The 230,686-nt window shown below is 46.0% G+C and carries 225 protein-coding genes and 1 tRNA gene (2 of these 226 only partly in view); 114 read left to right on the forward strand and 112 right to left on the reverse strand.

Going from position 1 to position 230,686, the window contains the following annotated elements; genetic code table 11:
• The 4 genes from HW988_RS12535 to mgtE all read left to right on the forward strand — a co-directional run.
• Window positions 1-88 carry the 3' portion of a 2OG-Fe(II) oxygenase gene (locus HW988_RS12535; protein ID WP_181604589.1) on the forward strand. The gene continues 539 nt to the left of window position 1, outside the view, so the window shows 88 of its 627 coding nt (coding positions 540-627); the start codon falls outside the window, past its left edge; it ends in the stop codon at window positions 86-88.
• Window positions 85-1,872 carry an ABC transporter ATP-binding protein gene (locus HW988_RS12540; protein ID WP_181604590.1) on the forward strand — a complete coding sequence of 596 codons (1,788 nt, stop codon included), beginning with the start codon at window positions 85-87 and terminating at the stop codon, window positions 1,870-1,872. Before HW988_RS12535 ends, HW988_RS12540 begins: the two co-directional genes overlap by 4 nt.
• Window positions 1,865-3,742 (forward strand): ABC transporter ATP-binding protein, encoded by a 1,878-nt coding sequence (locus tag HW988_RS12545; RefSeq protein WP_255490003.1) that lies wholly within the window; start codon window positions 1,865-1,867, stop codon window positions 3,740-3,742. The genes HW988_RS12540 and HW988_RS12545 overlap by 8 nt, the downstream gene beginning before the upstream one ends.
• A 128-nt stretch (window positions 3,743-3,870) precedes the next feature.
• Complete coding sequence (gene mgtE / locus HW988_RS12550; protein WP_181604591.1) at window positions 3,871-5,208, forward strand: magnesium transporter; 1,338 nt, start codon at window positions 3,871-3,873, stop codon at window positions 5,206-5,208.
• 84 nt (window positions 5,209-5,292) lie between these two features.
• On the opposite strand, the gene HW988_RS12555 is transcribed toward mgtE, so the two are convergent.
• The 3 genes from HW988_RS12555 to HW988_RS12565 form a co-directional block, all read right to left on the reverse strand.
• Window positions 5,293-6,192, reverse strand: coding sequence for a hypothetical protein (locus HW988_RS12555; RefSeq protein WP_181604592.1), 900 nt, complete (start codon window positions 6,190-6,192; stop codon window positions 5,293-5,295).
• A gap of 160 nt (window positions 6,193-6,352) precedes the next feature.
• Complete coding sequence (locus HW988_RS12560) at window positions 6,353-7,132, reverse strand: SDR family oxidoreductase (RefSeq protein WP_181604593.1); 780 nt, start codon at window positions 7,130-7,132, stop codon at window positions 6,353-6,355.
• A gap of 145 nt (window positions 7,133-7,277) precedes the next feature.
• On the reverse strand, window positions 7,278-9,182 hold the full coding sequence (locus HW988_RS12565; protein WP_181604594.1) for a S8 family serine peptidase: 1,905 nt from the start codon (window positions 9,180-9,182) through the stop codon (window positions 7,278-7,280).
• Between the two features lie 176 nt (window positions 9,183-9,358).
• On the opposite strand from HW988_RS12565, the gene HW988_RS12570 reads away from it, so the two are divergent.
• From HW988_RS12570 to HW988_RS12580, 3 genes are all read left to right on the forward strand, one after another.
• Window positions 9,359-9,964, forward strand: coding sequence for a DUF502 domain-containing protein (locus HW988_RS12570; RefSeq protein WP_181604595.1), 606 nt, complete (start codon window positions 9,359-9,361; stop codon window positions 9,962-9,964).
• The gene (locus HW988_RS12575; protein WP_181604596.1) at window positions 9,964-11,373 is read left to right on the forward strand and encodes a hypothetical protein; all 1,410 of its coding nucleotides are present in this window, start codon (window positions 9,964-9,966) and stop codon (window positions 11,371-11,373) included. The genes HW988_RS12570 and HW988_RS12575 overlap by 1 nt, the downstream gene beginning before the upstream one ends.
• A gap of 861 nt (window positions 11,374-12,234) precedes the next feature.
• Window positions 12,235-15,471, forward strand: a complete 3,237-nt coding sequence (locus tag HW988_RS12580) for a HEAT repeat domain-containing protein (protein ID WP_181604597.1) — start codon at window positions 12,235-12,237, stop codon at window positions 15,469-15,471.
• Between the two features lie 8 nt (window positions 15,472-15,479).
• On the opposite strand, the gene HW988_RS12585 is transcribed toward HW988_RS12580, so the two are convergent.
• The gene (locus HW988_RS12585) at window positions 15,480-15,983 is read right to left on the reverse strand and encodes a MarR family winged helix-turn-helix transcriptional regulator (RefSeq protein WP_220128736.1); all 504 of its coding nucleotides are present in this window, start codon (window positions 15,981-15,983) and stop codon (window positions 15,480-15,482) included.
• 34 nt (window positions 15,984-16,017) lie between these two features.
• Here HW988_RS12585 and HW988_RS12590 point away from each other — a divergent pair, with 34 nt between their 5' ends.
• Window positions 16,018-16,542: a biotin transporter BioY gene (locus HW988_RS12590; RefSeq protein WP_181604599.1), complete on the forward strand. Its 525-nt coding sequence runs from the start codon at window positions 16,018-16,020 to the stop codon at window positions 16,540-16,542.
• 240 nt (window positions 16,543-16,782) lie between these two features.
• Window positions 16,783-17,130 carry a hypothetical protein gene (locus HW988_RS12595; RefSeq protein WP_181604600.1) on the forward strand — a complete coding sequence of 116 codons (348 nt, stop codon included), beginning with the start codon at window positions 16,783-16,785 and terminating at the stop codon, window positions 17,128-17,130.
• Window positions 17,131-17,288: 158 nt separating this feature from the next.
• Here the strand turns inward: HW988_RS12595 and HW988_RS12600 are convergent, their stop codons facing one another.
• Entirely contained in the window at window positions 17,289-18,827 is a 1,539-nt protein-coding gene (locus HW988_RS12600; RefSeq protein WP_181604601.1) for a leucyl aminopeptidase family protein, read from the reverse strand.
• A 54-nt stretch (window positions 18,828-18,881) separates the two neighbouring features.
• Here HW988_RS12600 and HW988_RS12605 point away from each other — a divergent pair, with 54 nt between their 5' ends.
• Together HW988_RS12605 and apaG are read left to right on the forward strand one after the other, a co-directional pair.
• Window positions 18,882-19,913, forward strand: a complete 1,032-nt coding sequence (locus HW988_RS12605; protein WP_181604602.1) for a hypothetical protein — start codon at window positions 18,882-18,884, stop codon at window positions 19,911-19,913.
• Between the two features lie 55 nt (window positions 19,914-19,968).
• A complete protein-coding gene (apaG, locus tag HW988_RS12610; protein ID WP_181604603.1) occupies window positions 19,969-20,358 on the forward strand; it encodes a Co2+/Mg2+ efflux protein ApaG in 390 nt (129 codons plus the stop codon).
• Window positions 20,359-20,365: 7 nt separating this feature from the next.
• Here the strand turns inward: apaG and HW988_RS12615 are convergent, their stop codons facing one another.
• On the reverse strand, window positions 20,366-20,905 hold the full coding sequence (locus HW988_RS12615; protein WP_181604604.1) for a hypothetical protein: 540 nt from the start codon (window positions 20,903-20,905) through the stop codon (window positions 20,366-20,368).
• 199 nt (window positions 20,906-21,104) lie between these two features.
• On the opposite strand from HW988_RS12615, the gene HW988_RS12620 reads away from it, so the two are divergent.
• From HW988_RS12620 to HW988_RS12635, 4 genes are all read left to right on the forward strand, one after another.
• Window positions 21,105-21,413, forward strand: a complete 309-nt coding sequence (locus HW988_RS12620; RefSeq protein WP_181604605.1) for a hypothetical protein — start codon at window positions 21,105-21,107, stop codon at window positions 21,411-21,413.
• Window positions 21,385-21,978 carry a GNAT family N-acetyltransferase gene (locus HW988_RS12625; RefSeq protein WP_181604606.1) on the forward strand — a complete coding sequence of 198 codons (594 nt, stop codon included), beginning with the start codon at window positions 21,385-21,387 and terminating at the stop codon, window positions 21,976-21,978. Before HW988_RS12620 ends, HW988_RS12625 begins: the two co-directional genes overlap by 29 nt.
• A 142-nt stretch (window positions 21,979-22,120) precedes the next feature.
• On the forward strand, window positions 22,121-22,333 hold the full coding sequence (locus tag HW988_RS12630; RefSeq protein ID WP_168196654.1) for a YqjD family protein: 213 nt from the start codon (window positions 22,121-22,123) through the stop codon (window positions 22,331-22,333).
• Between the two features lie 117 nt (window positions 22,334-22,450).
• Window positions 22,451-23,056 (forward strand): hypothetical protein, encoded by a 606-nt coding sequence (locus HW988_RS12635; protein ID WP_181604607.1) that lies wholly within the window; start codon window positions 22,451-22,453, stop codon window positions 23,054-23,056.
• Here the strand turns inward: HW988_RS12635 and HW988_RS12640 are convergent.
• The 11 genes from HW988_RS12640 to HW988_RS12690 form a co-directional block, all read right to left on the reverse strand.
• Window positions 23,053-24,009 (reverse strand): hypothetical protein, encoded by a 957-nt coding sequence (locus HW988_RS12640; RefSeq protein WP_181604608.1) that lies wholly within the window; start codon window positions 24,007-24,009, stop codon window positions 23,053-23,055. The two genes, HW988_RS12635 and HW988_RS12640, sit on opposite strands and share 4 nt — an antisense overlap.
• Before the next feature lie 31 nt (window positions 24,010-24,040).
• The gene (locus tag HW988_RS12645) at window positions 24,041-24,880 is read right to left on the reverse strand and encodes a type II secretion system protein J (protein ID WP_181604609.1); all 840 of its coding nucleotides are present in this window, start codon (window positions 24,878-24,880) and stop codon (window positions 24,041-24,043) included.
• Window positions 24,881-24,883: 3 nt separating this feature from the next.
• Complete coding sequence (locus HW988_RS12650) at window positions 24,884-25,705, reverse strand: hypothetical protein (RefSeq protein ID WP_181604610.1); 822 nt, start codon at window positions 25,703-25,705, stop codon at window positions 24,884-24,886.
• Between the two features lie 9 nt (window positions 25,706-25,714).
• Window positions 25,715-26,386, reverse strand: a complete 672-nt coding sequence (locus HW988_RS12655; RefSeq protein WP_181604611.1) for a PilW family protein — start codon at window positions 26,384-26,386, stop codon at window positions 25,715-25,717.
• 23 nt (window positions 26,387-26,409) lie between these two features.
• Window positions 26,410-27,723, reverse strand: a complete 1,314-nt coding sequence (locus tag HW988_RS12660; RefSeq protein ID WP_181604612.1) for a PQQ-binding-like beta-propeller repeat protein — start codon at window positions 27,721-27,723, stop codon at window positions 26,410-26,412.
• On the reverse strand, window positions 27,717-28,922 hold the full coding sequence (locus HW988_RS12665) for a hypothetical protein (protein ID WP_181604613.1): 1,206 nt from the start codon (window positions 28,920-28,922) through the stop codon (window positions 27,717-27,719). Before HW988_RS12665 ends, HW988_RS12660 begins: the two co-directional genes overlap by 7 nt.
• Window positions 28,919-29,512 carry a pentapeptide repeat-containing protein gene (locus HW988_RS12670; RefSeq protein ID WP_181604614.1) on the reverse strand — a complete coding sequence of 198 codons (594 nt, stop codon included), beginning with the start codon at window positions 29,510-29,512 and terminating at the stop codon, window positions 28,919-28,921. Before HW988_RS12670 ends, HW988_RS12665 begins: the two co-directional genes overlap by 4 nt.
• A gap of 140 nt (window positions 29,513-29,652) precedes the next feature.
• A complete protein-coding gene (locus tag HW988_RS12675) occupies window positions 29,653-29,961 on the reverse strand; it encodes a hypothetical protein (protein WP_181604615.1) in 309 nt (102 codons plus the stop codon).
• Window positions 29,958-30,548 carry a pyridoxamine 5'-phosphate oxidase gene (gene pdxH, locus HW988_RS12680; protein ID WP_181604616.1) on the reverse strand — a complete coding sequence of 197 codons (591 nt, stop codon included), beginning with the start codon at window positions 30,546-30,548 and terminating at the stop codon, window positions 29,958-29,960. The genes HW988_RS12675 and pdxH overlap by 4 nt, the downstream gene beginning before the upstream one ends.
• A 5-nt stretch (window positions 30,549-30,553) precedes the next feature.
• Window positions 30,554-31,255 carry an FKBP-type peptidyl-prolyl cis-trans isomerase gene (locus HW988_RS12685; RefSeq protein WP_181604617.1) on the reverse strand — a complete coding sequence of 234 codons (702 nt, stop codon included), beginning with the start codon at window positions 31,253-31,255 and terminating at the stop codon, window positions 30,554-30,556.
• A gap of 138 nt (window positions 31,256-31,393) precedes the next feature.
• Window positions 31,394-31,780, reverse strand: a complete 387-nt coding sequence (locus tag HW988_RS12690; protein WP_181604618.1) for a response regulator — start codon at window positions 31,778-31,780, stop codon at window positions 31,394-31,396.
• Window positions 31,781-32,047: 267 nt separating this feature from the next.
• On the opposite strand from HW988_RS12690, the gene HW988_RS12695 reads away from it, so the two are divergent.
• The 4 genes from HW988_RS12695 to HW988_RS12710 all read left to right on the forward strand — a co-directional run bounded on the left by HW988_RS12695 (window position 32,048) and on the right by HW988_RS12710 (window position 34,928).
• Window positions 32,048-32,446, forward strand: coding sequence for a hypothetical protein (locus HW988_RS12695; protein ID WP_181604619.1), 399 nt, complete (start codon window positions 32,048-32,050; stop codon window positions 32,444-32,446).
• A 48-nt stretch (window positions 32,447-32,494) separates the two neighbouring features.
• Window positions 32,495-33,184 carry a response regulator transcription factor gene (locus HW988_RS12700; RefSeq protein WP_181604620.1) on the forward strand — a complete coding sequence of 230 codons (690 nt, stop codon included), beginning with the start codon at window positions 32,495-32,497 and terminating at the stop codon, window positions 33,182-33,184.
• A complete protein-coding gene (locus tag HW988_RS12705; protein WP_181604621.1) occupies window positions 33,162-34,619 on the forward strand; it encodes a HAMP domain-containing sensor histidine kinase in 1,458 nt (485 codons plus the stop codon). The genes HW988_RS12700 and HW988_RS12705 overlap by 23 nt, the downstream gene beginning before the upstream one ends.
• Before the next feature lie 87 nt (window positions 34,620-34,706).
• The gene (locus HW988_RS12710) at window positions 34,707-34,928 is read left to right on the forward strand and encodes a hypothetical protein (RefSeq protein WP_142700888.1); all 222 of its coding nucleotides are present in this window, start codon (window positions 34,707-34,709) and stop codon (window positions 34,926-34,928) included.
• Window positions 34,929-35,108: 180 nt separating this feature from the next.
• Here HW988_RS12710 and HW988_RS12715 read toward each other — a convergent pair whose 3' ends face one another.
• From HW988_RS12715 to HW988_RS12725, 3 genes are all read right to left on the reverse strand, one after another.
• Window positions 35,109-36,395 carry a putative Na+/H+ antiporter gene (locus HW988_RS12715; protein WP_181604622.1) on the reverse strand — a complete coding sequence of 429 codons (1,287 nt, stop codon included), beginning with the start codon at window positions 36,393-36,395 and terminating at the stop codon, window positions 35,109-35,111.
• Between the two features lie 23 nt (window positions 36,396-36,418).
• Window positions 36,419-37,327, reverse strand: coding sequence for an ADP-ribosylglycohydrolase family protein (locus HW988_RS12720; RefSeq protein ID WP_181604623.1), 909 nt, complete (start codon window positions 37,325-37,327; stop codon window positions 36,419-36,421).
• A 109-nt stretch (window positions 37,328-37,436) separates the two neighbouring features.
• Window positions 37,437-38,300: an HNH endonuclease family protein gene (locus HW988_RS12725; protein ID WP_181604624.1), complete on the reverse strand. Its 864-nt coding sequence runs from the start codon at window positions 38,298-38,300 to the stop codon at window positions 37,437-37,439.
• 140 nt (window positions 38,301-38,440) lie between these two features.
• On the opposite strand from HW988_RS12725, the gene HW988_RS12730 reads away from it, so the two are divergent.
• The 4 genes from HW988_RS12730 to HW988_RS12745 all read left to right on the forward strand — a co-directional run bounded on the left by HW988_RS12730 (window position 38,441) and on the right by HW988_RS12745 (window position 41,922).
• Window positions 38,441-39,460: a hypothetical protein gene (locus tag HW988_RS12730; RefSeq protein ID WP_181604625.1), complete on the forward strand. Its 1,020-nt coding sequence runs from the start codon at window positions 38,441-38,443 to the stop codon at window positions 39,458-39,460.
• Window positions 39,461-39,462: 2 nt separating this feature from the next.
• On the forward strand, window positions 39,463-40,074 hold the full coding sequence (locus HW988_RS12735) for a Crp/Fnr family transcriptional regulator (RefSeq protein WP_181604626.1): 612 nt from the start codon (window positions 39,463-39,465) through the stop codon (window positions 40,072-40,074).
• A gap of 195 nt (window positions 40,075-40,269) precedes the next feature.
• Window positions 40,270-41,607 carry an OmpA family protein gene (locus tag HW988_RS12740; protein WP_181604627.1) on the forward strand — a complete coding sequence of 446 codons (1,338 nt, stop codon included), beginning with the start codon at window positions 40,270-40,272 and terminating at the stop codon, window positions 41,605-41,607.
• Window positions 41,608-41,610: 3 nt separating this feature from the next.
• Window positions 41,611-41,922 carry a transcriptional regulator gene (locus HW988_RS12745; protein ID WP_255490005.1) on the forward strand — a complete coding sequence of 104 codons (312 nt, stop codon included), beginning with the start codon at window positions 41,611-41,613 and terminating at the stop codon, window positions 41,920-41,922.
• Between the two features lies 1 nt (window position 41,923).
• Here HW988_RS12745 and HW988_RS12750 read toward each other — a convergent pair whose 3' ends face one another.
• Window positions 41,924-42,586 (reverse strand): protein-L-isoaspartate O-methyltransferase, encoded by a 663-nt coding sequence (locus HW988_RS12750; protein WP_181604628.1) that lies wholly within the window; start codon window positions 42,584-42,586, stop codon window positions 41,924-41,926.
• Between the two features lie 53 nt (window positions 42,587-42,639).
• Here HW988_RS12750 and HW988_RS12755 point away from each other — a divergent pair, with 53 nt between their 5' ends.
• Both HW988_RS12755 and HW988_RS12760 read left to right on the forward strand, forming a co-directional pair.
• Complete coding sequence (locus tag HW988_RS12755) at window positions 42,640-42,768, forward strand: LysR family transcriptional regulator (RefSeq protein ID WP_255490006.1); 129 nt, start codon at window positions 42,640-42,642, stop codon at window positions 42,766-42,768.
• 271 nt (window positions 42,769-43,039) lie between these two features.
• Entirely contained in the window at window positions 43,040-43,567 is a 528-nt protein-coding gene (locus HW988_RS12760; RefSeq protein WP_181604629.1) for a DNA starvation/stationary phase protection protein, read from the forward strand.
• Window positions 43,568-43,647: 80 nt separating this feature from the next.
• Here the strand turns inward: HW988_RS12760 and HW988_RS12765 are convergent, their stop codons facing one another.
• On the reverse strand, window positions 43,648-43,917 hold the full coding sequence (locus tag HW988_RS12765) for a KH domain-containing protein (protein ID WP_246845644.1): 270 nt from the start codon (window positions 43,915-43,917) through the stop codon (window positions 43,648-43,650).
• A gap of 250 nt (window positions 43,918-44,167) precedes the next feature.
• Between HW988_RS12765 and HW988_RS12770 the strand changes: the two genes are divergently transcribed.
• The 4 genes from HW988_RS12770 to HW988_RS12785 all read left to right on the forward strand — a co-directional run bounded on the left by HW988_RS12770 (window position 44,168) and on the right by HW988_RS12785 (window position 48,963).
• Window positions 44,168-44,599, forward strand: a complete 432-nt coding sequence (locus HW988_RS12770; RefSeq protein ID WP_181604630.1) for a Spy/CpxP family protein refolding chaperone — start codon at window positions 44,168-44,170, stop codon at window positions 44,597-44,599.
• 169 nt (window positions 44,600-44,768) lie between these two features.
• Window positions 44,769-45,449 carry a response regulator transcription factor gene (locus tag HW988_RS12775; protein ID WP_181604631.1) on the forward strand — a complete coding sequence of 227 codons (681 nt, stop codon included), beginning with the start codon at window positions 44,769-44,771 and terminating at the stop codon, window positions 45,447-45,449.
• Window positions 45,446-47,014: a HAMP domain-containing sensor histidine kinase gene (locus HW988_RS12780; RefSeq protein WP_181604632.1), complete on the forward strand. Its 1,569-nt coding sequence runs from the start codon at window positions 45,446-45,448 to the stop codon at window positions 47,012-47,014. Before HW988_RS12775 ends, HW988_RS12780 begins: the two co-directional genes overlap by 4 nt.
• 119 nt (window positions 47,015-47,133) lie before the next feature.
• Window positions 47,134-48,963, forward strand: a complete 1,830-nt coding sequence (locus tag HW988_RS12785; protein WP_181604633.1) for a hypothetical protein — start codon at window positions 47,134-47,136, stop codon at window positions 48,961-48,963.
• Window positions 48,964-49,169: 206 nt separating this feature from the next.
• Here HW988_RS12785 and HW988_RS12790 read toward each other — a convergent pair whose 3' ends face one another.
• Window positions 49,170-50,207, reverse strand: a complete 1,038-nt coding sequence (locus tag HW988_RS12790) for an HNH endonuclease (protein WP_181604634.1) — start codon at window positions 50,205-50,207, stop codon at window positions 49,170-49,172.
• A gap of 508 nt (window positions 50,208-50,715) precedes the next feature.
• Window positions 50,716-51,426, reverse strand: a complete 711-nt coding sequence (locus HW988_RS12795; protein WP_181604635.1) for a hypothetical protein — start codon at window positions 51,424-51,426, stop codon at window positions 50,716-50,718.
• Between the two features lie 279 nt (window positions 51,427-51,705).
• Between HW988_RS12795 and HW988_RS12800 the strand changes: the two genes are divergently transcribed.
• Window positions 51,706-52,014, forward strand: coding sequence for a hypothetical protein (locus HW988_RS12800; RefSeq protein ID WP_181604636.1), 309 nt, complete (start codon window positions 51,706-51,708; stop codon window positions 52,012-52,014).
• A 306-nt stretch (window positions 52,015-52,320) separates the two neighbouring features.
• Here the strand turns inward: HW988_RS12800 and HW988_RS12805 are convergent, their stop codons facing one another.
• The 3 genes from HW988_RS12805 to HW988_RS12815 are packed head-to-tail and all read right to left on the reverse strand — an operon-like array spanning window position 52,321 to window position 55,302.
• On the reverse strand, window positions 52,321-54,072 hold the full coding sequence (locus HW988_RS12805; RefSeq protein ID WP_181604637.1) for a S8 family serine peptidase: 1,752 nt from the start codon (window positions 54,070-54,072) through the stop codon (window positions 52,321-52,323).
• Complete coding sequence (locus tag HW988_RS12810; RefSeq protein ID WP_181604638.1) at window positions 54,059-54,826, reverse strand: hypothetical protein; 768 nt, start codon at window positions 54,824-54,826, stop codon at window positions 54,059-54,061. Before HW988_RS12810 ends, HW988_RS12805 begins: the two co-directional genes overlap by 14 nt.
• A gap of 35 nt (window positions 54,827-54,861) precedes the next feature.
• Window positions 54,862-55,302 carry a MarR family winged helix-turn-helix transcriptional regulator gene (locus tag HW988_RS12815; protein WP_181604639.1) on the reverse strand — a complete coding sequence of 147 codons (441 nt, stop codon included), beginning with the start codon at window positions 55,300-55,302 and terminating at the stop codon, window positions 54,862-54,864.
• 226 nt (window positions 55,303-55,528) lie between these two features.
• Here HW988_RS12815 and HW988_RS12820 point away from each other — a divergent pair, with 226 nt between their 5' ends.
• Both HW988_RS12820 and HW988_RS12825 read left to right on the forward strand, forming a co-directional pair.
• Entirely contained in the window at window positions 55,529-55,969 is a 441-nt protein-coding gene (locus HW988_RS12820; protein WP_181604640.1) for a hypothetical protein, read from the forward strand.
• A gap of 196 nt (window positions 55,970-56,165) precedes the next feature.
• Window positions 56,166-56,576: a hypothetical protein gene (locus tag HW988_RS12825; RefSeq protein ID WP_181604641.1), complete on the forward strand. Its 411-nt coding sequence runs from the start codon at window positions 56,166-56,168 to the stop codon at window positions 56,574-56,576.
• Here the strand turns inward: HW988_RS12825 and HW988_RS12830 are convergent.
• The gene (locus HW988_RS12830) at window positions 56,539-56,988 is read right to left on the reverse strand and encodes a DUF2127 domain-containing protein (RefSeq protein WP_181604642.1); all 450 of its coding nucleotides are present in this window, start codon (window positions 56,986-56,988) and stop codon (window positions 56,539-56,541) included. The genes HW988_RS12825 and HW988_RS12830 overlap by 38 nt on opposite strands.
• Before the next feature lie 91 nt (window positions 56,989-57,079).
• On the opposite strand from HW988_RS12830, the gene HW988_RS12835 reads away from it, so the two are divergent.
• From HW988_RS12835 to HW988_RS12845, 3 genes are read left to right on the forward strand one after another with little or no spacing between them, the layout of a single operon-like run.
• On the forward strand, window positions 57,080-58,084 hold the full coding sequence (locus HW988_RS12835) for a hypothetical protein (RefSeq protein WP_181604643.1): 1,005 nt from the start codon (window positions 57,080-57,082) through the stop codon (window positions 58,082-58,084).
• An 8-nt stretch (window positions 58,085-58,092) separates the two neighbouring features.
• A complete protein-coding gene (locus tag HW988_RS12840) occupies window positions 58,093-58,806 on the forward strand; it encodes a DUF481 domain-containing protein (RefSeq protein ID WP_181604644.1) in 714 nt (237 codons plus the stop codon).
• A gap of 53 nt (window positions 58,807-58,859) precedes the next feature.
• A complete protein-coding gene (locus HW988_RS12845; protein WP_181604645.1) occupies window positions 58,860-59,405 on the forward strand; it encodes a DUF924 family protein in 546 nt (181 codons plus the stop codon).
• Here HW988_RS12845 and HW988_RS12850 read toward each other — a convergent pair.
• Window positions 59,402-60,859 carry a cache domain-containing protein gene (locus HW988_RS12850; protein WP_181604646.1) on the reverse strand — a complete coding sequence of 486 codons (1,458 nt, stop codon included), beginning with the start codon at window positions 60,857-60,859 and terminating at the stop codon, window positions 59,402-59,404. The two genes, HW988_RS12845 and HW988_RS12850, sit on opposite strands and share 4 nt — an antisense overlap.
• Window positions 60,860-61,010: 151 nt before the next feature.
• On the opposite strand from HW988_RS12850, the gene HW988_RS12855 reads away from it, so the two are divergent.
• From HW988_RS12855 to HW988_RS12885, 7 genes are all read left to right on the forward strand, one after another.
• On the forward strand, window positions 61,011-61,340 hold the full coding sequence (locus tag HW988_RS12855) for a DUF1904 domain-containing protein (RefSeq protein WP_181604647.1): 330 nt from the start codon (window positions 61,011-61,013) through the stop codon (window positions 61,338-61,340).
• A gap of 93 nt (window positions 61,341-61,433) precedes the next feature.
• Window positions 61,434-62,909, forward strand: a complete 1,476-nt coding sequence (locus HW988_RS12860) for an aldehyde dehydrogenase family protein (protein ID WP_181604648.1) — start codon at window positions 61,434-61,436, stop codon at window positions 62,907-62,909.
• Window position 62,910: 1 nt separating this feature from the next.
• Window positions 62,911-64,173: a GTP cyclohydrolase II gene (locus HW988_RS12865; RefSeq protein ID WP_181604649.1), complete on the forward strand. Its 1,263-nt coding sequence runs from the start codon at window positions 62,911-62,913 to the stop codon at window positions 64,171-64,173.
• Entirely contained in the window at window positions 64,160-65,374 is a 1,215-nt protein-coding gene (locus tag HW988_RS12870) for a URC4/urg3 family protein (RefSeq protein ID WP_181604650.1), read from the forward strand. The genes HW988_RS12865 and HW988_RS12870 overlap by 14 nt, the downstream gene beginning before the upstream one ends.
• Window positions 65,375-65,397: 23 nt before the next feature.
• Window positions 65,398-66,030 carry a uracil phosphoribosyltransferase gene (gene upp, locus HW988_RS12875; RefSeq protein ID WP_181604651.1) on the forward strand — a complete coding sequence of 211 codons (633 nt, stop codon included), beginning with the start codon at window positions 65,398-65,400 and terminating at the stop codon, window positions 66,028-66,030.
• Window positions 66,031-66,036: 6 nt separating this feature from the next.
• Window positions 66,037-66,669, forward strand: coding sequence for a uridine kinase (gene udk, locus HW988_RS12880; protein ID WP_181604652.1), 633 nt, complete (start codon window positions 66,037-66,039; stop codon window positions 66,667-66,669).
• A gap of 11 nt (window positions 66,670-66,680) precedes the next feature.
• Window positions 66,681-68,045 carry an APC family permease gene (locus HW988_RS12885; RefSeq protein ID WP_220128737.1) on the forward strand — a complete coding sequence of 455 codons (1,365 nt, stop codon included), beginning with the start codon at window positions 66,681-66,683 and terminating at the stop codon, window positions 68,043-68,045.
• A gap of 3 nt (window positions 68,046-68,048) precedes the next feature.
• Here the strand turns inward: HW988_RS12885 and HW988_RS12890 are convergent, their stop codons facing one another.
• Window positions 68,049-68,456 (reverse strand): group II truncated hemoglobin, encoded by a 408-nt coding sequence (locus HW988_RS12890; protein WP_181604654.1) that lies wholly within the window; start codon window positions 68,454-68,456, stop codon window positions 68,049-68,051.
• Between the two features lie 153 nt (window positions 68,457-68,609).
• Window positions 68,610-69,071, reverse strand: a complete 462-nt coding sequence (locus HW988_RS12895) for a hypothetical protein (RefSeq protein WP_181604655.1) — start codon at window positions 69,069-69,071, stop codon at window positions 68,610-68,612.
• Between the two features lie 131 nt (window positions 69,072-69,202).
• Here HW988_RS12895 and HW988_RS12900 point away from each other — a divergent pair, with 131 nt between their 5' ends.
• Entirely contained in the window at window positions 69,203-69,565 is a 363-nt protein-coding gene (locus HW988_RS12900; RefSeq protein WP_181604656.1) for a zinc ribbon domain-containing protein YjdM, read from the forward strand.
• 2 nt (window positions 69,566-69,567) lie between these two features.
• On the opposite strand, the gene HW988_RS12905 is transcribed toward HW988_RS12900, so the two are convergent.
• The 3 genes from HW988_RS12905 to HW988_RS12915 all read right to left on the reverse strand — a co-directional run bounded on the left by HW988_RS12905 (window position 69,568) and on the right by HW988_RS12915 (window position 71,281).
• Window positions 69,568-70,200: a hypothetical protein gene (locus HW988_RS12905; protein ID WP_255490007.1), complete on the reverse strand. Its 633-nt coding sequence runs from the start codon at window positions 70,198-70,200 to the stop codon at window positions 69,568-69,570.
• Between the two features lie 193 nt (window positions 70,201-70,393).
• A complete protein-coding gene (locus HW988_RS12910) occupies window positions 70,394-70,840 on the reverse strand; it encodes an LEA type 2 family protein (protein ID WP_181604658.1) in 447 nt (148 codons plus the stop codon).
• Window positions 70,841-71,068: 228 nt separating this feature from the next.
• Window positions 71,069-71,281, reverse strand: a complete 213-nt coding sequence (locus HW988_RS12915) for a hypothetical protein (protein WP_181604659.1) — start codon at window positions 71,279-71,281, stop codon at window positions 71,069-71,071.
• A 189-nt stretch (window positions 71,282-71,470) separates the two neighbouring features.
• On the opposite strand from HW988_RS12915, the gene HW988_RS12920 reads away from it, so the two are divergent.
• On the forward strand, window positions 71,471-71,809 hold the full coding sequence (locus tag HW988_RS12920) for a hypothetical protein (RefSeq protein WP_181604660.1): 339 nt from the start codon (window positions 71,471-71,473) through the stop codon (window positions 71,807-71,809).
• 40 nt (window positions 71,810-71,849) lie between these two features.
• Here HW988_RS12920 and dnaJ read toward each other — a convergent pair whose 3' ends face one another.
• The 3 genes from dnaJ to HW988_RS19210 all read right to left on the reverse strand — a co-directional run bounded on the left by dnaJ (window position 71,850) and on the right by HW988_RS19210 (window position 74,528).
• Window positions 71,850-72,956 carry a molecular chaperone DnaJ gene (gene dnaJ, locus HW988_RS12925; protein WP_181604661.1) on the reverse strand — a complete coding sequence of 369 codons (1,107 nt, stop codon included), beginning with the start codon at window positions 72,954-72,956 and terminating at the stop codon, window positions 71,850-71,852.
• A 289-nt stretch (window positions 72,957-73,245) separates the two neighbouring features.
• On the reverse strand, window positions 73,246-73,941 hold the full coding sequence (locus HW988_RS12930) for a lipopolysaccharide assembly protein LapB (RefSeq protein ID WP_255490008.1): 696 nt from the start codon (window positions 73,939-73,941) through the stop codon (window positions 73,246-73,248).
• An 11-nt stretch (window positions 73,942-73,952) separates the two neighbouring features.
• Complete coding sequence (locus tag HW988_RS19210; RefSeq protein WP_181604662.1) at window positions 73,953-74,528, reverse strand: type IV pilin protein; 576 nt, start codon at window positions 74,526-74,528, stop codon at window positions 73,953-73,955.
• 261 nt (window positions 74,529-74,789) lie between these two features.
• Between HW988_RS19210 and clpS the strand changes: the two genes are divergently transcribed.
• The 4 genes from clpS (at window position 74,790) to HW988_RS12955 (ending at window position 80,596) form a co-directional block, all read left to right on the forward strand.
• Window positions 74,790-75,134, forward strand: a complete 345-nt coding sequence (gene clpS / locus HW988_RS12940) for an ATP-dependent Clp protease adapter ClpS (RefSeq protein WP_142700932.1) — start codon at window positions 74,790-74,792, stop codon at window positions 75,132-75,134.
• Window positions 75,131-77,461: an ATP-dependent Clp protease ATP-binding subunit ClpA gene (clpA, locus tag HW988_RS12945; protein ID WP_181604663.1), complete on the forward strand. Its 2,331-nt coding sequence runs from the start codon at window positions 75,131-75,133 to the stop codon at window positions 77,459-77,461. The genes clpS and clpA overlap by 4 nt, the downstream gene beginning before the upstream one ends.
• 99 nt (window positions 77,462-77,560) lie before the next feature.
• Window positions 77,561-78,460, forward strand: a complete 900-nt coding sequence (gene htpX, locus HW988_RS12950) for a protease HtpX (protein ID WP_181604664.1) — start codon at window positions 77,561-77,563, stop codon at window positions 78,458-78,460.
• 48 nt (window positions 78,461-78,508) lie between these two features.
• On the forward strand, window positions 78,509-80,596 hold the full coding sequence (locus tag HW988_RS12955) for a lytic transglycosylase domain-containing protein (protein ID WP_181604665.1): 2,088 nt from the start codon (window positions 78,509-78,511) through the stop codon (window positions 80,594-80,596).
• A gap of 11 nt (window positions 80,597-80,607) precedes the next feature.
• On the opposite strand, the gene HW988_RS12960 is transcribed toward HW988_RS12955, so the two are convergent.
• Window positions 80,608-81,117 (reverse strand): hypothetical protein, encoded by a 510-nt coding sequence (locus HW988_RS12960; protein WP_181604666.1) that lies wholly within the window; start codon window positions 81,115-81,117, stop codon window positions 80,608-80,610.
• 116 nt (window positions 81,118-81,233) lie between these two features.
• Here HW988_RS12960 and HW988_RS12965 point away from each other — a divergent pair, with 116 nt between their 5' ends.
• The 4 genes from HW988_RS12965 (at window position 81,234) to HW988_RS12980 (ending at window position 85,508) form a co-directional block, all read left to right on the forward strand.
• Window positions 81,234-82,601 (forward strand): S8 family peptidase, encoded by a 1,368-nt coding sequence (locus HW988_RS12965; protein ID WP_181604667.1) that lies wholly within the window; start codon window positions 81,234-81,236, stop codon window positions 82,599-82,601.
• 69 nt (window positions 82,602-82,670) lie between these two features.
• Window positions 82,671-83,399, forward strand: a complete 729-nt coding sequence (locus HW988_RS12970) for a glycosyltransferase family 2 protein (RefSeq protein WP_181604668.1) — start codon at window positions 82,671-82,673, stop codon at window positions 83,397-83,399.
• Entirely contained in the window at window positions 83,396-84,883 is a 1,488-nt protein-coding gene (locus HW988_RS12975) for a hypothetical protein (RefSeq protein ID WP_181604669.1), read from the forward strand. The genes HW988_RS12970 and HW988_RS12975 overlap by 4 nt, the downstream gene beginning before the upstream one ends.
• Window positions 84,855-85,508, forward strand: coding sequence for a UDP-N-acetylglucosamine acyltransferase (locus tag HW988_RS12980; RefSeq protein ID WP_181604670.1), 654 nt, complete (start codon window positions 84,855-84,857; stop codon window positions 85,506-85,508). Before HW988_RS12975 ends, HW988_RS12980 begins: the two co-directional genes overlap by 29 nt.
• A gap of 31 nt (window positions 85,509-85,539) precedes the next feature.
• Here the strand turns inward: HW988_RS12980 and HW988_RS12985 are convergent, their stop codons facing one another.
• The gene (locus HW988_RS12985) at window positions 85,540-86,391 is read right to left on the reverse strand and encodes a hypothetical protein (protein WP_181604671.1); all 852 of its coding nucleotides are present in this window, start codon (window positions 86,389-86,391) and stop codon (window positions 85,540-85,542) included.
• A 33-nt stretch (window positions 86,392-86,424) separates the two neighbouring features.
• Between HW988_RS12985 and lnt the strand changes: the two genes are divergently transcribed.
• The 7 genes from lnt to HW988_RS13020 all read left to right on the forward strand — a co-directional run bounded on the left by lnt (window position 86,425) and on the right by HW988_RS13020 (window position 97,014).
• Complete coding sequence (gene lnt / locus HW988_RS12990) at window positions 86,425-88,038, forward strand: apolipoprotein N-acyltransferase (RefSeq protein WP_255490009.1); 1,614 nt, start codon at window positions 86,425-86,427, stop codon at window positions 88,036-88,038.
• Window positions 88,016-90,349 carry a Smr/MutS family protein gene (locus tag HW988_RS12995; RefSeq protein ID WP_181604673.1) on the forward strand — a complete coding sequence of 778 codons (2,334 nt, stop codon included), beginning with the start codon at window positions 88,016-88,018 and terminating at the stop codon, window positions 90,347-90,349. Before lnt ends, HW988_RS12995 begins: the two co-directional genes overlap by 23 nt.
• 17 nt (window positions 90,350-90,366) lie before the next feature.
• Window positions 90,367-91,803, forward strand: a complete 1,437-nt coding sequence (locus HW988_RS13000) for a lipase maturation factor family protein (RefSeq protein ID WP_181604674.1) — start codon at window positions 90,367-90,369, stop codon at window positions 91,801-91,803.
• A gap of 205 nt (window positions 91,804-92,008) precedes the next feature.
• Window positions 92,009-92,512, forward strand: coding sequence for a hypothetical protein (locus HW988_RS19170; RefSeq protein ID WP_255490010.1), 504 nt, complete (start codon window positions 92,009-92,011; stop codon window positions 92,510-92,512).
• Between the two features lie 91 nt (window positions 92,513-92,603).
• Window positions 92,604-94,352, forward strand: a complete 1,749-nt coding sequence (locus tag HW988_RS13010) for a hypothetical protein (protein ID WP_181604675.1) — start codon at window positions 92,604-92,606, stop codon at window positions 94,350-94,352.
• Window positions 94,353-94,663: 311 nt separating this feature from the next.
• A complete protein-coding gene (locus HW988_RS13015; RefSeq protein WP_181604676.1) occupies window positions 94,664-95,707 on the forward strand; it encodes a hypothetical protein in 1,044 nt (347 codons plus the stop codon).
• A 551-nt stretch (window positions 95,708-96,258) separates the two neighbouring features.
• The gene (locus HW988_RS13020; protein ID WP_255490011.1) at window positions 96,259-97,014 is read left to right on the forward strand and encodes a hypothetical protein; all 756 of its coding nucleotides are present in this window, start codon (window positions 96,259-96,261) and stop codon (window positions 97,012-97,014) included.
• A gap of 93 nt (window positions 97,015-97,107) precedes the next feature.
• Here the strand turns inward: HW988_RS13020 and HW988_RS13025 are convergent, their stop codons facing one another.
• Window positions 97,108-98,277 (reverse strand): sugar MFS transporter, encoded by a 1,170-nt coding sequence (locus tag HW988_RS13025; RefSeq protein WP_181604677.1) that lies wholly within the window; start codon window positions 98,275-98,277, stop codon window positions 97,108-97,110.
• A 3-nt stretch (window positions 98,278-98,280) separates the two neighbouring features.
• Window positions 98,281-99,138: a PBECR2 nuclease fold domain-containing protein gene (locus tag HW988_RS13030; protein WP_181604678.1), complete on the reverse strand. Its 858-nt coding sequence runs from the start codon at window positions 99,136-99,138 to the stop codon at window positions 98,281-98,283.
• A 183-nt stretch (window positions 99,139-99,321) separates the two neighbouring features.
• Here HW988_RS13030 and HW988_RS13035 point away from each other — a divergent pair, with 183 nt between their 5' ends.
• The 3 genes from HW988_RS13035 to HW988_RS13045 all read left to right on the forward strand — a co-directional run bounded on the left by HW988_RS13035 (window position 99,322) and on the right by HW988_RS13045 (window position 101,678).
• Entirely contained in the window at window positions 99,322-99,639 is a 318-nt protein-coding gene (locus tag HW988_RS13035) for a hypothetical protein (protein ID WP_246845652.1), read from the forward strand.
• A gap of 396 nt (window positions 99,640-100,035) precedes the next feature.
• Entirely contained in the window at window positions 100,036-100,362 is a 327-nt protein-coding gene (locus HW988_RS13040) for a hypothetical protein (RefSeq protein ID WP_181604679.1), read from the forward strand.
• Between the two features lie 32 nt (window positions 100,363-100,394).
• Entirely contained in the window at window positions 100,395-101,678 is a 1,284-nt protein-coding gene (locus HW988_RS13045) for a hypothetical protein (RefSeq protein ID WP_181604680.1), read from the forward strand.
• A 49-nt stretch (window positions 101,679-101,727) separates the two neighbouring features.
• Here HW988_RS13045 and HW988_RS13050 read toward each other — a convergent pair whose 3' ends face one another.
• From HW988_RS13050 to HW988_RS13060, 3 genes are all read right to left on the reverse strand, one after another.
• Window positions 101,728-102,027: a helix-turn-helix transcriptional regulator gene (locus HW988_RS13050; RefSeq protein ID WP_255490012.1), complete on the reverse strand. Its 300-nt coding sequence runs from the start codon at window positions 102,025-102,027 to the stop codon at window positions 101,728-101,730.
• A gap of 122 nt (window positions 102,028-102,149) precedes the next feature.
• On the reverse strand, window positions 102,150-102,392 hold the full coding sequence (locus HW988_RS13055; RefSeq protein ID WP_181604681.1) for a hypothetical protein: 243 nt from the start codon (window positions 102,390-102,392) through the stop codon (window positions 102,150-102,152).
• A 111-nt stretch (window positions 102,393-102,503) separates the two neighbouring features.
• On the reverse strand, window positions 102,504-103,112 hold the full coding sequence (locus tag HW988_RS13060; protein ID WP_142700952.1) for a matrixin family metalloprotease: 609 nt from the start codon (window positions 103,110-103,112) through the stop codon (window positions 102,504-102,506).
• A 309-nt stretch (window positions 103,113-103,421) separates the two neighbouring features.
• On the opposite strand from HW988_RS13060, the gene HW988_RS13065 reads away from it, so the two are divergent.
• The 3 genes from HW988_RS13065 to HW988_RS13075 all read left to right on the forward strand — a co-directional run bounded on the left by HW988_RS13065 (window position 103,422) and on the right by HW988_RS13075 (window position 106,042).
• Window positions 103,422-104,417 (forward strand): isocitrate/isopropylmalate dehydrogenase family protein, encoded by a 996-nt coding sequence (locus tag HW988_RS13065; RefSeq protein WP_181604682.1) that lies wholly within the window; start codon window positions 103,422-103,424, stop codon window positions 104,415-104,417.
• A gap of 243 nt (window positions 104,418-104,660) precedes the next feature.
• On the forward strand, window positions 104,661-105,125 hold the full coding sequence (locus tag HW988_RS13070; protein WP_181604683.1) for a hypothetical protein: 465 nt from the start codon (window positions 104,661-104,663) through the stop codon (window positions 105,123-105,125).
• Entirely contained in the window at window positions 105,125-106,042 is a 918-nt protein-coding gene (locus HW988_RS13075; protein WP_181604684.1) for a hypothetical protein, read from the forward strand. Before HW988_RS13070 ends, HW988_RS13075 begins: the two co-directional genes overlap by 1 nt.
• Here HW988_RS13075 and HW988_RS13080 read toward each other — a convergent pair.
• Window positions 106,039-107,235, reverse strand: coding sequence for a HAMP domain-containing sensor histidine kinase (locus HW988_RS13080; protein WP_181604685.1), 1,197 nt, complete (start codon window positions 107,233-107,235; stop codon window positions 106,039-106,041). The two genes, HW988_RS13075 and HW988_RS13080, sit on opposite strands and share 4 nt — an antisense overlap.
• A 158-nt stretch (window positions 107,236-107,393) precedes the next feature.
• Entirely contained in the window at window positions 107,394-108,293 is a 900-nt protein-coding gene (locus HW988_RS13085; RefSeq protein ID WP_181604686.1) for an Hsp33 family molecular chaperone HslO, read from the reverse strand.
• Between the two features lie 86 nt (window positions 108,294-108,379).
• Here HW988_RS13085 and HW988_RS13090 point away from each other — a divergent pair, with 86 nt between their 5' ends.
• The 3 genes from HW988_RS13090 (at window position 108,380) to pruA (ending at window position 112,520) form a co-directional block, all read left to right on the forward strand.
• Complete coding sequence (locus tag HW988_RS13090) at window positions 108,380-108,871, forward strand: phosphoglycerate mutase family protein (RefSeq protein WP_181604687.1); 492 nt, start codon at window positions 108,380-108,382, stop codon at window positions 108,869-108,871.
• On the forward strand, window positions 108,868-109,455 hold the full coding sequence (locus HW988_RS13095; RefSeq protein ID WP_181604688.1) for a fumarylacetoacetate hydrolase family protein: 588 nt from the start codon (window positions 108,868-108,870) through the stop codon (window positions 109,453-109,455). Before HW988_RS13090 ends, HW988_RS13095 begins: the two co-directional genes overlap by 4 nt.
• Before the next feature lie 113 nt (window positions 109,456-109,568).
• Window positions 109,569-112,520: an L-glutamate gamma-semialdehyde dehydrogenase gene (gene pruA / locus HW988_RS13100; protein ID WP_181604689.1), complete on the forward strand. Its 2,952-nt coding sequence runs from the start codon at window positions 109,569-109,571 to the stop codon at window positions 112,518-112,520.
• 69 nt (window positions 112,521-112,589) lie between these two features.
• Here the strand turns inward: pruA and HW988_RS13105 are convergent, their stop codons facing one another.
• Both HW988_RS13105 and HW988_RS13110 read right to left on the reverse strand, forming a co-directional pair.
• A complete protein-coding gene (locus HW988_RS13105; RefSeq protein ID WP_181604690.1) occupies window positions 112,590-113,060 on the reverse strand; it encodes a peptidylprolyl isomerase in 471 nt (156 codons plus the stop codon).
• 71 nt (window positions 113,061-113,131) lie between these two features.
• The gene (locus HW988_RS13110) at window positions 113,132-113,437 is read right to left on the reverse strand and encodes an RNA-binding protein (protein ID WP_181604691.1); all 306 of its coding nucleotides are present in this window, start codon (window positions 113,435-113,437) and stop codon (window positions 113,132-113,134) included.
• A 407-nt stretch (window positions 113,438-113,844) separates the two neighbouring features.
• Between HW988_RS13110 and HW988_RS13115 the strand changes: the two genes are divergently transcribed.
• Window positions 113,845-114,288, forward strand: a complete 444-nt coding sequence (locus HW988_RS13115) for a hypothetical protein (protein ID WP_181604692.1) — start codon at window positions 113,845-113,847, stop codon at window positions 114,286-114,288.
• Entirely contained in the window at window positions 114,288-114,752 is a 465-nt protein-coding gene (locus HW988_RS13120) for a hypothetical protein (protein WP_181604693.1), read from the forward strand. The genes HW988_RS13115 and HW988_RS13120 overlap by 1 nt, the downstream gene beginning before the upstream one ends.
• Before the next feature lie 64 nt (window positions 114,753-114,816).
• Here HW988_RS13120 and HW988_RS13125 read toward each other — a convergent pair whose 3' ends face one another.
• On the reverse strand, window positions 114,817-115,179 hold the full coding sequence (locus HW988_RS13125; RefSeq protein WP_181604694.1) for a hypothetical protein: 363 nt from the start codon (window positions 115,177-115,179) through the stop codon (window positions 114,817-114,819).
• A 509-nt stretch (window positions 115,180-115,688) separates the two neighbouring features.
• Here HW988_RS13125 and HW988_RS13130 point away from each other — a divergent pair.
• Complete coding sequence (locus HW988_RS13130) at window positions 115,689-116,189, forward strand: transposase (protein ID WP_220128738.1); 501 nt, start codon at window positions 115,689-115,691, stop codon at window positions 116,187-116,189.
• Between the two features lie 50 nt (window positions 116,190-116,239).
• On the opposite strand, the gene HW988_RS13135 is transcribed toward HW988_RS13130, so the two are convergent.
• The 12 genes from HW988_RS13135 to HW988_RS13190 all read right to left on the reverse strand — a co-directional run bounded on the left by HW988_RS13135 (window position 116,240) and on the right by HW988_RS13190 (window position 127,176).
• Window positions 116,240-117,121, reverse strand: coding sequence for an endonuclease I family protein (locus tag HW988_RS13135; RefSeq protein WP_181604696.1), 882 nt, complete (start codon window positions 117,119-117,121; stop codon window positions 116,240-116,242).
• Between the two features lie 104 nt (window positions 117,122-117,225).
• Window positions 117,226-118,098, reverse strand: coding sequence for a rhomboid family intramembrane serine protease (locus HW988_RS13140; protein ID WP_255490013.1), 873 nt, complete (start codon window positions 118,096-118,098; stop codon window positions 117,226-117,228).
• 71 nt (window positions 118,099-118,169) lie between these two features.
• Window positions 118,170-119,381 (reverse strand): RDD family protein, encoded by a 1,212-nt coding sequence (locus HW988_RS13145; protein WP_181604698.1) that lies wholly within the window; start codon window positions 119,379-119,381, stop codon window positions 118,170-118,172.
• A gap of 39 nt (window positions 119,382-119,420) precedes the next feature.
• Window positions 119,421-120,041, reverse strand: coding sequence for a hypothetical protein (locus tag HW988_RS13150; RefSeq protein ID WP_181604699.1), 621 nt, complete (start codon window positions 120,039-120,041; stop codon window positions 119,421-119,423).
• Between the two features lie 222 nt (window positions 120,042-120,263).
• Window positions 120,264-121,469 (reverse strand): S41 family peptidase, encoded by a 1,206-nt coding sequence (locus HW988_RS13155; RefSeq protein ID WP_255490014.1) that lies wholly within the window; start codon window positions 121,467-121,469, stop codon window positions 120,264-120,266.
• Between the two features lie 96 nt (window positions 121,470-121,565).
• The gene (locus HW988_RS13160; protein WP_142700975.1) at window positions 121,566-122,009 is read right to left on the reverse strand and encodes a helix-turn-helix domain-containing protein; all 444 of its coding nucleotides are present in this window, start codon (window positions 122,007-122,009) and stop codon (window positions 121,566-121,568) included.
• Between the two features lie 196 nt (window positions 122,010-122,205).
• Window positions 122,206-123,087 carry a trypsin-like serine protease gene (locus HW988_RS13165; protein WP_181604700.1) on the reverse strand — a complete coding sequence of 294 codons (882 nt, stop codon included), beginning with the start codon at window positions 123,085-123,087 and terminating at the stop codon, window positions 122,206-122,208.
• 31 nt (window positions 123,088-123,118) lie between these two features.
• A complete protein-coding gene (locus tag HW988_RS13170) occupies window positions 123,119-123,940 on the reverse strand; it encodes a trypsin-like serine protease (RefSeq protein WP_181604701.1) in 822 nt (273 codons plus the stop codon).
• A gap of 20 nt (window positions 123,941-123,960) precedes the next feature.
• A complete protein-coding gene (locus HW988_RS13175; RefSeq protein ID WP_255490321.1) occupies window positions 123,961-124,785 on the reverse strand; it encodes a trypsin-like serine protease in 825 nt (274 codons plus the stop codon).
• A gap of 240 nt (window positions 124,786-125,025) precedes the next feature.
• The gene (locus tag HW988_RS13180; protein WP_246845657.1) at window positions 125,026-125,562 is read right to left on the reverse strand and encodes a hypothetical protein; all 537 of its coding nucleotides are present in this window, start codon (window positions 125,560-125,562) and stop codon (window positions 125,026-125,028) included.
• A gap of 203 nt (window positions 125,563-125,765) precedes the next feature.
• Window positions 125,766-126,287: a hypothetical protein gene (locus tag HW988_RS13185; RefSeq protein WP_181604703.1), complete on the reverse strand. Its 522-nt coding sequence runs from the start codon at window positions 126,285-126,287 to the stop codon at window positions 125,766-125,768.
• A gap of 115 nt (window positions 126,288-126,402) precedes the next feature.
• Window positions 126,403-127,176: an AMP nucleosidase gene (locus tag HW988_RS13190; protein WP_142700980.1), complete on the reverse strand. Its 774-nt coding sequence runs from the start codon at window positions 127,174-127,176 to the stop codon at window positions 126,403-126,405.
• A gap of 78 nt (window positions 127,177-127,254) precedes the next feature.
• Between HW988_RS13190 and HW988_RS13195 the strand changes: the two genes are divergently transcribed.
• The 6 genes from HW988_RS13195 (at window position 127,255) to HW988_RS13220 (ending at window position 131,379) form a co-directional block, all read left to right on the forward strand.
• Window positions 127,255-128,139 (forward strand): pirin family protein, encoded by an 885-nt coding sequence (locus HW988_RS13195; RefSeq protein ID WP_181604704.1) that lies wholly within the window; start codon window positions 127,255-127,257, stop codon window positions 128,137-128,139.
• 128 nt (window positions 128,140-128,267) lie between these two features.
• Window positions 128,268-129,074, forward strand: a complete 807-nt coding sequence (locus tag HW988_RS13200) for a hypothetical protein (protein WP_181604705.1) — start codon at window positions 128,268-128,270, stop codon at window positions 129,072-129,074.
• A 133-nt stretch (window positions 129,075-129,207) separates the two neighbouring features.
• Window positions 129,208-129,284, forward strand: a tRNA-Arg gene (locus HW988_RS13205).
• Window positions 129,285-129,404: 120 nt separating this feature from the next.
• Window positions 129,405-130,085, forward strand: a complete 681-nt coding sequence (locus HW988_RS13210) for a hypothetical protein (RefSeq protein ID WP_181604706.1) — start codon at window positions 129,405-129,407, stop codon at window positions 130,083-130,085.
• A 52-nt stretch (window positions 130,086-130,137) separates the two neighbouring features.
• Complete coding sequence (locus HW988_RS13215; RefSeq protein WP_220128739.1) at window positions 130,138-130,623, forward strand: hypothetical protein; 486 nt, start codon at window positions 130,138-130,140, stop codon at window positions 130,621-130,623.
• Between the two features lie 48 nt (window positions 130,624-130,671).
• Complete coding sequence (locus tag HW988_RS13220) at window positions 130,672-131,379, forward strand: hypothetical protein (RefSeq protein WP_181604708.1); 708 nt, start codon at window positions 130,672-130,674, stop codon at window positions 131,377-131,379.
• On the opposite strand, the gene HW988_RS13225 is transcribed toward HW988_RS13220, so the two are convergent.
• The gene (locus HW988_RS13225; protein ID WP_181604709.1) at window positions 131,376-133,331 is read right to left on the reverse strand and encodes a DUF2062 domain-containing protein; all 1,956 of its coding nucleotides are present in this window, start codon (window positions 133,329-133,331) and stop codon (window positions 131,376-131,378) included. The genes HW988_RS13220 and HW988_RS13225 overlap by 4 nt on opposite strands.
• A 1-nt stretch (window position 133,332) precedes the next feature.
• Window positions 133,333-134,118, reverse strand: coding sequence for a lysophospholipid acyltransferase family protein (locus HW988_RS13230; RefSeq protein ID WP_181604710.1), 786 nt, complete (start codon window positions 134,116-134,118; stop codon window positions 133,333-133,335).
• A gap of 30 nt (window positions 134,119-134,148) precedes the next feature.
• Between HW988_RS13230 and fabG the strand changes: the two genes are divergently transcribed.
• On the forward strand, window positions 134,149-134,865 hold the full coding sequence (gene fabG, locus HW988_RS13235) for a 3-oxoacyl-ACP reductase FabG (RefSeq protein WP_181604711.1): 717 nt from the start codon (window positions 134,149-134,151) through the stop codon (window positions 134,863-134,865).
• Here fabG and HW988_RS13240 read toward each other — a convergent pair.
• From HW988_RS13240 to HW988_RS13250, 3 genes are read right to left on the reverse strand one after another with little or no spacing between them, the layout of a single operon-like run.
• A complete protein-coding gene (locus HW988_RS13240; RefSeq protein ID WP_181604712.1) occupies window positions 134,840-135,382 on the reverse strand; it encodes a hypothetical protein in 543 nt (180 codons plus the stop codon). The genes fabG and HW988_RS13240 overlap by 26 nt on opposite strands.
• The gene (locus HW988_RS13245) at window positions 135,379-137,577 is read right to left on the reverse strand and encodes a hypothetical protein (RefSeq protein WP_181604713.1); all 2,199 of its coding nucleotides are present in this window, start codon (window positions 137,575-137,577) and stop codon (window positions 135,379-135,381) included. The genes HW988_RS13240 and HW988_RS13245 overlap by 4 nt, the downstream gene beginning before the upstream one ends.
• A complete protein-coding gene (locus HW988_RS13250) occupies window positions 137,565-138,191 on the reverse strand; it encodes an outer membrane lipoprotein carrier protein LolA (RefSeq protein WP_181604714.1) in 627 nt (208 codons plus the stop codon). The genes HW988_RS13245 and HW988_RS13250 overlap by 13 nt, the downstream gene beginning before the upstream one ends.
• A 52-nt stretch (window positions 138,192-138,243) precedes the next feature.
• Here HW988_RS13250 and HW988_RS13255 point away from each other — a divergent pair, with 52 nt between their 5' ends.
• The 7 genes from HW988_RS13255 (at window position 138,244) to HW988_RS13285 (ending at window position 143,511) form a co-directional block, all read left to right on the forward strand.
• On the forward strand, window positions 138,244-138,519 hold the full coding sequence (locus HW988_RS13255; protein ID WP_181604715.1) for an acyl carrier protein: 276 nt from the start codon (window positions 138,244-138,246) through the stop codon (window positions 138,517-138,519).
• A 1-nt stretch (window position 138,520) separates the two neighbouring features.
• A complete protein-coding gene (locus HW988_RS13260) occupies window positions 138,521-139,687 on the forward strand; it encodes a beta-ketoacyl-[acyl-carrier-protein] synthase family protein (RefSeq protein ID WP_181604716.1) in 1,167 nt (388 codons plus the stop codon).
• Window positions 139,684-140,202, forward strand: a complete 519-nt coding sequence (locus HW988_RS13265; protein WP_181604717.1) for a beta-ketoacyl synthase chain length factor — start codon at window positions 139,684-139,686, stop codon at window positions 140,200-140,202. The genes HW988_RS13260 and HW988_RS13265 overlap by 4 nt, the downstream gene beginning before the upstream one ends.
• Window positions 140,203-140,880, forward strand: coding sequence for a polysaccharide deacetylase family protein (locus HW988_RS13270; protein WP_181604718.1), 678 nt, complete (start codon window positions 140,203-140,205; stop codon window positions 140,878-140,880).
• Complete coding sequence (locus HW988_RS13275) at window positions 140,846-141,925, forward strand: methyltransferase (RefSeq protein ID WP_181604719.1); 1,080 nt, start codon at window positions 140,846-140,848, stop codon at window positions 141,923-141,925. The genes HW988_RS13270 and HW988_RS13275 overlap by 35 nt, the downstream gene beginning before the upstream one ends.
• A gap of 86 nt (window positions 141,926-142,011) precedes the next feature.
• Entirely contained in the window at window positions 142,012-143,229 is a 1,218-nt protein-coding gene (locus HW988_RS13280) for a beta-ketoacyl synthase (RefSeq protein WP_181604720.1), read from the forward strand.
• An 18-nt stretch (window positions 143,230-143,247) separates the two neighbouring features.
• A complete protein-coding gene (locus HW988_RS13285) occupies window positions 143,248-143,511 on the forward strand; it encodes a phosphopantetheine-binding protein (RefSeq protein WP_181604721.1) in 264 nt (87 codons plus the stop codon).
• Here HW988_RS13285 and HW988_RS13290 read toward each other — a convergent pair.
• Window positions 143,486-143,872: a hypothetical protein gene (locus HW988_RS13290; RefSeq protein WP_181604722.1), complete on the reverse strand. Its 387-nt coding sequence runs from the start codon at window positions 143,870-143,872 to the stop codon at window positions 143,486-143,488. The genes HW988_RS13285 and HW988_RS13290 overlap by 26 nt on opposite strands.
• Before the next feature lie 30 nt (window positions 143,873-143,902).
• Here HW988_RS13290 and HW988_RS13295 point away from each other — a divergent pair, with 30 nt between their 5' ends.
• The gene (locus tag HW988_RS13295) at window positions 143,903-145,060 is read left to right on the forward strand and encodes a beta-ketoacyl synthase N-terminal-like domain-containing protein (RefSeq protein WP_181604723.1); all 1,158 of its coding nucleotides are present in this window, start codon (window positions 143,903-143,905) and stop codon (window positions 145,058-145,060) included.
• Window positions 145,044-145,496: a hypothetical protein gene (locus HW988_RS13300; protein ID WP_181604724.1), complete on the forward strand. Its 453-nt coding sequence runs from the start codon at window positions 145,044-145,046 to the stop codon at window positions 145,494-145,496. Before HW988_RS13295 ends, HW988_RS13300 begins: the two co-directional genes overlap by 17 nt.
• Window positions 145,497-145,499: 3 nt before the next feature.
• On the opposite strand, the gene HW988_RS13305 is transcribed toward HW988_RS13300, so the two are convergent.
• From HW988_RS13305 to HW988_RS13330, 6 genes are all read right to left on the reverse strand, one after another.
• Window positions 145,500-145,964 (reverse strand): hypothetical protein, encoded by a 465-nt coding sequence (locus tag HW988_RS13305; RefSeq protein WP_181604725.1) that lies wholly within the window; start codon window positions 145,962-145,964, stop codon window positions 145,500-145,502.
• A 14-nt stretch (window positions 145,965-145,978) separates the two neighbouring features.
• On the reverse strand, window positions 145,979-147,673 hold the full coding sequence (locus HW988_RS13310; RefSeq protein WP_181604726.1) for a class I adenylate-forming enzyme family protein: 1,695 nt from the start codon (window positions 147,671-147,673) through the stop codon (window positions 145,979-145,981).
• Window positions 147,673-149,232: a histidine ammonia-lyase gene (hutH, locus tag HW988_RS13315; protein WP_181604727.1), complete on the reverse strand. Its 1,560-nt coding sequence runs from the start codon at window positions 149,230-149,232 to the stop codon at window positions 147,673-147,675. The genes HW988_RS13310 and hutH overlap by 1 nt, the downstream gene beginning before the upstream one ends.
• Window positions 149,233-149,314: 82 nt before the next feature.
• Window positions 149,315-149,956 (reverse strand): TPM domain-containing protein, encoded by a 642-nt coding sequence (locus HW988_RS13320; protein ID WP_181604728.1) that lies wholly within the window; start codon window positions 149,954-149,956, stop codon window positions 149,315-149,317.
• A gap of 126 nt (window positions 149,957-150,082) precedes the next feature.
• The gene (locus HW988_RS13325) at window positions 150,083-150,823 is read right to left on the reverse strand and encodes a YgcG family protein (RefSeq protein ID WP_181604729.1); all 741 of its coding nucleotides are present in this window, start codon (window positions 150,821-150,823) and stop codon (window positions 150,083-150,085) included.
• Complete coding sequence (locus HW988_RS13330; protein WP_255490015.1) at window positions 150,823-151,416, reverse strand: LemA family protein; 594 nt, start codon at window positions 151,414-151,416, stop codon at window positions 150,823-150,825. Before HW988_RS13330 ends, HW988_RS13325 begins: the two co-directional genes overlap by 1 nt.
• Before the next feature lie 73 nt (window positions 151,417-151,489).
• Between HW988_RS13330 and HW988_RS13335 the strand changes: the two genes are divergently transcribed.
• Window positions 151,490-153,058, forward strand: a complete 1,569-nt coding sequence (locus tag HW988_RS13335) for a class I SAM-dependent methyltransferase (RefSeq protein WP_181604730.1) — start codon at window positions 151,490-151,492, stop codon at window positions 153,056-153,058.
• Window positions 153,059-153,098: 40 nt separating this feature from the next.
• Here HW988_RS13335 and HW988_RS13340 read toward each other — a convergent pair whose 3' ends face one another.
• The 4 genes from HW988_RS13340 to HW988_RS13355 are packed head-to-tail and all read right to left on the reverse strand — an operon-like array spanning window position 153,099 to window position 156,421.
• On the reverse strand, window positions 153,099-153,539 hold the full coding sequence (locus HW988_RS13340) for a hypothetical protein (RefSeq protein WP_181604731.1): 441 nt from the start codon (window positions 153,537-153,539) through the stop codon (window positions 153,099-153,101).
• Entirely contained in the window at window positions 153,539-154,447 is a 909-nt protein-coding gene (locus HW988_RS13345; protein ID WP_181604732.1) for a protein tyrosine phosphatase, read from the reverse strand. Before HW988_RS13345 ends, HW988_RS13340 begins: the two co-directional genes overlap by 1 nt.
• A 42-nt stretch (window positions 154,448-154,489) precedes the next feature.
• On the reverse strand, window positions 154,490-155,206 hold the full coding sequence (locus HW988_RS13350; protein WP_142701011.1) for an RNA methyltransferase: 717 nt from the start codon (window positions 155,204-155,206) through the stop codon (window positions 154,490-154,492).
• Between the two features lie 6 nt (window positions 155,207-155,212).
• Window positions 155,213-156,421 carry an acyl-CoA dehydrogenase family protein gene (locus tag HW988_RS13355; RefSeq protein WP_181604733.1) on the reverse strand — a complete coding sequence of 403 codons (1,209 nt, stop codon included), beginning with the start codon at window positions 156,419-156,421 and terminating at the stop codon, window positions 155,213-155,215.
• A gap of 173 nt (window positions 156,422-156,594) precedes the next feature.
• Here HW988_RS13355 and HW988_RS13360 point away from each other — a divergent pair, with 173 nt between their 5' ends.
• A complete protein-coding gene (locus HW988_RS13360) occupies window positions 156,595-157,695 on the forward strand; it encodes a molybdopterin-binding protein (RefSeq protein ID WP_181604734.1) in 1,101 nt (366 codons plus the stop codon).
• Here HW988_RS13360 and HW988_RS13365 read toward each other — a convergent pair.
• The 4 genes from HW988_RS13365 to HW988_RS13380 all read right to left on the reverse strand — a co-directional run bounded on the left by HW988_RS13365 (window position 157,692) and on the right by HW988_RS13380 (window position 163,321).
• A complete protein-coding gene (locus HW988_RS13365) occupies window positions 157,692-158,264 on the reverse strand; it encodes a DUF2239 family protein (RefSeq protein WP_181604735.1) in 573 nt (190 codons plus the stop codon). The genes HW988_RS13360 and HW988_RS13365 overlap by 4 nt on opposite strands.
• Window positions 158,265-158,274: 10 nt before the next feature.
• The gene (locus tag HW988_RS13370; protein ID WP_181604736.1) at window positions 158,275-159,537 is read right to left on the reverse strand and encodes an MFS transporter; all 1,263 of its coding nucleotides are present in this window, start codon (window positions 159,535-159,537) and stop codon (window positions 158,275-158,277) included.
• Between the two features lie 209 nt (window positions 159,538-159,746).
• Window positions 159,747-160,946, reverse strand: coding sequence for a S1 RNA-binding domain-containing protein (locus HW988_RS13375; protein ID WP_181604737.1), 1,200 nt, complete (start codon window positions 160,944-160,946; stop codon window positions 159,747-159,749).
• Window positions 160,947-161,026: 80 nt separating this feature from the next.
• Complete coding sequence (locus tag HW988_RS13380; protein ID WP_181604738.1) at window positions 161,027-163,321, reverse strand: vitamin B12-dependent ribonucleotide reductase; 2,295 nt, start codon at window positions 163,319-163,321, stop codon at window positions 161,027-161,029.
• Window positions 163,322-163,531: 210 nt separating this feature from the next.
• On the opposite strand from HW988_RS13380, the gene HW988_RS13385 reads away from it, so the two are divergent.
• The 5 genes from HW988_RS13385 to HW988_RS13405 all read left to right on the forward strand — a co-directional run bounded on the left by HW988_RS13385 (window position 163,532) and on the right by HW988_RS13405 (window position 168,934).
• Window positions 163,532-165,439 carry a hypothetical protein gene (locus HW988_RS13385; protein ID WP_181604739.1) on the forward strand — a complete coding sequence of 636 codons (1,908 nt, stop codon included), beginning with the start codon at window positions 163,532-163,534 and terminating at the stop codon, window positions 165,437-165,439.
• Between the two features lie 44 nt (window positions 165,440-165,483).
• The gene (locus tag HW988_RS13390; RefSeq protein ID WP_181604740.1) at window positions 165,484-166,677 is read left to right on the forward strand and encodes a cysteine desulfurase family protein; all 1,194 of its coding nucleotides are present in this window, start codon (window positions 165,484-165,486) and stop codon (window positions 166,675-166,677) included.
• Window positions 166,678-166,790: 113 nt separating this feature from the next.
• Window positions 166,791-167,117 (forward strand): iron-sulfur cluster assembly accessory protein, encoded by a 327-nt coding sequence (locus HW988_RS13395; protein ID WP_142701019.1) that lies wholly within the window; start codon window positions 166,791-166,793, stop codon window positions 167,115-167,117.
• A gap of 179 nt (window positions 167,118-167,296) precedes the next feature.
• Window positions 167,297-167,677: a hypothetical protein gene (locus tag HW988_RS13400; RefSeq protein WP_181604741.1), complete on the forward strand. Its 381-nt coding sequence runs from the start codon at window positions 167,297-167,299 to the stop codon at window positions 167,675-167,677.
• Complete coding sequence (locus HW988_RS13405) at window positions 167,678-168,934, forward strand: response regulator (protein WP_181604742.1); 1,257 nt, start codon at window positions 167,678-167,680, stop codon at window positions 168,932-168,934.
• Here the strand turns inward: HW988_RS13405 and HW988_RS13410 are convergent, their stop codons facing one another.
• The 8 genes from HW988_RS13410 to HW988_RS13445 all read right to left on the reverse strand — a co-directional run bounded on the left by HW988_RS13410 (window position 168,935) and on the right by HW988_RS13445 (window position 176,994).
• A complete protein-coding gene (locus tag HW988_RS13410) occupies window positions 168,935-169,759 on the reverse strand; it encodes an alpha/beta fold hydrolase (RefSeq protein WP_181604743.1) in 825 nt (274 codons plus the stop codon). It lies immediately after the preceding gene.
• Between the two features lie 92 nt (window positions 169,760-169,851).
• Complete coding sequence (locus HW988_RS13415) at window positions 169,852-170,655, reverse strand: 2Fe-2S iron-sulfur cluster-binding protein (protein WP_181604744.1); 804 nt, start codon at window positions 170,653-170,655, stop codon at window positions 169,852-169,854.
• Window positions 170,656-170,725: 70 nt separating this feature from the next.
• On the reverse strand, window positions 170,726-171,961 hold the full coding sequence (gene tyrS, locus HW988_RS13420) for a tyrosine--tRNA ligase (protein ID WP_181604745.1): 1,236 nt from the start codon (window positions 171,959-171,961) through the stop codon (window positions 170,726-170,728).
• Window positions 171,961-173,526, reverse strand: a complete 1,566-nt coding sequence (gene rny, locus HW988_RS13425) for a ribonuclease Y (RefSeq protein WP_181604746.1) — start codon at window positions 173,524-173,526, stop codon at window positions 171,961-171,963. Before rny ends, tyrS begins: the two co-directional genes overlap by 1 nt.
• 23 nt (window positions 173,527-173,549) lie before the next feature.
• Window positions 173,550-174,113, reverse strand: coding sequence for a 5-formyltetrahydrofolate cyclo-ligase (locus HW988_RS13430; protein WP_255490016.1), 564 nt, complete (start codon window positions 174,111-174,113; stop codon window positions 173,550-173,552).
• A gap of 27 nt (window positions 174,114-174,140) precedes the next feature.
• On the reverse strand, window positions 174,141-174,449 hold the full coding sequence (locus tag HW988_RS13435; RefSeq protein WP_142701027.1) for a cell division protein ZapA: 309 nt from the start codon (window positions 174,447-174,449) through the stop codon (window positions 174,141-174,143).
• Between the two features lie 108 nt (window positions 174,450-174,557).
• A complete protein-coding gene (locus HW988_RS13440; protein ID WP_255490017.1) occupies window positions 174,558-175,166 on the reverse strand; it encodes a hypothetical protein in 609 nt (202 codons plus the stop codon).
• A gap of 61 nt (window positions 175,167-175,227) precedes the next feature.
• Complete coding sequence (locus HW988_RS13445) at window positions 175,228-176,994, reverse strand: murein L,D-transpeptidase (protein WP_220128740.1); 1,767 nt, start codon at window positions 176,992-176,994, stop codon at window positions 175,228-175,230.
• Window positions 176,995-177,525: 531 nt separating this feature from the next.
• On the opposite strand from HW988_RS13445, the gene HW988_RS13450 reads away from it, so the two are divergent.
• Window positions 177,526-178,548: an HNH endonuclease gene (locus HW988_RS13450; protein ID WP_181604749.1), complete on the forward strand. Its 1,023-nt coding sequence runs from the start codon at window positions 177,526-177,528 to the stop codon at window positions 178,546-178,548.
• 309 nt (window positions 178,549-178,857) lie between these two features.
• Here HW988_RS13450 and HW988_RS13455 read toward each other — a convergent pair whose 3' ends face one another.
• Complete coding sequence (locus HW988_RS13455; protein ID WP_181604750.1) at window positions 178,858-180,585, reverse strand: hypothetical protein; 1,728 nt, start codon at window positions 180,583-180,585, stop codon at window positions 178,858-178,860.
• Window positions 180,586-180,711: 126 nt separating this feature from the next.
• Here HW988_RS13455 and HW988_RS13460 point away from each other — a divergent pair, with 126 nt between their 5' ends.
• Entirely contained in the window at window positions 180,712-182,199 is a 1,488-nt protein-coding gene (locus HW988_RS13460) for a L,D-transpeptidase (protein WP_181604751.1), read from the forward strand.
• A gap of 25 nt (window positions 182,200-182,224) precedes the next feature.
• Window positions 182,225-182,893, forward strand: coding sequence for an NAD(P)H-binding protein (locus tag HW988_RS13465; protein ID WP_181607794.1), 669 nt, complete (start codon window positions 182,225-182,227; stop codon window positions 182,891-182,893).
• On the opposite strand, the gene ftsY is transcribed toward HW988_RS13465, so the two are convergent.
• A complete protein-coding gene (ftsY, locus tag HW988_RS13470) occupies window positions 182,873-184,045 on the reverse strand; it encodes a signal recognition particle-docking protein FtsY (RefSeq protein ID WP_181604752.1) in 1,173 nt (390 codons plus the stop codon). The two genes, HW988_RS13465 and ftsY, sit on opposite strands and share 21 nt — an antisense overlap.
• A 215-nt stretch (window positions 184,046-184,260) precedes the next feature.
• On the opposite strand from ftsY, the gene HW988_RS13475 reads away from it, so the two are divergent.
• Both HW988_RS13475 and aspT read left to right on the forward strand, forming a co-directional pair.
• Window positions 184,261-185,733, forward strand: coding sequence for a methyl-accepting chemotaxis protein (locus tag HW988_RS13475; protein ID WP_255490018.1), 1,473 nt, complete (start codon window positions 184,261-184,263; stop codon window positions 185,731-185,733).
• A 66-nt stretch (window positions 185,734-185,799) separates the two neighbouring features.
• Window positions 185,800-187,500 (forward strand): aspartate-alanine antiporter, encoded by a 1,701-nt coding sequence (gene aspT / locus HW988_RS13480; protein WP_181604753.1) that lies wholly within the window; start codon window positions 185,800-185,802, stop codon window positions 187,498-187,500.
• Between the two features lie 114 nt (window positions 187,501-187,614).
• Here aspT and HW988_RS13485 read toward each other — a convergent pair whose 3' ends face one another.
• From HW988_RS13485 to HW988_RS13505, 5 genes are all read right to left on the reverse strand, one after another.
• Window positions 187,615-189,939, reverse strand: coding sequence for an FHA domain-containing protein (locus tag HW988_RS13485; RefSeq protein ID WP_181604754.1), 2,325 nt, complete (start codon window positions 189,937-189,939; stop codon window positions 187,615-187,617).
• Between the two features lie 39 nt (window positions 189,940-189,978).
• Window positions 189,979-190,884 carry a hypothetical protein gene (locus HW988_RS13490; protein WP_246845661.1) on the reverse strand — a complete coding sequence of 302 codons (906 nt, stop codon included), beginning with the start codon at window positions 190,882-190,884 and terminating at the stop codon, window positions 189,979-189,981.
• A gap of 12 nt (window positions 190,885-190,896) precedes the next feature.
• The gene (locus HW988_RS13495) at window positions 190,897-192,537 is read right to left on the reverse strand and encodes a microtubule-binding protein (protein WP_181604755.1); all 1,641 of its coding nucleotides are present in this window, start codon (window positions 192,535-192,537) and stop codon (window positions 190,897-190,899) included.
• Window positions 192,538-192,841: 304 nt separating this feature from the next.
• Complete coding sequence (locus HW988_RS19255) at window positions 192,842-193,036, reverse strand: DUF5522 domain-containing protein (protein ID WP_220128741.1); 195 nt, start codon at window positions 193,034-193,036, stop codon at window positions 192,842-192,844.
• A gap of 6 nt (window positions 193,037-193,042) precedes the next feature.
• Window positions 193,043-193,450: an Rrf2 family transcriptional regulator gene (locus HW988_RS13505; RefSeq protein ID WP_181604756.1), complete on the reverse strand. Its 408-nt coding sequence runs from the start codon at window positions 193,448-193,450 to the stop codon at window positions 193,043-193,045.
• Window positions 193,451-193,630: 180 nt separating this feature from the next.
• Between HW988_RS13505 and HW988_RS13510 the strand changes: the two genes are divergently transcribed.
• Window positions 193,631-194,272 carry an NAD(P)H-dependent oxidoreductase gene (locus HW988_RS13510; RefSeq protein WP_181604757.1) on the forward strand — a complete coding sequence of 214 codons (642 nt, stop codon included), beginning with the start codon at window positions 193,631-193,633 and terminating at the stop codon, window positions 194,270-194,272.
• A gap of 169 nt (window positions 194,273-194,441) precedes the next feature.
• Here the strand turns inward: HW988_RS13510 and HW988_RS13515 are convergent, their stop codons facing one another.
• Both HW988_RS13515 and HW988_RS13520 read right to left on the reverse strand, forming a co-directional pair.
• A complete protein-coding gene (locus HW988_RS13515) occupies window positions 194,442-195,365 on the reverse strand; it encodes a hypothetical protein (protein ID WP_181604758.1) in 924 nt (307 codons plus the stop codon).
• Between the two features lie 154 nt (window positions 195,366-195,519).
• Window positions 195,520-199,203, reverse strand: a complete 3,684-nt coding sequence (locus HW988_RS13520; protein ID WP_181604759.1) for an ABC transporter transmembrane domain-containing protein — start codon at window positions 199,201-199,203, stop codon at window positions 195,520-195,522.
• A gap of 311 nt (window positions 199,204-199,514) precedes the next feature.
• Between HW988_RS13520 and HW988_RS13525 the strand changes: the two genes are divergently transcribed.
• The 4 genes from HW988_RS13525 (at window position 199,515) to HW988_RS13540 (ending at window position 207,377) form a co-directional block, all read left to right on the forward strand.
• Entirely contained in the window at window positions 199,515-199,907 is a 393-nt protein-coding gene (locus HW988_RS13525; protein WP_181604760.1) for a DUF2089 domain-containing protein, read from the forward strand.
• Entirely contained in the window at window positions 199,907-201,067 is a 1,161-nt protein-coding gene (locus HW988_RS13530) for a pentapeptide repeat-containing protein (RefSeq protein WP_181604761.1), read from the forward strand. The genes HW988_RS13525 and HW988_RS13530 overlap by 1 nt, the downstream gene beginning before the upstream one ends.
• Before the next feature lie 11 nt (window positions 201,068-201,078).
• The gene (locus HW988_RS13535; protein WP_181604762.1) at window positions 201,079-201,378 is read left to right on the forward strand and encodes a hypothetical protein; all 300 of its coding nucleotides are present in this window, start codon (window positions 201,079-201,081) and stop codon (window positions 201,376-201,378) included.
• Between the two features lie 164 nt (window positions 201,379-201,542).
• Window positions 201,543-207,377, forward strand: coding sequence for a hypothetical protein (locus HW988_RS13540; RefSeq protein WP_181604763.1), 5,835 nt, complete (start codon window positions 201,543-201,545; stop codon window positions 207,375-207,377).
• A gap of 9 nt (window positions 207,378-207,386) precedes the next feature.
• On the opposite strand, the gene HW988_RS13545 is transcribed toward HW988_RS13540, so the two are convergent.
• The 4 genes from HW988_RS13545 to HW988_RS13560 all read right to left on the reverse strand — a co-directional run bounded on the left by HW988_RS13545 (window position 207,387) and on the right by HW988_RS13560 (window position 209,784).
• Window positions 207,387-208,283 (reverse strand): LysR family transcriptional regulator, encoded by an 897-nt coding sequence (locus HW988_RS13545; RefSeq protein WP_181604764.1) that lies wholly within the window; start codon window positions 208,281-208,283, stop codon window positions 207,387-207,389.
• 88 nt (window positions 208,284-208,371) lie between these two features.
• Window positions 208,372-208,560, reverse strand: coding sequence for a hypothetical protein (locus HW988_RS13550; RefSeq protein WP_181604765.1), 189 nt, complete (start codon window positions 208,558-208,560; stop codon window positions 208,372-208,374).
• On the reverse strand, window positions 208,557-209,234 hold the full coding sequence (locus tag HW988_RS13555; protein WP_181604766.1) for a transporter substrate-binding domain-containing protein: 678 nt from the start codon (window positions 209,232-209,234) through the stop codon (window positions 208,557-208,559). The genes HW988_RS13550 and HW988_RS13555 overlap by 4 nt, the downstream gene beginning before the upstream one ends.
• Before the next feature lie 220 nt (window positions 209,235-209,454).
• Window positions 209,455-209,784, reverse strand: coding sequence for a hypothetical protein (locus HW988_RS13560; protein ID WP_181604767.1), 330 nt, complete (start codon window positions 209,782-209,784; stop codon window positions 209,455-209,457).
• A gap of 192 nt (window positions 209,785-209,976) precedes the next feature.
• Between HW988_RS13560 and HW988_RS13565 the strand changes: the two genes are divergently transcribed.
• Window positions 209,977-210,729: an SDR family oxidoreductase gene (locus HW988_RS13565; RefSeq protein ID WP_181604768.1), complete on the forward strand. Its 753-nt coding sequence runs from the start codon at window positions 209,977-209,979 to the stop codon at window positions 210,727-210,729.
• A gap of 63 nt (window positions 210,730-210,792) precedes the next feature.
• Here HW988_RS13565 and smc read toward each other — a convergent pair whose 3' ends face one another.
• From smc to HW988_RS13580, 3 genes are all read right to left on the reverse strand, one after another.
• Complete coding sequence (gene smc, locus HW988_RS13570; RefSeq protein WP_181604769.1) at window positions 210,793-214,380, reverse strand: chromosome segregation protein SMC; 3,588 nt, start codon at window positions 214,378-214,380, stop codon at window positions 210,793-210,795.
• A gap of 413 nt (window positions 214,381-214,793) precedes the next feature.
• Window positions 214,794-215,837: a hypothetical protein gene (locus HW988_RS13575; RefSeq protein WP_181604770.1), complete on the reverse strand. Its 1,044-nt coding sequence runs from the start codon at window positions 215,835-215,837 to the stop codon at window positions 214,794-214,796.
• The gene (locus HW988_RS13580; protein WP_220128742.1) at window positions 215,834-216,643 is read right to left on the reverse strand and encodes a TIGR02147 family protein; all 810 of its coding nucleotides are present in this window, start codon (window positions 216,641-216,643) and stop codon (window positions 215,834-215,836) included. The genes HW988_RS13575 and HW988_RS13580 overlap by 4 nt, the downstream gene beginning before the upstream one ends.
• Before the next feature lie 185 nt (window positions 216,644-216,828).
• On the opposite strand from HW988_RS13580, the gene HW988_RS13585 reads away from it, so the two are divergent.
• Window positions 216,829-218,571: a hypothetical protein gene (locus tag HW988_RS13585; protein ID WP_181604772.1), complete on the forward strand. Its 1,743-nt coding sequence runs from the start codon at window positions 216,829-216,831 to the stop codon at window positions 218,569-218,571.
• Here the strand turns inward: HW988_RS13585 and HW988_RS13590 are convergent.
• The 3 genes from HW988_RS13590 to ppdK all read right to left on the reverse strand — a co-directional run bounded on the left by HW988_RS13590 (window position 218,568) and on the right by ppdK (window position 223,139).
• The gene (locus HW988_RS13590) at window positions 218,568-219,467 is read right to left on the reverse strand and encodes a MipA/OmpV family protein (RefSeq protein ID WP_181604773.1); all 900 of its coding nucleotides are present in this window, start codon (window positions 219,465-219,467) and stop codon (window positions 218,568-218,570) included. The genes HW988_RS13585 and HW988_RS13590 overlap by 4 nt on opposite strands.
• A 49-nt stretch (window positions 219,468-219,516) precedes the next feature.
• Window positions 219,517-220,311, reverse strand: coding sequence for an ABC transporter substrate-binding protein (locus HW988_RS13595; RefSeq protein ID WP_255490019.1), 795 nt, complete (start codon window positions 220,309-220,311; stop codon window positions 219,517-219,519).
• Window positions 220,312-220,421: 110 nt separating this feature from the next.
• On the reverse strand, window positions 220,422-223,139 hold the full coding sequence (gene ppdK, locus HW988_RS13600) for a pyruvate, phosphate dikinase (protein WP_181604775.1): 2,718 nt from the start codon (window positions 223,137-223,139) through the stop codon (window positions 220,422-220,424).
• A gap of 292 nt (window positions 223,140-223,431) precedes the next feature.
• Between ppdK and HW988_RS13605 the strand changes: the two genes are divergently transcribed.
• The gene (locus HW988_RS13605; protein WP_181604776.1) at window positions 223,432-223,740 is read left to right on the forward strand and encodes a hypothetical protein; all 309 of its coding nucleotides are present in this window, start codon (window positions 223,432-223,434) and stop codon (window positions 223,738-223,740) included.
• A gap of 12 nt (window positions 223,741-223,752) precedes the next feature.
• Entirely contained in the window at window positions 223,753-224,079 is a 327-nt protein-coding gene (locus tag HW988_RS13610; protein WP_181604777.1) for a hypothetical protein, read from the forward strand.
• A gap of 30 nt (window positions 224,080-224,109) precedes the next feature.
• Here HW988_RS13610 and HW988_RS13615 read toward each other — a convergent pair whose 3' ends face one another.
• The 3 genes from HW988_RS13615 to HW988_RS13625 form a co-directional block, all read right to left on the reverse strand.
• The gene (locus HW988_RS13615) at window positions 224,110-224,799 is read right to left on the reverse strand and encodes a hypothetical protein (protein ID WP_181604778.1); all 690 of its coding nucleotides are present in this window, start codon (window positions 224,797-224,799) and stop codon (window positions 224,110-224,112) included.
• A gap of 53 nt (window positions 224,800-224,852) precedes the next feature.
• Window positions 224,853-225,761 (reverse strand): hypothetical protein, encoded by a 909-nt coding sequence (locus HW988_RS13620; RefSeq protein ID WP_181604779.1) that lies wholly within the window; start codon window positions 225,759-225,761, stop codon window positions 224,853-224,855.
• A gap of 239 nt (window positions 225,762-226,000) precedes the next feature.
• Window positions 226,001-227,344, reverse strand: a complete 1,344-nt coding sequence (locus tag HW988_RS13625; protein ID WP_181604780.1) for a glycine--tRNA ligase — start codon at window positions 227,342-227,344, stop codon at window positions 226,001-226,003.
• Between the two features lie 180 nt (window positions 227,345-227,524).
• Between HW988_RS13625 and HW988_RS13630 the strand changes: the two genes are divergently transcribed.
• Together HW988_RS13630 and HW988_RS13635 are read left to right on the forward strand one after the other, a co-directional pair.
• A complete protein-coding gene (locus HW988_RS13630; protein WP_220128743.1) occupies window positions 227,525-227,863 on the forward strand; it encodes a photosynthetic reaction center cytochrome c subunit family protein in 339 nt (112 codons plus the stop codon).
• A gap of 136 nt (window positions 227,864-227,999) precedes the next feature.
• The gene (locus HW988_RS13635) at window positions 228,000-228,458 is read left to right on the forward strand and encodes a hypothetical protein (protein ID WP_181604781.1); all 459 of its coding nucleotides are present in this window, start codon (window positions 228,000-228,002) and stop codon (window positions 228,456-228,458) included.
• 19 nt (window positions 228,459-228,477) lie between these two features.
• On the opposite strand, the gene HW988_RS13640 is transcribed toward HW988_RS13635, so the two are convergent.
• Complete coding sequence (locus HW988_RS13640; RefSeq protein WP_181604782.1) at window positions 228,478-228,891, reverse strand: hypothetical protein; 414 nt, start codon at window positions 228,889-228,891, stop codon at window positions 228,478-228,480.
• A 51-nt stretch (window positions 228,892-228,942) separates the two neighbouring features.
• Between HW988_RS13640 and HW988_RS13645 the strand changes: the two genes are divergently transcribed.
• The 4 genes from HW988_RS13645 to HW988_RS13660 all read left to right on the forward strand — a co-directional run.
• Window positions 228,943-229,737 carry an Mrp/NBP35 family ATP-binding protein gene (locus HW988_RS13645; RefSeq protein WP_142701066.1) on the forward strand — a complete coding sequence of 265 codons (795 nt, stop codon included), beginning with the start codon at window positions 228,943-228,945 and terminating at the stop codon, window positions 229,735-229,737.
• A 97-nt stretch (window positions 229,738-229,834) separates the two neighbouring features.
• Window positions 229,835-230,119 (forward strand): hypothetical protein, encoded by a 285-nt coding sequence (locus HW988_RS13650; RefSeq protein WP_142701067.1) that lies wholly within the window; start codon window positions 229,835-229,837, stop codon window positions 230,117-230,119.
• 122 nt (window positions 230,120-230,241) lie between these two features.
• Entirely contained in the window at window positions 230,242-230,523 is a 282-nt protein-coding gene (locus tag HW988_RS13655; RefSeq protein ID WP_181604783.1) for a hypothetical protein, read from the forward strand.
• 29 nt (window positions 230,524-230,552) lie between these two features.
• Window positions 230,553-230,686, forward strand: the beginning of a protein-coding gene (locus HW988_RS13660; protein ID WP_181604784.1) for a hypothetical protein. The gene runs 181 nt beyond the window's last position; 134 of the gene's 315 nt are visible here — the first part of the coding sequence; its start codon is at window positions 230,553-230,555; the stop codon falls past the right edge of the window.

Raw genomic sequence — 230,686 nt, forward strand, 5'->3', positions numbered from 1 at the left:
TCGAAGCGACCTTTTCCCCCACCAAGTGGAAAAGAGCTTCAATCCCCGCCTGAGTCTAACTGGGTGGTTTAGGGACGATGCATTATGAGATCTTTGTTTTCGGAAGTAGTCTTCACCCGCCTTCATGCCCGTTTTATTATTCTGGGCTGTTCCTTATTGGCGGCACTGTTTGGTATCTTGGGACCGTTCTTCCAAAAAGAATTCATCGATCAACTGACGCACACGCCATCAAAGCTTCATCTGTTTCAAGTGAGCTCCCCTTTATGGTTTATCCTGGGAGCTTTCTTGTGCGTGCTTTCCTCCCAAGCTTTCAGTCAACTGACGAATTACTTAAGCTCTAAAGAAGCTTTGTTCATGCAAAGAGTCTTTGCGGAACGTCTGTATTCCAAAACTTTAAATCTGCGAGTCGATACGATGAGCCACCGCCCCGTGGGTGAGATCGTATCCCTGTATGCAACAGACGTTCAAGGTGCGACGGTGTTTTTGGATCAAACGTTGCCGGCGGGGGCATCCACACTGTTTCCGCTGATACTGTCACCCTTTGCGATTTCAATTCTGTTTGATATTCCCCTATGGCCGACGATCTGGGTGATGATTGGGATCACTTGCGTGAATTCCTTTATGGCATTTCGTCAGTCCCGATTTTTTTTCCGCTTTAAGCAATTAGCCGCGGAACGTATTGGTTTGGTAAATGAATGGATTCAAAATATTCGCACGATTCGCATCTTGGGATGGATTCGCCATTTCGAAGACGGCATATTTTCCAAACGTGAAGTGGAAACCCGCAATCGCGTGATGATGGTGACGAATGGTCAGATCATGAATGCCATATCGTCTTCAGTGACTTTCATTTTGAATGTTGTGACGTTGGGTTCATTGGTCCTTTATACCAAACAGACTTTAACCAGCGGCGAGCTTTTGGCGCTGTTGTGGATTGTTGCCATCTTTTTGACTCGTCCGTTCCGTCAGATGCCGTGGTTCTTTACTTTCGCATTTGACTCTTGGACCTCTTTAAAACGCCTGGAGGAATTCTTTTCCACAAAAAATAATCAGACAGATGGTACAGACGTCGAAACCGCAGAACAAGCGGCTCTCGATGAAAAGTACGCTTTGCAGGTTCGTGGTCTGAATCTACGTATTGGCAGCCGCCATATTCTTAAAAATATGACTTTTGATATCAAAGAGGGCGAATTCGTTGCCGTCGTGGGTGAAGTCGGCTCTGGCAAGTCGATGTTACTTTTGTCTTTGCTACGTGAAACCGGAGCCCGCTTCCAAAGCTACCGCATTGGAGCGATGGATGCCCTTAAAGAGAAAAACAATTCCGTGCGCAGTAACTTTGCTTACGTTCCGCAAGAGGGCTTTATCATGAGCGCCACTTTGCGTGAAAACGTGGCCTTCCTTTACGATATCGATCCCGAGCGTGACTCCTTGGTCGAAGAGTCTTTGAAGCTTGCTCAGTTTGAACTGAACACCGAGCGCGTGGAAAAGGGACTTAGCACCGAAATCGGTGAACGTGGTGTGAACCTGTCTGGTGGTCAACGCCAACGCGTAAGTTTAGCGCGCGTTCACTATCACGATGCGCCGATTTTACTTTTGGATGACTGCTTAAGTGCTGTCGATGTCGACACAGAACAAAAGCTATTCGATACACTTTTGATGGGCGCGTGGGAAAATCGCACGCGCATCCTGGTCACTCACCGCCTGTCCGCTTTGAACCGTGTGGATCGTATCTTGTTCTTGGAAGAGGGTCGAATTATTGACCAAGGTACTTTCGAGGAGCTTTTAGCTCATAATGAAAAGTTCAGAGAGTACACAACATCGGTTGCTAAAGAAGCTGCCGGCCCAAAAGAGGGTGAGGTGACCCGTGGCTAAAAGCAACCAGCGGACTCAAGTGATCAAACCAAAATATCTGTCCGATGGCGAAGTTCGCAAAGAAGGTGGTTATAACAAAACCATTTATGAAACTTTGCTTTTTGCCTACAAGCCCTTTCTGGTTCGCATCACAGCATGTATCGCCTTGGGTATCCTGGGTCGCGGTTTGTTACTGGCAAACACCAATGTCATTGGATATTGGGTGGATAGCCTGGTTGGCAAACACTCCCCGCTGGATACTTTTTCTTCAGTGCAAATCATCACCCTGCTTTTTGTGATGGCCCTCTGTGGCTTTTTTATGACTTTAGTCTTCCGCGTGGGATTTTCTCGTCTGTCAGCAAAAGCTATTTCAAGCTTTTACGATGAAGTCACTTTACGCACTTCGCGTTTGCCGATGGGATTTTTTGATAGTACTCCTGCCGGCCGAATCATCACACGCTTTTCCAGTGACTATGGCAACGTGTTTCGCCTGTTCGGCGGCCCCCTGGCGGAGTTCCTAAGCATCATCTTTGATTTGATCATGATGACCATCCTGATCACTGTCGCAAACCCGGTGTTTCTGGTTCTGGTGGCCTTTATCGGTGTTTTGAATTTCTTTGTTTATAAACTAAATCAGGAAAGACTGCGCAAAGCCCGCCGTGAACTTTCGGCGAGCCGCTCCCCTAGCATTGCACACTTTGCAGAGACAACTCAAGGAGCCAGCACCATTCGCTCCTTCCGTCGTCAAGAGTCCTTTAGCGAAAGGTTTGAAAGCTTAGATCGCTATTTCCTAAGCCAAAAACTTTTCACGACCAAACAACTGATCAGCTTCTCGTTCCAAATGAACAGCATGACAGCCGTTTTGCTTTTGATCACCGGTGTTTCCTCCTATTTCATGATTGAAAAGGGCTGGGCAAGTGTCGGTTCCGTCGGGGTCGCTTTCACCTTTATATCTTTGTCAGGGAATACTGTGCAGATGTTCTTTGAGTGGTTGACTCAATTCGAAGAGGCCATGATTGGTGTGGAGCGCTTGGATCAATACATGCGCATGGACATTGAAAAAGGCAATCGCCTGCCATCGACTGCGAAATTTGCGACGGGTCACCCCGTTTATGCTCCAGAAACTGAAAAGTACCTTGCGCACCGTCGCCTGACGGATGATCGCAGCGCTTCGGTGGAAGTTAAAAACCTTTCCTTCCGGTACCGCGAGGATCTCCCTTGGGTTCTAAAAAATTTGAATTTTGAGGTGAAGGCCGGAGAGCGTTTAGGAATCGTTGGCCGCACAGGCTCTGGGAAATCCAGTTTGATCCAAGCTCTTTTCCATTTGTACCCGATTGATCAGGGCCAAATTACCATCAACCACCATGCTCCAAAAATCAAAGACACGGATCAGGGAATGGATTTGAATTTGTACCGCCAATCCATGGCTTTTATTTCCCAGGAACCGATTTTGTTCCAAGGAACGTTGCGCTTTAACCTAGATATCGAAGGCAATCACAAGGATGATGCCCTGTTTGAAGTCCTACAAAAAGTGGGTTTACTGGAATGGGTCCAGGGTCAGGTCCAGGGTCTTGAGATGAGAATTGAAGAGCGCGGCAAAAGCCTATCCTTGGGTGAACGCCAGCTTTTATGTATGGCTCGCTGCCTTTTACAGCAATCCCCGATTGTGATTATGGATGAGGCAACCAGCTCTGTGGATCCGCAATCTGAAGAGATCCTGGTCCGTGCGACTGAAGAGTTTTTTGCTGACCGTACACAGATCATCATCGCTCACCGTTTATCGACCCTGGCAAAGTGCGATCGGATTTTATGGTTACAGAATGGTGAAATTGTCGAGATGGGACCGACGGAGGAGATTTTGCCTCGGTTTAAAAAAACGGAATTGGTATAAATAATTCTTCCTCCCCCTCAATTTAAAGTTTGCCGCGTCCGATTAAAAGAGGTACTCCTCGAGACACGACAAATAAACTACTCCGACAAAGTCGGAGTGCAGACCTTCTGAACGACGATGAGGTGGGCATGGACAACAACCAAACCCTCGACGAAACACTAGACGAAAACTCCGTGATCAGTCTGACGGATCAGTGGTCTTCATTGACCCCTGATGAGCGTCGTGAAAAGTTCAAAGAGCTGCCCCGTACCGATGCCGAGGAGCTTTTCCTCAATCTACCGACCCATGACCAGGCCGAACTTATTTCTGAAGCGTCTCACCTTGAGAAGCGCTCTTGGGTGCGCCTGCTTGCACCCGATGACGTGGCCGATTTAATTCAGGAAATGGGTCCTGATCACAAAGACGATTTATTGTCGTTGCTAGATCCTCAAACGAAACGCGAAGTGATTGCCCTGCTGGCTTATGCCGAGGACGCAGCCGGGGGCTTGATGAGCACTCGCTTTGTGCGTCTGCGTGCCGAAATGACCGTTGACGAAGCCATCAGCTATTTGCGTATTCAAGCCAAAACCCACGTAGAGTCGATCTATTACGCTTATGTTTTGGATTCGGAACAGCATTTGGCGGGAGTCATCTCTTTCCGTGAGATTTTCTCTGCGGCAGCTGGTACGAGAATTTCCGAAATCATGCAAACCGAAGTTCTGAAGGTTCCACCTGATATGGACCAAGAGGAAATCGGGCGTATCTTTTCGCAACATGATTTGATGGCCCTCCCCGTTGTTGATGAACACAACGTGATGAAGGGTATTGTTACGTTCGACGACGTGGCGACAGCCGTCCAAGAAGAAACCACAGAGGACATCCACAAACTGGGTGGTGTGGAATCCTTGGATGCTCCGTATATGAAAATCTCCATGTTCGACATGATTAAAAAACGTGCGGGCTGGTTGTTGGTTCTTTTCTTGGGTGAGATGTTCACCGCAACCGCGATGGGTTATTTCCAAACGGAAATCGAGCGTGCCGTTGTCTTGGCTCTTTTCATTCCATTGATTATTAGCTCTGGTGGTAACTCGGGCTCTCAAGCCTCGACATTGATCATTCGTGCGATGGCCTTGGGTGAGGTTCGTATCCGTGACTGGTGGCGCGTTCTGGGCCGCGAGTTGATGGCGGGCCTGGCTCTGGGTGTGACACTGGGATTGGTCGGCCTTTGCCGTATCCTGATCTGGCCTACCCGGGAAGCCTTGTATGGTCCGCACTATGTGCTGGTGGCCGTGACGGTGATGCTGAGCTTGATTGGTATTGTTTTGTGGGGAACGATCTCTGGATCGATGCTTCCATTCTTACTTAAAAAGATTGGCTTTGACCCGGCATCCGCTTCCGCTCCTGCCGTTGCCACGCTGGTGGACGTTACGGGCCTGATTATTTACTTCTCGGTGGCTTCTGTTGTGTTGCACGGAGTGCTTCTGTAAAGATCAAACTTCTTAATAACAACTCAAAAGAAAAAGGCGTCTTGGAAACAAGACGCCTTTTTTATTTTAAATTTATAGATGTATTTACTCTTTATCCGCGTCTGCGTCAGAGTTACTCTCAGCAGAAGCTTGAGCGCTCACTTTCATTTGAGCTTCTTCATTCTTGTCATGGATACGTTGCAATTTTTCAGCAGAAGTATCTTTTGATTTTGCGGCGTCTTCCACCGCAGAGATCACGTTACCACCTTGGCTTGTTAGCATTAAAGTGCCATCGCCAGTTACGTCTTTGATCACATTCACATTAAGAACTGGAGCGTCTACAACTTCACCCGCTGCATCTGCACCCATTGTACCGATACGGTTTTGACCTTTTAGAACCAGGCTGTTGGCAGCAACGTCCACGGCGCCAGCAGCTACCATGTTCACAAGATTCACGCTGTCCAAGATAAGTTTATCAGCTTTAATTGCAAGACTGATCGTTCTAAGCCCTACATTACCGCAGATGAAAACAACTTTCGCCGTCATTCTTACTGAAGTGGCGTCTTTAACGTCGCCTAATTCTTTTGCGGTTAAACCGTTCGTATAAGTTTTATCGATTTGGTCTTCAGAACAACCGACATTTAAGTATGAAGATTCTTTCGCAGCGATCTCAACATCTGAATCCAATTGATTTTGACCAAGGCTGTCTTGTGGTTTCGCTGTGACTTCAGCAACTTTGCCGTCCAAAGCCTTACCACCCAGCAAATTCAAAGAGATACCTGATTTAAGAGTCTTCCCGCCTTTTTCAGCGTCGTCCACGACAAGGACACCCATGATATTGACTTTACCGGGTTGACCACCTGGAAGAACTTTTGACGAAACTTCGCCAGTCGGTGCGCCATCGTTGTTCGCATGCAGAGCCACTTTACTCGCTTTATCATCTTTAACCGCACAAGCAGCAAGACACATCAAAACAGCAGTTGCCAAAAGTTTAGAAATCTTCATGAGTGGCCTCCTTAACAAGGCGAAATAATACTTCCACCCCTTATTCAGCAAGATCCAATCCAGCGAACTCAGCGACTCAACTGGAACTGTTTTGATTTGAGAAAAAAAGACGCCCCTCAAACGTCACCGGTGACATTTATGGGCGCCCCAATTTGAGGACCTACAAAGAAGGCGTTCGGCCGCCATCGATCGGTAAATTGATACCATTAATATAAGAGGCCGCCGGGCTGACTAAAAAGGCAATGCCTTCTGCCGCTTCCAGTGGGTCACCGATTCGGCCCGCAGGAATAGTCTTAATCCACTGCTCTTCGATCTCATCAACGGAGTTTCCTGATTTCTGAGCCGCCGCCCCCATCAATGATTCAATCCGCCCCGTGCGAATATAGCCCGGAAGCATATTGTTGACCGTGATACCGTAGGGCCCGAGCTCTCCCGCCAAAGTTTTTGACCAATTCGCCATAGCCCCGCGAATGGTGTTGGAAACTCCCAAACCTGGGATGGGATTTTTGACGGAGGTGGAGATGATATTCACGATTCTTCCGTATTTAGAAGAACGCATTGCCGGCACCACCGTCTGCACCATTAAGTGCGCGGCTTTAAGATGGGCCCTGATCGGCGCTTCAAATTCTTCGATGGAGGCTTCCAGAAGCGGACCGCCCTTAGGGCCGCCTGAATTGTTAATCAGAATCTGCACATTTTCTTTCGCTATTTCGGGAAGGATCTTTTTAAGGGCTTCGGTATCGGCAAGATCAAGCACATAGTATTTGTGCCCGGTCCCACCCTTTAGTGATTTCATCAGATCTTTTAATTTATCTTCATTTCTTGCCAAGGCGATGACTCGAGCTCCGCGCTCTGCCAGAAGTTTGGCAGTGGCTTCGCCAACTCCCTGTGAAGCTCCGCAAACGACCGCTGTTTTTCCCTGAAGATCCCATGAACTCATAAACGCCTCCGTGACGGAAACATTTCATCAAGGATTCAAGTTCTCGGCAAAACAAAAAAGGACTCTTATGCAAGAGTCCTTTTTTTTCCTGTTCTACACTCCGGCTTCGCCGGAGTAATGGTGGTTTCTAATTTATTTAGCAGGACTATGATTTCACAAGATTAGCAGTCCATTGTTGGATCATTGCCAAAGTTCCCTGCTTCGCGTTGGCGAATTGGACACCGTACGCTTGGTTTGCTTCGCTCCACACGACTTGACCCTGCACTTCGATGACCTCGTGGCCATCTGGGCTTTGGATACGCATCGTGATAATGCCACCTTTTTCCAGAGCCTGATCGGTGTTGAATGACAGACCACCTTGAGAGATGGAGTTCATCGAACCAACCAACTCGCGATCGCCGACCATTACTTTGATCGATGATTGCATTTTGAAGCGATCGTGACGGCGTTTGTTTCTTGGATCGTTAGCCATCGCACGTTGACGAAGGACGAACCACACAGCCATCGGAATCATCATCAAACCAAAGACCACACCCGCAGTTGGATTTGCACCACCCGCACCTGGGCCGCCATTAATAGCTGTCGTGACCAAGCCACAACCTGTCGCGCCACCTGCTGAATCAGCTGATGCCGGATAACGACTTGCAGAGTATACGTAACTTGGCTGAGAAGCTGTTTCCCCGTGACTTGCTTGAACAGCCGTAATCAGCTTAGCAGAGTCAATACGTCCACTTGTTGAAACATAGTTTGCAAGACCTGCAATCACGTCAACATTGGCAAAAAGTTTTTGCTTAATTTGGTAACCCGTCAATTGCGGTTCTTCACGAAGCGCCAATGCTGCCACACCGGCAACGAATGGAGACGCCATAGAAGTACCCGACATATAGTTATAACCGCCACCTGGAACTGTACTTAGAATACTTTCGCCAGGGCTTGCGATATGAACTGTGTTTTTACCATAATTCGAAAATGAAGAGCGGACATCAGAAGAACCCACAGATGCAACCGAGATCACACTTGGAAGATCATAATTCGCTGGGTACATCGGCAAGCTGTCATTGTTACTGTTATAGTTACCTGCCGCATTGACGATCAAAATACCATTGTTATAAGCCGCCGTCAGAGAATCCAACAATGCTTTAGAGAAGTTTGATCCCCCCCAAGAGTTATTGATAACCTGCGCGCCATTATTCACAGCATAGTCGATCGCTTTGATCGCTGTCGCCGTTGTGCCCGTCCCGTCAGCAGCCAATGACTTGACTGGCATGATCACGATTTTGGATTCAGGTAAAGGACGTTGGAAGATATTAAGACCCGCACCCACCACGATACCCGAAACGTGAGTGCCGTGGTTGTTGTCGTCATTTACGTTGGGTGAGTTCGCTACGAAGTTCCAACCATTGATATCATCGACGAAACCATTTCCGTCATCGTCATAACCTGGTGTTCCGTTAGCTTCAGCAGTATTCACCCACAAAGCACCCGAACCACCCGTACCATCTGATTTATACGCTTTAAATACCGGATGCGTGCGATCCAGACCGGAGTCGACAACCGCCACGATGACTTTATTACTATTAGTAGAGAGTGATGTTGAAAGACTCCAGGCACCTGTCACGGCCGTGTTATTTACAACGGTATTTGAAAACTGTGAATAAGACGTCGAATTCGTAGAAACCCAATTGTTAGTTACCAAAGTTTGCAAAGCATAACCTTGGGATGCGTATTCAGAATACGAAGTCTGACCAGCTGACCATATATAGTTAGGCTCTACATATTCGATATCTGGATCTTGTTTAAGATCTTCAACCTCTTGAGAAGCCGTCGACAAAGAACGTACAGAAACGTGATACATACCTAAGCGGCTGTATGCACCTTTCATAGTGACTCTTTGCGCAAGTCTTGAACGAACGCCTTGTTGGTTTACACCCGTTGAACTGTTACGCACTTTCACGATGTATTCGCCCGGAACAACAGTCGACATCTGTGCGAATGCTGCTCCACTGAATGCTACGAACGGGACAATGAAACCTAATATAATGCGTTTCACGGTTTCTCCTTAAGAAATTGACCCTTAACTATTCGGTAAATGGTCTAGGAAAGATGAGTAGAAATGCGCATTATTTAGAGCCCCATTTTGAGACAAGCGTAAGGCCTTGAAGCAACTGGCCTTCCCTGATATTAATTTTTTACCGATACAAAGAGAGACAGAAGGACCATCCAGCTATGAAACAGCTTCAGAAAATATTCTTGCAAGGGCTCGTAACTTTCCTGCCCATCGCCCTTACGATTTACATCATCTATGCTGGTGTCTCTATCGTGGATAGCATCCTTGGGGATGCCCTTCGCCAAGTGATGCCGGTGTATATCCCCGGCTTGGGCTTCTTGCTGACGATCGTTTTGATCTTCTTTTTGGGCTTCCTTTTGAATAACCTTTTGGCTGCGGGTCTCTTTCACAAACTTGAACAAAAGATGACTCAGGTTCCATTGTTCAAAGCAGTTTACAGTCCCCTGCGCGATTTAATGAATATGTTCTCAAAAAGTGGTGGCCCCGGTGGCGCTATGCAAACCGTGGTTTTGGTCGATATCGCTGAATCAGGTATCCGTGCCATGGGTTTGGTCACTCGCGAAAGCTTTTCTGATATTCCTGCGATCCAAGCTCAAGCCAATGATCACGTATCTGTGTATATTCCGATGAGTTATGGTTTGGGTGGATTCACTTTGCTAGTTCCTCGCAACCGCATCACTCCAATCGACATCCCGATTGAAAGAGCGATGAGCCTGGCCATCACGGGCTGGGTCAAAGCGGATAAGCACGAGGGAGACAAGTAATGAGCGATGCATCTTGCGCAACCACTGTCAGCAAAGCTCTTAAAATCAATAACGATCTGACTCGCTATGGAGCCTTTGCCGAGATCGGTGCTGGCCAAGAAGTGGCCCGTCACTTTTTCCAAGCCGGTATGGCTTCGCAAACAATTGCTAAAACCATCTCTGCTTACGACATGATCGTCAGTGATGAAATCTATGGCCGTGAAGCCAATGGCCGTTATGTTTGCGAATCCCGCTTGGAAAAAATGTTGGATCACGAATACAAGCTTTTGATTGAACGTCTGAGCGGTCCGCGTGGTGGCAAAACTTGCTTCTTCTCTTTCGCATCCACTGTGGCGACAGCCTCTGTAGGTTCTAATAAGCAATCCCATGGTTGGATTGGTGTTCGTTTTCAAGCGACTCCCGGTGGCCCCGCAAATGAGATTATTCTGCATGTGCGTATGCTGGATCGTCACCGCCTGCAACAACAAGAATCGCTGGGAATCTTGGGTGTGAATCTGATTTTCAGTGCTTTCTATGATTTGGCTGACACCGACAACTTCATTCCACAATTGGTGGAAAACCTTAAAGAAGGCCAAGTTGTTATCGACGTGATTAAATTCCAAGGCCCGGCAGTTGCTCACTTTGACAATCGCCTGATGAACCTGGAACTGGTTCACCGTGGCTTGGCTGAAGCGATCATGTTCTCTCCTAAAAACGAGATCCTGAATGTTTCAGATGCCATCTATGGCAAAGCTCTGCTTATTCAGCGGGGAACCTTCCGCCCTGTTACGACAACTCATATTGATGTGATCCAAAAAGGCATGGTGCAAATGCGTGCGGACGTCAAAGCAATGGAAGGCAAAGAGATAGAAGTTCTGCCTGTCATGGAAATGACGATGCACAATCTGCTGACTGACGGCGACGTCAACGAAACAGATTTCCTGCATCGAGTGGAAACTTTGACCAGTCTGGGTTACCACGTGATGATTTCTAATTTCCGTTTATTCTATACTCTGAAAAGATTCATTCGTCGCTATAACCAAAACATGCTGGCTTTGATCATTGGTGCAAGTCACCTGGAAAAACTATTTCAGGAATCTCATTATCAAAATCTGGAAGGCGGCTTGCTGGAAGGTTTGGGCAAACTGATGGAGCAAAAGACCAAAGTTTACGTCTACCCTCACAAGACGGCCCAAGTGTGCATGACGACGAAAAGTTTCTTCCCACCGAACAACCTACGCCACATCTATGCTTACTTCGTGGAAAGTAAGCAGATTGTGGACGTATCCGGTTGTGATGAGACAGCGGATTACCTGCATTCGGGCGACGTCATGAAAATGATCGAAGCCAAGGATTCCCGCTGGGAGCAGTTCGTTCCGGAAAAAGTGGTTGCGGCGATTAAATCGCAAAAACTTTTCGGTTATAAATAATCTTAATAAATAGACACCCGGTTTTATTCGTCGTGAGAGATGGTTTATTTCGGGTGTTCGTTTGCGCGAGTTTACGTGCGCTTTAAAGAAGAGTGTCTAGTGCAGACTTGCACTGAAAATATCTAGTGCAGATTTGCAAGACAAGATAGCAATACAGAGTTCTCTTTATCATTCAGATCCAAAGTCATCTTTGCTTTGATCATTTCTAGTAGCTTAACCATTAATTAGCGCCTCCTTTCATTGCACCAATATACGGTAAAACCGCCCAACATCTCCAACGCATATTAAGAATCCGAATATGCACATAATGCATAAATCCAAAAGGTACGGACACACTTTCTCCCATAGGCCTTACGTCGAGTTCGCAGCAGGCTTTTTTGGAGGCAAAAGGTACGGACACACTTTCTCCCTTAAGCCCTACGTCGAGTTCACAGCAGGCTTTTTCGGGAGAAAGTGTGTCCGTACCTTTTGATTCTCAGTGAGTTGTCGTTTAATTCTCATTCGGCTTTCATAAACGAGAATGACTTTCAAAATCTTGGTTTTCTGCCGAAAGGCTTTTTAACCTATAACAGTTGGAGGTCCCTGTGAGCCTAGTGCAACTTATCTCTGGAACCGAATGCAAAATCTCCGTCGTTACGATGGACGCTCTGAATCTCATCAATGGGATTCTATCCCCGTCTACTTCTCGCCAAGAAGTTTACCGCTTATGCTGCAAAGCCGGCATTTGCCCCGTCACTCTTCTCCGTCCTAAAAGATAGTCTCGGCCGGCTGTCTCAGATTGAAACACCTCCTGGGCACATGGGTTGCAATTTCGAACCTATAACAGACTTCGGTTGATCGAAGTCTGTTTAGGAGCAACCAATGCGTACACCAAAGAAATATCTGTCGACACTTTTGACGACCACATTCCTTTTTGCGCTACCATCATTTAGTTACGCACAGAAAGTGGGATTCGAAAGCGAATTCGCAACAGCCGGTTTCATGGAAGCCCAATGGGGCGAAAAGCAAAGGGAGCTCTCTAAAACCATGCTGGAAATTGTAAAAGCCAATTTCGCCGGCCAAGGTGAAATCGTCACAATTCCATGGGCAAAGTATCCTGAAAAAAATCTGACAATGTTAGCCTATAAAGATCCACGAGGTCGCATGTGGAGTGTGGATCCTGAATCCGTCAATACCACGGGTCTCGATGGTGTCGAGTTCGTGACGCCGGCCTTGGATTCACAGGAAGATATCGAACGCTACTCCAAGATTATGAAAGCCTTCCGTAAAACCGGCTTGCTTACACGTGGATTGAGAAGTTCAAACCATGTCACCGTTGATGTGAGTCACTTAACTAAAGACCCCAATAACATCAGCAAATTGGTGGATTTAATCCTGACGATCGAAAATCACTGGATAGAAATCTATCGTTTCTTCGATCCAATTCGCTATGGGACAATTATCAACCGCTTCTCGGTTCCACTGGCGTTGGACCAACAAGATTTGCTGAAAGAACTGGCTGCCCTGCCGGAAAATCAGCGTACTTATAGCAACGTACGCAATCTATTTTTAAAGTATGACCAACTGGAAGATCAGCTTCGCAACGGCGATGGTAAAAATGCCGTACGAAAATGGAAATATCGCGCGGCAAATTATGGTAAGCTTTTTCGTTTGGCACCTGACTCAAAAGCAATTTCAGCAATCGAGTTTCGTATCGGCGATTTAGACTTTGGATCGCGAATTGAAGAAAAAGCTGAGTTTGTCAAAAAACTTGTCTCTTTAGAAACACTCGATAAGACCTTCAAATCCCCTTTTGGCGATAAAGTTTTGGATTGGAAACAAGGCACTGAAGCTTTAACAAAATCGCAGCTAAATACTGACTTTCTAAAAAACCTAGTGAGCGCGGAATCCCTTGCTCTTATTGAAAAGAAAGAAGTTAGAAAAGCAAACCAAAATACCGCTGACGTGGACCTTCTGGACATGAATAGACCCGTTGAAAAAAATGGCAAATTTGTGACCTACGGCTTTGAGGCAGAATTTGAAAATGGCGCACGAGCAAAGAGCATAATCAAGGACAATTCCGCCGTAAAAATCAATACCTTTCCATACTTGGAAGGGAACTTCAGCATGGAAGACACTGGAAACCTGGAAGTTCGCTCCATTGGTGGCGAAAGAAATTTAGGTGAAGTTCTTGAACAAATGGACAATGTTAAAACAACTCTCCGCGAAGACTTGCGCGGATTTCATATGCATATGCGAATTCCCGCTGAAATCATCAGTCAACATGATCCCGAAATTCTAAAAGCCTGGCTGAGTAACATCTCAGACGCCGTGTTTGCATGGAGACTTCAAAATCGCCAACATTTCTTTGCGTTAAAAGCAAAAACGCAACAGCGTCTGACTTACGCCGACGGACTCGAAATGCGCGGGCCTATTCGTCTGATTCCACTTGATAAGGGCGGCTGGGATATCGAAATTCGCGGCTACATGTCGGACTCAGAAAGAATTGGAATGATGGCTCAGAAAATTGTGACTGGACTTATGAATCCATCTCTCATTTCAACGTCTCTAAGCGAGCAACGACTCATTTCCAGTAAAAAAATGACGCTCGAGGAATCTCTAAAAAAATTCAACAAAGTTATTCTTAACAGAAACATGTCAGATAGAGAGATAGAAATAGCCCAGCAACTTTCGAAAGAGGTCTACGGAGAGGGAGTTTTGCCTCTTTATGATTTCGCAACGCTATTTGACAATCAACCTATTAAAAAACGTAAAATTCAAGACGCAACAATGACTTTTTTTAAAGAAGTCACCACAGTGATTAGAAACGATCTGAGTGGCAAGTACACCGAACAAGAGAGAAGCAAGCAATTCCGTTGGCGCATCAAAAGATGGGCCCAGGCCATTGATCTACAAACGTTGATGGAACAACGAATTCTAAGATCTCCAACTGATTCGAAAGGAAAAGAAGTCATTCCGTATGCCTACGATCGGGAAGCCAGCCTACAAGCCAAAATGGCGAAAGGCGCATCTACAAAATGGACACAATTAATGGATGAACTCAGCCAGGAAAGGCATGCCTGGAATGTTTCAAGAACTATTACAGACATAAAAAATCAACCTGGGTTTTATGACTTATTGGAGACACTCTTCTCACAAAAGAAGGGTTATGTAGCTATGATAGATGGTGCTGCCTTATCGCTATCAAAAGACACCAGCGCCAGAGCATCTGAAATTCTTCTCAAAAACTGGGATTCAATTTCGAATGGTACGCGCACAACACTGCTTATGAACTTCACAGGTCGAACAGATAATTTTTCATTGGACCTTCTTGAGAAGGTTATTGCCAGTGAATATTCTTATGGGAAGATGTTAGCTCTAGCGATCCTAAAAGAAAGAACCGAGGAACGGGCCGTAAAAATAATCGGCAAAGCTATGCGAGAAAATGATTTGGAGATTCGCTCTGCCGCAGTCTCAGCATTAGCGAGACGCACCGACCCAGCCTCATTTGCATTACTAAAGAAAGCGCTTCAAGATCCATCTTCTGAAGTTTCCGACCTCGCTATAAGAGGTTTCAATGGAAGAAACGAAGCCGAAATCCCGCTGTTGCTTAAAAAAATCACGCCTGCGAGAAATGAACGGCTCACAATCATCCTGGAAGCGCTCCAAGGAAAAAGTGATCCCATCACGCAAGAGCTTGCAATGCAAAGCATGTCAATTGCATTGAAGAAGAGAAATATAGATCTTCAAGTTGCATCCTTAAGAACAATCCGTGGTGAACTGACTTCTGATTTGTCTGAAATGGTCCAAAAAGCATTTGGATTCAATAATCGCAAAGTCACACTTGCTGCAGCGATGATGCTTGCGCAAAACTCTGATCCCAAGGCGCATCTTATGCTATTCTCTCATTTAGATAAAGTTGAGACAAATTATCTAAATGAGATTCTCGACGTTTCTCGATCGGAAATCACTGAAAAATTATTTAATGCCGCTCTCGCCTCAAAAGGACTCTATGAAAGCGATCGTGCCTCAATAAAACGAAGCTATATTTTACGATTTGGATCTTTGAATGCGAAACCCACTGCAATCGTAAATTCCTGCCAGGCGGTATTTCAATAACCGCCTGATCATAGTAGAACCAAACGGAGAATCATGGCAGCGGTCTTCTGGCAGGCCGCTGCTCCCAACTCTCTTTCAAAGTGATTTTGAATCTGGTCATACACTTTAATTAGCGTCAGCGCTTTCTTTTTCCCTTCAGGCTTAAGTTCAATAAAAAACTTTCGCGCATCTTTGGGATCCAGCACTCTCTTCACCCAACCTTTGTACTCCAAATGCGAAAGTATATGGCTCATATTTCCGCGAGACGTATTGAACTGCTCTGCCAAAGCTGACGGCGACAAATCAGACCGGCCTTCAAAGAACAACGCAGTCAGCACCAGGCCCTGCAACAAGTTGACGTCTTCTTTTTTTAGTCTTTTGTTTAATTGAGGAATTATGGCCTCATAAGCCGAATTAATGGCGAATACAGGGCTGTGTTCCAGGTATTTTGAAATCTTCATAGGATGATAATAGTTTAACTGTTCAACTATTGATAACAAAAATTGTATCTTTGAGGTTTTTAAAAATCTCACTCCCCTTTATTCTGACGAAAAAAAAGGGAGATCTATGACTGCCGAAAAATCTTTTATTCCATCGCTCATTCTCAGGTTTGGTAATAAAATCAGTCACCATATTGCCGCCACCTTAATGGGTGCTGTGATCATTACAGCAGTCGCGCAAATCAAGATTTCCCTGCCTTTTACTCCGGTGCCAATCACAGGACAAACTTTTGGTGTGGCTTTAATCTCCCTGTTGTGGGGTAAAACTCGCGGTTTTGCAGCCGTGGTGATTTACCTGCTCTTTGCTGTAACAAGCATGAGCTTTGGACCCACCAGCGGTTATCTCATCGGCATGCTAGTCGCATCCTATTTAATGGGCTACTTAGCGGACCGAGGATGGACGGAAAAATATTGGAGTACTTGGCTTGCTGCATTTCTTGGGAGCTGTATCATTTTATCCTGTGGCGTTTTGATTCTATCACTATATATGCCCCACGATACGTTGCTACTGACTGGAGTTTTGCCGTTTCTTCCCGGGGATTTTCTTAAAACTCTTCTCGCCTGCTTTATCGTAAGGCAGGTCAAACGATGACTTTCACAGCGAATGTTTGGAAACATAAACACTATGTAAACCAAAGCCGCGCCGGGCTCTCACCAGACGATATTTATCGTAAACTTCAGACACCACTTTACGATGGAAAGATTGTCACTCCCCGCTGCGAAATGATATTTACCGACAGAGTGTCAAAGTGACTCTGAAATTATTGGCACTGCCTTTGCTTTAACAATTTTAACTTCGCTAATGAAGTTCAACACCACAGGGGGAATTTTTATGATGATGATGAGAACAACTTTTGCCGCTTTTATTTCTTTGGCGACATTGTTTATAAATGCCCCCGCCCACGCACAGTCTCGCGGATCCGAAGATTTACAGCGTCGGGTTTATCAATTGGAGTCGACTGTCTATAGACTTTCACAACGCTTAGATCGTCTGGAATGGGGCGGCCCTGATCACGGCAACGGAATGTGGGTTTGCTCCGTGCGAGATATGAATCTCGGTGGCGTCTATCAAGGCAAAGCTAAATCACGTGTTGAAGCAGCCGCGAACGCCAATAATCTATGCGTCAGTTCCTCAAGTGTAGCAAGATGCGAAACACAAGCCGATTGCGAGCGTCTTTAAAAAGTTCTGCACGGCATCTGCAAAAAATATTTCTCAGAACAAAGCTGAAACCCTTATCGAAATAAAAAACCACGACTTTTAAGGCCGTGGTTTTTTCGTTTAACAGAATAAGCTTCGCTCTTTATCTCAGCTAGCTGCTGGAGAAAGTGTGTCCGTACCTAAACGCGGGATTGCAGGAATTCGATCAGGCATTGCACCGGTTGCCCCGAGCCCCCGCTGCTGCCGATGGCGCCGTTTGCGCGATCGGCCCAAGCGTATACATCCAAGTGAGCCCATTTTTTGCCGCCGACGAATTTTTGCAGGAAGAGCGCTGCTGTGATCGCTCCGCCGAAACCGCCACCGGAGTTTTTGCAATCCGCAAACGGTGACGATAGATCGCCCCAGTATTTATCGAACAATGGCATGCGCCAGTTCAAATCACCTGCGCGTTGGCCGGCTTTAGTCAGCTCGTTTGCCAAATCGTCATCGTTTGCAAATAGACCAGCGATCTCTGCACCCAAACCGACTTTGATAGCACCCGTTAGAGTTGCCACATCGATCACAAATTCAGGATCATCGGAACCTTTTTGTTTGCAAGCCACGTCTAAAACGTCTGCCAAAACCAAACGGCCTTCAGCATCAGTATTGTCAATTTCAACTTTCATCCCGTTACGAGCGGTGACGATATCACCAGGACGGAAGGCATTTGCATCCACTGCATTTTCAGCCAAAGCCAGATAGAAATCCAAAGGACCTGGGTATTGAGATTCAGAAGCCCACAAAGCCAAAGCGATCACACTTGCCGCTCCACCCATGTCTTTTTTCATCAAGCGCATCGCCGATGACGGCTTGATATCCAAACCACCTGTATCGAAAGTGATTCCCTTGCCAACAAAAGCCACAGGTTTCAAACCGGATTTCTTTGTTGGACGGTATTTCATATGCACCATGCGCGGACCATGGGTCGCACCCATACCCACCGATAAATGCAAACCCATTTTTTCAGAAGCAAGTTTCTTGTCGTCCCAAACGGTCACTTTCAAGTTTTTACCGAAAGGCAGTTTTTTTGTCGCCATTTCAGCGAATGTTTTCGGATTCAAATCGTTCGGGGGCATGTTCACCAAGTGGCGAGCCAACGTCACCGCACGGGCGCGAACCGAGGCTTCTTTAATCAGGGCTTTATCGAAATCTTCAGAAGATTTGATCAAAGACACTTTTGGCATATCCGCCAAGTGTTTGCCGTCAACGAATTGGCGATAATTGTAAGGAGCCATATCCAAACCAACCAAGGCACCCAACTCTTGAGCTTTTTCAGTTCCAAAGAACTCAATACGCAACGCCTTTAATTGGTGAGATTTAAAATGAGGCACCAAGGAACCGAATTGATCACGGGCCCAAGTATAAGTCGCCTCATCCAAAAGACCATCGTGACCAACCGAGTTTTTGCCCTTAGGACGCACGATCCAAACCGGTCCTTGCAGCCCTACGAAATGGTTAAGCTCTTTGTCATTCTTTTTGATGGATTCCATTTGCCAGGCCAGCGCATGTTCTTCCACTAAACCTTGAAGCTTATTAGAGTCATCGGCAGCCAAGAAATAGACGAAGCCCGTCATTTCATTTTTGGCTTTAAGTTCCTTGCCAATATCAAATGTTTCAATCCACGAACGGATTTGCAGCTTTGCGGATGCTTTTGACGCCGCTACCTTCTTTTTTGCCACGGTTGCCTCACTTTTTCTTTGTGATTAAGACAGAAAAATCCATAAAATAGTAATATGACGTGGACCGAGACCACAAACCTTAAATTTTGCTTACTCAATGCAGAGAATCTGTTTCTGCTTTTTGACGAGCCGCCAACTGCTGAGGTCCTCAAGTACAATGAGCGTCAATGGCAAGGTCAGTCCATTTCCATTTATGAGAACAAGTCCTTAAAGAAGTGCGAGGACATCGCAAAAAGCCTGATCGAGATCAACGCCGATATCATTATGCTGTGCGAAGTTGGCGGTTTTGAATCCCTTAAAAACTTCAACCATCTCTTTATGAACGACGCCTACTCGCCATGTTTGATTGAGGGAAACTCCGATCGCAATATCGATGTGGGCTTTTTGATCCGCAAAGGGCTGCCTTTCTATTTTGATCTTTTGTCGAACAAGGCGCGCCTGATCAATTACCTTTACCCCCACGAACGCCAAAGCTTGAACAGCGGTTATCAGGTCAAAGGCGGCAAAGTGACGACCAGTCATAAATTCTCCCGGGACGTGGTGGAATTACGCCTATTTAAACAAGACAAAGACAAACCTTTTATGATCTTGCTTTTAACTCATTTAAAATCGCGTTTGGATCCGGAACGCATAGATCCCAATGGCTTTGAACGTCGTCAGGCAGAGCTTCGCACGCTTTTGGAAATCTATCGCGAGCTCGAAGAAAAGCATCCGCAAACCCCCATTATGGTGGCGGGTGATTTCAATGGAAATGCCGGTATCTTAAATACCGACGAGGAATTTAAGGACATTTATACCTCCACGGGACTTAAAGATGTTTTTGAAGTTGCGAACTTAAGCGCTGAACAGCGCGCGACTTTTTATCAGGTTAAAAGCAGTGCTCGTACCGAGGGGCGCCAAATCGACTTTGCGTTTTTGTCACCACTGATGCAGACATTATTAAAGCCGAACTCCGCCAAAGCATTTCGTTACCGAGACGAGTTCGGTAGCGAACGCGGAATTCCACAAAATATGGAAGCCAAAATGCGCATCCCATCAGATCATTATCCCATCGTGTTCGAAATCGAGAATATCGTTTTGCGCTAATTGCTCACTCACAGTTTTCGTTGCCCCTAATCCCGGAATTCGCTATTCTTGAATTATGGGTATGCAGAAAACAGTTGTTCCAGATTTCAAAATTTCAGCCAAAGTCGTTTACGTCCCTTCCGAGTCAAATACGGAAAAGGGCTATCACTTCTTTGCCTATAAAATTGCGATCACGAACCAAGGTTCTGCCCCTGCTCAATTGATGAGCCGTCACTGGGTCATCACTGACGCTTTGGGTAAAAAAGAAGAAGTTCGCGGTCCCGGGGTTATTGGCATGCAGCCGAAAATCCAACCCGGTCAAACATTTGAATATGACAGCGCGTGCCCTTTGAATACGACAACGGGAAGCATGCAAGGTCGCTATCACTTTGTTACCGAAGACGGCCAAAGCTTCACCGTGGACATCCCAGAATTTTATCTGGTAGCGCCTACGTCTTTGCACTAGTTCGTTTTTATTGGCGCATTTCTTCCGGCGCTATTCTTTCACAAATTTTGTCGCTGAGATTTTTAAGGTCTGCAAGTTCATCTTTGCGTGGAAAATATTCTCTTAAAATAATCGTCCCTTGATCATGGGGCAGCCATGGCAGTCTAAGCTCCACGAACCCTCCACGGGCCACACGATAAGTTTTCTTTACTTCAAGTTCTAACTTTGTCCCCCAAGGGACACAGGTGTTGCCCTCATATTCAAAGCCACTGAAATCTTCACCGCGGTATGCGATAAAATCAATGTCCACCGCCCCCGAGTCTTCAGTGCCGGCCATCATGGAACAAAAGGCGCGATTCAAGCCCTGATCTTTCATGCTGCTCCAATAGGAGTTCACGATGCGGGCCTCACCAGGATTCAAGGCAAATGAGTTCATGTAGTGGTAATTCCAGGTATTCACTTTGCCTTCGGTCTTCAGATACATACAGCTCACATGATTAACGTCATCGATGGCATACGAAACATGTGCTGATAACATCAATAGCGAACTCAAAATCATCGCGCGCATACACTCCCCTGTTCCTTAAGAACTTAAATTCATTATTATTTTCTATCCCTGTCAACGCCTGCCACGATTTACCAAGGGCAGCGAATGGTTGCGGACTTTCTCCGTGAGTGATGACAAAAAGGTCTAGTTTTCAAAAGCCGCTCTGGTAAATGCAAAGCGGCCTGTGTTAGACCCTAGCCACCCAAACGAGGAGGCCCCGATGGCGGTATTCAAAACTCTTAGAGATCTGCTGAAAGCTCCCAAAAAAGAACTTTGCCTATGTATGATCGTATCTGAACAAGAGGGCGCCGAAATTTGGGTCAACGGCGAACAGACAGCCTTTGTCACTCCCCGCATGGTGGCTATTCCCCAAAATGAAGATGTGGAAATTGAAGTTCGCCTAACAGGTCACGAAACCCGCCGCGCAACTGTGCGCTCCCCGCAAAAGCTGAGTTATTACTATTGCAACCTGGATCGCGTTCCTCTTAGACTGGTACGCGATGAAATCGACAACCGTGCCACTTTATAAAGAAACCAAACGCCTGATCCTGCGTCACCTTGAACCCTACGACTATGAAAATTGGTCGCAAGCTTTCAGCAGCATGCGCCCACCACAAAGCGAGTGGGATGAAACCAGCTGGACACTTTCCGAACTGACGAAAGCCAAATTCAAAGAGAAATTGAGAAAAGAACTAAAGCGCCGCGCTGCTGATTCAGCTTATGAGCTCAGCGTTTTTCGCAAAGACGATGGCATGCTGATTGGTCATGTGGCCATCGATGGCATCATCCGCGGAAACTTTCAAAATGGCGTTTTAGGATATCGCATCTTCAATAATTTTTGGGGAGAAGGATATGCCACGGAAGCTTGCGCAGCCGCGATGCAATTGGCATTTAAAGAATTAAAACTTCACCGCGTTGAAGCCTTTATCGAGCCCGACAACAAGCCCTCATTGAAGGTCGCAAAGAAAATTAAACTTCGCAAAGAAGGTCTTAGTATTCGTCGCGTGTTCTTTAAGAAAAAATGGATCGATCTTTCCGTCTTTGCAGCAACCAGCGAAGACTACGGAATTAAGTATAAATTTCCACTAAAATAGAAATAAATAGCACCCTTCGTCTATGTCATAGATCAAACCAAAGATTGCGAACTGACACTTTACCTAAAGTTCACTGGCAGACACTCCTTCGCGGGGTCAGAATCATATACAGGATCTGATCCTCATAACAAAGGAGTTAGTTATGGCCCAACCAGCAACATACTCTCAGGCGAAATCGACTGCTTCAAATGCAGCTTCAAAACTGCAAAGCGGTTACAAAGAAATTCAAGGAAGAGCTCGGGAAGCACTCGATACTTCTTCCGATTTCGTATCTGATCATCCTGTCAGCTCAGTTCTCGGCGCCTGCGCCGTAGGCTTTGTAGCGGGCATGTTGATCCGTTCACGCCGCTGGTAAAACAGCAACGAGGGCTTTTCCAAGGCACCCCATGGGAAAGCCCTGCGTTCATTTTCACTTCATCCAGATTTTTTTGAAAACTTACAATCTCAATTCACAGCTTTGGAGGCGTTTTTCATGTTCAAAATTATTTCCAGCTTAATCGGACTTTTCATGGGCTCAGGATCTCCTTTTGGTAAAAGTATGGGTATCGACTTTAAAGGCATTCAAGCCAGTGTCTTCGATGAACTCGCCGTCAGAGCCCGCAAACCCGTACTCCTTCTGTTGCTGGGAATAGGTTCGATCGTATTCTTTTGCTTTGGTTCTTTTATGGCGATCCTGGATGCCACTCGTCAATATGATCGCAGCGGTCACATCTATGCGACATCAACTCTTTGGACCGGCATCATTCTGGCTGCCGTAACGGCTGGTGGATATGCCTGGATCTTTATGCGTGAGTGGCCTGGACTTAAAAAAGTTCATGCTCAAAAAAGAGCGGAAGAAGAAGCCCTGGAGCGCGAACGCGAGCAGCAAGCCAACTCCCATCCGTCCGATATCGAGGGCGCGATTGCTGCGATCCTTATGGATTTTGTGGAAAGTCGTCGAAGCAAACGTGAAACTCGCTATGCCGAGCGCGAACAACGTCGCGCGGAACGCCAAGCGCGCCGAGAGGCCCGCTTTGAGCAACGCGAAGCCTGGAGAAACGAACAAAGTTCATCCTCTCAAGAACCGCCACGTCATTAATAGTTTTTATATAAGCGCCAGCCCTTCACCACAGCTGTGAAGCTGGCGCCACTGGATGAGTTCAACAAAGAACCCGAAAAGACGTAATTAACAGGATCCACAGTCGTCACATTGGACGTCTCAACAGGCACATCGAACTGAAATTGTTGACGCTGCTTCTGCGAAATACCGATCAATGGATAGTACGTGAAAATATCAAAGCCGTTTCTGTGAGTTCTGAAACTTAAAGAACTTCCCGGTGGCAAATCTGAATCCGCAAAGAAAACAATTTCTAAAGTCGCTTTCGAAGCCTTGGTTGGAACCAACGGATCCATTTGCAAATAAGTGGAGCTGCGATCGTTCTTATTAAAGCGGTAATCTTTTTCCGTCAGTGGCGCGTTCAAATAAATGCATTCGCCATTACCGACGTCACGAAAGCGCATGATCTCACCGCTAAAAACTGCGATAAACCACAACATCTCACTTTTTTGCGTATAGCCTGCCGGTAAAACCGGAGTGCCGCCCGAAGGTGTTCCTAATAGCGCCATCCCCGTGCCGTCGGCTTTCGCGATGACATAAATATCAAGGCCTTTGGTAAAACTACGCCCCAGATTTCTGTCAATGCCACCAGCACCAACAGTTCCTAATTGCAAACGTAATGACCCTGTAATGGGGAGTGTGTTGAGACTTTGCGGACCTTGCATAATTACTGAAGGCGCAAGACCAAAGCCTTTTAAACGTAAAGTCGATTTGTCATAACGATCGAACGTCAAACCCCACTGACTGTAGGCATTAGAGTTGATGACGGTGATTTGATCACCACCTTGGGCAGACTTGCCAGCAGTGGAGGGGCCCAAGCTATCGACGAGGGCCTTTTTTTCTTGAGGTGTAAGACTAACAGGTGCGGGAGCTTCCTTTTTTGTACACGCAGCGAAGCACAACACAGTTGCCAATACTAAGATTATTCGATTCATTGAACTCCCCACCTACGCTCAAGTATAATTCTTATTTACTGCAAGAGCCACCGGCTCCGCCGCCATCGCCACCGCCGTCTTTACCTTGACCGCCGCCGCCACCATCTCCGTCACGACCGTTACCATCGGAACCGCCGCCCGTACCGCCGTTGCTTGCGACCTTCATACAGATCACTTTTCCGGCAGTGTCGACGCCCGTCATATAAGAACCCGTTTCGCAGATAAGATCTGCCGAGGCCTCAGTGACCGTGCCAGTGACAATCGTTGAGTTATTATTCTGATTTATAACGTTGTTCGTTACTTGGGTGTTGTAGTAACTTGCCAACGCAACCGTCACAGTGTCTGTGATCGGACGAAGCTCAACACCTCTCGCTTTGGATAAATCCGTGTGATAGTCGATTTGCACGAAGACATTCATCGCCTGCGCTTTTGGACAAGATGCCACAGCGGTAGCACCACCACAGATCAACTGCATTTGCGAAGAGATTTTGAGTGGGCAGGATACATTCCACTCTTTACAAGGTTTCCCCTGGAGATCGTAATAAACATTCTTACCTGAAAGAGGCACACCCAAGGCATCGACTAATTTAAAGTCTGACTTGGTCGTCGAGCAGTTGTTCGTGTTTAAGCAAGTGCTTAGGACCGGATTTTCCGTCAGCATCGCGCTTTTCAGAATTGCCGCACCATTGATGGCGTTCATGCGCACTTGATTACGCATGGACTCAACACCACTTTTGGCTGAATACACAGAAACATCTTTCTGCATTTTCACCATCAGCGTTGTCATGACGATGGAAAGGAGTGCTACCAATCCCGTCGCAACCAAAACCTCTACCAATGTAAAACCCTTACTTGATAACTGGTTTCTCATAACTCACCTCGCGGAATAATTTCGCGTTGTTTTAAGTTCTAAAATTCTAAATTTAAAATCAGTCATAGGAACATCGGCATTCACGACATTCAGGGTATTTTCATCCACCGCCAGATTCGGAACATCTTTCACCACGGAAATCACCTGTCCCGATTTCGCAGCCATCGGGACATAAAAGCGAACCACTTCTTGTCCGTCTGCGGAATTAAGGGCAATCCAGCCTGGTTTGCTTAAGCTTGATGTCAGCATCAAACGGAATTCCACTTTGATCGAGCCCATATTCTGCGGAACTCTGTCTTTTATTGAAAACTGCTTGGAGATTGCTTTGAAGCCATCATAGCCCTGTTGGAACAGGTACATGAACTCGCCATCACCCATGTCTTTAAAGGGTTGAATGGCGCCGTTTTTAACTTCGAAAGCACCCAGAGATTCACTTCTTAAAACGTAGAATTCCGGCAATATAACCTGCGACCCCATCGGCGCCATGATCAACTTGGCATTCTTGCCGAACTCTTGAGAAATCACGTACAACTCAACTCCACCCGAATAGTTAGAAGGAGCAGAACGCAATACACCTGAAGTTAAGAAATGATCTGAAAGCTGGGCACGCAGTGGGCGCTGAAGCAAAATCGAAAGAATTTGCTTTTTGCCTAAGACAGCCACTTCAGATAATTTACCCGTTGGCAGCAAATCCACGGTATTGCCCGTTTGCTGAAAGCGGAAGCCTCGCTGTTGAAAGCCTTTGCCATTAACAATTAATGCGTGGCTCACGGACGTGAACATCGCAAAAACAGTCAGAATGGATAAAACTTTAAAACACTTCATAAGCTTTCTCTAAGCGCAAATCGCTTTGTTATTCACTAGATCCACACCACGCATCAATTGGCCACCAGGACAAGTCAGGTTTTTAATACTTTTATTTCCTTCTTGGGATCCAGACAAAGGCAACAAAGAGGTTTCAATCACTTCACGAAGTCCATAGGCTGCTACCTTGTTCGCGATGCCTGGGAAAATTTCGATCTTGGTCACCAAGTAGACCCCACCCGCATAAATGCATTGAGGGGCGCCACGGTTGCATACAGCTTTTGCAACCGCAGAAACTTTGAATGGACATTGCGCACTCCAGGGAGCACAGGCAGTTCCTTTATAAGTATAAAAAGAATTTGGCGAAGCGACAGGCTTGCTGTTCGGTAGCGCCAGAGAAAAATCCACCGTCGTGCCGTTCACACATTTTGCAGTTCCTAAAATACAATCTTTGATTCCGGCATTTTCAGGAAGAGTGGCGCTGTAGTTCACCGCCACACGGTTCAGGGCCAGCATTCGCACATTGCCTTTAAGCTCTTCCAGCTCGGCGCGGTTTTTTACCACTTCTAATTGCTGAGTCATTTGGTACATCTGAGTCGCAAACAAATAGCCGCCAACGCTTACGAGGCCGATCACCACCATAAGCTCAACAAGAGTCATCCCCTTGTTATTCAACTTTTTAGTTTGCACGTTCTTGAACACAATCCCCCCGGATTGATTTCCAATTAATTCGCTGACAGACGGATCACGCTTCCGTACTCCATGTTTATAAAAATATTATTTTTATAAACCGTCGGAGCGCCCGTCATAAAACCTTTAACTGTCCATGTTTTTATAACTTTGCCGTCCTGGGCACGCATCAAACACAACTGATTCATTTCGCACATTTGCAAAAATGCCCATTCGTTTTCGGAAACACGAACAGCCGTTGCGCTCTGAAGATTGAGAGCTTTGGAGTCGAAAATCTCGTGTGACCACAAGACTTTACCCGTGCCCATATTGTAAACAACAAAGCCCGATTTTTCACCATGATAGTTAATCCCAATGAGAGAACTACCAGGAACGATTGCAGGCGAAGACTGACTCACTCCGGGAATTTTCACCTGCCAAACAGGCTTTAATGTTGTCAAGTCCACCGCCTCAAATCGAGAACCCCACGAAGAGAAGAATAATTTCCCGTCGGCAATAGTCGCAGTTCCCTTCATCGCGCCACCCGCATCACCCGTCCATAGCAAGGCACCGGTATCCATGTGAAAAGCAAACATCCGACCGTTGTTGGCTCCAACAAAAACACGACGATGTTCGGGATCCAAAGTCACGCTCGAATGAATTTGCTCCCCCACCCACGGACTTTGCCATTTGATTTCACCCGTCGTTCCGTTAAGGCGCGCGATATATCCATTCACATCAGAAGTTTCGATAGAAACGAAGAAATCGTTTTCAAAAAATGTCGGTGAAGATCCCATGGCCTCGGCCAAACGAATAATCCAAATCGGCTCACCGCTTGATTTCTTCAGACAATAAAAGAAACCGTTGTAAGAACCAAAGCACACGCGGTCCTTGATCAGGATCGCAGATCCGTGAATTCCGTTGTCAGTTCGTGAAGTGAAGAACTTCCAGCGCACTCTTCCGTCCAGCTCAAACGCATAAAACCAACCGTCATCACCACCAACATAAATACCGGAATCATCCACCGCTGGCGTTGCTTTGCTGGCACGATGGACGGAATAGTTAATTTCCTCGGAGGACCATTGAACTTTCATGTTTTGAAAGTTTTTTAAAATCTCGTTCGAATATCCCTGGCGATAGACATTACCCCGATACATCCAGGTCACGTCTTGATCGGTCAGAATCTCACTGCTGATTCCCGATGTTAATTGCGGAACCATGCGATAAGTGCGTGACGGGCTGCCATCGTGATAGATCGAAGAACTTTGTTTGGCCAGAGTCGGCAGATTCAATAGCACGAAGCCGCCAAAGCAGATCGTGAAAGCCGCGAATAGAGTCCACTGCATAAGGGCGCGTCGTGATTTTACCATTGGATCCACTCGTTTCGCCCGAAAGAATTGAACTGATAATTTCCGGTGCAGAAATCTTTGATATTTACAATTTCTTTAAACTCCGCATCGGTCTGACGTCGCACCATCAAACTTAGACGGACATTTTTAAAATCCGGCTGGTCTTTTAAGGACTCGCAGGCCGCTTTCGCTCTAGAGAAATATAAATACGGTTCGCAGCGAATGCGCATGGCTGAAGGCTGAAGGCCCGAGGCAAATTCCTCATAGCGATCTTTGTATTCGGCGATCATGATGTGATCACACTCCACACGAGCGTCGTACATGTTCAAAGAAAGTACACGCCCCTCGCCAGTGACGGCAGCGTCTTTACTTAAAAGCAGCGGATAAAACTGGGCCGCCCAGAAAAGCAGAACCACAGTGACCAGGGCCCAGTGCGTGTCTTGATTTTTAACTTCAGCCTTACTGGAAGCTTCTCCCCAAATCCAGCTCAAAGGAAAGATCGGAAGCAAGCATGACATTGTCGTCGGATAATAATATCCGACCCAATACCAGGACGAGGCATGGAATAAAATAAAAAAACCAAAAACTGTCCAGGCCATCCAGGAGCGACGCCCCAGCAAGAACCAGCTTAAGCCAACTTCCAGATAAATTACCGCCGAGCAGGCAATGACCACCAACCATGAAGGCCAAGTACCAACATCATAAATTGCTCCACCGGTCATCCATTCCAAATTGCGCAGCTTCAGCAAACCGGCCGCGCAATAGAAGGTCACTATCAGAACTTTGATGAAAATTTCTTTTCGAGGAAAAAATAGATAAACGATGCCGATGATGAACGGCATGTAGTGATAGTTCCCCATCAATCGATAGTCGATCAGCAAGAATCCATACTTCACCAGGAACAGTGCGATCAGTCCAAAATAAGCGAGCCGCACTCGTCCCTTCAACATCAGGATGAAAATAGCAATGGCCAAACCCAAGTAAGCCCACAAAGACACCATCGCAGCGGTTCTATTAGGAAATCTCCAGAAGGAGCAATCCTCCATAAAAGACCAGCACAACGGTGACGGCGCATTGTTCATGTAAAAATCAAATGCAACGTTGTGGTTCCAAAAATAGAAAGTTAGGAAATGAACGACCACCAGGAAAAATCCATAGATGCGCAACACACGGCTGTGCTGAATTTCTTCGATTTGGCGGTTTAGGTAGTTCAAAATCATTTACTTGCCTGATAGGTCCCAGAGTGTTGTTTCACTGGTGCGCCGGTGCAGTTTTCGAAGGTAGTGCCAACCAGAACAACTTTGTTCCAATCGATATTTTCAAACTTACAATTTTTAAACTTGGAGAAAATAATGCTCGCACCTTTCAGCTTCACCCCGTCCCAATGCACATTTTCTAAGGAGACGCTATCCATTTGCATGGCGCGGGCATCGACATCGGTAAAGCGCACGTCTTTTAAAACGGATTGCCTGAAGTGCGCCCCGCGCAAGTCGACGTGGGAAAGTTTCACGTCACTAAAGCGATAGTCCGTGAAATAGGCGCGGGTGAATTCACTGTGCTTGATATTCAAACGATCCCAACTGCCATGCAGGAAATTTACATTCCCCGTTTTTAAAGTTTCGATATTTTGATCTTTGAAGTTTTCTTCGAACAAAGTGACTCGGCCGAATTCGCCGCCACTGCGAAATTTCGCAACGATTTCATGAGGTGCTTTCAGGCGATCTTCGGGAGCACAAAAGGCGTCGGCCAACACCACTTGCGATGTGAAATTCAAAACACAGACGGCTAGCAATGAAAGCGACCGGATCATGTATTCCCCCGCAGATATTTTATGCCATTTCACAGAGCGAAAGAATGACTTTTCCAAATATCGGGGGTGGAGTCCAGTTGGGATCTCGAACTGAGACACTGAGATAAACAAAGGTTAATCGGGAGTAATAATTTGTGCAGCTAAACCACGACTTTAATCGCGATAAATACAGCCACCCCTGCCAGGATCAGAAGTCCTGCCATAAAGGCAAGGTCTGCGATTTTTTCCAGTGCGCGATATTTTCCTGATCGCAGACTCGCATAGGAACAAACACTCGAAATCAAGAAAATCACAATCGTCACGGCCGTGCACTCATCCAGGATCGTTGCTTCTGTTTTATCCATAAAATGCGCCATGGAAAAAATAAGAAAACAGATCCCCAGCAGATTCGCCGAGGTGGGTAAGATGTGATTGGCTACGGATTCTTTGGTATTATTTAAGTCACTCATGGAGAGCGCATGAAGGTCTTCCACGTGCCTTCTTCAGTTCGTTGATATACAAATCGTTCATGCAGACGTCCATTGTGGCCGAACCAGAATTCGATTTCAGTTGGAACCACCAACCACCCGCCCCAATGAGGTGGACGAGGCACCGGTTGACCCTCAAACTGTTTTTCATACTCTTGCACGCGACGGGCAAGATGATTGTAATCTGGGATTTCTTCGCTTTGATTGGACGCCCAAGCACCGATTTGACTTAAGCGAGCGCGGGTTTTCCAGTACGCATCGCTTTCTTCGGGATTCACTTTTACAGCCATTCCCGTCACGCGCACTTGTTGCCAGATTGCTGGCCAATAGAAATTCAAGCACACATTCGGGTTGTCCTCGATATCGAGGCCCTTGTGGCTATGGTAGTTCCCAAAAAAAACAAAACCCTCTGGAGTTCTGTCTTTCATATAGACAATTCTCACAGAGGGAATGCCCCTATCATCCACAGTCGCAACTGACATTGCATTTGCCTCTGGGATTTGTTTTTCGATCGCCTCTTTAAGAAGGCGATCGAAATGAAGATAAGGGTCAATAGTTAGATCAAACATCGTTACTATTTTTTAGCTTTTGCAGCTGGTTTTTCAGCTTTAACGATATCCATCAATTCAACTTCGAAAACTAGAACTGAATTTGGTGGGATACCTGGGCGGCCTGAAGGACCGTAAGCAAGTTCTGGTGGGATGAAAAGTTTAGCTTTAGAGCCAACTTTCATCAATTGAAGAGCTTCTGTCCAACCTGGGATAACGCCACCAACTGGGAATTCAGCTGGTTGACCACGGTCGTATGAAGAGTCGAATTGCTCACCGTTCGTCAAAGTACCTTTGTAGTGTACTTTTACTACGTCTTCTTTTTTAGGTTGAGCGCCAGTGCCTTCTTTTTCGATGATGTATTGAAGACCAGAAGCCGTTGTTTTTACACCAGCTGCAGATTTGTTTTTCTCAAGGTAGTCTTTACCAGCTTTAGCGTTTGTTTCAGCAGCTTCCTGCTGTTTTTTCATCGCCATTTCTTGAAGTTTCATCATCGCTGCTTGCATGTCTTCTTTAGTCATTTCGTTTTTGCCAGCAGAAGCATCTTTCAAAGCCTGCGCCAAAGCGTCAGAATCGAAATCGATGTTTTGTTGTTTCAAGTTGCCACCGATTTGTTGACCAATAGCGTATGACGCTTTTTTGATATCAGTGTCCAACTTTACTTTTCTAGTGCAGGCAGTAGATGCAGCAAGTGCAACAACAAGGCCTCCAAGTACTAACTTATTCATTCTATCTCCCCATTCAAGGTTGTTAATTTTCACAGACCACATATCTTGCGCTGATTTATGGGAATTTCAAACAGATGATGCGTGCTGACACGCGCGTTCTTTCAACGATGTAAGTTTGGCAGCACACCAAGCGCGCTATTAGAGGGGATTTAGGAAGTCTTCAGATATTGCGCCGTACAGGGTTTTGAAATTTACGGGCTTAGCGATGAAACGCAGTGATCCCTGATCTTCGTTCCCTTTGCGGGAATACGGTGCACTCATCTCGGTACAGATATAGATTTTTACGCGGGGAAACTTTTTTTGAACGACTTTGAGTAATGCAAGCTCGTCCATGTCGGGAGCTGTGACTTTAGAGATCACCAACAGCACCGGCGAGTTGCCGAAACCTTGTAGCTGCTTGATACATTCTTGGGCATTTGCTGCGAGATGAAAATTGAAGTTCAGCGCAGAGTTATTCTGCGACATCTCCTGTTTAAACAAATCCAGGAGTGCTGGTTCGTCATCTACGAACAACACATGAACCATCTAATCTACACTCCGACTTTCCAATGAAATTATGGCCTTACGCGACCCACTACAAAAGTGTGCTCTGCGTTGCATAAATCAGCAAGCGTTTCTTACTATTTATGATTCTTAACTTCGAAAAAACTCGGGAAAATACAGATATTTGACTCCCCTGAGCAGATTTCAAAGAGGGTCTGTCAAGCACCCGTCCCAACCTGAGATATTCATCGTGTCTGATTGCCTCAAAAGGACAAATTCCTGCACAATAAGACTAAAGGAACTCATATTATGCTCAGCCTGCTTTTACTGTTCAGTTTAGTGAATCCATCGTATGCGCAGTCCAAAATCAAGAAACCCAACACCAATATCTATGAAGCGGAACCCTCTGAGGAAAAGCCCAAATCCTTCTCGGCGAAAGTGCGTGTGGTGCGGGATATTTCAGACGAAGTGGAAGTATTCTTTGATTCCGATGAAGCACGCGGAGCTTACACTTTACCACGCAAAATTTCGGGTTACGCAACGGTGTTAAAGACCTTGCAGGATTCTGAAAAACCAGGTGGCCCCCCAGTGGCGGTAACAGCGGACTCAGAGAAAAGAATTCTGAGTGTGGAAAAAGGCGCTTCCAGTTCCGGTTCCGGCTATAAAAAGAAGAGCCCGTACGATCCCGGCGAGATTCCTGACATCTAGCATTACCCATACTTGCCATCCCAGAGGACAAGTGAGACTTTTTCTGTCATGCGAATTCTTGTCGTTGAAGATCAAGTTAAAATGGCTAACTTCCTGAAAAAGGGATTGAACGAAGTTGGATATGCTGTCGACATCGCGGAAAGCGGAACGTCGGCGGAGTCCTACATGGCTCAAGGCGATTATGACTTGGTGATTTTGGATGTCATGCTGCCCGATCAAAACGGTATCGATACTGCCAGACATCTTCGTCGCGACGGATACGCGGGTCCCATTCTGATGGTCACCGCTCTTTCGACAACAAAAGACAAAGTAAACGGCCTGGATGCTGGCGCCGATGACTATCTGACCAAACCCTACTCCTTTGATGAACTTCATGCCCGCGTTCGCGCCTTGCTTCGTCGCAAAGGCTCCGCGAATGGTGGAACTGCCATCACTAATATTTTAAAATATGCCGACCTGGAGTTGGATCTTTTGCAACGTAAAGTGCGCAGATCCGGCCAGGAAATTTCCCTGACCACGAAAGAGTTTGCGCTGCTGGAATACTTCATGCGCAATCCCGAACGTCCTTTGGGCCGTGTCTCGATAGCGGAGCATGTCTGGGATATTCACTTTGATTCCGAATCCAACGTAATCGACGTGTATATCAATCTTTTGCGTAAAAAAGTCGATGCTCCCTTCAACAAAAGACTCATTCACACCGTGGTAGGGACTGGCTATGTTCTTAAAGAGTCTCCGTAAGTTTTTTGCAAATTTAAGTCTGCGGGTGCGCCTTTCATTGATTTTCGTGGTGTTCTTTGGAGCCACGACAATCCTTTTCAATATGTTTATCTTTAAAATGTCGATCGATAATCTGCAGCAGGATTTCGACGATGCTCTTTTCAACTATTCCGTCGACGTTTCAGAAGGTGTGGAAATTGGGGTTAAGGGTGACTTGAACTTTCCTCCTTTGCGCTTGGATCACGGTAAAATCCTGCCCTTCCCCTTGGGCACGGCGTTGATTCAAGTTCGTCACAGCTCGGGAGCAGTTCTTGCCCGCGTGGGAAATTTCGGCGAGTTTAATCCTCCTTATAAAAAAGATTTTGAACGCATTTGGGCTGGTGAAGAGGCAACCTATCGTACGATTGAACACATTCACAACATCCCTTCCGCCGAAGCCGATTCTTATCGTCTTATTTCTTTTCCGTTGGATAACGTCGCAAAACCGCAACTGTTACTGCAAATCGCCGTTCCGATGACCTTGCTTGAAACGCAGATCAGCAAACGGCTGACTCTTTTAGAAGTTGGTATTCCCATCGTCCTGTTGTTTGCGACTTTGGGTGGTTTGTTCTTGTCGGCCCGCGCGTTGGCGCCAGTGAATCACATGATCGACATCGCTAAAAAAATCAAAGCCAGCGAACTTTCCAGTCGTGTTCCGATTCCGGCTGCGAATGATGAAATTAAAAAGCTCGCTTTAACATTAAATGAAATGCTTGATCGCATCGAGCAGGCATTTCAATCCCAGGAACGGTTCGTTGCCGACGCATCCCATCAGCTTCTGACACCTCTAACGATCATGCGCCAGGAAATTGAACTTTTAAAGTCGGAAAAGCAAATTGACGTGGATCAATACACCCGCAGCGCTTTGCAGGAGGTCGATAACCTTGCCAACATCGTTCAAGAAATGTTGCTTTTGGCTCGTGCGGATGCGGGTTTGGGTGCGCTGAGTCTGCAAGAAATTTCACTGGAAGAATTGGTCTTTGAAGCCCTCACTCGCTGCGAAAAACTGGCAAACTCCAAAGGCATCAAACTTAAATTCAACATCAACAATGAATCAAAAGCCGATCGCAAATCCGTGCGTGGCGATAAAGATCTGCTGGAAAATTTAGTTTTTAATATCATTGAAAATGCGATCAAATACTCTCCGAACAACGAAGTGGTTACTATCACGCTAGTTTGGAAAGATGATGTCAGCCAACTCTTTGTCCAAGATAATGGTCCAGGAATTCCTGATGACAAATTACCTTTCATCTTCGAACGCTTTTCTCGGGGAGCGGCCGTTGAAAATCGCGTCAAAGGATTCGGCTTAGGTCTAGCTATTGCACAAAAGATCGCGAATCTTCACGAAGCTAAGCTCAGTGCTGGCAATAACGAGAGAAACGGCGCGATATTTTCTTTCGAAATTAAAAACATTTAATCTGTTTTTAATCATGGTTTTAACTCCCTTTGCTACGCTGATCATGTTTCCGATTAAGGAAAACATTAAGAACCACTTGGAGGTTTTATGAAATTGGTATCTCTAGTATTGTCTGTTGTATTCGCTGGTGTTGTTGCTCAAGCTAACGAAGCTGCTCCAGCTGCTGCTACTACAGCTCCTGCTGCTGCAACTACAACTGAAGCTGCTCCAGCTGCTAAAACTGAAGCTAAAGCTGACAAAAAAGCTGCTAAAAAACACGGCAAAAAAGCTGCTAAAGAAGAAGTAAAAAAAGAAGAAGCTGCTCACTAGTTTGAGTACTTCGAGCTTTTTTGCTCTTAGTTAAAAGGGAACCCTCGGGTTCCCTTTTTTTATGCCAAAAAAAGGTACGGACTTACTTTCTCCCAAAGACACAGGTTTACTTGATGTAGTTCCTGATTTTTCGGGAGAAAGTAAGTCCGTACCTTTTTCCTTCGGGTTCCCCCTTTTTTTTTACAGAACCCATAGGCAAAAAATTGCCACGGCTGTTGGCGCAAGTGCTGCAACCAACAAATTCAACGGCTTAATTCCGCCCGGAAATTTATGACTTAACACCGAATAGCCTGCAGCATTCGGAGCGTTCGCGATAATTGTTAATCCCCCGCCCGCCAAAGCTCCTGCCACCAAGGCATATTTACTGGAATCAGAAAGATCGACTTGAGACCCCAAGTACGTCAAAGCTGCGTTGTCAGTAATCGCTGTTAACAGTGCCGCTCCTTTAAATAAAACAGCATCATTCATTTTACTCAACAAAGGTGCGAGCCACCATTTTTGGAAGGAACCAAACTGTATGATCCCACCCAGAAATAAAGAGACCAACAGACTTTCTTTTAATCGTAAAGAATCTTGATAACGAATCGTCACAGAGGCTACCCCAAGGAATAACAGGAAAATTCCCAGGAAGGCATTGCGATGATGTCCGGTGATGACGATTCCAGCAAGAAACAAAAGATGAATCACGATCACTTGCCAAGGAATAGTTGCATGAGAATGCGCCAGACGTGTCTCAACCTCTTTCAAAGTGATGCATCCTTCTTTGAATTCTTTGCGGAAAATCAAAACCAGACCGATCGAATTGATGATGACGGCGATGGCCGACTTCCAACCGAAATGTGTGGCGACGAAAGAAAAATCCCATCCCCATTTGGATGCAACCATCAAAATAGGTGGAGCTGCGAAAGGTGTGAGTGCTCCCCCAATAGAAACATTGACGAATAAAACCGCAATCAAGGCATAGATCAATTTATTCGATTCTTTTTGCAGCATTGCATTTAGCATGAATGCTGTCACAGTCATCGCTGCTGGCTCCGTAATAAAGCTTCCAGTCAACGGACCTAAAATCAAAACAACGGCAAGATCCGTTGATACAGCTGGAGTTTTAAAAACACGCTGAACTCCCGAACTGATGGCCAAAATCGTCTGGCGAGCCACAGTCAATACCGGGCGAGTTGAACACACCACCATGATCGCAAAGATAAAGAACGGCTCCGTAAAATCCAAAGAGTTCTGATATGTGATAGCGGGAGTCCAACCTTCCAGGGCAATGTAAACCGCCATGAAAAGACTGGCCCAGATCGCAAATACGACTTCGATTTCACCCAAAAGATGCAATACTCCACGCATAAGGGAGTCTTTCGGAAAATGATGAGACCAGTGCAGAATTTTCCCGACAAGGAATGTGTGAATAACTGCAAGGGCAAAAAATGCGGTACCAATAAGCTCAAGTGTTGTGTACGTCATGAGTAGATTCTACTCACAGAATGCTATACGTGTCTAAAAAAACTGCTCACGAGTTGCTGGATTTCATTTTTGAATTCCAACTTTTCCAACCAACGAGCAGGAATGGCTTGCGAACCATAGAAGGCTCCACACAAAACACCCGCCACAGCTCCGCAGGAATCAGAATCATCCCCGCGATTTACCACAGACACCAAAGCATCTTCCAAATTGTCGTACTTCATGAATGCCCACAGCCCCGCACAAAGTGTGTCGACGCAGAAACCAGATGTGGCAAGATTTTCCCAAGAAATATCAGGAATCGCTTTTAACTTTTGATAAACAAATGGACTGATTTTTTCCGCTTCCGTTAAGGCGATGGCGAATACTTCTTGCTTGGATATTCCCGCCAGAGCCGCCTTCACAGTGGGAATGAAAATCAAATCCGTATCCACACAGTGTTGATGACCATGAGTCATTTTAGTTTGCGTGATCATGATTTCATGAAGGCCGTGAGTTTTTTCACTGCCGTAAACCCCCACCGCATTTTCAGCAAGCAATGCCAGAGGCGCCACGCGCATGATCGAACCATTGCCTTGAAATTCGTTATTCACAAATCCACATTCACGCAAAGCTTTGCCGGCTTTCAGATTCTGCAAACCTTTGATCGTCGTTGTGCCAATGTCAGGTGGATTGCTGGCAAACCAAGTCAGCATTTCTGATTTTAAAATGTCGAAGGAAATTTCTTGGCTGTTTTGAAGTGCGCGCAAAACCCCCAACATCAAGTCGGTGTCATCGGTTGCTTCACCAGGAGCCCAGTTAAACTTGCCGCCTCCAACAATTTCCGTTTTGGTATTCCAGGCTGGCTGTGGCGGCAAAAATTCCCAAGGAGCCCCAAGAGAGTCTCCCGCATGAAGGCCCCACAACATCCCTAAAACTCTATCTTGATAAAACATCAAAACCCCTAGTGTGCCGATAAATAAGTTTTATCAAGGCGCAAGAAGGAAGCTGTACAAGCGTACAGCGACGACGCAGCAACGCAGAGAAAACTTATTTAGCGGAACACTAGTGGCAAAGATTTGCGTTGTCAGCCATAAACTGGCGCTGTGCCTGCAACTCTCCAACAGAGTATTGAAACATATTCAGATCACAGCCATTTTGTTGGATTAATGATTCCACGGCCAATTTTTCTGGCGGAGTCAGTCCCAAATCCCAGATCAATTTTACTTTCAACCATTGTTGCAAGTACTGACAGCGGTAAGCTTGGTTTGGCGGCATGTACCCCTGAGGAGTGCTATCACTCTTAGACATGTTTTCATGACCGTCTGTGGAAACCAGATGGAAATTGTTTCCTAAGAAGTTCGCGTAAAGACAACGTTTGGAATAGTTCCACTTGTGCGCACCGCTGACATAGGCATTTTTCAAAGGAACAAAATGGTCGATTTGAATATCCGCGGCATCGTGAACAGTCGCACCTGTATACGGTTCGTCCCATTCTCCGCTGCGAACAGTGCAACCTGCTGTATTGTAAGTGACGGGAACTTTGGAATCGCGAACTAAAACCAGGCCACGAGTGTTCAAGCAGGTGTGATCTTCACTAGGACGTATCCACGTTCCAAAATGCTGCTTGCGGTTATAAGCCTGTCCCACATTTCCGAAGTCTTCGTTGTGATGATCGAAATGCAAAAGTGAAATAACGGCGGCCTTAATCTCAACCGATGGAGCAGCAGCGTCAAATATTTCCTGGATGGTTTGCAGAGGGTCAACAGAGGTATTTGTGGGAGTAGCCGAGAAAGAAGGCAACGTCGTGACAGTATAATACTCACTGAATTGCTGGTTGTTTCCACTCACATCAGAGAGCAGATCTTCCCTAGCATGCACACTCACCGCACAGATCGATACAAGCGCTCCGACTAGAAGCTTCTTCATCTCATGCCCCTCTTATTCACAAGACGTCCTTGTCTTGTATTATTTGGCGTATATAACCATTAAAGAAGGACCAAAGTACTAAAGCAACATTATTATTGTTAGAGTTCTGTCAGATCCCTTGCAGCCTAGAAAGAGGCATTATGTTACGCGCTGGACGCTTCCGCCATCGTTTGCTTGACGAAACATTTTTGGAAAATCACTCTGCTCAAGCGGTGCGCTCCTTAACGCCTTTCGTGCAAATGTGGACGTCGCAAAAAATCAGCGACGAGGAAATGGTAGGCGCCTATTTATTGACCTTCACTTTTCTGCGCAGACCCACGGATTTCCTGGGAGGCTTGCACAATCTTCCCCTCCCTCGGAATCATTCTCGTGGAGTAAGTGGAAACCTGATTGTTTCAACGCTGCGCCAAACTTTACCGGAAGAATTAAACGCAGCAAAAAGCTTACGCCCCCTGGAAACCGACGGCGACTTTGTGATGACCTTTACGGGCCACAGCTGGCGTTCGATTCCATTTTCAGTTCAAAAAAGCTTGAGTGCCTGGAAAGCAGGACTCTACCCCCTGAATCTTTTGACTCACCTGCCGACCGCCGACGATGTGTTACTGATGCAAGCTCAAGGACAACGTTGTGTGAGCATGCTGCTAAAGCCCGACGAGATTCATTCCTTTGTCGAAGAGGGCCGCGATGTTTTGGGCTTTATCGTGCATGACTTAATCCATGCCGATCACTTCTTTAACGATCCGTTACGCGCTCAGGCTCAGGTTCATTTTTGCCAGAAGTTACTTGAAGTATTGAAGCTACCTGCGATTCAACACATGCTTTTTGTCGACGAGGTCTTTCGCAAGGAATTCCACTATCTGATGTCGGATATGAACTCCGTTCCGCTGCATTTACTTAAGACCTTGAAGGCTGTTTTGTTAGGATACTTCAAACGCCAGCACAATACTGATATGAAGCAGGCTCTGCCGGTCACTTCAGAAAAACACTTTGCCGAATGTTACCGTCAGGTTTTAGCGGCCTGGAATTTTTCCGCGCTGGAATTTGCTGCCGCCCAACGCCTGAACACCCCCCACTTTCAATATCCAACCGACAGTGTGCTTTTGGATCAGGCCCTTGGTAAAAATCATTCGCCAACTGAAAACTATTTGGTAATCTCTTAAGTATGCAACTTAAGGAACTTCTCGATAAAGCCCAGACCCTACGACGCTTCAAAGCAGGCCAAGTCATATTCGAAGCCGGCGGCGAACCTCAGGGACTCTACAAAGTTCACGAAGGTTTGATCAAACTCGATTCAACCTCAGCCAGTGGTGCCGCTCACACATTAAGACTGATCGGCCCCGAAGGCTTGGTCGGCTACCGCGCTTTATTCGCGGGAGAAAACTATTACGCCACCGCGATTGCCGTCGAAGAATCCGTCCTTTCTTTCGTCTCAAAAAACGAAATCTTAGTCCTTTTCCGCGATCACCCCGAAGCCGCCATGCAATTCTTGGAATTCCTATCGCGCGACCTGCGTTTAGCAGAATCCAAATGGACCGGCCAAATGGACAAAGACGCCGCTGCCAGAATCGCGGACGCCTTGTTGTTCCTCCAACAAAACTTCCCTCAACAAAACTGGACACGAAAAGAAATTGCCCAATGGGCCGGAACAACGCCAGAGACAGTCATTAGAACCCTAGCCACTTTCGAAAAAGAAGGCATCATTGACCAATCCTCTGGCAGAACAATCCAAATAAAAAACCGCGAACTTCTTCTCTCCAAGTCCGCCGAAGAATAAAACTAAATCTCGATCCGTTCGCACGGCACCGTGAGCTAAATTTCTAATACGCAAGGAATGTGATCTGACTTAGTGTTGGGTCCATTGTGTATCGTCAGCACTTAAAAAAAGAATTCTCGTTTTCCTTGTTCCACCTGAAAACTAGGGTTTAGCCTAAGATCAGTTTTCAAAAGGCTCAAACTGACAGGAGGATTTATGCTGTCCCGATTTAACAAGGTGATTCTGGCATCGACTTTTGCTGCAGGCTTTATTGGCTGCGCAAGCACTCCGCCCAATGTGGTTTCAATTCCTACAACTGCGAATCCGACGACGGAAATTGCCCGTACGGAAGAAATGTTGAACGACGCTCGAGCAAAACAAATGAATGTTCTTTCTCCTGATAACTTCAAAGACGCGGAAAAAACATTAAACAAGGCCAAAGAATATCAGGCCAAGAAAAAACCGACTGAAAAAATTCTGGAACAAGTCGCCTACTCTCGTGCATGGTTGCAACAAGGCGAAAACAAATCTGATATCTCTAAAAAATCTTTAGGCGAAATCACCGACGCCCGTACCGGCGCACTTAAAGCCAATGCCCCTCAGATGTATCCTAAAGAATGGAAGAAACTGGAAAGCAAACTGCAAAACATCACCAAAGATGTGGAAAACGGCAGTTTGACGGCGGCGGATAAAAAAGGAGCAGACCTGGTGGCTTCTTACCGTACGATCGAACGTGATTCTGTGGCCAAGCAATACTTGGGTCGCGCTAAAATGACTATTGATGAGGCTGAAAAAGATAAAGCCGCTGAAAAAGCGCCGAAGTCTTTGGCTTTAGCTCAGGCGAAATACAACCAGTCCCTGAACTTCATTGGCCAAGATCCACGCAACACGGCTGCTATTTCGAAAATCGCCGAAGATGCAAATCGCGAAGCTGAACATTTAGCCGAAGTGATGAGCAAAGTAAATGCGGGTAACTCGGAAGCTTTGGTTTTGCAAAACGAACGACAACAAAAAATGATCACCAGCCTGAATAAAGAAACCAAAGCCCAAGCCCGCGAATTGACAGCGGCTGAAAAACAATTGGAAGCAGCGAAACAACAGGAAGCTGAACTCGCTCGACAGCAAGCTTTGGCGGACACAGCAGATAAACTTCGTAAAGAACTTCGCCCCAACGAAGCTGAAGTCTTCACCCAAGATGGTAAAGTCATGGTACGCCTTAAAGGCCTGAATTTTGCCAGCGGCAAAGCCAACCTGACTCCGAAAAACAAAGCATTGCTGCAAAAAGTGGAAACAGCTTTGAATGACGTGCCGACGGCAAAAATCGAAGTACAAGGTCATACAGACTCTACGGGTGCGACAGAAGCGAACATGAGAATCTCTGAAGCCCGTGCAAAAACAGTGCAAAAACAACTGATCGCGAATGGTGCGTCTTCCAGTCAAGTAGACGCCGTTGGCTTGGGTGAAGAGCGCCCTATCAGCAACAACAACACGGCTGCGGGACGCGCACAAAACAGACGTATTGACCTTGTGATTGAGCCTAAAATCCAGGAGTAGTTTATGACACATCTACCGGGCCATGCTTGGCAGGACTTGAAAAAAGAGCTTATGGAAAAATGGCATGAGCTGACGGAGAACGATCTAGACAGTACTCGGGGAAACACTCACTCCATCGTGGATTTATTGGAAAGAAAGGTGGGTATGAGAATCGAAGAAGCCAGCGAACGATTTGCGGAAATCGCCTCACACTATCATCTTTATGATGAACCAGAGGAGGAAGAACAAACTCCGAAGGCAGCCACGGAAGAACGTACGATGGAACTTTCGCCTAAAAAGCCAAGTCCCCGTCCCGATGTACTGCCAAAACCATAACTTAAGGGGTCCCGTCTTGCAGGCGGGACTCTGACTCGCGATTTACGGTCACAAAGGAACAAGGAATTGAATTTAGAATCTGCTGCTCTCCATGGGACTTTTTTATCAGCTGAAGCAGGTCGGCTTTCTTGTCCTGTTTTTTCACGAACACCATCAAGCCGTCTTCTTTTAATTGCGCAAAGATCTTGTGAGGCATTTCAGAAGAACCGGCCGTAAAAATGATACGATCATAAGGAGCTTCCGGCTCATAGCCCTCAAAACCATCGCCCGTGAATATTTTGGCATTGGTAATACGCATTTGATCCAGAATCCCACGCGCGCGATCCGCGACTTCCGGGATGATTTCAGAGCTCACGACTTTTCCCTGAGGACCCACGATATATGACATCAAAGCTGTGTTCCAACCTGAGCCGGCGCCCAGTTCAAAAACTTTGTGTCCAGGTGCGAGCTGCAACATATCCAAAATTCGCATAACGAAACTTGGTTGCGAAATGGTCGAAACAAAGGCGCCCTTTTTGTAGAGCAACAGAGGTGCATCTTCGTAGGCTTCCTGAAGGGTGTATTCCGGCACAAACAAGTGACGTGGATAACGGTAGTAAGCCTCCACAACTTGTTCTGACAGCGGGAGAGATTTTTTCAGAAGTAAATCCTGATATTGTTCCATCTTGAAATCCTTATTTCCCTTGCGCCAAAAATCCCCAGAGGCACGATGAATTCATGACACTCACTCAACTGGAATACATTCTGGCGGTTGGAGACACGGGAAGTTTTAGCCAAGCTGCTTCTCAGTGTCACGTTACACAACCTACACCTAACATGCAGATTCTTCCGATCCTCCGTCGCTGACTTTTCGCCTGAACATTCTTTGTTACAGAAAAAACATGTCGATGAATCAGATCTGTCATTAAATGAAATGTTATTCCTCAGCGAAGGCCACTGTTTCCGGGAGCAAAGTTCAGGTCCGTACAAGAACAAAAAACTTAAATAGCAGAAGTTAATCCGTGCTTTATAACATATAGATATAGCCTATACATTTCATAACAAAAGAAGATTATTCATTTCCTTCAAGTGGGCCTATCCTGTGTTTGTGATTGATTACTTGCCCTAGGAGGACACTATGAAATACGCAGCTCAAAAAGAATCAACAGCCAACTCAACCGTGCATACTTTCAATAAAGCTTCTGCGAAAAGCACTCAGACTGCAGCTCAGTCTGGCACTATTGAAGAAATGAAAAAAACCTTGGCTGATGAATACTTCTTGCAACTTAAAACCCAAAACTTCCACTGGAATGTGGAAGGACCGCTGTTCTTCTCTTTGCATAAATTGTTTGAAGAACAATACGAAGACATCTCGGAGTTTGTGGATCGCTCCGCAGAAATTCTGCGCGCGTTAAAATCCCCTGCTCCCGGAAGCTTTCAGGCCTTTAAAAAATTAGCAGATGTGGAAGAGTGCACTGATGAAAAACTCAGTTCGACAAAAATGATCGATATTTTAACAGCCGACCACACCACTCTTGCAGAACTCTACAAAGCCCGTCTGGAAACAGCGGAGCAAGAAGAGGAGACGAGTGCTGTGACACTGTATGAGGACTTGATCACCTTCCACGAAAAAGCAGCCTGGATGATTCGCAGTCATCTCTCCTAGTGGCGCTGCTTTTTAAAAAAGCAAAAGGCACCAAGCGATGGTGCCTTTTGTCTTTTTCAATCTAATTTGGTTGGTGGAATTTAAACAACAAGTTCGATGATCGCACGGAATCCGTGATTTCCTGCCATGGCACCCAGAATGTTTCTAAGGGATGAGATATTCTTACCTTGCGCGCCGATCAGTTTACCTCTGTATTCCTGAGGGAGATCAACTTTATAAATCGTGGTTTTTTCTCCGCAGGAAAAAGTGACTTCCACTTTATCCGTACACGAAGTCATTTCTTTCACCACCGTCGCCATAATTGATCCGATTCGTTGACGTGCTTCATTCAATTGTTGTTCGACTGTCACAAAAACTCCTACATACTACACAAGAAATTGTTGCTTCAAAATCGTTTGTCCGCAACAACAGAATATTTTCTGGTCCTACTGTTCCCCACCGCAAATGTGAAAAGTATTCGGTGATACTCCACGAAATGTTCATATACATGATAACTCGGTTGGCTATTATTCAATTCGACAAAGTGAACGAGTTCAACTTTTCTTTTTCCACGAACTTTATTTGAATCGAGACTCCAACAACCATAGGAGGATTCAAATTATGAAAAGATTTACTCAACTAGCTGTTATCGCGGCCTTCGTGACTCCAGTCATTGCTCAAGCAGATCAGGCAGAATTAACAGTGGCGATGGCTGACTCCATCGTATATGCGAAAGCCGATGCACCTGATTCTTGTAAACAAGTTGATCTAACGGCGGAACAACAAACTGCTTTGAAAAATGCTTTCCTTGATTTCACGACTGCGAAAAGACCGCTACGTCGCGACGTTAAAATGGCATTCCGTGATATGAAACGAGTGTTCTCAAGCTCGACTTCAACTCGTGAAGACGCCATTGCTTCACAAGCAAATGTAGGCGCTAAGGTAACGGCTATGGGAAAACTGATGGGTGATTTCCACCTGAAAGTATTCTTCGATATCCTAACTCCAGAACAACGTGATCCAGCGATGCGTTGTATGGAAGACTTGAAATAAGTCGGCATCAATTACATGAATTGAACGAGGGCTCTCCTATCGGAAAGCCCTTTGCTTTACGGCTTTGTCCGTCCCATCCTGAGACTTTCGTCCAGCTCCATATTCCCTCCACATTTATGTTTGAAAATGAAACTTAAGGATAAGGATCTATTTTGATACCTTAAGGGTTATGGCGACACAAATATTCCTCCTCGAAGACGATCCGATTTTAGGCAAAGCAATCCAGATGCAACTGGAGTTGGAACAATTCCAAGTTCATTGGGCTAAAACTTTGGCCGCCGGGCGGGAAATATTTAAAACACAAACCGGGATCGATTTATTTTTGCTGGACGTGAATCTTCCTGACGGAAATGGTTACGAATTCTGCGAATGGCTGCGCAACGAGGGCATCAACACTCCCATCATGTTTCTGACGGCCCGTACGGACGAGGAAAGTGTGGTGCGAGGATTCGAACATGGCGCCAACGATTACATTCGTAAACCCTTTGGACAAAAAGAAATTTTGGCCCGTATCAAAAACCAATTGAATGATCGTAAACCGACCTTAGATCTTTTGCGTTTTGCCGGTTTGACGTTGATTAAAAATCAACAGGTTCTGAAAACCGAAACGTCCATGGTCACTTTGAACCGTCGTGAATTTGAAATCTTAAGAGTGTTTTTTGAAAATCCGGAAACGATCATTTCCCGTGAAAAACTCATTTCAAGTCTTTCTTCCGGGGAAGAGCTGTTTGATAGAACAGTCGATTCGCATATCAGTCACGTCCGTTCAAAACTTACTAAAAATGGTGTTACCACAGTCAAAATTAACTCCGTCTATGGTCAGGGTTACCGACTGGAGAAATCGTCATGATCGTACGTTCTTTATTTCGTCGAAACTATTTTATCTTTGTTTCGATCATCATCGTTTTTATCTTCATGGCGTTTGGCTCGGCCTGGTTGGTTTCCTATTTGGACCGTCCGGCCCAGGTTCGCTATGTGAAACCACCGAACTATCTGTTTAGAAATTTGTATGAACAACTCGATAGCGATCCGATTGTGGCTTTCCAAAAATTCCAGGCCAGCAACACGTCTGATAACTTTCTTCGCTTTGAATTGATCGACTCTGCCGGCAAAAGCTTGATTGACGGAGAACCTGTTTTACCGCGCGCATTGAGTGACGCGGAAGTAAGCTCTTTGGCCCAAGACAAGGCCGTTCGCTTTGGCGAAATGGAATTTGGCCCACCAAAAATTGAAGTTTCAAAAACCAAATTTGCTGGAGTGTATTTCGTCCACAGATTCAATCCCCCACAATTTGGTGGTGGACCTGGTATGCCTCCTCCGCCGGGCGGAGCCATGTGTGGACCGCGCCCTTGTGGCGGCCCCGGAGGTCCTCCGGGTCAAATGGGTCCTCCCCCTGGAGGCCCTGGAGGCCCTGGTGGTCCTGGTGGTCCCGGCCGTTCATTCGTTGATCGTCGCAATCCACTTTTTATCACAGTTGGCTTTTTGATTATCTTTACATTGGTGTCCGTGGGTATCGCCTTGGTTTATCAATTTTCGCGCTATCGTGAACGTGCGCAAGAAGCCTTCAATGTTTTAGGTGAACTTCGTCATGGTAATTTAGCAGCGCGTTTGCCTGCGAAAAAATTCGAAGAGCTGGCGCCATTGGTCAATGCCTTTAATCAGATGGCGGGCGATATTGAGAGCATGGTTGAAAGTTTGCGTAAAGCCGACCAAGCTCGTCGTCAGCTCTTGCAGGACCTTGCACATGACCTACGCACTCCCCTGGCTTCTTTGCAAACCTTCTTAGAGACCTTGCAGGTTGGGGAAACTCGTTTGTCGCCGGAAAAGCGCCAAGAAATCGTATCACTTTGTTTTTCTGAAGTGGAATACTTTGGGAAATTAGTTGAGGACCTTTTGTTCTTGGCACAGATCACCGAGCCCAAATATTCAGCTGGCACTGAGGAGATCAATCTGTTAGAGCGCGTGCAGGATCAGGTCACGGTGTTTAAGAACCGCTATCCTAATTTGACGTTTAATATCGACTGCACGATTGATGCTTCCAAGGCGCAGTTCATGGGTTCCTCGAAATTGATTGATCGCTTGCTTAGAAATGCCTTTGAAAACTCATCGTCCTTTGCAAAGTCCAAGATTCAAGTCAGTATTTCTAACGGTGGACCGAAGTTACAACTTTCCATCAGTGATGACGGCCCGGGTTTTAGCGATACTTCGTTAAAAGAATTCGGTCATAAAAAAGCGAGTCGCAGCCTGACAGATGGTTCGTCTGGCAAACGTATCTCCGTTGGGATCGGCTCTGTGATTATGAGAGAAATCCTCCAGCTTCATGGAGGCGAACTTAAAGCCGAGAACATTATCACTGACAGTTCTAACCACTCGGTTCTTGGTGGACGTGTCTCATTTTGGTTCCCCAAAGCCTAGTCCACAATCATTAAACACTTGCCCGTTACCTTTTATATATAGAAAAGGCGGGCATTATGTTTTCAAGGTTAATAATCGCAGCAGCAATAACTCTTATAGCTCTACCATCATGGGCGCAGATGATGAATACTTCCCTGATGGGCACAGGCTATTGGGGCGGCAATCAAAACTGCGCCTACCAACAACGTCCCGCTCAGGCAGCTGTTGAATCCGATGAGGTTCAAGAAGCCAAAGAACAAATCAGCGAGCTCAAACAAGAAATCTCCGAAAAGAAAAGCGAAAAGAAAAAATACGATCGCGAAGCCGAGCGATCTAAGTCAGATATTAAAAAGAATATCTCTGAGGACTATGCCGACTTTATGATTGCGCATATGGAAAGTGCCCGTCGCTGTTCTGAATATGTGAATTTTAATTCCTCTGATGACGGGTCTGAAATATCGGACGAAGACAGTTCTGTGCGCGCTCCGCAAAGTACTGCATCTTCCCGTAAACGCCCGGCTCCACCAGATGGTGCTGATTTCCCGAGTGGTCCTCCACCGGAGGGTTTTGAGGGTTCCGAACCATCGGGCGATATGAAAAGCACTGGCGAATTTACGGGGGGATCACGCAAATCTGCATCATCCCACGGTGGAAATTCGAACATGATTGAGGTGCAAGCATTCTCTTTACAAGAATGGCAGAGTTATTGCGATGCTCGCTCGAATGGTGCGGTCTTCACAGCGGTTTGCGATAATTCAAAATTCCGCGCAGACAGCTCACGTGGTGCTGCCTCTTCGTGTAAATCTGCGATCAGCTCCCTTCGTACGAATGCGCAAAAGTCTGCGCGACTTCAGGGTGACATTGAAAGCTTGACCCGCAAATTGGAAATGGCTCAGGAAGATTTGAAAGAGGCCCGCCAAAATTCCAACGCAGAGGGTTCGGTTTGTATTGAGTGTATGGCTAAGAGCAACTCTTACAACTATCAGGACACGTCTTCTAATACAGCGAACTTGGTATCCAATGTGGTTTTGGGTGCTGGTGCGATGTATGCCGGTTACAAAACCAATCAAATGGTGACTGAAAATAATGCGAACTTGGGCTATCCGACTCAAACGCCTTCGGTGATGAGTTATGGTTATCCGTACATTGCCCAAGGTGTGTACGGTTTGATGAATAATACTTCTTCGGGCCAAGGTGGCTTTGGTTGCGGCGGCCAAATGACTGGCGGCATGACGGGTATGAACGGCATGTACGGCATGATGGGTTCTTCCGGCAGCAATGTATTTGGTTATCCATCGAGCATGAATGGAATGACCGGCATGAGCGGCGGAATTTACATGGGCATGGGTTCACCATTTGGGAATTCTGGATATGGTAACTCCATGTATGGCATGGGTATGAACGGAATGATGGGCATGAATGGAATGAACTCCATGTACGGGATGAACGGCATGGGCATGAATGGAATGTACGGTGCAGGAAATTCGATGTACGGGAACAGCATGAATCCCTACTCGATGTATGGAATGTCTGGTTACGGAGCGAATGGATTAAACACAATGTACGGAGCCAACGCTTACGGTATGAACTCGCAGTACGCATCAATGTACGCTTTGCAACAGCAAATCGCGCAGATGAACTATAACTTAAGCGCCATGCAATCCGCGTCTGGTGTTTACAGCGGTTATGGTTATGGAACTGGCTCAACCAGCTTCATCTCGCCAACAGGTTTGACTAACACGACAACCTTGCCTGGCGGAGTGATCATGGGCTCTAACTACGGCACGACGTACGGAACAAGCTATTCATTGCCAAGCAGCTACCTGAACACTTCACTTTCTGGTTATAACTACGGAAACGTGTACACATCTCCTTACGCAACCACAAGTACAACAATTCCAGGCGTCGTACCAATCCTAGGATCAACTACAACCTCCACAGGTTCAGTGATCTCAGGTACTGGCCGCTAAACCGCTAATCTATTCCGCCAATTAGAAATTAATCCCACTTCCTCAGTCGAAGTGGGAAACTTCTCCCAGCCGCAGCCCCAACACCCGCGCTCCCCAGAAATCCCGCATCAATTTGTCACATCACTTGCTCTCAGTTCTCTCAGTTCTCTCAGTTCTCTCAGTTCGCACGGTTCGCACGGTTCGCACAAAAAATATAATTCATAAAATCAATGGCTAGAAATTCCCATTCGACGAGCTTCCGAAAGATTGTGCGTGCGACATAAAACTCGAAAGTTCTCCATGTCATTGCTACCTCCCAAAGCAAGAGGAACTTTGTGATCTACTTGCAGTTGATACCTGCTTTGACAGCGCTCACCGTTTTTATGGACAAATTCGCAACAGTGGTTAGCTTTTACCAAGAGCACTCTCCGCGATGTCACATTCAGATATTTACGCTGGCTCATTCGATTCTCAGTCCCTCTATCGGCACCTACCATTTCATTATCTGCAAATTTACCGATTTCATTGAGGCACTTACCGTTGTTCAAGCTCACTTTTTCGTTACGCACCGGAACGACCTTTTCACTTACTGGAACGGCTTTCTCATCTTGGTTCTTTTCAGAACTATTCAAAAATTCTGCCTTATCCTTTCCCAGGCGCTTCTTGATTTCAGCTTTCGCGAGGTACGAAATCAAATCTGCCCATGATGGATTTGGAAGAACATGTGACAGTAGATCTTTCGCGTGCTGAAGGTCCTTCATCTGATCTTCCGTCATTATAATCTGCATTCGTGTTGAATCATCACGTTGCGCCTTTAAAGATTCATGTATTTGAATCGGCTGATCGAATTCCACGGCTAAAATCTTTTGTGTCTCAACACTAGATTTATTCTGAATTTGCTCTAGTAAGTTTGCAGTCTGCTGAGCAGAAATCTTCCTGCCACTTTCGAATTCGACATTTAAACATTTCTGCACATTTTGGAGCTGAGTCAGATTCAATGAACCGCTTTCGATCGCCTTATCGACTTGCGGGACTTTTTTTAGCAATCTTGCAGCTTGAATGCGGCGGTAAGCTGCATCTTCTGAATAATGTAAATGAGCAGTCATGTATTTAAATAAAGATGTATATCCCAAATCCAAGAACAGACGACGAGATTCAATTTCCACAATATGCCACAAAATCAAATGAGTAATTTTTCGCTCCGTGCGCGCTAGCTTTTCAACACGGTTCAATAATTCAGTACTTGGCAATAAAGTTAAGTCCATGGTTTCCTCCGAAAAAAAATTCATGTCACATCTAAGTGGGAAACTTTATAGCATGGGTTTTTAAAAGACCATTTTTGCGGGATTTCAGTATTTCGAATGTGCTCGCCGATTGCATTCAATGGGCCTATAGAACATCTCAGGATCAGATATAGGAAGAGAAATGCAAACACATACGATGGCTCTCGATTTACAATCTTAAAATCCCCTAAGGGCAATCTGAAAACACAAAAACCACGTCAAACAGTTTTTAATTACATCCACAATATGACACAGCTTTTCCGGGCAGCGCGGGTAAAATGAAGTGGTGTGAAGGGAAAGACGGAAGAAGGATCGCCACCATGAAGTGGAAATAATATTATAATCATGAGACTGCTAGTTGCGAATAACTTGAATTCATTGGCGCACCAAGAAAACCGAGCGCTAGATCGATTTCATAAATCCACAAAAACAAAAAACCCACACTCGCAAGAGTATGGGTTTCGATAAATCCAATCGATAAAAAATCAAACTAGAAACTTTGGGAACGAGCCACACCGCAACGGTTGTAAGCTGTCACAGAGAACGTCGCTGACGCCCAGTTACTTGGCCATGCAGATGCATTCAAGCAGCTGTAAGCTACGCCACCGATTGTACAAGTCAGGTTACCAATACCCGCACCATTATCGAAGATATACAAAGCGCTGGAAGAAGCCGAAGCTTTATTCAAAGTAAACGTCGGAGCGGAGTTCTGCTTCAAGTTACAAACTTCAGTCACGTAGTCATTAGAATACGGATTGCTGACTGCAGGACGCAGACTGATCTTCACACCGTTACCATCAAGGTATGTGGAAGTTTGATGATTAAATAAATAGATACGCAAATCTTTTTGCGTCGTCAAATCACCACGAACTTGCAAAGATACATAGAAATAAGAACCACTTTGCGTGATGTAACCAATATAAGAAGCCGTCGCCGTACGGTCATACAAAACCCAATAGTAGTTCGATAGGTCACTGACATTGGCTGGCTTTGCAATTTTCAGAGTGATGTTTTGTCCCGCAGATAAAACAACTGGGCTGCCATTGGATGGGTAGTAAATATCGCCAGTATAACCATCAGCTGCTACTGTGCTGGAACCATCTTCAGTATTTCCTTGCGAGCAGTTTTGAAAGCTCACTGTGACCAGCGCCAAAGCTGCTACTGTGCCGCCTGCAACCAATACCTTTTTAATAGTCTTCATAATTCACTCCCCCGTACCGCATTTACTGCATCGGCTAAAATTGGGAAAATCCTTACTAAAAAGAGTCAATTCCCGAGACATTTCAGCAACTAACTTAGCTGTTTCCGGAAACTCCCTCGGAGAAACTGTCTCACAATGAGACTCTTCGCTAGACCAAACATAAAAACTCTTCATCTCCATGGTCCTTCAACATTCCCCGCCTAGGATTAACTCATGGGGCCCGAGTTGAGGGACTCGATCAGCCCCCTACTTTTCAAAATATAAAAAAGGGAGTTCCAAATGAAAATTACTAAACGATTTCTGATGACAGCCGTTTCGATTGTTTCCTTGCACACAGCTTCCATCGCCTTCGCTCAAAGCGGTGGCCCCAGCCAAGAACAGCGCGAAGCTTTCAAAGCCTGTGCTGACTCTGTGGGGATGGAAAGACCAGAGCCAGGTAAAAGACCTACAGCTCCAACGGAAGAACAAAAAACTGCACTGGATGCATGTATGAAAGCAAAAGGATTTGAGGCCCCAACCCACTTCGGTCGCCCAGGCGGTGGTCCTCGTGGAGAAAGACCTCCAGAAGAGGTCGGAGGTGTTCAGTAACTAGAATCGCTTCAAAAATTAAGTATCTTCCTAGCTTCCAAAGATCCAGCCTTCACGGGTTGGATCTTTTTTTTGCTCCATTCTTAATTCCAGAAGAAACTAGAAACAAAAATTGAATCGGCCGAGTGGCTGAATTGGGCTTAGCTGGCGGCTGATTGAAATGCAAGCGACCTCCGTGGGCGCCTGGATGGCGCGCACTCGCCACAGGCGAGCCACGGTTGAGTCATGGATGGCGTGTCGCGGAATTGCAAGCAGACGACTGGCGAGACCAAGGCAGAGACGCTTGGCCGCTTCAATTTTCGTCTTTTAAGGCGCACCCGTGAAGTCTATAGACCACGAAGTAAGAGTCCCGCTGACAGCGTCGGTGCGGCCGTCTATTACTTTAAGTGTCCAGATACCTTCGCTGCGTTCTTGATAGAAGGCGTTGGTTAAGAACACGTCATCGGCGTAATCGTGGACGTTTGTCAGAGAGTTATGCATGTTGACCAGGATGCTTCGCATACCGGATGGAGATGTTAATTCCAGGGCTAATTGCGAAATATCATTATGGGTGATGCTGACTTTGACTCTGACGCTTTCGATTTTCAAACCAGAACCATTGGCAATACTGATTTGTGAATAGGCGGCACCGGCTAAGCTGCCGTCACCGATGGGAATGCTGATGGTTCCTGTCGAAGTATACCCTGGCTCAGTATAAGTTCCAAAAGTACTCGTATAACTTTTCGCCATTGCAACGGCGGCATCAACGTCGACTTTTCCGAAGCCGTACCAGTTGTGGAACTTAAATCCGGCACTATTCGTTTTCCATGGAAGCTCCCAAGAATATCCCGTCGGTACGGATGTCCCTAAAGGATGTGGGATCGTTCCCGTCGTCACGTAGTCCATCGGGACCGCTGTTTTGGCCAGGATGTATTTCACATCCCTCCATGTCAGATTTGAATTTGCAGAAAGCATCAATGCCACGGCACCAGAAATAGTGGGAGCGGCAGACGAGGTTCCATTAAATGTCGCAGTATAATTACATTGAGAGTTTGGCGAACTGCCTTTTTCAAAGGGCACATAAGTGGAAATACTCGACTGAGACCACCCCGCAGAACAACCAGAGCGATCTGTCGTCAGCATCGCTGGGGCCGCATATCCAAATTCCCCGCCAAATCCGGAAATCCAGATGTCAGCACCTGGTGATGAATAACTTGAAGAAACACCTTTGGCATTTAACGCCGCAACGACAATTTGATACGGATTGGTGTTATCACCGTCAAAATTAGAATTCCCGATACATGTGCTGCTAGTGCTTTGGCCGTTGCAATAAGTTTCAAACTCGTTCCCGGCAGCTTTAACCAAGATGGCACCTTTACCACTGCGATAAGATGTAACCGCCGTTTTTAATTGCGCTTCGTAAGCAGGAGTCGGATCCGTAATCTTGTACTGATCATATCCCCAACTCATATTCAAAATATCAAAGTCAGCTCCTGTGGCTTGATTCAAAACTTTTGCCGTGTCTTGAGTGACCATAGCAGAAAGCAAGTTCGCGACACTTAAAGCCGCCTTAGGAGCCACTCCACGAGAACCCACACCATTTCCACCCACAGCCGCGATAATCCCGGCAACAGAAGTCCCGTGGTTATCATAGGAAGTTGGAGCCGTGGTTTTATCATGAGGAGGAGCGGTCGTCGTCACATAGGACGCCCCCATAGAACCCAAATAATAATCGCGAGATCTTGCGACAGAGGTTTGGAAGTTCCCGGTTAAATCTTCATGAGTGTTTTCCAAGCCATCGTCAGATACCCGGACCTTCACACCCTCGCCCAAAATTCCCGCACTCCAAGTAGCGCGCAGATTCAGATCAACACCGGCGGTACCACCGGATTTAGAAACTCCCGCCTGACCACAATTGGCCAGGAACCAAGCATAGCCAAACAAAGGATCGCCGCCGTCATTAAAGCAAGAATCGGCAATCTCAAAGCCACTGCCATTGCAGTTCGCGAGCATCATCGTCAGCGACGTACCACCGAAAGCGAGCAACAAGACTGATAAAAACTTTTTAGTTTTTAACATAGTTGCGACTCACAATTTCCAGTTCCGCTTTAGCGACACGCGGATCTCTTTTAAGAACGTTAACGAATTTTCCCAGGTCAAAATTGGAAGTAGCAGGTGTTACGAAATACAAATGCAAATGATCAAAACGGTCCATCACTTTGAGACCGTATTCTTTTTGAATTTTAGATAAAGTCGCATTGTCCTTTAACGTCAGCATCACGCGACCAGGGACAATCCCGACATTTCCCATGCGCTCATCAAAAAGCACCAAGGGATTTTTCTTTTCAAAATTAGCGTCGTCCCCGTCCATGCGCCCGTCTTTCACGATGACATAGCCACCGTAGCGACCCACCACATCTCCCTCATATCCCGCATAATCAGCGGTAGGAACAGCACGGACTCCCGTCCATACTTTCCAATCTGTGGAATTGGATCGGAACAAAAGATTCTCTTTCAAGACTCCCACATCAGGGCGCAAAGGGGCTGGACGAGAGTTCGTGTGCTCGTCTCGAGCGACTCTTTCGCGTGCTTGCATTTGAGGTGGAGGCGGATTGGCGACTATCGTTGTTGGAGCGGGTTGCGCAGATTCCGTTTTTGCCGCTGTACCAGTGGCCGTATTGATGTTGTGATCCATCTCCGCCATGCGCTCAGCTTGGGCGTCATTGGCCTTCACCGTGGATTTCCCCAAAGTGCTGATGCCTTCGCGCTGACCCTCCCGAAACAGGAAGGCCGCTAATACTGCAATACCAATGATGATAAGGCCCTTTTTCATAGAGGACTTATCGGCATTTTTCTCAGATTACATCACTATATATTCTTGCTCATGACCCCGACCAGCTGGCTCATACGAGTCATTAGGTTCCCTAAATTGCGTTTCTCATCGCTATTAAACTGGGACCACAGGTTACTGATGTTTTCATTGTATACGGGCAGGACTTTCTTCATAAGCTCGAGTCCAGTTTCCGTTAAAACGATGCGATAGGAACGACTGTCACCCGCGTTTTGTTGGGGTTGGATCCAGCCGGCTTGCTTGAGATTTGAAATGATCGCCGAAATCGTCGCATTCGTTACTCCCACGGCTTTCGCTGTCTCTGTTGGAGTCATCCCTTCCGGACTATTATAAAGAAGGTTCAAAATCACGAAGCGTGTCGTCGTCAGTTTGTATTCCTGGAAGAACTCTTCCAAAGCTGTCTCAAAATCGATCGTTAACTTACTGAATAATATATGGAGCTGCATTTCTTCAGACATACTCTTCTCCCCGAGCAGGTTTGTTATAAAAACTTTATCCCCCAAATGTTGCAGAATTGTGGAATTGGACACACTGACGACTGTCTAACGTTTTACGTCCTTTTAATTCGATGCCCCATGTTGATACGTTTTAAACGATTATAAGCGAGGCGGCGCATGGCACGGGATGGCATGGACCTTGAGTAGTACCTAGGTGAGACGTTTTTTTTAACGAAAGAGGGATTATATGAAAACGAAATATTTGCTTACGATTCTGCTTACAGGAATGACCTTATTTCTCGCGAACTGCTCTAAGAGCAATAGCAATGGTGCTTCCACTTCAAATGGCACTTACAACTCTTGTGCTGCTGGTTCTGTTTGGGTTACTCAAACGAACTCATGCTTGCCAACAGCTGTATGTACTCAAAATGGTTTGAGCGCAGACTATGGTTACAACCAAGCGACGAACCAATGTATCCAAGGTACTTACTCCAATGGAACTACGACTTCTGGCTCACCAACATGTAACGGTATGTCAGGTTATGTATCTGTCAACGGGACTTGCTTGCCTGAACAAGGTTGCACTCAGTACCGAGGCCAAAACAATGTTCCTTACTATGGTTACCGCTCAAACGGCGGTCAATGGGCATGTTATCCACAAGGCTACAACGGTCAGTGGTATAACTAAAACCTCAGCTGGCACGAACAAAGTCAGCGGGTTTCCCTCACCTTAAAAACTTTGGCTGACCCTTTACCGGGTCGGCCGTGTCTGCTCCTGCACTTTCAAATGACAACCTTTCCTATCTGAAATTTGCGCTGAACCTTACAACGTCCCTATACTCCGATCTCTATCCAAACTTTCTTATGAGAATCCGGAGCACATCATGAAATCATGTTTTAAAATTTTCTTCGCAGTTCTATTCTTTTCTCCCCTTTCACAAGCCATCGAACTTAATATTTTACAACCCAACTACCGCTGCCAATCAAAAGAGTTCGTCACCGACAATACTTTGGCTCTTATCGTTTTGCAGGACAAAGTTTCCGGCTTGAACCATATCGAAATCGAACAAGCCTGGTTCGGGGGTCTTCGCAGAGCTTACTTTGAAGTTTCTGAACGAGTTGAAAAAAATGGCGATCGCCAGCCCGTAATCTTTGAGGGCTTCGGTATTAAACTAGCCATCGAGCACGCCGCCTCCACCGCCTCCGAGCAACACCCTCTGCAAGCGGTCTTGCAAATTCCCTTAGGCAACGGCGAAGTCAAAAGTGAAGCGCTGATTTGTGAGTCACTGCTTTAATCGTATTTTTTCGCAGTTTTACAGAAATCAAATAGCCGACGATAATGATATTAAAAGCCGTGATGACAACCTTCCACCACGCATACCCTTCGGCTATTTTGATTATTTCAAAGGGCAGATAAATTCCCCCAGAAAAGATCGCCAACCACTCGGCCCAGGATCTTTCCTTCCACAATCCATAGGCTTCTGTAAAACGAATCACAGAGTAAACCGCAGCAAGAATTGCAAGTTCCCAAAGCTCTCTGTCATTCAGGTTTTTAAAAATTTCAATAAAGACAGACTTATAGTAAGAACTGTTTTCGAGTCCTAAGTGATGCGCTATATGATGGACGTTTGCGACACCAATCCCCAGGAGGACAACGACTCCTCCTTTGGCAGCTTCAAATACGGCAACTAACTTCAATCCACTCATCTTTTCAAACTGCCCGTTTCAGATTCAACAGACACTATGTATTCATGCAAGAACTATTGACGACTTTCGAGCTTTTCCATGAACTCACTATGTGAAACATCTTAAACACTTTCTTATTTTTGTTCTTCTTTCATGTTTCTTTGGTTCCTTCGCCAACTCTGCTGAAGAACAAATTTTAAGTCCCCGGGCTCACCTTGAAGGAAAGCCTTATCCGAACTTTACGCATAAAGAAAATGAATCCGAAGCGCCCCATCGCGAATGGGAGTGGAGCCTACCCATTTTTGCTCAGCGGGTGATCGACAAAGGTTTCAATCTTCCACGTCCCTATGGATTGAGTTTAATTTATGGTCAACTGTCTCAAGGGTTTAATATCGAAAACCTCAAAGTGGCTTTTGACGGCTCATCTGATTTAACACCAGTCGATTTTATCAATTTTAGTAACACGCAAATCAACAATACCACGTGGCAGTTGAAACTCGATGCATGGCTTTTTCCATTTTTAAATCTATTTGGGATCCTGGGATACATTCATGGAGATGGAAGTGTGCCTTTGAATATTGCATATAAGGACATTTATAATATGGTACTGCCGGGGAATCCCTGTAACGTCGGCAGTCCTCCGGCATTTTGTCAGGGATATATCAATGCCGTAGCACCTATTAACTTTCACGGTTACAGTTTGGGTATCGGCATCATTCTGGCCGGAGGTTACAAAGACTGGTTCTTTGCGATGCCAGCCACTTATGTTGAAAGCGACGTGAACGTTTCAGATACCAACCCTCGCGCGATCAACATCACTCCCCGTATTGGTTACAACATTAAAACGGAATCTCACGGCAAGTTCGGTGTTTATCTCGGTCTGAACTACTTTAATTCCGACGTCACTTTAAGCGGCACTTACACTTTACCATTGTCAGGAACTTCTATCGGCAGAGACGTGCCTGTGCGCTATTCTTTAAAAGAAACACCTCTTGATAATTGGAATGCTGTTGGCGGAGTAAATTGGGAGCTGAGCGAATTTTGGTCCATCGTCATGGAAATCGGGCACAGTCAAAACCGTGACACCACCACATTTAATTTTGCTTATCGATTTTAGGGGGAGCTATGGTTTTGCTGCTCATTGCCCTCGCCTCACTGATCGGAATGCACAACGCAACTCCGAACCCTCCCCCCCTTCCGTTACATATCGAACTGGATGCCGGGGTTTTGGCAGTCACGGGCAAGAACGACACTCAAAGCATCAACTCCAATTTAGACGTTCAGTATGATTTTGATCGAAACACCTTGAAAGTTGCAGGTGACTACTTAAATTCCTCAACAGAAGGCGTTGACTCTGCTCTGCATTGGACTGCGGGGGCTAGATATGAAAATGAATTCATCACCGCTTCTCGCATCTATTTGGACTATTATTCTGAAGCCGATCCTTTTATTGGTTACGTTCAGCGCAATAACGAAGGCCTGGGTTATCAGTATGCGATTCACAAAGATTCCACTGTTTTTTGGTGGGCAGAAATTGGTTACTTACACAGTGACACCAATATCGTGAATCGAACTGAAGTATTTGAAAGCAAAGCGCGCTTTGCTTCGGGAGTCGCATGGCGATTTGATACGACTTGGTCTCTTGAAGGCGAACTAGAATATCTATTCAACTTAACTTATGCGAATGAAGATCTGATGAGTTATGAGTTCGCATTGACCAGTTTGATCAATTCAAAATTTGCGATTCGTACGGCCTATATCATGCGCCATATGGAAAATCCCTATCAGGGATCCCGCGATCAAGGTACGACCATGTTAAGTCTGGTTGCAACATTTTGATGAGAATTGACATGACAGGTGTCAATTTTAACCATGTTTTGTATATTTAAGTCATGGACACAACAGCTTTAGAAATTTTGAAATTTTGGTTTGAAGAAACAGAACCCCGCCTGTGGTTTGCAAAGGATCAAGATTTTGACAGTCTGATCCGTCAGCGTTTTTCCGACGTTTATGCCAAGGCCGAAAAGTGTGAGTTGTACTTGTGGAGAAAAAATCCTCGCGGACGTCTTGCAGAAATCATTATCCTCGATCAATTTTCCCGCAATATGTTCCGCGATACTCCGCGAGCTTTTAAGAACGATACGTTGGCTCTAACCCTCGCTCAAGAGGCTGTGGCCTCCGGGGATGATCAAAAACTAAAACCTCAGGAACGTGCCTTTATCTATTTACCTTATATGCATAGTGAATCCGAAGTGATTCACCACGAAGCCATGCGCCTTTTCTCGCAGCAGGGCTTAGAAAATAATTTAGAGTTCGAATTGGCTCATAAGAGCATCATTGATCGCTTTGGCCGATACCCTTACCGCAACGAGATCTTGGGAAGGGAATCGACCCGCGAGGAACTGGAATTCTTGAAAATGCCCGGATCTAGCTTTTAAGCGGCCTTTTTTCCGACAACCTCAACCGCAATATTATTAACCATCAGCTCAAGATTACTTGCCTGGGCTGACATCTCTTCAGATGTCGCAGCGGTTTCCTCAGCCGCAGCCGAGAATGCCTGCGTTTGGCGCTCTAACACTTCCATGGACTTATAAATGGACTGAATGCCATCGGTTTGATCGCGGGTTGTTGCCGCGATCTCCTGATTGAGCACACTCACCTTCTTAACCGAAGAAACAATCTGGCTAAGCACTTCATCGCTTTTCACCGCAAGGTCCAACGAGATCTTGGTTTGATTTACATTGTTAGTCACAACCAATTTCACTTCCTTGGCAGCTTCCGCTGATTTCAGGGAAAGACTGCGAACGGCATCGGCCACCACCGCAAATCCACGCCCCTGCTCGCCAGCACGGGCCGCTTCAACGGCTGCATTTAATGCCAGTAAGTTCGTTTGAAAAGCGATGTCATCAATAATATCCATGGCAGAAGCGATTTCGTTTGAGATCTTAGACATGGCATTGATGGATTCCATCAATCGACGAATTTCATCGGCACCTGTAGCTGCGCCTTCCTCTGATTTCTGAGCCAGGCCCGCGGCCTGGTTGGCACGTTCCTGATTCGCACCGACGACTTCATTAAGGTTTCTTACGGCACCCAGTGTGTCTTCGATTTTCGCAGCCGACTCCACCGAACCTTGGGCCACATTTTGACCCGCACTGGAAAGCATGTTCGAGGCTTCTTTCACCTGCTTAGAGGCATCGCTGGTGTCAAGTACCGTGCGCGACAGGAATTTCATCAATTGATTTGAAAACGTTGCAAACAGAGCAAAGGCTAAAAGCGACGCGATCCCAAAACCAATCATCACTTTCGTGCGAAACGTGTTCACCAAAGTTTCCACGTCATCGACATACACACCCGTACCAACAACCCACTTCCAGGGTTTGAACTGACGAACGAAGCTGATTTTAGGCTCTGGTTTTGGCGCCCCTGGCTTAGGCCACATATAACTGACAAACCCTTCGGCCGCCGGAGTCTGTGCCATCAATGCGAACTCCCGAAACAAATGCACACCATTCGGGTCCGCCATTTCACCCACGTCTTTACCGTTGAGTTCCGGTTTAATCGGATGCATCAGAACGTTGGGTTGAAAGTCATTCACCCAAAAGTACTCTTTGCCGGAATAACGGAATTTAGAAATGGCCGCCAAAGCCTGAGCTTTGGCTTCATCTTCGGTCAGCTTTTTTTCTTCAAAAAGTTTGTAGTACTGTTCGATAGTATTCGACGCAAGATCCACGGTATTGCGCAACATCACGCGGCGATCTTCATACATATTGTCGCGAACCAACGGCATTAAATAAAACAGAACAATCGCCCACAAAGGAATAATGGCAGCGACAAGCAAAGCCAACGTCTTAAACCTATAGCTGCGACCTTTCCAGATACGTACATTCATGAGAATCCTCCAAAAGTTTTGTAACCCGAACATATTCGGGTGATTCCACCCGGGGCTGAAGATATCTCTGACTATCTCGAGGGATTCTAATTTTATTGTCCCACTTTGATAGATCCTCGATTAGAATAACGGCGATAAGGAACACACAACCATGCCTCACTTACGATTTCGCGGAATGAAAGAAGAACACGTCTCGGAACTCAGCCAATCCCTGGTTAAAGACCTGGCCCAATCAATCGAAACTTCTGAAGATAATTTTTCTTTTGAACTCATTCAGACTCAGTACTTTTCTAAAGGCAACCGCGGCGGAGCTTACCCCTTCGTCGAAGTTTTATGGTTCCAACGTTCACAAGAAATCCAAGATAAGAGTGCTAAGATCATCACAGAAAAAATTAAAAAGCTGTGTCCACAAGATGACATTGCAGTTGTCTTCGTACCACTAGCCAAAAACAGCTACTATGAAAACGGCGAGCATTTCTAGTTGCTCATGAAATTTTCTTAATTTGATCAATCTTACCGTTTATCAATACATTCTGGTTTTTAAAAGTTAAGTAATAAAAGCCAAGAGAGTATTATGAGCGTTAAGATTCCCCTTCAGCCGATTCCGGTTTTGAACTTCATTTCTGGTCAGTTCAAAGCTGGTAACGGTTTCAAACAAAGCATTCACTCCCCTCACAATGGAGCATTGATCGGCGAAGTCCATCACTCGACAAAAGAGGATGTTCAGCACGCCGTACAGGCCGCAATCGCCGCGCAAAAAAAGTGGGCCGCGACGCCAATCAAGGAACGTAGCAAAATTCTTTTTAACTTAAGACAAATTTTAATGCGCGACTTAGATGAAATCGCACATCTGAAAAGCTCTGAATCCGGTAAGACTTTTCTTGAGGGCAAAGCGGGTCTTTTAAAAGGCATTGAAGTTTTAGAATTTGCGACATCCATTCAAAACTTGGATAACGGCGGGAAACTTGAAGTTTCCCGTGGAGTGACTTGTGAATACCGCAGACAAGCTTTAGGCGTCGTGGCTAGCATCACTCCCTTTAATTTTCCTGCGATGGTTCCGTTCTGGACAATTCCAACGGCGCTGGCTTTAGGAAATGCCTATATTTGGAAACCTTCTGAAAAAACTCCACTGACATCTTTAAAGATTGCGGAAGCCATGTCTGAAGCCGGACTTCCTGAAGGAGTTTTTCAAGTTCTGCAAGGTGGAACTGAAACTTCACAAGCCTTGATCGATCACCCAGAAATACAAGCTATCGCATTTGTGGGTTCTACTCCCGTGGCACGTCAGGTTTATCAGCGCGGCACTCAGCTTGGAAAACGTGTTCTTGCGCTGGGTGGAGCGAAAAATCACATCGTTCTTTTACCCGATGCTCAACCTGATATTGCCGGCCCTGGAATTTCTGATTCCTTTACGGGTTGTGCGGGTCAACGCTGTATGGCTGCCGCAGTCCTATTGGCGGTCGGCGACGTGGAAATACATATTCAAAAAATCCTGGAACGCGCCCGCTCTTTAGAGCTTGGAAAAGATATGGGAGCTTTGATTAACAAGTCGCAGATTGAATTTTTGAATCAGCAAATTCAAAAAGCCGTCAATGAGGGCGCTAAAATTTTATTGGACGGCAGAAAAGCGATACCACCCCCGGGCCAGGAAAATGGCAATTGGATGGGACCGACGATTCTAGATCATGTTTCACCCGATCAAGACATCGCAAAATTAGAACTTTTTGGACCGGTCCTTTGTATCATTCGCTGCAAAGACATTTCTGAAGCGATGATGATCGAAAACTCTTCAAGAATGGGCAATGCCTGTGCGGTATTCACCTCCTCTGGAACGCTGGCAGAGAAAGTCATTTCTTTGGCGTCAACGGGAATGGTGGGTGTGAATGTCGGGGTTCCCGTTCCGCGCGAGCCATTTTCATTCGGAGGAATTCATGAATCCAAGTTCGGTCACGGCGATATCACGGGCGTTTCGTCATTGGATTTCTGGTCAAACTTAAAAAAAGTCACCGTCAAATGGGACCAACAACACGACAATAATTGGATGTCATAATATGTACGAACCTAAAAGATCACCTCACGTCGTTCTTACCTCTCACTCAAGTCACGTTTTCAAAGAAAGCTTACCGATCCATTGGGGGGCCACCACTCCCATGGAGCGTGGACCAATTATCGGTTCTTTGACGGATACGAAAAAACGAAATGCTATTGGAACTCATAGCGGGAGTTATACGGTTTACCGTGCACTTTCGATTGCGCAAAAACGTTATTCCACTTCTCACCGCCCGGATTTGAACAACACGCAAAGCCCGGTAAAAATCGGTCCTTTTCCGTCGTGGCAGGATCCTGACAAAATCGTGTCCCTGGATCCCTGGGGTTTTGACGTTCCGATGCATTTCAAAGAAGCCTATGCCTGTGGCTATGATGTGCGCCCCACAATTGCGGTGACTCAGGCTCGTTTGCAAATTCCTGAAATTAACGAAGCGATCGATAAAGGCCGTCTAAAAATTGACGGTAAAATTATCACTGAAGCTCGCGACATCAAGGTCACAAAAGTCGCGATTGAACCCGTGTGGTACTTACCAGGGATCGCCAAAAGATTAGGCGTTGAGGAAGGTGACCTTAGAAAAATTCTTTTTCAAGAAACTGGCGGCATGTTCCCGGAACTAGTCACTCGCCCAGATTTAAAAGTGATGTTGCCACCGATAGGTTCCACCACAGTTTATATTTTTGGTGAAACCGCAGATCTGGCGAATCCTGAAATCGAGCTCACTTGTCGTGTACATGACGAATGTAACGGATCAGATGTGTTTGGTTCAGACATTTGTACCTGCCGCCCTTATTTGATTTATGGAATCGAGGATGCCGTTCGCACGGCGCAGCGCGGAGGCGTGGGACTTATTGCTTACTACCGTAAAGAAGGCCGCGCCCTTGGCGAAGTGACGAAATTCCTGGTTTACAATGCTCGTAAACGCCAAGCCGGAGGAGACTCCGCTGCGACCTACTTCCATCGCACCGAATGTGTTGCCGGGGTTGAGGACGCGCGATTCCAAGAATTGATGCCAGACATTTTAAATTTCTTTGGAATCACGAAAATCCACAATCTGCACTCGATGAGCAATATGAAATATGATGCCATCGTGAAAAGCGGCATCACCGTGGTGAACCGTATTTCTATTCCTGACAATTTGATTCCTGCCGATGCGCAGGTCGAAATGGAAGCGAAAAAGGCTGCCGGATACTTTAATCCCGGCGCACAGAAAACAGCCCAAGAACTGGCTATGGTTCAAGGAAGAGGAATCGATGAACAATACTAGTGATCAAGTTATCGACGTGAATTTCTTGCTGTCCCCGCAAGCAGTTCGCCATAGTGCTGAAAAAATCTTGGACTTAACAATCAAAGATCAAACTCACTTTCGCTATCATCCTGAAAAGATGCCGGCGGTTGTGGATTACGTTCTGCAAGTGATTCGTGAAAACTATCCTGAACTCAACATTCCGTTTCACTCTCGCTGGGGGCACTTCCGGGCGGGTAACGTGGATCGCACTTTGTGGCTGAAAAAGCGCATTCAACATCTGGATCCTTTGGAACAAGCGCGTATCAAACTTGATCTCGTCATTCCTTCTGTATTGTTGGATGCTGGAGCCGGCAATATCTGGTCCTTTAAAGAGGAAAGTACGGGGAAGATCTTCCAACGCTCTGAGGGACTGGGGATTGCCAGTTTCTATCTGTTCATCATTGGTTATCTTTCTGATGATTTGGATGAACCATTGCAAGCCACTGATTTGGGCTTACAAACTTTAAGCCGTGAAGCTTTAAGCAAAATCTTTCAGGTCACCGAAAGAAATCCACTCGTGGGCATCGAGGGACGCCTGCAACTGATTCAAAACCTGGGGCGCACCGTTGCCGAGAAAAAGAATATTTTCCCGCTGGGTCGTCCGGGCAGCATGGTTGATTATCTCAGAGCGAAATACGGCATGAAGCTCACTGGGCCTCAGTTACTTCGCGCAGTTCTTGATGGTTTGGGTGATATTTGGCCCGGCCGCTTGCAAGTCGACGGAGTGAATCTGGGAGACACTTGGCACTATGACAAAATCCCGGGGGGCCTTGCCTGCTTCCATAAGCTTTCTCAGTGGATGACTTATTCATTGATGGAACCCTTGATGGAAGCTGGATTTGAACTGACAGAGGTCGATCAATTGACGGGCCTGGCGGAGTATCGCAACGGGGGCCTGCTGTTAGATCGCGGTTTGATTTCTTTGAAAGATCCTAAACTGGCTGACGTCTCCCACTCCCCCGATTCTGAAATCATCGTGGAATGGCGTGGATTAACGGTTAGCCTCCTAGACCGCATCGGTCAGGCCGTTCAAAAAGAACTACACAAGGATCCAGCTGATTTCCCCTTGGCAAAAGTTCTTGAGGGAGGCACTTGGTGGGCGGGTCGCAAGGCTGCAAAAGTGCTTCGTCCCGATGGCTCCCCTCCTTTGAAAATTCAAAGTGACGGGACTGTTTTTTAATTTTTTCAATAGAGGTTTTTCAAATGCACGCACGCACGAAAGTTATCAATCACCCCCTTCTTCGCCATAAGCTTGGGTATTTGCGCGATCGCAACACCTACTCTCACGAATTCCGTGAAATGGTCAAAGAGGTCACTAAGATTTTGGTTTATGAAGCCATGAAAGACTGGATTCATATGGAAAAGATCAATATCGATACGCCCATGGCCAGGGCGACGGCTTATCGAATCAGCAACCCTCCCATTGTGGTATCGGTGATGCGAGCCGGGAACGGAATGTTGGATGCCGCTTTAAGCATGATCCCCTTTGCCAGCACCGGTTTTATTGGCATTTACCGAGATAAATTCATCAATAATACCGTGGAGTACTATTTCAAAATGCCTCAGGAAGTTCTGGGCAAAGAAGTGCTTCTTTGCGACCCTTTGATTGCGACAGCAGATACCATTATCGCGGCCATTGACCGCCTTAAAAACTATGGAGTCGGTCGAATCAAAGTTTTATCGATTCTAGCGAGTGAACAAGGCCTTGAAAAGATCCATCATTTTCACCCTGACGTAGAAGTGTTGACTCTAGATATAGAAACAGAGATGAATGAAGCCGGCTATCTGGTCCCAGGCTTAGGCGACGCTGGAGACAGGCTTTTTCAAACCAAGTAGGTACTCATGAATACACAGTGGCAACGACCTCATATTATCGGAGTGGCTGGTGGCAGTGGCTCGGGGAAAACCTATTTTGCCCGTGAACTTCAAAACCTCTTGGGAAAAGATCATTGTTCGATTCTGTATCAGGATAACTATTATCATGACCAATCCGCGCGTTTTGATGGTGATGGGGGCTCTGTGAATTTCGATCATCCAGAAAGTTTGGATTTTGCTCTTTTGGCAGAGGGTCTTCGTACACTCAAGCAGGGTAAAACTCTTTCTGTGCCTCTTTATGACTTTGTCACTCACACCCGCAAAGTCGAAACTGAGTCCAAAGAACCAACAAGAATCGTTTTAGTTGATGGCATCTTAATTCTCCACTCACCAGAAGTGCGTGCCGAGTTAGACGAAGCGATCTACTTTGATACTCCTGAGTTCATTCGCTTTGAACGTCGCTTGCAACGCGATGTTGAAGAGCGTGGCCGCACTCCAGAAGGCGTGCGCAAACAGTTTGATCTTCAAGTCCGTCCTATGCACAATATGTTTGTCGAGCCTTCGAAAGAACACGCTCACCGAGTTATCAAGGATCACGAAGATTATCATCGTGCCTTGGCGCAAGTTCGCTTGCATCTCGCAACTAAATTCAACATTTGAGAGGCAACCTGATGAACCAAAATTCCGAAATGACCCGAACACTTGGCTTTATTCCCGTGTTATCTCTGGTCATCGGAACGATATTGGGAACAGGGGTTTTTCTTAAAGCTGCAATCATGTCCCAATATCTGGGAAATTCCATGTGGGTTCTGATCGCTTATGTTGTGGCCGGCTTGCTATCTTTGGCGGGTGCTTTGACGTACGCCGAGATTGGAATTCTTTTTCCACGCGCAGGCGGCGAATACGTGTATTTGAAAGAAGCCTTTGGCGAAATGCCCGCTTACCTTTATGGCTGGCAAAGATTCTGGGTGAGTGCTCCGGGCACGATCGCGGCCTATGCCGTGGGAACTGCGACCTTTGCAGCACCGATCTTGAACCTTGATTGGATGGGTGGACAAAAGGGCTTTGCCATCATCTTAATCGTTCTTTTCTCCTGCCTGAACTGTTTAAACGTGCAACTGAATGGCCGCCTGGCTTCGGTTATGACATTCTTAAAAGTCGCGATGCTGGTTTTCATTATCGGTGGCGTGATGTTCCTTTCTAAATCAGGCACTCATGAAAACTTGATGGCGTCGGGCACCACCTTCCCTGGATTCAGTGCTTTTGGTGCAGCCTTGTTAGCGGCCCTATGGGCTTACGACGGCTGGAACAATATGCCGATGGTAGCGGGTGAAATTAAAAATCCATCTCGCAACATCCCTTGGGGGTTAGGCTTGGGAGTTTTAGTGATCCTGGGACTGTATGCTTTGATTCACTACTGCTATTTTTATGCTTTGCCTTTTAATGAAGTACTGACGGCAAACTCCAAAGTGAATCCGCAAGCTCTTCCCGTGGCTGCCAAAGTGGCCCAAAGCTTTATGGGTCCCGCTGGAGTGCTGTTCTTAGGTATCGCAATGATGTTCTCGGCGATTGGAGCCATGAATGCTTCGATCTTAACGAACGCCCGTGTGCCTTATGCGATGGCGAAAGATGGTTTGTTTGCGACCTCGATGGCGAAGCTTCACCCTAAAACAGAATCACCTTACGTGGCGATCCTGGTGCAAGCGGTGTTCTCTGTGATTCTGGCTATGTCAGGATCCTTTGATCAGCTGACAGACTATGTGGTTTTTGCTTCGTGGATTTTCTATGCCTTGGTAACGGCTTCTGTCTTTAAATTCAGAAAAACAATGCCCGATGCTCCCCGTTCTTACAAAACCTGGGGATATCCAGTGGTGCCAGTGGTGTTCTTAATCTTAGCAGTGCTGTTATTGATTAACACGCTTTGGACAAGCCCGCAGGAAAGCATGTGGGGCTTGGTCATCATTATGGCGGGAGCTCCAGTTTACTATATCCAAAAAAAGTACTTCGCCGTCGTTCCGCAAAGAGCGACTGAGTAAAGTCTATTCCTCTTTGGCACCCGGTTCTGGCTGATTTCTCATATGATCAGCCAGATTCAAAAGGGAATGCAAAAGCTCACTTCTCATCGGCTCTTGAATACCCACATCTTCAAATGCATGAACCATGCAAAGCATCCATTGATCACGTTCAGATTTTCCGATGGCAAAAGGAAAGTGGCGCATGCGCAGACGAGGGTGACCAAAACGTTCCTGGAACAAATTCGGTCCTCCCAACCAGCCCGATAAAAACATAAAAAGTTTTTCTTCAGAGCCGCGAAGATTTTCAGGATGCATATCACGAATCACCTTCACTTCCGCCATCGTGTCCATGATCTCGTAAAAGCGCTGGCAAATCTTCCTTACCACCGGCTCCCCGCCTATCAATTCATACATCATTTTTTCCTGAGACATAGTTCACCACGCTTTAAGATAATTTCCGCAGTGAACCTACTATTTTCCAATATTGTACGCAACAAACTTGAAAATATTGACGTAATCAAGGCGCCAGGAGGAAGGCGTACACCCTACGCCGACGACGCAGCAACGCAGAGTACGCCAATATTTTTAGTTCATTACTTGGATTTCGGCTGTGGCGCTTACCACCTGGCCATCACTCGTGTGACCATAAACCGTCAGGTATCCGTCTTTAGCCATTTGCCCAAACGGAACGGCGCCACATTTCATATTGCAGAATGTCTGAGCTCTCTGCCCCGGGAGGATATTTTCATCCAAACCCAAATCGCGCAGAACTTGGCCTGTGTATGTGCAAGTATATCCCGTATCTCCTGTTCTAAAAGTCAGGCGAGTCGGATAAAAATTTTGCTCGGTATTATTGGTTACGTACAACTCAGAAATACTCACATGAGGAGCGGACAGATCGTGTTCACGACCGGCATTCATAGCTGTGCAGCTGGTCCCGCGAGCTGGAATGGGATACAAGTGGTTGTTCGTTTCCAAAACGATGGAACCTGCTTGAACGTTAAGGGATGCTCCTAAAGTCGCCAGTAAAACCAGAATAGATTTCATGCTAAATCTCCTTTGTTTACGAAGCTAACGACGTGAATGTGAAATCGCAAGAACCGATCGACGCGCCAAATTTACAATGCTGAAAGAATTAAGTGTTGAATATCAAGGCATTATGTTTCACATTGTTTTTCATGAGCAGCGAAAACAAATGTCCTCAATGTGGTTCGGAAAATATTTATGAAGATGGCAACCTTTGGGTTTGCCCAGAGTGCGCACACGAGTGGAGCGCTCATGCGGCATCCGCAGATGCAGCTGACTCTGAGGAATCTGGCGTTAAGGTCTACAAAGACGCCAACGGAAACATCCTTCAGGATGGCGACACCGTTGTCGTGGTTAAAGATCTTAAAATCAAAGGGTCTTCGTCCGTCGTTAAAGTGGGAACGAAAGTTAAGAACATCCGTTTACAAGACGGTGGTGACGGTCACGACATCGCTTGCAAAATCGATGGCTTTGGTGCGATGAATTTGAAATCTGAATTCGTCAAAAAAGCCTAAAGCTACGGCCAAGGAATATACGGAACATCCTGACAAAGAATTGGCAACGCGTTCGCCTGCAAAGGCGCCGCGAGCTCATCGATCTCCGCAAAATCATTTAAAAGCATAATGTGTGTTCTTAAAATAGTGCGCGAAAGCATCTCTGTCGAGAGCATGTTCTTCGCGAGAGCGTTTCGTTCGTGGATGGGTGTTAGTGCAGCCATGCGACGAATAGATTCCAGAATATGTCTGACCATACAGTTATAACGGGGTTTCTGATCCAGATCTTTTATTTCGCTATCGGCATACTCGGCCAATGGCAAATACGCTTTCGCCCTAAAGAGTTCTAATAAACGGGATTGAATGGCCGTGATATTGGGGCGGCGATAGCCGTGCAAAGAATCAACGCCTTCGGGATTTCTGTTTTGAAACTTTGGAGTTTCCGACATCTCGATCAGATCCTGACACAGGATCTGAATGCCCGCGGCCTGATACGGAGCTGCCCAGGCATCCGCAAAGGGAACAGCCAGCAGCAATTTACGCTCAAGCCAAATCAATTTATCGGAAACGGTTTTCGACTGGCCGTGAGAGAGCTGCATGTACAGAGGCTTACGCTGTTTATTCAGCATCATGGCTTCGCGAATATGTTCAGTCATACAAGGACGTATGTTTTTTACCCCCGCCCAAGTCAGGACAGGAGCCAAAAGTACGGATATGCTGAGCAAAAGCACAGAAAAAGCCATCATTGCCTTTCTATATCATTTCTCAAAGCCCCGCTCACTTTACACTCAGTACACCTTGTAATTAAACCTTAGGTGTCTAGAGTTTGATCAGTCTTTTGCTGGGAATCTACTTCTTAAGGCCGTTCATATTGAATTGGCCTTTTTCATTAAAGGGAATGGTGAAGCCCGAGACTTTCGCGCTTCCATCGATTTGATATCCCACGTCCTCGCCACCTAAAACTTTGGCGATACCGCCAATGGCTTTTAAAAAGTTCACAGGCAAAGGGACCTCGACCTTAGCAGTTTCACCAGCAGGAATTTTGGTTTTCTTCTCCGTGCGCGCTTTCGCAAATTCTTTTCCGTCGAGTTGAATTTCGTAAGCCATCTCCTCGACATTTAGATCAATTTTATTGGGGTTTTTAACGCTCAAAACGAAAACCATCGTTGTCGAAAGAGCCGTCGTATCCTGAAAGTAAATTTGCGCGAGATCGATCTCGGGTTTTTGCGCATAACGCTTCTGCAGATAACTGCAACCGCTTAAAAATACCATGAGAATAACTGCAATATATTTCATTCACATCTCCGTGCCCGGGTTTATCATGGCAATGATCACCGGCACTGTCAGCTGTAAAACGACAAGGCTTTTCTAAGATAAAAAATCAGCCTATTAAAATGCTCCGAGAGGGCTCAAGTCCTGAAATTCTGGAATAGCCCTCTCGGCGAAACTGCTTTTGTCTTCTATTCAGAAGCGAACGGCGCAGCTTCGAAACCTATTATTATTTAAACGAGTCCGAGTATCACATTACTCTTCGTCGTCTTCCATCATACTGCTCCCAGATTTTCTGGAAGAGTTTAGATTGGAAGTGCCTTTGCGTGAACCCGAGCCAGAACTAATATCTCGGCTGCTTGTTCCTGCTTTTTTATCAACGTTAAAGGAGTTATCGCGTGTGCTGCCCACACTGCGGTTACTACTCGAACTTGATTGTTGTTTTGAGTTGGTGTCACGGGTTGCCATAAATGCCTCCGTTCCTATGTGAGTTCATCATAGGCCTATTTTTACTCGATGGAGCATTTTTCAAGACGAAGGTGCGAGTAGTTCTCTGTCTTCGCCCAGATGAATAGGAATATTTTCTAATTAAATTATGAGTAAAAACAAAACGTGTCTGCGATCAATTGGAGTAAAATTGGAAACAGGGGGTCACCTATGCAAACCACACCTTTTGCAAACGAGAATTGGGAAGTTGTTAAAGCCATGGTCCACCGTCGTTGGGATGAAATTTCCGACGAGGAGTTAGAAGCCACTCAAGGCGACGAACATGCGGTGATTGATTTACTCGCCGACAAATATCATCTAGAGCATGAGGACGCTGAATCCCGCTTCGAAGCCGCCCTGGCCGAAGAAGACAACCAATTCCACGCGGTCGACGAAATCCGCCGTGCCGAAATCCGCTTTGAATCCGACGGCGGCCGCGTGGTTCCACAATTTGAAGATGTTTATGGGGATCTGAAGGAGATGAAATCTCCTTCAGAGGAGAAGCATTGATTCTTGCGGAGAACTATTTCCGCAAGCACCGTTTTAAGTTTTATCCGAAAAGTTTTTTTCCAGCTGCGCTGACTTTTAGGCCATTTTCTTTAGCTATCTCTCGCAGGTGTTTTTCTTCTTCTTTAGTTAGCTTATCCGGGAACTCGACACTCACATGATAGTAGATATCGCCACGACGATTTCCTCTGAGTGATGGTAACCCCTCACCCGCAAGCTTCACGTTGTCGCCATTTTCACACCCACGAGGAATTTCCACAGTCGCTTTGCCCGTGACTGTGGGAACTTCGACTTCACCACCCAACAACATTTGCACGTACGGTACAGAAAGATCACCAATCAGGTCATCTCCACGCCGTTCAAACTTGTTATGGGGTTTCACGCGAATTTCAACGTAAAGGTCACCAGGCTGTCCGCCCATGTAACCACCCTCACCCTCCGTTGCGACACGCAGACGTGTGCCAGTGTCGACACCAGGAGGAATGTTTAGGCGAATTTTCTTATGAACAGAGGTACGACCTTTACCTTTACATGGCTTACATGGATTTTTCACCACTGTCCCCTGCCCATGGCAAGTTGGACAAGTGGAAGCCATAGCAAAGAAACCTTGGGAACGCACAACCTGACCTGAACCACCACAAGTGTGGCAAGTTTCTGAATGGGAACCTTTTTCAGCTCCAGAGCCGTTACACGTTTTGCAATTTTCGTCGGTGTCGAATTCGATTTCCTTTTCAAGGCCCGAGATCACGTCTTTCAGTTGAATCTCGGTGACATAGCGAAGGTCAGAACCACGACGTGGCTCATTGCGATTGCGACGCTGCTGACGAGGCCCGCCCCCGCCACCAAACAAGTCTCCAAAGATGTCACCAAAGTGCGAGAAGATATCTTCTGCATCCTGGAAGCCACCGCCCCCACCGCCACGGCTGGTAAAAGCATCATGACCGAAACGATCGTACTGAGCGCGTTTCTGTGTATCGCTCAGAACTTCGTAAGCACCGGCTGCTTCTTTAAACTTTTCCTCAGCTTCTTTATTGCCGGGATTTTTATCAGGATGGTACTGCATCGCCATCTTGCGATAAGCTTTTTTGATTGTGTCTTGATCAGCGCCTTTTTCAACGCCTAGAATTTCGTAAAAGTCTCTTCGAGCCATGCGGGTTCCACCATTAACATTACGCGCAATTTTTAATGATTAAAAATATGGTGCTATCTGCGCCGCCGTCAAGCTCAGAGACAGCGCTGTATCGGACTTTTTTCGATGTTTAACAATAAAGTCAGGGCTTTCTACTGCAACATACCGGTCTCATAAGGGATTTTACCCAAATATTTGCTCCCCGGAGTAACAACCCCCAAACCGTGACATTAGGAATCCAATGACTCTGGAAAAAATTTAAGCAGGAAGTCGTGCAAATTCTGGAAATTGAGTCATTTACTTTGACCCACTACTTCTGTTTTTTTGTTTGCAGTTTTTCCTTAAGGGACGAGATTTTATCTTTGAGTCTCTGGACGATGACACTATCGTGATTTTCGTTGATCATTTCTTCAAGAAGTTTTTCCGCCAACTCAATCTGACCATTATCAGAATACATACGCCCGGCTAAGGAGTATACCCAAGGTGGCGCACCATTTTTTCCCGCTTGGATGAGTAGTTCTGCAGCCCGCTCTTTATTGTGCACTTCATAAATATAGTGATATGCTGCTCGATAAATGATCGGCCAATCCTTAGGAAAGTTTTTAACACCTTTCTCAAAAATTTTTGTAGCCCCGTCAACATCGGTAATAATTATAGTTAGTGCTAATCCCCCTGCCGCATAGGCAATTCTAAAATGAGGGGAAAGGTTCGTAATTGTATCCAGCATGTGATAAAGCCAGGAATTATTCACACAGATATTTTTCCCAGTCTGGCTCTCGCAGTAATCGAAGTCTTGAATTGTTCTGATCCAGAGCGAATCAGCAATAGCTTCGTTAAAACCAAAGCTAAATTTATCCATGTATTCGGGCGGACGAATCAGGGCACGTTTTGAGGTTTGTGATATGGGTTGGTTTGTCGCCGAAATCCATAACAGAAAAAAAGCAAGAATTCCCAGAATAAATTCTGGGATTCTTGCTTTGAAATTCATAAATTTGAACGAATTCACGACCTGATTTCTTAGTTGATACCAGGAGTTGGATTCGTCAAAGATTTATTATGGTCAATTGACCATACATCGGCTGCGGATTTGTAAATGATCGCACGAGCACCAATCAGGAATTGATTGTTTGTGATTTGGAAAGCACCACCGGAAAGCGGTGCAGGAACAGTGTTATCCGCACCGTTCAAAATCATGCAACCATTTGCAGACAATGAAGCTGCAGTAGTTCCGCAATATGCAAGTGTCGTAATAGCAGTACCCGGAGCTGCCGTCGGTTGATTTGTATAACCATTCGCAGCCCCGGCAATACCTGCGCCCGCAGCGGTAAAGCCCACGTTATAGCGAAGTTTACCTTCAGGAGAGTATCCAACCGCACCAAACATAGAGTGATACGCACTGTACTCAGCATAAAATGCTTTTTCAGACGTATACAGTGAAGCCAAGTTTGTCTTCGCTTCTGATTGACGCGCTTTTGCGATGTACTTATTTACTGATGGGATGGCGATCGCAGCCAACACACCGATGATCGCCACAACGACCATCAACTCTACGAGCGAGAAGCCCGCTTGGGACGTTCTAGTAGTTCTTTTCACTTAAGACCTCCATTAGTCTTTTTATTTTTATGAAACGTTTTAACTGACCTATTGCTTATCGACATAAGTGTGTCAAAGCTGAACCTTGAAATCAAGTCCTCTTAACCAAAGTGACTTCATGGAAACGGAATTTTGTTTTCTGATACACCATGAGTTGTGAGCGAAAATGAGACGAGACTTTGCTCTAGCTTTTTATTCTCCCCTGGACTTGCCATCATCAAAATCGTGCCCATTCTGAGACAAGAGGTAGAATAGATCCATATGGCAAATGATAACGGAAATAAAAACGGGAACTATCCATATTCATCTCCGGAGGGAGAAGCTGGGGTCCAGCTCGTCCCAAAACTAGACACTCCGAAGATGTATAAAGTGATTCTACTGAACGACGACTACACTCCTATGGACTTTGTCGTTCTTGTATTGCGTCGGTTCTTTGCGAAATCAGAGGAAGAAGCGACCAAAATCATGTTAGATGTACATAAGAAAGGCGCTGGTGTCGCAGGAGTCTATAGTCTAGAAATAGCTGAGATGAAAGTGATGCAAGTAAATCAATTCGCCCAACTTAATCAGAATCCCCTTAAGAGCACACTGGAGGAGGAACCATGATGAGCCGCGAGCTTGAACGCAAGTTAGCTGAAGCCACAGAACTCGCAAAACGCAATCGCCACGAGTTCGTAACCCTTGAGCACATCCTGTTGGTTCTTTCAGAGTCCCCTGTCATGGTGGAAATTCTGGAAGCTTGTGCGGTGAACGTACAACGCCTTCGTCAGGATCTACGCGAACATTTGAAAGTGGGAATCCCACAAATCACGGATGAACAACTGGGTTCATACGGTGGATTTGATTCCTGGAATCCAGAGTTTACTTTGGCCTGCCACCGTTTGATTCAACGAGCTGCTATTCAAATGAAAAGTGCTGGTCGAAATCAAATCAGTGAAGGCAGTCTTTTGATATCTTTGTTCTACGAACAAGACAGTCATGCGACCTTTGCCCTCGCTCGCCAAGGGCTTACCCAGTTTGATATTATTAATTATGTTTCTCACGGCATAACAAAAGATGGAAAAGATCACGATGTTCCTCCATCGGCCGCCCCCCGTTCTTCAGAATACAACCAAGAATCATTCGAAGAGGGCCGCGGCTCTCCCCTTGAAAGTTTCTGCGTAAATCTGAATGAAAAAGCGAAAGCGGGAAAACTAGATCCACTGATTGGTCGTGAAGATGTGATTGAACGCGCGGTACAAGTTCTTTGCCGTCGTACTAAGAACAATCCTCTACTGATTGGTGAACCCGGAGTGGGTAAAACTGCCGTTGCCGAAGGTCTGGCGCAAAAGATCGTGGCCGGAGAAGTTCCAGAAAAATTGAAATCTGCAGTGATCTATTCCTTGGATCTTGGAGGATTGCTGGCTGGTACAAAGTTTAGAGGTGATTTTGAAGGTCGCTTAAAAGCGGTTGTAAAAGAAATCGCTAAACGTCCTCATACGATTCTTTTTATTGATGAAATTCATACGATTGTTGGGGCTGGCGCTACCAGCGGCGGCTCGATGGATGCGTCGAATTTATTAAAACCCGCACTTGCGAATGGCGAGATCAGCTGTATTGGTTCGACCACTCATCAGGAGTACCGTCAGTATTTTGAAAAAGATCGTGCCCTGAACCGTCGTTTCCAGAAAATCGACATCAACGAGCCTACCAATGAAGATTGCATTCGCATCCTGACGGGTCTTCGTAAATCTTACGAAGACTTCCATCATGTGAAGTATTCAGATGCAGCCTTACGCGCGGCAGTTGAATTATCCCAAAAACATATTCACGGAAAACTCCTGCCCGACAAAGCGATCGACGTTTTGGATGAAGCCGGAGCCCACTTTCGCTTAAAAGATAGCACCACTCAAGAGATCAGCATTGACACGAGTGAGATCGAAGAAACAATCGCTAAAATGACGGGACTTCCGATTGCGACGATTTCTTCCACCGAAAAAACTCAATTACGTGATCTGGATAAAAAAATCAAAGCTCTTATCTTTGGTCAAGACGACGCCATCGATCGCCTCGTGGCTAGTATCAAGTTTGCTCGCAGCGGCTTGGGTCGCCCGAACAAACCTATCGGCAGCTTCCTTTTCACTGGCCCGACAGGCGTTGGTAAAACCGAAGTCTGTCGTCAGCTAGCGCAAATCATGGGTGTTCATTTTGAACGCTTTGATATGAGTGAATACATGGAAAAACATGCGGTCTCTCGCCTGGTCGGTGCGCCTCCGGGATACGTGGGATATGAAGAAGGTGGTTTACTGACCGAAGCCGTTAGTAAACACCCCTACTGCGTGCTCTTACTGGATGAGATCGAAAAAGCTCATCCTGATATCAACAATATCTTGTTGCAAGTAATGGATGCAGGTCGCTTGACGGATAGCAATGGCCGCGTTGCAGACTTTAAGAACGCCATCATCGTAATGACATCCAATGCGGGCGCAGCAGAAACTGCACGCGGAACAATAGGTTTCGTGGAAGAAAATCGCAGCCTTCTTTCGATGGATGCGATTAAAAAGACTTTTGCTCCAGAATTCATCAATCGCCTGGATGCAGTCGTTTCATTCCGTGATCTTTCTGACGAAATGGTTCTAAAAATCACTCAGAAATTTGTGGATGAATTAAAAATGGTTCTTCTACAGAAAAAAGTAGAAATGAATGTCTCTCAAGATGTGATCAAATGGTTGATGAAAAAGGGTTTCGACAAAGTTTACGGCGCCCGTCCTTTGGCAAGAACAGTCGACGAACATCTGAAAAAAGCTTTGGTTGATGAACTTCTTTTTGGACGCTTGATGGATGGTGGACGTGTCAATGTGGAGCTCGACAAGGACATTTTGCGGTTCCAATTTAGCACCACTCCCAACGGTGGACAGGGTCAAAAAAATCAAAAACAGCCAGTTACAACGTAGTCGCTTTAGCACCTCTTCTTAACAGATTTGAAGAGGTGCGCATATTGACAATTCCTGGAGAGATATCAAAATTAAGGTGTCTCTTAAAGGAGTTAAAAAATGTCTTTTTTTAAACGCATCGGTTTATTCATTCTGACCAACTTGATGGTGATGGTAACCATCGGTATCGTCTGGTCTATTATCAGCAGCGTATTCGGGCTGAACAAACTGAACAACTACATCCCGTACATGATGGTATTCTGTGCTGTCTGGGGTATGGGTGGCGCCTTTATATCTTTGATGATGTCCAAATGGATGGCAAAGATGTTTCATGGCGTTCAAATCATTGAACCCAACAATCAAAATCCACAACTTCGTCATTTGGTGAATACGGTGCATGACATCGCTCGTCGCGCACAGCTTCCGAAAATGCCTGAAGTTGGTATCTATGAATCAGCAGATATCAACGCCTTTGCAACAGGCCCTTCTAAATCCAACTCTTTGGTAGCGGTTTCTACAGGTCTTTTGCAAAGAATGAACGAGAAAGAACTAGAAGGCGTGCTTGCCCACGAAGTGGCGCATATCGCAAACGGCGACATGGTTACTATGACCTTGATCCAAGGTATCGTGAATGCGTTTGCGATGTTCTTCTCTCGTATTTTGGCGAATATCATAGCTTCGAACGTCGATGAAAAACTTCGTGGCATTGTTCACTTTGCCGTTGTTATCATTGGTGACATCGCCTTTACGTTGCTGGGATCATTCGTTGTAAACTACTTCTCTCGCAAAAGAGAATTTCGTGCAGATGCTGGCGGGGCGAAATTTTCGTCACGTGAGAACATGATTGCAGCCCTTGAAAAGCTGCGCACAGTTTATGATCTGCCAATTCCACCAGAAGAAGGTCAAACAGCGACGCTAATGATTTCCAACCGCGACAAAGGCGGCTTGGCTGGACTTATGATGACTCACCCACCGCTTGAGGTTCGCATCGAAGTGCTTCAACGCGGCGGTCGTCTGTAATTTTCAATTTCTTTGCTTACGAGGCATGAACAGGCTTAAGCTTATTTCATGCCTCGTTTATTTATTGCCCTCTCATTTCTTTCAGTTCTTATGGGTTGCGCGACCACCTCGCGCCAAGACACTCGCTTTGAAAAAAGATTGATACCGCAAGACAACCCGGAATGGGTTCGTCTGTATCTTGAGGCTGCAGAAAAGAAAACATCTGCGCCGAAGCTTGCCTGCGCAAATTATAAAGAGCTTTCAAATCACCAGGATTTTCCGATCAAAGATTTGGCTTTGCTTCGTGCCTATGAATCCTGCCCGGCTGATGAAAAACTAAATACGCTTCCGGAGAGTATCAATCCTTGGTATGCGGATTTATTTGCCGACATCAGACTTAAAGAATCTTTAGAGACATCGGATTTGAAAGATGATCTGCATGCCTACCTGGCAAAGGCTGGCGTTGAAAACAACAAAAAGAAAAAAGAAGATTACCTTCAAAAGGCTTTGGCCGCCGCCAAAAAAATCGATTCACAAGAATACGTGGTAGAGGTTCAAGCCCAGCTATACAAAATTTCTCCTCGTCTAAATCCCACGCCGCCCTTCAAAGAACTCAGTGCCGTGGCCATGGATTTCCGATTCAATCGCGATTTCGACGAAGCTCTTGGAGTCTATAAAAAGATTCTGTCTTCCAAAGAAGCATCAACTGACGACAAATTCCAGGCGACCAAAAACGTCCGCATGACTTACAAGGTTGCGCAACGTCGCCAGGATTACATCAACGCGACGTCTGAGCTTGTGAACACGACGAAAAAACAATATCGCGAGAATAAAAAAGATCGCAAAGCTTTGGCCCGCTATCACGATGCCCTGGTCCTGCTTGCCCGAACACTATGGACTGAAGATCAAACATCAATGGCGGTAAAAACCCTGACCGAAGCCAACCGTCAGCTTCGCGGCATTTATCCAATGGATGAAGTGTACTTTATCCAAGGACGCATCGAGGAAGAAAAAGGCCATTTCGAAAAGGCTTTGGAATTCTATGAAGAAAGTTATAAGCAGCCGATCAGCCAAGCCGGACTTCGTGACAAATTGGCGTGGTTGAAATCCTGGAACTACTACAAACTGCAACGCTTTGATGAAGCAGCAGCAAGCCTGCAACAAATGCGCGACACCATTAAAGATCCTTCCGATAAAATGCGCGCGAAGTTTTGGCTGGGCCGTGCTTTAAAAAATTCGAATAAAACCGCTGAATCCACGACCGAACTTGAAAGCCTTATTAAAGAAGATCCATTGGGTTATTACGGAATGATGGCTTACCGCGAACTCAACCGCGAATATCCAGCCATCAAAGGCAATGCACAAGACTCTGCCAGTGCAAGTATTTTGGGATTGGATGAACTGCAAGGGCGCCTTCGCCTGCAAATTGAATGGTTGATTGCTGTTAACGAAAAGCCCTTTGCCGAAAAAGCGTTGAACCAAGCTTCTGACGATCTCAAGAAAGCTGGTATTACTTCCGAAAAAACGTGGCTGACGATGTTTTCAGCTTATGCTCGCGCAGGGCTTTACATGCCGTTGTTCTCTACCCTTGGAACACTGCAACCGGAAGTAAAGGATCGCTTGCTAAATGACCATCCCGATCTTTTATTCCCTCAACCCTATCGCGACATCGTTGCTGGTGCTTCTGAAAAGAGTGGAATTCCACAGGAGTTCATCTATGCGATCATTCGACAGGAATCTGCATTTAACCCTGAGGCGCGCAGCCCTGTTGACGCCTTTGGATTGATGCAGCTGCTACCGAGTGTGTCGAAGAACCTCGCCGCAACTTACAAATTGGAATATAAAGAAGCTTTGGACCTTTATAAGCCTGAGATCAATATTCCACTCGGCGCATTTGAACTTAAGACTTTGATGAAGAAGTACAACAATCAATATATCCTTGCGGTTTCCGGCTATAACGCCAATGACTCCGCCATACGCGGTTGGTTAAAAACTCGATATCGTGATGATGCTGTCGAGTTTATTGAAGAGGTTCCTTATGAAGAAACTCGAGCATACATCAAGCTAACCATGAGAAACTATGTGTTCTATGATCGCTTGCTTCACAGTCAATCTGCAGTGAAGTTTCCTGAAGATCTTTTAAGGCTAAAAAAGTAATCTTTGAGAGCCTAAGGCCAATCACAATCCGTCGAGGTTCCTGCGGAACTTACATCAGGGACTTCGATCGGTGCTATATCTTGATTCGTTAAATCGGTCACCGTTGAATCCCCGGAAGTTAACTGCAAACGCAAGGTCGTAGCGTCCATTTGACGCAATGGGAAGCGAATGGTTTTTGGAGAAACCGTTCCACCCGTTACTGTTGCGACAAGTTCATTTTCTAGTGAGGAAGTTTCATTGCCACCTTCCGCATCCCACGTCCCCGTCATTTCACAAAGGGTTGGAACGCCGTTTACGATCTGCACGGATTGATATGTGAACTGACTGCCATCAGCTTTCAGAAATATTTTGCTATAAATAGACAAAGATTCACCGTTCACGGTGGCTAGACCGTCCTGGCGGTCGTGGTAAGTCACGTCACTGCTTAAGCTGCCAAAATCGGCTGATCCACTGCCACCACCCGGCTGGTAAGAGCAGGCACCCATAAAACCACAAAGCATCAACAATAATGAGTATTTCATATTCACCTCATCGGTCGAGCTGGACTCACCTTTAATTGTCTCACTTTGAGGCGACGCTTTCTACTACACCTCGACTGGATTCTGCCGATAAGCCCATTGGAGAAAGGGGAATCTTCATGTTTTCTCGCAAGTGGTTGTTAGCATCAGGTGCTGTCGGCGTGATCTTCTTTGGCGGTCTGGGTGCATACTTATATTTTTCAGATGCCTCCTCCCCTTCACGCTCCCAAAGCTCCAGCAAATTCAATAAAGAGGGTCGCCTTTTTGAGACCTCTAAAATCACTTCGCAGACAGATAGAGTCGAAGATGAACCAAGTGCCTTATTCAATGATCCCGCCATCAGCCAAGCATGGGGTTTGAAAAAATCTGATGCTGCTCGCGCCTGGTCTGTGACCCGTGGAAGTAAAGACATTGTTGTCGCCGTTATCGATACCGGTATCGACGAACACCACGAAGACTTGGATAAAAATCTTTGGTTAAATCCAGGCGAAACTGGGAAAGACGCTCAAGGCCGCAACAAAGCCACCAATGGAATCGATGACGACGGCAATGGCTTTGTCGATGACGTTCATGGTTGGAATTTTGTCTCTAATAACAATAAACTCGACGACAATCACGGTCACGGAACTCACATCGCAGGGATCATTGGTGCTGAAGCTGGCAATGGTAAAGGCATCACTGGAATCGCTCCCGAAGTGAGCATCATGGTATTAAAGTACTACGATCCAAAAGTACCTAACACCGATAATTTAAAAAACACAGTGGCAGCAATCAAGTACGCCGTAAAAATGGGCGCTAAGATCATCAACTATTCTGGGGGTGGTACTGAATTTTCCCAAGAAGAACATGATGCCGTTCAAGAAGCGGAAAAAGCCGGCATACTCTTTGTTGCAGCGGCTGGCAATGAGCGCTCCAACTCTGACCAGCATCACTACTATCCTGCAGATTATAAACTTAGCAATATCATCTCGGTAACGGCTTACGATCCATCCGTTCAAGTTTTGAACTCTTCGAACTATGGTGTTGAAACTGTAGATATCGCAGCCCCAGGGCAAAACATCTTGTCTTGCTTACCAGGGAACTCTTACGGTTACATGACCGGTACCTCTCAGGCCACAGCTTTCGTAACGGGCGCTGCCGTCTTGGTAATGGCGAATAAACAAGGTGCTTCAACTGCCGTGGAGGTTAAAAAGTACATCCTGGCGACTGGCGATGCTCAAACTCAGCTGGCATCGAAAACTCGCACATCACGCCAATTGAATCTCTACAAAGCTCTAACGATCTTAGATCAAGGCGTTTCGGCTTCAGGAGTAGTCACCGTCAATGTGGATAGCATGCAGAAAATGGGCGGCGATCCGAACGAGGCTCCAGCAGGTGCTGCCGTAAATGACGTCAGCCGCTTTGGTCGCTCGCTTCTCAATGCGATTGGGAATAAACCAAAACCGAGTCGAGTTGGTACTAAAGGCACAGACGGCGACAACTTCTAAAGCCAGACCTAAGGCTGTGTCAAAAATCGAGTCATGGAGATGGGATAAATCGTCTGCAATAATATTACCATGCAGTCTAATCGCCCATCTATATTGCTGGTAATTGTAAACTTCAATCAGTCTCATGAAATTACCAACTTCCTTTCAACCGTAAAGGGGTTTTGGCCTTTAGAGCATGCCGTTATTGTAGATGACGGCTCGACAGACGCTTCCCTGCAGATTATTGCTCAATCAAACATCAAAACACTTCATCATCCTGTTAATCAAGGTGTCGGTGCCGCCATAAGAACGGGCATATTACACGCAAAGGCACATCAATATGAAGCAGTGCTGATTATGTCTTCCAATGGAAAGATGATTCCCGCCGAAATACCAACTGTCGTAAATCCCCTCATCAACGGGACTGCCGACTATGTCACAGGAAGTCGCTTTGTAGATGGCGGAAACTCACCCGGCTTGACTATATTCAGAAGAGTTTCAATTCCAATCTTCTCTACGTTTTGCACCCTTCTACTAGGTCGCAGATTTTCTGATATCACCTGCGGATTTCGAGCGTATAAAATTGCTTTTCTATTTAACGGTACGTGCGATATCAATCAACTGTGGCTTTCTCGCTATGAATTAGAATACTACATTCACTATTGGGCCTGCCAAAATAAGCTTCGGATCGCCGAAGTTCCTGTGACGATAAAATATAGCCACCTAGGGAAGAATCGAAAAAGTAAAATTCGTCCCTTTGTTGACTGGTGGTCAATGATGAAGCCACTTATATACTTAAGATTTAAGATTCGCCAATGAGACGGATTAAGTTCGGTATCCTCTTTCTGTGCTTCGCTTTAATTGGTCTTATATTTCCAAGCAGATACCTATCGCCAAATCAAGGCGTTAATACAACAGGCGCCGACTACGCAACTCACCTCAACATTAGCGAACATCTTCGAGATTTTAATATTTTTCCAATTGCATCAGATGCCAGCGCCGGAAAGCATGCTGTATCTAAATATTTACCCATATATCATGGGATTTTAGGGTTTCACACATTAGCATGGTTACTTGAAAAAGCTGGCATGCCACTTCCAGGTGCCTATGCTCTGATCATGGATCTGTCCTGCCTATCCGTCTTATTGGTCTTTATATTCATTCTTCTTGATAAATTTAAAAAAGAGCATTGGCCTGAAATACTGTTAGCCACACTAGTTATATTTCCATTTTACGTTTTGTTCTTTATATCTGCCGTAGATTCAGCATTTTATTCACAATTACTCTCGCAGGCTCTGATAGCGATTTCGGTTTATTTATTCACACACCGATGGATTAAGTGCGCAGTTGCGGTACTTCTAATGAGTGCGTTTTGTTATCCTGACTTTATGATATGGACAATTCCTGTCATTCTATTTTCACCTTCAGAATTTAGAAGCCGCTGGCGTCTGCTTCTCGTTTTTCCGTGGATAGCTTTGATGTGGGTTCCTTTTCAGAGATCATCTTTGATTGGCCCGATGATAACTTCACCTGTATTGCAAATATCAACCTACCTTTTTGTGATATTCTTTATTCGAAAAATATTTTCCATAAACAAAACCGTCGGGATAGTTAGTTGTTCATTTGCCATTTATTCTCTTGCTCTAACTATCTTTACTATGAATCTCTTTACCCCGAGCTATTACGCAACCAAAGTTTCAAATTTTTCGTATTTGCTTTTACCTTATCTACTTTTGAATCTTAAAGTTTTTCCTGACTTACGAGGTAAAATCCTCATTCTAGCAACGGGATATTTTCTCTTTACCCATGAACCTTTCGCATCCAAATTCAACTACGCGACTAGTTTTAAGGAGTCTGGCTTTGTAAACGACGACTATTTAAAAATTAGAATCGTAAAAAATGAATTGCGCGATTCGCCGCTAGCAAATTCATGCAAATCTTCCCATACTTTCGTAATACCTAAAGAAGCTCAAAATCTAAAGTCAAACGCATTTACAGATTATCAAGGGCTGATGGAGAATTTCGACATATATTCGCAGGAACTATACTCATCATATCTTCGCGCTCTCTACGGCAATAGCACCCTTGGAAGCCAAATTGCCTTTACCAGAATCATTGCGGGACAGAAGTTATCAGATTGGACTCAGAATCTTGAGTCCGCAATACTCCAAAATGATAAAATGGTTCCGGACTTTTGCCTCGCTATTATTAAAGATGAAGCCCCCCTCTTTGCAAAAAGTCAGTATTTTGAGAAACTTTATGAGGGAGCACAATTTGTCTATTTCAAGCCTCAGAAACGTTAAACACGCTAATCAAATTCATCCGACTGCAATCATCGACGAAAGCGCTGTGCTAGGTGAAGGCAATTATATTGGTCCCTTCTGTATAATTGGCAAAGACGTTGTTATAGGTAACGGCAATAGACTTGAAGCGCATTGCTCTATTGGAACCCCTCCAGAACACAAAGATTTTTGGCACGGAACTTTCAAGTCCGTAGAGGTCGGCGATAACTGCATCATTCGCGAATATGCGACTGTAAATTCTGGAACAATTAGAAACACGATCATTGGTAACAATGTAAGCTTGCTTCATGCTAGTTATGTAGCTCATGATTGCATCGTTGGAGACAATGTTACCCTTTCCGGAAATGCGGCCATGGGTGGCCACTGTACGATATTTGAAGGCGCTAATATCGGGCTCAACGTATCAATTCACCAATATAGCTTTGTCGGTCATTATTCTATGATTGGCATGGGAACCGTGATTACGAAAAAAAGCCTCATCGAACCAACAAAGACTTACGTAGGAAATCCAGCTAGATTCTTAAAAGAGAACCAACATGCGATTAAGAAGAACAATCTAAATATAAAAGATATCGAAAGATTTAATAGAGAATTCCAAGCCGCTTTATCAGCAGCAAAAAACTAAAAAGGCAGTCCAAAGACTGCCTTTTTTGTTTTTAATCCATGAAATCAGAAAGCGAGAGTCGACCGCGGATCATCACGATCAGGCCGACTGCCATACAGGCCAGGGCTACGCCCACACCGACCAGATTGCGGTGACCAAGGCTCAACATACCCCACAGAATCAAAAGACCACTTAACGCAAAAGGACCGATGTAAACCCACTTCATCCATTTCGGACGGTCCGCGTGGGCTGGGTTTTCAACTCTCATCGTCGACTTTTGCGAAATCCCCACCATCATCATGCTGTTAATACGCGCAATCATCTGGTCACAAAGGGCATCGCCGCCTTGAGCGGCTTTGATCTCTTCGTACTTCATCATCGCAAAACGGAAAGCATCAAGCTCCCCACAACTTTTGATGAAAGATTCGTGCAGATTCATATCTTCGAAGTTTTCTAAAACGTTTTTCCATTTACGCACCAAACTTGGTTGGGCACGCAAACTCGAATCTTGAGGAAGACCTTCCAAACGCTCAAACAGCACGTGACAAGAGTAACACTCCTGCGCACGACGACCGTTCAAAGCTCCACATTTTGGGCAAGATTTCATTTCCTGGCTTTGCACCTGCTCTGCCGTGGGTTCAACGACAGCACTCACCGTTTCTTCCTTGAAGGAAGCAAGTAACTCTTCTGCCGTCACTCTCTGGTTTTGCTGCGCGTTGGACTGATCTTTCCCCGGAGTTTCCACCATAAACGTTAGCACGTTGCCAGCATCTACTGGTGGATAATCGAAACCGAAACGATTGTCGCAAGAAATGCACTGAAATACCGGAGTCTCCGAGTGAATATCTTCACTCGCAACTTCGTACAACTTAGCGCATGATGGGCATCGAACTTTCAATTTCACGTGGACTCACTCACTCTTTGTGTTACTAATACCATGATGAAGAAAGCCGTTCAATTATTCAAGCACAAAGCCTTCGATTTACGTTGGGCATTACTCTCGGGAATTTTGGTTGGAACAAGCTACATTCCCTTTCCACCTTGGGCTTTGCTTTTCTGCTATGTTCCCCTCTGGATTTCTGTCACTGACGATAATTCACTCTCTTTGAAACGTACTTTCTGGAGTGGATGGCTGACGCAATTTGTGCTTTCTGCCATTGGTTTTCACTGGATTGCCTACACTGCACACGAATTCGGGGCCATGCCTTGGATAGTTTCCTACACGGCACTGCTACTTTTTTGTGCTTTCATGCATCTCTACATTCCCGCAGCAGCCGTCGCGGGAGTTTGGTTGCAGCGAAAACTCCAACTCTCCAGAACCCAAGCCTTGTTCTCAATTGCCTTGCTGCATGCGCTGCTCGAGCGTATTTCGCCGGTCATCTTTGATTGGCACTTAGGGTACACTTTGATCGGCGCCCACATCCCGGCTTACCAATGGGCCGATGTGATTGGCTTTGCGGGACTTTCCGCACTGATTTTGCTGACTAACGCCTGGGTGGCGTCGATCTGGCTGAGCTTTCGCCAAAAACGCCAAAGCCTTATCCAAATCGTGGCTTTGACCCTGGTTTTGGTTTTTCTGGTCGCGGCCGGCAACTTTCACAAAGCTCCGTGGGATCATTTCGATCGCGAGTTCAAAACAACTCTGATCCAAGCCAACATTGGCAACTCCGAAAAAATTCAGGCCGAACAAGGCCGCGGTGCTCAAGAATTCATCACTCGCAAGTTCACTTCCATGACCATGGAAGCTTTTGCGAAATTTCCTGACACGGATATTTTCGTATGGCCAGAAACCGCGTTCCCAGATTATTTGGATCAAAGACTTTTAGCGCGCAAGCACACACAAATTCTTGCGAGCGCCATGACCGGCCTTGATCGCCCGATCCTGGCAGGCGCTTACTCGCGCAGCCCCGTTTTAGATCCTCACCGCGATGAAGCGACCTTCAATGCCTTATTCCTGATAGATGCCAAAGGTAACAACCTGGATGCACCTTACTTGAAAACAAATCTTTTAGCTTTTGGGGAATACCTGCCTTTAAGCGAAAAGTTTCCGATTTTGTTGAAATGGCTTCCGTTCATTTCAAATTTCGGCCGAGGCAGTGGCCCGCGGGCTTTGTCTTGGAACCGCCCAACGGAAAGCATTCACTTGGGTGGTCAAATTTGTTACGAAGGATTGGATGCAAAATTCTCTCGCGGCCTCGCTGAAGAAAATTCTGACATCCTGGTCAACGTGACCAATGATTCTTGGTTTGGAAAGACTTTTGAACCCAAGCAGCACATGTACATGACTTTGGCTCGCGCTATCGAGACCCGTCGCCCCTTGATTCGCTCTACCAACACGGGAATCAGCACGGTGATTTGGGCCAATGGTGACCTTCAACAAACTTCTCCTATTCATGAAGAATGGTCGGGGCAGTTTACTGTAAAATACCGCAAGGATGCTCCGCTGACGGCCTATGTGAAATGGGGCCACTTGGATTGGATCATTCTTTTGTTCGCGCTTTTCGGCATCGTTCTAACTGGAGTCTTTCATGCAAGATCTCGCCGTCCTTGATTGGACAGAAATTCTAGAGAAAATTAAATCACACGCCACAAGTGAAGTGGGACGCGAAGCCGTTTTCGATATGAAACCGCTCGACTCCGCTGATGAAGCTTACGTGAGCTTTCAAGAAATTGCCGATGCGACAGAAGTTTTAAATCAGGGTGTACGCCCTTACATGCAAAGTTTGGATCTGTATTCCGCATGGATCGCGCGTCTAAAAAAGAAGGCCGTTCTAAAAACTTTGGAAATCAAAGACGTGCGAAACTTCTGCATGGAAGCCTTGGCATTGAAAGAAGCTTTGGCACCGATTGAAAACACCTGGGCCAAAAGACTTCACGATAGTTTGATGGACGCGGAAGAGCCCCTATCAGCGATAGACCAGATCCTTACTCCCGGCGGAGAGATTCGATCCGACGCAAGTGAAAAACTTTATAATCTTTTTAAAGAAAAAGAGCGCCTGGCTCGTGAAGTGCAAAGCACCTTGGATCGCCTGGTGAAAGATCACCAGATGGAAACCGTGATCCAAGATAAATTCGTCACGACTCGTGATGGCCGTTGGGTTCTCCCCGTTCGCGCTGGCATGCAAAGCAAACTTCCGGGAGTGATCCATGGATCATCCCAAAGCAAGCAAACTGTTTTCGTTGAGCCCGAAAAAGTTATTCCGACCAACAACCGCTTACGCCAAGTGGAAGCTGAAATTGAAGACGAGATCGAAAGACTTTTAACAGAGCTTTCTCACTATCTTTCTTCACAAGCGACCGACATTGAAAGCACCCGTGTTTTAATGGAGGAAGGCGACGTCCGCTTCTCTCAAGCGCAGTTCACAAATCAAATCAATGGTCACGCGATTGAATTTTCCACAGACACGATGGAACTGATCGAAGTTCGTCATCCTCTTTTGCAATTGAGTGGAAAAAATGTTGTCTCCAATACGGTTCTTTTTGATGGCAAAAAAAGCATTCTGCTTTTAAGCGGTCCCAATGCCGGTGGTAAAACCGTGCTGCTTAAGTCCATTGGCCTTGCCGCTCAAATGGCCCGCTGTGGACTTCCGATTTGTGCAAGTGAAACTTCACGCATTCCATTCTTTAAAGATGTTTTAATCGGCATCGGTGATAGCCAAAGTGTTGACGAAGAGCTTTCAACATTCGCAGCCCATTTGAAAATTTTAGGAAAAGCGGCTTCAGTGAAAGGCCACCAGAACTTAATCCTGATTGACGAGATCTGCGGATCCACTGATCCGGAAGAAGGAAGTGCCCTGGCTCGTGCCTTCATTGAAGAATTCTCGGCCAATAACGTGTTTGCAGTTATCACTTCTCACTTAGGCCCCTTAAAAGCCGGTTGGGATGAGGAAAGTCGCGTCCTTAACGGAAGCATGGAGTACGATCCAAAAACGGGCCGCCCGACTTATGGATTCTTGGCGGGGATTCCGGGTGATTCACTTGCGATTCAAACCGCAAAACGCGTGGGCGTTGCACAATCAATTGTTCAAAGAGCGATGGACGTACTGGCCCCTGCCACTCGCGCCCGCCTTGAAGGCTTGGAACAAATCGAGCAGCTGAAAAGCGATATCGCGATTCTTCAGGAACATTTGCGCAAAGAAACCAAGAAAGCCGTTGAAACTAAGAACAAGTACGAAGGCTTACTCAGTCAGTTTAACAAAGACAAAGACGAATGGCTTCAGCGCACCGTTAAAAAAGCGGAACGCAAAGTTGAAGAAGCTATTGCTCAGGCGAAGGTGGCAGAAACTTTCAAACGTCACGCAGCCCTGCAAGAAATCAAATATCAGCTTCCTGAAATCGTGAAAGCAAAACCGATCATTCAGGCAGGAGCCCCACAGACGGCGGAGGAATTTGCTAAAAAATTCCCACCAGGCTCAAAAGTTTTTGTTCCGACGTTGAATCAAGACGGTATCGTACAAAGCGCGCCGAACAACAAAGGTGACTTGATGATTTTATCCGGTTCCGTGCGTTTGCAGGTGAATTGGCAAAATCTACGTTTACCGGGTAAACCTCAAAATCCGACGTCGCAATTGGTTCGCAAAGGATCCAGCGGATTCTCCGTATCTATGGCGGATGACGATCGCACCCTGGATTTACGAGGAAAAACTGTGGAAGAGGCCCTGCAAGAACTTGAAGTGGCACTCGATAAAGCAGCCACCACCCGCGAAGATCGTTTAAAGATCATTCATGGTCATGGCACGGAAGCTTTAAAGAAAGCGGTACGGACTTATTTGTCTCGATCGGTGTATGTCAAAAAGTGGAAAGCAGGCTCACCGGAAAATGGGGGCGATGGTATCACTTGGGCAGAAATCGGTGAATCTTAATTTCTGAGGAGGGTCTTGTGAATCACTACCTTATTGCAAGTTGGGTGGTAAGTAAGGCCCTCGCACTGACTTACTTTGTTGCGTTTCTTTCTTTATCGGTTCAAGTCCTGGGTCTTTTTGGCTCCCGTGGGATTCTTTCCATCGATCATCTTTTAAACATTCTGGACAAAGAATTAGGCGCTTCTCGCTTTCGTCATTTTCCGTCTCTTTTTTGGTTTGCTTCGGGGGATTTCACTTTAAAAGCCGCCTGCATGATTGGGATGCTGGCATCGACGTTGGCCTTTTTGGGATTTAGCCAAACCTGGATGCTGCTTCTTTGCTGGCTGCTTTATCTTTCTTTTAGCAGCTGTGGACAGGTGTTCTTGTCCTATCAATGGGACAACCTCCTTTTAGAGCTAGGGGTCATCGCTTTATTTTTTGCACCCTTCACATTCGAGTGGCGACCTTTCGCGGCTTATGAAATCCATCCCATGGTAATGGGTTTAGTTTGGGTGTTGCTGTTTAAACTGATGTTTTCATCCGGAGTCGTGAAGCTTGCGAACAAAGATCCAGACTGGAAGAACTTCACTGCCTTAAGATTTCATTATTGGACCCAGCCCTTACCAAATCCAATCGCCTGGCTTTTGGAAAAGGCTCCCCTGAGCTTTCAAAAGTTCAGTTGCGTTCTTTTATTTTTCATCGAACTCATCGTGCCTTTTTTTATTTTTGTACCGGGGCCTGTCAGCTTTATTGCTGCCTGCCTACTCATTTTGCTGCAAGTTCTGATTATTTTGACTGGCAACTTTGCATTCTTTAATTTACTGACTCTGGGGCTGTGTGCCTCCGTTATCACCGATCCCTTCTGGATTTTTGAAAGCACCTCTTGGATATTGCCTGTCGGGGTTTCCACTGAAATCGCCGTGGTGGCTTTGGTTGTTCTTCTTCCCGGAAACTTGTTTTGGATTTACAAAACCGTTTTTGAAACCAGCAAGTCTTTGGATTTCATGCTTCCATGGATGCGCTTTCTTTTTCCTTTTAGAATCACGAATCCCTATGGTCTTTTTGCGGTGATGACAAAAACTCGCCCCGAGATCGTTCTTGAAGGCAGTAATGATGGGAACACTTGGCTTGAGTATGAATTTAAGCATAAGCCCACGAAACTATCCCATCGCCCGACGGTGATAGCACCTTTTCAACCGCGCCTGGATTGGCAAATGTGGTTCGCAGCTCTGGAAAGTTTCAATGAAAACCTCTGGCTGCAAAATCTAGTGACGCGACTTTTTGATGAAAGTCCCGATGTGCAGGAGCTTTTAAAGAAAGATCCCTTTAACGGAAAAGCACCGAAGCTCTTGCGCTTTGTGCGCTACAACTATCTCTTTAGCTCGTGGGAGGAGCTAAAATCGCAAAAAATATGGTGGAAACGAGGCCACGCCTCCCCGTATTCTCCCATTTTTGAGAGGGACGAAGAGTCCTAAGTATCTTAAAGTGCCTTCTCCAGGTGACTAGGAAAATGACAGCTGTCTAAACGGTCACACGGTATTTTCACTCTCACGAGCACTGACTTCTTGAAAATCAAGTGGTCGTATCAAGAGAAAACGGAACCAAAAATAAATTGGAGATTTTTCCTGGAAACTCGCAAAATGGTTTTTAGGGGAAATTCTAACCAAAGGCTAGGTAGTCATGCACAACTATCGGGACTTTATCTTACGCGAACTCGAAAGACGTCAAAAAAAGAATCCGTCTTATTCGCTCAGAGCATTTGCCAGAGACCTGGAAATGCCCAGCTCACGACTCAGTGAAATACTGAATCGTAAAATGGGGCTTTCAGAAGCTAGGGCGATTAATCTGGCGGAGAGACTGAATCTTTCACAACCAGAGAAAGAGTACTTTATCGACTTAGCACTCTCTGAACACGCGCGCAGCGCTGTGATGAAAGAGATGGCTTTACGTCGAGTCAAGGCTCGAACCGAGTTGATGGGTACCATCGAAACTCGGGATCTCAGCGGTTTATCTGAAGGCGCTCATATCGCCATCCAGATCAAACGCGAACAGTATGCTCACGCTTTAGAGAAGATTAAAACCTTCCAAGAGCAGTTAGCAAAAGACCTGGAAGCTCCTTCTGAGAGTGATTCGGTCTACAATTTAACTGTTCGGCTGATCGAACCAGCCACATCTAACGAATAATAACTGGACCCCCTCAAAGCTTTTTGAGGGGGATTTCTGCTCGAAAATCGTTCAAACTATTCTGATATGACTCCAAATACAGGATATGAACGTGAGTAAAGCAAGATACACTGTTGCCAGTATTGGCGTGGCCCTTGTTATTGGATATTTTTCGGGTAAGAAGTACTCTGATTTCTCTCCCAGAAAAACCGTCAGCGAAGATCTTGCCAGCACCAGCAAGATTGAATTCGAAACTCTCAAATTAAGAGCCTTCCCAAGCCCTGATAAGCTTGAGAAAAAACCTATGAGGTCACTGAAAGAGGCAACGGATTTCATTGCTCCTTATCATGAGCGCCAGGATTTCAAATGGCATCCCAGCTATTCAGTCTCCTCACCTAGCTTTGACTCTAAAAATCGTCCTTACTTCCGTTATAATGATCGCCAACAGACAGTCCCTGTTGCCAATGGCTTTCAAACACTTCGCGATGGCTCGTGGACTCACTTCCCTTTCATGGCAAGTCAGCTGCTTCCGTTCTATGATCAAAAGTCCCAGGATATTATTTTAAATTCCGTTCAAGATATTTTATGGGACCCGAAAATGGCGGTCTTCGACAAATCCGATCGCATGTACACGGTGCTTCGCTTGAAAACCACGGTGTTTAATAAAGATACATCCTATGTGATGATGTATTCCGATGACCAGGGACTGAACTGGGCCGCATTGCCACTGGTAGGAACAAAAGACACGGCTTGTGTTTTCAGAGTCCTCGGCACCAACAACTGTCCCCTTCCACAGCATTACGATTTAGAGCGCCCTTACAATCGTGCGCCTTTAAGTGGACCGCCCGCAATGCTGTACTTCTTAAGCGATGGTAAATTACCGGGCTTTGAGAAAACATATTCCTGGCTCGGAACGGTAGGAAAACTTTATCTTCAACCTGTTTCTAAAAACTCTCAGGGAAAACTGGTCGCTGAAAAACCCGTACTCCTGAGTCTTAGCGCTCAAGAGATCGGCTATCGTAGCGGCTCTTCGCCTAAGATCATTCGTTCTGGTTCAAAATATTTTGTCACGTGGCTGGAAGCTAATCGCGACTTCGTGCCTAAGCTTGATCAAAAGGGCAACCCGATTATTCCTAAACCTGACCAAAGCAACAGACCCTATTCTGAGATCTGGGTTGCGGAATATGACCTAAGAACCAAAAAGGTCACCAAGAAAGCTGTTCTTAAATCATGGCCGGTGAACGACACCCACAACCAACCGGGAATTGTTCGCACGTGGGATGGAAATTTGATCGTCGTATCCGGGGGACATGGTTCTCACTTTACTTCGGCATATTCTTTAAAGCCTGACTCCGTCTCGGAGTGGAGCAAAGAAGAACCCATGAATACGGCTGATACCGGATACAAATCAAACTATAGCTCCCCGCTTTGGACTGGTGGCAGTCAAACCTACATCTCGATGATGATTGGTGCCGATGATACGGTTCACACTGTTTACCGCCAGTGGATGCATGATAAGAACATTTTCGATTTCGAATACTTCGGTGCACTCGTTTATCAAAATGGTAAGTTCGACAGAAAATCAAACTCCTTCCAGTGGAACAAAGCACGAGTGCTGGTGTATCCAAATGCTCCTGAATACACTCACTGGTACCAGGTGATGTCGATGGATCGCAAAGACAATATATATGTGGAGTACAGCAACATGCGACCGTACCCACCCTATCTGGTGAAAGATACTAAGGGACAACCCGAATTTATTTCCCCGTATCTTAACAACGCTCTGATGCGTTCGGAGAACAGTGGGAAGACTTGGTCCCTAGTAAGCGATGATGACCTGAAAAAAGCGCAAACAAAGTAATCAATTAATTTTAGAAAAATCCAGTAGTAAACATTTGAACAAAAGAAAAAATACGATGCTGATTCAGTCTGAGACAGAATCCATCGTATTTTTCTTTCTTATGTTAAGTGTTCGACGGTTCCCTCTTGAAATTCCTAGTGAAAACAGAAGGCCCGTCTCGAGAAAGTACGTTTCATTGACTTCATAAAATGAGAATTGTTGGAAATGTTAACTACTCTTTTTACAGTGTTACTCATGTATACACCGGCGACGATTTTAGGCCCTCTCGGGTTGGCACATCCGATGCAATAGACCCTCGCATAGGGGTTAATATGAAAAAGACAAATGCAATCATCTCGATTCTCTCACTAGCTGCTTTATCCGCATGTGCTCCGCAAGACATGAGTTTTTCACAGTCCACATCCGCATCGTCTACTTCTGATGCAACGGACTCAATTATCCCTTCTCGAGGTTTGTCGCAAAACTTCGATATTAAGGAGAACGCGAACATCGATATCTTGTTCGTTGTCGACAACTCTCCTTCCATGCTTGAAGAACAAGCAAATATGTCTTCTAAAATTAATGGCTTCATGAATCTGGTGTCTGGCTTGAGCTGGCAGGTCGCTTTGACGACGACAGATCCTCGAGTCAATACCGTTGATTCCAGTGGTGCAAACCAACCTTGGGGTGACGGACAATTCCGTCCCATGTTGAACCGCTCGTTCCTTAAAAAAGGCGATACAACGGACACTGCAGCTCAAGCTGCACTTGCTGACGCTATCAAATTGGGTGCGAACGGTAGTGGTGATGAACGCCCTATCAACAACATCTATAGATCCATGGAGCGCTCTGAAAATGCGGCCTTCTTCCGTAAAGATTCCAATTTAGTTGTGATTATTATCTCGGACGAAGACGAGTGCAGTAACGGTAACTGCCCTTCTAGTTCTGCTGATACTAAAAAATCACAACCGTCAAACTTGATCAGCATGGTTCAGACGAAATTCGGTTCTGAAAAAGTTATGATGGTGGACTCTATTGTAAAAGCACCATCCGACTCTTCATGCTCGACGGCTTCATATGCTCCTATCACTTCCTCACTGGCTAATATGACTGGTGGAGTGCTTGGTTCAGTATGTGCTTCGGATTATACTTCCATCTTATCGAATGCTGGTAATGCCGCAGTGTCTTTGGCAAGATCGATTTCTTTAAGCTGTAATCCAATTGACTCTGACAACGATGGTAAAATCGACTTCGTGTTGAAAAACTCATCGGGTGTTGCGATCACGACTGGTTACTCAGTGAGCGGTAAAATTGTTACCTTCACTTCTTCATTGCCAAACGGTTCCTACTCAGCAGACTATCGTTGCGCGATGTAATTGAAAAACTCTTAAAACACGTTTTATTAATAAAACGGATTTTCCCTAAAACCCTTCCCATTCCGGGGAGGGTTTCTTTTTTTTCCCTTTCGTTTTAATTCGGTTCGACCCGCAAGTCTCCTTGGGGAGCCCCCGCATTCCGCGACACGCCATCGTGGCTCAGCCGTGGCCCGCCTTTGGCGGGTGCGCGCATCCATGCGCCCACGGAGGTCGCTGCATGCGGGGGCTCCCCAAGGAGACTTGCTGGTGATTCGGGTTGATACGTTCGCGCAAAAACAAGAGACCCTTTGAGAAGATTTGGCTTCGATCGAGAAACGATTGAATTAACAAAACTGGTTTTTTGGGATTTCAATTTGCTTCACTTTGAGAATGGGGACGTGGGGTGGCTGCCGTTTCTGGGCACGTTCGGCGTATTGGATTGAGATTGGGATTTTAGGAGAAATTTGTAGGGTTTAAGTTGTTGGAATTGTTTGGGTTAATTTGTTGTTTCATTGTGAGTTATGGCATTCATGTTGCTCTTATGTCTTGTGAACAGTGTGCAAGGGGGCTTTATGAATACGATCACTACAATGAAAAAATATTTGATGGTTACGATGTTGGTTGCAGGTGCGGCGCTTATGACGGCGTGTGGATCATCTGGTGCACAATCGACAGATTTGGCTAGCCGTGGTGTTATTTCTTCTGTGTCTGAGTCGGATTCTAAGGCTCTTGCTGTTTGCAACTCTACTTCGGGTACAAATTTGGCGGTTCGTCAAATGGCTTATACGGAAGGTAACTCTTACCGTATGGATCTTGTTTGGTTGAAGCTTACAGCTCTGCCAACTGATTTTGCTTCTGGTACTTCTTATATCGCTTTTTGGAAATGGTTGGCTAATTCAAATGGCTCTACTTATTTGGATTCTTCTGCGGTTCCGGTGGCTCTTTATGATTCTCAAACTAAAAAATTTCTTACGAACTGGGGTACTTCCATCAAATGGACTGATATCTCTGCGATGGCTCTTTCGATGGGCTACTCTTCGCCTACTTCCTTCTTTGGTCGCGTGATTATTCTTGCGAACCTTAAAGATACGAATGGTGAGTATGATGCTTTGAAAGTTTCGGTTTACAACTCTTCGACTAATAAATCCGTGAATGAGATCAATGGACTTCTGCCACTGTTCTCTGCAAACCCAAATGCTTATGCGGTTGAATCATCTGGCGCTGCTCGCGCTGGTGTATTGCAACAGCTTCACCCGTTCTATTCTTACAGAAGCACCGGATACACGACTTCTCAGTTCCAAAGCATGGCACAAAACTTTTGCTTCTAAGTCGGAAGCACTCCGACAGTGTCGGAGTAAATTGAAATCACCCCCAAAAACAGACGCCAACCTGGCCCCCCCCCTAGGTTGGCGTTTTCCTTTTCAGGCGATGTTGGAGTCATCCTGTGGCTGATGGCGCTCAAAGAAATATTCGTAGCTGTTCACCAGAAGAAACGACAAGAAGCAATAGATGGGACCCAAGAGCATCGCAAATGCAATACCGTTGTTATCGGTAAAGTGCCCCACCATCAAATGCATTCCCACTAGCATCATCGAATCCGTTGCCATCATATACGAAACTGCGGAATCAAGATCCGTCGGAAACTTTGTCGATATCCACGTGATCGCCAAAGGATAAAATGGCGCGACCGTGAAACCTGCGATAGGCAAAAACACAGGATGCAAATAGATACCGCCAAAAGTACAAAGGGCCGTCAACACCAAAGAAATCGAAAGCTGAGCACGCAAACTGATCGGAAACTTAATCAAGGCGAACAAAGATCTTCCCGTCAGCATACCGACAAAGAAGTACGTCACATAAAGACTTGAGTGCTCCATATCATAGTTCGCGGTTCTGCGCATGAAGAGAGCTAAACGTGATGAAATCATGATCTCGGCACAAACACAGAAGCTCACCATCAATGCCAAAAACATCTGTGGCTTAAAATTACGGGCTTTGTTGAGTTTATGATTCTCTGGAACGAACTCCGCTTTTTGATGCAAATTTTCGTGGCTGCCGTGGAAGGTATAAATCAACAAAAACAACGGCACGATCGTGATGCTTCCAAATGTCCAGCGCCAGCTCCCCGTCAAATATTCAACAGAGGCTGCAATCAAAGGAGAGCAAAAACTTGCCACCCCATACATCGCATGCAGACCCGATAACAGCTGTTGCTTACGCTCTTCGCTGGAGCCCAAAGAAACCAGGACGTTGGGAATCAGTCCTACAATCCCCAAACTCATACCGAAAAAAAGCGAGAACACCAGGAACACATAAAAATGAGGTGCTGTTGCCAGCCCCACCAAAGAGATGATTAAGGCAATCGCCCCGCCCCTTAACACTGTTAAGCGGTCAAAACGTCGCAGCAAATGTCTGGCAAGATAGCTTGAAAGAAAGCCAGAGATGGAACTTAAAGCGAACATCCATGATCCCATGGAGTCGTTCACTGCAAATTCTTTCATAATCTCGGGGAATAAAGGTCCTCGCACATTATCGCTCAGACCAAACACGAATAAACTAATATAGGACAGGATGATATAAGGCCAAATCATTGGTTAGTGCGAAGACTCCTGGCTTACTTCTTCAGCCTGTAAGTTTTCACCTTGGCGATAGCGATCGACCAAAGCTTCATCGTTTGTCGGGAATGAGAATAACAACGAGTGAACATTGGTTTCTTCATCTTCTTGAGTGACAGCAACATAAACCAAATCTTTAGTTTCATGATCCGGGAATTCTTTAATAAAGCTCACCAGAACGTGACCTTCAGTATCAGTTTTTCTCCAGATTTCATCGGCGGATTCAATGGTTTCTTCACGAAGCTCCGCAAACTCTTGAAACTTATCCTGAGGGATGTCTTTGTCCGTGCGCACTTTCATCATCGCCTGATAAAGACCCACCGCCAAAGGATCGCCCTCTAGCATCGCATCGCCCTCAATCGCGCCTTCAGAAGCTTCAGCATAACCACGGTCATAGACCATCTCTTGCTTTTGATACTGATGCCAAACATGGGAGTCGCGGGTTGGGAAATGCATGAACACGAAGGTTGGGTATTCTTCCTCTTCCGCCATATAACCAATAGCGATGTACTTAAAGGCCGTCGCCCCCTCTTCGAACTCACGGATAAAATAATAAACCGCGTAATCATCGGAAGCCGAGTTATCCATCCAAACTTCATCTGGATCATCCAATGTGGACTCCAAATAATTTTCGCGGGACATTTGATCTTCGTCAGAGAAGTCATCAGGAGTCCGATAAGATTGATACTCATCCTGAAACTTTTTAATCATCGTTTCAAAATAGCCATACAGATCTTGTTCGGTTTCAAAGATCAGACCGGCTTTTTCATCAACGACAATGTACTCTTTTTCAGTGATAGATTTGGCTTTTACAGGACGAGTTTTTGCTTTGGCCATCGTGGCTCCTTATTGCCTATTATTGAGAGAAATCTTGCCTCGCAACAACAGGAAAAAAATCTGACACGACAAGGCCCGTCATGACCTCGTTTTTTTCCCCTTGCAACTCTTAGATTTCTTCCTCACCATCGAAAATATGTTGAGCTGTAAATTATGGTCCTATCAAGGCGCAAGGAGGCGATCTTGGCTAATTTAGAAGAAACTAGTCTTGAACGTATGGAGGCTCTTCTCTCTCATTCTGCGATGGGGGTTCACGTGTTGTTTGATAACACGACCATCGCGAATGTTCTTAAAGAAGTCACAGACGACAAAGACTTCTACAGCTTCGACAAAATGAAAAAGGTCCAAGACGTGATGACGGAACTCATTGCGAAAAAAACCTATTTCGAGAAAATGGCGTACTTGCAAGCCTTGGACTCAGAAAGCTACCAGATGCTTGTCAGAGCGTATTTTCATATTGTTGAAAATACAGTTCGCGCCAATCACGAACACTCCCACTAAAATCCGTTTCACAAAAACGGATTTTTTTTAGCTCCGCACCGACGGAGCTGCATTGCTTTTGCTTAAAGCCATAGCAACCTCCTCACATCTGACACATTCCCAAGGGAAAGTGTTTAATACCTTTCCACTTTTCAAAACATTTCTGGCGATTTTTGAGATCTTCAAATTTCTGTCGATTTCTTAGAGTCCTAATTCGACATCGAGATCGAAAAATAATGCAACGCGGAATTCCGATGCTATTCTATCGTTATGAAACTAAGTACCACGACGGCTCTTAAGTTAAATTCGCCGCACTTGCAGGATGCACGAACGGCGAAAGCCATGCGCATTGGATGCGTTACCTGCGAAATTCCCATTCCATAATGTTTTCCCACCGCAAAGCCGATAAGGGGTATTGTGAAATATCGACGTCTCTTATCGGCTTTCTTTATTTTCTTAAGCCCGGTTCTCAGTCACGCTGAGTACCGCGTTTTCGTTTTAAAGATCAGCAAGCGCGCCCCTGCGGGAGCTGCCGCAAACGCTTCCGCCGAGGGCGACCAAGGCTTTCGTCTGGTCGAAAGCACCCTGGACCACGTTCAATATCGTTATTTCTATCCCGTCGCTGCCGACGAAGAAGTGACTTACATCGATACCTGGCGTTGTTATGGCAGGACTGGTGGAATGACTCCCCACTGCCCCAACCCGAAAGGCCAGATTCCCTCTTCAGACAGTCCAGCACCTTAATCGAATTGCCTCTTTTTGATACACTAGTAGATATGTCATCTATCGACAATTCTACGCGTAAATCTCAACAAGCCGAGCTGAATGAACTTCAGACGGAATTCAATCGTAAGAAAAAACAGATCAGCAAAGAAAATGAAGATCAGTTAGAAGAGCTGCGCGGCCATTACGCTGAAAAAAAAGAAAATGTGCGTGAAAGCAATGAAGCTGCGATCAATCACATCCGTCAGCGCCAAAGAGAAATGGTCGATGATTCTGTCGAGCAACGTCAGAAGCTTACGGAAAATTACAACTCGCGCACTGCGAACCTGCAAAAGTCCTACGATGAAAAATTGAACGAGACCCGCGACAAACGCCAGCAACAGCTAGCGATTGTTCAAGAGGACTCGGGTAAAAAAATCAAAGAAACCCAAGACTATGCGCAAAATCAGATCGGTGCGATTCGCGAAAAATCTGCGACCGACGTGCAAAACGCCAAAGAACGCTACAACAAGGACATGAAAGAGATCAGTTCGTTTGCCGATAAACGACTTGAGAATCAACGCGCTTCCAATGAAAAAGCCATCAACAATGAAGTTGAGCGTGGCAAAAACGTTCAGGAAAATCTGCGCGTAAAGCAAGAAAAAGAATTCGCAGAAGTTCGCGAGCGTGGTGAAGGCAAAATCGCTGCTCAACAACAGATTCAAGAAAAGAAGCTAGCTCGTTCTGATGCGGATGCCGAAAAACGCTATGAAAAAAATCAGCAGCAATGGGACAGCAAAGAAAAAAATCTGAACTCCCAGTATAGCCAACGGGTTATGCAGAATAAAAAAGCTTACGAAAAAGAGCTTAAAAATCAGCACGACCACTTCCAAAGTACATACGTTAAAAACAATGCCGCCAACCGCGAGTCTTTAAGCATCCAAGAAGAAATGTATGCCAAGGAACTAGCTGCTACCCGTGCGGAATTCGTGAAGGAAGCTGGCAAATACCAGGCAAAAGAAAACGATCCTTTTTATAAAGTCGAAAACCGTGGCAGCGTTCTTCAGGAGTCCTCAAACTTTTATGTTCTAAGAGCATTCGTACCTGAACATGAAAAAGATGCTGTGCGCGTGAACATTCAAAAAGACAAAGCCATCGTCGCTGGTCAGCGTGCATTTAAAGATAAAGTTGAAGACGAATCCAAAGCCGTGAGCTCCAGCAGTTTTCAAACTTTCCGTGAAGAATTTAATTTCGACAAACCCATTATCGCCGAAGGCATGACCCGAGAACGCGATGGCGACTTCGTGGTTTATACGATCCCAAAAGGTTCAGCCACCGGCTTTAGCCGCAAAGCCTAATTCAACACACGCAGAACAAAAGAAATAAAAAAAGGGACCGGATGGTCCCTTATGACAGCTCGAACTTAGGCACTTGGCAAGGATTCAGAAGATCTTCAAGAAAGTAAGCCGCTAACTGATGACGTCCCTCTACGGATGCTTTCTTGTATAGAATCAATGCTTGTTGTCTGACGGTAGTCTCTGATGTTCCGCGAGTTTGAGCAATAGCTCGCAGACTGAGACCCTTAAGCAGCAACAGACCGATGTCACCTTCGGTTTTCGTAAGACCCCACTTTTGGAACTGGCGTTGAACGATAGGATGAATTCCGCCAGTCGGGATACATACGTGTGCACATGTTGACTTAATCATATCCTGCATGGAGTTCTCCTCTGAAGAACATCAAATGCGAAAATTTCTTATATGTCATCTAACATGTGTTTGAATGTAATGAAAAACTTGTAAGTATTTTGTCAGGCTCAATTAAACGGCGTTTAGGCCTTCAAAAGATAACGCACTTCGCGCATAACGAAACTAAATCTTGTTTGTATATCGTAAAGCATTTCGAGATTAGCGTGCAATTGAGTAATTGCATCGACTTCTTGAACAGGCTTATCAGAAAGTTCGTGGTAACTCGTGTGTGCAACGGGCTCAGAAGATACAAAAGAGTCCATGAATGATTCAGTAACTGCGTTTTCTTCAACTTTTACTGTCTCATTTTTATTTACTACTCTCATCGTGAACTCCTGATTCTGCGCACCTTTGGAGGCGCCGACATAAAATTCTATTTCTAAAAAAAGACTTCTCAACTTAAATAAACTTACATAAAACTTTTACAAGCTGAGTCACTAGTACTCGCACTTCAGATCCACTGTATCCTGGGAGGCAAGTTCCGTACGGTCGTCCCCGTTTTTCAGGTAAGTCGCCATCACAGAGGCACCTTGATCATTATGTTTGAGTCCCAAAACATGCCCCATTTCATGAAGCACCAAAGCCTCAATGTTCACGGCAGAGTTGGATTTGCCCTGGTTCCAATAGAACGTAAATTTAGTATTCACGCGAATATCTGTTTCTTTGATCTGGTCACCATTCCACAAAACAGTTGTCCGTGCTTGCTCTGAAAGCTTGTCGTTTTCCCAGGTATCCATGAAATAGATCACGTTTTTACCGTCTTGAATGGGCTTGTTGGGACCCGTGATGCGAGGAGATGTGACGATATTAAATAGTCTGCGACCGGAGTTGCGCTCCCACGTTTGGGCAGCACTGACGATGGCTGCCACGTATTGTTCTGGAACAGACTCGTGAAGGTACATCGTCACGGGCACATCGGCCTTCCACGACACGCGCTCACCATAGGCATTCTGAACAAAACCACAGCTGTCCTGAGATTTCGGCGCACAGGCTTCTAGGGTCAAAGCCATAACAACTAGCGATGCAACGCCAATCCACTTCCACATGAGCGAGTCCTCCTGTCGTTACCTATTACAAAGAAAGGACCACCCTGTTCCATCCCCGGGACAGAACTAACCCACTGAAATTCCACACTTTTTAAATAATTACGTTTTCTGGCATTCGGCGCATGAGACGGTCACTCCGCTGTTAACGCCACAGTCACCCCACCAAAACTCAACTAAGTATCTGTATTTATTGCTATTTTAGGTGTCTAAGTTTTTGCCACCCTCCCGCCGCAAATGGGGAGTTTTAAAACCAATATATTGAGGTTTGAGCCCAATCTTGGTAAAAATGAGCATTCTGAAAGGCAAACTATGATGAAACTGACTGTGATCCCTGGTGATGGTATTGGTCCCGAAATTATGACCCAAGTAATCCGTGTTCTAAAACACGTGCATGCCCCCTTCGAATATGAAGAGCATCAAGCCGGTGAGATCGCCCTGGCAAAACTTGGCGACCTTCTTCCTCAAAACACAGTTGATTCCATCAACAAAACTCGCCTGGCAATCAAAGGCCCAACGACAACTCCGGTGGGTGGTGGTCACAAATCTATCAACGTTACGATGAGACAGAAATTCGATCTTTACGCCAACGTACGCCCTGTTCGCTCTCTTCCGGGAGTTCAGTGCGTTTGTTCTGACGTAAATTTGACGATTGTGCGCGAAAACACCGAAGACCTTTATGCTGGTATCGAGCGCATGGTTGATGAAAATACGGCCGAGTCTATCAAACGTATCACTCGTCGTGGATCTGAAAGAATCGCTCGCTATGCTTATGACTTGGCTCAAAAAACAGGTCGCAAACAAGTCGCCATCGTGCACAAAGCAAACATCATGAAAATGTCTGATGGTTTGTTCCTTAAAGTCGCGCAAGAAGTTGGCTGGCAGTATCCAAATATCGCAACGAAAGACGTTATCGTAGATAACGCCTGTATGCAGCTGGTAACTCGCCCGCAACAATTCGACGTGATCGTTACCGAAAACTTGTACGGTGATATCTTATCTGATTTGTGCGCAGGCCTTGTCGGTGGCTTAGGTGTTGTACCGGGCGCAAACATCGGTGAAAAAGCTGCGATCTTTGAAGCTGTTCACGGCTCTGCTCCTGATATCGCAGGCCAAAACAAAGCCAACCCAACAGCGCTTTTGCAATCTGCAGTGATGATGCTTCAACACATTGGTGAGCACGGCAAGGCAGACTCTATCATGAAAGCTTTGATTGCAGCATTGTCTGATATCAACGCTCGTACAGGTGACCTGGGTGGTAAAGGGACAACTCAGTCCTTTACTGATGCAATCATTCAAAAACTGTAGTCGCCCCCTACTCCAACGAAGTTGGAGTGCAGACCAGCCCAACGAAGTTGGAGTGCAGACCAGCCCAACGAAGTTGGAGTGCAGACCAGCCCAACGAAGTTGGAGTGCAGACCAGCCCGACGAAGTTGGAGTGCAGACCAGCCCGACGAAGTCGGAGCGTAAACCAGCCAGCCTCTTAAGGAAAAACTTAAGAGGCCTTTTTTTTTACTTAACACTTGGACTAAACATCCTTAGCATTAAGGCATGAAAAAATCGATTTTACTTCTGTGCGTGTGCTCCCTGCTCTCTGCCTGTGCGACCAACCAAAAAAGTCGCTTGGCGACCACTCTTGCCGGCGTGGGTGTCGGCGCCGTGATTGGGGCATCAACAGCTCCCGAAGATGAGAGAGCCGAGCTTCATGCCATGTACTGGGGCGGTATCGTCGGTGTTGTCGCAGCGGTAGCCGCGAATTTCTATTTCAATGATAAAAATGATATGGATATGGTTCGTCTTGAAAATGAAAAGATGAAAGCACAACTGGATTTCTTTCAAAGCGGAACTGCCACTTTGCTAAAAGAAACCAAAGGCGCAGCGGATAAAAAGTACTTCCAAAGCGGCAAAGCTAAAATCAAGCTCTACAAAATTGATCAGTGGGTTGATGAAGGTCCCAACAAAAAATATCATCGCGACCAGATGATTGAAATCCTGCCTCTTGAAAAGAACGACTGATGAAAAAAAATCTTTGGCAGATCTTATTTGCAGCGAGCTTTTTATGGGCCTCCGTCGTGAGTGTTCTTTACTGGCAATTAAGATCAAACCCAAGGGTGATTGCGATCACGACAGACATGTCGGGGGCCGATAAAGATCGCCCCCAAAATTTTCAGCTGAGCGAGATGGAAAAAGTCACTTTCATGCGCCAATATCTGGATCGCTATTTTACCTATGACTCTAATAACTTCTGGCAATCCCAGACGTCTTTGACTTTTTTGATGTCGCAAAGTTTGCGTGAAAAGCGCATCCAAGAAGTACAGCGCCTGCGTGATAAGATTCAAAGCAAGTCTTTGAACCAACGCAGTCTTTTGCTGTCACTCACCAATAAAGGCGGCAATCAGTACCGCGCCCTGCTCTCTTTGCAAATCAGTGAACAACAGGGGAAAGTTAATCAACTTTACGTGGCTGTGGATTTGGCAATTGAAGACACAGAACGAACTCTGGAAAATCCTTGGGGTTTACTCATTACGAAAATGGAAATCCCTCAGACGTCACCCGAGGCGATGCTAATTTCCGGAACTCTGGGTATTCGTGAGAAGGCTCCCCTGGTCATTACATTTCCATGTGCTATCGAAAATGTCGAAGCCGTCCCCGAGTCTGTTCTCGAAACTAAAATCACCACTCTGAACGTGTCTGAAATTCAACTGACAGCTGCCAAAAAATTGGAAGCCCCCGTGGCAATGACAGCTTACTGCAAAGACCGCGAATATCATTTCAATGTTTCATCTACAGATAAGGAATCAGATCTTTTTAGAGCCTTTACTGTGGACTTGGCTATGGCCAGAAAAAAAGACCCGGCAGGTGCCGGGCAAAAGAAAAAAGATATCTACGATAAGACTATCGAAAATGTTTTAGGAATTAAAATCGAAAACTAAGAGATTTTTGCCGTCGTGTGTGCTGTGATTTTTGGAATGATCATGATCACTTGAGTGCCCACTCCCACACGAGAACGAAGTTGCAAATCACCACCGACGGCTTGCAAAGCTTTGCGGGCATCAAAAAGTCCCAGGCCATTGCCATTTTCTTTACCGAAGCTTTTTCCTTCTTCCATTAATTGCGGAAGAATATCTTCAGGAATACCACTGCCGTTGTCCATGATTTGTAAAAGCCAGTTTTGATCGCGATCTAGCAGGGAAATACTCACACTCGCTTCAGATTCCGGAGCCGCCTCAACCGAATTATTCAAAATATTTCCCAAAACTCGCAACAACTTGATTTCATCCAAAGGCACAATCAACTTTTCAGCCTTCACATGTTGATGCCACGTGAACTCGATATTTGGATAAGAAAATCTAAATTCTTTTAAAATACGGTCTGCGACCTGTATCACGTCAGCACCCTGCACCGTTTTCTTGGCATTGGCGGACTGGGCCACAGATTGATCTTCTTGTTTCATAGCACGGCCACGTTGCAAAAGATCTTCGGCGATTCCGCGAATACGCCCCACGGCAAGTCCCAGAAGTTCTTTCTTTTCATGACTCATTTCGTGAGAAAGTTGAGTTAAAGTCGTGAGCGCCATCAAAGGTCCACGAATATCGTGCGCCACCTGGCGGGAAATTTCAGAGATTTCTTTATTGCGATCCAGTTCTGATTGCAGCTTTTGCTCTTGCAGACGATTTAAAAGTTCACGTCTTGAACCAAAGGAAACGAAAACCAAACCTAAAAAGATACCAATCAAAAAGATCGGCGAAGACACTGTTTTTAAGGCCAAATCCGCACTCGAATAACAAACTTGCACTTGCCCCGCGGGCAGCGAGAACAAAGTGATTGGAATATCATTTTCAAATGAACACATGCCATCACGTGGTTTCACAGAAACCTGTGCGACCGAGCTATGAACTTCTTTAAGTTGCCCCAGGATTTTATCCAGCAAAGTGGAATCTTGCTTTACCAGCAAAGACTTTGCAATGTCCTCTTCCCAGATCGCAAAATACTGGGCAACCGCACCTTGCGCACGGCGAACCTCAACCACGAAGCTAAGAACAGAGATCGCCAGGATGGCCGCCATAAATGCCGACATCCAGGGCCAAGAGCTGCGTTTAATAAGGTTTAAGGATGGTTTTATCATACCCCTAAACAAAGCAAAGACTGCTCCACCCCGTCGCCCACCACCGCGAATTTGGACGCCAAAACTATCAACAAGTGACATTTATCGAATGACGCCTCAAAACGAGTTGTCTCATACTGAGACTAAAAAAAAGGGAGCTACTTGAGCTCCCTTTTTTTTTAGTTCATCGATTCACGATGTAACAAATTTTTTAGATCCTGCACTTCTTCGAGCGAAACGTCGTACGGTTTGCCGCACACTTGGCAAGTCACGTGGACTTCTTCTTTTTTATCCAGCATATCTTGAAGTTCTGCCTCCCCCATCGCTTCCAGCGCGCGGATCACGCGAGCCTTCGTGCATGGGCAAGAGTATTCAACAGTATAGTTATGCTCAACTTCTTCGTAAGGAATGCCTTCCATGAAGGGAGCTACCAGGTCGACACAAGTCGCACCTTCGTTCAACATTTTTGAGATGTTTGGTTTTTTCGATTCGTAATTAGAAATGATTTTTTCAACCATGTCTTCTTCCACACCTGGCATCACTTCAATCATGACTCCACCTGCAGATTGGACTTTTCCGTTTTGATCCAGGTACACGCCCAAAGAAACCAAAGAACGAATTTGATGGGATTGGTGTAAATAGTGAGCGATGTCGTCGCCGATTTCACTGCTCACCAGTTCCACAGTTCCCTGGAAGGGTTGTTTTTGGAAGGGTTGGTGGCGAGCCACTGTCAAAAGACCGATACCGATCGCTTTTTTTAGGCTCAAGCCATTGTCGTAATTTTCAGGTTGGTAGTGTGGATTTGGTGTGTAACCACGCACATGACCTTCATAGCTTGCCTCTGCATAGACGCTGCTCAAAGGACCATTCCCACGGAACAAAAGACCGACCTGTTGCCCATCCTTCAAGTGTGATGCCATCAACAAGGCTCCCACCATACCGCGGCCAACTGCTACTGTCGCCAAAGGATAGGTATCTTGTAGATCCTGCATGTGTCGAACAACTTCCGTTGCATTGACTGCAGCGATACGCACTGTCAGATCTTTGGAGACAAAGCGGTGAACACGTTCTTTACCCATGACAAACTCCCAAAATAGATAGAAAATAACAGCCGAAACTAACAAAGCGTCACTATAAATTCAAGCTTCAATAGCAGAGCCGTATTATGAAGATTTATATCTTTCGCCACGCCCAAAAAGCCATGGATTTCTCTGGAGATCCCGACCTGACTCCCGAGGGCCATGGTCAGGCGTCGACTCTTTTGGATTTAGTACTTAAAAATGAAATGCCAAAACCCACTCAGCTTTGGGTTTCCCCACGAAAACGGACTCACAGCACCTTTCGTCCTCTGTCAGAACAACTTAAGTTGCCCTTGGTAGACCAGGAAGCTCTTTTGGAACAACAAGGCGATGAGTCCTTGCAGATCTTTCGTCGACGCATTTCCAACCTTTTGGAAAAAGCCACGGAAGCGGAAAATGATGTGATTTACATGTGCTCGCACTATGACTGGGTTATTGAAGCCATGGCGGTCATCCCCAGCGAAACGGATTTGTCAGACGACCGCTTTAGCCACTGGATACCTTGTCAGTGCGTGGGTTTTGAAATTTCCAAAGACGGAATGTTTAAATTTCTTGAACTGAAAAAGGTTTCCACATGATTCAAAATATCTGGGCCATCGGGCGCAACTATGTCGAACACGCGAAAGAATTGGGTAATGAGGTTCCAACGGAGCCATTAGTATTTTTGAAAGCTGGCAGCTGTGCGACCATAGCTCACTCGGAAATACATCTGCCGAAATGGGCGACGGATGTTCATCACGAAGTGGAGATCGCTTTGCAATTTGATGAAAACTTGCAGATCTCCGCAGCCTGTGTGGCTTTGGATTTAACCGAACGCACCTTACAATCGAAGCTAAAAGCCAAAGGCCAACCTTGGACCTTGGCAAAAAGTTTTACTGAAGCTTGTCCGATTTCAAATTTCTTCCCCGTGGGAGATTTGGATGAGCTTCGGAAAATCGACATCAAACTGATGGTCAACGGCGAGCTTCGCCAAAACGGCAATACGTCACTTATGATTTTCTCCTATGAAGAGCAAATAGACTATGTGCGTCAATACTTCCCTGTTGTGGCCGGAGACCTGCTTTTAACTGGAACCCCCGCAGGAGTTGGGCCCGTGAAACCTGGCGATGTCTTGGTGGCGGAAATTGTGGGGAAAATCACTCACAAATGGACCGTTAAATAGCGCGCGCCCGCTCCATCTAATTTCCTTGAAAATCTAAGCCTGTAGAGCGAATATTCCACGCAATCATATTGAAGAATTGCGGGCCCTTTTCGCTCGCACACAAAGGCTTAGTTATGAACGATATCCAATCGAAGATCGTCACTCGTGGCGAAGAGATCATGAAACGTATGGAAGGCCAATCCAAGGCTTCCATCTTCTCCAAAGATTTCTGGTACGGCTCCATCATGGAATGGAGTATGAAAAATGAAAAATTCAAAACCAACATGTTCCGTTTCGTGGACGTGCTTCCTTCTATCAACTCGGGCGACGAAGTGGCTCGCCACTTGAAGGAATACTTCGCTGAAGACGGCGGAAAACTTCCTCCCGTATTCAACGTGGGTCTTGGATTGGGCTCGTTGGCTCCGGGCTTGATGGCCGGCGCGATTAAGAAGAACGTTGTCGGCATGGCGCAAATGTTCATCACAGGTGAAAACCCAGATGATGCTTTGCCGGTACTGAAAAAAGCGCGCAAAAACAAAATGACTTTCACAGTCGACATTTTGGGCGAAGCGATCTTGTCTGAAAAAGAAGCGCAAGAATATTCAAACAAATGCATTGAGCTTATCGAGTGGCTCGCAAAAGACGCTGAAAAATGGGATGAAGTTCCTCAAATCGATCGCGATCATGAAGGTGCAATTCCAAAAGTGAACGTGTCTGTGAAAATGACGGCACTGTACTCGCAAATCAAAGACTCGGCTTGGGATGAATCTAAAAAAATCCTAAAAGATCGCATGCGCCCTATTTTCCGTCTGGGTATGCAAAAAGGTGTCTTCATCAATTTGGATATGGAGCAATACTCCGTTAAGCACCTGACGTTGGAAGCGTACACAGAGCTTATCAATGAAGACGAATTCAAAAACTACAAATTCTTTGGAATCGTGATCCAGGCATATCTGCGTGATTCTTTCGAAGACGTCAAAATGCTGACGGACTTCGCAAAAAAACGTGGCACTCCATTCTGGGTCCGCCTGGTTAAGGGCGCCTACTGGGATTACGAAACAATCGAAGCGGAACAGCGTGGCTGGCCGGTTCCGGTCTACACCAACAAAGCTGAATCTGATGCGAACTATGAAGTGTGCGCAAAATACTTCCTGGAAAACATCAAATACATCCGCCCGGCTTTTGCGTCTCACAACGTAAGAACAATCGCCGCTTGTATGATTTACGCTGAGCAATTAAATATTCCTAAAGACGCTTTGGAATTCCAAATGCTCTACGGAATGGCCGAGCCGATCAAAAAAACCATCGTAGAGATGGGCTACCGTATGCGTGAATACGCTCCGGTGGGAGAATTGATTCCAGGTATGGCGTATCTCGTTCGCCGCTTGCTTGAGAACTCTTCGAATGAATCATGGTTGCGTGGAAAATTCGCTGATAACAAAACCACCGCGGAACTTTTGAAAGATCCTGCAAGTGGTTTGACTCCAACTTCCGCGACTCTCCCGAAAAAGCCAGGCAAGTTCTACAACGAACCGCTTTTGGATTTCGCTGTCAAAGCGGACCGCGAGAAAATGGAAAAATCCATCGCGACTTTGCGTGCTTCCCTTCCCGTCAACGTACCTGTGATGATCAACAACAAAGAACAAACATCTGCAAAGATCTTTGATCGTGTGAACCCTTCTGAAAGTTCGCAAGTTGTCGGTAAAATCCACATGGCCACAATCGAGCAAGCAGAACAAGCCATGCAAGCCGCCCAAACCGCTTACAAAACTTGGAAGAATGTTCCTGCGGAACAACGTGCCGCTTTGGTTGATAAACTTGCGGACCTCATGCAACGTGATCGTTTTAAATTGATTGCGGAACAAGTTTTGGAAGTTGGTAAACCATGGGCGGAAGCTGATGGGGACGTGGGCGAAGCGATCGACTTCTGTCGATACTACGCACGCGACATGCGCAACCTTCAAAAACCACTTCGCGTGGGTGGCTTGCCAGGCGAACTTTCTCATTACATCTATAAATCACGTGGTGTGACGGCAGTCATCGCTCCCTGGAACTTCCCGCTAGCTATCATGGCTGGCATGGTGACGGCTGCGGCTGTGACAGGAAATACTGTGGTGATGAAACCCGCAGAGCAATCTTCAGTGGTTGCTTGGGGTTTGATGAAAATGATCGTTGAGGCTGGCTTCCCCGCAGGTGTTGTGAACTTCCTTCCAGGCTTGGGTGAAGAAGTGGGCGAATACATCGTGAACCATAAATTCACGACGACGATCGCCTTTACTGGTTCAAAAGCTGTGGGTCTACACATTTTGAACAGAGCTTCGATGGTGCAATCCGGCCAACAGCACGTCAAGAGATGCATTATCGAAATGGGCGGTAAGAACGCTGTCATCATCGATAACGATGCGGACCTTGATGAAGCAGTCGACGGAGTTCTTTACTCGGCGTTTGGATTCTCGGGACAAAAATGTTCAGCTGCCAGCCGCGTGATCGTACTTGAAGAAGTTTATGATCGTTTCACAGAACGCCTGGTTGAAGCCGCCCGCTCTATCGAGGTGAAATCTGCTGAAAATCCAAAAGCCTACATGGGCCCCGTTGTGGACCAAGAAGCTTACGAGCGCATCATGCACACCATCGCTGAAGGCGAAAAAACGAATAAGCTTTTGTTCAAAGGTGTGGCACCGAACAATGGCTTCTATGTTCCCCCGACAATCTTCGGCGACGTTCCAGGCGATGCGAAACTAGCACAGCAGGAAATCTTTGGACCCGTTGTCGCGGTAATCAAAGCGAAAAATTTGGATCAAGCGATCGAAATCGCTAACAGCACAGAGTACGCTCTGACAGGTGGCATGTTCTCCAGATCCCCTGCGAACATCGCTCGCGTGAAAGAAGAGTTCGAAGTCGGCAACTTGTACATCAACCGCGGTATCACCGGTGCCATGGTTGATCGTCACCCATTCGGCGGCTTTAAAATGTCTGGTATCGGCTCTAAAACCGGTGGCCCTGACTATATCAAACAATACATGGAACCTGCTGCTGTAACAGAAAATACGCTTCGTCGTGGTTTTGCTCCAGCTGAAGGCGAATAGGCACGCCCCATTTGTTACGGGGCGTACCCCTTCTGAAAAAAGCCGATCCTAACCGATCGGCTTTTTTTATTAATGAAGTAATTGAGTTGAAACGACATTCAAAGATTCATGAATTTCTTCAGGTGTCGCGTCTCGAGCTTCCAAAGCTTCGATTTCAAATATCAGATCCTGTCCCGCTAAGGGATGATTGCCATCCAGGCTGACCATGCCGTCATGAAACTGCAAAACTATATAGTTACGAATAGTTCCACTTTTGCCAACGATGGAAATAGGTTGGCCGACACGCAAATTCTTAGGCAATTTCATTTTTGGAAATAAAATAACTTTTTTAGGGTCATAGAAACCATAAGCTTCTTCAGCGGAAACAGCGATCGTTCTTTTTTCGCCTTTTTTCAGATTCTGAAGTCCCTTGGAAAGCCCCATTAAGATGGAGTCCGTGTGTGCGACAGAGGTCAAAACCTCGCGATTGAAAGTAGAGCTGATGAGTTGACCTGTTTTATTCTTAAGCAGGCAGTTGAAAGAGATAACCTGTACATTCATGCGGATCCCTTCTGAAAAAAGAAAAACCGGCCCCTAAAGGGCCGGTTAAATCAAATTGAATTGTATTTGTCTTAGTAAGAACGGCGAGAGTTGTAACCCCCACGAGATCCACCACCACCCGTGCGTGGCTCTTGCGGTTTCGCTTCGTTCACAGTCACAGCGCGACCGTCCAACTGAGCACCGTTGAAGCGTTTGATAGACTCAGCTGCTTCTTCAGAAGTGGACATCTCAACAAAAGCAAAACCTTTGCTGCGACCTGTTTCGCGATCCATGATTACTTTTGCAGATTCAACGTTTCCGCACTCAGCGAAAGCATCAGCCAATGACTGATCAGTTGCAGAATAGGGAAGATTACCGACATATAGTTTTTTACTCATTTATTACCTCCTAAAGGCTTGAGCGCTACTTTGGAGGGAATGAACAGAATTGAACATGGACTCGAAATTAGCAGTAACTAAGCGCACCCTAACACGCATCCCAAAATCCACCTAAGTTTAATATTTGCCAAATCGAAGGTGCTCTCCCTCAGGGAGATCGATACTGACGACTTTGAGATCGTCGGAGAACCAGATAGCCAAAACCCATGAGCTGTCCTCTTCCTGCTGACGCACTCCGCGCTGGCACTTTATCTTGTAAGCCAATTAAACGCTAAATGCCCCCCCACCCGGGCCCCTGCCAATTTTCAGTACACTCGGGCAAAAGGTTCAGACCCGCCCCCACCCTCTTTACGAACCAATACAGATACCTTAAAACGGTGTATTCCATTGGAAAGAGGACCTCTTTTATGAAGCACCTTTTACTTTTAGCTTTTGCCATGATTCTGGGATCCCAAGCCCGGGCTTCGGTGTCAGTAGACGAGTTCGTGGACAGCTACGTAGCGCAAATGAACCGTCGCCTGGTATTTACCAATCAGGATCGAATCGCCGTTCAAAAAAGACCGTACTGCACAGGCCTAAGTAACACTCAGGTTCAAACCATTAAAAATATCGTTCGTGAAAATTCTGAACAAACCACAGAAGAGTTTTTGACGAAACTGTCGGATGAGCTTAAATGCTACCCGATCGCTTTCCCACAGCTTAAGCGCGAAGGCTGGGGTATCCTGACGAATACAAAAGCTTTTTGGATGGATATTGAATTGGTTCGCGCAACCCTAAGAGATCTCACTCACCGCCCTATTGATGGCAAAGAAAAGCTCTTAGACAGCATCACTTTGCACGAGGTTAAATAATGAAAAAGCTTATCCTAATCACGACACTTTTGATCGGTTTCCAAGTTCACGCGTCTGTCACTCCGAAAGAGTTTAAAGCGGATCTAGTGACTGAAATGAATCGCTTAGCCAAAATCATCAATAAGAAAAGAGTCGGTTCCAACTGGCAATACTGCACGAAGTTCACGCCAAGACAGCTGCAACTTATTGAGAACATCATCAAAGAATCACCGGAAATTTCCGTTGAAGACTTCAGCAACAAGCTGGCTCAAAAACTTAATTGTTTTAGAACGGAAGCCAACAAAGACGACAGCATCGACTTTTCTAAATCATTTTTTGGCTTCGCTATTCATACTCCAACCTACATTAAGGACTATGAGCTGATTTCCGAAGCCCTGCTGTGGCTGAATGACGGCCAAAAGCCCCATAAGGACACGCCAGTCCTTGATTCCTACGGAAACTGGCACTTGGGACAAGCAAACTAACCAATAAAAAACCCGCTGTAAAAAGCGGGTTTTTTATTTTTAAATCCTAAGGGTTTTAAAGGCCCTATTCGCCGCTGGAGCGATAGGTTTTGTGAAGCTGGCAAGCACCCGCTTTCGTATTCAAAATATCAACACGGACCGTGCGGTTTAGCGGAAGCTCGATATCCTCATCAGTCGCTCCCTTATAAAGGAATACTGTTACTGTGTAGGTCTCCTTAACATCCCCGTTTGCCAACTCTATAGCATCGTCTGTTGTTGGACGGTCTGCCTTGAATTTATACAAGGAGACGTTTTTATCGGCCTTAACGATCTCCCCGATCATCTGAGTCAAAGCGTGACCTGCTGCTTCATTTTTGCAATTTATGCCTGCCGCCATAGCTTCAGAACCGATACCAAACAATACCAAACCGATTGCCAAAAGTCTCATTGGACTGATCCTCCACAATGTTTCGTTGAGCAGAAATACCCACTGTGAGGCCTGGGGTCACCTTTCAAAAGATTAAGCCTGAGGAATAGCGTTCCCTCAAAGAGGACGTGAGAAGGATATTCGTGGAATGGTTGAGCTTAAAAAGAAAAAGGCCGGAACATTAGTTCCGGCCTTTATAATCTCGTATAAAAATAGAGGTGAGCACATCATGCACCCGAGTACCTTCCTTGGTATCACCCCTCCCGTAGAAATAATTAGACATTGTTGTGGTACACATTGCAAGCGTGTTATGCCACTTTTTTTAAGATTTTTTAAGGCCGCACATTGACCCCTCTTTTTTCAGCCATCTCACTATTCAAAAACCCTCCCTGGAACTCTTGAAGTAAAACTTTACTCGCAGCTTCCTAAAATCAAATCATTCAATAGTCTTTCCAACAACTTAGTTGCCACGCTTGAAGTACTTTAATATACCATCGTTCATGCAAAGATCGCTTTTCGAGGACCCCAGATTGCAATCGACTCAAGCCCACGGCGGCACGCTGTTTAAAAAAGCGCGTTATCGTTGCCGTCGACCTTTGAGCACCACAAAACCACTTCACGTGGTTCTGCGATCAAGCCAAGCCAAGGGTTCACTCAGTTTTCGAAAGTTTAAAAACTGGAAGCAGGTCGAATATCTGTGCCGACAATTCGCCCGAAAATATAAAATTAAAATCGAAGCCTTCGCGAACGGCGGCAATCACCTGCACCTCACCCTCCGGCTGCACAGCAAGGACAGCTACACCCCATTCATCAGATCCCTGACCGGAGCTATCGCGCTTAAATTTACCGGCGCAAACAGACATCAAAAGAACGCACAAAAATTCTGGGACTTCCGCCCCTTCACCGCCGTGCTCGAAAAAGCCAAGCAAGTACTGAAAAATTATGTATCGCTGGATTTACTAAGAGATCTGCAAGTCATCCCCAGAATCGGGATCCTAACCCACCAAGAATGGCCCCCGCCGCCCCAATAAAAAAAGCCCACCTTTTGGGTGAGCTTCTTTATTTTTAAGTCCATTCAGAACTAGAAGTCGTGAATTGAGTCCACTAGAGTTGGATAGTCTACGAACGGGTTTCTGTTGTACTGAGCTTCGAAGATCTTGTTATTGCGATCTAGCTCTTCATCGTCTGGCGGATTTTCGCGGTTCCATTTGCGAAGAATGGCTTCTTCATCTGGTGGAATCGGCAGATCGTAGCGAAGAGAGAAATAAAACAGGGCGCGTGCCACGTGACCTTTGTGACTTTGAGGTGGTTCGAAAATCTCGTCACGGTCGCCATCACCGATACCAAAGCGGGATGCTTTACATTTCAAGGTCTGCGTGTCGGATTTCACTTCACCAAACCATTGGTTGCCACGGATCGAGTTCAATTGAGAATCCGTCGGGAACAAATGGTGAAGGTCAGATTTTTGCGTGTCTTTATCGAAACGTCGGCTGAACAAGCTTTGAGGCCATGTGTGCTCTACGTTCACCACAGTGTTGTCAGGGATGGAACCTGGAGCCGGCGCACCTCTGCTGCGGAAATCTGCGCGAGTTTTATAGTTATCGCAGTAAAAGTCTTTAACTGAATAAGTGTGAGAGTTTTGATCGTAAGCCAAATAGAATTTGCCCATCAACCAAACGCGTGCGCCGTTATACCCGATTTTCGTGTGCGCGTAGCAGCCCTTAGCCGCTTGGCAATCAGAAACGATCATATCGTAGTCACCATCTTGAGGGATGTGATAGCTGCGCAGGACTGATTTAATTCTGTAGATGAGATCTGCATCGGTTTTACCAGATGCCAGGTCTTGATAGAACTCAACTCCATAATATGGAATCGCTTGGGACGTTTGAGCCGCATAAGCAGCGCCAACGAAAAACAATGTGGAAAACACAATCACTGACTTAATGAGCTGGGTTAGCTTCATTCGGGTCCACCATTCGGTAAAGGGGGTGATTTTTCAGCCTCTGTCGCTGACCACTTTTGCTGGATCAGTGCACATATGTCAATGGGGCTATAAGAAATTCCCGGTCAGGGTTGTGTTAAGGAAGAGCCCCTTGAAAGGACTCCTTGTCGATAGGCAAAGCCACCTAAGATACCGAAAAGACTGCCGCCCAAATGGGCCGCGTAAGCCACCCCCGTTCCTAAACCTTCCGGAGCTGACCAAAGATTAGCCAGATCAGTAATTAAAAAGAGAGGGATAATCAAAAGGGTCGGTAAAAAAATCGCACCATAATGCTCTGGCAAAGGCGAGATAAAGTACACATAACGAACACGAGCCTTGGCCTGAGCCACACAGTAAAACGCCAGCAGCGCACTCACAGAGGCACTGGCCCCCACCATCGGAACAACCCCTTGCCCTTGAGACAGCAAGAAGCCCAAGCCACCTGCAAAGCCCCCAATCAGATACACCACCAAAAGCGCAGCACTTCCTGCCAAGCCTTCAACCGCAGCTCCCATCACTACCAGGAACAGCAAGTTAGAAAACAAGTGCATCCAATTGGAATGCGAAAATTGATAGGTCACCCACGACAGAGGACCTTTTTCAACAGAGCTTAAACCAAAGCGAAATAGCAGCTGCTTTTTATAATCGGTGCGGAATTTTTTAAAGTCTTCTTTCCAAGTTGCGATCTGCACTTGATCACCTTTGTAATTGCGAAGCTCCCCGTCCTTTAGAAACTGGGAGTCGCGAAGGGCATAGGCCCCTAAAATCGCCAGCTGTTCGCTGCTAGAAGTACTTACCTGCTGCACCCACTGCGGAGTTTCAGCCAAGGTTTCTGGAGGCAGATTTTGCAGGTGTTGATAATAAAGACGGCCCGTCAGGGTCATCCCTTCTAAATCAAAAAGGCGATTGTTGGAAAGGTCACTACCTGCGCCACTAAAGATCAAAATAAAAATGAACACATTCAACGCCGCAAGAGTGAGCGTTAAAGGAAAGCGCTGAAACTGTCTAAGGTCTTCAGGACAAGGTACGATCATTGAACACCGTATTTTTCCTTAAAGTCCTCAAGCCAAAGTTTCCCACCATGAACACTCGCAGGAACACGACCGCCCTTTTTATGCCCCATGGATTTTTGCAAAGCCCAGATCGAACGGACATACTTTTTATCCATGGCCTGTCTTAAAGCGGTCACAGATTGCAGTTCCTCGATCAACTCAAGACTGCCTTCGAAATCGCGTTGATTATAACGCTGATCCGCTTCCAAAACCTGGGTGACCCAAAGTTTTTCAGAAGCATCCGTCAGTTGCACGTCTTCGGGATGATCCAGATATTGCGCCAACACACAGCCCGTGGAGGTTCTTTCTTCACAAACTTTCTTAAGATAATCCACACGGTCCGCACCTTCACTCAGCAAGAATTTGGCAAAGTAGGCCATCGTCTGCGAGTTTACCGGATCTCCCCATAATGAAAGTTCAGCTTCTTTGTGCAAGCAATCTGCAGAAATCTCTTTCAGCAAAAACAAAGACAAAGCAGCATCCAGACGTTGTGGTCCCATGAGTTCTTTATCTTTGATTTCTTTGCAAGCGGCATCACTGCTGCCAGCGGCCACTTGATACTCACCTGCTGTCAATCCGTGATAACTCTTCATTAGGCCCAAAAAACCGACCAAGGCGAACATTGCAAAACTTAACTGCATCCACGAGGTGATCAAACGCTGCTCATGCGGTGCGGGACCACGATCATGTCGGCTCTTCAAAGTGATCACCATGGTATCAGAAGCCTTTTCATGGAAGGCACGACGCAAGGGATGAGCGGCAATTCCTAAAAATGGAATTGCGAGGAGCGCAAAGGAAGCACACCACAGTACCGAGCGCACCAGGCACTGAGAAAATGTCAGACGCGTTTGTTGTTGTGGATACGACACCACACGCATTTGCAAAAAGAACTGACCGGGAGTCGCTTGAATTAAATATAGAAAAGCTGCCTGCAACAAAATCACAGCAACTGCAGACACCGCCATGATCAATAACGCCGCCACAATCCCTTCTTCAGAACGGGAGTTCAGCAGAAAGAAAGTTTTTGCCTGACGAACCAGGCCCGACACCAAAAGACTGATGACTGGTGAAAAGATCAAAAAATCCAGAACGAAGGCAAGGAAACGATCCATAACAAATGCGATCGCAGGCTCCTGCTTGAACTGTTTGGAATTATTGATTTCTGGAGCCGATAGATCTGGAAATAGCATACAGAACGTATCGGCCTGGGACAGAAAGGACTAAAGGATTTATTGAGTAAATCTCAGAGAGTGAACGCGACCTTCAGAGTCGATTCCAAAGTGCGCTTTGCCTACGATAGTCTTGGAGTCGTCAATGAGGTTGAAAACTTGTTCAGAGGCATCCGCCGTCTGAACCGGACTTACTTCTGAATAATCCAATCCGAATGCATCCGCATATTTCGTCAGGAAACTGGCTTTGTTGCTGATCGCAAGTGCTTTCTCACCGGCTTGAGCGTCGATGAATTCCAGACTCTCGATTTTACCTTGAGAGATCTTCATGCCGTATTTGCCTTCCAGATAACCAAAAATCAAATCATCGCGCAAAGTTGGCTTTTCCGCCAAGGCCGCAACGAAAGATGTTTTTTCGGAAGAAAGTTTTTTAGCGATTTCGTGTTCCCACTTCACGTCACGGGCAAAGACACCCGGTTCGAAGCTAGCGATACCACGATTGCCACGAGCCCCCAGAGCTGTTTCAGAATTATCGACCAACCATTGGTTAACGAAGACCGTCATCAAGGCCACAGAGGCGATAGATAGTACCAGGACAGCTTTTTGCTCCTGGACTTTGTCCTGGAATCTTTTACGGAAAGATTTGTCTTTAGGAAACTCTATCACTTTTGCATTCCCCATGTTTGGTTCTCCATCGCAAAGTAACTTAAACCAGCAACGCTGGCTTGTAGATCATTCAAAGGCTACCCTGCGAAGGGCGTGCCGCTTGGGCGGTACTTTAATTCACTTAGACTCAGTATGACCGATAACCGATTAAACAGACGCACAAAACTTGGTTGACGTCTCACAATGATCGTCTCATATCGAATCGCAAAAATCAGGTCCAGCCCCACTCTTCAGACTCTAGTCCTGGTAAGATTTTACCCAGGAATCAATGCCAGCCTGCATTTGCGGCAGATTATAGTAGAGTACTTTATCTAACTGCACCCCGTGGCCTTCGATACGATGACCTTTGCCACTGATGTACAGTGCTTCCGGAATAGAAATTTGTACTCCCGGCGCCAGCTCATCCATCGGATACCACACGCCCACTAAAAGTTGCCCGCGCGAAGGAGCCCCGCGAAGTGGTGCCCCTTTATACTCTTTAAGTGCTTGGCCCACCATCTCCGCTACCGATGAAGTTCTGCCGTCCACCAAGACTTTCAAACTGCCCGCAAAACAATTTGCCGAGCGGAATGTCCTTAAGTTTACTTCTCGGCTTTTCTCTAAAATCTCAAGTTGTTTTTCGTCATTTAAAATATCCGGCATTTCCGCTTTGCCTAAATTCGACTTCGGTTTTTCCAGCCTCCCCACCAGAGTGGGTTCACAGATAAACATCGACAAGAATCTTAAGCCCGCTACGAAATTGCCGCCGGCATTGTTTCTTAAGTCTATAACCACCGAGCGATACTTTTTAAGTTCATCTGCGATCGGTTTTATTTTTTCGTCTTTAAAAAACTCGGCACGGAATGAAGGAACTTCTAAAAGAGCCATTTTGTCTGAAACCCTGGTGATCTGCATGCTTTCGTCACGCTTCACGACGCCGGGATGAAGTTTCAATGTGAATTCATCATTCCCACGGTGAACCTGATAGTCGCCCGCTTCGGATTCCATCGCCCAAGAACTTGGTTGTTCACCATTGATCGTGACGATAACGTCACCTTTTTTAAAACCCAATCGCTCGGCCGGTGATTGGGGGAAAACTTTAAACACGACAAGTTCGCTATCCACGAACTCTCCACTAAGCCCCGTCTCCTTCACTTCACCTTTCCAGATACCGCGAACTTCCGGGGCATCATAGATTTCCAAGTGAGAGACCTGCAGGGTGCTGAGGGTATTATTGATATCTCGAAGAATAAGATTCTTTTTGGTATAGGGAGTGACCATCTGACTGCGTTGCATACATTGTCGATGCCACTGGGAAATCTCCTTGTTCGGGAGATAGATTTTATCCAGAACCAAGTCGCACACCACGGGGTACGGATTCACAAACGATTGATTCATCGTCAGCTGGAAAGCTGCGTAAGCAAACCCCAGAGTTAAAAATACGGCGGCGATTCTATTTAACATTTCATCCTTGACGAAAAAATGGACTCCTTGCGGAATCCATTTTTCCAATTTTCCATTGTCCATTAAGCAACTTCCATTGCCGAAGACTTTCGAAAATTAAGCGGCAACCACAGTTTTCTTCTTGCGAGCTGCAGAAGGATCAATATGATATTGCTTAACTTTGCGGTACAAAGTCGCGCGACCGATACCCAAAGCTTTAGCAGCTTCAGTCAGGTTGCCTTTGTATTGAGCGATAGCGTTCTCAATTGCGTGTGCTTCCATCTCTTCCATTTTTTGAACGTTAGTAGATGCTGCAGTCGGCGTTGGGAACTGGATCAAGTTACCGTGACCTGAGTTATCAGTCGTCACTGGGCTGTTGCCAGAGATCAAAGCCGGAACACCAGCTGAAAGCTGTTGTCTGAAAAATGCATTATCAAGACCTTCTCTCCATTGAGCTGAAGAATAAGCCTGAACTGTCACATCGTGCTGCTCCCAGTACTTCTTTGCGTTTTCTACGGTTTCCTGGTTATCGCTCACCACGATCATTACTGTGCGTGACATTCTTGTCCTCCCTATTTGAAACAATTTGCAATCATATTTGACTCACTTTGTACCTATCGGCGTTTCATCGTGAGAATTTAGGGCTAGTTGCAATTTTTTTTTGAGACACTTTAACGGCGCCAAATCACTAGACTTTTGACGGGTACGAAAATACCAGTTGCATTAAAATTTGTGAATTTTGACGTAAAAATGGTCGTTACTGGATCGCGATCGGCGGACGCACTGGACGTTTTAATGTCTCAACAGGCGTCACAAAAACGGGGGCTTCTGCCCGTAATTCGTCAGCCATACTTTGAATAAAGGCGCTGTATTTAGAAAGACTGGTGTAATCACTTTTGTGATGGCAATCAAAGTAACCTGGGCGTGCTGCATGAGTCGCTCCAACAACTACCCACCCTTGTGCCGTTTGCAAATACGCAGGGCCACCCGAGTCACCGAAACAAGCACCCTTATACTGAGTTTGATCTATAACCAAATAATCGTCGACTAACGAATCCAGAGTCACTTCGACTTGATTCATTGAAAGAGCCGCAGTGCCCTTTTCATCATTGGTCGTTCCAAATCCCGCCAGGAGCAATTTACTTTTCAAAGGAATTTTATCCGTGTCCCCATGGATGGCTATGGGAGAGAAGCCCATCGGCGCATTCGTATTTAATTTTAAAAGCGCAAGATCGTGCTCCGTCGTCCAGTAAAGTTCCGTGTCCTCTCCGGGTTTTTGAACATTCCCGTAATCAGGATGAGAAATAAACTCTTCGACACGAATCATCGACAAAGTGGATTTAGGAAGTTCTTCTCCAAAACTCACATACACGATCGTATAAACCGACTGCATACAATGAGCCGCTGTCACCACCAGATTGTTAGAAATCAAAGTGCCAGTGCAGAGAAATTCCAAACCGCGACGGCTTGTTGTATATATGGCCACAGTTGCCGAACGTGCGAAGTCCGAGGACTTCACAGCTTCGCCACCAATAATTGAATCTTGAGAGTGGATCTGTGCAGAGGAATAGAGATGAGGAGCTTGTCTGGAACAAGCTGCTGTCAGGATCAACGCTATAATTAACGATAATGATCTCAAAGCATTCCTCATCAAGTTAAAATTCGCGAGCCTAAGGGCTTACAAATTGCGGATAATCACCTTGCATTGTTTCAGCTGCATAATTCAAGAAGTCTTTATAGTTAACAAGGAGTGTATAATTGCCGTAGTTATGGCAATCAACATATCCCGTCTCGGGGCCACGAGTCGCACCAGCCAGGATCAACCCCATCGATGTTTCGATGTATGCAGGACCGCCAGAATCCCCGTTACATGCGCCTGAGCCACGCGTTTGATCGACAACAATATCAAGGTCACGGATTTGTACGAATTCAACTTCTGTTTTCTGCAAAACCGTCGTCTTAATAGTTTTCGTTTCAGACATGCGACCCCAGCCAACCAATGTCATGGCATGACCTGGTTTCAATGCATGTCCCTCGTCCCAAATAGGAACTGGAATATAACCTTGAGGAGCTCCACCCAACAATTTCACCACAGCAACGTCATTAATCGTACGCTGAGTGCGTTCATTCATACCGAAATCACGGTGACTGATGGCTTCTTCAATTTCTACCAAACGTGGATCATTCCAATCGGAAGGAAGAGTCGCACCAAACAGAATTTTCGTCGGAGCTCTTTCGAAGACCTCAGCACAATGAGCCGCTGTAACAACTAAATCATGAGAAATCAAAGTGCCCGTGCAATAAGCCGCAAGACTGCCTTCGCGAGTTTGCGCGACCAGTCCTACTGTTGAAGCTGCATAGGCTTCATTATCTGAAACATCATAACCATTGATAATAGCGGCTTTTTTCGCATCACCGATGTTTGCAACTTCTGGATTATTCTTTGTGCAGGCTGCAAGTGCGAGCAGCGGAATTAAAACTAGTTTCTTCATAAATGTTCCTTTTTAAATTTTTATTCCGTAAATACCAAAGCTTCGCCACCCAGAACTTTCGCAACTTTCTCCAAGAAATCACGAAACCCCGGAAGAGAAGCATACACCACATTATGATGGCAATCCTGATCACCGTAGGCGGCACCACTGGTGGCACCCACAACAACCAAGCCTTTATCCGTTCTTAAATAAGCCGGCCCACCGGAATCTCCCCAACAAGCTCCTGTGCCTTTGGTTTGATCCACTTCAATACGACGATCTTCAACTTTCACTATATTCACGTTTGTCCATTGCAAAAATTTAGACATCGCTGGTTGGTCCTCTTGTGTACGACCAAACCCCGCGATCAACAATTCCTGATCCGCAGCCAACGAAGACTCTGATCCCAATATAGGAACAGGAACCGCCCACTTTGGCGCCTGAGTCACAAGTTTAATCAAAGCCACGTCTTTTAATTCATTAATAGAGCGCATGGCATCGGTCATCCCATGCGGCGGATAAACCATGTCATACGTATAAGCTCTTTCGATCTCCCTAAGCTCACCTTCATTTTTGGAAGAATAAGTTTCAGATCCAAAAGATACTTGAACTTGATATCCCGACAGCAAGGGATCCACACAGTGAGCTGCCGTCACAACCAGGTCCTTAGAAACCAACGTACCCGTACAAAAAGACTTCGTGCGATCCGCATCAACCATCACCAACGCCACAGTCGATCGCGACAGATCCCCGTCGAACGCTGCTGTCTGTCCATTGATGATCTTCTCCCCATGCACAGCCGGCGAAGGACCTGAGTTCTTATTCGAACAGGCCACCAATGCAACAAGAGGAAGCAGCATCCACATCTTCACGCAAATAACTCCAAGTAAAAAATGATAAATTCACTTAAGCGAAATCCGGGCCAGAATTTTAATGGTCAGCAGGATTATATAGGAGTTGAGACGACATGCCCCTGAAAAGAAGGAAGCTTTTACCAACTCCCCCGACAAACTATTAGACAGTTTTTAAGCCGGGAAAAAGGCAAAAAAAAAGACCGCTTCGCAGCGGTCTTTTTCTATTTTCGATTCTCGATTTTTGATTCTCGATTATCTGCGGCCGGATTTGATTTTCACTTGAAGTTTAGAGATCAAGTGAACAGCCATTTTCTCTTGCACGCGGCACATTTTAAGTTCGTCGCGGCGGTAAGATCTTTGAGAAGGAGTCAAAGTTCCAGTCTCAAGTTCCATTTCGTAATCAAGTTTAGAAGAACGGATGCCTTCTAGCTCTTTAGTTTGTGTCTTGAAAAGTTTCGTTACGCCAGACAATGGAGCAACTTCGATCCACTCTTCTTTACCACGGTACCAGCTCACCATACGCAAGAAGCGAGCTTTATTTTTTGCCAAAGTGAATTTTGGGAAACCTGTGTCTGGAAGCTCAAGGATGTTTTCAACATCATCAAGGTTCAAGTCATCTTCTTCACCTTCACCAAGAAGGTTGTCAGAAAGTCCCGCTAATACTGCAGCTTCTGATTCTTCGTCTACGTCGATATCGAATGCTGACGTTTTTTTGGTATTCTTCTCATCAAGGTCAGAATCCAAATCAGAATCAATTTCTTCAGCCATATTATTGCCTGGATTGATCAAAGCGAGCCTCCCCCAAGTACCAAGTACAGTACATATCTTTTAAAACACTGATTGAAAGTGGGATGAGTTATATCGCAACTTTCACGATGACACAATATGTTAATTGCGTGAAAAAAGGTGAAAATCACAGGATCGTCTCTACAAAGCCGAAACTCTCTTCGGATTTTTTCGTCGACCCTGCGTGCCTATTTTACAAGCAAAAACTATTTATAAGCAGTCACATCTACTCTGAAACCACCGGGTTTTTTCCAGAAGTATTTATTGGTCGCAGTGATGCGAATTGCTGAGATCGGACGTCCTTCTAAATAGGCATTACGGGATGATCCGGCCACTAATTCACCGACTAAATTGTACTCAAAACGTGTGTCTGGATAGTCGGCATACATAATATCGACAGATTTAATTTTCACATTATTGCGCGTTCCCGTGAGTCCTACTCGTGTAACACGTCTCCAGGAGCTGTTTGGGTAAAAAGTAAAGGTGCGTTCTTTAAAGCGTCCCGTATCCCCTGCCCCTAAACTGTAATCCCGAGATTGCCCTTGGGGAGGCTGGGGATATTGCGGCGGTTGCGGGTCTTCTGGTGCAGGATATGGCGGAGGTTGCGGACGTGGATGAGGAGTCGGCTGCTCTTGACCTGGGTCCTCCGGTAATGGCAACGGAAGATCTTCTTCGGCGTGGGAATAAGACAGGGAAAAAACAGTCAGAATAAGTACAATCCATTTCATGGCGCTGGCCTCCTATTCTCACAAGAAAATAAAAAACCAGCGTCCCTTTCAATCACTGAAAGGATGGATTGTTGGAAAACACAAGCTACTCCGACTGCTCCGGAGTCTAAGCCCGCTAATCGAAACGCAAGTGCTTAACGGATTCACCCGAATCTCGTAGTTCACGAAGAGCGTCGATCCCGATGTTCAAATGTTTGTCGACGAAATTCGTCGTTACTTTCTTGTCGCTTTCCTCGGTTTTTACACCGTCAGGAATCATGGGGTTATCAGACACCAACAACAATGCTCCACGCGGAATTTCATTTACGAAACCAGTTACGAAGATCGTCGCCGTTTCCATATCCACGGCCATCGCGCGGGTTTTAGTTAGGTATTCTTTGAACTGCTCATCATGTTCCCAAACGCGACGGTTCGTCGTGTAAACTGTGCCTGTCCAATAATCGCAGTTATGTTTCGCGATCATCGAAGAAACTGCACGCTGCATACGGAAAGATGGCAGAGCCGGAATTTCAGCTGGCAGGTATTCATTACTTGTTCCCTCGCCGCGGATCGCAGCGATGGGCAAAATAAAGTCACCTAATTGATTTTTCTTTTTAAGACCACCGCATTTCCCAAGGAACAAAACGGCCTTAGGGTTGATGGCAGAGAGAAGATCCATACACGTCGCAGCCAGCGCCGATCCCATGCCGAAATTAAGGATCGTGATGTTTTCCGCCGTTGCACTTTGCATGGGACGGTCCAATCCTTGAACCGGAACATTAAATTTTTCTGCAAACATTTTTACGTAATTGCCAAAGTTCGTAAGCAAAATATAGTGGCCGAACTCATTCAAAGGGACACCTGTGTAGCGAGGCAGCCAGTTATCTACGATTTCCTTTTTTGTTTTCATTCTTATCCTTAACTTTTCTATCGTCAGATGAATTGATCAAGGATAGCATGCTTTTACCGCACAGAAAAGGGGCATTATATGAGCGTCACTGAAAACAGCATTCTAATGGAGATTCCTCCGCGTCTACTTTCATTGGGTGGCGGCTCTGAAGTGCATCGTATGATTCCCTACGCTAAGAAGCGCATGGTCGGACCATTTATTTTTTTCGATTATTTTCCCGCAACAGAATTCGCTCCACAGCAGGGAATTCACGTGCGTCCTCATCCCCACATTGGGCTTTCAACATTAAGTTATCTTTTAGAGGGACAAGTTCTGCACCACGATAGCCTCGGGAACAAACAATTACTGAATCCCGGGGATGTGAATTGGATGACGGCGGGCGAGGGAATCTCCCATTCCGAAACCACGCCAGCACACCTGAAAGACATTCCTCATCGTTTGCACTTGCTGCAATTTTGGGTGGCCCTACCGCTGGCTGAAGAAGATCGTAAGCCAAGCTTCAACCATCATCCGAAAGCCACCATCCCCCGCTTTAAAGTGAAAGACGCCGATGTGGTGATGATTGCTGGGGCGGCTTTGGATCACGCATCCCCTGTCGAAGTTTTTTCTGACCTGTTTTTCATGGATGTTCACTTGAAAAAGGACAAAGAATTTTACTTTGATCCCAAGGGGGACGAGCTGGCGTTTTATATTATAAAAGGCAGTCTTAAAGTGGGCGAAAAGGTCATTCCGCCTGATGATTTTGTGGTCTTAAACCGAGGCTCGGCCTTACATGTGTTTGCTGCCGAAGACTGTCAGTTTATTGTTTTGGGAGGCACTCCCTTTCCAGAGCCTCGCCATATTTATTGGAATTTTGTTTCCTCTTCAAAGGAAAAGATTGAAGTCGCCAAAGCGAAATGGGCAAGTTTAGAGTTTCCCCAAGTCCCAGGCGAGCCCGATATCATTCCTTTGCCGGAAACATAGGAAAACTGTCAGAAATTCTGACACTTCTAAATAAATTTCCCGTTAGTTCCCATTGAGCTCCTGTAATGAATAAGACGGAGCGGTTTTGTGATAAAACTGCTTCGTTATTTTAATAATCAGGAGATTTTATGAAACTTCTTATTTCTTTGTTCATCATGGCTTGCGCTCTTAAAGCAAATGCGACTGTTTACGACTATGGCATCGAAATGGTCAGACCTGATGGTTGTGAATTCAGATGGCCCTTCCATGAACAAGGCACACCCGATCCAGAAGGTGCCGTATGGAAAGGCAAATGCGTCGGCAACAAAGCTGAGGGGTATGGTTTGATGTTTGAAGTGAATTCATCCACCTCCTACTTCATGCGCTATTCTTCAGGCAATAATTATCCATGGGTTATGGAAATTAAAAACGGTGTGGCTAAGCCTGTTTTCCTTTCAGTATCTCATGTGGGCGTAACACCCGACTATGACGGTTGCCGCAAATTCAAAAAGGAATGCGATCAGCATGTTCAGATGTACAATGAAATGAAGTCGTCACTTCCAAAAAATCCATATGCTACTAAATCCGGTAATAATTCCGGAAAAAACTCTGGATCATCATCCGTTAGTGGAAACTCTTCTTCCTCAGTTGGCGCATTAGGCCCTGTCACTCCTCCTCCTGCTGAATTCTTAAGAGCCATTCAAGGTCAACGCGTTGCTTGTACCGACGCCGCTTTGGGTGCCCTGGGTAACAAAATGATGGACAAATATGCTGCTGAGCTTCGTACCAATAGTATGTGTACAGTGGCCCGTGGGACGGCGAAGGCTCATTACGAAGTGATCATTTCGATTGAAAAAAGCTGTCCTCCAGAAAAAATTCCCCAAGTGGCAGACATGCAACCGCTGCGCGAAGTATTGCAAAGCGCCTTAGACACCATTAATTTCTCTTGCCCTTAGTGAGGGTACGAAAAACTTAAAATCTCAAAAGCCCCTGCGAACGCGGGGGCTTTTTTTACCTTTAAGACGCGGCGGCGCATTACGGTATCATTTGATTTACATTAGGCATCATGGGTAGTCTTGCGGTGGATGTGCGGCTGTAGTTCAGCTGGATAGAGCACCTGGCTTCGAACCAGGGGGTCGGGAGTTCGAATCTCTCCAGCCGCACCATTTTTCCCAACAAGCTGCAGCTTTCACTTCCCTTGCAGCATTATATTCAAACCTGTTTCAATTGACCCCATTCATGAATCCAAATAGCTCTTATATGTCTTAAATTTTTAAGGAGCATATATGAGAAAACTGATTTCTATCATGGCTTTCATGACTTTCGCTGGCGTTACGGCTCAGGCATCTTTTATCAACGTGCACGGCACTTGGGGCACTGATTCAGTCAACTGGGAAATTCGTAGCGACGAAAAACAACAAACTTGGAATTTGACGACAGGTTCAGCGCAAAAAGTTTTGGCGATCCAAACTGAAGCAAACAGCGTGCAAATCACTTCTGCAGATGGCAAGTCTGCTTTGGCAATTTCTTATGCTCCCACAACAATGCTGTTCAAAGGCCAACTTGATGGGCGCGTGGTTGATTTGAAAGTGGATCACACAAACAACGGCACTCACTGGTTTGCGGGAGTTTTCAAAAACCACCGCCCGTCTTTGCGTATCGATGTTCCTCAAAATGAAAAAGAAGGCCGCGCCACTGGTTTCTATAAAAATGAATTGGCCGATCTTTACATCATTCCTACGAAAATGGGTTACTACCTTAAAGGCTACATGAACGGTTACTGGATCGATCTTGATATCAAAAAGAACGAAGACAAAACTTACTCTTTCGAAGGCGCATACCTTAATAAAAAAATGTCTTTGTCCGTGACGGCTGATACAGCGATTGATGACGTGATTGAGTATCTTTTGCTGGATATGCCACTTCCAGGGATCGACTTTTTGAATCTTAAGAAAGATGGATTCTAAGGGCAATTGACACACTCGCCAAGACTCCTCATCATAAAAGGATAAGGAGTCTATGATGAAATCACTTTTGTCTGTACTTGCGGTTTCTGCCGTTTCTGTTATTGCACATGCTGATGAAGGCAAGATGCCTTCCCCGCCTTTTAAATCTGATTATGGTAAATATGAAATCACGGGTTGTGCAGGACAAACGTTTCAATTGGACTGCAAGCTTAAATCTGTGACAATTGGTGCGGCAAATCCTGATACAAATCCCAAAAGTAAAGGCCCGTCTGTGGGCTTTGTGTTTAAATCAGAATCGGATGCCACTGTGAAAAGTGATATCTGGCTTTCTGCTTCGGACAAATACGAAGAGGAAGACGACAAATATACTCTGACGACAGACAAAACTAAAAATACGACGAACTGGAGCGAAGAGTCCCAGGAAATCACTTTGGACAAATCAGATGCCAAAGAGTGGACTTTGACATTCGTTGTGAACCGCGAAAATCTGGGCAAAACGATCAAACGTCAGATTGAATTTAAAATTAAGAAAAAATAATCCCACTAAGTCCTTCCTTGTGACAGATTAAATTCACAAGGAGAACTTATGAACAAGATTTTGATTATTGCTGCGTGCCTCGCGGCTCAAGGCGCGTATGCGGCAGACTCGCGTGATTTCGATGCCAATGGACTGACGAAGGTTTCCGTTGAAAACTACAACGGTGAAGTGACTATCAACGCAGCCGACGGTTCAAAATCCATCGTCACAATCACGAAAAACACAATGCCTGACATGTGCAAAGTAAATGCAGAACGCTCAGGTACAAAACTATCCATTGAAGTGAAACGCAAAGGCAAAGCTGATTGCCAAGTCGATATGGATATCAAAGTTCCAAAAATGGTAAAATTGGATTTGGAAGTTGGGACCGGAAAAGTCGCTATCAAAGGCACTCAAGGACACCTGAGCTTTAAAATGGGTGCGGGTTCCTTTATAGCGGATGGCAGCTTTGACAGTGTTGATGGTAAAACCGGAGCTGCTACCACTGTTATCAAAGGCATCACGGGAGATACAGAATTTAAAACTGGCAGTGGCAACGTGACCTTGCAATATTCATCCTTGCCACAAAAAGGAAAATTGGAATTCAAAAATGGCAGCGGAAATTCCACGCTCCTTCTTCCTAAAGGCAGTCAGATCAATGCAAAATTAACGGCTTACACAGGTCACATGGAAAACGAATTCGGCTCTAACAAAGATGCTCAATTTTCAGTTGAAGCGAAATCCGGCTCTGGTGATTTAAAAGTAAAATCGTACTAAGACCGAATTTTTGGAGCGTCTGAGAAGAAGTTAAAGAAATTGAACCATTGTTCCGGGTATTGATTCATGACTTCTTCCAGGCGCAAAACGTACTGAGTGAGCAGGTTCCCAACCTGCTCTTCTTTTGGCAAATGCGCCACAGAATCCGATTTAAATGTATAAACCTTGTACTTCAGATCTGCCGATTTAAACGCAAACACAAAATAGATCTCGGCCTGACTTGCTAAAGCCACGCGCATGGGCGTCGTATCAAAGGCTGCCAGCTTGCCAAAGAATAAACGCAAATCCAGACTGCGACTGACCGGACGGTCCCCCATCATCCCGACGAAGTGCCCCTCGCTCAAATGATCTTTGACTTTCAAAATCGTATTTTCTGAGAGATTGAAAAATACAACTTCAGCCTTACGGCTTTGAGAAGACTGGTGCGCATACTGGCCCGGAATTCCATGCATCACGGCGAGCATCTTTTTCTCTGAAGGTAATCCTGCAAAGAAAGTCATCGCAAGTTCCCACCCACCGACGTGACTCGCAACGGCCACCAGTCCGTTTGGACTTGTTTCCACGTTTTGCACAAAAGCCTGAACGCTTTCATCCAGTTCATAACCGAAGACAAGCTCCTGGCTTTCACGCTGAATAGCACGGTCCACCAACGTCTGAGCAAAAACCATCAATTGCGCAAAGATCTTTCTTTGGCGCTGCCACCAGCTGTATTGCGGGCGCACCACTTTCCAATACTCGTTGAAATACAAACGGGTTTTGCGAGCGAAAAGATAGTAGTAGAAAACTACAAAATTTAAAAAGAAATACGCAAAGCGCAGCCCCAGGGTCTTTAGCATCAGGCGCATGATCATAATGCCAGTCGCATTCTTATTCTTGCCAGACCACCCCTTGGCGTCGGCTTTCTCGCGCCCGACTGTTTTTAGCAGGTACATGGCGGCAAAAGCGATCACACCTAAGCCCATCCCCAAAATGATGGATCCCAATCCCCAGGCTGTCAAAAAACCTGCAGCAGAGTCGTCGTGTTTCCCGATCATGCCTTCGCCAATAGCTTTTGATGCCCAAACTAAAAACGGAATGAAAGGAGGCAATGAGATATTTGTTCCGACCCACATGTAAACGAAGTTTAAACGGAAGATGAAACTGAAAAGGCCCGCAATCCCCGTATGCAGTCCATACAAAGGTGTCGCCCCAATGAACACGCCCACGGCAAATGCCAAAGAGCTGCGGAACGGAGAAGTCTGTTCGCGCATCAATGCCGCGACAGTCAGTACCGTATTCAGGATTGCGATACGTGTATTGTCTTTGATTTTATGAAAATGGCTGACTCTTTTTTCCGGAGGAAAGTATTTAACCGAGATCTTAACATTTTTGATCTCGACATTTCGCCAAATCAACCGGGTCAGAACTTCAATTTCAAAATCATACTTGGTGCAGAAAAATTTCATGTTCTGCAAAAAGAACAATGGATAAATACGGTAACCACTTTGAGAGTCCGCCACTCCCACATCAGTTTGATAACGCACCCAAAAATTAGAAAACTTCTTACCGAAGGTGCTGGATCCCGGCACATTCTCCACTTGCATGTCGCGATCACCAACAATCAATGCCCACGGGTTTTCGCGCGCCGATTGCACCAGTAAAGACATATCCTTGGGATCGTGCTGATCATCCGCATCTATTGCAACAAAGTGCGAGAATCCACGGCGAAGAGTTTCTTTGAAACCCGTTTGGAGGGCAACACCCTTCCCTTGATTTTCTGTATGGCGAACGAAACTGACTCGGGGATGACTGTCGGGATATTTGTTTTTAAAAAGGCTTTCCACCGGAATGTCAGAGCCGTCGTCAATAATCAGAAGAGGAAAATCACATTCCGCCAGACAGCGCTCGATCACGCCGACCACGGTATTAGGATTATTGTAAACGGGAATCCCCACAACAAATCTGCAATTCATACTACAATGCCGCCTTTACCTGGCCCCAGATACTGTCCCGCAGGTGAACAGCATCACGGTATTGGCTCGCATCCACAGCCGGAAGCAAACTTATTTTGACCGGTTGAAAAGGATGAATAAACAGATCTCCGCGGCCCATCACCTGGTCCGTACCTTGAATTGAAAGAGGCACCACCAGCGCCTGGCTTTCAATGGCCAATGAAAAAAATGCGGAACCAAACTTGTTCACCGAAGGGAATCCTTTATCACAACGAGTGGTCTCGGGAAAAATAAGCACCGAACGATTTCGCAGTAACAAGCGGTCACGCAAAAGCTTTAATCCCACCAGCAAGGAGTTCGGGCTGCCCTTTTCAACTGGGATAAATCCAGCCACCACCATGAAGGGTGCAAAGAAGATATTATAAAAAAGGGACCGTTTCGCAAGACCGCGCAGCCCAGGTATGTAGGAGATCAACAAAAAAGTATCCAGATTGGAGCGATGATTTGCGACGAAAATAATTTTACGAGTTTTGTAGCGGTCATAAAATCCAACGATATCATGCAAATTGGTATCGCAACGAAGCCACGGCTGAATCTTAAGCAAAAAACGAATCGCCAAACACTGCACATACTCTCCCAAATAGCGGATACGATCCGAAGCCCCTCGCCAAGGAGTGAACACGAAAGCCACAAGATAAATTGCAAATGTGAGCAAATAGCCGAACAGAACGCCGATCACGCCAATCGTCAGGGCAAAATAAATTGACCAGAATATTCTATGAAACCTATAACTGACAGTGTTCGGCATGAAAATCACCCTAGCATAGGATTTCTTGAGATGTCAAAAATTGCACTTGTCACCGGAGCTTCTTCAGGAATTGGTCGCGCCATTGCCATTCGCCTGGCACAAGATGGATTCAACCTCCGCGTGCATTACAATTCCAATCTCAAAGGTGCCGAGGAAACTTTGGCGGAGGTAATGAAGCACGCTCCAGAAAGCAGCCTTTTGCAATTCGATATGGCTGATGCCGAGCAGGTTGAAGCCGCATTGAAAGACGTGGATGTTCATACCCTGGTAAATAACGCTGGAATGCATATCGATGGCATGTCCGCATTGATGTCCAACGACGCCTTTGAAAAAGTCGTGAAAACAAATCTTTTTGGCCCCTTCTACATTTCCAAAATCTGCGCAAAAAAACTTTTATTGAAACGTGCTGGCTGCATTGTGAACATCTCTTCGTTGGCGGGACAAACCGGCAATGCCGGTCAGGTCAACTATGCTGCTAGCAAAGCGGGCTTGATTGCCATGACCAAAACCATGGCTGCAGAATTGGGCCCACGTGGAATTCGCGTCAATGGTGTAGCGCCAGGCTTGATCGAAACGGAGATGATTACGAGCATTCCCCATCTGGAAATGTTGAAAAAACAAATCCCCATGGGACGTTTTGGAAATCCCGAAGAAGTGGCTGGAGTCGTCTCGTTCCTATGCTCGAAAGATGCCACTTACGTGAACGGCCACACCATCAGCGTTAACGGTGGTCTGTTTCCATCATAAATTTATAAGAAGTGGTTTTAATTTTAACTTCGTATTGGCCCTTAGTTTCCACCAGCATATTCAGTGGAATCCCTAAGGAGTCATAACCTGAAAACGTCACGTGCGCTTTGATGCCATCCTGATCAATGTAAGCCTGGTCGCTCTGGATGCGTGGATCGTCTTTTTTAAGGTTCACGATGGTTTTAACCAATTTAAAAATCTTTACGAAAAAATCTTTATGCTGGTTGATCTGCTCGATGGTGCTTTCAGCCTGAATCGGCTGACCTTCGATTTCTTTAATCTTAAAAAGCGAGAAGCCAAAGGAGTTGTATCCATAAAAGAGCATCTCAGAAGGTTTCTTTTGAACGATACAGCTGAAATCAAAATTCTGGACAGGTTCAGAGATCGAAACTTCGACTTCCACGTCTTGAGAGTAGCGTCCATCAGGAAAAAGCAACGGACCCTGCCCCTTTGGCACGACTTGCTTACTCGCGCAGGCCATCAAAAATAAAAAGGGCAGAAAAATCAACTTTCTCATTTTTCAGACCTTTTCATGAATCTTTGCTCCATCAACAAGAACTTTTTAAGCCCCCAGCGGGTTCCCAGATAAGTTCCCACCGTACCAAAGAATAATGCAAAACCCAATTGATGCAAGATCGGATGCTTGGCAAAGACCATCGGGAAAAACCCGATAACATTGGTCATCGCCGCCAAACCCAAGACAGACTGAATGATGTTGTATTCTTCTTCCGGCTGCTTAAACGCATAGAAGTCTGTCACGAAGACACCGTAATCGATACTGAATCCAAAAACCATCAACAACCCCAGAACTGAAATCAAATCCAGGGAGCCGCCTTTAAAAAAATTCGCGATATAAAACAAACCCAAACCACTTAAAAACGGAATGTACGCCGCCACCACCCAATAGAAATTTCGGTAGTAAACAAAAAGCACAAGCGTCGAAAGCAACAACGCGACCGGAATCATCCATTTTAAATCACTCTCCAAAGAATCAGAAAAACCTTTGATGGAATCCACCAAAGAGTGAGCCTGGGGGAATTTTTCCTTGATCAGATTTTTCTGTGCTGCTGTCTCGCCAAAAAACAGGGAAATAAACTGCCCACGTCCCACCAAGTGATTCAAATAGTCTTTTCGCGCCAAATCTGCGAACTGCAAAACTTTATGGTCATCGGCACAAATATTATCCAGGAACGGAGCAAAGACTTTCGATTCACTGGCAGAAAAACTCTTACGAAGGTAACTACAGCCACCCTCCTGCCAGGATTGAATATTCGCCTTTTGCGCGTCGATCGGCGGTAGATACTCCCCTAACCCCACATAGGAAATTTTATGAGCTGCACTCCACGCCTGTTCTTCATCGGTTTTAAAATAAAGATCCTTTTCTTCATGCAAGAGCAAATAGGTTTCACGCCGAGCGCCTTGAGAGAAGAACCAGTTCGTCGCTTCTTGATCCCCTGGCAACTGATAGTTGAATTTACGCAGGTCAAAACTTAAATCCACACGGAATGAACCGACGATTCCCAAAACAATCAAAACAGAGACCACAATACCGCTGACACGGAAATCTGGAAAATACCAATCGATAGGTTTCAAGGTGAAATACTGCGGAAGGTATTTGCACAACAGAAAAAAAATGACGAAACCAAACAAAATACCCAGCGTTCCAAAAAACATCATCTGACGAATCAGGGGAATTCCGCTAAAGGCCAAAATTCCCAACCCCACCAACGTCGTCAAAAATCCGACCAGATTTGATTTCCAGGTTTGCTTCGATTCCTGATTGAAAGCTCCGTGCAGTCCATAATCCACGGCAAGTCCCACGATCCCCGAACCGAATGCCAGGGTCAGACCATGAATGCTGCCATAAAAAAGTTCAGTCACCCAACCAGCCAATAACATGGCGATGGCCACCGGCGGAAATAATAGCAATGCCCCCACGCGCCCCTTTAAAACCAGGAAGGCAATAAAGCCGACAAGAACAGCAACTCCCACCCACGAGACAATTTCCATGTCTTCGTGAACTTGTTTTTCATTGGAATAAGAAGCGCCATGAGCACCGACCAAATGAACATCATCAAATTTCTTAAGATCTTCCATCAGATCTTGAACGTTGGTCATTTTGGGTTGCACTGCAAACTGCAAAGGAATCACCAGACGCTGCGTTTTCGGCTCCAGCAAGAATCCTTGTTCACGGGTGAAGGCCGCCGGCGTCATGGCCTGACTTTTTTGCAGATAAATCTGCCATTGGTCCGTCGGATCCAGGCGTTTTAGATTAAAGAAATCTTTTTTATCAGAACTAATGAAGCTAAGTTCCGCCATCGCACTTTGAACCGCCTCTTTATACTGTTGAGGTGATGTCGGTGTGGCGTGGAAGTTTTCGCGCAACACCAGATCCTTGGACCACTCTTCCAAAGTGTCAGTAAATCCCCCCAGGTCATCACCGCAGATCAATCTTTTGACGCTTTTACCTTGAAACTTTTGCAGTTCCTTACACAGCGACTGCGCTTTTTCATAATCGGCTTTTCCGCCGTGAGGATTGATAACTATAAAATTCCACCAGAATACCGGAAACTCGGTTTGCGAGTACTGAAGGTACTTAAGACTTTGCGGAAAGAAAATATCCACCGAATCATCGATTTTAGCCTGAGCCGAAGAAACGAAGACGGCTGTCAATAAAGACAACACCAAAGAAATGAACTTTAACGAGTGCATTTTTCATCTTTCGCAACTGCGGAGTTCTGCGTTTTCATACCCAGAAATTCAATGCGAATTTCATCTTTGGATTTCTCCAGAATCAAAACTTTTTTAACCAAACCCGCTTTATCAATTTCCAATGTGGACGATTCAAAAAAGGCCTGAGCGGGCTTCTTGGGCGTCAACAGGAACAAGCCACCTTGTTTTTGAATATTGAATTCTTCAACAATTCGCGACTGATTCATGGTAATAATTTTTAACAAGCTTGCGATTTGGTCACCGGCTTCGCGCCCCACTTCTGAAAATTTCAAATTCTTTCTTTTCAGCGGAGTTCCCGAGTCCACCACGATGCCGACTCGATCAATACAAATATTTGACGGCTTGGGTTTTTCAATATTCCAGTGAAACACAGAGGTATCCACCGTCGGGCGCGACACCTGGAAGGTCCCTTCGGTTTTAATTTCCACATCCAGTTCTTTCAAACTTTTGGACTGCCTAAACTGTCCGCTGAGTTTCGTAAACTCCGCCAACTTCAGATCCTTCAAGGCCTCCGCGTCTTGCGTTGCAGCAAGGGAGATCTGAGCAACGACAAAGGAAACTAGAAAAAATAGAATTTGTGGACAGACTCTCATAAAAAACTCCAAACGAGTTGAATTGGAAGCAATTTGATATATCATCTCGCCTATGGAAAAAGAACAAGTTCGAAATGATTTAACTTCCAAGGTCATCGATATCATTTTCACAACATTGAATTTGAAACACATCGATAAATCCAGTGTCACTGCGACAACAGCGATCACTCAAGGCGGCTTGAACCTTGATTCAATCGATATTTTAGAGTTGATCGTGAATTTCGAAACAAGTTTTGGAATCAAACTAAACGAATCTGAATCTTACGCTCAGCATTTCCGCAATATCGGTTCCATCGTCGAATTTATTGAAACCAAGCAAAGCCAATAACATGAAATCCATCAAGGTTGTCGGACTGGGAGCTACCTGTGCTAACGGAGTAAACAAAGAGGAAATCTTTGCCTCCATCAGCCAAGGCTCCTCCGCCATTCTTGATTCGGGACTGGCCACTCTTTCTGATTTACAGTGGCAGGAAATTTCCAAAAACGTCCCCGCAGAATTTCGCGACAGTCGTTGTTCTTTACTAAACGTTCACAGCCTGCGTGCGGCCCTGCAAGATTCTGGCTGGAGCCAGGGCGATCTCAAAGAAACAGGATTTATTTTCGCCTCTACAACATCACAAATTGATCAGTGGGAAAAGCATTTGCCGTTCTATAAAAAGAACGGCTACGACTTAGAGAAAATTAAATCCAGCGTGGCCAATCAATCATTAGGAACACCCGCTTTGCGCCTTGCCGAGTTTTTTGAAATCAAAGGACCCGTTTCCCTAATCACCTCCTCATGCACAGCGTCTTTGCAAGCAATTGCCATGGCGACTCTTTGGATTCGCACAGGCAAAGTGAAACGCTGCGTGGTCGGCGGCACTGAAATTCAAAGTGATCTTACGCGAGTTGGCTTTGGCTCTCTGCGCCTGCTTTCAAAAGAGAATGCCAAGCCCTTTGATAAAGCCCGCACGGGAATTAATCTGGGTGAAGGCAGCGCTTTTCTGTGTCTGGAGCACGGGGATCTTCGTTCTGAAAAGGCCTGGGGCTTTGTAAGTGGTGTTGGTCTTTCAACGGATGCTCACCATCCAACGTCCCCCCACCCCGAAGGATTGGGATCGCAACGTGCGATTCAAATGGCGCTGCAAAATGCAGAGCTTTCTGCTTCCGACATTGCGTGGATTTATTCTCACGGAACGGGATCTCCTGCCAATGATCTGGCCGAAGCGAAAGCCATTAATCAGCTCTTTTCACAAAATCCCTTCGTGACTTCGACGAAATCCAGTCACGGGCATACTTTGGGAGCTTCGGGCGCATTGGAATCAGCGATGGGTCTAATGGCCATGAAGAAGCAACAGATTCTTCCGACAGCTTATTTTGAAAATGCAGATGAAAATATTCATCTGCAAATTCCCAAAACGACCGTGAATCACAAGTATTCGCACTTTCTAAAAAACAGTTTGGGTTTTGGCGGAATCAATGCCGCTGTCGTTTATTCAGCGGAGGCGCAAGCATGAAACTTTTGGGTGAAATCACTTTGCGCTCAGCAAATGTTGATATGGACTCTTTAGATCCATCCTATCGTCGCGCGACGCTGAATATGGCCCTCACAACTTTGACGGCAGAAAAAGTTTTAAAGAATTTGCCAGAGGGAGTTTCCAAATCTGATGTATCATTCGTGGTGGCAACTCATTTTGGTGAAGTCAATTCGACCTTGGAATTCTTAAATACCTACCACGAGACACAAACTCCCCGTCCGATTCTTTTCCAGAATAGCCTGCATAATTCCACATTGGGTTTTGCAAGTATTCAGTTGGGACTGACCGGTCCCTGCATGACGGTCAGCTGCGATCGGGAAACCGTGAACTCCGCCCACGAAATGGGTAAAAATCTTCTGACTCTGACACCCTATGTCCTTATCTCCATTGTTGATTGCGTTCCGGATGCTCTCACTGAACACTATCTGGAGAAGTTCCCTTTTTTGGGTGAACACTTAAATGAAGCGACCAGCTATCTGTACGCAAGGGCCTAGATGTTTTTCTTTCGCAAAAGTCCACTGATTGTCAGACGCATTCACTCTGCACAGAATGAAATCTATCTGACGTTCGACGATGGACCCAGCGCAGATCTTACTCCCCAGGTTTTAGATCTGCTGAAAGAGTTGCAAGCCAAGGCAAGCTTCTTTGTCATCGGCGACGAAGCTCGCAAGCATCCCGAAATTTTGAAACGTATTGTGAACGAGGGCCATGGGCTTTTTACTCACTCGCTGGATCACGCCTACAGCAATTATTTTCGCAGCACTCCTTACGTAAAAAATTGGATTGAAAATTCTCTGACGGATTTGAATCATCTATCCGGCAAGCCCCATAAGGCCTTTCGTCCACCCGCAGGCGTTATCACTCCACCTTTAGTTAAAGCCGCGGAACAGCTGCAATGCCCGTTGATATTGTGGAGTCATCGTTTTTTTGACACTGCTCACGAATTCACAGAAGACAAAGCCCAAGCAAACCTTCAGCGTCTGCAACCCGGTGACATTATTTTGCTGCATGATCGGCAAAAAACTGTGCGCCAGAAGTTATTTTTGAAAACCCTGCGCAAATATTTGCAAGATATCCAGAGACAAGGATATCGTTGTGCGTGTTTGTCAGATTCGGTTTTACAAGAAGAGGTTTTGCATGCAAGTCACTCCCGTAACAACGCCCGCAGCTAAAGAATTGCTTCCCCAGGATGCCAAATTTATGGCGCAATTTATTGCAATGGCGCCCTTTGTTTTCCAAACAGCGGTGTGCCTGCGTGACTTCGGAATCTTGAATCTTCTTTGCGAGAACCCAGAGGGTCTTTCCACCGACACGATGCTTGAGAAAATAAACCTCAGCCGTTACAGCTTGAATGTTTTGCTGGATGCCGGTGAAAGCTCTGGGATCTTGTTAGAAAAAAACAAAATCTGGAAAATCACACAAACAGGAATGTTCCTGGAAAAAGACGCTATCACGCGCGTGAATATGAACTTTTCCCAGGACGTTTGCTATCAAGGCCTGTTCAATCTAAAAGACGCTTTAGAGACAAACACACCAACAGGTCTTAAAGTTTTCGGAAATTGGTCAACGCTTTATGAAGGTCTTTCCAGCCTTCCGGAAAAAGTTCAGCAAAGCTGGTTTGAGTTTGACCATTTCTTTAGCAGCGACAGCTTTCCTCGCGCGCTCCCTATTGTCTTTAAAGATAAACCAAAGAAAATTTTAGACGTCGGCGGGAATACAGGTAAGTTCGCTGTGGCGTGTACAAAATTTGACAACGAGGTGAATGTCACAATCGCCGATCACCCAGGACAAATTGAAATGGCTAAGGCCAACGCGTCCAGCAATCAAGTGGCGGATCGCATACACTATCATGTGACCGATTTATTGAAAAAAGATGAGGCACTTCCACAAGGACATGATGTTATCTGGATGAGTCAGCTATTAAGCTGTTTTTCTGACGAAGACGTAGTGATGCTATTAAAAAAAGCACGTGCCGCATTGGGTGCCGGCGGCAGTCTGTATATTATGGAGACCTTCACCGACAATCAGAAATTCAATACGGCTCGTTTTTGTCTGGATATGACGTCTCTTTACTTCACCGTGATGGCGAACGGAAACAGCCGCATGTATCGCAGCGAAGAATTTTATAAACTGATTGAAAAAGCCGAGATGAAAATCGTCGAAGAACATCCATTCATTCGCTTGAATCACACCATCCTCAAATGCGTACCAGCATAGCTTTCTATCGCTAACGCGTGAAGTTATGTTGTTTAACTGAAATCGTTATTATACGATTATTTTTCATTCGTATTTTGGAGTTTTGATTGAAGGTTTACGTTACCGGCACAGGAGTGATTTCCTCTCTGGGCAACAGCACAAAAGAAATGTTCGGTTCTCTGATTGAGGGAAAAAGTGCCGTTCGTCCCATTCCTGCGTGGAATGATCTTAATGGCTTGAACTGCCGTTTGGCGGCTCCAGCGGCTCCGTATGACAACCGTATTCTGCCGCGCACAGTTCGCAGAACTATGTCACCCATGTCAGAGATGACGGCCCTAGCAACTCAACAAGCTTTAACGGAAGCCGGCCTTTCCGTTCAAGAAATGGATTTTTCAAAATCGTTGCTATCCGTGGGATCAACGACGGGAAGCCCGATCGGTCTTGAAGAATATTTCCAAAAAATTTCCGAAAACAAGGGAGTGCAGGGACAATCCGGAACGGCTTTCTTTAAAGTTATGAATCACTCCGTCGCATCCAATGTGGCTGTGGCGCTGGGATTTAATGGCGCCGTGATTTCTCCCAGCAGTGCATGTGCGACTTCAGCACAAGCCGTGATCTTGGGTTGGGAGCTGATCAAAGCAGGTCTGTACGACATCGCTATTTGCGGTGGAGCGGATGAGCTTCATTATTTAAGTGTCGCGGTTTTTGACTCTGTTTATGCAGCGTCTCGTGGTTACCACGATTCCCCTTCGGCAACGCCTCGTCCGTTTGATAAAAAACGCGATGGACTGATTGTGTCCGAAGGCGCTTCGATTGTTATCCTGGAAAGCGAGCACAGCGTTGCTAAACGTGGCGGCAAACCCTTGGCCGAATTCTTGGGCGGAGCTTACCGCTGCGAAAGCTCGCATATGAGTCAAAGCAACGAAGTGCAAATGCATCACGTGATGACAGCCGCTTTAGAGCGTTCTGGAATCACCAAAGATCAAGTTGAATACGTCAGCGCCCATGCAACGGGAACAATGCAAGGTGATGCGGCCGAAGCGATTGCCATTGGCAATCTGTTCGGGAAACAAGTTCCAGTGAGTTCTTTAAAAGGTCACTTTGGTCATTCAATGGCTGCATGTGGAGTGGGCGAACTGATCGCCAGCATGCAGATGATGAATGAAGGTCTTCTGATCGGCACCCGCAATCTGGAAGAAGTCGCCCCCGAGTGCGACACTGTCATGCACTTGCAAGCAAATCGCAAGGCGAATGCTAACATCACCCTTAGCAATAACTTTGCTTTCGGTGGCATTAATACAAGTTTTATTATTAAGAAAATTTAAACAGCACGGAGTGAGTCAGTGAGCCATTACAGCACGCAAGTCGTAGACATCGTTAACAACATTCTTCATGAAAAATTTGAAGTGCCTAAAGACGCATTGGTTCCCACAGCGAATCTTAAAGAAGATCTACAATTGGACAGCTTGGATTTCGTAGACATGTTTATTTTGCTAGAACAAGAAACCGGGAAAAATCCACAGAACGTGGACTTTATGAAAATCAAAAACTTGGGCGATATCTATCAATTGGTGAGCGAACTTACAGTTCAAGAAACTGTAAACTAATATCCGCCAAGGGTTTGCCGCCCTCGCAGTGTGTCCACGAAACGTGGTATGTAGCTGCAGGGACGCCCGCCTGATCGTTCAATTCTTTTTGAATTTTCACCAGGACTTTATCATTTGGCGCCACGGGATTTTTAATTCGGAAGCTTGAAATGTTACTCAGCAGATTTTTCGTCTGCAACATCTCTTGGATAAAGTGCTGACTGATATCGATCATGGCCACCGCGGGAAGAATGGGCATTTGCGGAAAGTGCCCTGAAAAATAAGACCACGTGGGAGAAGGTTTTATCTCCACTTCAAGCGCTTCGCCACTTATTGTGCGAATCGTATAAGTCCCTGAAAGTTCCTTGGCCAAATCAATCATAGGTGAGAAAATACACCCGGAGGAATCCCTGTGTACATTCAAAATTACTCATGCACCACAGCAGCGGGATTCGGCACTCGCTCCCTGATGTCAGCACTCTATTCTGGGAAAGACTGCTCTATTTCCGTCGAAAGCGGCGGCCGCGTTTGTTATCTGGAACAGAAACCTGAAAAAACTCAGACCTACAAAAATATTTTCGTAAATGCCTTTAAGCAGCTCACCTTGTCGGTGCGCGAAGGCCTTTCACAAAATGCGTATGGGGATATCCCCAAAGGCCGTGCCGCCTTGATCTTTGCCTCCACCAAAGGTTGTAGCGAAGATTTTATCTGGGAAGCCACAGGTGAAAATATCCGCGAAATGCAGGATCCGTTCACAGATATTTACCAGGAATTCACCGAAGCCATGGGCGAACTGGAATGGACACTTCACTGCAACGTCAGTAATGCCTGTGCCTCAAGCCATGTCGCCTTGGAATATGCTCAAGATCTTTTCGCGTCAGACCGCGCCGAATATGCGCTGATTATCGCCGGCGACCTGATCGGGCCCTTCATTTACAAAGGATTTCAATCTTTGAAAGTAATTTCCCCTTCGGGAAATCGTCCTTTTTCGGGAGACCGTGAAGGTTTACAATTGGGAGAGGCCATGGCCATGCTTTTACTTTCCAAAGAAAGAAAATCACCTAAAGATTTAAAAATCATCGGCGTCGCCAGTGACACAGAGGGCTCTTCTATCACTCGTCCTTCATTAAATGGACTGGGACTTCTTCGCGCTATCCAAAAAGTGAACTCTCAAACGAAACTACATCCTGATCTGGTGATCGCTCATGGGACGGGAACCAAGTTTAATGACTCCGCGGAAGAAAAAGCTCTTTCACAGTTTTTAGCCTCGATCGATCTGAAGGAAACACCGATTACCAATACCAAGTGGAGTATCGGACATACTTTGGGTGCGAGTGGGTTGATTGATGTCATCGCCGCCTGTGAAATTTTAAAAACTCAAAAAGCCTTTCGCATTCAGAATACCACCTCAATAGAATCGGGCTTTGAAGGAAATTATCTGACGGCAAACAGTGATGTCGAAAAATATCGTCGCTTCCGCCAAATTCTTGTCACATCATTGGGCTTTGGCGGAGTTCATGCCGCCTGCGCCGTCAGTTCCGAGGAGATGATCAATGAAGCTCGTCGTTGATTTAAAAAATAAATCTGAACCTGCATGGAGCGGGAAAATTGATCGCTGGTACCAACTGGATGAAGTGGGCTATGCCTTTTGCGAAGCTCTTCATCAATGGGAAAATTTGAAAGACCAGACTCGTCCCGATGTCATTTTCTTGGCACTACCAGAAGCTTCGAATGTCGCGGATTTTGATTTTGTTTCCACAGGAGCCTCCAGCCCGGCCAAATTTGTTTTTACTCTACCGAATATCTGCGCGGCTGTGATTTTTCAGATGTTGGGTTTTAGCGGAAAAGTTTACTGCCTGAACAAAGGGGCTGCGACCATTGATTTTGCAAAACAAGAAGCCCAAGAAATGGCAAAGGCTGGAAAAACCGCGTGGGTATTTGCCAGCCCTGCTAAACTTCAGAATGAGGGCCGCGAAATTGAATTCGAAGCCTTCGCTGCAAAGTAGTTATTAGAAACTATATGCCAATCCGATACCTGGTGCTTTTGGATCCGGCAGGATGTAGGCTTTCACACCGCTGTCCACTGGAGTAGCACCCGCCCAAGCATCAACGATTTCCCAAACGTGGAACCCCAGCAAAACACCAAGACCCGCAACAGCTAATCCGGCGTTACTGCACTTAGTTTCTTTGTAACCGTAGGCATCCGTTTCTTCTTTACAAGTGTTTGCACCGGCAATCAGCATCGCAAGCCCCGCAGATTCAGTTGCCGTGAAGATCCAACCTTTATCAGACCAACGACCTTGAACACCGTGACCGATACCAAAACCCAAAGTGGAAGCCAAAACTCCACCCGTGACGTACTTACCAGTCGCAACTGGAACTTTCGTCGAACTCGTGCTCACTTCTTCTTGCGCATGCGCGAATGAAAAAGTCATTGCGATATAGGCTGCTGTAAAAATCTTAAGTAATTTCAAAATCCACCTCTTTACTATTGCCCACAATATAATTTGAGTCCCACCTGAGCAAGAAGCTTTTTGTCGTTAAACACTTTTCCGTTCACTACTTTCAGTGGACCGAAATCGTGAGTACACGTGGTTTCAATACGAATCATATCACCTGGCTTGTGATCAACATCGACGAAATCAAACTTCGCGTTTTTAACTTCCGCAATAAACGTCACACGTCCCTTATAAGCAGGTTCAATTCCCAAAATATCATTGGCAATCACACTGTAACCGTAGGTTTGAGCGATCCACTCAATACAGGAACTTTCGCGAATTTTGCCGTCAGAAAAATAACGCCCTTGAGATTGCAGCGTCACCTGGCCGACACCCTGACCTTTTTTAAATTCCGTCACATCATCAATCCACACCGCTCCGCCTTTATGAGGCAGCAGATACTTCATATGTTGCACGGATATCGACTCGCCCCACGCGCGTTCGCGTAAAACCTTTTTGATACCCTCCACCCGATCGAATTTAAAATTCGCATTCAGCGGAATATCTGAAAAAATAATATTCGAAAGAGCAGGTCGAATGCCAACGGATTCTGCTACAAGATCTGCCACTTGAGCTTTAAATGTTTCTTTATCTGAAACATCCTTTTGGATAATAAAGCCGATGTCTTCCCCTAAGCGCTCATCAAACAATGATACAGCTATGCAGCGGCAGAAAAAATGCGCAGCGATTTTCCCCTCAAGCACTTCCAGGGAAAGTTTTAATCCACCACGATTCAAAACCAAATCGGTGCGACCGTTAAATGTGTAGCGGGTTTTTCCGCCTTCAGAATGAGACTTTAAGGAGTCTTTCAATAAAATTTGTTCGGCGTGCTTAAGCTCTCCGTTTTCAAAAATACCGGCACAGGCGTTGGAGCCCTCAAAGTAAATGCCTTCTTCCTGCACCTTCACGCTGACGCCGGAAAGAACATAGCCAATATCCCCGTCTTCTTTAGGAGGAATTCCCGGTGGCAAATGAGTCACTCCGGGAGAAGCCTCTGTGGCGCCGTACCCGATACTGGGTTGTTCGATATTTAATATAGAACGCATTTGCTGCCACAAATCGCAAGTGGCCATCGCGCCGCCAATAATCGAAGTGTAGGATTTATTGGGGATTACGTTTTGCTTTTTTACGAATTGAATCAAATCCACGAAGTGCGTGGGTGTTCCTAACGTCAAAGTATTACCATCGACTTGCTCAAGCCACAGCTGATGGGTTTGTCGAGAGTACGCGCCTTCAGAGAAGATAATTTGCGCATTATTTAAAACGGCCTGCATATAACCCAGCACCAAACCGAATGTGTGGGTGGGTTGCGGGTAAGAGAAAACCTTTTGAATGCGTTGAGTATCGTACAGTTCGCGAATGGCATTTAACGATGTGGTGACGTTTTCTTTGGAATATAAAACCAGACGATTCACACCACTGGTGGTTCCTGAGGTGAAGACACCTAAAACTGCCGAGGCGATAATTTTCTTTTCGAACTCACACAGAGCGCGTGGAGCTTGCTGAGTAAGCTTTTTGATATCCTCGGGCCACTCACCATGAAGTTGAAACTCGGCAAACATTTGCAGAAATTGAAAATCTCTGTGATACGGCGGGACCATGATTACAAGCTCACCAGACTCCCAAAACTTTTTTAAAAGACCTGGCAATTCATGGTGATGAGTTCCGCGCCACAGATGAATCATTAATTCCTCAATGCCTGTTGTTGCATGGTTTGAGTCAGATTGACTATCTCTTGTCCCAGACTGCGATCATAGTTCACGAAGCTCACCTGGCTTCGCACCATCGAGTAAACCTTTTGTGACTTTTCACTTTGAAGCTTGATGTCTTTCAAATCCAAGGCTTGAGCCAGACAAACCAGCTGCATCGCCAGAATTTTGTAAACGCCTTCAAGCATATCCAAACACGTCATCGAAGCACTCATACCCAAAGAAACTTTGTCCTGGTTATGGGATTCAGAAGAGCGTGAGAAAATCCCACTGGGAATGGAGCGTTGAATGACTTCACTGGTGATCGCACCCACCGTCTGGTGCAAACCTTTCAGTCCATGGTGCATATGTTGTTCGTTTGCGGGAATTGATTTTGTATCGATCAAGTTCGCTGACAATCCGCGATTGAACTTATCACTCACCAGCATCAACACCTGGCGGTCCGCCAGATCAGCAATATGAGCCAGATTGATTTTTACGAAATCCATGGCCTGGCATAAATACCCGCCATAGAAATTGCCACCCATCTCCAATCCACCTTCGAAATTCACCACGGGATTATCCGTCACTGAATTGATTTCGTGCTCGAGGCTTGTCCACGAATGTTTCAAATTTTCGCGAATCGGGCCCAGGATCTGTGGCACACATCGCATGGAATACGGGTCTTGAATAAATTCAGATGTTTTATTCTTGGCAACAGAAACATCCTGGCCACGACCTGGATGATAATTTTCTGAATCCAATAGCTCACGAATATTTCGCGCACTCTCTCCTTGTCCGGGATTGGTTTTCGCAACTTCATTGATGAAAGTCCCAAAGGCTTCCTTGCGACCACCCAAGATCAAACACTGCCACGCCGCCGCGACTTCACAAAGCTCAACGATAAAGTCTGTAAGCTTCAGATTATAAAGCACCATTCCTGCCATTGTGGATGTTCCATTCACAATCGCCAAACCTTCTTTGGGTTTTAATTTGTAAGCAGGCAGGTTCAATTTTTTTAGAACGCTTTCAGCAGATGTGCGTTGGCCCTTATGGAAAACTTCTCCGATACCTTGAACGGTTTGTCCCAGATATGCAAGTGGCACTAAGTCTCCGCTGGCCCCCAAGGAACCTTCACATGGCACCACGGGCAAGACGTCATTTTCTAACAGCAAACACATTCTGGCGATAAGCTCGGGGCTTACACCCGAAACACCTTGAGCAAGGGAATTTAGACGCACCAAAAACATGGCACGGGAGGCCTCTGGGGGAATCGTGCGACCTTGGCCACAACTTAGATAATTGATCAGATTTTTTTGCAACTGATCAGCATGATCACTTTGTACGTAGTGCGTGGAGTTTTCACCAAAACCTGTCGTCACTCCGTAAATAGGCACACCCTTATCAATCAGGGTCTTTAAGGACTTAAATGAATATTCAATTTTTTTATGCAGATTTTCAGCGACAGAAATTTTCGAAAAAAGCTCTCGCTGAAATACAAAATCAGATAAGTCTTTAACTTTAAGATGCCCTTGCAGCACCAATTCCTTAGCCATGCCCTAAACCCCGTAAACGAAAACTATAAACCGGGGTTCTTTGGGGTTGCACCCCTTTTTTGCTGACACGGTTGCTCAGTTTTTATCGAATGACCAGGTGATTTTTCAACTGGTTGTGACCACCGTCAGTGTGAGGAAAATGCTGTTGCAAATGCCTGCCACAGGCCTCGATGGCCTCATTAAATCCCCCGGCCCAGTCACCCTTATTCAGTTGTTCACCCAGTTTTGCAAGAACTTGATTCCAGGTTTCAGGAGGAAGTTTTCCGCTAATCCCTTCATCAGCCAGAATCACCGCTTTTCGCTCCATCACAGAAACGAAAATCAAAATCCCCGTCCCCTGATTGGTGCGATGAATTTTATTAAGGTAAAACTCCAGGTGGGCCCGCTGATGCACCTGATCCAGTTCGTCACGCTCCGGAACAAAGATTTTTTGAATAAATGGCATCTTCGCCAAGGCGAAAGAGACGTAATAGACCCCAACCACCAAAAATGGCCAGATGTAGACCCACGGAGTCACCCACAGCAAATCTGCAAAAGGCAATTCCGCGATCACTAAAACCAAAAGCAAAAGAAGAGTTAAAGTCATCGGAACATGCCCCACTGAGGAAGAGCTCTTAACGATAACAGGTACAATCTCACCATCGGTGTGTTCTTCAACTCGATGAACCGTTTGGGAGATTTGTTCAATTTCTTTTTCTGAAAGATACTTATCAATCCAAGCCATTTAACTACTCCAATTGCGCAATCCTAGTAGCGCGCTGTCAGGTAAGATTTTTCAAGGCGCAAGGAGGAAGCTGTACATCGTACTGCGACATCGCAGCAACGCAGAAAAAGCTTGCCTGGCAGCGCGCTACCAGGAACCCGAAGAGCCGCCGCCACTGAACCCACCGCCGCCGCCGGACCAACCGCCACCACTTCCGCCACCCCAGCCTCCGCCGCCGAATGTGCCGCCACCATATCCACCGCGACCACCCAAGTAACGACCACGGCCGCCCCCGAATCTGCCCAGGACAGAAATGATGATTAAAAGAAGAATGATAACGCCAATTGGAATACCACCACCTTTGTCGTCAGAACGATCATCTGTGGTCATACCTTTTTCGTCGGCAAATTCCTTGTCAGCCAAAGCTATGATTTGCGCGACACCGGCATAAATTCCATCGGCATATCTTTGCTTACGGAAATACGGAGTCACGACGTCTGCGATGATTCGCTTGGCATAGACATCAGGAATTGCTCCCTCAAGTCCTTGCCCGACTTCGATGCGCATTTTGCGATCTTGCACAGCAATCAGGAATAGAACGCCGTTGTCTTTTTTAGCATCGCCCAACTTCCACTGGTCGGTGATTTTAATAGAAGCTTGTTCGATCGGCTCGCCTTCAAGAGTGCCAACTATCAAAACTTGAATCTGCGCTTTGCCACGTTTGTTGAAATCAAACAATAGCTGCGTCAGATCCTGGCGCATCGAACGTGGGATCACACCCACTTCGTCCATGACCGGCCCCTGCAAGGCAGGAACCTTGAATTCAGCGCGAGCTTGAAAGCTCGCCACCAAAAGAATGGGCAGCAAAAGCCAAGATAAAATTCGCATTAGAATTTAACTTCTGGAGCTTTCTCAGCTGTTGCTTTTTCATCAGCGGACATATCCCACTGAGGCATCTTTTCGAAATGATACATCACAGAGTTTGTCCAGCTTGTTGGCGGAACAGTGACCAGATTATTAAATTGATTGATCGATTCAATATAACGTTGGCGAGCAATCGTGATGCGATTTTCAGTGCCTTCAAGTTGCGCTTGAAGATCACGGAAATTTTGATCCGCTTTCAGGTTTGGATAATTTTCCGTCACCACCATCAAACGACCCAAAGCTTGAGACAAACCACTTTGCGCTTTTTGATATTCCGCCAATTGTTGAGGCGTTACTTTGGATGGATCGATTTGCATTGAAGTCGCTTTTGCGCGAGCCTCCACCACTTGAGTCAAAGTGGCTTCCTCGTGTTTCGCATAACCTTTTACAACGTTCACCAAATTTGGAATCAGATCAGCTCGACGTTTGTATTGATTTGATACCTCTGCCAGAGAAGCTTCCGTCGCATTTTTGGATTGGGGAATACTTTGAATCCCGCATCCCGCTAGAATTGGCAATACAAGAGACATCAAAAGAACTTTAGACATACGTTTCATGAGAAAAACCTCCATGTCCATTTCTATCGAATCTCTCAGTGACGCTCAATGAAAACCGGTCTATATTAGTCGAATGACACGCACGATTAAGCTTCGCTACACCGAGACAACCGGTTGCATCTTCGTTGACAAGATTGCCGGCCTGAACACGCACACTCCAGAGCATGGACAACGTGGTTGCGTCGAAGTGTACGAAGAGGAATTGGATCGCAAGCTTTTCGTTGTGCACCGCCTGGATAAGGCGACCTCTGGCGCTCTGTGTTTTGCTAAAAGTTCCGAGGACGCGGCGGAAATCTCCCGCCTCTTCGAACAACATTTGGTAAGTAAGAAATATCTTTTTTTAACTGATAAGCCGGCAGGTTCGCTAGAGTTCACTTATCAATCCCACATCGAAAAAGAAAAAAACAAATTCGTTAGCACTAAAGATAAAGAACCCAATTCCAAAACTACTTTCCGATGGATCAAAGCTTTAGGGCGCTTTCAATTGTGGGAAGCCATTCCTCACACCGGGAAGCCGCACCAAATTCGCCTGCACGCCGAGGCCAAAGGCATTCCCATTTTGGGCGACAGTGAACACGGCGGCAGTCGTTTTTATCGACTGTGCTTGCACTCCCACTCTTTGGAGTTCACTTTGCGCGGAGAACCCATAAAATTCGAAACAGACCTTCCCGTGTGGGCCAAAGATGGCGAATTAAACGAGCATGAAGAAGATTTGATTTTGGCAGAGGCGTTTCAACGCCGCGAGCGTCTGTACAAGTTCACGGAACTTAAAGACGAAAGTTTGCGCCTTTCTCATCGCGAGCTCGATACCTACCGTATCGATCAATATGGTGAATACCTTTGGGTGTATTGGTACAAAGAAGAAGACCCTTCGGTGCCGGATCTTTTGCGCTTTGAGCGCATCTCGAAAAAACTAAAAAAGAAAATCCTGATTCGCAAAATGCTCAACCGCGGTGATGATCCCAATGCAGAGCTTCTGTGGACGATCGGTCAGACCCAAACCAGCTGGGTCGCCAAAGAAAACAATGTGAAGTACGAACTTCGCAGTGACACCGGGCTTTCCCCTGGTTTGTTTTTGGATCAACGGGAAAACCGTCTATGGGTCAGCGAACATGCCCAAGACCGTCGCGTTTTAAATCTTTTCTCTTACACCAGCGGCTTCAGTGTCGTATCAGCCATGGCCGGAGCCCAGGAAGTTTGCACGGTTGACGTCTCTGCAAATTTCTTAGACTGGAGCAAACGCAATTTCGTCCTTAACGGACTTGATCCAGAACATGAAAAATACGAATTCTGGAATAGCGACTGCATTTTGTTCCTGAAAGGAACTGTTCGTCGCAAAAGAAAATTCGGTTTGATCATTTGTGACCCGCCATCTTTTGGTCGCTCCAAAAATGGTGTTTTCTCGATCAGTAAAAACTTTGATGAGCTCATGATCAATGCCATGTACTGCCTGGAAAAGAATGGCTTGTTGTTGTTCTGTACGAATTATGAAAAGTGGACAAGTGGCGACCTGCATTTGCGTCTGGAAAAACTTAAACGAGAATTCTCGTTCAAGATTTTACCGGCTCCATCCCAAGGTATCGACTTCGAATTGCCTGACCAGGAACCTTTGATGAAATCCATCATCCTTCGCAAAAACTAAACTATCCGCACGAATAAAAAAGGAGCCCGAGGCTCCTTTTTTATGGATAAAAATTATATTTGATATGGATTCGCTTCTCGTCCTGTAACCCCATCTTGGAGCCACTTAGAAACGCTGGGACTTTCCTTTTAACCCGCTTGCGATCTTTAGGGAAGCGCTTGTCATCAACGAAACAATCAAAGCGCTCGTCTTTACACAGAGTCGTGAACTCCCCTGGTTCATTTGCAAACAAGTACGAATCCATCGCTCGCGCCATCTTATCTCCCAAGTCTAAATCGGCTTGCTGGACCACGATGCCACCACCTGTTTTCACTTGCGGTTTGGCGGGTGTCGGTTCGCCCGGGACTTTTTTAATGATCACACGGGGCTTGCATTCTGGCGGCAAATCCAGCTCGGGTTCGCAATTACAAAATGTTTTCTTAAGAGTTGCACAAGAGCTCAGTGTTAATACCAGCAAACAAAGCCCTAAAACCTTCTTCATTATTTCTTACCCCAATGAGACCAAAATTGACCCGCCCCTTTAGGGTTGGCCTTCGCATATTTATAAAATTCCTCAACGAAAGCAGCACGCTCTTTTTGATAAAGATACTTCCAGTCAGATTCCGCAGGAACCGTCATCACATCATAATCATCACTCAGCTTGGTATTACGTTCGATGATGGTTTCAAGTGAATCCTTTTGCGCGTTATGAAGCATGTCATACATCACCATGAAAGTCGTCGTACGTCCTTTGCCCGCGCGGCAATGAAAGTGCACCCAGTTATTTGCTGGCAGATCACGAACGGCCTGGATAAAAAGATCGACTTCGTTATCAGTGGGACGAACATGATCCGTCACCGTCAAACGCACATATTGATGACCCGCACTGCGTACCAGGCTTTCTTCGGTTTCAATGCTTTTGATTTCCACACCAGCGATCTGCTCACCCACGCGCAAATCACCCAACAGACGGCGCTCGCGCTGAATGACGTCATCATGGCCCAAGTCCGCGTTTGCCCAATCGCGGTCCGCTTGCCAGGTCACAGGTTTATCATTGATCAAACCATGGGATTCCTGGCGCAGGTCAAAGACATAAAGCGGCGCTTTTTTCTTTTTCGCAGGCTTCGCAATCTCTTTTAAAGCTGGCGGAGAAAAACTCGCACTGCCCGACATACTAAGGCTGTCATTTTTTCGATAATTCACGGGTTTGCGAACATCGTATTTCGTATCGAAAACCAACTCCACCGGTTCCGTGCGAGTGGGTTTCGTCATAAAGAATGGAAGTTTACTTTTGGGGTCAGCTGATTCCGGTTGGTTCGCCGCCACGGGAGTATTTGCAGATTCTGTCGCGACATTTTTTTCTGCACAGGCTGCGATCACGAAAGGCAAAAGAAAGATCCATTTTCTCATACGTCCTCCATGAAGGCTCTATCCGTGCCTTCATGGAAAAGTCTAAGCCTTAATCTGTCCTCTTGCAAAAAGTTCTTCAAGATATTGGAAGCCTGAGTCCTGAGTGCGCAAATAGTAATAAGCGCGCAGGATATCCTGCTCTTGATGGCTTAAGGAAGCGTTTGAGCCCCCACGCTTCATGCGATCTTGAGAGATATGGTACAGGCTTAAAGCTCCTGCGACGGAAATGTTGAAGCTTTGAACAAAGCCCGTCATCGGAATGATAATACATTCGTCAGCGGCGGCTACCATTTCAGGGCTCACACCGTTTTTTTCATTCCCCAATACCAAAGCGGCTTTTCCAGAGAAATCAACTTCGTGCAGAGGCTTTGAACGCGCATCTAAATGAGTGACGTAAATTTTGTAGCCCTGACTTTTCAGATTCTTTACACAGTCCGTGGTGTTCTGCCATTTTTTTACCTCCACCCACTTGTCAGCTCCTTGAGTGACACGAGCAGATTCTTTAAATTTTTCCTGAGTTTCAATGACGTGAAAATTGCCAAAACCCAAGCCTTCAGCTGATCTCATAACCGCTGAAATATTCCCACGGTCATAAATGCTTTCCAAAACGACGGCTGTATCGAAATTTCTTTGCGCGACCACGCGATCAATTTTTAATCGACGGTCATCTGTCAAAAGTGGTCCCAGTTTTTCCAGAACCACTTGATAATTGATTTTTAAATTAGCATTGATCTCGATATCGGAGCCATAAGGAAACATGAATGACTACTTGTAAAGAGATTCAGGATTTTTAGACAAATCGCGAGTGATATTTTTTTGGTGGGCTTCCAAAGTACCGCCACCAATTTCTAACAACTTCGCATCTCTCCACAATCTTTCAACAACATACTCACCCACATAACCGTAGCCACCCAAAACCTGGATCGCACGGTCTGCTACGTTTTTCGCCATTGTTGTTGCCACAAGTTTTACACCGTCTGAATCCAGGCGGTTGCCCTCTTTGTTCAAATCCATGCGACGAGCCGTCTCGTACACGTATGCACGAGCTGATTTGTATTCAGCATAACTGTCAGCGATATAGCGCTGCATTTGACCAAAGTGGTTCAAAGATTTACCGAACGCTTCACGCTCAGTCGCATAGCGATTCATGATCTCGATAGATCTGCGAGCAATCCCTAAGCTCATTGCGGCCAATGTCAGGCGTTCGATTTCAAGGTTGCGCATCATGTGCAGCATCGAATCACCTTCGTGACCGATAAGGGCCGATTCAGGAACGTGGCAGTCTTGGAATACAAGCTCTGCCGTGTTTGAACCACGCATACCCAATTTGTCTTTAATTTTTTGACCGACTTCGAAACCCTTGTGATCTTTTTCCACCAAGAACGTAGAGATCATCGCGCGACCGTGTTTTTCACCCGTCTTCGCGTACACCAGAGTTAAATCACAAGGCGTATTGTTTTCATCGATTGTGCCGTTTGTGATCCACATTTTGCGACCATTCAAAACCCACTCATTGCCTTTTTTAACGGCGCGAGTTTGCATACCCAGAACGTCTGTTCCGATAGCAGGTTCTGACATCGACATGGAACCAACCCACTCACCAGAGCAAAGCTTTGGAAGCACGCGTGCGCGTTGCTCGTCGCTCCCGTTCACCGCGATGTTGTTCACGCAAAGCATCGAGTGTGCAAGATAGGCCAAAGCAAAACCTGGATCCGATGCAGAAAGCTCTTCATGTACAATGACAGCCGCTGTTGGGTCCATGCCCGCACCACCGAATTGTTCCGGAACGGTGATGCCCAGCAGCCCCAGCTCACCCACTTTTTTGAAAAGTGCCAGGTTGAATTTTTCAGAACGATCGTGCTCATGAGCTTGAGGTTCAACTTCAGCTTGCGTGAAAGCGTTGACAGTTTCGCGCAACATGCTGTGCTCAGGCGTCGGATTGTAAAGATCAAATTCTTTCCAATTAAAGGACATGGTAGCTCCTACATATATAGAGTTGCGAATCTAGAAAAACCCCGTGAGATCCGCAAGGTATAGCGTCACTAACGCTATGCAATAATAGCGGTTTTCGGCGACTTTTGGAAAGAATCTGGACGAGCCCCCGCCTGAGGCCTAATCTTGAGGGCGTGCCCGCGAAGGAGAGACATATGATCGCCTCAGTTTTAGGAATTGGAACAGAATTGGTCGACGGCCAAATTGTGAATAAAAACGCAGCCTGGATTTCTGAGAAATTAAAGGCTTTGGGTTTAACGACAAAACTTCACCTGGTCATTCCAGATGATAGAAAACTCATTTTTGAATCTTTGGATTATTGTGGTCAGTACTCTGATTTGATGTTCGTAACGGGGGGCTTAGGTCCCACGTCTGACGACTTTACCCGCGAGGTGATTTCCGAGTGGACCGGTCTTTCATTGAAGTGGGATGAATCTTCTTGGCAGCACATCAAGGATCGCCTCGAGCCCCGCGGGTACGTTGTTAAAGATATTCAAAGACAGCAGTGTTACTTTCCCGAAGGCGCGCGTGTCCTTAAAAACACCGAAGGCACAGCCAATGCTTTTTTCGTCGAGGCAAAAGGCAAAAAGATTTTCGTTCTGCCGGGCCCTCCTCGCGAAATTGAATCGGTGTGGAAAAGCGAAATCGCGGCGTGGTTGGAAAAATCTGTTGAAGGCATGGATCCCTATATCACCCGCCACTGGGACACCATCGGCATGGGAGAGTCGGATGTGGCAACTTTGGTTGAGCAAGCCTTGGCCAATGTGAATGTGGAAAAAGGTTACCGTGTTCATCTTCCTTATGTGGAAGTAAAGATGTCCTACTTTAAATCCCAAGAAGAAAAAATGCGCGTTCACGTCGAAAAAGTGACCGAGGCTTTGCGCGGAATCACCGTCACTCGGGACCAACAGGATGTTCCGTTGATGCTGTCTTTAGCTTTAAAAAGTTATTCATCTCTCAGTATTCAAGACTCCGCCACAGGACAGTTTTTGATGAACCGCCTGATGCCAGTGATGCGCGAATTTATGACGGAAAAGGTATGGAGCTTCTCAAGTCACGCCGTCGATCAAGAAGCGGACATTCGTTTAATCGTGATCCCCAAAGACGAACACTCGGTTTTCGTAAGTGTCGAGCGCGGTAACAAAAAGTCTTCGGATATTATCGTTGCTCCCTACAAAGCAATGCCAATGCGAGAACGTCGCGCCCAATATTTTGCCGAAGCCGCAATGATCTTCTGGCTCCGCCATCTTTATTAGAAGACTTCGCGGCCGACTTTCAGAATGTGTTCCTGAAAGTCTTTGGGCCAATCACCGATCATCTTTTTAAATTTTTTAGAATCATTCGCGTACATGGCGCGCAGGGCTTCTTCGTAATTAGGAAGGTCCCCCGCCATGGCGTGCATGAATTTGTAAACGGCATCCTGCGCCTGACGAATTTGATCTTTGGCGAAGTTTTTCTTTTTCGCCTCTTCGATCAGTTTGCGTAAAGTGACTGACGCTCCACCTGGTTGCAAAGCTAACCACTCCCAATGCTGCGGAAGCAGCGTCACTTCTTTCGAAACGACACCCAATTTTGGACGACCCGGTCCGGCTTTCTTATCCTCAGGCTCAAGCAAAGATTCGAATCTTTTTGTGACCGCTTCGACGGTCCCACGCAAATCCAATTCCACTTGGGCGCTAGTGACATCATCAAAGATCAAAACGTTTTCTTTGCCATCGTCTTTTAAATATTTTTTTACTTTCAAAGCTACTTGAAGCACGTCACCGGAAGCCACCATCTTAGTCCCAGCAAAAGCTGTGCAAGTGCGATCCATTCTTGGTTCCATTTTTAAACTCCTAAGCTTTCCCGCGCAAAATTTCTTTTACGTCGCGATCAATGAAATACATTAAAATCAAAGCCACCACTGACAATCCTGTCATTACATAGCCAATCACATCATAGTGAACCAATGCGCCCGTGCTTTCTTGAACAACGATGGCTCCGGCGATAATAGCTCCCAAACCACCGGCCATTTGTTGCAAGGAGGCACTGACCGACATAAAGGAACCACGACTGGAGACCTCTGGAATAGCTGACATCAAAGTTTGAGAAGGAATCATCCGCGAGAAAATTCCCACGAACATAAGCGAATTCACCAGCATCACAACCGGTAACGGCGTAATCCCCAAGTGCGTGTAAATTAAAACCATCACGATACTGACCAAACTGCCAAAGATGAAAGTATTATAGCCACCAATCGTATCGCTGATTTTACCAACTAACGGACCAATTAGGATTGAAGCAAATCCCGTCACCAGATAAATCATTGGGAGACTGCCATAATCAATTCCCATATTGTGAACCGTAAAAGCACTCGCAAAAGGCATCAGCATAAAGCCACCAATGGAAAGAATCGCAGTGGTCACAAACGCTAACAAATAACGGGGCTTTTGCACCGTATGGAGCAAATGTACAAAGGCCTTCTTATCAGATTGCAAAGCCAAGTGCTCTGTCACTGAAGGCATATGAATCCAAATAAAAATCCCGGCGATCGCACTTGCCGCCACGATCATTAAAAACGGAGCATGCCATCCCCAATGATTCGATAAAAACAAACCTGCTGGTAATCCCAAAATCTGACTTGCTGCAAACGAAGTTTGCAAAAGTCCCATCACTCGCCCGCGTTGTTGCAGTGGAAAAATATCCGTCGTGATGGCCAAAACAATGGAACCAATCACTCCCCCAAAAAGTCCTGTGACGATCCGAGCTGCCAAAAGCGCATGGTAGTTGGGAGCAAGTCCACAAAATAAAGTCCCGGCGATAAATCCAACGTAAAAGAACATCAACAATTTCTTACGATCGAACTTATCAGCAAATCCCGCAGCCAAAAGACCTGAGATCGCGGCGCTGATCGCATAAGCTGAAACCACCGTTCCAAACTGCGCAGCTGTGATGTTCAACGCCGGCATCAACACGGCCCCCAAAGGAGAAAGAATCATAAAATCCAGAATGATCGTGAATTGCAGAAAAGCCAAAAGACCCACAACAATCTTTTGCTGAGTCGTAAACTTAAAGCTGCTGGCCTTTGCAGGCCCCGGTGATACTGGCGTGGATTCCATCTTAAAACCTTTCCAAGCGGTTGATGGAAGTAATATTACCCGGGTTTTATTCAAAAAGCAATATCACCCGGGTAATAATAATTAAACCCGGGTAAATTATCGAAATGCCTCAGGAACTGACTGTCGTCGGAAGAAATAAAAAAAGCCCCTGTTCTAAAACAGAGGCTTTTGAATATCAGGAGAAAGTAAGGCCGTACCTTTTAGAAGACCTATTTCTTGGGTTTGATGGTCAAACCCTTCAAAGCATCACCTAGGGATCCGAAGCCGGAACCAGAAGCTGGTTGATGAGATCTCCAAGAGTGGTCTTCACCGCTTCCTGGAACACCCAAAGAGATTTTCTTTTCTTCGAATTTAATTTCGTCGATTTGAACAGCGATATCGTCACCGCGTTTTTTATTTTCAAATTGCGCGCCGTCAACGTGATCACGCCATTTTGATTTTGGCAAAAGACCCGTGATGCCCGGAGCGATGTTTACGAACAAACCGTAAGTTTCTTTTTTCTCGACTTTTCCGTTCACAACAGTGCCCACCGGGAATTTTGCAGGAACAGAATTCCAAGGGTTGCCGTCGCCGTCCGCCTGTTTCATCGACAAAGAAATCTTCAATTTGCCATCAACTTCTTCCATTTTCAAAAGTTTTACTGTCACCGTTTGACCAGCGGACACCACTTCTTGAGGGCTGTGCACGCGTGACCATGTCAGTTCAGACAAGTGGATCAAACCTTCAACACCCGCTTCTAGCTCAACGAAAGCACCGAATTTCTCCAAGCGAGTGATACGCCCCTCAAGGATCGCGCCCACTTGAACCTTCTGCATGAAGGCACCTTCGTTTTCAACTTTTTGCATATCCAAAAGTTTACGACGAGAAACCACGACGTTGCGTTTGTCGAATTGAGTGATCAAGAAATCAAATTTCTTACCCACGTATTCAGAGGCATCTGTTACGAAGCGAGAATCGATTTGAGAAATTGGACAAAAAGCTGTTTTACCCTGAACGTTAACTCGCAAACCGCCATTAACAACTTCAGTCACAGTACCAGTTACTGGAAGCTCCATATCGTAAGCGTCTTCCAACGTATCCGTGGTTGCACCCATCGCGCCTTTTTTAGCCAAACGAACTTCGCCACCTTTTACGGAAATGACAACACACTCAATCATATCACCCACGTGATATTTCACTTCTTTGTTTTCATCCAAAAGGTCCCGAGTAAAAATCATACCATCAACAGGAGTGCCGGTAGATACGAAGGACTCTTCTTTCCCGATCGAAAGAATTTCGCCATTGATTTTATCACCGACGCTTACGCGAGTTTTGAAGCCGCCAGCTTCAGATTGCGCAAACATAGACTCGAAATCTTCAAAAGATTTCCCTGTCTCAATATCATCACCAAAAATATCTTTTTTACTCATAACTTCTCCGTAAAATGGAACTCTAAGGTTTACTCAATCCCCTCTGGAAGAGCAAGGATCTGGCAGCCTGACGTCCTGAATCAAGCGCATCCCAGGGTCGTCCCGCAGTTGGGACAACGATAGCAACCACTCGTCAGCACTGTGTCACTGCCACACTCGGGACACTTCATAGTAAACTTTGGAGGCGTTCCCTCAGAGGCCACCGTATGTTTTTTCTTGGTATTTAAAGGCTGGCTCATCTTGCTGCCGTCGCGATAGATAGCCACCGCTTTTACGCCCAACTGCCAGGCCAGGAAATAAATGCGACTGATGTCTTCCTCGCTGGCGGAGTTTGGCAAGTTCACCGTTTTTGAAATGGCGCCGCTGATAAATGGTTGCACCGCCGCCATCATCGTCACATGACTTTCAGGCGATAGAACCCGACCACCAGGGGCCGCATTGGCACAGTCAAAGACTGATAAATGCTCCTGCTTAAATTCAGGGCAACCCTCAAGCGTATTATGCTCCGAAATGTATTTAATGATGGTTTCAATTTGCGTGTCGTCGTAATCCAGCACTCGCAATGCCGGAGTGACAGATTGATTTACGATCTGAATTTCTCCCCCGCCCACAAGTTTTTTAAGTTTGATCAATGAAAAATCAGGTTCGATCCCGGTGGTATCACAATCCATCAACAAGCCAATGGTTCCCGTTGGCGCTACGACAGTTGCTTGTGCATTTCGGAATCCAAATTTACTGCCGTTGTACACCACGGCCTTCCATAAATTTCGAGCGGCATGGTCGAGACCCTCGGGAAGATCCTTCCAGGAAACCGCATTCAATGCTTTTTCGTGCATTTTCATGACTTGTATCATCGGCGCACGATTTTTTTTAAAACCAGTGAAAGCCCCTTGAGCACGCGCCATCTCGGCACTGGTCAAATAGGCTACTCCCGTCATCAGTGAGCTGATCGCCCCGGCCCAAGCGCGGCCTTCTTGACTGTCATAGGGAATGCCTTTTCTCATCAGCAGACTTCCCAGATTTGCAAAACCCAATCCCAGAGGACGATAGTCATGGGAGTTCTGCGCGATCTTCTTTGTTGGATAGCTGGAATAATCGACCAAAATTTCTTGAGCCACGAATAAGGTTCGCGCTGTGTGAATGAAAGATTCAAAATCAAAACTTCCATCTGTATTTAGAAATTTCACCAGGTTGATGGATGCCAGGTTGCAAGCCGAATCATCCAGGAACATATACTCCGAGCACGGATTGCTGGAACGAATCTCTTGGCTGTTGGGACATGTGTGCCATTGATTGATCGTATCGTGAAACTGAACACCGGGATCCGCACACATCCATGCGGCGTGATTGATTTTCTTCCAAACCTCTCTAGAGGGAACTTCACGAATCACTTTACCACTGACTCGTGCCAGAAGTTTCCACGGTTTTTCGTTCTGCACGGCTTTCATGAACTGATCGGTCACGCGAACAGAGTTGTTGGCGTTTTGACCAGACACCGTCCTGTAAGCTTCTCCCTCAAAATCGGGACTAAGCCCTGCTTCAATCAAAAGCTTCGCCTTGTGCTCTTCTTTCATCTTCCATTCAATGAAATCCAAAACTTCAGGATGGTCGATATCAACGACCACCATTTTGGCGGCTCTGCGGGTCGTGCCACCCGATTTAATGGCACCTGCTCCGCGATCCAAAACTTCCAAAAAGGAAATCAAACCTGAGCTGTGCCCCCCGGAGTTCAGAGCTTCGTATTTACTGCGCAAAGTGGAAAAATTGCTGCCAGTGCCGGAACCATATTTGAAAAGTCGTGCTTCGTTTCTTGCGAGCTCAAAAATTCCATCAATGGAATCATCCACACTTTGAATGAAGCAAGCTGAACACTGCGGTCTTTCATAGGCGTTTTGTGTCGGCTGAATGGATTTTTTTTTCGCGTCCCAGGCATAGTGCTCACTGGGCGAATTGATTTTATAGGCCTCAAACAATCCCGCATTAAACCACACGGGGCTATTGAAGGCCGCCCTTTGAGAGAGCAAGATATATTTCAGTTCATTCTTAAAAGTATCAGCTTCTTTTTTATTTTTAAAATACCCGCCTTGTTTTATTGCGGAACCCGCGATCGCTGAAACCACACGGTCGACCAATTGACGAACGGATTTTTCATGTTGAGTGCGCGGCACACCTGATTTACGAAAGTATTTGCTGGCAGCAATTTCCACAGCAAGCTGTGACCAACCTTCTGGCGCCTCGACATTCTTCATTTCAAAAAAAATCTCGCCCTTGCGATTCTTGATCTCGCAGTTGATCTTTTTCCACTTGAACATGTTTTCGGGATTTTCTCCGGGAGGAACAAAGAAGCTGGTGCTGTGCAAAGTTTGTTTCTTCATAGGAATATTGTAAGAGAGTTCCCTATGAAGAGAATCTGGAATAAGACACCACTACCTATGTCTGGTTACCTATCGAACAGATATATTAAGCCCTCCCAAAATTGATTAACTCTTTGCAATAGAGAGCGCAAACATCGGGAAATCACTGTTTATTTAGCCTGGAGTCGCCGTTAAGAATAATACCTCATAATTTTTTAACAGGAACGTAACATGGACCAAAAGACCGAAAAGCGCAAACTGCTGATCATCAAGTCTCATCCACAAAGTCTTGGCCCTGTTGAGGGATTTCTGAAAAACCGCGAATGGGAAATCAAATCCACCCACAACCTTAAAGAGGCGATGGTATTTCTGGTTCAGAACCAGCCCCAATTCGTCATGGTCAGCATCGATCACCCCAATAAGAAAGTCAGAAATCTTCCGAAAGTTTTAAGTCAGGCATTTCCGGTTTGCGTGATTGCTTTCGCTGAACACTCGACTCCCTCGTCAGTTAAAATCCTCAACGACTGCAATTCTGGTTACGCTATTTACCATCCGATCACGGGACCTGCCGTTGAACGTATGGTGAATAAGTATAACAAAGATCAAATGGCCAACCCCCAAGCAGCAGCCGCAAACAGATCCTGGGATGGCAATGGCGGGAATGGTTCGGGTGTTATCGCCATTCGTGGTGGCGAAGCAGGGGGCGATGCCTCGGCGACATCTACGCAAAACTTTTTGGCAAATTTGATGGGCGCACTTGATAGCGGTGCCACCAGTGGCAACCTCGCGGGCTTTGCTCAAGGCACAGCCGCAGATGGAACCATGACGGCGGTTCAACCTGGCATGGCAGGATTTGCCGGGCAAGCCGAACAAAACGCGATGAATGGATTTTCCAGTGGCAGCAATCAAGAATCAGAGAATGGTGCTCATGGTTTTATGGGGGGCCAACAAAACGGAATGAACGGTGCCGGCGGCAATGCCGCACAAAATGGTTTTGGCGGTTTTAACGATGGTGCAATTGGCAATGGATTCAATCCCAATAGCTTCGGCACAAATGGCGCGAACGGCATGGATCCAAATTTCCCAGATCCCAATGGCAGCAATGGTTTCGCCAATGGCAATGGAAAGAATTCCAGTGCTCACGGAATGAACGGCGGTTTTGGAAGCGACTTTAATCACAACAGCAGCCCTTCTGCGGACGGCGGTTCGGCAACAAATCCCCACGCGCCCGGCTTCATGGGTCCCAGTGGGAGTGCTGCCGCATCCGACACCTTGGATCCGAATGATCCAAACTATGATCCCTATGGTGACGGGGGCGAAGCTTCTTACTCTTCCAGAAAAAAGTCCGACACCATGTGGGCTCCCTTAGGCGCCGATGGTAAAAATAAAAAACAACATGTTTTGAAAGAGACCGCCGATGAAGTCGCAAAAGATCCAGGCTCGCTGATCTTAAAAGGAACTCGAGAGGCGATGGATAAAGCCTGCGTGATCACGGAAAAAAAGCGCAACGTTGGCATTGCTACTAACGTCGCTTGCATTCTTGTCGAGTCGGGCCGTTTTTCAGGATATCTGGTTGCGGCGATGGCAGAACATCTGACGATTGATATTCACTTCGTTGAAAAAATCCGCACTCGTCTGTTTAAGTTTCTATCGGAAAACGGCGAGAACTTGGAAAACAACGAAACCATGCCGATCAAAATCAAACAAGTGCCTTTCGCAGCTTGGGCCGTAGAGCACGCTGAGTTTTTAAGAAAGTCAGTGCACAAAGGCAACGAAGTTGCGATGGCCTTCTTTCCCCGTCCCGATCTTAAGGCAGAAATCTCGGCCTCCCCCGATGAAGAAATGGCAGCGGTCAAAATCCATGAAATGCGCACCGATGTCCCGGTTGATTTCAACCTTTACGTCCATTTGCCGCGCAACAACCGCTATGTGCTTTATACTCCCGAGGGCGGAGTATTTCTTTCGGAACAAAAAACTCGCCTTGTGAATCAAGGCATCACACATCTTCATGTCTTACGCATGGAACTTCAAAATCTGGATAAGTACCGTGCACAGAACTATTTGAACGACAAGATCGACCAGTACCAAGAGCAGCTCGAAAAAGAGGCAAAAGACACTAAGAAACCTTTGGCCTCATAGGGAATCCTCTTGACCCCGCTTTGCGACCGTTATTAGCTACTGCCATGGAAATCACTACTCAGCCCAGCTCAGCCGCTCAAACAGCGTCCGATAAAGGACTCTATTTGGATTACAACGCCACGACACCAGTAGATCCACAGGTTTTTGTTGCGATGGAACCGTATTTCAAAGAGTACTTTGGAAATCCGTCAAGCGCTTCCCATCATTGGGGTTGGACTGCAGAAAACGGCGTGCAGAAGGCCCGCATGCAAGTGGCTTCTTTAATCGGCGCAAAGTCTTCCGAGCTGACTTTCACTGCGAGCGCGACAGAATCCAACAACTGGGTGATTTTCGGTCTGTTGACGAAGCTTCGCGAAACAAATCCAAATCAGCCCATCCATTTTATCACGAGCAATGTCGAACACAGCTCCATCGTTAAAGCGATGATGGCCGTGGAAAAGCAAGGTGTCGAAGTTGATTTCCTTCCCGTGAATCAATACGGCCAGATCGAATTAGAAACTCTTCGCCAAGCGATCAAGCCTCACACGAAACTGGTCAGTTTGATTTGGGTGAATAACGAAATTGGCAGCATCAACCCCGTGTCTGAAGCTGCAAAGCTTTGCAAAGAAAAACAAATTCTTTTCCACACGGATGCCACACAAGCGATTGGCAAAGTGCCAGTAAACGTGACCGAAATGGGCATCGACTTGATGTCGTTCTCAGCTCACAAAATGTATGGCCCGAAAGGATCTGCTGCACTTTACATCCGTGGTAAAGATCCAAAGGTTGAAATCAATCCTTTGATTTACGGTGGCGGTCAGGAAAAAGGACTTCGCTCTGGCACTTTGAATGTTCCTGCAATCGTGGGCCTGGGAGTCGCTTCTGAAATCTGTAAAAATAATCTGGAAGCAGAAACTGCTCGCATGACGTCTCTTCGCAATTTGCTTTGGACGAAGCTGCAGGCAGCGATTCCAGGCATTCGCTTGAATGGACATCCCACAGAGCGTTCGCCGATCAATCTAAATGTGACTTTGCCGGGTATCACGATAGAGTCTTTGGCGCCGAAAATTCAAAAACTGGGAATCAGCACGGGGTCAGCCTGCAGTTCCGGATCGGTTAGCATCAGCCACGTCCTTAAAGGCATTGGGATGTCGGCAGAGGATGCTCGCTGCACGTTCCGTATTTCCCTGGGACGCTGGACCTCTGAAAGCGACATCCACCGTGCCGTCGAGATCCTTCACGGCGCCATCCCAACTTAAAATGTATAATATTTTCAGTATTTTAGCTTACTCCGCCGGGGGATGGAATTGACCCTCCCCTGCCTGCGGGCTTTGTGGTACACTGGCCGGGAATTTATCTCCAGGAGAATCCCATGATTAACATTTCCCCAGAAGCGGCAACGAAACTAGCGGCTCTTAAAAAAGATGATGGCAAAGACGAAGCTGCATTTTTGCGCGTGGAAGTGAAAAAGGGGGGCTGCTCAGGCCTTTCTTATAAAATGGATTTCGATACAACTCCTCGTGACGGAGACAAGATCTTTGAATCCAACGGCCAAAAAATCGCTGTGGATGCGAACTCTATGTTGTACATCTTGGGTATGACTTTGGATTTCTCTGGTGGTTTGAATGGCAAAGGCTTTGTCTTCAACAACCCCAATGCCACGAAACACTGCGGTTGCGGTTCCAGCTTTAACGTCTAATTTACTCACAATGACTCCATAACGTCCGTTGGAAACGGGGTCTTTCATTACTGGGGTGCCATTTTTTAGACCTACATTTGTAGCAGGATAAAAGTGAGCGGCACTTTCTACGTCTAGAACTGTTCCACCTGTCCATTGGCAAAATAGGTTTCTTCAGCGTCCGGGATTATCATAGATCCATGGCTAAAAACTTTTTAGAAATTCACAGCTTACAAAATCTCACCACGGAATTTGAGTTGATCAAAAATCTAAAGGCACGCCCTTTGGAAATTCTGGAATACGCTGAGAAGTCTTTTACTTTTGAAGCTTCCCCCCGTATTTGCGGACTGGGAACAATCGTTCACCTGGAAGGCAAATTTTATTTCGATGGAGCTTCCCACGATTTTTTAGCCACGGGCAAAATCACACAAAGCGAGGCTTTGGATTCCGGCAAACATTCAAAGTACACTGTTGAACTTCATCGTTTTGAAAAAGGTCTTTGGGAGAATTTTCTTAACGCTAACATGCAATCGCAATTGAACACCGACATGTTGTTCAGAGCCATGCGGGAGCTTGATTAAATGAAAAATCTGACAGCACTTATCGTCGACAGCTCCCCATCTTATACGAATCTTATTGCTTCAGCACTTTTAGAAATCGGCCTGCTGAACGAAAATATTTTTACGACAAAACGTTATGTCGGTGCCTTGGAATTTTTAACGGATAAAAAACCACAATTGTTGATCACTGAATTTCAGGTCGATGCAAAATTTGGTCTGGAGCTGGTCACCATGCACACGGCAAACAGCCCCAACAATATTTCGATCATCATGACTCACAATAATTCCAGCTCTTCCATTGCGGAAGCTGCAGAAGAATTAGTCGATGACTATATCGTAAAGCCTTTCCAAAGCGGTATGCTGGCAAATCGACTGCGCCAATTGATTGACCGCAAGTTGAATCCCAGTGATTACATCAAAGCGATTCGCGAAGGGAAACAGGCTCTTTTGGATGGCCAATTGAAAGACGCGGAACACAAGTTCTCGGCAGCCCTGCAACATCAGGAAAAGCCGACGCTTGCGCACTATTATCTGGGTTATACGAAATTCAAAGAGACTGAATATCAATTCGCCACGGATGAGTTTGCCAAGGGCTTAACTTTGCAACCTCTGCACTATCGCTGCTTAACGGGTAAATTTGATACTTTTTATGAGCAAAAAGATTTCGGCAACGCCTATACTGTCGCGAACACCATCATTGAAAACTATCCGATCGGCCCTAAGCGCCTGGGACAGCTTTTCATTTCTGCTGTTTTCTCGGGAAAATTGGATGAAGTGCCTCACTACTTCCAACTTTTTGCGCAGCTGGATCATAAAACTCCGGAACTTCGCCACGTCTTTTCAGCCGCACTCTTCACTGCTGGTCGCTCGAACTTAAACAACAAAGCCCTTACCAAAGCGGTGGAGTGTTTTGAATTGGGTGTTCAGGTATTGGGAGCGGATTCTGAATACATCAGTAAAATTGTGAAGGTCTTATTGCGTGGAGATGCTCAAGCTGTCAGTCAGGCGGCCCGCTTTTTACAGCAATTTCCTTCCAGCAAAGTGGGCAGCAAAGAATACGAAAATCTTTACTTCCTGTTTAACTGTAAAACGTTGCCCCTTTCCAAAGTTATTGATCAGGGTCGCAAGATGGCAGCACAAAATCGTATGGATGCTGAATCCTATGAAACGTTCATTCGTCTGTTAATCAGCGACAATAAGACGGTCTTGGCAGAGGATATTTCCGAAAGATATCAGCGGGCATTTCCGAATCAACCGCCATCTCGCGAGAAGGCTTAACTATTTCGCGGCTCTTTCAAAGGGAGCTGCGACGTGCAAGAATTCACCTAAATGCTGAGCAACGATTTCTGGTTGAGACTTAATCGCCAGGTGCCCCGCCCCTTGCAAAACAATCATGTCTTCACAACCCAAATGCTGAGCGAATTTTTTGTAGGCATCTTGATTAAACAGTAGATCGCTTTCGTCAAAAATCAGACGGCAGTCCCCGCGATACTTGAAAAGTTTTTTATTCCAAAACTGCCAGTCTTCGGAACGCAAGATCCAGGAAAAATGATGAATCATGTGAGCTACGAATTGCAGCTTACGTCCTTTTAGGTGCTCGACAGACACAGCCCCTTCAGATCTTTCGTCTCTAAAAATCTGTGCGGCCCGTTTTAGGAAGCTTGCTCCCATGGGAGTAGAAAGCATCAGATAAATACTTTTTAGATTCAAAGGAATCGAGAAAAAAAATCTGAGCTCTTTAGGCAAAAAGTTTTTCACCGGATCTGTGACCATAGGATTGATCAAAGCCATCTTATGCACCAAATGCGGATGCTGAGTCGCAAGTCCCCAGCTTAAGGCGCCGCCGTAACTTAAACCAGCCAGGTGCACGCGCTCATTCGGGAAATGTTCCTGAATGAATCGTGCCAGGACTTCCACCTGCACGGTGAACAGCAGCTTATCACTGCTCATATAGACATGACTTAAATTGGGGATGATCACGCGGTACTGAGATTCCAGCTGAGAGGCAACACCCTCCCAATGATGAACGCTTCCTCCGTAACCATGAAGAAGAATAAGGATTGGCCCTTGCCCGCGTTCTCTGAAAGTGATCTTGTGAGACATTCTAGAATCTTATCGGTTTCTATCAAATGTCATGCAACTGGACCTAATGCCAGTTAGTCAACAAATGGTGAAGAAACCCGACCTCAGAAGTCCTACTGCTGAGGTTTTGGCTTGTTCGGCTGCTGTTGATTTTGTTGCTTTTGCTGATTCGGATTCTGCTTTGGCTGATTGTGCTGCCGGTTCTGATTTTGATTTTGGTTCTGACCGCCGCCTTGCTTAGGCTTTTGCTGATTTTGATTGTGCTGCTTAGGCTGTTGGGTTTGACCACCGCCTTGCTTTGCTTGCTGTTGACCCTTTTGCTGCTGGCCTCCACCTTGCTTTTGATTATGGTGTTGGGGCTGCTTTTGCTTTTGCGGATTCTGATTTTGTTGCGGGCGATTTTGCTGACGTTGTTGATTGCCGTGTTGCTGCTGTTTCGCCTGCTGAGGCGCTTGCGACTCTTCCAGGGATTTTTCAGGCGCAACATGGCCACCCGCAGAAGCATTTTGCGCGTTCAAAGCGGCTTCATCCACTTTTGTATCCAACAACATCGTGTCGTTCACAGCTTTGGATTCCATTTGCTTGCTGGTACGGAAGCCTCTGATTTTCTTAGTTTGATTTTCTGCGCGCTCAACTTGTTCCGTCAAATCCACAGTCACGTCACCGAAGCAACGCACCTGGCAGCTTAGACGGCGGCCGTCGATAAAGTAGCTGGTTCCGATTAGGCTCAGTTCAGCTTTACCCGGCGGCAGCACATTATTGTCGCCCTCTTTGATACGCACACGGCATTCCGCACAGCTTGGAACACCTTTACAGATAGAGCGGATCTCAAGATGATTTTCCGTCGCAATCTGCAAAAGGGACTTATCTGGAGTACCTTCGACTTCAATATTTTGCGGAAGAAATTTAATTTTCATACTCGAATCCTCAATGGTGCCAAGCACCTTTTACTAGCACGCCGCATCCCCAAAAGGTACGGCGTACCTTTTAGACTAATTTCACTTTCGCGAATTTCGTCTTGCTGCCTTTTACGACTTTGCCGTCAATCATTGCAGGCTGCAGTTTCATTTTACCATCGGTGACCTTTTGACCGTCGATTTGCACGGCGCCACCTTGAACCATACGATTGCCTTCGCTATTCGAAGCTGCAAAGTTCAACTTAACTAACAACTGAGCTACGCCTAAGCCCTCAGCCGGAATATCATTTTTGCTGATCTCAACCGTGGGAATGTCGTCAGGTAAACCTTTGTCGACAAAGATACGGTTAAATTCGTCTTCGGCCGCCTGAGCTGCCTCCGCCGAGTGGAAACGTTTGATGATGAATTTTGCCAACTCCACCTTCACAGTGCGTGGATGTTTCTTTTTACTGGCAACGTCTTGTCTTAAAAGTTCAAGTTCAGCGGCGGTGATGTCCGTCAATAATTCATACCAACGGTACATCAAATCATCTGAAATCTTCATCGTCTTACCGAACATGTCCTTCGGAGTATCGACAACAGAGATATAGTTATCCAACGACTTAGACATCTTATTAACGCCATCGATCCCTTCCAGGATTGGCATCGTCAAGATACACTGAGGTTCCTGGCCGTAAGCAGATTGCATCGCACGACCTACCAAAAGATTGAACTTTTGATCCGTCCCACCCAACTCCACGTCAGCTTTCAAAGCCACAGAGTCATAACCTTGAGTCAATGGATACAAGAACTCATGAATCGCAATCGGTGTGCCTGCGCGGTAACGCTTCGTAAAGTCGTCACGCTCCAGCATTTGCGCCACTGTATATTGTGCCGCCATTTTGATGAACTCCCCCGGAGTCATCTTGCCAATCCAAGACGAATTATAAACGATTTCGGTTTTTTCTGGATCTAGGATCTTAAAGATCTGTTTAGCATACGTGCGACCGTTTTCCTCGATCTCTTCACGAGAAAGAACCGGACGAGTCGAGCTCTTCCCCGTCGGATCACCGATCGTTGCCGTGAAATCACCAATCAAGAAAATGATGTGATGGCCCAGATCCTGAAACGTCTTAAGTTTATTGATAACAACAGTGTGACCAATATGAATATCTGGACGAGTCGGATCCGCACCCAGCTTAATTCGCAATGGAGTGTTCGTATCCTTAGAGCGCTTCAATTTCTTAAGCATCTCTTCGTCATTGATAAACTCAGCAACGCCGAATTTAATTCTCTCTAACTGTTCTTTAGGATCCAAAAAACTCATTATCTTGCGTGCTCCACACTGCGAGTCTCACGAACAACTGTAACTTTGATTTGGCCAGCTTGAGGCACTTCGCGCTCGATCTTACGAGCGATATCACGAGACAACATCACAGCCTGGTCATCAGTTACCTTTGCGGATTCCACCAAGACGCGAACGTCTTTACCAGCTTGAAGAGCCAAAGTTTTCAACACGCCATCAAAGCTGTTACCGATGGATTCAAGGTCTTCCAAGCGGTGGATAAAGGAATCCATTTGTGGACGACGAGCACCTGGACGCGCGCTGGACAAGATGTAAGCGGCATGAACAATCCAAGCCAGGATAGAATGAGGTTTTTCCTCTTCATCATGAGCGCGGATCGCGTGACATACGTCTTCAGATTCAGAATATTTTTTAGCGGCTTCCGCACCGACAAGTGCATAGCTGCCTTCTGCCGTGTGATCGATTGCTTTACCAATATTGTGCAAAAGACCCGCACGACGTGCCAGTTTCACACTCACGCCCAACTCACCTGCTAGCAAGCCCGCAATGTTGGCAACTTCAAGTGCTTGATTCAAAGCATTTTGACCTTGGTAGTTACGGTATTTCAAACCGCCGATGATCTTGATCAATTCTGGGTGCATGTTTGGAATACCCAGTTCCATCACGTGACGTTCGCCTTCTTCTTTGATGGCTTTCATCAATTCGTTACGCTGTTTTTCAACGACTTCTTCGATACGCGCCGGATGCACGCGGCCGTCTTCCATCAATTTCTCGATAGTTCTGCGGGCAAGTTCACGGCGAACTGGATCGAAACCAGAGATCACCACTGCTTCGGGAGTATCATCGACGATCAAGTCCACACCACAGTGAGCTTCCAAAGTTCTGATATTACGGCCCTCACGACCGATGATTTTACCTTTCATCTCGTCGTTCGGAAGTGCCAAAACGCTGACAGTTCTTTCAGAAGTGAACTCAGACGCGAAACGGGACAACGCTGTTGCCAGGATGCGCTTCGCTTTAACTTCAGATTCTTTCTGAGCCTGCTCTTCGATTTGCGTGATTTTTTTAGACGCTTCGATTTTCGCTTCGTCTTCGATGGCCGCAAGCAATTGGCGTTTGGCTTCGTCTTGGGACATACCCGCAACGGATTCCAATTTCTGTTTTAGTTCGCCAATTTGAGTTTCGCCTTTTTTCTCAAGCTCTTTGATACGGTTTTCCGAGATCGCGATTTTTTCTTCGCGGTCTTTCATCGTGTTCAAATAACGCTCGTTTTCTTCCATCTTTTGTTTGAATTGCTGTTCGATTTCTTTCAAACGGCGATCCAATTGGGATTCTTTGTTTTTCAAAGTGGAATTTTGCTTATGGATGTCGGCTTCCACATTTTTGCGGGCGCGACCTTCAAAATCCTTTGCACGAGTCTCAGCGTCTTTTTTAAGTTTCGCTGCTTCAGACTTGGCTTTGTTAACGATACGTTCTGCTTCAACGCGAGCAGATTTTTTGCTGTTATTGTCCTGAATGCGTTTCACCATGAAAACAGCGACACCGCCCAAAATTAAACAGATAATGGCTGTGATTAAAATTTCCATTTCTTCCTTACTCCTAAAGGCTTCTAATGAAGCTCAAACTGCTGGCAAACTTTGATCCCCGACTCGGTGATGATGTAATCCATCTTTTCATCGTGCGGTTCCATCGGTAGCGTCTGTTCTGAAATTTGAAAATCAAAACAAACCCCCACCTTGATTCCTTTAAAGTGAGCAAGGGTCTTGTCATAAAAACCTTTGCCCTTACCAAGGCGGTTGCCATTCTTATTAAAAACTAATCCGGGAATCAGCAGGCCGTGAATGCCATTGAGATCTATGATAGCGGAGTTGGGATCAGGCTCCAAAACGCCAAAGGCGCCCTGGCTAAAACCTGATGCAAAACAAAACTCAAGTTCGTTTCCTTTTGTACGGGGAAACGCCCAGTCGATATCGTGGATTTGAAACACCTCATCCACGCTGGCTTCTTGAGCGAGGGCCCGATAGGCACCCCAACATCCGTTCTGCTTAGACATGAAGTCCTGCAGAAATACATTCAACTGCTGCTGGTTTTGAACAAGACCTTGCGCAAACTCTTGGGCGCAAAGAGATTTATAAAAGGAACGACATTCCTGTTTAGAGCTCCAAGAGGGCATGGGCACTCCAAGAGAGTTACATCAAAGTTAGTTGTTCAAAACCTTGTTGTTCTTGGAGTTTTCAAGTTCCAAAGAAAGCTGCATCGTTTTTTCCTCGAGTTTATCGAGTTCACGCTGCGCTTTTCTTTTCAAAAGGATGAGTTCTTCCGCAAGATTCATCGCTGTCAACACAGCGGCATTCTGGAAGGAACCGTTTTTCGTAACGGCCATTGCTTGATTCATTTTGTTATTAACAAAGTCGACGAGTTCCTGAACTGTGGCATCGTCGTGTGAGGATCTAAGTTTGTACGGGACTCCTGCAATGAGGAAATTAAAGTTCTTTTTCTCAGCAGTCACCGTGTCTCCTCTTTCAATCGCTAATGGGCTAAACCTTTTAAAACTCTAGAAAAAATCCTAGAACAACACTAAAAAGTATAGCTGTAACGAGAAGCGGTATTCAACCAATTATTTCTTAGTGCAAGTGCAAATAATCCCCAACTGGGACTCGCTACTGCAAGACAGGCTGCGCTTTCGCGCCGATCCCTCGAGATTGAACTCTGTCACCTCGTGGAAATTGCGCTTGTAGGTCGAGCTCACTCCATTTAGCTTCGTGTCAAGATAGGAGTAGACGTCACTTCTGATGGTGGAGTTTAAGAGGAAACCGTTAATAATCTCCTGCTTAGGGTTGGTGCGTTGATTTTTCGTAAGTGCTATATCCGTAAGCACACCATCGGCCTGAACCTTTTGAACCGTGAGTTCAATTTTTGGTTTCTTGATGGAGGTGGTTTCGTTTTTTAAGATCAGATTGAACTCTTGTTTGTCCGCATCCAGGTAGTTCACTTTTCTTTGACGCAACTGCGAGCGAATGGTCACAAACTTCTCGTCCGCCAACTCCTTAAGCTTCGTCAAATTCACTTTAAAGGCCAAACTGTCATCTTTGAGTTCTGGGAAACACTTCAGCACGTTTTCATACGACACCGAAACCGGCGTCGCTGTTGGAGGCGGCATTTTAGTGTTCGGCTGCGCGCTGGCGAGCAGCGGAGTGAGAAAAATAAAAGGGACGAAGCTTTTCATCCCTTTATCGAAACATAGATTTTGTTTTCAGCCAATTTTATTCCATTACGGTGAGGTCGGATTAGAAACTGGAGTTGTTGGCTGGACTATTTAAGGCCTCAAGCAAGATGGGGTCCTGACCGTAGTCATCATCAGCGAAACCCACTTCTCCGTTACTCTTTGCGAAAACAGTCAGATAGTGCAAATACACCGTAATCGGCTTCGCAAGTGAAACGACTTTCGTTGGACGAGATTCCGGCTCCGTCGTTGACGGCACGATTTTCAGAATTTCGTCCATGGAGTATCCTGGCTTATCTTTTAGTAAATACGCTGCAAGATCCAAGGGTCTTTGCAGTCTCACGCAACCGGAACTCGCGTGACGGTTCTCATCATTGAACAGATCTCTTTCATTTGTATCGTGCAGATAGATGCTAAAACTGTTTCCATCAAGTGGGAATTTAACGACACCCAAGGCATTATCATAACCTTGTTTTTGCACGATAATATAACGGGAGCTCTGCATGTCTGCTTCCGTAATTTTCGTCCAATCAGGGTTTTGCACTGGGATCCATTTTGTTTTGCCTTCAACTTTAACGGCTTCGGCCAGGAACATTTTGTGTTTATCCAAATAAGTCGGATCCTTTTGAAGGATTGGAAGCTTATCTTTGATAGCGATCGAAGACGGAACAGTCCATGTCGGATTAAACTCGACACGAGAGATTTTGCGGATCATCAACGGAGTTTTTCTGACGTCGCGGCCATTGATGGTTCTGAATTGCAATTTTACTGCTTCCGGAGCCCATTTGTTTTCTTTTTCTGACCAAAGACTATCATCACGCAGGTTGAATTTTGTCATGGCGACATTCACGAAAATATAACGTGTATCCATTTTACGCGGAATCCAACGGTATCTTTCCATGTTTAGCTCGATCTGCTTGATTCTTTGTTCCAGTGGCACATTTAAATGATTTAATACCTTAGAAAAGTTAGCGCCAATTTTTCCGTCGACTTTTAAACCGCTGTTCAATTGAAACGATTTCAGATTTTTATCTAAATCCGCATCGAACTCAGGGCTTTGAATGTTCTGAATGCGATAACCCAACTGAGCCAGTCTTCTTTTTACCTCTACAACTTTAGGATTTTGCACTCCCAAAGCCAGTTCCGCCCCTGCTGGCGTAATTTTATTCCAGGATTTATCAGCAAGATTGCGAAGGTTTGCCAACGCCAGTTTCAAATGGCGATATTCAGGAATCGAAGGATTCAGCTTATCTGTCTCTTCAGCCAGATTCCATTTTGGTTCTCTGGCAACTTTCTTAAGACGAAGCATGAAGTCTTTCATTTGCACAGGAGCCATCTCGATGTTTGAATCGAATTTTCTTGGATCAAAGCGACCGATGTAAATGTGATGTGCATACTTTAAATAGGCCTCAGAAAGTTTAACTTCCATATCTGCCATGTCTTGAACAGAGGCCCCGCCTCGACCATCAAACACCGGATCCCAAGCGTGATTCCAGTAAACATCCCAAAGACCGTGGCTTGGAGCAGCTTCCAGGATTTTTCTTAGAACCAATGCTTTGCTATTCGGTTGCATTGTACTTTGATCGATCCAATATGGGTGGAAGGAATCGCTTCCGTCCGTGTAGAACTGCTTTAATTTGTCCGTGTTTAGCAGGATTTGGAAATTCGCCGATGCCGGATTGCTGACAGCATCCTGAATCAATCTGGTCATCTGTGAGGATTGAGCGTCAGGCACCAGCGCTTGTGCATTACTGAACAACGGAAACAGCAAAAAAATGCCGATGATGATCAGTAGGACTTCGTTACTGCTGATAAAGTCTTTCATTTTCATAGGAACCTCACTCATATCAGTAACTTCCAACTTCTGTGCCACCCGAGCGGGGTTATATTCGCTATGGGCTCGCATATGAATGGAGGTAACAAATACTGTCAGCCAGTGACACCTGCTGTGACCGTCTCATTTTGAGACGAGGTTTTTACGCCCTCCCAACCATCCGCAGTATCTGTCGAAATCTTTCCTTTTACCGCCACGGTGGCGGTGGAAATATCGGACTAGATTTCACGCGCCTGCTTCCCTACCTATTTCTGAACTCGTCGTTTTTCAGCTCGTCCAGCAACCCCTGCAATTTCGAAAAAATAATGCATCAACTTCAAATATGTTATTGACGGAAAATCAGACTCGTCAGAATCCGCATTGTGAATCGAACGCCAATCTATTTTTTTAAAAGAATGCTTTTTTATTTTTCTCTTTCTAGCGGGCTTCTAATGAGTTTCTCGAAGGCGTTCGCGCTGTGTTGTTTGGCTCTCCGGAAAAGGCTTTAAAAACCTTGTGGTATGTTGCTTTCAATTTCGGGAGGCATGTATGAATTTGAAATTTCTTAATAAGATTGAACTAGATGAAAGAATGAAAACTTTGGCTCAGCGCGAGCGGGATCTTTTGCACGATGTACTTTTGACGATTAAAGAAATTGATTCGCGCAAAACTTATTTGGAGCTGGGATTTGGCAGCCTTTTCGACTATCTGGTTAAGGGCGTTGGCTATTCTGAAGGAAGTGCGCAACGTCGCATCGATGCGGCCCGCTTGATTCGCGAAATTCCTGCGGTTGCTGATAAGATTCAAAGTGGTGAATTGAAACTTAATCAAATTTCCTTGGTGCAAAAGGCTGCTCGCGAAATTTTTAAAAATCAATCCGTCAAAGTCACTGCAGAACAGAAACTTCAGGTATTTGAAGATCTTTGTGGCAAGAGTCATTCGGAATCTCAATTTCAAGTGGCAGCATTTTTCGAATTGCCTGTGGTGCAGTCTGCTCAACAAAAAGTTCAGGCTGATGAAAGTGTTCGAGTTGAGTTCACTCTCTCGAAAGAATCATTTGAAAAGATCAAACGTGCTCAGGAGCTTTTGTCCCACTCCCTCAATACTCAGGATTTGGGTCAGTTTTTGGAATACCTTTCGGAAAAGGTCATCCGTCAAAAAACTGGGCTTAATAACCAAAACCGAACAAGCTCTACGCCTGGCAATATTTCATTTGTTGGAATTGAAACATTTGTCAATTCTTCGAACACCACAACAACTAATATTTCAGTTACTGAAATTGATGATTCTGCTTCACTCAGTTCGGCTGATGCCATTTCTACCGCCACCGTGGCGGCAAGAAAGACACCGGCACTTAAGAATGTAAAGCAATTAAAGAATCAGCAACAGTGCTGCCAATATATTGATCCTGGTACGGGTCGTCGTTGCGAAAGCAAATGGCTACCACAAGTCGATCACAAGCAAAGTCGTTGGGCTGGAGGCAATCATCAGTTGGAGAATTTGCAGATACTTTGCGCTGGTCACAATAGACTCAAATACAGAATAGAGAATGGCGTCAAATATTCGTCATAGAGCACAGACAGACAGACAGACAGACAGACAGACAGACAGACAGACAGACAGACAGACAGACAGACAGACAGACAGACAGACAGACAGACAGACAGACAGACAGACAGACAGACAGACAGACAGACAGACAGACAGACAGACAGACAGACAGACAGACAGACAGACAGACGGATGGATGGATGGATGGATGGATGGATGGATGGATGGATGGATTACGGCAGCTGAGGCAAATATCGGGATTTTTCCCGACTTAGATATTTGAAAATGTTCTGCCGCAGAATTGTTAGATCTGCGGCAGACATGAAGGACTTAGTATGCTGATAAACGGCGAGTTCCAGTTTGTAAGAAACGAACGATATCCACGTCAGGGGGATTGGCGATGCCGACTCCTGGTTTTGGACCAGTTAACTCGCCCAGCGAGTAATCCATGCGGGCGTCGTAAGTGCGCTCGTACTGGTTGCGCAACCAGCGTTCGGCGTTGTACCAGGCGCGTTTGTTTTGGTTGTCTGGGCAGGATGCTAGCTCATTCGAAGATTTGGCTCCCCAGCGAAGCTCGGCACAGTGGTATGGATCGAAGCTCATGTCGAAAACTCTTTGACGAGCCTGTTCCAGATTCATGGTCACGGCCTGACCGCGCGAGTTTGTGTACGAAAACTGGCAGGCCCCGGCATCGCGATTGTAAATCGCTAGCAAATCTCCGCGTAAATTGTTTCCGCGGTACACGATGGTTGGATCACCGACCTGATATCGCTGAACCATACTGCGTGTTTGCGCGAGCAAGTTCATAAATGAAACTTTCAAACGCGCATCACGTGATGGCGATGCGAATTGTTCCCACTCCCCTGTTGTACCAAAAATATTTTGTGGCAGACGTTCTGGGTGAGGTTTGTTTTGCACACCCGAACGTAAAGCCACGTCGACCGCTTGCACACGATCTTTCAGGTTCACGCAAAGATCTGCTACCATGCTTCGCATGTCTTGCAATGGATCGATACGCAACTCTCCGTTCGCCAGCATGATGCGCAGATATTCATAATAATCCACCGCGCGACCATTATAGATGAATTGCCCCTTCGACCACTGACCTTCAGGATCAGGACGGTTCCCATAGAATTGCTCAAGACTGTAGTACGGCAGTGTATTATTCTTAGCGCCCAACACCCGCCCACCGATGTAAGCACCGCTGGAATCTTTTTTTGCACCCGTCAAAGTCAAAGGACGGAAGTTTTTAAAGCCAGCACCTTGATAAGGATTGCTGCGCTCGAATTTTGGATTGTACATGCCAGACGTCAAAGTATTGTCAGGATGCGAGTCGATATAATAGATCTGCCCGTCCGTCGTCACTTTATAAACAACTGCCACGTGACCGTTGGGATCATAGATGACCGTCCCTGGGCGAATACTGAAACGTGTCAGCTTCACCGGATAGAAATCGGAGAACATATTACCGTCCTCGGTTCCCATCATACGAAACGTCGCCGATAATGTCGTGTTCGTGATAGTTCCGTTCAACAAGGAAACGGCATTTGGATAGCGCGAAGCTAAAATCCCGAATCCATAATCGAAATCTTCAATGTTATAGATGAAAGCTTTACGATTGCGACCATTTCCAGCGACCACATCGAAGCGACCGGTCACGTAATTCCCAAACGGTGTATACCGGATGTCACCGTTATTTCCAGCCACCGGGCGAGCGTTGACTCTGCTTGCAACAGACATCGGCAAAGCATTTTTCCACGCGTAATAAGAGCGCAAATAATAAGGAAGATCGGCGCAATCAGCATAGTAAGCCAGCCCTGAGGGGTCCGAAGAATAGTAAGGATTTGCATTACTAGTCAGACATCCTTTAACGGTGTCGCACTGACGATTCTCGACGGCAGCACCTATACGTGCGACAAAGTTAGAGAATCCTTCCTCGTCCTGTGTTGACCACTGAGTTTTCGTTACTTTCCAATCCCTGGTTCCGTAAGAACTCCACTGCGCTTGACTCGTCGCAGACAATAAGAACATCGTACCAAGGCCCAAAATCCATTTCATGAAACCTCCAGTTCGTGCCGCGGGGCACTTTTACAAATTCGAATTTTTTAGTCGCCCACCATCCACTTTGTGATATACGACGACTCGATTTTGTAATTTATGCAATTGATCTCGGGGGGACAATCCATGATGAAGTTTCTTGGTAAAAATCGTGTGAACACAGCAATCTGCATGCTAGTTGCCACTTTGACACTGAATGTATTTACAGCTTCTGAATCTTTCGCCCAGGCGCAAATCATGGCTGTGGCGAAAAACCAATTGGTGGTTGGAAAAACTTATTTCATCGCTGCTGATAACTTGAATCTTCGGAGCTCCAACAACACATCGTCTTCGGATAATATCGTGGGTCAACTTTCCATGAATGACGAAGTCGTTTTGGTAAATGCCTTGGGCGAAGGCACTCCCCTGGTTCAGATCAAATTGGTCAAATCGAAATCTGTTCCAACGAACATCGCGCCTCAATTATTTGTTTCTAAAGACTACTTGTCTGACAAAGTTTATGAAGCTCCTGTTTTGAAATACTTTGTTATTCAAAACGTAGCGACAGAGAAAACTCGCGTTTACGAGCGTTGTGTAACTTACCCAGGCTGCCCTCACAAACTTGTGATGGAAACTGACATGGTCGTGGGCCGTAACGAAGAGGGTACAAAATCAGATCGCTATGCCTACATGACTTGGTTGGGCCACTCTCGCATCTCTTCATGGGTTAAATTCTATTCAGATGGAATGCAAACTTACCCAAGCTGGTACACTGCGGGTCAGGATCTTAAATCGATCCCTAAACCAATCTCTTCCAACTCTTCTCGCGTGATCGGTTCTCGCAAATGGTTGACTAAGCAAAATGGCAAAGACACAGTTTACGGTGCTTTCGGTTGGTACGCGGCGAAGCTTTCACCTTCTGACGATGTGAACGGTGTTAACAGCCAATGGATGCACGGAACTATCGGTTGGGGCGTGGATGGTTCTGACGCTATCGACATCACTCGTGGTTTCTTCATGAATATGTTCTCAAACCCGGGCTCTCACGGTTGCACTCGCTTGGAAAACCGCGCGATCGCTTACCTTCGTGAGATCTTGCCAGTGGGCACCGACATTTACCGTGTTTACGCTCGTGAATCGACTCGCGAGCGCCAAACAATCCTTTCGGACGACACTGTGATTCCTTTGAGCCGCTATAAAGAGGCTTACAACAATCCAGTACGTTGGGATTACATCCTATTGACTGATGGAGCACAAAAATCCGGCGGTTTGAGTGCGGATGCGACAAACATCATCACAAAAAACATCCCTGTAATCCAAGGTCAAAACTTCATTGAGCAAGGTAACTACATGGTGGACCGTTATCCAACGGCAGCTCAGTTGAACTATAAAAATTCAGCTAGCTCTGGTAAATCTGGTGACCGTTACCGCATTGACGCTGGTAAATCCAAAGAACCAACAAACTTCCGTGGATACTTCCTGGTGGATGAGGGTCGTTTCATCGACTATCAACATCCAGATGCAAGAGCCGTTAAAGGCAAAGTTAAAGTCAGCGGTCTTCTTGATTTCAGAACTTCTGTTCCTGAAAACTTGAAAGCAACTGGCTACCACTTCCCACCAAACATCATCTACTAGGATGAATTTTCCCACTGACATTTGCATGACAGGCGCAACGGGGCTCGTAGGTAACGAGCTCCTTTTGCTTTTGGGGAGCATTGAACACGTAGGGCATGTCACAGTTCTGACTCGTAGGCCCTTGGGTCGCTTCCCGGCCAAGATTGAAAACATCGTTTTAGACTTTGATAAGCTCGCAACCTCTGCCACATCACTTAAGGCACACACATTCATTTGCTGTCTGGGAACCACCATTAAAGTGGCGGGCTCGCAGGAAGCCTTCCGCAAAGTGGATTATGATTATGTGATAGAGTTCGCTAAAATCGCCGAGAAGGCCCAAGCGCAAAAGTTCATGGTGGTCTCTGCTATGGGAGCGAACGCTGAATCTTCCGTGTTTTACAACCGCGTAAAGGGCGAAATGGAGCGCGATCTTCGTAAGCTCAAGATCCCACAGATTGAAATCTTCCGCCCCTCCCTGCTGTTGGGAGATCGCAAAGAACACCGTACCGGCGAAGTGCTCGCTCAAAAATTCAGTCCGGTGATGAACGCTTTGATGATCGGGCCGCTTAAAAAGTACAAAGCCATTGCTGCAAAAGATGTTGCGAAGGCAATGGCTCTGGCGGCTTTGAATTTTAATCAGGGACAATTTATTTACGAGTCTGACGAAATTCAAAGAATGTCAGACTCGATCAAATCAGACGTGGGCTTGGAATAAAGAGTCCACGAACTCTTGTGCCGAGAACGTGCGTAAATCCTGAATACGCTCGCCGACACCAATCAACTTAATTGGAATTTGCAATTCTTGAGCAAGGCCAACAGCCACGCCCCCTTTTGCCGTGCCATCCATTTTCGTCAGGACAGCACCAGTCAATTCCAATGATTTATGGAATTCTTTGGCTTGCATCAATGCATTTTGGCCCGAGTTCGCATCCAGAACGATCAATGTCTCGTGAGGTGCCTCAGGAATAACCTTCGTCATCACACGTTTCATTTTTTTGATCTCTTCCATCAGGTTGGCTTGAGTGTGCAAACGACCTGCCGTATCCACGATCACAACGTCATAGTTTTGCGCTTTCCCTTTGGCAACCGCATCGAAGGCCACCGCACTTGGATCTGTCACACCCTCTGGGGAGTAGATTTCCACTTGCGCACGGTCTGTCCAAACTTTCAACTGACCACCTGCTGCTGCACGAAATGTATCGCCCGCAGCCACCAAAACTTTTTTTCCCTCTGCCGCCAATTGCGCCGAGATTTTACCGATAGAAGTCGTTTTACCCGCACCATTCACACCCACGATCATTAAAACCGTTGGACCACTGGTTGCGAATTGAATCTTAGACAAGATGCCTGTCGTCGGGGCCGCTGAATGAGAAGCGGCAAAAATGTTTTTGATCTCTTCTTTCAGAGAATCACGGACAGTGTCGTAGTCCGCGCGTTCTTTGCGGGAAAGTTTTTCATGCAAAGCGCCCATCAAACGTTGAACCGTCACGGGGCCCAGATCGCTGGTATAAAGAATTTCTTCGATATCATCCAAGTGTTGATTCGCATCACCTGATTTGAACAGACTGCGAATACGACCAAAAAGATTTTCTTCGGTTTTTCTAAGAGCATCCGCCAGATCAACAGCTGGCAAATCAGAAACAACCTGACCTGTGGAATCCAAATGAGCCAGAACGGGTTCTTCAACTGCCATCGTCGGCATTTCACGTTTTACTTCGTGAGTAAGAACCTCAGTTTTTGCTTCGGCTTTTTGTTCGGAACGCACGCGCTTCCAGAAACTAAAGAAAATCGCTCCAAAGATGACCGTAAAAAGAACGGCGGCGAGGCCGAAGAGAACTTCAATTTGTTGTTCATGTCCTGGTGACATTTCTTCTCCTTAGAATAAGTGCCGCTTTTCTAACTCACATTTGAGGTGGAGTGAACCCATCTAGCCCTTAGCCCTGAGCGTTACTTTCTAATGCATTGCATTAAGAACAACAACCTGACCATGGCCTGGTTTTGTTAAGCAATTGTTAAAAAGGCGTCATATTTATTCATTCTTTCACACTCCAAACCGATGAGTTCCTCACATTAGGAGTCACCATGTTTAGAAAGTTTTGGTCTGGTATCCGTGGCAAATTGCTTTTTCTGGCGATCCTTCCCGTTTTAGGTTCTGTCGTTCAGGCTTATTTAAGTTTAAATCGCGCAGAACGAATGAGTTCTTCAATTTCTGAACTTACTAAAAATGTTTTACCCACGCTGGAAAGCATGGCCGAAGTTCGCAAAGCACGAAACGCCTCCCGCCAATGGTTTTGGTCAGCCATCGTTCATGCACAAGATGAAACAGCTCGCCTAGCGAGTGTCGAAAAAGCCTCTACAGAAAACGACATAGTGATGAAAAGCTTCGCGGCTTACGCCAAAGTTCCCATGGTGGGTTTTGAAAAAGAAGAATACCCAAAAATTCAGACCGTGCTTCATGAATACGATGAGCTTTTCAAAAAGATTTCTGAAAACATCAAAAAAGGTACGCCCGAATCCTTAGCCGTCGCCACCTATGACATGGATCATCGCTTTTTGGAGATCGGAAATCAGTTTGCCACATATTGCGATAAAGTCGTGGCCTATTATAACAACTACGGACATGAGCAAAGTGCTAAAACCACTGCGAACTATGCGGATCTAAAAAGCGCAAATATCTGGACTTCAATTGTTTCCACTCTTGTTCTTTTTATGATCACCTTCTTGATGTCAGAGTATATCGTTAAACAAGTTTCGTCTGTTTCAACGGATCTAACCAAAACCGGCCAACAAGTTCGCGAATCCATCGAGCAACTATCAAAAGCAGGCTCGACGTTGTCTCATTCAGCAACTTCAGCAGCGGCATCTTTGGAAGAAACGGTTGCCTCCCTTGAGGAAATGAACTCCATGGTTCAGATGAACTCAAACAATGCCCGAGAGGCAGCACAACTTTCCCAAATGTCGTATCAATCTGCCGAGCGTGGCGAAAAGGAAGTGCAACTTCTGATCACATCGATGAAGGACATCTCGCAATCCTCAAAACGCATCGAGGAAATTACAACTGTTATTGACGATATCGCCTTCCAGACAAATCTTTTGGCATTAAATGCTGCAGTTGAAGCCGCGCGCGCCGGAGAACAAGGAAAAGGTTTTGCTGTCGTCGCTGACGCTGTTCGGGGTTTAGCTCAAAGATCCGCTTCTGCTGCGAAAGAAATTTCTAATCTGATCAAAGAAAGCGTTGATAAAATCGATTCAGGAACCCAGATCGCAGATAAATCTGGAGTGGTTCTGAGCGAGATCGTAAATTCAGTTAAAAAGGTTTCCGACATCAACAACGAAATTGCCGAGGCCAGTTCTCAACAAGCAACTGGTTTGCAACAAATCAATAAGGCGATGTCTGATCTGGATCAATCATCCCAAAACAATGCGGCATCCGCAGAACAAATTGCCAGCACCTCGACGGAGATTCAAAACCAAGCCACAGACGTGGAAAATGACGTGGCCCATTTAAACATCATCGTCCTAGGTCGTAGGGCCGAAAGTCAGAAAGCAGCTTAGGTTGCTTTTCGACAGCCCTACCTCGCGAGTTTGGCCAGTCCCCTACGAACTAACTAGAATTTAGCTATGGACATACCACAGCTAATCCATGAGCATCCGGAGATTACGATCTTCTTTTCGATGTTCATTGGGCATTTAATCGGTAGAATTAAAATTGGTCATTTTTCTTTGGGTTCCGTCGTCGGAACTCTGCTCACGGGACTTGTCGTGGGCGTGGCCTACGTCCCCGATATTCCTGAGGTGGTTCGTTGGGCATTCTTTGATCTATTTTTATTTGCGATCGGCTACTCCGTGGGGCCGCAATTTTTTTCCAGTCTTAAAAAATCAGCCCTGCCGCAAATTATTATCTCTGTCACCGTCAATATTGGCGGCCTTTTTGCCGTCATTGGCTGTGCGTGGGCGATGCGCTTTGATACGGGAACCTCTGCCGGACTTCTTTCTGGAAGTTTAACTCAGTCCGCAGCATTGGGGACCGGGATCAGTGCGATTCATGAGTTGAATATCGGACCTTCAGAAAAAGATCGTCTTTCCTCAAATGTCCCTATTGCCGATGCTATGACATACGTATTTGGTGATATTGGTTTGATTCTGTTATTGGTGGTGATCCTGCCCGCTATTTTTAAAATCGATCTAAAAAAAGAAAGTGCTGATCTTGAAGAGGCCATGCGCAAAGACAGCTCTGACGAAAGCGAAAGTTTCTTTAAGATTGCCAATAAAGAAACCCTGCGAGCCTATGTGGTGACGTCGAAGGACTTTATTGGAAAATCCGTGAAAGACATCGAAACCCAGTTTGTCGCCAACCGAATTTTTATTGAGAAAGTTCAACGCGAAGGAAATCTGCAGACCGTCACACCTGAATTGATTTTGAATCTGGGAGACATCATTACCATTGCTGGGTGGCGCCCTGGGTTCATTCAAGGAATTGAAAAAATCGGTTCCGAAATTGACAGCAACGAAATGCTTTCCGTTGATCATTCTGAACGAAAAATTTTTGTCGCAAACAAAGAAATCGTCGGCAAAACACTTTCTGAAGTCGCCAAACAAGGTCGTGGACTCTTCCTTAAAAAAATTCAGCGCGGTCCAACTGAAATGCCTCTGCTTCCAAAACTGGAATTGCGTCACGGAGACATCTTATATCTGATGGGCTCCACAGAAAATTTGGATCGTGCGACCAAAATCATCGGCTTTGCTGAATCAGATCCTCATAAATCCGATTTAGCTTTCTTGGCTTTCTGCGTATGCTTGGGCACAGTGCTGGGACTTTTATCTTTTCATGTCGGCGACATTCCACTGGGACTGGGTTCAAGTGGTTCGATTCTGGTTGTCGGTTTAATTGCCGGTTGGGCACAAAGGCGCTTCCCGAAGGTGGGGCGTATTCCTGAACCCGCACAGAAACTTTTGATCGACATCGGCCTCATTGTTTTTATTGCGGTCGTGGGATTAAAAGCAGGTCCCAATGCCGTCGATGCTATCAAAGCTGGGGGCATCGTGATGGTTGCAAAAATTTTATTCGCAGGGGCAATCAGCACCCTTGCCGGCCCGATTCTGGGCTTTCTAGTGGGTCATTTTATACTTAAACAGAATCCGGCTTTGACACTGGCATCTTTAGGCGGAGCTCAAACAGCGATGCCTTCGCTTAATGCCCTTCAAGATGCCTCTGAAAGCAAGATCTTAGCACTTTCATTCACTCTTCCCTATGCAATCGGCAATATCCTCTTAACCTTATGGGGACCTATAATTGTGGCCGTTTCCAGATTGTGGCAATAAGATTCAAATGGACAATTAGAAACTTTACCGGAAGTTACCATATTGGCCGGAATGCTCTGCCAGGTATCCGTGAACGATCGCCTGTCCGAGACAGACCATAAATTTTAAATAGGATTACTGTTGCGCCATCGCGCGAAGATCGTATTGCTCTTTATAAAAGTTCTTTTCGAAGCGTTTGAATGATTCCAAACGAACTTCTGATCCCAAGATATCTTTCATACGAGTGACGTTTTCTTTTTCAAAGGCGCGCATTTTATCAATTCCGTCTTTGATAAAGTCTGGATGGATTTTATTTCGACGTTCTTGAAGCTCCTTCACTGTGGCATTGGCCGCCGCCAGGACCTGAAGGGATTTGTCTTCATCAATACGCCATGTTTTTAGCAAGTACTGGGAAGCCGCTTTGTAGAACTTCTGCTGGAATTCATTATCCCCATACGTCGCCGTAAAATTACGCGTGTAAATCACTGCATCCGTATAGGAATCCTTCATCTCGTCCACTTGCGGAGGATTGAAACGACGGCGCTCTAAATCTGCGGCGCGAGCTGCAGCTTCCTGTTGGGCGCGAGTGCCCATTGGATTTGAATCTTTGCGAACACGGTCCAAAGCGATCTCACCGGCAAAAACGATCACGATACCGGCCGCCAGACCCATCGAAGCCCAACGGACTTTTTCGTTCTTACGTTTTTTAACGATATCGGCAGGTTTTGCCTGAGTCGCCGAGCTTTGGGAAATCGAAGACACACGGCCTTCCACGGCTTCCTGGATTTGCTCTTGGACTTTTTGTTTAATCTTATTCCATTCGTTCACTTCCACGAGCTGAACGACTTCTTTTTCCACGGCAATATGGATGTCGCGGATCATGCTGGCCTTTTTGTTCATGACGTCTTCAACAAGATCCTGTTCCATCTTAGCCAGGCGTTGGGACATTTCCAGACGCATTTCTTCCAAACGCTCCTCTTCGCTGCGAGCCATTTGGGATTTTTCTTTTTCTAATTTTTCATTCAGAAAAATCTTCTGAGCATCGAATTCTTTGAACAGGTGATTCTTTTTGTTTTCCACGTCGGAAATTTCAATTTGCAGGTTCGCCTGTTTTTGCTGAAGTTTCTTAAGTGCTTCTTCCGTCGCGGCACTGCGTTTTGTGTGATCATCGATCGAGGATTTCAAAGAATCCAAAGTCTGACGGTCGATATCGATATTTTCTTCAAGTTTACGCAGCTCAGCCGTTGATTTTTCACGCAACTCGGTGAATTCACGTTCAGCCGCTTCCTTACGGGAAAGGTATTCTGCCTCTGCCGCCTGTTTTCTGCGTTCGTATTCAGCCTCAGAAGTCTGTTTAAGTTCTGTGGTATCTGCCAGCGTTTTCGCCAAAGCAGTACGGGCTGTCTCCAGATCGTCTTTGATCACCGCGAGGGCGCTGGAATTTTTTAAAAGGTCTTCTTTAACTGAGACCAGTTGCTCATGGGTTTGCTGCGCTTGCATACGGGCAAACTCGATGATGCGAACGGCTTCGTCTTTGGCTTCTTTGATCGTCGCCGCATTTTCATTCTGCGCCGTTTGACGAGCTTGTTCCAAAGCTTCGGTCTTCATTTTTTCCGCAGCCAAGGTAGCTTCGGAGATTATATCTTCGACATCAGCTTTTGCCTTTTGACGAAGAGATTGCACATACACGTCAACTTCTTCACGAAGTTCTTGCGCCATATTACGGGCATCATGCAAAAGCTGATGACCCTGACGTTGATAGTCAGCCAAGATTGCGTCGGCTTCTTTATGAGCTTCTGCGATACGAGTTTGGTGAAAGATTTCAGCTTGCGCTTGGGCATCACGGGCTTTTTGATAGATCGCCTGAGTGCGCTTTTCAGCCTGCTTCTCCCCTTCCAAAACGATTTGTGCCGCTGCACGTTTGGCATCGTGGAGAATTTTCTCCGCTTGGAAAGGTGCCTGATTGGGAGCCGGCATGGCGATTGTATCTTCGTGACCCGTCTTTTCTTCGTAATCCAATTTTTTTGGAATCTTAGGTACAGACAAAGACGGCGTTAAAGGGTTGGCCTCTTGTTTACGTGCCACTGGAACATCTGGTACCGGAACCGGTTCTGGTTCAGGCTCCAGTTCGGGCATAGGGGCCGCAACTTCATCGGTTTCAAGATCAAATACAAGAATGAATTCAGAGCGCCCCAGCTGCAGCTTATCGCTGCTGGTGATATTAACGGGCGTACCCTGAACCATTTTATTTCCATTTAAGAAAGTGCCGTTGGAGGAGTTCTTATCTTCGATAAAGATTTGATTCCAACGGCGACTGACGACAAGATGCACACGGCTGACGTGGGTGTCGTTTAAGGACAGGTCACAATCCAAGGATCTACCAATGGTAAAGGAATCCTTCATCACCTCTTTGGTGATTGCTTGATCCTTCCTGTGGATGGTTACCGTAAACTTTGTCAAACTCGCCTAGCTCCTGGCTGAGTCCCCTTTTTCTTAGGACTAAGCCCCCCGCGCGACTGATGGTGCTTTGTTGATCTCGTTGTTTAGAGCATCTTCAGCCAAAGCCTCAACAGCATCTCGGTGTTCATCAAATGGTTTTTCGTGATCCGGATAATTATTGTTATCGGCACGATACCACAATTGATCAAGGGCACTTTCGAAGCGATCTACCATCGAAACATATGAACGGTCTGGGTTGAACATCGTATTTGAGATATGAGATGCCAACGAGAACACGATACCTGCAATAGAAGTTCCCATTGCGAAGGAAATCTCATGTAGGAAGCGGTCCATGATGTTTTTAGTTCCCTCAAGGTCCTGCATATTCATCGTACCCAGCTCCTGAAGACCACCGGCAATCCCGATGAAAGTCCCGAGGATACCACCGATAACAAAAAGACCCGGAAGCAAGCTGATGAGGTCATTGGTACTGGACATTGGTAAGATACCAAAAATTCGGTTGAAACATGGATTATGCTGGAAAGTCGCTTTAGTGATATTAATCAACTTTGGCGTCTCTTCAGTCCACTTCAAAAACTTCAATTGCTTCAAAATATCTTTCACCAACCAGGCACAACCTTGGCGGATCAAGAAAATACGATCGCTGATAGCCATCACTGAATCTGGCTTGCGGCGTTTCATACGATCACGTACTTCAAAAATTTCATAATAAGTTCTTTCCAACATGCGTTTTGAAAGCACATAGAAAGAAACATCTTTAACTTTGCCTGGAACTTCCGCGTGCATATAACGATTCACGCGTTTTTCAAATTCAATGGCAAACCATTCATGTCGGCGCACCGTAAAGTAAATCACCGAACGGAAAAACAATCCCAGTACGAATACCGCGGCCATCGCATATGGCAGCCCCAGGATAAAATATTGAGCTATAGCAGCCTTATTCACGTCCCACCCCTTTTATTTCTTTTGATCCATTGAGAAGCGGATGATAACCCGCTGAGCTTTTTTACAGTCATTTTGCTTACAGAATTCAGCTGCCGTAGCAACGCCACGGTTCTGAACCTTCATGACTTCCAGGAAGCTTCGTCCTGAGACCTTCATTAGCGACATCAACTGCTTTTGGTGATCGAACTTCACGTTCTGATCATCCAACATATAGTTAAAGATCGACTTCGCACGACGGTACGATAGATCCATATTATATTTCAATGCTTCTTTGTCTGCCGGATTATTACTTTTAGGATCGATGAAACGACCTTGATAAGTCGGCGACGCGAACCCCACGATCTCGACCGCAGATACTTTGTCTGAGATTTTCGGATTACCGAACAATGAACGTGAATAAATAGGCATGGCTTTTTCGATCACACCTTTCATCTCACGCTTCAATCTATCAGAGTCATTATCGAAGTATTGTTGACCGAAATCCAAAACGACGTCACCAGTTTGACCATCGATTTCAGCTTTGATACCCGCCTTGGCGAATCCTTTACTGATTTCGTTAGCTACGGATTTTCGCGCCTCAATTTCTGCACGTGCTTGTGCTAACTGACCTTCTGTTTCGCCAAGTTTGCCCTTCAAGTTTCCAAGCTCACCTTTCAGGTTACCCACTTGCCCTTGAAGATGCCCCAATTGGCCTTTGGCTTGACCAAGCTCTCCTTGAGCTGCCGCCAACTGTCCACTTGTTTGCGCCAATGCACCTTTGGTATTTTGAAGTTCGTTTTGAGCAGCACCCAATTGGCCCTTGGCTTCACCCAACTGACCTTGAAGACCACGGGCTTCGCCTTCTTTCTGGGCCAGCAAACCTTTAGTTTTATTAAGATCGCTTTGTGTTTGACCCAATTGGGCGTTGGCTTGCTGTAACTGAGCATTGTATTGAGCGTTCGCATTGCTCAAGCGAGCAATGTGGGAATTCGCATCAGCCTTTGCCTGCGCCATTTGTTTTTCAAATTTTGCTTTGTTCAATTTGTTGGCTTTGTATGCCCACTTCAACTCGGCAACACGCTTTTGCAATTTGTCTTCTGTCGCAGCAATTTGCTGCTCACCCTGAGCAATCAACTGTTTCTTTTGTGCGATGTCTTTGTTCAAATCCGTGATTTGATTTTCTTGATCGTCGATGGTGACGTCTTGATCTTTGATCAGGTCATCACGATTGATGATTTTTGCTTTGGCCATTTTATTGGCATTCATCACGTTACGAACCATCTGTTGATACTTATTAAGTGCTTTGGCTTTTTTATCGTTTTCCAAAGCTTGCTGCACCAACTTGTCTTTTTCAGACTTAGCGTCCTCTTGAAGAAGCGTCAGCTTATCCATCAGTTCTTGGTATTCCTGCGCTTCGTCCTTCGGCGCCTGGTTTGCCAAATAGTCGTTCTTCACCGACTCATACATATTGAGTTGATGCTGAAGCTCTTCGACTTGCATCGTAAGCTTTTGATTTTCGATTTGTCCTCTAAGAGCGTCTGTTCCGGTTCTTAAACTTGCTACCACATATAGAAGTAGAAAGATCGTACTAAGTCCTAAGAATAAGTCTGAATACGATGTCCAGAAGCTATCCTCAGAATGGCCACCCTTGTGTTTTTCATAATTAAACGACATAACAAACACACCCCACTGCACCTAAAAGCTTAGCAGGGACTAAATCCGAGTGGGTGTATCATTTATAGAAATCCCGACCTTTATTGAGTTAAAAACGTCAATTTGTATTCCACCAACTGAGTCTAGGACACTAATGTTCGAAAATTTGTTTAATGTTTATTCACGTTAGTCTAGGAGACATGAGACTGCCAACAGTTCATTCGTTTCAACAGTTTATGCGCGTTTCCTTAAACATTTTCTCACAGGTGTAAGTTTCTGGAGCGGATTTGTATTTTACAAGTGCACTGATGTGTATCACTTATCACTATTTATTATGTGTCTTTTTCTCTCTGTAAGGGCAATGTCTGCAACCGGAGTTACAGCAATGACCGCGCTTGATGTGATTCAGCTCAGTGAAGACTTGATAGCCCGTTTTAGGATCGATATAAAAAAGTTTTCCCTCTGAACAAGCCTGTTCATGAAGTCTGTCAATTTCTTGTTGTTCTTTTGATTCACTCACAAAGGATTAAACTTTTTGAGTCAGGTCAGCGAGTTTGACTTTGCCAAGATATGACATCGAATTATTCTCAAGGCCCGTCATCACATCGCACATGATTTTTTTCATCGCGCAGGAAACTGCACATTGCTTAAGTGGTTCTTTATCTGGTGTGTTCAGCAAAGGTTTCCCTGATACCGCCATATAGATATCTTTAAGAGTGATATCTTTGCGCTGTTGATTCAAACGCACTCCACCCGCTTTGCCCTTAAAGCTTTCGACCAAACCGGCTTCAACAAGTTTTGCGAGCAAACGACGAATGACCGTGGGATTTGTACGAATGCTTGATGCTAATACATCAGAGGTCATTAGCTCACCTTGGTGGTAGCTAAGAACCGTCATGATATGAACTGAAACAGAAAATCTTTGATCAAGCATGGGACTATTATAGCCTATGGCGCACAATTAAACAACGAGAAGCATTTTTAGCCTCCAAAACATCCCTATTTTCAATCATTTGAGGAATAATCAGTTTAAATGTGCGTTTTACTGTTGCAATTAAAAGAGAACAGGTTCATATTGTGCTTGTATCGGTTACATTTAAAAGGAGTCCGAGAAATGGCAAATAATCAAATCCAAGAAGCTCTCGAGTGGCGTTATGCGGTTAAAAAGTTCGATCCGGCTAAAAAGATTTCTGATAAGGACTTCAGTACTTTGTTGGAATCTTTAAAGCTCGCCCCGTCTTCTTATGGAGTGCAACCTTGGAAATTCCTGGTAATTGAAAACCCTAAGATCCGTGAAGAGTTAAAACCTGTTTCATGGGGACAAACGCAGATCACAGATGCCAGCCATCAAATCGTCTTCCTATATAAAGACGTGATGGATGAAGCTTTTGTACAAAAATACCTGGAACGCATTGCTGAAGTTCGCGGTGCGAGCCTGGAGTCTCTGCAGGGTTTTAAAGACATGTTAATTAATAATCTGGTGAAAGCCCCGGAGGAAAAAATCAGAGTTTGGTCTCAACGCCAAGCCTATATCGCCATGGGTTTTTTACTGGAAACTGCAGCCCTTCTGAAAATTGATGCCACTCCGATGGAAGGCTTCAGTGCTTCAGACTATGACCGCATCTTGAAACTCGAGGGCACCGGATGGAAATCCGTAGCCACCGTAACATTGGGATACCGTCACTCTGAGGATTCATTTCAAAATCTTAAAAAGGTCCGCTTTGCTGACGAAGCACTGATTGAATACGTAAAGTAGACCTCTCCCGAAAGCTCGCTCCATTCCTCCGGACCGAGCTTTTTCTTTTTATATTTTTGTTTTTTTGGGCCTGAACTCTATTAACCGTGGGGAGCGGGCCTAAGACATGCAAAGCTCCATACGGAATCGGACACCGTGTGGGGCTTTGTCTGTTTTGAAATGACTGACTTTAGAAGTAATAGACGTCGAAAGGGATTTGGCCTTTTTGATGGGCCTTTTCAGGGCCACTGCCATAGACACGAACTTCGATGTATTTTTCTTTAACGATCACAACCACCGGGTTTAAGTATCCCAAACCTAAGGCATCTTTTGGTTTAATCACATGAGCTTGGGCGTCGGAAAAGCGGAACTCTTCCAAAAGCTTTAGTGTATCTGTTTCACGGATAGCAGTTTCGAGTTTTGCATCCATCACTGCGAAATCAAGATCGCTGGTTTTTTCATAAGCTTTACCATTCACGAAACTGCCGTACAGAACGATCGGTGCCTGACCTTTTCCTTGCACCAGGAATTTTTCCTGCAAACGCATGGCTGTTAGCAACACATCCGCACCTTCGATGGCGATCGGAGAATCTGTTAATTCAGAGATGTGCTTAAAATAAAGGTCGAAGGTTTTCTCAAGTGGGGCCTGACGCTCAACCATCATGTATTTAAACCACGTACGCACATTGGAGTATTCAGACACCATCACATCCAAATGGCGTTTAAAGAACTTCACGGGGCCGTCTTTTGAATACTTCAAAAGCTTTACATCGTTATAGTTCTCGAACACCAGCTCCATCATTTCGCGCTTTTGTTCCGGAGTAAGCTTGGCAAAACGAACCTTCACCAAATCCAAGGATTGAGATTTTTGGTCAATCGTTTCAAAGCCCATAAGCTTTTGATAGCGAGCCATAGCGTCCAAAACCTTTTTAGAATTCACATGTTGAGCGATAAATTTCGCATAGGCTTCAGACTGCGGAGCTAAGTTGGCGTCACTGTCGTACTTGGCTTCAAAGACATGAGTGCACATGTACTTAACGGCATGAGCCTGACTGACCGTCAGAAATACCAAAGAGGCCAAAAGAATTTTGCAGAGGGTGATCGAAGTTTTCATATCGGGAACCTAAGAAGCAAGAAGCCCTCCAGGCTAAAAGCGATTAGGGCTCAATTGAAGAGACCTTAGGTGTACATAAGGTAAACAGGTGACGTCACAGGGAAACCCGACCCCACTGACTCCATAAAAAAGGCCCCCTCTTGGGAGCCTTTTTTTAGACGATACTCTCTTCGATTTCTTCTTTGCTGATCTCGGAAGGTTTTCTTACAGACTTCACTTCACCCGCAGCAATTTCAACAATTTGATCGCAGTCGGCGACTGTACCCAAGCGATGGGCAATGATTAACATCGTCACCCCTTTAAATGAGGTGCGAATCACCTTTTGCACCAGAGCATCCGTTTGCACGTCTACGCTTGCGGTTGCTTCATCCATCACGATGACTTTCGCTTCAGTCAGAAGGGCTCGCGCCAGACACAGGAGTTGTCGTTGCCCTTGGCTTAGATTCATTCCGCCTTCACTGACCACGGCCTGCAACTTGAAAGGCATCGTCTGCACGAAATCCCACATCGAAGCATGCTGTAAGGCACGAATCACCTCTTCGTCCGTGTATTCCTCATAGCGATCAAGATTGCTACGAATTGTACCCATGAACAAAGTTGGATCCTGCGGAATGATCGCAAGACTACGGCGCAATTTTTCCAGCTCCACCGTGGCAATATCAATTCCATCAATCTGGATCGAACCCTCTTCGGCTTCGATAAATCGGAACAAGGACTGAAATAACGTGCTCTTACCTGACCCCGTGCGCCCGATTATTCCCACACGACTGCCGGGGGTTACCTCAAAGGAAATACCTTTTAAGACCAGAGGCAAATGAGCCGCATAACGAGCCTTTAATCCATCAACTTTGATCGCACCTTTTTCCGGCCATGTTTCACGAACGGATTCCGCCGGAGCACGGATCACTGAAACTTCAGCTGGGAGATTCGAAAAATACTTTAAGCGTTCAATCGATGTCATGCGCGATTCCATATCAGAGAACACACGCACTCCCCAATTCAAGTATCCCCAGAAGGACAATGAATATAGAGTCACCAAACCCGCAGTACCAGCATCAATCACGCGATAGTACGCTGACAGACTGACTCCGATCGCTGTGGCCATGGAAATCATTCCGCCGATCATTGGAATTCGTGACGAGAACCAACGATTGATTACATAGTGCGAGTAAAACATGCGATTGCTGTGCGCGAGCTTTTGATAAAAGTTTTCTGCAAACCAATCGGTCTTATTAAAGCTGCGGATTACCACCAAGCCCTGCAAGCTCTCTTTAAAGTGCGCGAATCGCGGCGAACGCGCCACACTGTCCATGCGTTTGGCTTCGCGCGCCGGGCGGCGATAGTCTCTTTGCGCGACATAGTAGATCATCATCACTGGGACAATGACAACAATCATCGCCGGCATCAAAGTGACGATCAGCAAAATCGAAATCACGACTTGCATGGCACAATGAAGAGCCGAGTCGAAACTCCACTGCAGATAAATGTCCACGGACTCCACGTCGCGGGAAAATCTTTGCAGAATGCGTCCCACCGGTGTCGAGTCAAAAAAGCGAATCGGTGCACGCAAAACACTGGCCAGCATTTTGTTATGCATGTCTTTCCCGGCCTTGATCCCACGATCCAACCAGAACAAGTGATTTAATAAACTGCCACCCAAAACCAAGACACCTAATAGCCCGTATATGCCAATCGCAACAAGTGGGGTCATCACCGACTGATGATCGGTGAAATAAGAAAGCCACGATTTCTGCGCCAACGGAAACAGACTCGCAGAAATCGTACCCACACCTAAAAGTGCTAAAATCCATGGCTTCCATTTTTTATTGTCGCCACCCAAGGAGCTGATGTAATCCCAATAGACCGTGCTTTTCACCGCACCCACTTCGCGATCTTCATCTTCAGTGACACGAGTGACATCTGTTTTCACAACAGTCGTTGCCGCTGCGGCTTCATGCGCTGCCTTTTCGTGTTCACTGCCTTCGCCTTGAGATTTGGCATGCTCTTGATAGAAACTTTTGAAAGACTCTGAGCTCTTTAAAAGTTCCTCATAGGTTCCAACCGCCGCAACTTTTCCATCGTGAATAAAAAGGATTTGATCAAAGCTCTTTAAATGCTCCAAGCGATGGGTTGCCACGATACGAGTTGTGTTTTTCCACTCGCCAAAGAGCAATCGCTCACACAGCAAATCTTCGGTACTCCCATCCACTGCTGACAAGGGATCATCCAAGAGCACGATTTGAGGTTTGCGCAAAAATGCCCGCGCCAATGCCAAGCGCTGCTTTTGGCCACCGGAAAGATTCACACCTTTTTCACCAATTTCCGTTCGCAGACCACCGGACCATTCCTGCAAATCTCTTTGCAGACAGCTCAGATACAATGACTTTTCAATATCACTGTCGGTGGCTTCCTCGCCGAATTTCAAGTTTTCCAGCAAAGACCCATTCACGATGTAGGCTTCCTGTGGAACGTAAGCCATGCGGGGGCGTCCTTGAGATTCCGGAATAAAGCGTATGTGACCCTTCGCTGGAGCGAGTTCCCCCAGGACACTCAATAGCAATGTACTTTTCCCAGTCCCGACGGCACCAACAATGGCCAGCGAAGAGCCCGCGGGAATTTGCACAGAAACGTCTGACAAAGCATCCGTCTCTGCGCCTTCGTGGCGCACATTCAAATGATCAAAGCTGACACCGACGGCTTGCCTTGAGTCAGCTCGCTCATTTAGTTCCAAAGACACTTGCGACGATTGGAAATACGCCAGCAAACGTCTTGCGCCCACGAAAGCATTCGTCGTACGAGAAATCATGCGCGAAATATCCCCGAATGGACCTTCCAACAAACCGAACAAAGAAATACAGGTAAAGATCAGTGCGGCATTTAGTGTTTCACCACGCCAAGCATGCACCGCCAAGGCCACGAACAAAACGATCGAAGAGACTCCCAGATACCCCACACTGGAAACGACTTCGGCTTTGGCCATACGACGGCGGGCTAAAAGCTCCTTCTCGCGAACCTCGGTCACTTCTTTGGCGACACTTTTCTCCCACGCGAAAAACTTAACCACGCGAATGGCATTCATCGCTTGTGTCATCAAAGTCACGCGACGATCGCGATGAAGCATCATCTCCTCATCCAGGTGCGTGAACTTTTTTGCCACATAGTTTGTCAAAGGAGCCAAGGTCAATAACACAGCCAAAGCGGCAAACGCCGACCATCCTATATAATAGAACAGCATCGTCACCACACCGATGATCAACATCACATTCGAGAACCAGTCACCCACAACGGAATTAAAGTCAGCGACGTTTTCGCTGTCAGAACTCATGTAGTTGACGATGTCCCCGATTTGATTCTTTTGTCTGGCACTTTGACTTAAGTTCAAGCTGTGCAGAAAAAGTCTTTCATTCATCAAGTTCATCATCACTTGATGACCCTGCAGGGAATTAAAGAAATAGTGCTGCATCGCCAGGCCCGAGATAAATCCGCAGAAGCCTAAAAGCACTCCATACATCATGACCGGCCCCAAGGTATCTTGGGTTAATCCTGCTGACACCAATCCGATGAAGCGATTCACCAGCACCGGAGAAAATAACGCAAACAACGAAGACACGAAATACCAGGCATACGCCGGGTAAGTGAACTTACGAAGAGCCACCACCGAAGAGAACAACAGAGCGCGTGGAGAATTCCACTTTAGATCTTTGACGTAAGCATCAGCATTTTTTGGATGCAAGTGCCCCGGCAAAGGCAGCAAGTCGCTTTCTTCAAGGTATTTGGTTTTAGCCAGTTTCACTAACGGTGAAGCCTGGCTGAATAATAAACGTCTAAAAAAATTCATGAACGAATCCGTAACTGTTCCTATGGGAACCTAAAATCTAATTTTTAAAATGCTAATAATCGAACTGGGTTTTGTTACGACTGCTAGAACTGGGACAGGAGAAGGCTTTGTGATGAACTTTGATCAAATAAGAACATGGGCGCCTCCTCTCTTGCGTGAGATGCCCTTAGCCTAGCGAAAGCTGTTTAGCTTGTCTAGCTCCTGATGTTAGGAAATTGCTAAGTTACCGTTATCACTCTCTTTTGCCTCGAATATTTAATATTTTAAAATCAATATTGATATTTTAAATTAATAGGCGTATAAAATTGAATATGAGCAAAATCGATTCAAATCTTCAATGCCCCGCTTGCCAAGGCCTTTTGAGCCCTACGGTCCTGTCCTGCGGTCACTGCCATATCCGTGTCGAAGGACCTTTTCAGCTAAACGAGTTCGCGACTCTGCCAGCAGAAGACCTTCATTTCCTGCGCATCTTTATTCAATGCGAGGGAAGAATCCGCGATATGGAACCAGCTTTGGGTCTGAGCTATCCGACGATTCGCACTCGACTCACCCAGTTGAAAAACAAACTGACTGGTGAGCTTGAACAGCGTGCGACGGAAGAACCACCTAAAACTTTCTCGACCGAGGAAGTTCTCACTCGCCTGGAAAAGGGCGAGATCAACTTCGATCAAGCCATGAGTTTGATCAAGAAAGGCTCCAAATAATGAAAGAACAAATTAAACGAATTCTAGACATGACTAAAAGTGGCGCGCTCACTGATGATCAGGCGACGGCCCTTATTGATGAGTTGATGAAGAAAGCTCAAGCGGAGGGCTCCACTGAGCCTTCTTCAAGAGAGGATTCTCGCCAGGAAGAAACTCGTCGCGAACAAAGAGATGAAGAAGACATGCGTGGCCGTTTTCGCGGTGGACGTGGTGGGCCTCATCATCACCGTGATCGCGACGGTCGTCGTCGTGGCCCGTGGGCCGACGGTCCACGCGATTTCCGCGGTGCGGGTCCTCACTTCGCCTCTTTTATTCATGATAAAATCCATCGCAAAATGAATGAAGCCTTCGGTGGCTTTGGCGAGGAAAATGATGATGGCAATTCCATCACCATGTCCAAGTTCGAAGCTCCCTCAGGGCCTAATTCAGAATTCAAAGGAAACTCGATCACCGTTTCTTCATTTAAAGATGTGCTTTTGCAAAGATCTAAAATGAATAAAAACCGCATCGACGCCAGCAAAGTGGAAGATATCGAGTTAAGTGATGCCCAGGTTTCAAAAATGGGTCTTGCCGGCAGCTCTTTCGCCGATATCGAAATCGCGAACAGTGAAATGGTCGATGTTCATTTCCATGGCTGCAAAGTCAGCGACATCAGCTTAAACAGTGAAAGTCGCATCATCGACAGCGAATTCAATGGTGTGGTCTTGCGTGACATGAAACTGGCTGGTGGATCAGCTATTACTGGCGCAAGCTTAAGTGGTGTGAATCTGCAGGATATCAGTTTGGATGGATCCAAACTTGAAAAGATGGCTATCGAAGGTGCTTCTTTAAAAGATATGCACTTTGTGGACTCCACCCTGCAAAACTGCCTGATCAAAGCGGGCTCTATGGAAGATGTGAGTTTTAAGACTTCAACTTTGAATGAAGTGATTTTCATCAATGACGATACTTGGTCACTCAGCAAAAAAGGCATGCACGATGTGCAGTTCAATCAATGCAATTTCGATCAAGTGAAATTCACGGACTGTAATTTGAGTGACGTCACTATTCGCAACGTTACGATCAAAGGTGCCAAGATTCAAAAGATTGATTTATCAGATGTAGAAATTGACGGCAACGAAGCGTTTATCCAAGCCTTCAAACCGGTGATGAAAAATTAAGGAATTTAAAAATGAAAATATTCAGACTTTTTAGCGCACTTTTCTGGGCCATTCCGTTTTACTTTATCTGGAATAGTCTTGCGCCCATTTATGCTCCCCAACTTCCACCGCAATACCTTGATGTTCCTTACTGGCATGTCGCAGGGATTTTTGCGTTGATCGCGATTTTGAATATCGTGATCAACCCACGCCGCGGAGGTCGTCATCATCGCGAACATTATGGTTGGCAAGGTGGTCGTCATCACTTCGGTAAATATGCGAAGTACTGCAAACGCGGTTACTGGACGGAAAAGTACTATCACCGCACATAAAAAAGGAGCCGCGAGGCTCCTTTTCATTTTTTTATCAAATTAGTACCAGTTATATGTCAGACCTTTAATCTGTTCTTTTCTTGCTCGATATTTCGGAACAGAATCGCAAGATAATATCGCGTTCGCCCATCATGTACGCCAAGGGTACAGTCGATAGCTTTAGCATGGGATCGTTCAACTACAAAAAAACCATGCTAAGAATTGGGATACTTTGCTCTTTGCTTGCAATTTCCACTGAAGCATTGGCGAGTGCAACCTCCCTCACCTATCAAGGGCGAATTCTAACCGCGAGCGGTCAACCCTTCGAATATGCTCACGCAAGTTTTCTTTTTAAAATCACCTCACCCGATGGTCAGTGCGTAATTTACCAAGAACAATTTAATGGTGTTGATATGACGAACTCCAATGGCATCTTTGATGTGCCGATTGGAACTGGTAGCGTTCAATATATATCGAGTCCGGCATTGACTGTTATAGACATCTTTAACAACTCCGGAAGTTATCAATGCGGAACTTGCACCCCAAGTGCAGGGAATACTTATACATGCTCCCCATCGATGGCGGCTCCCTATGTGGCGGCACCTGCTGATGGACGTCTTTTACGAGTGGCATTCTATGACGGCTCAGGTTGGAATGCGGTCACTCCTGATAACAAAATTAGAGCAGTGCCGTATGCTGGATATTCCTTCACTTCATATAAATTAGGTTCACACACCGCTAATGATTTTATGTTAAAAGCGGATGTTCCATCAGCCTGCGGGACCGCTGGAAATTTTCTGACTTGGGATGCGGGGCAATCCAAATTTGCCTGTTCAACTCTTGCGAGTGCTGGAGCTGGGACTATCACGGGTGTCACAGCCGGAAGCGGACTTACAGGTGGAGGCAGCTCTGGAAATGTGACTGTGTCATTAGCAAACACAGGTGTGACTGCAAGCACTTATGGTTCTGCAACTCAAGTACCAGTATTGACTATCGATGCTCAAGGACGAGTGACCGGCGTGACAAACACCTCTATCACGGGCATTGCACCCACCGGCGCTGCGAGTGGAGATCTTACAGGAAACTATCCATCCCCTACAATCGCGGGGAATGCTGTCACCAGCGCCAAAATTTTGGATGGTACTATCAATGCCGCTGATATGAATTTTACGGGCACGAACACAGCCACGTCAGGAATCGTCATTAAAGATTCCTTGGGTAATTTTTCTGAGTTCGCTTGCTCGACTGTGGGACATATCGCAATGTGGACATCAGTGGGTTGGGGCTGCCAAGCACCTTCGACAACGGATTCAACAAAATTACCGCTTACTGGTGGTACGATGGCCGGCGCCATTGATATGAACTCTAACAACATCACAAACATCGGCTTTATGACGATGTCAGCGAATAAAAGTTTGCATGTATCAAACAATTCCTCAGACCCCAGCTTGGTCGCAGCTGATAAAGGTAAAATTTGGTTTAACTCGACGACGAATGAATTAAAGTATTGGAATGGTACTGCCGCAGTGGCGGTGGGATCCACAGGTGCTGCTATCACGGACCTCACTGGAGATGTGTCAGCAACCGGCCCCGGCTCTGCAGCGGCAACGATTGCGAATAGCGCAGTGACAAATGCAAAGATGGCCAATATGGCAGCCCATACTTTAAAAGGCAATATCACGGGTTCCGCGGCCGCACCGACGGATATAACTATAGCGAGTCTTCAAGGTACTTCCGGAACTACATTTGCCGCAGGTAACGATTCTCGCATCACGGGAGCACTTCAATCCGGTACTGCTGCAGGTGGTGATCTTGCTGGTACTTATCCAAATCCAACTCTTGCCACAGGTGCGGTGACCTCTACAAAAATCGCAAGTGCGACAATCGTGGGTGCAAATCTGGATTTTACGGGAGCCAATAGTGCAACCACGGGAATGGTTCTTAAAGATGCCACGGGCAAATTTTTAAGTTTTGTGTGTTCGACGGCTGGCGATGTTCCAACTTGGACGACATCGGGTTTTTCATGTCAGACGCCTTCACCACTTCTCCCCGCTCTTGCCGATGGTAAAATCTGGGTGGGTGTAGCAGGAACTGCGACAGCAGTCACGATGTCGGGCGATGCGAATCTCTCGAATGCAGGGGCATTGACTCTTGCAAGTGTAGTTTCTGCAGGTACTTATACAAAAGTAACTGTGGATGTAAAAGGTCGTGTCACAACTGGTGCTAACTTAGCTGCTGGCGATATCATCACGGCTCTGACATACACTCCAGTTAATAAAGCTGGCGACGTGATGACTGGATCTTTGGGTCTGGGCAATTTCACAAATGCGACGGAAGCGACTCTTATCACGGGTTGGACTGCTGCAGACAAAGGTAAAACTTGGTTTAACACATCGACAAATCAAGTGAAGTATTGGGATGGCTCTGCAGCCCAGGCCTTGGGAGTTTCTGGTGCAGGCTTGACTTCACTTAATGGTGAGTCTGGTTCTGCGCAAACTTTCGCAACACCGGGTACTGCTGGTACGGCTCCAGCCTGGTCATCTGCTTCCAATACACATACGTTAAATATTCCAATGGCATCTGCTGCCGGCGTGACTGCGGGCCTTTTAAATAAGACCGATTACGATACCTTCGCAGCCAAACAAGCGGCAGGCAACTATGTCACGGCTTTAACCGGTGACGTGACAGCTTCTGGTCCCGGTTCTGCTGCAGCCACGATTGCCTCCAACGCAGTAACAAGTGCGAAAATTGCAGACGGTACGGTTGTTGCCGCTGATATGGATTTCACCGGCGTAAACGCTGGCACCGCGAATTTGGTTATCAAAGATTCCTCTGGTAAATTTGCAAACTTCGGCTGTTCTACGGCTGGTCACGTTGCAACCTGGTCCGTAGCTGGGTGGTCTTGTGCCGCTCCAACCCCACTGATGCCTTCCTTGGCTGATGGTAAAATGTGGGTTGGCGACAATGCGAATACGGCAACTGCAGTTACAATGAGTGGTGATGCGACTCTTTCAAATAGTGGCGCCTTGACATTAGCTAACGTTGTTTCTGCTGGCACTTATACCAAAGTTACAGTGGACACAAAAGGTCGCGTGACAACAGGTGCAAACTTAGCCGCTGGCGATATCACGACGGCCTTAACTTACACTCCCGTGAATAAAGCTGGCGATGTGATGACCGGTTCTTTGGGTCTTGGTAATTTCACGAACGCGACAGAAGCTACTTTGATCACAGGCTGGGGCGCTTCTGACAAAGGTAAAACCTGGTTTAATACTTCGACGAATCAAATGAAGTATTGGGACGGATCTGTTGCCCAGGCGTTAGGAGTTTCCGGTGCAGGCTTAACTTCATTGAATGGGCAATCTGGTTCTACACAAACTTTTGCCACTCCGGGCACCTCCGGAACGGCTCCGGCTTGGTCTTCATCTTCTAACGCGCATACCTTGAATATCCCCATGGCTTCGGCCGCAAGTGTTACAGCGGGTCTTTTAAGTAAAACGGATTACGACGCTTTCGCGGCAAAACAGGCTGCAGGTAACTATGTGACCTCTTTAACAGGGGACGTGACAGCTACCGGTCCCGGTGCTGCTGCAGCAACGATCGCAGCAAATGCGGTAACGAGTTCAAAAATCGCTGATGGCACGATCGTGGGCGCAGATATCGATTTCACCGGAGCGAATGCAGCAACTACTGGAATCGTTCTGAAAGACAGCACTGGTAAATTTATGAATTTTACTTGCGCGACTGCAGGCCATATTCCGACTTGGACAGCTTCAGGATTTGCATGCCAAGCACCGACGGCTCTATTACCGACTCTTGCTGATGGTAAAATCTGGGTGGGTGTAGCGGGAACCGCAACCGCTGCAACTATGTCTGGTGATGCGACAATTTCAAATACCGGTGCATTGACACTGGCAACTGTTGCAACTGCAGGCACTTATACGAAAGTCACAGTCGATACCAAAGGTCGCGTCACGACCGGTGCAAATCTTGTGGCGGCAGATATCACGTCAGCATTAACATACACGCCAGTAAATAAAGCTGGTGATGTGATGACCGGCTCCCTGGGATTGGGCAACTTTACTGATGCCACAGAAGCCACTTTAATCACAGGCTGGAATACTGCCGACAAAGGTAAAACGTGGTTTAATACGACTTCCAATGTTGTAAAATATTGGGATGGTAGCGCCATAAAAGTTATCGGCTCTGTCGGTGCCGCAATCAGCTCGATGAATGGTCTTTCAGGGACAACTCAAACTTTTGCAACTCCGGGCACTACAGGCACCGCTCCCTCATGGTCTTCAGTGGGTTCCTCTCACACACTCAATATCCCAATGGCATCTGCATCGAGCGTTACCGCGGGTCTTTTAAGTAAAACCGATTATGATGCATTCGCCGCCAAGCAAGCCGCCGGCAACTATGTAACTGCATTGACAGGTGATGTAACTGCATCGGGGCCGGGTTCCGCAGCCGCCACAATTGCGAACAGCGCCGTGACAAACGCTAAAATGGCCAACATGGCAGCGAATACTCTAAAAGGCAATAATACCGGTTCTGCAGCTGCGCCGACAGATATTACGATTGCGAGTCTTCAAGGTACAACATCCACAACATTCGCGGCGGGTAATGACTCTCGTATCACAGGGGCAATGCAATCAGGTGCAACAGCAGGCGGTGATTTAACGGGAACATATCCAAATCCAACCGTGGCATCAGGGGCTGTGACGACTGGAAAAATTGCCTCGGGAACCATTCTTGGAACGAACATGAATTTTACTGGTACGAATGCCGGTACGACCAGCATGGTTTTGAAAGATTCAACAGGTAAGTTTTTTGACTTCGCCTGCAGTACTGCAGGCCACGTTGCCACTTGGACCGTTTCCGGATGGGCTTGTCAGGTAGTCAGCCTTACTCCTTCCGGCTTTGGGTCCCAGACACAGAATACCTTCCTTGCCGCTCCAAACGGTTCAGCGGGCAATCCCACATTTAGAACAATCGCCTCTGCGGATCTTCCGATTACAGGTGCAACCGGTGTCTATATCAATGGTGGTAACTCATTTGGGTCGGCTGCAACACTTGGTACTAATGATGCCAACTCTCTTTCTTTAGAAACGAACAATACCACGCAGCTTTTTATCAGCGCGACAGGTTCTGTGGGTATTGGGACTGTATCCCCGACGGCAAAACTTCACATAAGCAGTTCACTTACAGGAAACTCCGGGCAACTTTACACCAACTTCTTTTATGCAACGGCAGATCCGACCGCGGCCTCGTCTGCCACTTACTATGGAAGTCAGGGGACTGTTTCAAACTACAACAGCAATACCAGATTGAACGGTGCAACTCTCACGGGTGTTGCAGGCCTGGTTGAACAAGGTGGAACTGGAATAGTTGGAAATGCGAACGCTATCGAAGCCCTGGTCAGTAAATTCGCATCGGGCAATATGACATCGGTAAATGGTGTTTACTCCCACCTGAATAGTTCAACTTCTGGCACAACCGATACGTTCCGCGGACTTTATGTAAGCACGAATATTTCTGGCACAAGTACGTTGACGAATGGTTATGGGGTTTACATAGATTCAATGAGTGGGACGACGAATAGCTATGGTATTTATCAAAATGGCGCCAGCGATCGGAACTACTTTGCAGGACGCGTTGGTATCAATACTGCATCCCCAAGCGCCAATGCAAAACTTGAAGTCACAGGCACCATCGTCAGCACTCCGACTTCAGTCGCTGGAGCCTCTGTGAATCTTGCAACATCAAATACGATAACTCTTACGGCTGTGGGAGGAACTGCGATTACGCTTTCGAACATGGTTAATGGAGGCAACTATACATTGCTTGTGAGTGATACGACTTCCCGCACGTATACTTTCACTGGTTGTAACACGAGCAAATTTAGACCCGCAAATGCTGCAACTGTCGCCGGCACTGCCACCATGTACAGTATTATTACGATCTATAACGGATCCACATACGATTGCTGGATTACCTGGGGAAGCGGCTATCAATAGTGAGTTCAGCTATTCCCCGACTTCTTCTGTGAAGTGCTCAATGAAAGAGCGTGCCGCCAGACTTAACTGACGACCTTTTTTAATTGCTAACCACAAGTTGAATTCATGAGGATGCTCGACCGGAACTTCGAAAAGCTCTCCGTTGGCAATTTCCTTTTCAACCATGGAACGAGTCAAATATGCCAATCCTTCACCGGCCAGACAAAAACGCTTTTGCGCTTCTTGGCTGTTGGTTTCCAAACCGATCTGCGGAGCTTCGCCAAACAGTTCCATGATCACGCGTTTGGGACGAGTTTCAAGCAGCGCCCCGATCGAGCAGAGATAGCCGTAGTTTTCCAAAACTTTACGCAAAGTCTTTTCATTATTCGAAGACTTACATTCCTTCCACAGTTGCGGCTTACAAACCAAAGACATGAATTCAGAAGTCAGACGGCGATATTCGATATTGGGAATCGCGACCTTCGCAAATAAAAGCGCAAACTCGTTTTCCGTGTGAATCAAAGAATCAATGATATCATCAGGTGGACCCGACATGATACTTGGAATGACTTTAGGGTACTTACGACGAAACGTATGCAAGGGCTCTACTAAATAATCATTGATCACGTTGTCAGTAGCTGCGAAACGCAGAGGGCCTTCGCACTTTTCCTGAACCTCGCGGCACAGATTTTCAATCGCCTTTTCAGTGCGGAAGAGCTCTTCACACAGATGGAATACTTGATGACCTTTGGCAGTTAGTTCTACTCCGCTTTTAGAGCGGTCGAATAAGACCACGCCCTCTTGTTCTTCGAGCAAAGAAACTGAACGGCTCAGAGCACTTTGACTGATGTTCAGCCGAGCTGCTGCTTCCGAAAACTTTCCAGATTTAGCCACCTCAAAGAATGCGCGAAGATAATTCAGCTCCACCGAAGAACGTCCTTTTGAAAATATCTCAAATATAGATAGTAAAATGTTATCATTCGAATTTGTGAATCGAAAGATTATTTCGCGTTTACTATAAGTTATCCAGCCATAGGTAAAAGGCACAGAAGGGATAAGCAAAGCAGGCCGAGTAGAGGATCTGCAAGGGTGTTAATTTCTTTTTATCGATATGGGTGTGAAGTTTCTTTTTGGTATCGTACCATCGCGCCACAATTCCCAATGAAACACTCGCGATGGAGCTGATGACTAAAAAAGTCATCACGGCAGGACACTCTTGTTCTTATGAAGATAGGCTTCCACTGCGTTATTATATCCAGCTTCAGTAAAGGATGCATTAAAAACTCTCAAGGCTTCTTTGCCATTAGGTGAGTTTTTGAAGGCGACTCCATATTGGTACACTTGCAATGGTTTGGCATTAAACTGCAGCTTCTTTTTACTTCCGCGCAGCTGTTCATTTGTTTGCATCAGTCTGTTGAAGACGGCGCTATCAATAAATACTAAATCCAAACGGCCTTTGGCTAACTTTAAAAGATTCAGCTCATCTCTGGCCGCCTCTTCAATATCGAGCGCTTTGGCTTTTTGGAGCGGCCACAAAACCGCGGCCAAATCATAACCCACGACATTGCCGATACGGTATTTCTTGAGATCAGAAACATTTCTCCAAATCACGGGACGATCGGCCCTTTCCGCCATCCCCCACGTGCTGACTTGCACTGTACGGGACAATATAAAATTCTTCTGAATGTTTTCAGAGACGGCGGGAAAATAACCATCGACATCGGGACGTTCTGCCGCCTGCTTTTTAGTGCGGATCACTGGCGCAAAGGAAACTTTCAGATTGTATCCTTCTTTACGGTAGAGATCTTTGAATGCTGCCACGGCAGCGCCGCCCTCCGGAAGACTTTCCTTGGCGAAAGGGGGAAGTTCAAACGTCATAAGTTGAACTTCTTTGGGCGGACTTGCCGCAGAAGCAAAACTGGATCCGATAATTAAATAGGATATTATACCCGAGGAAAGCAATCCCACCTCATTCATATATATTAATGCTGAATCAGATTAAAGGACGCTCCCCTAGTGAAGCAATCGACGAGCCAGAATGACAATCCGATCTGGACCGTCCCCACAAGCAAGGCAATGAAATTAAATAACTGATGGTTTATTTTTCACTTTCGACAACATAACCTGCATCGAAATAAACGTTTTTATCCATCGTGACCTCTGCATATTTTTTGTCGTGAATTTTTGAAACTTGAGCAAAGCCAACGCGGTCTTTGGTGCAAACAGAAAATCTGCCACCTTTGCATTCTTCACGGAACACAGCCAGACGCTGCCCCAGTTTAACAGCGATTTTGGATTCTTCCAGATTCACTTGTGCAGTGGATTCACTTAGCTTCATCGTCACATCACCATGAACGGCTTTTTTATAAGAACACAATGCAGAAACAGAAATGAACATCATCGCCACGAACGTGAACGCCGCCACCATATTGAAACCCCCCACAGTTTTTTCTCAAACTTACTGCACCGTAAACCTCCGGGCAACATTGGTGAGAGATTCCTTGGGAAATTAATTATTCCGACTACGAACTATGCCCCCAGAATATGCTGTGCGTTTTGCACAGGCATCTATATTTTCCCCTCGAGAGATGTCTAAAATAGATTCTATCAAGGAGTTAAAATGAAAATTGCAATCATCACTGGCGGCAGCCGCGGACTTGGAAAAAGCTCTGCTCTTCATATGGCTGATAAGGGCATTGGAATCATCCTGACGTACAACAGCCAAAAGGAAGAAGCCGATAAAGTCGTTTCAGAAATTGAGAAAAAAGGCGGCAAGGCAGCAGCTTTGCAATTAGATGTGGGAAATTCTAAAAACTTTGCGGCATTTTCAAGCGCCGTTAGAGATGTGCTGAAATCCAAATTCTCTGCCGATCATTTCGACTATTTGGTTAACAACGCTGGCACCGGTGCCTATGTGGCTTTCACCGAAATGACCGAAGAAGTTTTCGATCAACTTTCCAACATCCACTTCAAAGGACCTTACTTCCTGACACAAAAATTATTGCCCCTCATCAATGATGGCGGTCGCATCGTGAATGTTTCCAGCGGCCTTGCCCGCTTCTCCGTTCCCGGCTCTTCTGCCTATGGAGCAATGAAAGGTGCCGTGGAAACATGGACACGTTATTTGGCAAAAGAATTGGGTCCACGAAAAATCACCGCCAATGTTGTTGCGCCCGGCCCGATTGCCACAGATTTCGGTGGAGGACGCGTTCGCGACAATAAAGAAATGAATGCCATGCTTTCATCCCAAACCGCATTGGGTCGAGTCGGAGAAGCAGATGACATCGGCAAACTTGTCGCAAGTCTGGTTCAAGACGACATGGGCTGGGTTAACGCCCAAAGAATCGAAGCCTCCGGCGGAATCTTTATCTAATTATTGCAAAAAAAATCCCAGGTGTTTTGCACCTGGGATTTTTATTTTTGGAATCTTAAAAGACTATTTAATATCGTTCAAGGCTACGGAAACCATCGTCGATACACCACGCTCTTGCATAGTTACGCCGTAAAGTTTCTTAGCAACTTCCATCGTGTGCTTGTTATGGGTAACAACGATGATTTGAGAGCGTTTGGCCATCTCGCGAACCAAGTCGTTGAAACGGAATACGTTGGCGTCATCAAGTGGCGCATCAACCTCATCCAGCAAGCAGTATGGTGATGGTTTCACCAGGAAGATCGAGAATACCAGAGCTACCGCAGTCAAAGCTTTCTCACCACCGGACATCAAAGACACGTTTTGTGTTTTCTTACCTGGAGGGCGAGCGATGATTTCGATACCCGCTTCGTTTTTCTCAGTTTCTTCAACAAGCTCCAACCACGCTTCACCACCACCGAATAGCACTGGGAATACGCGAGTGAAACGCTCGTTAACCAAGTCGAATGTCTCTTTGAAACGTTTTGAACAGATTCTGTTGATACGATCGATCACTTTACGAAGTTGTTCTTTCGCTTCAGTCAAATCTGCGTGTTGTTTCGTCAGGAATTCATAACGAGTTGCTGTTTCTTCGTACTCTTCGATCGCTGACAAGTTCACTTCACCGATTTTCGCCAATTTTTCGCGAAGATCTTTCAATTGAGCATCAGCTTCCATGAAGTCGCCCTCTTTATTGATGTATTTTTCAATAACATCAGGAAGGTTCAGCATGTAACGTTCACGGATAGAATCAACCAAGTACTGCTCTTTCATCTTGGCTTGTTCAAGCTTCAATTGAGAGTCGTTCATTTTGTGTTGTCTTTCGTTGCGAAGACGCTGAGAAGCGCTAGCTTCCTCTTCGATCGCGCGGATAGTTTCAGACATCACTTCGTATTCGTCTTTCGTGCGAGCCGCTTGAAGTTTCAATTGCTCAACTTCATCCAAAAGACGTTCAAATTCGATTTTCTTTTCTTCCAAAGTCACTTGGCTCTCAGTCATTTGAGAGTTGTAGCCTTCAGCTTCTTCGCTCATACGAGCCAATTGAGCATCAAGGTCTGACAAAGATTTGGAAACCATCTCAAGCTGTCTCAAAACACCGGTGTATTCCTGAGTTTTAGAAGCAGATCTTACCTGAAGATCTGTTACTTCCGCTTGCAGACCGTCAAAGCCCAAACGAACTGAGTTCAATTCAGAGTTCAAAGCTTCCACTTCGCCTTCAAGAAGAACTTTCTTCTCGCGAGCTTCGATCAAAGCTTCGTTCAACTCTTCCATTTTCAGCTCTTGAACTTCCAATTGCTCAGTCAGTTTTTTGACTTCGCGTTCTTGACGTTCAACTGCCGCTTGGGCGTTTTGAACTTCGTTCTCGGCGCGTTCAAGGTCTTTTCTGAATTCAGTAACTTTGATTTCTTGGTCAATTTTGCGTTTTTGAGCGCCTTCGAAATCGTTCAATACGTTCGCCAATTGCTCTTCAACTTTTTTAAGAGCCATTTGCGCCAATTGAAGTTTGCCGGCGTATTCGTCTTTTTTCTCAGACAATTCTTTGATCTCACGGCGACGTTTAAGCATTCCAGAATCCGCAGATTCAGAAGAACCACCCGTCAAAACACCGTCAGCAGTCAAAGTGTCACCGTCAAGAGTAACGAATGTCCAGCCAGTGTAAGTCGCGCGAAGATTCAATGCCGTACGAATAGAATCAACGATCGCTACACCGTCCAACATATAAGTGACAGCGTTTTTGAACTTATCCGCCGCTTGAACCACATCTTTCAAGATAGCTTGAACGCCTTCTTGACCGATTGGAGATTCGGAACGGTTGAAAGCCACGTTTTGGTCGCTTGCAGACATGAAGCTGGAACGACCGGATTTTTGTTCTTTCAAATGAGAAACAGCGTCTACGGCGATGTTCGCATCAGAAGACAAAAGCATTTGCAGGCGTGAGCCCAATGCCGCTTCCATTGCCACTTCGTATTCAGCCGGAACTTCAACAACCTCAGATACCGGTTGGAAGTGGGTGACGACTGAACCATCCGCCATCAACTCTTGAGAGCGAGTTTTTTGCCACAACATCACTTGTTTCACACCTTCTTGGAAGCCCTCGAAGTTGTTTTGCAAGTTTTCAAGACCGTACAAACGAGAAGCCACTTCATTCAAAGAGTCTTTGAATGATTCCACTTCTAATTTTTTCTCGGCCGCTGACTCAGTCAGGATCTTTTTATTAGCTTCGAAAGAATCAACATCAGAAGCCAAGTCCAATTGCATTTGGCGTTCTTTATCAAGATCGTTCGTCACTTTTTTGCGACGGCTTTCGAACTCAACTTGCTTTTCACGAAGTTCGTTCAAAACTTGTTGTTCATTGTCCTGGCGTTCGCTCAAGTCAGCGATCTGTGCAGACAAAGAGTTCACACGCGCATCCAAAGACGACTCCGATTGGCCCACAGCGAACAATTCGCGGCGTTTCGTCGTCAAATCTTCATCAACAGTCCCAATACGTGAGTTGAAGTTTTGGAAGATGTCATTTTTCTCGTTAAAGGTCGCTGTCAGTGTTTCAGCTTCTTCTTTAAGCTCTGTTACTTGAGCTTCCAAAGTCGCTTTATCACGAGCTAGCAATTCCTGACGAGCTTGTTGCTCTTGCAGGATTGTCCCTGTCATTTGTTCATTACGACGGGCTTGTTCAATTTCGAAACGAAGTTCTTGAATCTCCATTTCTTTCTTTTGAACAGTGCCTTGTTTGTCGAAATAAACTGTCTGATGCTCTTCAGCCATTTTTTCTTTTTCAAGGATTTGAAGTTTCAGAACTTCCAATTGACCTTGAAGAGTCGAAAGGTTGGCGTCGCCTTCGATTTCCATACTTTGCGCTTCATTGAAGATCGCTTGAGCTTCTTCAGCCGCACGAGCCAACTCGACGTACTGAGCCGTCGAAATCCACAAATCCAAATCTTCAATTTGGTTTTTGATATTGCGGTAGCGTTCCGCACGTTGCGCCTGTCTTTGCAAAGAATCGATCTGGCGTTTCAACTCGCCCACGATGTCTTGCAAACGAAGCAAGTTTTGATCTGTTTGGATCAATTTACGTTGAGATTCTTTTTTACGAGCCTTGAACTTCGTGATACCCGCAGCTTCCTCGATAAGCATGCGACGGTCTTCAGGTTTCGAAGTGATGATCTTACCGATCATACCTTGCGCGATGATAGAGAAACCTTTAGAGCCCGCCCCCGTATCCATGAAGATCTCTTGCAAGTCCTTCAAACGAGCTGGTTCTTTATTGATGAAGTACTCACCCTCACCGTTTCTGTGAAGACGACGAGTCACCATGATCTCAGAGTGTTTGATGTATTTAACTGGGAAGGCGCCGCCGTCGTTTTCAAGCGTCAATGACACTTCACACATACCTAGTGGCGCGTAACCTTCAGCACCACCAAAGATAACGTCCGTCATTTGCGATGCACGAAGATCCTTCGCAGACTGGTCACCCATAACCCACATCAGGGCATCTACGATATTGGATTTACCGCAACCATTTGGTCCGACGATACCTGTAATACCAGAATCGAAATGGATCACTGTACGATCTTTGAACGATTTAAAACCAATGAGTTCAATCTTTTTAATTCTCAAGGTATATTCCCCTCTTGAGTCACATGAGTTACTCAAAATATACAAGCCCAAGGTCCAGCTAGACCAAAGGCCATTTAACTCTCCAGTCTGGAGAGAACTATGTCAACTGTGGCTTGCCAAAAGAATCCCAAACGCTGAAAAGTTAAGCAGAAATATCGCGAGTCCTTAAACGAAAAAGCGCTCCGCATTATATGCGCAGCGCTAAATTTCTGCTTTTGATTTATTTTTGATGAGGTTTCAGAGGCATTTTACGCCTCCTTAATTCAGGCAGATTTATGATCTGCTCATCAGGAGGCACCTATGCAATACAAAAAATCTGAAATTTATCCGAAAGAAGAACTCTCTAAAATGGCCACATTTAAGATTGTGATAACCACTGTAACTCTCAGCATTTTAGTGACGTACTTTCTGCGCTAGTTAAAAAAGTACAGATCGCCAATTCTGCGCGCGTGTTGATCGAGCAAAACGAAACTCAAAGTTTTAGGCGCCTGAATACTGAGCTCCAGGAACATTCCATGGTAGTACTCTTGATACGGCGTCTCACCTCTGACGTTATCCAAAATGGCGATATTAATTGGATGTGGCTCCAGAAGAAAATCGCTGAAGGCCAGATAAAAGAGATTTTCGGGATTCTGGGCTGCCTTCACGCGAATCACATCACGCAAATCAATTTTGTACGGAAAAGGCTCCAAACACCTGATCGTAGGTCCTCTTTTGCACAGGAATTGATTCAGACCTTCAGAGCCACCAAAGAAATCTGCCATTGGAATCGTCACAGGCGACCAATCTTCGTTTACAATCGAATCAGGACGATATTGAAGAATGATCGCAGGAACCAGAGGCAGCATCGGCTGATGAACAAAAACTCCCAGCGAATACAATACTCTTAACAGAGCGGACGAACGAGTGGGCTCTTGAAAATAAGCTTGAGCGGCCTGTTCAATATTAATGATCTGCTCATAAGTCGCACGAGGATTCACCAACCACAAAGCTTCATGAAAAAGAATCGCCGCTTGTTCAATTTCGTTTAAGCGAAAGAACTCCGGCAAAAGCATCGTTTTTTTCGTCTTAGGTTCCGTGACCGCAAAGATCACCACATTTTCCGGAGAAATATTCAAAAGCTTCGCATAAATGGACACCAGATTCGCACGGGCTTCCGGATCGAATTTGTCAGAGCTGATCTGATGATAGTTGCGAGCCAGCGAAGGCGTGATCGCCGCCAACAAGTCCCCTTTTACATTTTCCGGCAACGGCATTCGTAAAATACGATTGGTCAAAAGACTTAATCCCGGAACCGCATAGAAGCTCAAGGGATCTTTATCAACGGAAATTCGCGCCGAACCAAAAGTTTGGTAAGAACCATCTTGAGAAGTCCCACCACCACCGTTTTGAACTTCCTTCGCGGCAAAGATATTTACAGAAAAAAACAAAACACAAACGCCGATTAGAATTTTCATTCCGCATCTCCTTTGAGCTCAAACAACTGCATAGACAAACTAAAAACTTTTTCTTTACCCGGAATCGCTTCCAGCTCACGAACCAAAGCGCGACGGAATTCACGGAGTCGGTCTTTGGCATATTTCATCTGCTCTGCACTCATGGCAAAGATCACCGATGAAAACTCGCGATCTTCAACGGCATCATTCTGAATCGCTCGACCCGCACGTTTTAGCATCTGATTATGGAAATTTTGAATCGCATGGGAAGACACATCAGCAGAGGTTGTGAAGTCGCCTTCCAGCGCCTGCCAGCGCTCCCCGGTTGTATCCAACATCTTGCTCGCCACCAGTTGCGCGACGACGTCTTCAACTTCAGATACGGTAAGCCCAAGGTGTTTCGCAAAAGACTCGGCCGAAGTTTCGATTTCTGGAACCGTCAAAAGTTCAAGCAAAGCCAGGTTTCGCCAATCTACCACGGCGTGAACTTCAGAATCTGTCAAAGTGCGTTCATCAAGCAGGTACATGCGAACGCGTTCGCGAGCTTCTTTCTTAGCAATTGAACTGCGCGCATGTTCCGAGCGAATCAAGTCCAAGAAGTATTCGCGATCTTTACCACTGAGGCCAAAACGTTCTGCCATCTCAGCGCCCTTAAGATCCGACAAACCTACTTTACCATTCATAATTTCACTCAAGCGAGAGGCATTCATGTTCAAATCACGAGCGAACGCACGCATCGAGTAAGAGGAGTTTTTGGTCTTTCTTTTCTTGAATTCGTCGAAAATAAAATTTCTGTATGTCTGCGACTTAAGATTTCCCGTTTTCATAAGTTCGTCATTAAACATTCGTAACTTTATTTGTCGAACCATAACACACGGCACTGTTTAGTTTTTCGGCATCATCATCGCAGTGATATTTAGCGTGTTCGAAATTCGGAAACCACATCCAATAAGTGTTGGTTTCAATGTCAGCACATTGACAGGTGTATAACTAAATTCGGGAGATTCTCATAATGAGACATTTCATGACTCTTACAGCAATTACTCTAGCCTTAGCTACCAATCTGGCTGCTTGTCGTGATACCTCCTCGAAAAATCCCGAGAGCCTGAGCCCCGCAGAGATTGCCGATCAAACTCAACCTGCAACGGACCCCGCTGACAGCGATAGCCGTGGATTTACAGCGAACGGCCGCTTTCGCCAAAGTTTTAAAAACAGCTACCCCCTTGAGTACGCTTGCACCACAGAGCTGTGCACCCCCGAATTTCAAAAATATCCAAGCCGTATTGAAACAACTCAAGCAGCGTCTTTACCCACAGATGCGCAAAAAAAGTATTATGCAGACTACATTCAGCCGGCCTTGGTAAATTACTATAATTCACGCAAAGCCAACTCTGCAAAATGGCTTAGTCAGCTTGAAGCGAAAGACGCCGACTTTGCCAATATCAAATTAAGTGATGATCAACTGAGAATTCTCCAAACGTTAAATGCCCTTCAAAATTCCGATAAAATTCCATTAATGTCCCTGTATTGGACCGGGAAATTTTCCCAAGTCGATTTCCAAAAAGCTTTCGCCATTTACCAACACATGGGCACATGGTCATATCTGCAACAAATGCATCCCAAGCTTTCATTAATCGAAGCCGCTAAAATGGAATTAGACTTCATTGAGAAAAATCTTCCGCGTCTAAGCAAAATCATCGGCGGCGCAAATTCCCTGGATGCGAATATCACGGAAAAAATCAAAGCCTCTCAAGCTCTGGATCTGGATGAAATGGAGGAGCTTTCAGAGTACTCCATCTCTATCCACAGGCTGGAACATTTTCTTTTTGGCGAAGGCAAGGCCGTTATCGCGGAGCTAATGAAAATGTCTCCTTTAACACCAGAAATGCTTTACCAGATCTATTCTAAAAAGAAACTGCAGACGGAACATACCAAACGCATGCAGACGGATCTAAGAGACAATTGCTCAGATCGCTATTTTCAATCGATCAATCTGTATCCCCAAACAGAGCAACTTGAAAAGTTTAAATCCCTGGCAGAGCAAACTCGCGAATCAGCCCTGTCTTTGATTAGCACGCAGGACCCGGCCTATGAAAAAGTGAAGGCGATACAATTTATGTATCCGCCCACTTCAGATAAGAATAGCACCTCTTGGTTAAATGCCCTGCTCTCCAAAGCAGCAAGTATCCAGGAGGACACCGATGGACTGGAACAGCTGGATTCCCAGTCTTTGTATGCCAAGGCGCTGATCATGACGATGTTTGCAGACTATTCCAAAGAGGAAAACCTTTGTCCGAAAATTCCTGACGAGAAAATTTCTGACAAAAATGCAGTCGCCTATGGTTACGTGATGGTCAGCTGGTACAGCGTCAGATATCCAGAATTGGGTGCTTCGATCGTAGCTCATGAAATCGGACACTCTGTTTACGCTTACAGCAACATGTCAGACGTAACCAAGTCCTGCCTCAAACAGAAGCAGGCATCGGATAACTTTACCAATGAAGATTTCGCAGACCTATTCTCTGCGAAGGTCAGTCAGAATCTCGCTGCGAAATATCAGATTCCCACAGGTAATATGGCTTGCGCCTTGATGGATAATCTCTATCCCCTGAACAGTCGCGATACCTCAGATCCGCACTCAACCTTTTTGTATCGCGCCTTGCAACTGAACATTGCGAATGGAAAACAGATTCCAGCGTCCTGTCAGCAGTTAGCTCTGCGAGACAATGCTGCTGCGACAAACCAGTGCAATTAATCGATAGGAATCAGACGTTCATGCCGCTGCTGTCTGTAGCGGTTGATCACACCTTGAGTGTCTTCCGGTGCCACCGACGGTCGTGCCGACTCACCGAACTGGTAAATCATCCCTACACCATAGCCCACATTCAAATCGGATCTGTGGAGCGGGCTGGAGCGATTCGCAGACCACGTATAGTCCGAAACCGATGCTCCAAGATAAAGTGAAAAACGACCTGAAGAAAATCTTTGATAGTAAGAAAGGTTGTTATTCAAAAAGCCTGCCTGAGCATTGTAAGCCGTGCGCGAAGCCGTCGCGAACATCGGGTCCACTTCAAAGTAAGTTTTCATGTATTCTTGGCTAGCAGCATTCATTTCCAGCGCCGTTGTGCCGGAAATATAAATGGGCGAGGAAAAAGGTCCGCGGGCATAGCTTTCCCAACGATAGATAACTTGAGCCTTAAAGCGCATTCCATTCTGACGAATATACGTCCCGTAAGCTGCCGCAGAAAGAAAGGGAGCCAATTGAAACTCCCACGTTCCCCCACTTGACCAAACCAGCTGGGGGCCGCCATCTAATACCAAGGGCAGGTTTTCCATACCTTCACGAGCCAAATTCTTGGTTGAATCCAGAGGCAGTCGACCTCCTCCGGAAAACTCCAAAGACCATGTATTTGATTTAAAAAGATAGGCCCGGCCCCCTTCGCGATCGTCGGCACGCAAATATTCACCACGATATTGAAAAGTCGGAAAGGGAAGCATCAAATCGGAATACTCATCCGAAGACGGATAATCAGAGTAGCGAATATATCCCAGACCAAGGCCCCACTCCCACAATGGCGGAGAGGGCTCATCACTAGCGGACGCCAATGGAGAAATTGAAAGTACCAGAAGGAGAACCAGGAAAAAACGCATAATGCCGTTATCGGATTTTCTCAGGTTTTCCCAACTGGACAATCAGAGATTAATCGTTAGGAACAATCGCGTTTTGGATAGCAAGAGCGGAGGAATATTTGGCGTAAATTTTGGCAAATGTTCCATCACGCACCATCCCCTCCAAAGCTGTTTCGAGCAACTTAACATCTGCACTGCTAATGCGCTTTTTTGAATAATAACTGCCAACGCCCGTAAGGACCTTGCGATCGATCTGCAAGCCAAATTCCTGCATTCGATATTTCTGCAAAAAATAGTCTGAAACAGAAACGGAACCGACAAAGACTTTGACCTGACCTCGCTTCAACGCTTGAAACACAGTCGCATAATCTGGAAATTGCCGGACCCGCCCCTGCTCTCGCAGCAGATTCAGTTCTTGATCGCGAAAGTAGCCTTGCGTGCCGATGAAGGCCCCAAAGATCACCGATTTATCAGCTAGTGCTTTCTCAAGATCGTATTTCTTTTTTTGCAGATCCGGAGCAAGAACGACAGCACGATAACTGCGAAACATTTGAATAAAATGTCCCACGCTGTCCATCGTCGGAGTTTTGATGGATAGTACCGTGATATCCACGCTGGAATTTTTCATCCGCTCCACCAGCGTGGGTCGCGACATTTCTAAAACTTCAAAAATACAGCCGGTGCGTTTTCGAAGCTCATCGACTGTATCCAACATCGATCCGCGTGCCTCACTTTTTTCCAAAAAATAAAGGGGCTCATTCTGAATCACCCCCACGCGGAAAGCCCGCTCACACTTTACAACTGCAGGAGATGAAGACGTGTAAGTCAGAATCCCAACCAAAAAAACGAAGCAACTTTTAAACATAAATAGAAGTTATCAAGAACTTTTGTTTTAGGAAAAACAATTTGGAAGCTGTCTGCAGCCATACATAGCAGCGAAATAAAAAAGGGAGCCCTCAGGCTCCCTTACGATTGTTAAGAATGCAGCTTCTTTGTCAGAAGCGCCGCTCTGGCAGCAGCAAGTCTTGCAATTGGTACACGGAATGGAGAACAAGAAACGTAATCAAGTCCCACTTTGTGGAAGAACTCGATAGATTCTGGATCACCGCCGTGCTCACCGCAGACACCGATTTTCAAAGTCGGTTTCATGCGACGACCCAAATCCACGCCCATTTTCACCAATGCGCCCACGCCCACCTGGTCGATTGATTGGAACGGATCTTTAGGCAAGATGCCGTTAGAAACGTAAGAACCCAAGAAGCGGCCGGAATCGTCACGAGAAAGGCCCAACGTCGTTTGAGTCAAATCGTTCGTACCGAAGCTAAAGAAGTCTGCATGTTCAGCGATCGCATCCGCAGTCAAAGCCGCGCGAGGCAGCTCGATCATTGTACCGATAGCATAATCGAACTTCATGTTCTTTTCGTTTAGAACTTTTTTAACTTCTTTTTCCGCCTGACCACGAAGTATATCCAACTCTTTGTCAGTAGCCACCAGTGGAATCATGATTTCAGGAGCTGAAAGTTTCAAACCTTCCTTCATGATCATGCACGCCGCCTCTGCGATAGCGCGAACTTGCATGATGTAAATCTCAGGATAAGTGATCGCCAAACGGCAACCACGGTGACCCAACATTGGATTGAATTCGTGCAAAGCTTTTACTTTGGAACGAAGACGATCAAAGTCAGTACCAATACGGTTTGCCAATTCTTTAGTTTCTTCATCCGTATGAGGCACGAACTCATGAAGAGGTGGATCCAACAAGCGGATCGTCACTGGTAAGCCGTCCATAATTTTGAACAATTGATAGAAGTCATCACGTTGCATCGGCAACAACTTCGACAAAGCTTTTTCACGGTCCATTTTGTTATCAGCGATGATCATTTCACGAACTGCATCGATACGGTCTGCCCCAAAGAACATATGCTCTGTACGGCAAAGACCGATGCCCTCTGCACCAAAGTTTTTAGCAGTTTGCGCATCTTTCGGAGTATCGGCATTCGTACGTACTTTCAATTTACGCGTGCGATCTGCGATTTTCATGATGCGTTCAAAGTATTGATCCAATTTTGGTTCGATAGTTTTAACTTCGCCCAAGAACACTTCGCCGGTTGAACCATCCAAAGTGATCACATCGCCCTTTTTAAGAACGTAGCCTTTCACCTTCATAGTTTCAGTGCGATAGTCGACTTCAACCTCGCCACAACCAGCTACGCAGCATTTCCCCATACCACGAGCGACAACCGCCGCGTGAGATGTCATACCACCCCGAGTTGTGAAGATACCTTGTGCTGCGACCATGCCCGCGATGTCTTCTGGAGAAGTTTCCACGCGAACCAAGATGACTTTTTTGCCTTGTTCTTTCCATTCAACCGCTTCTTCAGATGTGAAGACGATTTGACCGTTCACGCCACCCGGAGACGCTGGAAGACCTTTAGCCAATAATGTTTTTTGAGCTTTTGGATCCAATGTTGGATGCAGAAGCTGATCCAATGACGAAGGATCCAAACGAAGAAGGGCCTCTTCTTCCGTGATCAACTTTTCATCGATCATGTCACAAGCGATTTTCAAAGCCGCTGCCGCTGTACGTTTACCGTTACGAGTTTGCAGCATCCACAAAGTAGAGCGCTCGATCGTGAACTCGATATCTTGCATATCGCGGTAGTGACCTTCCAGTTTTTTATAAATATCGACAAGCTGTAGGTAAGCTTGTGGAAGCGCTTCTTCCAAAGACTGAACGCCAGATGCTGCGGCCGCGATTTTGGTAATCGGTTGCGGAGTTCTGATACCCGCCACCACGTCTTCACCTTGCGCGTTGATCAAGAATTCACCGTAGAATGCTTTATCACCTGTGGAAGGGTTGCGCGTGAACGCCACACCTGTTGCAGAGTCTTCACCCATGTTACCAAAAACCATGGATTGGATATTAACCGCCGTGCCCCATGCAGCAGGAATGCTGTGAAGTTCACGGTAAGTAATCGCACGAGGAGTGTTCCAAGAGCGGAATACTGCAGAAACAGAACCCCACAATTGCTCCCAAGGATCAGAAGGGAAAGATTGACCTGTCATTTGGTGCACAAGTTCTTTGAACTTTTTAACCAACAACTTCAAATCGTCCACTGTCATTTCAGTGTCAAGTTTGTAGTGCTTGTCTTCCTTCATGTCTTCCATAGTCACTTCAAGAAGCGAAGAGTTCATACCCATCACAACATCAGAGTACATTTGGATGAAGCGGCGATAAGAATCCCAGGCAAAGCGTGGATTGTTAGAAGATTTAGCCAAGCCCTCTACCGTTTGATCGTTCAAACCCAAGTTCAGGATTGTATCCATCATCCCTGGCATGGAAGCACGAGCACCGGAGCGAACAGAAACCAAAAGCGGATTGCTCACATCACCAAATTTTTTACCGATTTTCGTTTCAACTTTTTGCATGGCTTCGATCACTTTAGGACGAACCCATTCTGGAAGCTTGCCACCTTCTTCATAGAAGTGCGTGCAGATCTCTGTAGAGATTGTAAATCCCGGAGGAACTGGAATTCCCAGAGAAGTCATTTCGGCAAGGTTGGCACCTTTACCACCCAGGATGTTTTTCATTCCCGCGTTGCCTTCAGAATCCCCGGCAGCGAAGAAATAAACGAATTTCTGCGGAATAGTCGTTTTGTTAGTTGGTTTCTCAACGGTGACGTTCTGGTTCATAAGTTTCCCTTCCAGCTTGTCTAAAATACTCTTAAATGTGTCTGAAACACCTAGCATAAGACCAAGCTAAACCCTTAGAATCAATGAAATATTTCGACACTTCGCCCCTCACAATATTAGAGCCAGGGCTCGATCCAGGGGGTTCCGTAATCTCAAAGAAAAACCAGCACTTAGGTGACAATTTTGTGAACACCTTTTCAAGGTTTTACAGGCTTGGGGTTTCCATACCGGGAACTTCGCCTCGCTATGTTAAAACTGCGGCATCTGTTTAAACGACTTTAAGGAGATTCTTATGAAAGTTTTTGCTGTTATTTTGACTTTGCTAGCTGCCACTTCTGCTTTTGCATCTGCTAACGATTGCTCTATCGAACAAGCCCAAATCATCGGCCGCATTGTGACAATTCAGCCTACTGGCGGTGACCTTTGCATCGCTCAAGTAGCTATCACCCAATACACTCCAAGCTCTGAGTGTCCACTTTTGAGAGGCGTAGTGAGCCATTTCGGCAGCCAGATCTATCTTGAGTGCAATCACCAAGCTGGCTCGCAGGTTGATGGTATTTTGAATTGGCCAGTTGGCAGCGATAAAATCAGCCTTTACTAAGCTGGAGATTGTATGAAGTTGGTTTTATCTCTTTTCGCATTTTTCGCTACTTCTTCGGCTCTTGCAGACAATGTTGTCTGCAAGCAGTTGGATGCACAAGTGGTTGCAGAAATTGTCGACATCAAACCTATAGAAGGTACGGGGCTTTGCGAAGCAGAACTTTCCTTTGATGGGCCCAAGGCGCTTTATCTGAAAAATAACTACTGCGCACTTCCTTACGATGAAGTGCTCGCTAAACGAGTTGCTTTAAAATGCCAATACGAACCCGGTGACCAAGTGATTGGGTTACTCTATCGTTCCGTATTTGACGTTCAGATCTATTTCTCTAGACCAGAATAAAAAAAGGGAGCCGCTAAGCTCCCCTTTTTTTTATTTCTTTTTAAGATCGCGATAGTCGCGCAAGTATAATTTCCTGTCCACCATATCCATTACGGTGAATTTCCCCGAATCAAATGCCGAGCGAATAATTCCAGATCGGGCTCCGACCCAAACATTGTCTTCCGCACAAAGATTTCGATAACATGAAATTCTCTTTGCCACCAAAGTTTGATCACGAACATAACTGCCCCCATCATAATTTTCCTGGACGATGAAAAGGCCCCTCTCGTACACTGCTCTGACAGTGCCCTCGGAATAGGTTTGATTTCTAAACGGTCCTACTAAAACTTTATCTCCCGGCCAGATATCGCGCGGTCCTTTTTTCATCTGTTTTGAAATATAACGCGATTCCCGTTGATAGACTTGATAGTCGTCATCATCCCTCACCCACACCGTGCGCCCGTCAGTCGAAACCTGAACTACCATTCCGGTGATGTAACGACCGCCCTTAAAGGGGCCTGATAACACAAAATCTCCAATAGTAATTCGTCCCGGTGCAGGAGTTGGCGACGATGGTGGTTTGGGAGCTGGTTGTTGCGGGGGCTGAGGTGGGGGATCGTTAGGATCTGGAGGAAGAGGTTGCGGAAATTCATCCCCTGGATTCGGCAAGTCTTGAAGCTGTGCCCAGGAAGTTGTCGTGAACGCGAATAAAACCAAGATGACAAACAATGCTGCTTTCATAAAACACGGCTCCTTTAAGCGAAGCCGTGTATCGTGAAATTACGCGGCCCCTTTTAGCGAATCTCGCGGTAAGGGCGCAAAGTCAAATTACCAGAATAAGGGTCTTGGATCGCAAAGAAGCCGTTGTCGTAAGCACGAACGATTGTACCCATGTAAACCTGTTGACCAACACATAAGCTGCGATAGCAAGTCGCCTGTCTTACCAAATCGCCATTTTTGCGAATGTCCTTACCGTTGTACAAAGCATTAATTAAGTACACGCCTCCTTCATAAACTTCAGCCACGCGAGTTTCAAAATACGGAGCGCCATTCACTGGCTCTGTCAGAACCATGTCATCTTTGCAGATACGTGTCTTGCGATCACAATTCGTTGCACGCAAAACTTCTTTCGTCGACGCCACGTAAACTCGCCCCGATAATTCTTCTCTGACGACCATGTAACCGTTTGAGTAGACCCCTTGGATTTCCACCGGGTTGTAGTTACGACCGCGGTTGAATTCGTACATACCTTTTGCACCAACGCAGTGACCTTTGTTATTGCAGTTCAACCATACGCCAACGTACTTCGCTTTGACGGAAGTAAATTGACCGTTGAATTCGTTACGGACAGTGATGATTTTTGCGTCCCGTGAAATACCCGCAACAGTTCCGGTAATGTACATGCCATCAAGTACCGCCAACGCACGATCACCGATTGTAAATTGATCGTCAGTATCCACACCCGGACCGCCGTTAGATGGGGGACGAGGCACCGGCTGAGTCGGTGACTGCGGTTGTTGTGGAGGTTGCGGCTGCTCCGGATTCGGCCAAGGAGTTGGCTCTTGGGGTTGTTCAGAAGGAGGCTCCGGAAGGGGTTGCACCGGACCCGAACCATCATCACCTGGAATCGGAAGATCAGATTCCTCGGCCCAAGCGTGAGAAAGATTGAAAATCACCAAAGCGGCAATCAATAGGTTTTTCATCGGAACTCCCTTAATAAACAGGGACCCAGCTATCAAAATACCAAAGTGCTGTCACCTTTTATGCCCTCAGAACGGGCAACATTGAGTTTCCTTTGAAAAACGTTCGCCATCCCAACGAACACACAGCGCGTCATCAGCGAACATAGGTCATTTGAAACAAAAAAAGGGAGCTTCATAAGCTCCCTTTTTAACGCGATATCGCTACCAAAAAGCGGCAGGCACCTTTTAGCAGGCACCTTTTAGAAATTTTTGATTTTTCCAGCCACGTACGCGTTCAATTGTGACATTGGGATACGTTCTTGAACCATTGTATCGCGGTGACGAACTGTTACCGCTTGGTCATTGATTGTATCAAAGTCGATAGTTACGCAGAACGGAGTTCCGATCTCGTCTTGACGACGGTAGCGTTTACCGATGGAAGCCGCTTCGTCGTATGTCACATCAAAGTCTTCAGCCAATTGATCACGAAGTTTATCCGCAATCGAAGTCAGCTCTTCTTTTTTAGACAATGGCAAGATCGCCACTTTAAACGGAGCGATTTCTGGGTGAAGCCCCATCACCACGCGCACGTCTTCTTTACCCGCTTCGTCTTTCGTCACTTCTTCACGGTAAGCATCACACATGAATGCCAGGAACAAGCGATCACAACCCACAGCTGTTTCAATAACGAATGGGATGAATTTTTCTTTGTTCGCTTCGTCGAAGTACTCAAGGTTTTTACCAGAGAACTTCATATGTTGAGTCAAGTCAAAGTCAGAACGGTTATGAATACCTTCAAGTTCCGAAAAACCCATTGGGAATTTGTATTCCACGTCAACCGCCGCGCGTGCATAGTGCGCAAGCTTTTCGTGAACATGAACTTTCAAGTTTTCTTTTTTGATTCCGTATTTGGAATAGAACGCCAAACGACGCTCTTTCCATTCTTCAAAGAATTTTTCGTCAGTTCCGGGTTTTACGAAATATTGCATTTCCATTTGTTCGAATTCACGCGTACGGAAAATGAAGTTTCCTGGAGTGATTTCGTTACGGAAAGACTTACCGATCGCTGCGATACCAAATGGCACTTTGTAACGGGAAGATTGTTGGCAGTTCAAGAAATTCACAAAGTGACCTTGAGCTGTTTCAGGACGCAAGTAAACCACACTCGCAGAATCCTCCAAAGGACCCATGTGAGTTTTGAACATCAAGTTGAAGTTACGCTCTTCAGACAAGTTTTTACTACCGCAGTTCGGGCACTTTTTATCTTTAAGGTAAGACTCTGTGTTGTCAGCGCGGAAACGTGTTTTACACTCTTTACAGTCCACCAATGGATCCGAGAATCCATCCACGTGACCAGACGCTTTCCAAACAGTTGGATGCATCAGAATAGCCGCATCCAGACCCACGATATCAGGTCTGCGAGTCATGGCATTCCACCATGCGCGTTTAACGTTTAATTTCATCAAAGAGCCCAAAGGACCATAGTCCCAGCAGCTGCCAAGACCACCGTAGATCTCGGATGATTGGAAGACAAATCCACGACGTTTGCTAAGGCTGACCAAGGTTGCTAAATCTGTAAGTGGTCTGATTTCAGGAGTGCTCATGCAGGCTCTACTTTCCCCTCCGATGGCTTCGGAGTTGCTAGTTTGTTTTGGACACAGGGCAGGACTGCCTTGTGCTAGGTCACGAAGTTACACTTGGGTCCAGATACAGTCAACAAAACAGGGTCTTTCTTGATCTGGGACCTGGTCCTGGGCGATCCTAGTTTTATGCAGCGCAATTTCATGATTTTCAGTCTTCTTTCGGTTCTGTTTTTCGTGGGTTCAATCACGTCGGCAGAGTCCGTACCTAAATTCGTTAAAAAAGAAGAAAATATTCGCGAAGAGATGGTCACTATCTCCCGTGAACTTGGCGTCACTTGCACTGAATGTCATAACGTTCAAAACTTCACTGACAACAGCAAGAAAAGCTTCAAGGTCGGCAAAGAGCACATGAAGCTGACTCAAATGCTGAAAGAAAACGGTTTTGACGGTAAAAAAGGCCCGACAGCCACCTGCTATATGTGCCACCGGGGAAAACTAATGCCGGAATATAAAGAACCCCAGTCCGCTCAGGCACACTAGGACTGTGTGCCCATCCTCGGCACAGCAGCATCCCTTAGCCGCATCAACTTGAGAATGCCCACCCTAACTCCCCTATAGCTTCTCCGAGCCTGCGCACACCCCTTGCTTTTAATTTCTGCAAACGGGAGTACGAAGAATGAAAATCTTTTTGTGCTGTCTCATGTTGGGACTGACTTTTCTGAAATATGGCTCCGAGATGACCAGCGAATTCGCATCGACAACTCCACGCCTGTGGGATGGTCGCGAAGGCTCTTACACCCTGATCGGCGGAGCTGATGACTGCCCTACTACGATCACCCTGATTGAACAGTGTGGCGGCTTTACTTTAAATCCACGCCTTAAAGACACCGACCTCGATACAGTTCGCTTTTGCCATATCGATAAAGGCCCGCGCTTTTCCCGCAATGACTTTGGGAAGGTTTCGACGGCCTCTAAAACTGAAGACGAATACATTCGCAGAACTGAGGTTGCTCACCTGGGTCCTCAGATCTTGCCGCTCAGTCAGGATTTGGTGTTTTTAAATCCGGATCGCCTTCGATTTCAGTGGGAGCACATCGTGCGCGGACGTGGTGTGAGCTGCCTTTACGCCCGATAATAGACGATCGAAATTGATTTTATTTTTTATGAAGAATGGCGTTGTAAGCCGTTTCGTAAAATTCAATAGACCCTTTGTCGCAACGACGGATCTGGGTCTGATAAGCCTCGGTGACAGTCTTGATCGAGGCCCCAGCGGGCACGCCTAAAACTTCGTAAGCATCCCAGGTATGGGAATTATAGCTAAAGATCACATTTAGATTTTTGGATCTTACCCCTTGCAAATCCGGATGAACAGCTGCGCGCGTAGCCGCCACAGGCCCCACCTCTTTGGCAGAAGCTGGCTGTTCGGGCTCGATGAGCGGCGGTGCGCTGTCCTTTGCTTTCATGTCCAGGCGCGTAGGAGTTTTCTCCCCACCTCTAGATAAAAGGTACCAGACAACGAAGGCCCCTGCTCCCACAAGGTTCAACGTCAAAAAATCTTGGCTATTCATGTAAAGTCTATTATTCGTTGTCAGCTTAAAATTAGCAAGGAGTCCCTGACCATGGCAGCACCAAATCCTTTCGAAAAACAAAACGCTATTCCCGGAGTGAAACATATTATCGCAGTGAGCTCGGGCAAGGGTGGAGTTGGTAAGAGTACCGTTGCGACTAATCTTGCAATGGCCTTGGGGCGCAAATCAAAAGTTGGTTTACTTGATGCCGACGTCTATGGTCCGAGCATTCCTCGTATGTTGGGCTCACTTGCTCAAAAACCAAACATCAATCCCGAAACGAACCAACTTGAGCCGATTAACCGTTATGGCATCAAGCTAATGAGCATCGGCTTTTTGATCGAGGAAGGGTCGGCAGTTATCTGGCGTGGTCCGATGTTGTTCAAAGCGATGGATCAGTTCCTGCGCGATGTGAACTGGGGCGAATTGGATTACTTGGTAGTCGACTTGCCTCCAGGCACTGGTGACATCCAACTGACTCTGGCACAAAAAGTTCCAGTGGCCGGCGCCGTTTTAGTATCCACTCCGCAGAACGTTGCGTTGATTGATGTCAAAAAAGCAGTCGATATGTTCCAACGCGTAAATGTCCCTTTGCTAGGTATGGTTGAAAACATGGCCTATATGGTCAACCCGGTGAATGGCGAAAAAATGCAGCTCTTCCCTAAGGGGGAGATCGACTCTTACGCAGCACAAAAAGGTATTGCAAAGCTTGGGGAAATTCCATTTAACCCCTCTGTAGGCTTGGCATGTGAAGCGGGTATTCCGATCGTCGAAGCAAACAGCAACGGCGCAGAGGCACAGGCTTTCATGGCGATCGCTGACAAACTGCGTGAGATGTTGCCGTAGATTTAACGATCACAAATCCCCTTCATTGAAGTTTTACAACTTGCCATCACTCTGGATTGTTTGTTGAATAACTGAAAACCATATTGAGGGGGATCTCATGAAAAAATTCTTCGCTGCTACTTTGATCGCTTTGGGTTTCTGCGTTTCTGCACAAGCTGAAACTGCAATGCCTATTCTTCCAGTTTCTGTTCAATCTGAAGTTTACGCTACAACTGCTGAACAAGCTGCTGGCGAAACTCAATGGGCAACTCAAGGTAAATACTGCTGCTTCCAAAGCCATGGTGGCGGTTTCTGTGAATTGAACAACTACTTCAACGTAGGCACTCCATGCAAATGCACTAACGGTGGCAACAACACCATCTCTGGTCACGTTTGCCGCTAGTTCTGTAATAGAACGACTCGGCCATGGGTCCGTCCCAGCTATGTTCCGCAACACAGTATCTTGTGAGTGGTGATTAGCTGGGCGAAACTAGATTCGTGGCCGTTATAACTCCAGAGGCAATCATGAAAGCGTTTTGTCTCGTACTCATTACAGGATTGATTTTCTCAAACTCGATCCAAGCTTCGACTCAGGAAACTCTTCGTTTCCCCCTTCAAAATCAAACACCATTGTATTCTACATCTGCACTTGATCCCGAGATCGATAGTGATGACGTGTATGTGATGAGCGTGTGCTGCCCTGTGGGTCCTGCTCCATCCTGTGGTTGGGGTGACTTCCCTATTGGCAGCGAATGTTACTGCAGTCATGCCGGTCAAATTTATCCTGGAACCGTTTGCGGAAAGTAATTTCTGTGAACTTAAATTAGGAGGATTTTATGAGAAAGGTATTAGCAACCCTTGCTCTGGCTCTTGCATTCTCTTCAGCTGCGATCGCGGCTCCGCAATCACAGCTGCCTTCAGGACGTCCTCTTTTCCCTATTGAAACGCAAGCCGCAGGACTGATGAGTAC

Origin of the sequence: Bdellovibrio sp. KM01, from assembly GCF_013752535.1 — a bacterium.
GTDB lineage: Bacteria > Bdellovibrionota > Bdellovibrionia > Bdellovibrionales > Bdellovibrionaceae > Bdellovibrio.

Coding starts and splice junctions, on each gene's coding strand:
- HW988_RS12540 (WP_181604590.1), top strand. CDS start 85: ATGAGATCTTTGTTTTCGGAAGTAGTCTTCACCCGCCTTCATGCCCGT.
- mgtE (WP_181604591.1), top strand. CDS start 3,871: ATGGACAACAACCAAACCCTCGACGAAACACTAGACGAAAACTCCGTG.
- HW988_RS12555 (WP_181604592.1), bottom strand. CDS start 6,192: ATGAAGATTTCTAAACTTTTGGCAACTGCTGTTTTGATGTGTCTTGCT.
- HW988_RS12560 (WP_181604593.1), bottom strand. CDS start 7,132: ATGAGTTCATGGGATCTTCAGGGAAAAACAGCGGTCGTTTGCGGAGCT.
- HW988_RS12570 (WP_181604595.1), top strand. CDS start 9,359: ATGAAACAGCTTCAGAAAATATTCTTGCAAGGGCTCGTAACTTTCCTG.
- HW988_RS12575 (WP_181604596.1), top strand. CDS start 9,964: ATGAGCGATGCATCTTGCGCAACCACTGTCAGCAAAGCTCTTAAAATC.
- HW988_RS12580 (WP_181604597.1), top strand. CDS start 12,235: ATGCGTACACCAAAGAAATATCTGTCGACACTTTTGACGACCACATTC.
- HW988_RS12590 (WP_181604599.1), top strand. CDS start 16,018: ATGACTGCCGAAAAATCTTTTATTCCATCGCTCATTCTCAGGTTTGGT.
- HW988_RS12595 (WP_181604600.1), top strand. CDS start 16,783: ATGATGATGATGAGAACAACTTTTGCCGCTTTTATTTCTTTGGCGACA.
- HW988_RS12605 (WP_181604602.1), top strand. CDS start 18,882: ATGACGTGGACCGAGACCACAAACCTTAAATTTTGCTTACTCAATGCA.
- apaG (WP_181604603.1), top strand. CDS start 19,969: ATGGGTATGCAGAAAACAGTTGTTCCAGATTTCAAAATTTCAGCCAAA.
- HW988_RS12615 (WP_181604604.1), bottom strand. CDS start 20,905: ATGCGCGCGATGATTTTGAGTTCGCTATTGATGTTATCAGCACATGTT.
- HW988_RS12620 (WP_181604605.1), top strand. CDS start 21,105: ATGGCGGTATTCAAAACTCTTAGAGATCTGCTGAAAGCTCCCAAAAAA.
- HW988_RS12625 (WP_181604606.1), top strand. CDS start 21,385: ATGAAATCGACAACCGTGCCACTTTATAAAGAAACCAAACGCCTGATC.
- HW988_RS12630 (WP_168196654.1), top strand. CDS start 22,121: ATGGCCCAACCAGCAACATACTCTCAGGCGAAATCGACTGCTTCAAAT.
- HW988_RS12635 (WP_181604607.1), top strand. CDS start 22,451: ATGTTCAAAATTATTTCCAGCTTAATCGGACTTTTCATGGGCTCAGGA.
- HW988_RS12640 (WP_181604608.1), bottom strand. CDS start 24,009: ATGAATCGAATAATCTTAGTATTGGCAACTGTGTTGTGCTTCGCTGCG.
- HW988_RS12645 (WP_181604609.1), bottom strand. CDS start 24,880: ATGAGAAACCAGTTATCAAGTAAGGGTTTTACATTGGTAGAGGTTTTG.
- HW988_RS12650 (WP_181604610.1), bottom strand. CDS start 25,705: ATGAAGTGTTTTAAAGTTTTATCCATTCTGACTGTTTTTGCGATGTTC.
- HW988_RS12660 (WP_181604612.1), bottom strand. CDS start 27,723: ATGGTAAAATCACGACGCGCCCTTATGCAGTGGACTCTATTCGCGGCT.
- HW988_RS12665 (WP_181604613.1), bottom strand. CDS start 28,922: ATGATTTTGAACTACCTAAACCGCCAAATCGAAGAAATTCAGCACAGC.
- HW988_RS12670 (WP_181604614.1), bottom strand. CDS start 29,512: ATGATCCGGTCGCTTTCATTGCTAGCCGTCTGTGTTTTGAATTTCACA.
- HW988_RS12675 (WP_181604615.1), bottom strand. CDS start 29,961: ATGAGTGACTTAAATAATACCAAAGAATCCGTAGCCAATCACATCTTA.
- pdxH (WP_181604616.1), bottom strand. CDS start 30,548: ATGTTTGATCTAACTATTGACCCTTATCTTCATTTCGATCGCCTTCTT.
- HW988_RS12685 (WP_181604617.1), bottom strand. CDS start 31,255: ATGAATAAGTTAGTACTTGGAGGCCTTGTTGTTGCACTTGCTGCATCT.
- HW988_RS12690 (WP_181604618.1), bottom strand. CDS start 31,780: ATGGTTCATGTGTTGTTCGTAGATGACGAACCAGCACTCCTGGATTTG.
- HW988_RS12695 (WP_181604619.1), top strand. CDS start 32,048: ATGCTCAGCCTGCTTTTACTGTTCAGTTTAGTGAATCCATCGTATGCG.
- HW988_RS12700 (WP_181604620.1), top strand. CDS start 32,495: ATGCGAATTCTTGTCGTTGAAGATCAAGTTAAAATGGCTAACTTCCTG.
- HW988_RS12705 (WP_181604621.1), top strand. CDS start 33,162: ATGTTCTTAAAGAGTCTCCGTAAGTTTTTTGCAAATTTAAGTCTGCGG.
- HW988_RS12710 (WP_142700888.1), top strand. CDS start 34,707: ATGAAATTGGTATCTCTAGTATTGTCTGTTGTATTCGCTGGTGTTGTT.
- HW988_RS12715 (WP_181604622.1), bottom strand. CDS start 36,395: ATGACGTACACAACACTTGAGCTTATTGGTACCGCATTTTTTGCCCTT.
- HW988_RS12720 (WP_181604623.1), bottom strand. CDS start 37,327: ATGTTTTATCAAGATAGAGTTTTAGGGATGTTGTGGGGCCTTCATGCG.
- HW988_RS12725 (WP_181604624.1), bottom strand. CDS start 38,300: ATGAAGAAGCTTCTAGTCGGAGCGCTTGTATCGATCTGTGCGGTGAGT.
- HW988_RS12730 (WP_181604625.1), top strand. CDS start 38,441: ATGTTACGCGCTGGACGCTTCCGCCATCGTTTGCTTGACGAAACATTT.
- HW988_RS12735 (WP_181604626.1), top strand. CDS start 39,463: ATGCAACTTAAGGAACTTCTCGATAAAGCCCAGACCCTACGACGCTTC.
- HW988_RS12740 (WP_181604627.1), top strand. CDS start 40,270: ATGCTGTCCCGATTTAACAAGGTGATTCTGGCATCGACTTTTGCTGCA.
- HW988_RS12745 (WP_255490005.1), top strand. CDS start 41,611: ATGACACATCTACCGGGCCATGCTTGGCAGGACTTGAAAAAAGAGCTT.
- HW988_RS12750 (WP_181604628.1), bottom strand. CDS start 42,586: ATGGAACAATATCAGGATTTACTTCTGAAAAAATCTCTCCCGCTGTCA.
- HW988_RS12755 (WP_255490006.1), top strand. CDS start 42,640: ATGACACTCACTCAACTGGAATACATTCTGGCGGTTGGAGACACGGGA.
- HW988_RS12760 (WP_181604629.1), top strand. CDS start 43,040: ATGAAATACGCAGCTCAAAAAGAATCAACAGCCAACTCAACCGTGCAT.
- HW988_RS12770 (WP_181604630.1), top strand. CDS start 44,168: ATGAAAAGATTTACTCAACTAGCTGTTATCGCGGCCTTCGTGACTCCA.
- HW988_RS12775 (WP_181604631.1), top strand. CDS start 44,769: ATGGCGACACAAATATTCCTCCTCGAAGACGATCCGATTTTAGGCAAA.
- HW988_RS12780 (WP_181604632.1), top strand. CDS start 45,446: ATGATCGTACGTTCTTTATTTCGTCGAAACTATTTTATCTTTGTTTCG.
- HW988_RS12785 (WP_181604633.1), top strand. CDS start 47,134: ATGATGAATACTTCCCTGATGGGCACAGGCTATTGGGGCGGCAATCAA.
- HW988_RS12790 (WP_181604634.1), bottom strand. CDS start 50,207: ATGGACTTAACTTTATTGCCAAGTACTGAATTATTGAACCGTGTTGAA.
- HW988_RS12795 (WP_181604635.1), bottom strand. CDS start 51,426: ATGAAGACTATTAAAAAGGTATTGGTTGCAGGCGGCACAGTAGCAGCT.
- HW988_RS12800 (WP_181604636.1), top strand. CDS start 51,706: ATGAAAATTACTAAACGATTTCTGATGACAGCCGTTTCGATTGTTTCC.
- HW988_RS12805 (WP_181604637.1), bottom strand. CDS start 54,072: ATGTTAAAAACTAAAAAGTTTTTATCAGTCTTGTTGCTCGCTTTCGGT.
- HW988_RS12810 (WP_181604638.1), bottom strand. CDS start 54,826: ATGAAAAAGGGCCTTATCATCATTGGTATTGCAGTATTAGCGGCCTTC.
- HW988_RS12815 (WP_181604639.1), bottom strand. CDS start 55,302: ATGTCTGAAGAAATGCAGCTCCATATATTATTCAGTAAGTTAACGATC.
- HW988_RS12820 (WP_181604640.1), top strand. CDS start 55,529: ATGAAAACGAAATATTTGCTTACGATTCTGCTTACAGGAATGACCTTA.
- HW988_RS12825 (WP_181604641.1), top strand. CDS start 56,166: ATGAAATCATGTTTTAAAATTTTCTTCGCAGTTCTATTCTTTTCTCCC.
- HW988_RS12830 (WP_181604642.1), bottom strand. CDS start 56,988: ATGAGTGGATTGAAGTTAGTTGCCGTATTTGAAGCTGCCAAAGGAGGA.
- HW988_RS12840 (WP_181604644.1), top strand. CDS start 58,093: ATGGTTTTGCTGCTCATTGCCCTCGCCTCACTGATCGGAATGCACAAC.
- HW988_RS12845 (WP_181604645.1), top strand. CDS start 58,860: ATGGACACAACAGCTTTAGAAATTTTGAAATTTTGGTTTGAAGAAACA.
- HW988_RS12850 (WP_181604646.1), bottom strand. CDS start 60,859: ATGAATGTACGTATCTGGAAAGGTCGCAGCTATAGGTTTAAGACGTTG.
- HW988_RS12855 (WP_181604647.1), top strand. CDS start 61,011: ATGCCTCACTTACGATTTCGCGGAATGAAAGAAGAACACGTCTCGGAA.
- HW988_RS12860 (WP_181604648.1), top strand. CDS start 61,434: ATGAGCGTTAAGATTCCCCTTCAGCCGATTCCGGTTTTGAACTTCATT.
- HW988_RS12865 (WP_181604649.1), top strand. CDS start 62,911: ATGTACGAACCTAAAAGATCACCTCACGTCGTTCTTACCTCTCACTCA.
- HW988_RS12870 (WP_181604650.1), top strand. CDS start 64,160: ATGAACAATACTAGTGATCAAGTTATCGACGTGAATTTCTTGCTGTCC.
- upp (WP_181604651.1), top strand. CDS start 65,398: ATGCACGCACGCACGAAAGTTATCAATCACCCCCTTCTTCGCCATAAG.
- udk (WP_181604652.1), top strand. CDS start 66,037: ATGAATACACAGTGGCAACGACCTCATATTATCGGAGTGGCTGGTGGC.
- HW988_RS12885 (WP_220128737.1), top strand. CDS start 66,681: ATGAACCAAAATTCCGAAATGACCCGAACACTTGGCTTTATTCCCGTG.
- HW988_RS12890 (WP_181604654.1), bottom strand. CDS start 68,456: ATGTCTCAGGAAAAAATGATGTATGAATTGATAGGCGGGGAGCCGGTG.
- HW988_RS12895 (WP_181604655.1), bottom strand. CDS start 69,071: ATGAAATCTATTCTGGTTTTACTGGCGACTTTAGGAGCATCCCTTAAC.
- HW988_RS12900 (WP_181604656.1), top strand. CDS start 69,203: ATGAGCAGCGAAAACAAATGTCCTCAATGTGGTTCGGAAAATATTTAT.
- HW988_RS12905 (WP_255490007.1), bottom strand. CDS start 70,200: ATGACTGAACATATTCGCGAAGCCATGATGCTGAATAAACAGCGTAAG.
- HW988_RS12910 (WP_181604658.1), bottom strand. CDS start 70,840: ATGAAATATATTGCAGTTATTCTCATGGTATTTTTAAGCGGTTGCAGT.
- HW988_RS12915 (WP_181604659.1), bottom strand. CDS start 71,281: ATGGCAACCCGTGACACCAACTCAAAACAACAATCAAGTTCGAGTAGT.
- HW988_RS12920 (WP_181604660.1), top strand. CDS start 71,471: ATGCAAACCACACCTTTTGCAAACGAGAATTGGGAAGTTGTTAAAGCC.
- dnaJ (WP_181604661.1), bottom strand. CDS start 72,956: ATGGCTCGAAGAGACTTTTACGAAATTCTAGGCGTTGAAAAAGGCGCT.
- clpS (WP_142700932.1), top strand. CDS start 74,790: ATGGCAAATGATAACGGAAATAAAAACGGGAACTATCCATATTCATCT.
- clpA (WP_181604663.1), top strand. CDS start 75,131: ATGATGAGCCGCGAGCTTGAACGCAAGTTAGCTGAAGCCACAGAACTC.
- htpX (WP_181604664.1), top strand. CDS start 77,561: ATGTCTTTTTTTAAACGCATCGGTTTATTCATTCTGACCAACTTGATG.
- HW988_RS12955 (WP_181604665.1), top strand. CDS start 78,509: ATGCCTCGTTTATTTATTGCCCTCTCATTTCTTTCAGTTCTTATGGGT.
- HW988_RS12960 (WP_181604666.1), bottom strand. CDS start 81,117: ATGAAATACTCATTATTGTTGATGCTTTGTGGTTTTATGGGTGCCTGC.
- HW988_RS12965 (WP_181604667.1), top strand. CDS start 81,234: ATGTTTTCTCGCAAGTGGTTGTTAGCATCAGGTGCTGTCGGCGTGATC.
- HW988_RS12970 (WP_181604668.1), top strand. CDS start 82,671: ATGCAGTCTAATCGCCCATCTATATTGCTGGTAATTGTAAACTTCAAT.
- HW988_RS12975 (WP_181604669.1), top strand. CDS start 83,396: ATGAGACGGATTAAGTTCGGTATCCTCTTTCTGTGCTTCGCTTTAATT.
- lnt (WP_255490009.1), top strand. CDS start 86,425: ATGATGAAGAAAGCCGTTCAATTATTCAAGCACAAAGCCTTCGATTTA.
- HW988_RS12995 (WP_181604673.1), top strand. CDS start 88,016: ATGCAAGATCTCGCCGTCCTTGATTGGACAGAAATTCTAGAGAAAATT.
- HW988_RS19170 (WP_255490010.1), top strand. CDS start 92,009: ATGCACAACTATCGGGACTTTATCTTACGCGAACTCGAAAGACGTCAA.
- HW988_RS13015 (WP_181604676.1), top strand. CDS start 94,664: ATGAAAAAGACAAATGCAATCATCTCGATTCTCTCACTAGCTGCTTTA.
- HW988_RS13020 (WP_255490011.1), top strand. CDS start 96,259: ATGAATACGATCACTACAATGAAAAAATATTTGATGGTTACGATGTTG.
- HW988_RS13025 (WP_181604677.1), bottom strand. CDS start 98,277: ATGATTTGGCCTTATATCATCCTGTCCTATATTAGTTTATTCGTGTTT.
- HW988_RS13030 (WP_181604678.1), bottom strand. CDS start 99,138: ATGGCCAAAGCAAAAACTCGTCCTGTAAAAGCCAAATCTATCACTGAA.
- HW988_RS13045 (WP_181604680.1), top strand. CDS start 100,395: ATGTCATCTATCGACAATTCTACGCGTAAATCTCAACAAGCCGAGCTG.
- HW988_RS13050 (WP_255490012.1), bottom strand. CDS start 102,027: ATGATTAAGTCAACATGTGCACACGTATGTATCCCGACTGGCGGAATT.
- HW988_RS13055 (WP_181604681.1), bottom strand. CDS start 102,392: ATGAGAGTAGTAAATAAAAATGAGACAGTAAAAGTTGAAGAAAACGCA.
- HW988_RS13060 (WP_142700952.1), bottom strand. CDS start 103,112: ATGTGGAAGTGGATTGGCGTTGCATCGCTAGTTGTTATGGCTTTGACC.
- HW988_RS13065 (WP_181604682.1), top strand. CDS start 103,422: ATGATGAAACTGACTGTGATCCCTGGTGATGGTATTGGTCCCGAAATT.
- HW988_RS13070 (WP_181604683.1), top strand. CDS start 104,661: ATGAAAAAATCGATTTTACTTCTGTGCGTGTGCTCCCTGCTCTCTGCC.
- HW988_RS13075 (WP_181604684.1), top strand. CDS start 105,125: ATGAAAAAAAATCTTTGGCAGATCTTATTTGCAGCGAGCTTTTTATGG.
- HW988_RS13080 (WP_181604685.1), bottom strand. CDS start 107,235: ATGATAAAACCATCCTTAAACCTTATTAAACGCAGCTCTTGGCCCTGG.
- HW988_RS13085 (WP_181604686.1), bottom strand. CDS start 108,293: ATGGGTAAAGAACGTGTTCACCGCTTTGTCTCCAAAGATCTGACAGTG.
- HW988_RS13090 (WP_181604687.1), top strand. CDS start 108,380: ATGAAGATTTATATCTTTCGCCACGCCCAAAAAGCCATGGATTTCTCT.
- HW988_RS13095 (WP_181604688.1), top strand. CDS start 108,868: ATGATTCAAAATATCTGGGCCATCGGGCGCAACTATGTCGAACACGCG.
- pruA (WP_181604689.1), top strand. CDS start 109,569: ATGAACGATATCCAATCGAAGATCGTCACTCGTGGCGAAGAGATCATG.
- HW988_RS13105 (WP_181604690.1), bottom strand. CDS start 113,060: ATGAATGTACAGGTTATCTCTTTCAACTGCCTGCTTAAGAATAAAACA.
- HW988_RS13110 (WP_181604691.1), bottom strand. CDS start 113,437: ATGAGTAAAAAACTATATGTCGGTAATCTTCCCTATTCTGCAACTGAT.
- HW988_RS13115 (WP_181604692.1), top strand. CDS start 113,845: ATGAAGCACCTTTTACTTTTAGCTTTTGCCATGATTCTGGGATCCCAA.
- HW988_RS13120 (WP_181604693.1), top strand. CDS start 114,288: ATGAAAAAGCTTATCCTAATCACGACACTTTTGATCGGTTTCCAAGTT.
- HW988_RS13125 (WP_181604694.1), bottom strand. CDS start 115,179: ATGAGACTTTTGGCAATCGGTTTGGTATTGTTTGGTATCGGTTCTGAA.
- HW988_RS13135 (WP_181604696.1), bottom strand. CDS start 117,121: ATGAAGCTAACCCAGCTCATTAAGTCAGTGATTGTGTTTTCCACATTG.
- HW988_RS13145 (WP_181604698.1), bottom strand. CDS start 119,381: ATGCTATTTCCAGATCTATCGGCTCCAGAAATCAATAATTCCAAACAG.
- HW988_RS13150 (WP_181604699.1), bottom strand. CDS start 120,041: ATGGGGAATGCAAAAGTGATAGAGTTTCCTAAAGACAAATCTTTCCGT.
- HW988_RS13155 (WP_255490014.1), bottom strand. CDS start 121,469: ATGTTAAATAGAATCGCCGCCGTATTTTTAACTCTGGGGTTTGCTTAC.
- HW988_RS13160 (WP_142700975.1), bottom strand. CDS start 122,009: ATGTCACGCACAGTAATGATCGTGGTGAGCGATAACCAGGAAACCGTA.
- HW988_RS13170 (WP_181604701.1), bottom strand. CDS start 123,940: ATGAAGAAACTAGTTTTAATTCCGCTGCTCGCACTTGCAGCCTGCACA.
- HW988_RS13175 (WP_255490321.1), bottom strand. CDS start 124,785: ATGTGGATGCTGCTTCCTCTTGTTGCATTGGTGGCCTGTTCGAATAAG.
- HW988_RS13185 (WP_181604703.1), bottom strand. CDS start 126,287: ATGAAATGGATTGTACTTATTCTGACTGTTTTTTCCCTGTCTTATTCC.
- HW988_RS13190 (WP_142700980.1), bottom strand. CDS start 127,176: ATGAAAACAAAAAAGGAAATCGTAGATAACTGGCTGCCTCGCTACACA.
- HW988_RS13195 (WP_181604704.1), top strand. CDS start 127,255: ATGAGCGTCACTGAAAACAGCATTCTAATGGAGATTCCTCCGCGTCTA.
- HW988_RS13200 (WP_181604705.1), top strand. CDS start 128,268: ATGAAACTTCTTATTTCTTTGTTCATCATGGCTTGCGCTCTTAAAGCA.
- HW988_RS13210 (WP_181604706.1), top strand. CDS start 129,405: ATGAGAAAACTGATTTCTATCATGGCTTTCATGACTTTCGCTGGCGTT.
- HW988_RS13215 (WP_220128739.1), top strand. CDS start 130,138: ATGATGAAATCACTTTTGTCTGTACTTGCGGTTTCTGCCGTTTCTGTT.
- HW988_RS13220 (WP_181604708.1), top strand. CDS start 130,672: ATGAACAAGATTTTGATTATTGCTGCGTGCCTCGCGGCTCAAGGCGCG.
- HW988_RS13225 (WP_181604709.1), bottom strand. CDS start 133,331: ATGAATTGCAGATTTGTTGTGGGGATTCCCGTTTACAATAATCCTAAT.
- HW988_RS13230 (WP_181604710.1), bottom strand. CDS start 134,118: ATGCCGAACACTGTCAGTTATAGGTTTCATAGAATATTCTGGTCAATT.
- fabG (WP_181604711.1), top strand. CDS start 134,149: ATGTCAAAAATTGCACTTGTCACCGGAGCTTCTTCAGGAATTGGTCGC.
- HW988_RS13240 (WP_181604712.1), bottom strand. CDS start 135,382: ATGAGAAAGTTGATTTTTCTGCCCTTTTTATTTTTGATGGCCTGCGCG.
- HW988_RS13245 (WP_181604713.1), bottom strand. CDS start 137,577: ATGCACTCGTTAAAGTTCATTTCTTTGGTGTTGTCTTTATTGACAGCC.
- HW988_RS13250 (WP_181604714.1), bottom strand. CDS start 138,191: ATGAGAGTCTGTCCACAAATTCTATTTTTTCTAGTTTCCTTTGTCGTT.
- HW988_RS13255 (WP_181604715.1), top strand. CDS start 138,244: ATGGAAAAAGAACAAGTTCGAAATGATTTAACTTCCAAGGTCATCGAT.
- HW988_RS13260 (WP_181604716.1), top strand. CDS start 138,521: ATGAAATCCATCAAGGTTGTCGGACTGGGAGCTACCTGTGCTAACGGA.
- HW988_RS13265 (WP_181604717.1), top strand. CDS start 139,684: ATGAAACTTTTGGGTGAAATCACTTTGCGCTCAGCAAATGTTGATATG.
- HW988_RS13270 (WP_181604718.1), top strand. CDS start 140,203: ATGTTTTTCTTTCGCAAAAGTCCACTGATTGTCAGACGCATTCACTCT.
- HW988_RS13275 (WP_181604719.1), top strand. CDS start 140,846: ATGCAAGTCACTCCCGTAACAACGCCCGCAGCTAAAGAATTGCTTCCC.
- HW988_RS13290 (WP_181604722.1), bottom strand. CDS start 143,872: ATGATTGATTTGGCCAAGGAACTTTCAGGGACTTATACGATTCGCACA.
- HW988_RS13300 (WP_181604724.1), top strand. CDS start 145,044: ATGAAGCTCGTCGTTGATTTAAAAAATAAATCTGAACCTGCATGGAGC.
- HW988_RS13310 (WP_181604726.1), bottom strand. CDS start 147,673: ATGATTCATCTGTGGCGCGGAACTCATCACCATGAATTGCCAGGTCTT.
- hutH (WP_181604727.1), bottom strand. CDS start 149,232: ATGGCTAAGGAATTGGTGCTGCAAGGGCATCTTAAAGTTAAAGACTTA.
- HW988_RS13320 (WP_181604728.1), bottom strand. CDS start 149,956: ATGGCTTGGATTGATAAGTATCTTTCAGAAAAAGAAATTGAACAAATC.
- HW988_RS13325 (WP_181604729.1), bottom strand. CDS start 150,823: ATGCGAATTTTATCTTGGCTTTTGCTGCCCATTCTTTTGGTGGCGAGC.
- HW988_RS13330 (WP_255490015.1), bottom strand. CDS start 151,416: ATGAAACGTATGTCTAAAGTTCTTTTGATGTCTCTTGTATTGCCAATT.
- HW988_RS13335 (WP_181604730.1), top strand. CDS start 151,490: ATGACACGCACGATTAAGCTTCGCTACACCGAGACAACCGGTTGCATC.
- HW988_RS13340 (WP_181604731.1), bottom strand. CDS start 153,539: ATGAAGAAGGTTTTAGGGCTTTGTTTGCTGGTATTAACACTGAGCTCT.
- HW988_RS13345 (WP_181604732.1), bottom strand. CDS start 154,447: ATGAGAAAATGGATCTTTCTTTTGCCTTTCGTGATCGCAGCCTGTGCA.
- HW988_RS13350 (WP_142701011.1), bottom strand. CDS start 155,206: ATGTTTCCTTATGGCTCCGATATCGAGATCAATGCTAATTTAAAAATC.
- HW988_RS13355 (WP_181604733.1), bottom strand. CDS start 156,421: ATGTCCTTTAATTGGAAAGAATTTGATCTTTACAATCCGACGCCTGAG.
- HW988_RS13360 (WP_181604734.1), top strand. CDS start 156,595: ATGATCGCCTCAGTTTTAGGAATTGGAACAGAATTGGTCGACGGCCAA.
- HW988_RS13365 (WP_181604735.1), bottom strand. CDS start 158,264: ATGGAACCAAGAATGGATCGCACTTGCACAGCTTTTGCTGGGACTAAG.
- HW988_RS13370 (WP_181604736.1), bottom strand. CDS start 159,537: ATGGAATCCACGCCAGTATCACCGGGGCCTGCAAAGGCCAGCAGCTTT.
- HW988_RS13375 (WP_181604737.1), bottom strand. CDS start 160,946: ATGAGTAAAAAAGATATTTTTGGTGATGATATTGAGACAGGGAAATCT.
- HW988_RS13380 (WP_181604738.1), bottom strand. CDS start 163,321: ATGAAGAAACAAACTTTGCACAGCACCAGCTTCTTTGTTCCTCCCGGA.
- HW988_RS13385 (WP_181604739.1), top strand. CDS start 163,532: ATGGACCAAAAGACCGAAAAGCGCAAACTGCTGATCATCAAGTCTCAT.
- HW988_RS13390 (WP_181604740.1), top strand. CDS start 165,484: ATGGAAATCACTACTCAGCCCAGCTCAGCCGCTCAAACAGCGTCCGAT.
- HW988_RS13395 (WP_142701019.1), top strand. CDS start 166,791: ATGATTAACATTTCCCCAGAAGCGGCAACGAAACTAGCGGCTCTTAAA.
- HW988_RS13400 (WP_181604741.1), top strand. CDS start 167,297: ATGGCTAAAAACTTTTTAGAAATTCACAGCTTACAAAATCTCACCACG.
- HW988_RS13405 (WP_181604742.1), top strand. CDS start 167,678: ATGAAAAATCTGACAGCACTTATCGTCGACAGCTCCCCATCTTATACG.
- HW988_RS13410 (WP_181604743.1), bottom strand. CDS start 169,759: ATGTCTCACAAGATCACTTTCAGAGAACGCGGGCAAGGGCCAATCCTT.
- HW988_RS13415 (WP_181604744.1), bottom strand. CDS start 170,655: ATGAAAATTAAATTTCTTCCGCAAAATATTGAAGTCGAAGGTACTCCA.
- tyrS (WP_181604745.1), bottom strand. CDS start 171,961: ATGAGTTTTTTGGATCCTAAAGAACAGTTAGAGAGAATTAAATTCGGC.
- rny (WP_181604746.1), bottom strand. CDS start 173,526: ATGGAAATTTTAATCACAGCCATTATCTGTTTAATTTTGGGCGGTGTC.
- HW988_RS13430 (WP_255490016.1), bottom strand. CDS start 174,113: ATGCCCTCTTGGAGCTCTAAACAGGAATGTCGTTCCTTTTATAAATCT.
- HW988_RS13440 (WP_255490017.1), bottom strand. CDS start 175,166: ATGAAAAGCTTCGTCCCTTTTATTTTTCTCACTCCGCTGCTCGCCAGC.
- HW988_RS13445 (WP_220128740.1), bottom strand. CDS start 176,994: ATGAAAATGAAAGACTTTATCAGCAGTAACGAAGTCCTACTGATCATC.
- HW988_RS13450 (WP_181604749.1), top strand. CDS start 177,526: ATGAATTTGAAATTTCTTAATAAGATTGAACTAGATGAAAGAATGAAA.
- HW988_RS13455 (WP_181604750.1), bottom strand. CDS start 180,585: ATGAAATGGATTTTGGGCCTTGGTACGATGTTCTTATTGTCTGCGACG.
- HW988_RS13460 (WP_181604751.1), top strand. CDS start 180,712: ATGATGAAGTTTCTTGGTAAAAATCGTGTGAACACAGCAATCTGCATG.
- HW988_RS13465 (WP_181607794.1), top strand. CDS start 182,225: ATGACAGGCGCAACGGGGCTCGTAGGTAACGAGCTCCTTTTGCTTTTG.
- ftsY (WP_181604752.1), bottom strand. CDS start 184,045: ATGTCACCAGGACATGAACAACAAATTGAAGTTCTCTTCGGCCTCGCC.
- HW988_RS13475 (WP_255490018.1), top strand. CDS start 184,261: ATGTTTAGAAAGTTTTGGTCTGGTATCCGTGGCAAATTGCTTTTTCTG.
- aspT (WP_181604753.1), top strand. CDS start 185,800: ATGGACATACCACAGCTAATCCATGAGCATCCGGAGATTACGATCTTC.
- HW988_RS13495 (WP_181604755.1), bottom strand. CDS start 192,537: ATGTCGTTTAATTATGAAAAACACAAGGGTGGCCATTCTGAGGATAGC.
- HW988_RS13505 (WP_181604756.1), bottom strand. CDS start 193,450: ATGCTTGATCAAAGATTTTCTGTTTCAGTTCATATCATGACGGTTCTT.
- HW988_RS13510 (WP_181604757.1), top strand. CDS start 193,631: ATGGCAAATAATCAAATCCAAGAAGCTCTCGAGTGGCGTTATGCGGTT.
- HW988_RS13515 (WP_181604758.1), bottom strand. CDS start 195,365: ATGAAAACTTCGATCACCCTCTGCAAAATTCTTTTGGCCTCTTTGGTA.
- HW988_RS13520 (WP_181604759.1), bottom strand. CDS start 199,203: ATGAATTTTTTTAGACGTTTATTATTCAGCCAGGCTTCACCGTTAGTG.
- HW988_RS13525 (WP_181604760.1), top strand. CDS start 199,515: ATGAGCAAAATCGATTCAAATCTTCAATGCCCCGCTTGCCAAGGCCTT.
- HW988_RS13530 (WP_181604761.1), top strand. CDS start 199,907: ATGAAAGAACAAATTAAACGAATTCTAGACATGACTAAAAGTGGCGCG.
- HW988_RS13535 (WP_181604762.1), top strand. CDS start 201,079: ATGAAAATATTCAGACTTTTTAGCGCACTTTTCTGGGCCATTCCGTTT.
- HW988_RS13540 (WP_181604763.1), top strand. CDS start 201,543: ATGGGATCGTTCAACTACAAAAAAACCATGCTAAGAATTGGGATACTT.
- HW988_RS13555 (WP_181604766.1), bottom strand. CDS start 209,234: ATGACGTTTGAACTTCCCCCTTTCGCCAAGGAAAGTCTTCCGGAGGGC.
- HW988_RS13560 (WP_181604767.1), bottom strand. CDS start 209,784: ATGGTGGCGGCGTTCACGTTCGTGGCGATGATGTTCATTTCTGTTTCT.
- HW988_RS13565 (WP_181604768.1), top strand. CDS start 209,977: ATGAAAATTGCAATCATCACTGGCGGCAGCCGCGGACTTGGAAAAAGC.
- HW988_RS13575 (WP_181604770.1), bottom strand. CDS start 215,837: ATGAAAATTCTAATCGGCGTTTGTGTTTTGTTTTTTTCTGTAAATATC.
- HW988_RS13580 (WP_220128742.1), bottom strand. CDS start 216,643: ATGAAAACGGGAAATCTTAAGTCGCAGACATACAGAAATTTTATTTTC.
- HW988_RS13585 (WP_181604772.1), top strand. CDS start 216,829: ATGAGACATTTCATGACTCTTACAGCAATTACTCTAGCCTTAGCTACC.
- HW988_RS13590 (WP_181604773.1), bottom strand. CDS start 219,467: ATGCGTTTTTTCCTGGTTCTCCTTCTGGTACTTTCAATTTCTCCATTG.
- HW988_RS13595 (WP_255490019.1), bottom strand. CDS start 220,311: ATGTTTAAAAGTTGCTTCGTTTTTTTGGTTGGGATTCTGACTTACACG.
- ppdK (WP_181604775.1), bottom strand. CDS start 223,139: ATGAACCAGAACGTCACCGTTGAGAAACCAACTAACAAAACGACTATT.
- HW988_RS13605 (WP_181604776.1), top strand. CDS start 223,432: ATGAAAGTTTTTGCTGTTATTTTGACTTTGCTAGCTGCCACTTCTGCT.
- HW988_RS13610 (WP_181604777.1), top strand. CDS start 223,753: ATGAAGTTGGTTTTATCTCTTTTCGCATTTTTCGCTACTTCTTCGGCT.
- HW988_RS13615 (WP_181604778.1), bottom strand. CDS start 224,799: ATGAAAGCAGCATTGTTTGTCATCTTGGTTTTATTCGCGTTCACGACA.
- HW988_RS13620 (WP_181604779.1), bottom strand. CDS start 225,761: ATGAAAAACCTATTGATTGCCGCTTTGGTGATTTTCAATCTTTCTCAC.
- HW988_RS13625 (WP_181604780.1), bottom strand. CDS start 227,344: ATGAGCACTCCTGAAATCAGACCACTTACAGATTTAGCAACCTTGGTC.
- HW988_RS13630 (WP_220128743.1), top strand. CDS start 227,525: ATGATTTTCAGTCTTCTTTCGGTTCTGTTTTTCGTGGGTTCAATCACG.
- HW988_RS13635 (WP_181604781.1), top strand. CDS start 228,000: ATGAAAATCTTTTTGTGCTGTCTCATGTTGGGACTGACTTTTCTGAAA.
- HW988_RS13640 (WP_181604782.1), bottom strand. CDS start 228,891: ATGAATAGCCAAGATTTTTTGACGTTGAACCTTGTGGGAGCAGGGGCC.
- HW988_RS13645 (WP_142701066.1), top strand. CDS start 228,943: ATGGCAGCACCAAATCCTTTCGAAAAACAAAACGCTATTCCCGGAGTG.
- HW988_RS13650 (WP_142701067.1), top strand. CDS start 229,835: ATGAAAAAATTCTTCGCTGCTACTTTGATCGCTTTGGGTTTCTGCGTT.
- HW988_RS13655 (WP_181604783.1), top strand. CDS start 230,242: ATGAAAGCGTTTTGTCTCGTACTCATTACAGGATTGATTTTCTCAAAC.